Origin of the sequence: Ruegeria sp. R13_0 (assembly GCF_017743995.1) — a bacterium.
Classification (GTDB): Bacteria; Pseudomonadota; Alphaproteobacteria; order Rhodobacterales; family Rhodobacteraceae; genus Ruegeria.
Genome location: NZ_JAGHRB010000002.1, coordinates 1 through 230686, shown reverse-complemented (window position 1 = coordinate 230686; position 230686 = coordinate 1). Strand labels below are relative to the sequence as shown.

The 230686-nt window shown below is 59.0% G+C and carries 196 protein-coding genes, 1 tRNA gene, 2 pseudogenes and 1 riboswitch (1 of these 200 cut by a window edge); of the genes and pseudogenes, 93 read left to right on the top strand and 106 right to left on the bottom strand.

Annotated elements, in window-relative coordinates:
* The 13 genes from J7394_RS03480 to J7394_RS03420 form a co-directional block, all read right to left on the bottom strand.
* Positions 1-1843, bottom strand: partial view of an aerobic carbon-monoxide dehydrogenase large subunit gene (locus tag J7394_RS03480; protein ID WP_170473686.1) — the 5' portion only. Its footprint begins 575 nt before the window's first position; 1843 of the gene's 2418 nt are visible here — the first part of the coding sequence; it begins with the start codon at positions 1841-1843; its stop codon lies beyond the left edge, outside the window.
* Positions 1840-2334: a (2Fe-2S)-binding protein gene (locus J7394_RS03475; protein WP_170473684.1), complete on the bottom strand. Its 495-nt coding sequence runs from the start codon at positions 2332-2334 to the stop codon at positions 1840-1842. Before J7394_RS03475 ends, J7394_RS03480 begins: the two co-directional genes overlap by 4 nt.
* Positions 2335-2346: 12 nt before the next feature.
* Positions 2347-3180 carry a xanthine dehydrogenase family protein subunit M gene (locus J7394_RS03470; RefSeq protein ID WP_209250986.1) on the bottom strand — a complete coding sequence of 278 codons (834 nt, stop codon included), beginning with the start codon at positions 3178-3180 and terminating at the stop codon, positions 2347-2349.
* Positions 3181-3319: 139 nt separating this feature from the next.
* A complete protein-coding gene (locus J7394_RS03465) occupies positions 3320-4417 on the bottom strand; it encodes an MHYT domain-containing protein (protein WP_209250985.1) in 1098 nt (365 codons plus the stop codon).
* Positions 4418-4555: 138 nt separating this feature from the next.
* The gene (locus J7394_RS03460) at positions 4556-5647 is read right to left on the bottom strand and encodes a ferritin-like protein (protein WP_209250983.1); all 1092 of its coding nucleotides are present in this window, start codon (positions 5645-5647) and stop codon (positions 4556-4558) included.
* On the bottom strand, positions 5644-7548 hold the full coding sequence (locus tag J7394_RS03455; protein WP_209250981.1) for a GMC family oxidoreductase: 1905 nt from the start codon (positions 7546-7548) through the stop codon (positions 5644-5646). Before J7394_RS03455 ends, J7394_RS03460 begins: the two co-directional genes overlap by 4 nt.
* Positions 7545-8021 (bottom strand): hypothetical protein, encoded by a 477-nt coding sequence (locus J7394_RS03450; RefSeq protein ID WP_209250979.1) that lies wholly within the window; start codon positions 8019-8021, stop codon positions 7545-7547. Before J7394_RS03450 ends, J7394_RS03455 begins: the two co-directional genes overlap by 4 nt.
* Entirely contained in the window at positions 8008-8949 is a 942-nt protein-coding gene (locus J7394_RS03445) for a hypothetical protein (protein WP_209250978.1), read from the bottom strand. The genes J7394_RS03450 and J7394_RS03445 overlap by 14 nt, the downstream gene beginning before the upstream one ends.
* A 57-nt stretch (positions 8950-9006) precedes the next feature.
* On the bottom strand, positions 9007-12342 hold the full coding sequence (locus J7394_RS03440; RefSeq protein ID WP_209250975.1) for an adenylate/guanylate cyclase domain-containing protein: 3336 nt from the start codon (positions 12340-12342) through the stop codon (positions 9007-9009).
* Between the two features lie 159 nt (positions 12343-12501).
* A complete protein-coding gene (locus J7394_RS03435) occupies positions 12502-12855 on the bottom strand; it encodes a putative quinol monooxygenase (protein WP_209250973.1) in 354 nt (117 codons plus the stop codon).
* A gap of 259 nt (positions 12856-13114) precedes the next feature.
* A complete protein-coding gene (gene xylB, locus J7394_RS03430) occupies positions 13115-14575 on the bottom strand; it encodes a xylulokinase (protein ID WP_209250971.1) in 1461 nt (486 codons plus the stop codon).
* A 71-nt stretch (positions 14576-14646) separates the two neighbouring features.
* Positions 14647-14853, bottom strand: coding sequence for a hypothetical protein (locus J7394_RS03425; RefSeq protein ID WP_209250969.1), 207 nt, complete (start codon positions 14851-14853; stop codon positions 14647-14649).
* Between the two features lie 75 nt (positions 14854-14928).
* Complete coding sequence (locus J7394_RS03420; RefSeq protein ID WP_247748029.1) at positions 14929-15558, bottom strand: response regulator transcription factor; 630 nt, start codon at positions 15556-15558, stop codon at positions 14929-14931.
* 219 nt (positions 15559-15777) lie between these two features.
* Between J7394_RS03420 and J7394_RS03415 the strand changes: the two genes are divergently transcribed.
* From J7394_RS03415 to J7394_RS03390, 6 genes are all read left to right on the top strand, one after another.
* A complete protein-coding gene (locus J7394_RS03415; protein WP_209250967.1) occupies positions 15778-17019 on the top strand; it encodes an aminotransferase class V-fold PLP-dependent enzyme in 1242 nt (413 codons plus the stop codon).
* A gap of 28 nt (positions 17020-17047) precedes the next feature.
* Complete coding sequence (locus J7394_RS03410; protein WP_209250965.1) at positions 17048-18244, top strand: malate--CoA ligase subunit beta; 1197 nt, start codon at positions 17048-17050, stop codon at positions 18242-18244.
* Entirely contained in the window at positions 18244-19131 is an 888-nt protein-coding gene (sucD, locus tag J7394_RS03405; RefSeq protein ID WP_209250963.1) for a succinate--CoA ligase subunit alpha, read from the top strand. The genes J7394_RS03410 and sucD overlap by 1 nt, the downstream gene beginning before the upstream one ends.
* Positions 19131-20102, top strand: coding sequence for a D-glycerate dehydrogenase (locus J7394_RS03400; RefSeq protein WP_209250961.1), 972 nt, complete (start codon positions 19131-19133; stop codon positions 20100-20102). Before sucD ends, J7394_RS03400 begins: the two co-directional genes overlap by 1 nt.
* Before the next feature lie 72 nt (positions 20103-20174).
* Positions 20175-21470 carry a serine hydroxymethyltransferase gene (glyA, locus tag J7394_RS03395; RefSeq protein WP_209250959.1) on the top strand — a complete coding sequence of 432 codons (1296 nt, stop codon included), beginning with the start codon at positions 20175-20177 and terminating at the stop codon, positions 21468-21470.
* Between the two features lie 18 nt (positions 21471-21488).
* Positions 21489-22466 carry a CoA ester lyase gene (locus tag J7394_RS03390; protein ID WP_209250957.1) on the top strand — a complete coding sequence of 326 codons (978 nt, stop codon included), beginning with the start codon at positions 21489-21491 and terminating at the stop codon, positions 22464-22466.
* Positions 22467-22477: 11 nt separating this feature from the next.
* Here J7394_RS03390 and J7394_RS03385 read toward each other — a convergent pair whose 3' ends face one another.
* Positions 22478-23461, bottom strand: coding sequence for a GlxA family transcriptional regulator (locus tag J7394_RS03385; protein WP_247748028.1), 984 nt, complete (start codon positions 23459-23461; stop codon positions 22478-22480).
* Between the two features lie 111 nt (positions 23462-23572).
* On the opposite strand from J7394_RS03385, the gene J7394_RS03380 reads away from it, so the two are divergent.
* The 4 genes from J7394_RS03380 to J7394_RS03365 all read left to right on the top strand — a co-directional run bounded on the left by J7394_RS03380 (position 23573) and on the right by J7394_RS03365 (position 28051).
* The gene (locus J7394_RS03380) at positions 23573-24490 is read left to right on the top strand and encodes a 3-keto-5-aminohexanoate cleavage protein (RefSeq protein ID WP_209250954.1); all 918 of its coding nucleotides are present in this window, start codon (positions 23573-23575) and stop codon (positions 24488-24490) included.
* On the top strand, positions 24487-25251 hold the full coding sequence (locus tag J7394_RS03375; RefSeq protein WP_209250953.1) for an SDR family oxidoreductase: 765 nt from the start codon (positions 24487-24489) through the stop codon (positions 25249-25251). Before J7394_RS03380 ends, J7394_RS03375 begins: the two co-directional genes overlap by 4 nt.
* The gene (locus tag J7394_RS03370; RefSeq protein WP_209250952.1) at positions 25248-26672 is read left to right on the top strand and encodes a carnitine 3-dehydrogenase; all 1425 of its coding nucleotides are present in this window, start codon (positions 25248-25250) and stop codon (positions 26670-26672) included. The genes J7394_RS03375 and J7394_RS03370 overlap by 4 nt, the downstream gene beginning before the upstream one ends.
* A 152-nt stretch (positions 26673-26824) precedes the next feature.
* The gene (locus J7394_RS03365; protein WP_209250951.1) at positions 26825-28051 is read left to right on the top strand and encodes a peptidoglycan-binding domain-containing protein; all 1227 of its coding nucleotides are present in this window, start codon (positions 26825-26827) and stop codon (positions 28049-28051) included.
* 124 nt (positions 28052-28175) lie between these two features.
* On the opposite strand, the gene J7394_RS03360 is transcribed toward J7394_RS03365, so the two are convergent.
* The 4 genes from J7394_RS03360 to J7394_RS03345 form a co-directional block, all read right to left on the bottom strand.
* Positions 28176-28775 carry a rhomboid family intramembrane serine protease gene (locus J7394_RS03360; protein ID WP_209250950.1) on the bottom strand — a complete coding sequence of 200 codons (600 nt, stop codon included), beginning with the start codon at positions 28773-28775 and terminating at the stop codon, positions 28176-28178.
* An 80-nt stretch (positions 28776-28855) separates the two neighbouring features.
* Positions 28856-30481, bottom strand: coding sequence for a pyridoxamine 5'-phosphate oxidase family protein (locus J7394_RS03355; protein ID WP_209250949.1), 1626 nt, complete (start codon positions 30479-30481; stop codon positions 28856-28858).
* Between the two features lie 23 nt (positions 30482-30504).
* Entirely contained in the window at positions 30505-30981 is a 477-nt protein-coding gene (locus J7394_RS03350) for a nuclear transport factor 2 family protein (RefSeq protein WP_209250947.1), read from the bottom strand.
* Positions 30982-31015: 34 nt separating this feature from the next.
* Positions 31016-31636: a glutathione S-transferase family protein gene (locus tag J7394_RS03345; protein ID WP_209250945.1), complete on the bottom strand. Its 621-nt coding sequence runs from the start codon at positions 31634-31636 to the stop codon at positions 31016-31018.
* 114 nt (positions 31637-31750) lie between these two features.
* On the opposite strand from J7394_RS03345, the gene J7394_RS03340 reads away from it, so the two are divergent.
* Both J7394_RS03340 and J7394_RS03335 read left to right on the top strand, forming a co-directional pair.
* The gene (locus J7394_RS03340) at positions 31751-32650 is read left to right on the top strand and encodes a LysR family transcriptional regulator (RefSeq protein WP_209250943.1); all 900 of its coding nucleotides are present in this window, start codon (positions 31751-31753) and stop codon (positions 32648-32650) included.
* Positions 32651-32770: 120 nt separating this feature from the next.
* Positions 32771-36091, top strand: a complete 3321-nt coding sequence (locus tag J7394_RS03335) for an adenylate/guanylate cyclase domain-containing protein (RefSeq protein ID WP_209250941.1) — start codon at positions 32771-32773, stop codon at positions 36089-36091.
* On the opposite strand, the gene J7394_RS03330 is transcribed toward J7394_RS03335, so the two are convergent.
* Entirely contained in the window at positions 36088-38523 is a 2436-nt protein-coding gene (locus tag J7394_RS03330) for an FAD-dependent oxidoreductase (protein ID WP_209250939.1), read from the bottom strand. The two genes, J7394_RS03335 and J7394_RS03330, sit on opposite strands and share 4 nt — an antisense overlap.
* 194 nt (positions 38524-38717) lie before the next feature.
* On the opposite strand from J7394_RS03330, the gene J7394_RS03325 reads away from it, so the two are divergent.
* Positions 38718-40238: a trimethylamine methyltransferase family protein gene (locus tag J7394_RS03325; RefSeq protein WP_209250938.1), complete on the top strand. Its 1521-nt coding sequence runs from the start codon at positions 38718-38720 to the stop codon at positions 40236-40238.
* On the opposite strand, the gene J7394_RS03320 is transcribed toward J7394_RS03325, so the two are convergent.
* Positions 40239-41213 carry a LysR family transcriptional regulator gene (locus J7394_RS03320; protein WP_209250937.1) on the bottom strand — a complete coding sequence of 325 codons (975 nt, stop codon included), beginning with the start codon at positions 41211-41213 and terminating at the stop codon, positions 40239-40241.
* Positions 41214-41415: 202 nt separating this feature from the next.
* Between J7394_RS03320 and J7394_RS03315 the strand changes: the two genes are divergently transcribed.
* The 5 genes from J7394_RS03315 to J7394_RS03295 are packed head-to-tail and all read left to right on the top strand — an operon-like array spanning position 41416 to position 45711.
* Positions 41416-41562, top strand: a complete 147-nt coding sequence (locus J7394_RS03315) for a hypothetical protein (RefSeq protein WP_209250936.1) — start codon at positions 41416-41418, stop codon at positions 41560-41562.
* The gene (locus J7394_RS03310; RefSeq protein ID WP_209250935.1) at positions 41555-42169 is read left to right on the top strand and encodes a CDP-alcohol phosphatidyltransferase family protein; all 615 of its coding nucleotides are present in this window, start codon (positions 41555-41557) and stop codon (positions 42167-42169) included. The genes J7394_RS03315 and J7394_RS03310 overlap by 8 nt, the downstream gene beginning before the upstream one ends.
* A gap of 15 nt (positions 42170-42184) precedes the next feature.
* Positions 42185-43381 (top strand): ABC transporter substrate-binding protein, encoded by a 1197-nt coding sequence (locus tag J7394_RS03305; RefSeq protein WP_209250934.1) that lies wholly within the window; start codon positions 42185-42187, stop codon positions 43379-43381.
* Positions 43368-45083 carry an ABC transporter permease gene (locus J7394_RS03300; protein WP_371811922.1) on the top strand — a complete coding sequence of 572 codons (1716 nt, stop codon included), beginning with the start codon at positions 43368-43370 and terminating at the stop codon, positions 45081-45083. Before J7394_RS03305 ends, J7394_RS03300 begins: the two co-directional genes overlap by 14 nt.
* Positions 45079-45711 carry an ATP-binding cassette domain-containing protein gene (locus J7394_RS03295; protein WP_209251226.1) on the top strand — a complete coding sequence of 211 codons (633 nt, stop codon included), beginning with the start codon at positions 45079-45081 and terminating at the stop codon, positions 45709-45711. Before J7394_RS03300 ends, J7394_RS03295 begins: the two co-directional genes overlap by 5 nt.
* A gap of 28 nt (positions 45712-45739) precedes the next feature.
* Here J7394_RS03295 and J7394_RS03290 read toward each other — a convergent pair whose 3' ends face one another.
* From J7394_RS03290 to J7394_RS03275, 4 genes are all read right to left on the bottom strand, one after another.
* Positions 45740-47137: a hypothetical protein gene (locus J7394_RS03290; protein ID WP_209250932.1), complete on the bottom strand. Its 1398-nt coding sequence runs from the start codon at positions 47135-47137 to the stop codon at positions 45740-45742.
* On the bottom strand, positions 47134-47850 hold the full coding sequence (locus J7394_RS03285; protein ID WP_209250930.1) for a hypothetical protein: 717 nt from the start codon (positions 47848-47850) through the stop codon (positions 47134-47136). The genes J7394_RS03290 and J7394_RS03285 overlap by 4 nt, the downstream gene beginning before the upstream one ends.
* Positions 47851-47854: 4 nt before the next feature.
* Complete coding sequence (locus J7394_RS03280; protein WP_209250929.1) at positions 47855-48868, bottom strand: catalase; 1014 nt, start codon at positions 48866-48868, stop codon at positions 47855-47857.
* A gap of 133 nt (positions 48869-49001) precedes the next feature.
* Positions 49002-50051: a patatin-like phospholipase family protein gene (locus J7394_RS03275; RefSeq protein WP_209250928.1), complete on the bottom strand. Its 1050-nt coding sequence runs from the start codon at positions 50049-50051 to the stop codon at positions 49002-49004.
* 220 nt (positions 50052-50271) lie between these two features.
* Here J7394_RS03275 and J7394_RS03270 point away from each other — a divergent pair, with 220 nt between their 5' ends.
* The gene (locus J7394_RS03270) at positions 50272-51195 is read left to right on the top strand and encodes an SMP-30/gluconolactonase/LRE family protein (protein ID WP_209250927.1); all 924 of its coding nucleotides are present in this window, start codon (positions 50272-50274) and stop codon (positions 51193-51195) included.
* A gap of 142 nt (positions 51196-51337) precedes the next feature.
* On the opposite strand, the gene J7394_RS03265 is transcribed toward J7394_RS03270, so the two are convergent.
* The 6 genes from J7394_RS03265 to J7394_RS03240 all read right to left on the bottom strand — a co-directional run bounded on the left by J7394_RS03265 (position 51338) and on the right by J7394_RS03240 (position 57522).
* Positions 51338-52006, bottom strand: coding sequence for a 4'-phosphopantetheinyl transferase (locus J7394_RS03265; protein ID WP_209250926.1), 669 nt, complete (start codon positions 52004-52006; stop codon positions 51338-51340).
* Between the two features lie 278 nt (positions 52007-52284).
* The gene (locus J7394_RS03260) at positions 52285-53304 is read right to left on the bottom strand and encodes an endonuclease/exonuclease/phosphatase family protein (RefSeq protein WP_247748026.1); all 1020 of its coding nucleotides are present in this window, start codon (positions 53302-53304) and stop codon (positions 52285-52287) included.
* Positions 53301-54347 carry an ABC transporter ATP-binding protein gene (locus J7394_RS03255; protein WP_170376921.1) on the bottom strand — a complete coding sequence of 349 codons (1047 nt, stop codon included), beginning with the start codon at positions 54345-54347 and terminating at the stop codon, positions 53301-53303. Before J7394_RS03255 ends, J7394_RS03260 begins: the two co-directional genes overlap by 4 nt.
* A gap of 11 nt (positions 54348-54358) precedes the next feature.
* Positions 54359-55252, bottom strand: a complete 894-nt coding sequence (locus J7394_RS03250) for an ABC transporter permease subunit (protein ID WP_170376923.1) — start codon at positions 55250-55252, stop codon at positions 54359-54361.
* A gap of 11 nt (positions 55253-55263) precedes the next feature.
* Positions 55264-56145 (bottom strand): ABC transporter permease subunit, encoded by an 882-nt coding sequence (locus J7394_RS03245; RefSeq protein ID WP_170376925.1) that lies wholly within the window; start codon positions 56143-56145, stop codon positions 55264-55266.
* 72 nt (positions 56146-56217) lie between these two features.
* On the bottom strand, positions 56218-57522 hold the full coding sequence (locus J7394_RS03240; protein ID WP_209250925.1) for an extracellular solute-binding protein: 1305 nt from the start codon (positions 57520-57522) through the stop codon (positions 56218-56220).
* 231 nt (positions 57523-57753) lie between these two features.
* On the opposite strand from J7394_RS03240, the gene J7394_RS03235 reads away from it, so the two are divergent.
* The gene (locus tag J7394_RS03235; RefSeq protein ID WP_371811921.1) at positions 57754-58767 is read left to right on the top strand and encodes a LacI family DNA-binding transcriptional regulator; all 1014 of its coding nucleotides are present in this window, start codon (positions 57754-57756) and stop codon (positions 58765-58767) included.
* Between the two features lie 182 nt (positions 58768-58949).
* Here the strand turns inward: J7394_RS03235 and J7394_RS03230 are convergent, their stop codons facing one another.
* A complete protein-coding gene (locus J7394_RS03230; RefSeq protein WP_209250921.1) occupies positions 58950-59345 on the bottom strand; it encodes an Rrf2 family transcriptional regulator in 396 nt (131 codons plus the stop codon).
* Positions 59346-59449: 104 nt separating this feature from the next.
* On the opposite strand from J7394_RS03230, the gene J7394_RS03225 reads away from it, so the two are divergent.
* From J7394_RS03225 to J7394_RS03210, 4 genes are all read left to right on the top strand, one after another.
* Complete coding sequence (locus J7394_RS03225; protein ID WP_209250920.1) at positions 59450-60661, top strand: GTP-binding protein; 1212 nt, start codon at positions 59450-59452, stop codon at positions 60659-60661.
* Positions 60658-61293: a DUF1826 domain-containing protein gene (locus tag J7394_RS03220; protein ID WP_209250919.1), complete on the top strand. Its 636-nt coding sequence runs from the start codon at positions 60658-60660 to the stop codon at positions 61291-61293. Before J7394_RS03225 ends, J7394_RS03220 begins: the two co-directional genes overlap by 4 nt.
* Positions 61290-61550 carry a DUF6525 family protein gene (locus J7394_RS03215; RefSeq protein WP_209250918.1) on the top strand — a complete coding sequence of 87 codons (261 nt, stop codon included), beginning with the start codon at positions 61290-61292 and terminating at the stop codon, positions 61548-61550. Before J7394_RS03220 ends, J7394_RS03215 begins: the two co-directional genes overlap by 4 nt.
* Before the next feature lie 93 nt (positions 61551-61643).
* A complete protein-coding gene (locus J7394_RS03210; protein WP_209250917.1) occupies positions 61644-62570 on the top strand; it encodes a hypothetical protein in 927 nt (308 codons plus the stop codon).
* 8 nt (positions 62571-62578) lie between these two features.
* On the opposite strand, the gene J7394_RS03205 is transcribed toward J7394_RS03210, so the two are convergent.
* Both J7394_RS03205 and J7394_RS03200 read right to left on the bottom strand, forming a co-directional pair.
* Positions 62579-63541 carry a fatty acid desaturase gene (locus tag J7394_RS03205; RefSeq protein WP_209250916.1) on the bottom strand — a complete coding sequence of 321 codons (963 nt, stop codon included), beginning with the start codon at positions 63539-63541 and terminating at the stop codon, positions 62579-62581.
* Between the two features lie 138 nt (positions 63542-63679).
* Positions 63680-64534 (bottom strand): bifunctional 2-polyprenyl-6-hydroxyphenol methylase/3-demethylubiquinol 3-O-methyltransferase UbiG, encoded by an 855-nt coding sequence (locus J7394_RS03200; RefSeq protein ID WP_209250914.1) that lies wholly within the window; start codon positions 64532-64534, stop codon positions 63680-63682.
* Positions 64535-64574: 40 nt separating this feature from the next.
* Between J7394_RS03200 and J7394_RS03195 the strand changes: the two genes are divergently transcribed.
* On the top strand, positions 64575-65342 hold the full coding sequence (locus tag J7394_RS03195) for a DUF5765 domain-containing protein (RefSeq protein WP_209250913.1): 768 nt from the start codon (positions 64575-64577) through the stop codon (positions 65340-65342).
* A gap of 134 nt (positions 65343-65476) precedes the next feature.
* Here J7394_RS03195 and J7394_RS03190 read toward each other — a convergent pair whose 3' ends face one another.
* Entirely contained in the window at positions 65477-66205 is a 729-nt protein-coding gene (locus tag J7394_RS03190; protein WP_209250912.1) for an adenylate/guanylate cyclase domain-containing protein, read from the bottom strand.
* Between the two features lie 220 nt (positions 66206-66425).
* Between J7394_RS03190 and J7394_RS03185 the strand changes: the two genes are divergently transcribed.
* Both J7394_RS03185 and J7394_RS03180 read left to right on the top strand, forming a co-directional pair.
* Positions 66426-67133: a response regulator transcription factor gene (locus J7394_RS03185; protein WP_170702061.1), complete on the top strand. Its 708-nt coding sequence runs from the start codon at positions 66426-66428 to the stop codon at positions 67131-67133.
* The gene (locus J7394_RS03180; protein ID WP_209250911.1) at positions 67130-69271 is read left to right on the top strand and encodes an ATP-binding protein; all 2142 of its coding nucleotides are present in this window, start codon (positions 67130-67132) and stop codon (positions 69269-69271) included. The genes J7394_RS03185 and J7394_RS03180 overlap by 4 nt, the downstream gene beginning before the upstream one ends.
* Positions 69272-69280: 9 nt before the next feature.
* Here J7394_RS03180 and J7394_RS03175 read toward each other — a convergent pair whose 3' ends face one another.
* From J7394_RS03175 to J7394_RS03150, 6 genes are all read right to left on the bottom strand, one after another.
* On the bottom strand, positions 69281-71287 hold the full coding sequence (locus tag J7394_RS03175; RefSeq protein ID WP_247748025.1) for an adenylate/guanylate cyclase domain-containing protein: 2007 nt from the start codon (positions 71285-71287) through the stop codon (positions 69281-69283).
* Positions 71288-71489: 202 nt separating this feature from the next.
* On the bottom strand, positions 71490-72755 hold the full coding sequence (locus J7394_RS03170) for an ABC transporter permease subunit (RefSeq protein ID WP_209250910.1): 1266 nt from the start codon (positions 72753-72755) through the stop codon (positions 71490-71492).
* Positions 72752-73558 (bottom strand): taurine ABC transporter ATP-binding protein, encoded by an 807-nt coding sequence (locus J7394_RS03165; protein WP_209250909.1) that lies wholly within the window; start codon positions 73556-73558, stop codon positions 72752-72754. Before J7394_RS03165 ends, J7394_RS03170 begins: the two co-directional genes overlap by 4 nt.
* A gap of 69 nt (positions 73559-73627) precedes the next feature.
* Complete coding sequence (locus J7394_RS03160) at positions 73628-74623, bottom strand: ABC transporter substrate-binding protein (RefSeq protein ID WP_209250908.1); 996 nt, start codon at positions 74621-74623, stop codon at positions 73628-73630.
* Positions 74624-74953: 330 nt separating this feature from the next.
* Complete coding sequence (locus tag J7394_RS03155) at positions 74954-75334, bottom strand: carboxymuconolactone decarboxylase family protein (RefSeq protein ID WP_170481483.1); 381 nt, start codon at positions 75332-75334, stop codon at positions 74954-74956.
* A 168-nt stretch (positions 75335-75502) separates the two neighbouring features.
* Positions 75503-76600, bottom strand: coding sequence for an SRPBCC family protein (locus J7394_RS03150; protein ID WP_209250905.1), 1098 nt, complete (start codon positions 76598-76600; stop codon positions 75503-75505).
* Positions 76601-76734: 134 nt separating this feature from the next.
* Between J7394_RS03150 and J7394_RS03145 the strand changes: the two genes are divergently transcribed.
* Together J7394_RS03145 and J7394_RS03140 are read left to right on the top strand one after the other, a co-directional pair.
* A complete protein-coding gene (locus J7394_RS03145) occupies positions 76735-79212 on the top strand; it encodes an FAD-dependent oxidoreductase (RefSeq protein WP_209250903.1) in 2478 nt (825 codons plus the stop codon).
* A gap of 66 nt (positions 79213-79278) precedes the next feature.
* Positions 79279-80382, top strand: coding sequence for a mandelate racemase/muconate lactonizing enzyme family protein (locus tag J7394_RS03140; RefSeq protein WP_209250900.1), 1104 nt, complete (start codon positions 79279-79281; stop codon positions 80380-80382).
* Here the strand turns inward: J7394_RS03140 and J7394_RS03135 are convergent.
* The 6 genes from J7394_RS03135 to J7394_RS23100 all read right to left on the bottom strand — a co-directional run bounded on the left by J7394_RS03135 (position 80379) and on the right by J7394_RS23100 (position 85517).
* On the bottom strand, positions 80379-81338 hold the full coding sequence (locus J7394_RS03135; protein WP_209250897.1) for an ornithine cyclodeaminase family protein: 960 nt from the start codon (positions 81336-81338) through the stop codon (positions 80379-80381). The two genes, J7394_RS03140 and J7394_RS03135, sit on opposite strands and share 4 nt — an antisense overlap.
* A gap of 11 nt (positions 81339-81349) precedes the next feature.
* Positions 81350-82477 carry an aminotransferase gene (locus tag J7394_RS03130; protein WP_209250894.1) on the bottom strand — a complete coding sequence of 376 codons (1128 nt, stop codon included), beginning with the start codon at positions 82475-82477 and terminating at the stop codon, positions 81350-81352.
* A 21-nt stretch (positions 82478-82498) separates the two neighbouring features.
* The gene (locus J7394_RS03125; RefSeq protein WP_209250891.1) at positions 82499-83452 is read right to left on the bottom strand and encodes an ornithine cyclodeaminase family protein; all 954 of its coding nucleotides are present in this window, start codon (positions 83450-83452) and stop codon (positions 82499-82501) included.
* Positions 83453-83545: 93 nt separating this feature from the next.
* Positions 83546-84535, bottom strand: a complete 990-nt coding sequence (locus tag J7394_RS03120) for a pyridoxal-phosphate dependent enzyme (RefSeq protein ID WP_209250889.1) — start codon at positions 84533-84535, stop codon at positions 83546-83548.
* Positions 84536-84648: 113 nt separating this feature from the next.
* A complete protein-coding gene (locus J7394_RS03115) occupies positions 84649-85335 on the bottom strand; it encodes a substrate-binding domain-containing protein (RefSeq protein ID WP_209250887.1) in 687 nt (228 codons plus the stop codon).
* Positions 85218-85517 (bottom strand): LysR family transcriptional regulator, encoded by a 300-nt coding sequence (locus J7394_RS23100; protein WP_371811937.1) that lies wholly within the window; start codon positions 85515-85517, stop codon positions 85218-85220. The genes J7394_RS03115 and J7394_RS23100 overlap by 118 nt, the downstream gene beginning before the upstream one ends.
* A 1073-nt stretch (positions 85518-86590) precedes the next feature.
* On the opposite strand from J7394_RS23100, the gene J7394_RS03105 reads away from it, so the two are divergent.
* The 6 genes from J7394_RS03105 (at position 86591) to J7394_RS03080 (ending at position 92187) form a co-directional block, all read left to right on the top strand.
* On the top strand, positions 86591-87094 hold the full coding sequence (locus J7394_RS03105) for an aggregation factor core (RefSeq protein ID WP_209250881.1): 504 nt from the start codon (positions 86591-86593) through the stop codon (positions 87092-87094).
* A gap of 42 nt (positions 87095-87136) precedes the next feature.
* Complete coding sequence (locus tag J7394_RS03100; RefSeq protein ID WP_209250879.1) at positions 87137-87589, top strand: TspO/MBR family protein; 453 nt, start codon at positions 87137-87139, stop codon at positions 87587-87589.
* 131 nt (positions 87590-87720) lie between these two features.
* Entirely contained in the window at positions 87721-89235 is a 1515-nt protein-coding gene (locus J7394_RS03095) for an FAD-binding domain-containing protein (protein WP_209250876.1), read from the top strand.
* On the top strand, positions 89232-89369 hold the full coding sequence (locus J7394_RS03090; RefSeq protein WP_209250874.1) for a DUF2256 domain-containing protein: 138 nt from the start codon (positions 89232-89234) through the stop codon (positions 89367-89369). Before J7394_RS03095 ends, J7394_RS03090 begins: the two co-directional genes overlap by 4 nt.
* On the top strand, positions 89339-90598 hold the full coding sequence (locus tag J7394_RS03085; RefSeq protein WP_247748024.1) for an FAD-binding domain-containing protein: 1260 nt from the start codon (positions 89339-89341) through the stop codon (positions 90596-90598). The genes J7394_RS03090 and J7394_RS03085 overlap by 31 nt, the downstream gene beginning before the upstream one ends.
* A gap of 95 nt (positions 90599-90693) precedes the next feature.
* Positions 90694-92187 (top strand): cryptochrome/photolyase family protein, encoded by a 1494-nt coding sequence (locus tag J7394_RS03080; RefSeq protein WP_209250872.1) that lies wholly within the window; start codon positions 90694-90696, stop codon positions 92185-92187.
* A gap of 390 nt (positions 92188-92577) precedes the next feature.
* Here J7394_RS03080 and J7394_RS03075 read toward each other — a convergent pair whose 3' ends face one another.
* The 3 genes from J7394_RS03075 to J7394_RS03065 all read right to left on the bottom strand — a co-directional run bounded on the left by J7394_RS03075 (position 92578) and on the right by J7394_RS03065 (position 94930).
* The gene (locus tag J7394_RS03075; protein WP_256439783.1) at positions 92578-93429 is read right to left on the bottom strand and encodes an MBL fold metallo-hydrolase; all 852 of its coding nucleotides are present in this window, start codon (positions 93427-93429) and stop codon (positions 92578-92580) included.
* Positions 93430-93494: 65 nt separating this feature from the next.
* The gene (locus J7394_RS03070) at positions 93495-94190 is read right to left on the bottom strand and encodes an NADPH-dependent F420 reductase (protein WP_209250867.1); all 696 of its coding nucleotides are present in this window, start codon (positions 94188-94190) and stop codon (positions 93495-93497) included.
* 26 nt (positions 94191-94216) lie between these two features.
* A complete protein-coding gene (locus J7394_RS03065; protein ID WP_209250865.1) occupies positions 94217-94930 on the bottom strand; it encodes an SDR family oxidoreductase in 714 nt (237 codons plus the stop codon).
* A gap of 87 nt (positions 94931-95017) precedes the next feature.
* Here J7394_RS03065 and J7394_RS03060 point away from each other — a divergent pair, with 87 nt between their 5' ends.
* Both J7394_RS03060 and J7394_RS03055 read left to right on the top strand, forming a co-directional pair.
* Positions 95018-95917: a LysR family transcriptional regulator gene (locus tag J7394_RS03060; protein WP_209250863.1), complete on the top strand. Its 900-nt coding sequence runs from the start codon at positions 95018-95020 to the stop codon at positions 95915-95917.
* A 396-nt stretch (positions 95918-96313) separates the two neighbouring features.
* Positions 96314-97020, top strand: a pseudogene (locus tag J7394_RS03055) (IS6 family transposase).
* A 131-nt stretch (positions 97021-97151) separates the two neighbouring features.
* Here the strand turns inward: J7394_RS03055 and J7394_RS03050 are convergent.
* From J7394_RS03050 to J7394_RS03040, 3 genes are all read right to left on the bottom strand, one after another.
* Positions 97152-100331 (bottom strand): efflux RND transporter permease subunit, encoded by a 3180-nt coding sequence (locus J7394_RS03050; RefSeq protein WP_209250862.1) that lies wholly within the window; start codon positions 100329-100331, stop codon positions 97152-97154.
* Positions 100332-100363: 32 nt separating this feature from the next.
* Entirely contained in the window at positions 100364-101563 is a 1200-nt protein-coding gene (locus tag J7394_RS03045) for an efflux RND transporter periplasmic adaptor subunit (RefSeq protein WP_209250861.1), read from the bottom strand.
* 145 nt (positions 101564-101708) lie between these two features.
* Positions 101709-102605, bottom strand: coding sequence for a LysR family transcriptional regulator (locus J7394_RS03040; protein WP_247748041.1), 897 nt, complete (start codon positions 102603-102605; stop codon positions 101709-101711).
* A 719-nt stretch (positions 102606-103324) separates the two neighbouring features.
* On the opposite strand from J7394_RS03040, the gene J7394_RS03035 reads away from it, so the two are divergent.
* From J7394_RS03035 to J7394_RS03025, 3 genes are all read left to right on the top strand, one after another.
* Positions 103325-103783, top strand: a complete 459-nt coding sequence (locus J7394_RS03035) for a DUF3644 domain-containing protein (RefSeq protein ID WP_209250859.1) — start codon at positions 103325-103327, stop codon at positions 103781-103783.
* 9 nt (positions 103784-103792) lie between these two features.
* Complete coding sequence (locus J7394_RS03030; protein ID WP_209250858.1) at positions 103793-104902, top strand: hypothetical protein; 1110 nt, start codon at positions 103793-103795, stop codon at positions 104900-104902.
* 197 nt (positions 104903-105099) lie between these two features.
* Positions 105100-105744, top strand: a complete 645-nt coding sequence (locus J7394_RS03025) for a hypothetical protein (protein WP_209250857.1) — start codon at positions 105100-105102, stop codon at positions 105742-105744.
* Between the two features lie 14 nt (positions 105745-105758).
* Here the strand turns inward: J7394_RS03025 and J7394_RS03020 are convergent.
* Together J7394_RS03020 and J7394_RS03015 are read right to left on the bottom strand one after the other, a co-directional pair.
* Positions 105759-105835 (bottom strand) — tRNA-Pro (locus J7394_RS03020).
* 105 nt (positions 105836-105940) lie between these two features.
* On the bottom strand, positions 105941-107056 hold the full coding sequence (locus J7394_RS03015; RefSeq protein ID WP_209250855.1) for a class I SAM-dependent RNA methyltransferase: 1116 nt from the start codon (positions 107054-107056) through the stop codon (positions 105941-105943).
* 296 nt (positions 107057-107352) lie between these two features.
* Here J7394_RS03015 and J7394_RS03010 point away from each other — a divergent pair, with 296 nt between their 5' ends.
* Genes J7394_RS03010 through nqrF form a run of 6 tightly spaced genes read left to right on the top strand, consistent with a single transcriptional unit; the run spans position 107353 to position 113225 of the window.
* The gene (locus tag J7394_RS03010) at positions 107353-108696 is read left to right on the top strand and encodes a Na(+)-translocating NADH-quinone reductase subunit A (RefSeq protein WP_209251217.1); all 1344 of its coding nucleotides are present in this window, start codon (positions 107353-107355) and stop codon (positions 108694-108696) included.
* Positions 108697-108701: 5 nt separating this feature from the next.
* Positions 108702-109910, top strand: coding sequence for an NADH:ubiquinone reductase (Na(+)-transporting) subunit B (locus tag J7394_RS03005; RefSeq protein ID WP_170472437.1), 1209 nt, complete (start codon positions 108702-108704; stop codon positions 109908-109910).
* Positions 109903-110730 carry a Na(+)-translocating NADH-quinone reductase subunit C gene (locus J7394_RS03000; protein WP_170554954.1) on the top strand — a complete coding sequence of 276 codons (828 nt, stop codon included), beginning with the start codon at positions 109903-109905 and terminating at the stop codon, positions 110728-110730. Before J7394_RS03005 ends, J7394_RS03000 begins: the two co-directional genes overlap by 8 nt.
* Positions 110730-111383: an NADH:ubiquinone reductase (Na(+)-transporting) subunit D gene (locus tag J7394_RS02995; protein ID WP_117873115.1), complete on the top strand. Its 654-nt coding sequence runs from the start codon at positions 110730-110732 to the stop codon at positions 111381-111383. The genes J7394_RS03000 and J7394_RS02995 overlap by 1 nt, the downstream gene beginning before the upstream one ends.
* A complete protein-coding gene (gene nqrE, locus J7394_RS02990; protein WP_170377273.1) occupies positions 111383-111991 on the top strand; it encodes an NADH:ubiquinone reductase (Na(+)-transporting) subunit E in 609 nt (202 codons plus the stop codon). Before J7394_RS02995 ends, nqrE begins: the two co-directional genes overlap by 1 nt.
* 10 nt (positions 111992-112001) lie before the next feature.
* Positions 112002-113225, top strand: coding sequence for an NADH:ubiquinone reductase (Na(+)-transporting) subunit F (nqrF, locus tag J7394_RS02985; RefSeq protein ID WP_170554956.1), 1224 nt, complete (start codon positions 112002-112004; stop codon positions 113223-113225).
* Between the two features lie 55 nt (positions 113226-113280).
* Here nqrF and tviB read toward each other — a convergent pair whose 3' ends face one another.
* Both tviB and J7394_RS02975 read right to left on the bottom strand, forming a co-directional pair.
* On the bottom strand, positions 113281-114564 hold the full coding sequence (tviB, locus tag J7394_RS02980; protein ID WP_209250854.1) for a Vi polysaccharide biosynthesis UDP-N-acetylglucosamine C-6 dehydrogenase TviB: 1284 nt from the start codon (positions 114562-114564) through the stop codon (positions 113281-113283).
* Between the two features lie 15 nt (positions 114565-114579).
* On the bottom strand, positions 114580-115593 hold the full coding sequence (locus J7394_RS02975) for a GDP-mannose 4,6-dehydratase (RefSeq protein WP_209250853.1): 1014 nt from the start codon (positions 115591-115593) through the stop codon (positions 114580-114582).
* Between the two features lie 125 nt (positions 115594-115718).
* On the opposite strand from J7394_RS02975, the gene J7394_RS02970 reads away from it, so the two are divergent.
* Positions 115719-116462 carry a metallophosphoesterase gene (locus J7394_RS02970; protein ID WP_209250852.1) on the top strand — a complete coding sequence of 248 codons (744 nt, stop codon included), beginning with the start codon at positions 115719-115721 and terminating at the stop codon, positions 116460-116462.
* A gap of 43 nt (positions 116463-116505) precedes the next feature.
* Here the strand turns inward: J7394_RS02970 and J7394_RS02965 are convergent, their stop codons facing one another.
* Positions 116506-117030, bottom strand: a complete 525-nt coding sequence (locus J7394_RS02965) for a CBS domain-containing protein (protein WP_209250851.1) — start codon at positions 117028-117030, stop codon at positions 116506-116508.
* A gap of 112 nt (positions 117031-117142) precedes the next feature.
* Between J7394_RS02965 and J7394_RS02960 the strand changes: the two genes are divergently transcribed.
* The 4 genes from J7394_RS02960 (at position 117143) to J7394_RS02945 (ending at position 120406) form a co-directional block, all read left to right on the top strand.
* Positions 117143-117328 (top strand): hypothetical protein, encoded by a 186-nt coding sequence (locus tag J7394_RS02960; protein WP_170377287.1) that lies wholly within the window; start codon positions 117143-117145, stop codon positions 117326-117328.
* 66 nt (positions 117329-117394) lie between these two features.
* Positions 117395-118420: an FAD:protein FMN transferase gene (locus J7394_RS02955; protein WP_209250850.1), complete on the top strand. Its 1026-nt coding sequence runs from the start codon at positions 117395-117397 to the stop codon at positions 118418-118420.
* Between the two features lie 15 nt (positions 118421-118435).
* Positions 118436-118672 carry a (Na+)-NQR maturation NqrM gene (nqrM, locus tag J7394_RS02950; protein ID WP_170377292.1) on the top strand — a complete coding sequence of 79 codons (237 nt, stop codon included), beginning with the start codon at positions 118436-118438 and terminating at the stop codon, positions 118670-118672.
* Positions 118673-118735: 63 nt separating this feature from the next.
* Complete coding sequence (locus tag J7394_RS02945) at positions 118736-120406, top strand: sulfatase-like hydrolase/transferase (RefSeq protein ID WP_209250849.1); 1671 nt, start codon at positions 118736-118738, stop codon at positions 120404-120406.
* On the opposite strand, the gene J7394_RS02940 is transcribed toward J7394_RS02945, so the two are convergent.
* Together J7394_RS02940 and J7394_RS02935 are read right to left on the bottom strand one after the other, a co-directional pair.
* Positions 120403-121824 carry an aspartate aminotransferase family protein gene (locus J7394_RS02940; RefSeq protein ID WP_209250848.1) on the bottom strand — a complete coding sequence of 474 codons (1422 nt, stop codon included), beginning with the start codon at positions 121822-121824 and terminating at the stop codon, positions 120403-120405. The genes J7394_RS02945 and J7394_RS02940 overlap by 4 nt on opposite strands.
* 3 nt (positions 121825-121827) lie before the next feature.
* Positions 121828-122961, bottom strand: a complete 1134-nt coding sequence (locus tag J7394_RS02935) for a DUF819 family protein (protein ID WP_209250846.1) — start codon at positions 122959-122961, stop codon at positions 121828-121830.
* A 313-nt stretch (positions 122962-123274) separates the two neighbouring features.
* Here J7394_RS02935 and gpmI point away from each other — a divergent pair, with 313 nt between their 5' ends.
* The 3 genes from gpmI to J7394_RS02920 are packed head-to-tail and all read left to right on the top strand — an operon-like array spanning position 123275 to position 127260.
* Entirely contained in the window at positions 123275-124789 is a 1515-nt protein-coding gene (gpmI, locus tag J7394_RS02930) for a 2,3-bisphosphoglycerate-independent phosphoglycerate mutase (RefSeq protein WP_209250845.1), read from the top strand.
* Complete coding sequence (locus tag J7394_RS02925; RefSeq protein ID WP_209250843.1) at positions 124786-125916, top strand: murein hydrolase activator EnvC; 1131 nt, start codon at positions 124786-124788, stop codon at positions 125914-125916. Before gpmI ends, J7394_RS02925 begins: the two co-directional genes overlap by 4 nt.
* Before the next feature lie 6 nt (positions 125917-125922).
* Positions 125923-127260, top strand: a complete 1338-nt coding sequence (locus tag J7394_RS02920) for a S41 family peptidase (RefSeq protein ID WP_170377303.1) — start codon at positions 125923-125925, stop codon at positions 127258-127260.
* Positions 127261-127307: 47 nt separating this feature from the next.
* On the opposite strand, the gene J7394_RS02915 is transcribed toward J7394_RS02920, so the two are convergent.
* The 3 genes from J7394_RS02915 to J7394_RS02905 all read right to left on the bottom strand — a co-directional run bounded on the left by J7394_RS02915 (position 127308) and on the right by J7394_RS02905 (position 130044).
* Positions 127308-128834, bottom strand: coding sequence for an MFS transporter (locus J7394_RS02915; protein ID WP_209250841.1), 1527 nt, complete (start codon positions 128832-128834; stop codon positions 127308-127310).
* 77 nt (positions 128835-128911) lie between these two features.
* Positions 128912-129271 (bottom strand): hypothetical protein, encoded by a 360-nt coding sequence (locus J7394_RS02910; RefSeq protein WP_209250840.1) that lies wholly within the window; start codon positions 129269-129271, stop codon positions 128912-128914.
* Between the two features lie 11 nt (positions 129272-129282).
* Positions 129283-130044: a DUF6478 family protein gene (locus J7394_RS02905; protein WP_209250839.1), complete on the bottom strand. Its 762-nt coding sequence runs from the start codon at positions 130042-130044 to the stop codon at positions 129283-129285.
* A gap of 204 nt (positions 130045-130248) precedes the next feature.
* Between J7394_RS02905 and J7394_RS02900 the strand changes: the two genes are divergently transcribed.
* Genes J7394_RS02900 through J7394_RS02885 form a run of 4 tightly spaced genes read left to right on the top strand, consistent with a single transcriptional unit; the run spans position 130249 to position 136503 of the window.
* Entirely contained in the window at positions 130249-133356 is a 3108-nt protein-coding gene (locus J7394_RS02900) for an ABC transporter transmembrane domain-containing protein (RefSeq protein ID WP_209251215.1), read from the top strand.
* Positions 133343-134239 (top strand): CPBP family intramembrane glutamic endopeptidase, encoded by an 897-nt coding sequence (locus J7394_RS02895; protein WP_209250838.1) that lies wholly within the window; start codon positions 133343-133345, stop codon positions 134237-134239. The genes J7394_RS02900 and J7394_RS02895 overlap by 14 nt, the downstream gene beginning before the upstream one ends.
* A gap of 60 nt (positions 134240-134299) precedes the next feature.
* The gene (accD, locus tag J7394_RS02890; RefSeq protein WP_209250837.1) at positions 134300-135232 is read left to right on the top strand and encodes an acetyl-CoA carboxylase, carboxyltransferase subunit beta; all 933 of its coding nucleotides are present in this window, start codon (positions 134300-134302) and stop codon (positions 135230-135232) included.
* Entirely contained in the window at positions 135229-136503 is a 1275-nt protein-coding gene (locus J7394_RS02885; protein ID WP_209250836.1) for a folylpolyglutamate synthase/dihydrofolate synthase family protein, read from the top strand. The genes accD and J7394_RS02885 overlap by 4 nt, the downstream gene beginning before the upstream one ends.
* A gap of 73 nt (positions 136504-136576) precedes the next feature.
* Here J7394_RS02885 and zapE read toward each other — a convergent pair whose 3' ends face one another.
* Positions 136577-137635: a cell division protein ZapE gene (gene zapE, locus J7394_RS02880; RefSeq protein WP_209250834.1), complete on the bottom strand. Its 1059-nt coding sequence runs from the start codon at positions 137633-137635 to the stop codon at positions 136577-136579.
* 149 nt (positions 137636-137784) lie between these two features.
* Between zapE and J7394_RS02875 the strand changes: the two genes are divergently transcribed.
* Entirely contained in the window at positions 137785-139026 is a 1242-nt protein-coding gene (locus J7394_RS02875) for an MFS transporter (protein ID WP_209250833.1), read from the top strand.
* 84 nt (positions 139027-139110) lie between these two features.
* Here the strand turns inward: J7394_RS02875 and J7394_RS02870 are convergent, their stop codons facing one another.
* The 4 genes from J7394_RS02870 to J7394_RS02855 form a co-directional block, all read right to left on the bottom strand.
* A complete protein-coding gene (locus J7394_RS02870; RefSeq protein ID WP_209250832.1) occupies positions 139111-139566 on the bottom strand; it encodes a YaiI/YqxD family protein in 456 nt (151 codons plus the stop codon).
* Positions 139563-141020 (bottom strand): Si-specific NAD(P)(+) transhydrogenase, encoded by a 1458-nt coding sequence (gene sthA / locus J7394_RS02865; RefSeq protein WP_209250831.1) that lies wholly within the window; start codon positions 141018-141020, stop codon positions 139563-139565. Before sthA ends, J7394_RS02870 begins: the two co-directional genes overlap by 4 nt.
* A gap of 3 nt (positions 141021-141023) precedes the next feature.
* Positions 141024-141857 (bottom strand): S-formylglutathione hydrolase, encoded by an 834-nt coding sequence (gene fghA, locus J7394_RS02860; RefSeq protein ID WP_209250830.1) that lies wholly within the window; start codon positions 141855-141857, stop codon positions 141024-141026.
* 105 nt (positions 141858-141962) lie between these two features.
* Entirely contained in the window at positions 141963-142892 is a 930-nt protein-coding gene (locus J7394_RS02855; protein WP_209250829.1) for an AEC family transporter, read from the bottom strand.
* A 147-nt stretch (positions 142893-143039) separates the two neighbouring features.
* Between J7394_RS02855 and J7394_RS02850 the strand changes: the two genes are divergently transcribed.
* A complete protein-coding gene (locus J7394_RS02850; RefSeq protein ID WP_209250828.1) occupies positions 143040-143657 on the top strand; it encodes a TetR/AcrR family transcriptional regulator in 618 nt (205 codons plus the stop codon).
* Positions 143658-143734: 77 nt separating this feature from the next.
* Here J7394_RS02850 and J7394_RS02845 read toward each other — a convergent pair whose 3' ends face one another.
* From J7394_RS02845 to J7394_RS02835, 3 genes are read right to left on the bottom strand one after another with little or no spacing between them, the layout of a single operon-like run.
* Positions 143735-145105, bottom strand: a complete 1371-nt coding sequence (locus tag J7394_RS02845) for an HlyD family type I secretion periplasmic adaptor subunit (protein ID WP_209250826.1) — start codon at positions 145103-145105, stop codon at positions 143735-143737.
* On the bottom strand, positions 145102-146853 hold the full coding sequence (locus J7394_RS02840) for a type I secretion system permease/ATPase (protein ID WP_209250824.1): 1752 nt from the start codon (positions 146851-146853) through the stop codon (positions 145102-145104). Before J7394_RS02840 ends, J7394_RS02845 begins: the two co-directional genes overlap by 4 nt.
* A gap of 60 nt (positions 146854-146913) precedes the next feature.
* Complete coding sequence (locus J7394_RS02835; RefSeq protein ID WP_209250822.1) at positions 146914-150651, bottom strand: S-layer family protein; 3738 nt, start codon at positions 150649-150651, stop codon at positions 146914-146916.
* A gap of 358 nt (positions 150652-151009) precedes the next feature.
* On the opposite strand from J7394_RS02835, the gene J7394_RS02830 reads away from it, so the two are divergent.
* The gene (locus J7394_RS02830; RefSeq protein WP_209250820.1) at positions 151010-151966 is read left to right on the top strand and encodes a LysR family transcriptional regulator; all 957 of its coding nucleotides are present in this window, start codon (positions 151010-151012) and stop codon (positions 151964-151966) included.
* Positions 151967-151983: 17 nt separating this feature from the next.
* Here J7394_RS02830 and J7394_RS02825 read toward each other — a convergent pair whose 3' ends face one another.
* Entirely contained in the window at positions 151984-152685 is a 702-nt protein-coding gene (locus tag J7394_RS02825; protein ID WP_170555019.1) for a GntR family transcriptional regulator, read from the bottom strand.
* A 78-nt stretch (positions 152686-152763) separates the two neighbouring features.
* Positions 152764-154122 (bottom strand): formimidoylglutamate deiminase, encoded by a 1359-nt coding sequence (locus J7394_RS02820; RefSeq protein WP_209250818.1) that lies wholly within the window; start codon positions 154120-154122, stop codon positions 152764-152766.
* Positions 154123-154204: 82 nt separating this feature from the next.
* On the opposite strand from J7394_RS02820, the gene hutI reads away from it, so the two are divergent.
* The 13 genes from hutI to J7394_RS02755 all read left to right on the top strand — a co-directional run bounded on the left by hutI (position 154205) and on the right by J7394_RS02755 (position 169134).
* Positions 154205-155413, top strand: coding sequence for an imidazolonepropionase (gene hutI, locus J7394_RS02815; RefSeq protein ID WP_209250816.1), 1209 nt, complete (start codon positions 154205-154207; stop codon positions 155411-155413).
* Positions 155410-156948, top strand: a complete 1539-nt coding sequence (hutH, locus tag J7394_RS02810) for a histidine ammonia-lyase (RefSeq protein ID WP_209250814.1) — start codon at positions 155410-155412, stop codon at positions 156946-156948. Before hutI ends, hutH begins: the two co-directional genes overlap by 4 nt.
* The gene (hutG, locus tag J7394_RS02805) at positions 156945-157739 is read left to right on the top strand and encodes an N-formylglutamate deformylase (protein ID WP_209250811.1); all 795 of its coding nucleotides are present in this window, start codon (positions 156945-156947) and stop codon (positions 157737-157739) included. The genes hutH and hutG overlap by 4 nt, the downstream gene beginning before the upstream one ends.
* Positions 157736-159418, top strand: a complete 1683-nt coding sequence (gene hutU / locus J7394_RS02800) for a urocanate hydratase (protein ID WP_209250809.1) — start codon at positions 157736-157738, stop codon at positions 159416-159418. The genes hutG and hutU overlap by 4 nt, the downstream gene beginning before the upstream one ends.
* A 127-nt stretch (positions 159419-159545) precedes the next feature.
* A complete protein-coding gene (gene bioB, locus J7394_RS02795) occupies positions 159546-160526 on the top strand; it encodes a biotin synthase BioB (RefSeq protein ID WP_209250808.1) in 981 nt (326 codons plus the stop codon).
* Positions 160523-161656, top strand: coding sequence for an 8-amino-7-oxononanoate synthase (locus tag J7394_RS02790; RefSeq protein ID WP_209250807.1), 1134 nt, complete (start codon positions 160523-160525; stop codon positions 161654-161656). Before bioB ends, J7394_RS02790 begins: the two co-directional genes overlap by 4 nt.
* Positions 161653-162273, top strand: coding sequence for a dethiobiotin synthase (bioD, locus tag J7394_RS02785; RefSeq protein WP_209250806.1), 621 nt, complete (start codon positions 161653-161655; stop codon positions 162271-162273). The genes J7394_RS02790 and bioD overlap by 4 nt, the downstream gene beginning before the upstream one ends.
* The gene (bioA, locus tag J7394_RS02780) at positions 162270-163556 is read left to right on the top strand and encodes an adenosylmethionine--8-amino-7-oxononanoate transaminase (protein ID WP_209250805.1); all 1287 of its coding nucleotides are present in this window, start codon (positions 162270-162272) and stop codon (positions 163554-163556) included. Before bioD ends, bioA begins: the two co-directional genes overlap by 4 nt.
* Positions 163553-164173 carry a pimeloyl-ACP methyl esterase BioG family protein gene (locus J7394_RS02775; protein ID WP_209250804.1) on the top strand — a complete coding sequence of 207 codons (621 nt, stop codon included), beginning with the start codon at positions 163553-163555 and terminating at the stop codon, positions 164171-164173. The genes bioA and J7394_RS02775 overlap by 4 nt, the downstream gene beginning before the upstream one ends.
* Entirely contained in the window at positions 164170-164931 is a 762-nt protein-coding gene (locus J7394_RS02770) for a methyltransferase domain-containing protein (protein WP_209250803.1), read from the top strand. Before J7394_RS02775 ends, J7394_RS02770 begins: the two co-directional genes overlap by 4 nt.
* A 186-nt stretch (positions 164932-165117) precedes the next feature.
* Positions 165118-166479, top strand: coding sequence for a glutamine synthetase family protein (locus J7394_RS02765; RefSeq protein WP_209250800.1), 1362 nt, complete (start codon positions 165118-165120; stop codon positions 166477-166479).
* 130 nt (positions 166480-166609) lie between these two features.
* The gene (locus J7394_RS02760) at positions 166610-167992 is read left to right on the top strand and encodes an aldehyde dehydrogenase family protein (RefSeq protein ID WP_209250798.1); all 1383 of its coding nucleotides are present in this window, start codon (positions 166610-166612) and stop codon (positions 167990-167992) included.
* The gene (locus J7394_RS02755) at positions 167989-169134 is read left to right on the top strand and encodes an iron-containing alcohol dehydrogenase (RefSeq protein WP_209250796.1); all 1146 of its coding nucleotides are present in this window, start codon (positions 167989-167991) and stop codon (positions 169132-169134) included. The genes J7394_RS02760 and J7394_RS02755 overlap by 4 nt, the downstream gene beginning before the upstream one ends.
* A gap of 43 nt (positions 169135-169177) precedes the next feature.
* Here the strand turns inward: J7394_RS02755 and J7394_RS02750 are convergent, their stop codons facing one another.
* The gene (locus J7394_RS02750) at positions 169178-171583 is read right to left on the bottom strand and encodes a YbcC family protein (RefSeq protein ID WP_209250794.1); all 2406 of its coding nucleotides are present in this window, start codon (positions 171581-171583) and stop codon (positions 169178-169180) included.
* Positions 171584-171598: 15 nt separating this feature from the next.
* A complete protein-coding gene (locus tag J7394_RS02745; RefSeq protein WP_209250792.1) occupies positions 171599-173149 on the bottom strand; it encodes a proton-conducting transporter membrane subunit in 1551 nt (516 codons plus the stop codon).
* 116 nt (positions 173150-173265) lie between these two features.
* On the opposite strand from J7394_RS02745, the gene J7394_RS02740 reads away from it, so the two are divergent.
* The gene (locus J7394_RS02740; RefSeq protein WP_209250790.1) at positions 173266-174144 is read left to right on the top strand and encodes a LysR family transcriptional regulator; all 879 of its coding nucleotides are present in this window, start codon (positions 173266-173268) and stop codon (positions 174142-174144) included.
* On the opposite strand, the gene J7394_RS02735 is transcribed toward J7394_RS02740, so the two are convergent.
* The 6 genes from J7394_RS02735 to J7394_RS02710 form a co-directional block, all read right to left on the bottom strand.
* Positions 174138-175871 carry a thiamine pyrophosphate-binding protein gene (locus tag J7394_RS02735; protein WP_209250788.1) on the bottom strand — a complete coding sequence of 578 codons (1734 nt, stop codon included), beginning with the start codon at positions 175869-175871 and terminating at the stop codon, positions 174138-174140. The genes J7394_RS02740 and J7394_RS02735 overlap by 7 nt on opposite strands.
* Positions 175872-175973: 102 nt before the next feature.
* Positions 175974-176885, bottom strand: coding sequence for an SMP-30/gluconolactonase/LRE family protein (locus J7394_RS02730; protein ID WP_209250786.1), 912 nt, complete (start codon positions 176883-176885; stop codon positions 175974-175976).
* Positions 176882-177856, bottom strand: a complete 975-nt coding sequence (locus tag J7394_RS02725; RefSeq protein ID WP_209250784.1) for an ABC transporter permease — start codon at positions 177854-177856, stop codon at positions 176882-176884. The genes J7394_RS02730 and J7394_RS02725 overlap by 4 nt, the downstream gene beginning before the upstream one ends.
* Positions 177853-178779 carry an ABC transporter permease gene (locus tag J7394_RS02720; RefSeq protein WP_209250782.1) on the bottom strand — a complete coding sequence of 309 codons (927 nt, stop codon included), beginning with the start codon at positions 178777-178779 and terminating at the stop codon, positions 177853-177855. Before J7394_RS02720 ends, J7394_RS02725 begins: the two co-directional genes overlap by 4 nt.
* Before the next feature lies 1 nt (position 178780).
* A complete protein-coding gene (locus tag J7394_RS02715; protein WP_209250780.1) occupies positions 178781-180250 on the bottom strand; it encodes a sugar ABC transporter ATP-binding protein in 1470 nt (489 codons plus the stop codon).
* Positions 180251-180254: 4 nt separating this feature from the next.
* The gene (locus J7394_RS02710; RefSeq protein ID WP_170667112.1) at positions 180255-181268 is read right to left on the bottom strand and encodes a substrate-binding domain-containing protein; all 1014 of its coding nucleotides are present in this window, start codon (positions 181266-181268) and stop codon (positions 180255-180257) included.
* A gap of 224 nt (positions 181269-181492) precedes the next feature.
* Here J7394_RS02710 and J7394_RS02705 point away from each other — a divergent pair, with 224 nt between their 5' ends.
* Together J7394_RS02705 and J7394_RS02700 are read left to right on the top strand one after the other, a co-directional pair.
* Positions 181493-182683, top strand: a complete 1191-nt coding sequence (locus J7394_RS02705; protein WP_209250778.1) for an ATP-binding protein — start codon at positions 181493-181495, stop codon at positions 182681-182683.
* Positions 182680-183411: a response regulator transcription factor gene (locus tag J7394_RS02700; protein ID WP_170377404.1), complete on the top strand. Its 732-nt coding sequence runs from the start codon at positions 182680-182682 to the stop codon at positions 183409-183411. Before J7394_RS02705 ends, J7394_RS02700 begins: the two co-directional genes overlap by 4 nt.
* An 8-nt stretch (positions 183412-183419) precedes the next feature.
* Here J7394_RS02700 and J7394_RS02695 read toward each other — a convergent pair whose 3' ends face one another.
* The 11 genes and pseudogenes from J7394_RS02695 to J7394_RS02650 all read right to left on the bottom strand — a co-directional run bounded on the left by J7394_RS02695 (position 183420) and on the right by J7394_RS02650 (position 192687).
* A complete protein-coding gene (locus J7394_RS02695; RefSeq protein ID WP_170463129.1) occupies positions 183420-184430 on the bottom strand; it encodes an iron ABC transporter permease in 1011 nt (336 codons plus the stop codon).
* 1 nt (position 184431) lies between these two features.
* On the bottom strand, positions 184432-185382 hold the full coding sequence (locus J7394_RS02690; protein ID WP_209250776.1) for an ABC transporter substrate-binding protein: 951 nt from the start codon (positions 185380-185382) through the stop codon (positions 184432-184434).
* Positions 185383-185394: 12 nt separating this feature from the next.
* Entirely contained in the window at positions 185395-186171 is a 777-nt protein-coding gene (locus tag J7394_RS02685; RefSeq protein ID WP_209250774.1) for an ABC transporter ATP-binding protein, read from the bottom strand.
* The gene (locus J7394_RS02680) at positions 186168-186563 is read right to left on the bottom strand and encodes a DUF1636 family protein (protein ID WP_209250772.1); all 396 of its coding nucleotides are present in this window, start codon (positions 186561-186563) and stop codon (positions 186168-186170) included. Before J7394_RS02680 ends, J7394_RS02685 begins: the two co-directional genes overlap by 4 nt.
* A 57-nt stretch (positions 186564-186620) precedes the next feature.
* A riboswitch (cobalamin riboswitch) is annotated at positions 186621-186825 on the bottom strand.
* A 34-nt stretch (positions 186826-186859) separates the two neighbouring features.
* Entirely contained in the window at positions 186860-187348 is a 489-nt protein-coding gene (locus J7394_RS02675) for a hypothetical protein (RefSeq protein ID WP_209250771.1), read from the bottom strand.
* Positions 187345-187566: a hypothetical protein gene (locus J7394_RS02670; protein WP_209250769.1), complete on the bottom strand. Its 222-nt coding sequence runs from the start codon at positions 187564-187566 to the stop codon at positions 187345-187347. The genes J7394_RS02675 and J7394_RS02670 overlap by 4 nt, the downstream gene beginning before the upstream one ends.
* A gap of 120 nt (positions 187567-187686) precedes the next feature.
* On the bottom strand, positions 187687-188352 hold the full coding sequence (locus tag J7394_RS02665; protein WP_209250768.1) for a D-lyxose/D-mannose family sugar isomerase: 666 nt from the start codon (positions 188350-188352) through the stop codon (positions 187687-187689).
* An 18-nt stretch (positions 188353-188370) separates the two neighbouring features.
* A complete protein-coding gene (locus J7394_RS02660) occupies positions 188371-189297 on the bottom strand; it encodes a carbohydrate kinase (RefSeq protein WP_209250767.1) in 927 nt (308 codons plus the stop codon).
* A 28-nt stretch (positions 189298-189325) separates the two neighbouring features.
* Positions 189326-190285: a glucokinase gene (locus J7394_RS22855; protein WP_371811936.1), complete on the bottom strand. Its 960-nt coding sequence runs from the start codon at positions 190283-190285 to the stop codon at positions 189326-189328.
* A 66-nt stretch (positions 190286-190351) separates the two neighbouring features.
* Positions 190352-191653, bottom strand: a pseudogene (locus J7394_RS22850) (GH1 family beta-glucosidase); the annotation flags it as partial.
* The gene (locus J7394_RS02650; protein WP_209250765.1) at positions 191653-192687 is read right to left on the bottom strand and encodes a LacI family DNA-binding transcriptional regulator; all 1035 of its coding nucleotides are present in this window, start codon (positions 192685-192687) and stop codon (positions 191653-191655) included. The pseudogene J7394_RS22850 and the gene J7394_RS02650, both read right to left, overlap by 1 nt.
* A 216-nt stretch (positions 192688-192903) precedes the next feature.
* On the opposite strand from J7394_RS02650, the gene J7394_RS02645 reads away from it, so the two are divergent.
* The 10 genes from J7394_RS02645 (at position 192904) to J7394_RS02600 (ending at position 205544) form a co-directional block, all read left to right on the top strand.
* Positions 192904-194262, top strand: coding sequence for an ABC transporter substrate-binding protein (locus tag J7394_RS02645; protein ID WP_209250764.1), 1359 nt, complete (start codon positions 192904-192906; stop codon positions 194260-194262).
* Positions 194263-194317: 55 nt separating this feature from the next.
* Positions 194318-195325, top strand: coding sequence for a carbohydrate ABC transporter permease (locus tag J7394_RS02640; protein ID WP_170377422.1), 1008 nt, complete (start codon positions 194318-194320; stop codon positions 195323-195325).
* Positions 195326-195328: 3 nt separating this feature from the next.
* Positions 195329-196477, top strand: a complete 1149-nt coding sequence (locus J7394_RS02635) for a carbohydrate ABC transporter permease (protein ID WP_209250762.1) — start codon at positions 195329-195331, stop codon at positions 196475-196477.
* 9 nt (positions 196478-196486) lie between these two features.
* The gene (locus J7394_RS02630) at positions 196487-198142 is read left to right on the top strand and encodes an alpha-amylase family glycosyl hydrolase (RefSeq protein WP_209250761.1); all 1656 of its coding nucleotides are present in this window, start codon (positions 196487-196489) and stop codon (positions 198140-198142) included.
* 3 nt (positions 198143-198145) lie between these two features.
* On the top strand, positions 198146-199228 hold the full coding sequence (locus J7394_RS02625) for an ABC transporter ATP-binding protein (RefSeq protein ID WP_209250759.1): 1083 nt from the start codon (positions 198146-198148) through the stop codon (positions 199226-199228).
* 35 nt (positions 199229-199263) lie between these two features.
* Positions 199264-200055 carry a sugar phosphate isomerase/epimerase gene (locus J7394_RS02620; RefSeq protein WP_209250757.1) on the top strand — a complete coding sequence of 264 codons (792 nt, stop codon included), beginning with the start codon at positions 199264-199266 and terminating at the stop codon, positions 200053-200055.
* Positions 200056-201096, top strand: coding sequence for a LacI family transcriptional regulator (locus J7394_RS02615; RefSeq protein ID WP_209250755.1), 1041 nt, complete (start codon positions 200056-200058; stop codon positions 201094-201096). It begins immediately after the preceding gene.
* 27 nt (positions 201097-201123) lie between these two features.
* A complete protein-coding gene (locus tag J7394_RS02610) occupies positions 201124-201873 on the top strand; it encodes a basic amino acid ABC transporter substrate-binding protein (protein WP_247748022.1) in 750 nt (249 codons plus the stop codon).
* A gap of 66 nt (positions 201874-201939) precedes the next feature.
* Complete coding sequence (locus tag J7394_RS02605) at positions 201940-203586, top strand: amino acid ABC transporter permease (protein ID WP_209250753.1); 1647 nt, start codon at positions 201940-201942, stop codon at positions 203584-203586.
* The gene (locus J7394_RS02600; protein ID WP_209250751.1) at positions 203583-205544 is read left to right on the top strand and encodes a beta-galactosidase; all 1962 of its coding nucleotides are present in this window, start codon (positions 203583-203585) and stop codon (positions 205542-205544) included. The genes J7394_RS02605 and J7394_RS02600 overlap by 4 nt, the downstream gene beginning before the upstream one ends.
* Before the next feature lie 10 nt (positions 205545-205554).
* Here the strand turns inward: J7394_RS02600 and J7394_RS02595 are convergent, their stop codons facing one another.
* The 10 genes from J7394_RS02595 to J7394_RS02550 all read right to left on the bottom strand — a co-directional run bounded on the left by J7394_RS02595 (position 205555) and on the right by J7394_RS02550 (position 216843).
* Positions 205555-207471 (bottom strand): beta-galactosidase, encoded by a 1917-nt coding sequence (locus J7394_RS02595; protein ID WP_209250749.1) that lies wholly within the window; start codon positions 207469-207471, stop codon positions 205555-205557.
* On the bottom strand, positions 207468-208328 hold the full coding sequence (locus tag J7394_RS02590; RefSeq protein ID WP_209250747.1) for an SMP-30/gluconolactonase/LRE family protein: 861 nt from the start codon (positions 208326-208328) through the stop codon (positions 207468-207470). Before J7394_RS02590 ends, J7394_RS02595 begins: the two co-directional genes overlap by 4 nt.
* The gene (locus J7394_RS02585) at positions 208325-208930 is read right to left on the bottom strand and encodes a 2-dehydro-3-deoxy-6-phosphogalactonate aldolase (protein WP_209250745.1); all 606 of its coding nucleotides are present in this window, start codon (positions 208928-208930) and stop codon (positions 208325-208327) included. The genes J7394_RS02590 and J7394_RS02585 overlap by 4 nt, the downstream gene beginning before the upstream one ends.
* Positions 208927-209820, bottom strand: a complete 894-nt coding sequence (locus tag J7394_RS02580) for a 2-dehydro-3-deoxygalactonokinase (RefSeq protein WP_209250743.1) — start codon at positions 209818-209820, stop codon at positions 208927-208929. The genes J7394_RS02585 and J7394_RS02580 overlap by 4 nt, the downstream gene beginning before the upstream one ends.
* 4 nt (positions 209821-209824) lie before the next feature.
* Positions 209825-210589, bottom strand: a complete 765-nt coding sequence (locus J7394_RS02575) for an SDR family NAD(P)-dependent oxidoreductase (RefSeq protein ID WP_209250741.1) — start codon at positions 210587-210589, stop codon at positions 209825-209827.
* Positions 210589-212298, bottom strand: coding sequence for an IlvD/Edd family dehydratase (locus J7394_RS02570; RefSeq protein ID WP_209250740.1), 1710 nt, complete (start codon positions 212296-212298; stop codon positions 210589-210591). Before J7394_RS02570 ends, J7394_RS02575 begins: the two co-directional genes overlap by 1 nt.
* 56 nt (positions 212299-212354) lie before the next feature.
* Positions 212355-213695, bottom strand: a complete 1341-nt coding sequence (locus J7394_RS02565; RefSeq protein WP_209250739.1) for an alpha-glucosidase/alpha-galactosidase — start codon at positions 213693-213695, stop codon at positions 212355-212357.
* 22 nt (positions 213696-213717) lie between these two features.
* On the bottom strand, positions 213718-214566 hold the full coding sequence (locus tag J7394_RS02560) for a carbohydrate ABC transporter permease (RefSeq protein ID WP_170377452.1): 849 nt from the start codon (positions 214564-214566) through the stop codon (positions 213718-213720).
* 1 nt (position 214567) lies between these two features.
* Positions 214568-215491, bottom strand: coding sequence for a carbohydrate ABC transporter permease (locus J7394_RS02555; RefSeq protein ID WP_209250738.1), 924 nt, complete (start codon positions 215489-215491; stop codon positions 214568-214570).
* A 92-nt stretch (positions 215492-215583) separates the two neighbouring features.
* Positions 215584-216843, bottom strand: coding sequence for an ABC transporter substrate-binding protein (locus J7394_RS02550; RefSeq protein ID WP_209250737.1), 1260 nt, complete (start codon positions 216841-216843; stop codon positions 215584-215586).
* A 149-nt stretch (positions 216844-216992) separates the two neighbouring features.
* Here J7394_RS02550 and J7394_RS02545 point away from each other — a divergent pair, with 149 nt between their 5' ends.
* The 4 genes from J7394_RS02545 (at position 216993) to J7394_RS02530 (ending at position 222445) form a co-directional block, all read left to right on the top strand.
* Positions 216993-217799: an IclR family transcriptional regulator gene (locus J7394_RS02545; protein WP_209250736.1), complete on the top strand. Its 807-nt coding sequence runs from the start codon at positions 216993-216995 to the stop codon at positions 217797-217799.
* Positions 217796-218854, top strand: coding sequence for an ABC transporter ATP-binding protein (locus J7394_RS02540; protein ID WP_209250735.1), 1059 nt, complete (start codon positions 217796-217798; stop codon positions 218852-218854). The genes J7394_RS02545 and J7394_RS02540 overlap by 4 nt, the downstream gene beginning before the upstream one ends.
* A 123-nt stretch (positions 218855-218977) precedes the next feature.
* Complete coding sequence (locus J7394_RS02535) at positions 218978-220009, top strand: proline racemase family protein (RefSeq protein ID WP_209250734.1); 1032 nt, start codon at positions 218978-218980, stop codon at positions 220007-220009.
* A 222-nt stretch (positions 220010-220231) separates the two neighbouring features.
* A complete protein-coding gene (locus tag J7394_RS02530) occupies positions 220232-222445 on the top strand; it encodes an NADP-dependent isocitrate dehydrogenase (RefSeq protein WP_209250733.1) in 2214 nt (737 codons plus the stop codon).
* A gap of 377 nt (positions 222446-222822) precedes the next feature.
* Here J7394_RS02530 and J7394_RS02525 read toward each other — a convergent pair whose 3' ends face one another.
* The 5 genes from J7394_RS02525 to J7394_RS02505 all read right to left on the bottom strand — a co-directional run bounded on the left by J7394_RS02525 (position 222823) and on the right by J7394_RS02505 (position 229296).
* Entirely contained in the window at positions 222823-225243 is a 2421-nt protein-coding gene (locus tag J7394_RS02525) for an FAD-dependent oxidoreductase (RefSeq protein ID WP_209250732.1), read from the bottom strand.
* 195 nt (positions 225244-225438) lie between these two features.
* Positions 225439-225678: a hypothetical protein gene (locus J7394_RS02520; protein WP_170702155.1), complete on the bottom strand. Its 240-nt coding sequence runs from the start codon at positions 225676-225678 to the stop codon at positions 225439-225441.
* A gap of 2 nt (positions 225679-225680) precedes the next feature.
* Positions 225681-227132 carry an aldehyde dehydrogenase family protein gene (locus J7394_RS02515; protein WP_209250731.1) on the bottom strand — a complete coding sequence of 484 codons (1452 nt, stop codon included), beginning with the start codon at positions 227130-227132 and terminating at the stop codon, positions 225681-225683.
* Entirely contained in the window at positions 227129-228286 is a 1158-nt protein-coding gene (locus J7394_RS02510) for an aromatic ring-hydroxylating dioxygenase subunit alpha (protein ID WP_209250730.1), read from the bottom strand. The genes J7394_RS02515 and J7394_RS02510 overlap by 4 nt, the downstream gene beginning before the upstream one ends.
* Positions 228287-228390: 104 nt before the next feature.
* The gene (locus J7394_RS02505; protein WP_209250729.1) at positions 228391-229296 is read right to left on the bottom strand and encodes a LysR substrate-binding domain-containing protein; all 906 of its coding nucleotides are present in this window, start codon (positions 229294-229296) and stop codon (positions 228391-228393) included.
* Positions 229297-229324: 28 nt separating this feature from the next.
* On the opposite strand from J7394_RS02505, the gene J7394_RS02500 reads away from it, so the two are divergent.
* Both J7394_RS02500 and J7394_RS02495 read left to right on the top strand, forming a co-directional pair.
* A complete protein-coding gene (locus J7394_RS02500; protein ID WP_209250726.1) occupies positions 229325-229543 on the top strand; it encodes a hypothetical protein in 219 nt (72 codons plus the stop codon).
* An 8-nt stretch (positions 229544-229551) separates the two neighbouring features.
* Entirely contained in the window at positions 229552-230496 is a 945-nt protein-coding gene (locus J7394_RS02495; RefSeq protein WP_209250724.1) for a PDR/VanB family oxidoreductase, read from the top strand.
* The last annotated feature ends 190 nt before the right edge of the window (positions 230497-230686 follow it).

Genomic DNA, 230686 nt, shown 5'->3' with positions numbered 1-230686 from the left:
GCGCGCCCTTGACCGAGAACCGATCCACATCCCATTCGACATCGTCGTCGTGGACCTCCAGCAGATAGGCCGCGATCATCTGCGCCTTGGCGCGGATTTTGCGCGCGGCCATCGCCGTTGCTGCACCCGCCACGGGGGTTGACCGAGAACCGTAGGTCCCAAGACCGTAAGGTGCCGTGTCCGTATCACCTTCCTCCAGCGTGATATCATCAGCGGGCAGGCCGATCTCGCTGGCGATGATCTGTGCAAAGGTCGTGGCATGACCCTGACCCTGAGAGATCGTCCCCAGCCGCGCGATGGCAGAACCAGTCGGGTGGATGCGGATCTCGCAACTGTCGAACATACCAAGCCCAAGGATATCGCAGTTCTTTACTGGCCCCGCGCCCACGATCTCGGTGAAATGCGTCAGACCAATGCCCAGCAGCTTGCGGGTCTTGCCAGCCTTGAAGTCCTCAACCCGCTGCGCCTGTTCAGCCCGCAGGCCTTCGTAGTCCACGGCCTTCAGAGCTTTATCCCACGCAGTGTGATAATCGCCCGAGTCATATTCCCACCCCAGTGCGGACTGATACGGGAACTGATCGGCCTTGATGAAGTTGATCCGGCGCAGCTCGGCCGCGTCCATGTTCAGCTTGATGGCCAGAACCTCGATCATCCGTTCGATGAAATAGGCCGCCTCGGTTACGCGGAAGGAACAGCGATAGGCCACCCCGCCCGGAGCCTTGTTGGTATAGACGCCATCCACGGCTAGGTAAGCGGTCGGGATGTCATAGGACCCGGTGCAGATGTTCATGAACCCCGCCGGGAACTTGGTCGGGTCGGCACAGGCGTCAAAGCCACCGTGATCTGCCGTAGTGTGACACCACAGCCCGGTGATCTTGCCATCCTTGGTAGCCGCAATCTTACCCTGCATCCAGTAGTCGCGGGCAAAGGCGGTGGACATCAGATTCTCCATCCGGTCCTCGACCCATTTCACTGGCTTGCCGGTGACAATCGAGGCCACGACCGAACAAACATAGCCCGCATAAGCCCCAACCTTATTGCCGAAACCGCCACCGATATCAGGGCTGATCACGCGGATATTGTGCTCGGCGATGCCAGAGATCAGCGATACAACCGTCCTGATCGCGTGCGGAGCCTGAAACGTCCCGTAAAGTGTCAGCTTGCCAGTCACCTTGTCCATGCTGGCAACCGAGCCGCAGGTCTCCAACGGGCAAGGATGGGTGCGGTGATAGTACACCATCTCTTCCGCCACCACATCGGCCTCGGCCAGAATGGCCTCGGTCGCGTCCTTGTCGCCTTGTTCCCAGGTGAAGATGTGGTTGTGATGCTTGCGAGGGCCATGCGCACCTTCGGTCTGACCTTCAAGGTCTTCGCGCAGGACCACATCGGATTTCAGCGCCTCAAACGGATCGGTCAGAACAGGTAGTTCTTCGTATTCGACATCGATCAGTTCGACGGCATCAGCGGCGATATAGCGGTCTTCGGCGACCACAAACGCGACTTCCTGGCCCTGAAACAGCACCTTGCCGTCGGCCAGAACCATCTGCTTATCGCCGGCCAAGGTCGGCATCCAATGCAAGCCCAGCGGAGCCAGATCCTCGGCGGTCAGAACAGCGATCACGCCGGGCATCGCCAAGGCGGCCTCTTTGTTGACGCTGACAACGCGGGCATGTGCGTAGGGGGAGCGCACAAAGTCGCCGAACAGCATGCCGTCCAGCTTGATGTCATCGACATAATTGCCCTTGCCTTGCGTAAAGCGCACATCTTCGACGCGTTTGCGCGAGCTGCCCATCCCTTTAAGATTGGCGGCGCGTTCTTCGGGGGTCAGAGTTTGGTCGTTCATTCCGCAGCCTCCTTCTGAGCGTTCAGCATGTCAGCCGAGGCCGAGATCGCCTTGACGATGTTCTGGTATCCGGTGCAGCGGCACAGGTTTCCAGCCATGCCGAAACGGATATCCTCTTCGGTCGGGTTCGGGTTTTCCTGCAGCAAGCGATGCGCGCGGGTGATCATGCCCGGCGTGCAGAAACCGCATTGCAGGCCGTGATGTTCACGGAACATTTCCTGCAATACGCCAAGGCTGCCATCGTCATTGGTGAGGCCTTCGACCGTGGTGATATCGGCGCCATTCACTTGCGCTACAAAAGTGGTGCAGGACTTGACGGATTTACCATCGATATCCACGGTGCAAGCGCCGCAATGGCTGGTTTCGCATCCGATATGGGGGCCGGTGATTTTCAGATCTTCCCGCAGGAAGTGGATCAGCAACGTGCGCGGCTCGGCCAGACCTTCGACCTCTTTGCCGTTCACGGTGAGTTTGACGTGCATTTTCGACATTTTATCCTCCCCTCAACCCGCGCGGCTTTGAGCGCGGTCGATGGCGCGGCGCAGCATCACGCCCGCCACATGTTTCTTGAATTCGACAGGTCCACGGTTGTCGGCCACGGGCTCAATGGCATCCAGCATGGCGGCAACACAGCCGTCCACATCGCCATTGGCCAATGCAGCGCTGGCGCTTTCGGACCAGATCGGAGTGTCGGCCAGGTTGGTCATCGCAACCGAGGTCGTGCCGTTGCCGACCATTACGGCGGCGGCGGCGGTCGCATAATCCCCGATCTTACGCTTTTGCTTCTCATACGCTTGACCAACACCGGCCTCCGGCACAGGGATCGAAATCCGGGTCAGGATTTCCTCATCCTCGCGTGCGGTGAAATAGGCGGCCTCGTAAAACTCACGTGCGGCGACACTGCGTGCCCCATCGGGGCCGGACAGTTCAAACGTTGCGTTCAGGCATTGCATCAGGCCCGGCATGTCATTGCCAGGATCACCATTGGCGACATTGCCACCGACGGTGCCCATGTAACGGACCTGAGGGTCGGCGATCTGCAAGGCCGCCTCGCGGATCAGCGGAATGGCAGCGGCGAGACCGTCATGGGTGATCAACTCATGCTGCGTCACCATGGCGCCTAGGGTCACGGTATCGGACCCGATCTCGATGCCCTTGAGCTCATCGATGGCCTGAAGATCGACAAGATGGCCCATCTCGGCCATGCGCAGCTTCATCATCGGGATCAGGCTGTGCCCGCCCGCGATCACGCGCGCTTCGTCTCCGTGTTCTTGCAAAATGCCGATGGCCGAGGCGATGTCGCCTGGCCGGTGATACTCAAAACCGGCTGGTATCATATTTTTCCTCCCTGGGTCCGAGCGGTATGCCTTGGGGGACCTGTCGTCAGGAAAGAGGCGCGCGCTCAGCGGTTCCAGCCAAGGGGAACGGGGCGCGCAGCTTGTTTCACGAAATGCGAATGAGCTGCACGAGTTGCGATCATAGGCCCAAAGCGTCGCGGATGTCTGAGAGGCGAGATCGGCTGACAGGGACTTTGCTGAGCGCCTCGACAGAGTCGAAATAGCATGTCCCGTTGTCCTTATGCCTCTCGAAGCTTGAGACATGTTTGGGGTTCACCAGATAACTTCGATGGGCGCGCAGGAAGCCATCGGGTTGCAGGCGTGTCTCGGCCTCGGTGATGGACCAGGGGCAGAACAGTTTCTCGGAATCGATATACAGAATGGTGTAGTGCCCCTCGGCCCGGATGGCGGCAATTTGGGCGGGTTCAGCAAAGAAGGTCTGACCTTCGCGTTCAAACGGCACCCCGGCGCGTAGGGTCGGGGCAGGTTCTGGTTGAGGCGCGGGTTCGGGGGCAGCGGCAGGCTGAGGCTTGGGTTCGATGAAGGTGATCCCGGTCAGCAGGAAGGCCCCACAGATCAGGAAGACTGCAACCGTGACGCCCATCGCCAGAATCTGGTTGTCCAGCGCAGGCCCGGTAGCCCCGGCGGTATCGGTGGCCACAAAATCCGTAAGACCGGTTGCGATGAAATGCATGGAAAACACGGCAATGCCGAAACAGGCTGTGCCCAGCAGGATGTTCCGATGGGTTCGGCTGTCGTAAGCCACCCAGATCGCCAGAACCGACAGAACAACCGAGGCCGCGGTCGACAAGACGATGTCGAACAAGCTGTAGACGGGTCGGCACAACTGCATTCCGGCCATGCCGACATAATGCATGACAACGATGCCAAGCCCCACGATCACCCCCGCGCCAACGATGGTCGGCGGGGTTCTGGGGCGGAAATGCAATAGCAGCAGCGCCAGCCCCACCATAAGGATGGCAACCAGCGCCGAGATCAGCGTCACCAGCGCGTCGTAATAAAACAGGATCGGCAGTTGCAGGCCCAGCATGGCGACGAAATGCATGGACCAGATACCGCCGCCTAGTATCACCGCTGCGAGGGCGACGATGAATTTACGCCGCTGATTGTCCAGTTTCGACGCGCCATGCGTCAGGTAGAGACCGGTAAAACCGGCCATCAGCGCCACGGCCAACGAGGCCGCCACGAGCCACGCATTGTGCGAATAGTCCAACATTGAAATGCCGCGCCCTCCCCAGCGCGATCATGACGTTAGCAAACTGAAATTCTCCGCACAATCTTTGTTGGCCTCAGCGGAAGACACCTGTTTCGACTGAGGCGCATAAACGGGTCCCGCCGGTTCTATGGCGACATTTCAGCCCCGCTTTTTCGGCGCAAGGTAGGTCCATGTCGGCCCGGCTGTCTCGCCCGATCCGTCCGGTAATGGGATGCGCATCAGCTTTTGCGCCAGCGACTTGATCGAATACATCGTGGGAACAAGGTCGCGCAAAGCGGATTTATCCTCGTTGAAGGCGATGTGCAGACCGTCCAGCAAACCGGACCACGCGGCGTTGAACTCGGTCGAGATCGCGGCGATTTCGGGGGCGGATTCATAATTCTCTTCGCTGGGGTCGTCTTTCATGGGCGAGACCGCGCTCCAATCAACGATCAGGTCATCGCCCGTCGGAGGGTCGGTCACCAGATCATCGGGGCGATAGTAGCGGCTGTGCAGGATTTCGTTGAACTTGAAGTAGTGGGCAATGTCTTCATGCTCCGCCGGACCGGGAATAGTGTCTCCGTCACCAGCTTTGCCGCCCAGATCAGCGCCTTCGCCCTCTTCCATGATCTTTTGGATGGCCTCAAAAGCCGCCTTGCGACGTTGCGCGGGGGTGCCGGTGATCTCGACAACTTCACCGCCCGCGCCGAAATAGTCGTCATTGGAGATCTGACGCGCGGGGTCGCCGATGAAGATCTCTTTGTCCCCGAACTCCTTACACGCGTCTTCCAGCAGTTTCCTGACATAGGCGTAGAACCCGCCGATGGTGGAGTATTCGCCCCTCAATGCCCCGCGGAGGTCTTTCGGCGCGGTTTCGATCTTGCGGAAGCTTTTGACCTGTTTGGGCGAGAATTTACGCAGACGCACCTCTGGCCCGGCCCCGTTCAGTAGCTCTGTCGGGTATTTCGGCAGCAAGTTGGGATTGTTCAGCTGAGGCGTACCCCCGATCGCGTTCATCACATTCGCTGCCAAAACCATATGCAGCATCTCTTCGACCATGACCTGACGGATCACCTCGATCGGCTCGGCGTTGACGATGGTCGGCTCGGACCGGTCGTATTGCCCTTGCTCCAGGATAGAATAGCAGGCCGTTGCGTAAGGCGGGATTGTCGAAAGCTCCAGCATCAAAGCGTCTTGCAGATGTTTGCTGAGATTTTTGCGCGCGGCGTCCAGTTTCTTTTTCGAACTCATTTCGCACCCCCTTTCCGAACGGCCTTCTGGATAGCTCTGGCGGCCCTGAAGGCCATGGCCGACATCGTCAGCGTCGGGTTGGACGTGGCAATCGTCGGCATCGAGCCCGCGCCTACCAGCCACAGATTGTCGTGGTCCCATGCGCGCATCTCGTCATTGGTGACCGAGTTGTGCCGATCCGTTCCAATCCTGTGCGTGCCGACCAGATGGCCTGCGCCGAAGAAGGTGTAACCCTTTCCATCATAGGTTAAATACCCCGCATCCGATGGGCTGTAGGAGGTATGGTTTTTGATACCCAGCCGCTGGAAAATCTGCGCGCAGGTGTCATTGGCAGCGGCCAGCCCGGCGCGGGAATAGTCGTCCAGATCATAGCTGATCACCGGGCGGTATTCGCCCATGGGCGTGCGGTAGGCCGGGTCGATGGTCACGCGGTTAGTAGCTCTGGGCAGTTGCTCGACCATGGTGCCAATTCGGACCTGCCGCTGGACATCGTGATAGAGCTTGTCGCGCAGGGCTGTGCCATAGAGGTTATCCTGCTCGACCAGCCGCGCCACGTCTGAATTCGGAGAGCCAGCGGCAAAGTTCCATCCCCAATTGCCGATCTCCAACCGGAAAGCTGCATTCTTGTTCCTAAAATTTCCGTCCCGGAAATTGGCATAGCTCGAGGTCGATCCCGGCCCGCGAAACGGCCCAACCGGCTCGGGGGCGGCACCCCATGTCATCATGTAGGGGTGGTCCATCAGGTTGCGGCCCAGCTCGTCACTGCTGGTGCAAATCCCCGAGGCCAGCGCCAGTGTGACGTTTTCCACCGCACCGCCGGCCAGCACATATTGCTTACCTCTGGCCCGGCGCAGTTCGTGCTGAGGCACACCTGGGAACGGGTATTTCTTGTAAACGATACCAGATACACGCCCGCTCTCAGTCAGTTCGACCTTTGAGGCGATGGCCTGCGTGATCGTCTCCATCTGATGCTTGGCTTTGTGCTTGGCATCTTCGAGCGTTTTCATCGCGTTGTATTTGGCTTGGATCGGGCAGATCGGAATGCAGCTTGAGTTCCCTTCGCACCGCTGACCCATATAGGCGAATGGCCCGGTCGCGCCGCGCGGGCGGAATTGCTGCCGGCGCTTTTCGCCGACCTGAATGCCTTTGGCAGTTTTTGGCGTGCGCGGGGTCGAGTTCCGGCCCTGCGGCGTACGCGAGACTTTCAGGTGTACCGTGCTGGTGGCATCCTCACCGATTTCGATGGGCATCCCGTCTGCCTTGGCAAAGAAACCATCGACGTAAGACGACGGGATCGAATGCATCGGGTAGTCGTATTCCTTGTCGAAATACCCGACATTGTCGTGCCGTCCGGAAGTGCGAATACCCAGTGCCTTGGGCGTCTGTTCGTCGGCATCGGCCGAGACGCCGATCTCCCACTCGGCGCGCTCATAATCCGCGCGCAGGTCCTGATAGCCAAATGGCCAGTCAACGCCTTTGCCGAAGCGGCTTTGCATCTCGAAATCCGCAGGCATCATGCGAAGGCTTGTGCCGAGCCAGTGTAGCGAGGTTCCGCCAAAGGCCATCAGATAGTTGCTGCCAAAGGGCAGGGGGCCGCGTTGCACGAAATACCCGTTTGTATCGGGCTCGGTGCCCCGTACCGCGGTGATGTCCAGCACCGAAGGTGAGGGCAGGGTTGGTAGGTTCGGGTAGGGAGAGTTCGGCGTCTTGGCCAGCGACAGATAGTATTGATCCAGGTAGGAGCGATACGTCTCCCACGTCTTGCCGTGGTCTTCCCCGGCTTCGAGGATCAGAACCGAATGACCGGCCGAGACCAGCTCCTTCGCCAGAATGCCCCCGGCAAACCCGGCACCTACGATGACCACATCATAGGTCCGTTCGTCATCTGCAATCGCGCTCATTTGCCTGCCCCCCGCTGTTTTGGAGGTTCAAGGCCCCATGCGCCGAAGCCCTGTCGCTTGGCCCCTTGGGGATGCGCGCCGATGGCGTCCCAGACCAGCCCTTCCTTGTAGGACCGGGTCGAGATGATTTTGACCACATCAAACCGCGACGCGCCGTAGCTTTCGCGCCATTCCTGCGAAAGCGGCACCCATTGGCCGGTGTACCAAAGCTGGATCAGCGTGCGCGACAGCGGGCCGAGGCATTTGTCCGACAGATAAGTCTGACGCATGATCCGGTCGTCGTCCTGCTTGCCCAGCTCGTGGGAATGGGACAGGAACTCCTCGAGGATTTCGGCGGGCAACACTTGCCGGAACTGATGCCAGTATTCGCCTGCGCATCCGGTGCCTTGCAGCTCGGCGCTGCTATATCCGGTCAGGGCGGCGCTGACGGTCAGAAAGGCTTGAAACTCGGGGGTGTCATCATGCGTCTTCATGGCGATCCCCATCAATTGCGTCCACATAGAAGCCACGAGGCTCAAAGCAGGCGGGCGTGCTTTCAAAGACTTGCACGGCCACCGGCGTCATATCGGTGAACAGCGTGTGCATGTCGCGCGTCATCGGGAAATCGTTGTTGCCCAGTTTCAGTTTGAAGCTTTTTGCGATGCGTTTGCCCTCTTTCGTGGTCAACATCGCGGTTTCAAACAGGCCCGAGATGGTCCAGCGGGTCCAAACAGTGCGTCCAAGCCCGGTAGCGAACTCAGGGATCGGAGTGCAGTTGGTCAGAGTCCAGTGATCGCCCTTGAGTTTGCCCAGATCGGCCGTCAGATCGTAGACGATGGTTTGCGGATCGTCGGGATTGACCAGCTGAATCCACCATTTCTTAGGCGAAATCGGTGGGTGCCCCTTCATCTTGGCATTCAGCGAAGGAACCTTGTAGTTGAACTGGCCCAGAAACTTGGGTTCTCCGAACGCTTGGCGTCCGGCCTTGACGGCCATGGCGTTGTCTGCGGCCACATGGACGCGCAAATGGCCGATAGTTTTCGTCTGATCTCGGCCGTGAAGATACTCAGTCAGCGACATCTTCGGCACGCCCGGCACCCGGTTCTTGGGATAGGCCAGCAGGTTGAATTCGACCTCGTTCACGAAGCCCAGCGAGTTATCGTAATGCGCGGTATAGCGTTGGAAGTTCAGCAGGATGACGGCCTTGTTCTCGCCGTCTTCATCGGGAAATTCGGCGACGCACAGGCCGGTGCCTTTCACAAACTGGCGGGCAATCTCGACCGAGGTGTACCAATACATCCACTGGCATTGCAGCGAGGCATAATAAAAGGGGAACGTGTCAAACTGTTTTGGCAGTTTCGGCATGACGCCGGTGACATCCGTCTGATGGCACGGGTCGCTTTTCGCTTTTTTCTTTGTCATTTGGCTGTGATCTCCCCCACTGGCTGTGACAATTCTACTTGCTCAGATTCCGCCCGATCATGCCTCCGGCTGTTTTGTTTTTAGGGTTTTCAGAATGGCTTTTGCCTCGACCAGCGCGGGTGCCTTGGTCTTGTCGGCGGCCACGGCTTTCGAGATCTCGCCAAGGCAGTTTGACGAGGTCTCAAGCTCGGCCAATTCCCGAATGACATGCAAAAGCGGGCCGTAATGGCCCAACTGCAACGCCACCATGGCAGCCTCTCTAAGGTGGCCGATCCCGGCGCTGTCATCCCCGTGGGCCATAGCCAACCGACCGCGCAAGCAGGTCAGGCCGACGATCCAGAATTTCTCACCGCTGTCGTTGGCGAAGGCTTCGGCTTCGTCCAACAGCTCCTCGGCCAGTTCCAGTTTGCCGTGTAGGATGGCGGCATCGGCGTAAAGGCACAGGAAGAAGCTCAGACCAAGGCGGCAGCCGGTATCACGCCATTCGCGCAGGCCCAGGGCGATCTCTTCCAAGGACTTTTCACCATCCGTGCTTCGGCGCACCCAACCATTCATGACCCGCGCCCAACCGCGCCAGAATTGGAAAGAATATTCCTCGGACAGGGTGATCAAAATGGCCGAACTGTCCTGCACCGTCGCCTCATCACCCCGGAAATGGGAAATCCATCCAAGGAACGCATTGGCGAAGGACTGGCTGAACGGGTGCGCGGTTTCTTCCGCATGGACCAGCGCGGCCTTGATCGCTGTCAGGGCGCTGGATTCGTCGCCCGACAGCCAGTAGGAAAGCGCGCGATAGCCCTGAAGGGCAACCGCAAGGTCAACCACATCGAAATCGAGGCCCATGAAGCGATGTTCGATGGACAGATTAACCTCAAGCCCGGCCTCAAGATGTTTCAAGGCGTCCTTGGGATGGCCCAGATAGGTCTGCAAAGCCCCCATTGAGCGTTCGGCCGAGACAATGGTCAGCGGGCTCGATAAATCCTGACAGAGCGAGACCAGCCGATCCGCATTCTGTTTCGAGATCTCATATTCCCCGCCCAGCATGGTCGAGCGGAACTGCCCGTAGACCACTTTGAACAGCCGCTCGGTCTCGCCATATTCGCGGCAGAGGGCCTGCGCCCGTGTATAGGCGGACAGAACCGATTTATGCGCATAGCCCCTCACGAAGGCCAGGGGCACGGCGATCATGATTTGCATGTCGATTTCACGCCGGTCGCGTTCCTGCGATTGCGGCATTTCCTGCAAGCATTCCAAAGCGTGCTGCAAATGGGTGATCGCCTCGACATTCGCCGAGTGGTCCAATGCCTGCCGCGCGGCGGTCATCAGTTTACCTTCGGCGGCGGGGTAATTGCCGGCGCGCCAGTAGTGATGGCCCAGAATTTCAGGCTCTCGCGCGACTGTTTCGGCGTATTTCTCCTCAAGAACTGCGGCGATTTGGCCATGCCACCTTGAGGCCGTCGAGCGCAGCATGGATTGATACGCGGCATCCTGCACCAGCGCATGGCGGAACCGGTAGGCATCTGCCATACCCGGTTGGCCTGCGGGCACGATCAGTTCGGTTTCAAGCAGCTGGTTCAGCGCTTCGGTGATGTCGTTTTCGGTCCAGTCCAGAACCTCGGACAGCAGCTTGCGCTCAAAGTTTCGGCCGATTGCGGCGGCGACCTGAACGATCTCGCGGCTGGCCGACAAACGGTCCAATCTGGCCATCAGTGAATCCTGCAGCGATTCCGGGATCGCAATGGACAATTCTGCCTGACTCTGGCCGCGGTTGACCAAAAGGCCGGATTCCATCGCCATCTTGGTCAGTTCTTCGACGAATAGCGGCACGCCATCCGTGCGATCAGCCAGTTGACTGAGAACTTCCGGCGACGGCTGCACGCCCGAGATGCTTTCAACCAGCTTATAGATGTCACGCCGCACAAGCCGGTTAAGCTCCAGGCTGGTGACATGGGACTGGTTGCGCCATGGCGATTGGAACTCGGTCCGGGCGGTCATCAGGATCAGGCAGCGGCGGTTCGACACCTGTTCGATCCAGCCGTTGACGAATTCCAGCGTCGAGGCATCGAACCAATGCACATCGTCGAGCAGCAGCAATAGCGGCTGATGCTGTTCCAGTCCCGCGCATAGCTGCAAAAGCGCCTCGATCAACGCGCCCTTTTCCCGCTCGGGGCCCATCGGCGCGACCAGAGAGGTGCTGTCTTCCAGCCCCATCAGGCGCAGGATAGGCGCGGCGCAGGTTTCAGCATCAAGGTTCAGATCGGTCAGAAAGCGGGTGACTTTGTCCCGGCTTTCTTCAGGAGGCGCGTTGGGCAGCATGCCTGTCAGCGTTGTCAGCGCATTCTTGATCGGGAAAAACGCGCTGCTTTGGTGTAAGGGCGATCCGAACAGGGTGAACTGGGTGGAATCCTCGCTGGTTAGCTTGTCTTTCAAGCCAAAAGCGATCTTGGATTTGCCGACACCCGCGTCACCGGTCAGCAGCAGAACCTGCCCCTCTCCGTCCAGTGCGCCGTCCCATCTGGACTGGACCAGAGCGATCTCGGCTGTGCGCCCGATAGTCGGCGTCTTGTCGTGCGCGAAGTCCTTGCGCCCGGTGTCAAAGCCGGAAATCTTCGGATCGACCACGTAGAGCTGCAACGGTGTGCTGACACCCGCCAAGGGCGGGCTGCCGATCGAGGTGAAATCCAGACGCTCTCCGATCAGTCTGCGTGTCACTTCCGAGACCACCACCTGACCCACATCCGCCGCAGCCTGAATCCGGGCCGCCACGTTTGGTGTATCGCCAAACAGCCAGACCTTTTCCGAGCTTGATGTGCCTGCCGCCGTGCCCACCACCACAGGTCCGGTATGGATCCCGATCCGCACATTTGTCGAAACCGACTTGTCCGTCAGCCCCGCATTCCCGTCGCGTGTCGCGCCCGCGATCTCAAGCGCGCAAAGCGCGGCGGAATAGTGGCTGAGTTCCTGCGCGGTGGGATAGCCGAAGATGGCGACCACTCCGTCACCTGCATAATTGGCAATCTCGCCACCGAATTTGGTGACGGTCTGGCCAACCAGCGCGCGATATTGCGTGATCAGTTCACGGTAATCCTCGGGATCGAGCCTTTCGGACAGGGCCGTCGACCCCACCAGATCGCAGAACATGACCGTCAGTTGGCGACGTTCGGCCACGTCTTCCGGGGAATCCTTGGGGGATGGCGCAGGCGCAACAGGTGAGGGACCGTCCTGATCCGCCAGCGCAGCCCCACAAGCGGTGCAGAACTTTGCATGCGCCATAGCTGACGCACCGCAGGACCCACAGGCTAGGGTCAGTGCATTGCCGCAGCCGTGGCAAAAGTTGGACCCGGCAGGATTGGCCGCGCCGCATTCGCTGCAATTAACATTCGGACGTCCCAATATGACTGCCCCTGAGCGCTGAAATTGCGCCGAATATGAAACAAAGAAACAATTTCGCTTTCTTTAGTATCACATAATCTACAATTCGTCGCCCTTGAATTGTGCGCGGGTTTTGTGCGCCGGCACTGGGTTACTCACTGGTGCGGGCTGGCACTGTGGTTAGGATCCCGCCTGCGGTCGCAGAAACCCTCCAATTCTGTCGATGTTTTCGACCAGGAAGAACGGGCTGTCAGAGCCGGGTATGGGCTGAAAAAGCTGCCCGTGGTCTTTTTTGAATGCGGTAAAGATCGGGCCGGTCACGTGGTCCAGAAAAGCTTGGAAGTCCTTGTAGATTTCGATGAAAACGACGGTGCCGTCACTGGAAGGCGGTGCCGAGTCTTCGCCGCCCGTGTGGATGAGGTAGCCCCAGGTGTCCTCTTCCTGCTTCACATCTTGGGCCAATTGCTTGAGGGCTGCGATCCCTTCCGCCTCCTGTTTGGGTTTCAAATACCAGGTCGCGATTATGCTATACATATCGATAGTCCTTTCTGGGGGCAGGTCTGCGTCTTATCCGTGATCAGCTCTGCCCAGACGGGTCAAATTGATTGATCGTTGTGGCGCGGCGGCCCTCGGGAAATGAGGGTTCAAAATGCCGAAAGAAAGCCTGCAACAGGCGCGTCGGAAGAGGGTCGCGCACCCTTTACACTAACATATCGTGCGCTGGGCTGGCAAAAACCAGATGTTGCCAGAGGGTGTGAGCAGCTCGGGCCGTCACTGAGCGACGGCCTGAACATCAACCCCGAGAGGAGATCTGCCGCAGAGGTCCATAGGCGGCTTTGAACCGTGCCTTGGCTGCCTCGTAATCTGCGGTTTTGCTGCTGTCGGGCAGAACGCTTTCGCCGATGCTGGGAGGGGTCAGGATGTCTTCGGGAGACGCTCCGGTTTCTGCGATCTGGCCAAGACGTGCGGCACCCAATGCAGCGCCAAACTCTCCGTCCTGAGGTAGCTCGATTGGCACGTTCAAAACAGTTGCAATCAGCTTGACCCAGTAGCGCGATTTTGTACCGCCGCCGATGCCGATCAGCCGATCAATCCGCGCGCCAGTCTGTACCAGCGCGTCATACGAGTCGCTCAGGCCATAGGCGACGCCCTCAAGCACGGCGCAGGTCAGATCGCTCTGGTCGGTGTCTTTTCCCAGCCCGGTAAATCCGCCGCGAATGCTGGCGTCGTTGTGCGGGGTGCGCTCGCCTGAGAGGTAAGGGTAGAACTGAACGCGCCCCGGCGCACGTAACTCGTCGCCCAGTGCGCGGGTCAGGTCGGCGGGTTTTTGGCCGGTGATCTGGCCCAGCCAATTCAGGCTGTCGGTTGCAGATAGCATAACGCCCATCTGATACCAGCGATCGGGCACGGCATGGCAAAACGTGTGCAATGCCGAGGCCGGATCAGGGTGATAGCCATCGCGCGCAGCCAGCAGCACTCCGGAGGTGCCAAGCGAAATGAACCCGTCCCCCTCGTTCAGAGCACCCAAGCCACAGGCAGCTGCGGCGTTGTCTCCGGCGCCGCCCGCGACGGTGACGCTATTGCGCAGACCCCAACGGCTGGCAAGATCGGTGCGAAGGGTACCTGCTGGCTGGCAGCCCTCGACCAGGCGGGGCATCTGAGATTCCGACATTTGCCCAGCGGTCAACAGCTCCTCCGACCACGCGCGGCGCGAGACGTCCAGCCAGGATGTGCCAGCGCTGTCCGACATGTCAGCGACATAGTCGCCTGTCAGATAGTAGTTCATATAGGCCGCAGGTAGCAGAACCTTCGCGATACGGGTGAAATTCTCCGGCTCATGTTCCTTGACCCAGAGCAGCTTGGGGGCCGTGAAGCCGGGGAAAACGATATTGCCCGAAATCTCGCGAATATCGGGCAGGGCGTCCAGATGCTGGGCCTCGGCATCCGCGCGTGTGTCATTCCACAGAATACAGGGTCGGATCACGTCACCTGCGGAATCCAGAAGCGTTGCGCCATGCATGTGACCCGCTACGCCTACGGCTCGCAGATCTGAAAATTCAGGATGGGCGTCGCGTAGCGCGGTAACCGCCCCCTCCAGAGCCGCGACCCAATCGGCGGGGTCCTGTTCGCTCCATCCGGGGTGTTTGTGCTCGGACGTGCAGGAATGCTCTGCCGAGCCGAGCACGCTGCCGTCTTCAGCCAAGAGCAGGGCGCGCAGCCCGGATGTTCCCAGATCAATGCCAAGGTAGCTCATGCTGCGTCGCCTCTGAATTCATAAGTTTGAAAAGGGTTTATTCTGTTTTTGAGGAGTCTGCAAAGCGCGGATCAGCCCCCGACATAGCTGCCGGTCTTTGGGCGATAAAAAATCTTCTGATCATGCAGCTTGCCCAGAAGATCATGCATCCGGCGGATGGTGTCTTCGTTGGTCTCATTCGCCTCAATAGAATAAGAGGCCATCGCCTGTCGCAGGGCCTGTTCGATCAGTTCCATATCCTCGATGGAGAGTTCGAACATGTCATTATATTGCGGCATTTGAGGTCCTCCGGCTGCGGGTGTGAAACCAAAGCATGCCCGGAAAACCCCGAGTTTACCAGATTACGGTCCGTATCAGTCCCTTTGCATCCGCGCTGCATAATATTGCGCAATGGCTTGGGTCCGGTTTTTGACGCCCAGCTTGTCGTAGATGTTCGACAGGTGGAACTTCACGGTGTTCGTCGAAATCTCGAGCTCTTTTGAAAGTTCGCGATTGGACATGCCCTGCGCCAGCGCCTCGAGGATTGTGCGTTCCTTGCGCGACAGGCTTTCGATCGGGTCTTGCTGCATTTTCCGGACGTCGATGAACGGAAACACCATCTTGCCCGCGGCCACCTTCTCGCAGGTGTCCAGAAGCCCTTCGACCTCGCCCGAGCGTGCGGCAAACCCAGCTGCCCCGGCCTGCATCGCCAGTCGTGGAACGTCGGCATTGGCATCGCCATAGACGACGAAGCGCGGTGCGCTGGCCTGATCGCGCAGCACCTCGATCAGTTTGGCAGCGCCAAGGGCGGGCAATGTCCAGTCCACTACGCCGACCTGAACAGGCACCCGCATGACCGTGCCAAGGAATCCTTCGGCCGTGGCCGAGGTTGCGACCAATGAGAATCGCGGGTCGCGTTCAAAGATCTCTGACATCGCCGACAGGACCAGAGGGTTGCCGTCTGCCAGCATGACGTCGATGGGCTTTGATGGAGCTTCAGCCATATGAATTTGCCCTTAAAGCTCAAAAACTACCCAAATGGGTGGGTGCGTTTTTGGTATACTGTCGTATTTTTATACCTTTGGATGGGTAATACCCCATCCTATTAGGCATGCTAAATCAGTAGTAAGTTACGTTGCGTGATCTGGCAAGAGCACGTTTTCTACACGGCAACTCAACCAAACGGGCCGCTGAGCCTGAGAAACAGCCGAGGAAGCCGCACAATGACTTTCCAGATTTTCCCTCCGCTCGAAATCCCCGAGACACTTGCAGCGGGTCCCGGACCCGGCAACACGGATGCCCGCGTTCTGCAGGCCTTTGCAGGGGCAGGGGTCGCCGATCACATGCAGGGCGACGTTCTGCGCGGAATGATCGAGTGCAAGCATATGCTGCGCGAAATCTGGGGTACGCAGAACGCCTATACCTTCGCCGTCGCCGGAACGGGTTGGAGCGCGCTGGACACTATGTTCTCGGCCGTCATGCCGGGCGACAAGGTTGTGGCTTTTGCCAACGGCACCTTCTCGGGCATCGACGCGCTGACCTTGCGGATCAAGGCAGCGACGCCCGCCGAACACGCAGCCAATCCGCTTGACCCTCAAGCCGCCAGCGTCACCGTGATTGAGGTTCCGCATGGCAAGCCGGTTACCGGCGAGATCGTCGAAGCGGCCCTGGCCGAGCACAAGCCCAAATGGGCGTTCATGGCCCACTGGGAAACGGGTTCCGGCCGGATCAACGACATTCGCGGTTTTTCGGACGCGTGTGAGCGTTACGGCGCGATGGGTCTGATCGACGCGGTGTCGTCGCTGGGCGTGGATGACTTTTCGATCGACGACTACCCCGGCATCGCGGGTTGGGCCTCGTGCCCGCAGAAAGGTCTGTGCTGCCTGCCGCTGACCTACGCTCCGGTCAGCTTTACTGATGCCTTCATCGACAGCCTCATGACCAGCGGTGCTTACACCTATGTGCACAACCCGATTTTCGAGGCGCGCCATTGGGGTATCGTTGACGGCCAAGATGTCGAGAAAGGAACCTATCACCGGACGCATTCGGGCTATGCCGTGGCCGCCTTCCACGAGGCTCTGCGTCTTACGTTGCAGGAAGGACTGGCCAAGCGCGCAGCGTCTTATCGCATTCACGAACGCGTCCTGCGCGATGCCGTGGTCGAACTGGGGTGCGAGGTCACCTCGGACATGCCGAGCCTGATCGTTCTGAACCTGCCGCCGGAACTGGCCGGGCGCGAGATGGAATTGGTGCAGAACTGCCGCGCGCGCGGTTTTGGCATCTGGCCCACGCTCAGCGCGCCTGTGCAAGTGCGGATCGGCATCCTCAACCAGCTGAACCGGAAATCCGTCAGCCGGATCGTGCGCCTGTTTGCCGAGGCGATGCGCGAATTGGGCGGGCAGATCGATCGGGACGCAATCGAAGCCCTGCTGGAAAGCCGCTACGGCACTTCGATGGCTGCTTAATTTCACTGCAAGAACGGGAGGATTGCAGATGGATATTCATGAATATCAGGCGAAAGAACTACTTTCGAATTTCGGTGTCGACGTGCCACCCGGTGCTTTGGCCTATAGCCCGGAACAGGCGGCCTATCGGGCGCGTGAACTTGGGGGTGACAAATGGATCGTCAAAGCGCAGGTCCATGCAGGCGGGCGCGGCAAGGCCGGAGGGGTCAAGCTGTGCAACACCGAAAACGAGATCTACACAGCTTGTGATGACATGTTTGGCCGCAAGCTGGTCACGCATCAGACCGGCCCGGAAGGCAAAGGGATTTACCGCGTCTACGTGGAAGCCGCCGTGCCGATTGATCGCGAAATCTATTTGGGTTTCGTGCTGGACCGTTCTAGCCAGCGCGTCATGATCGTTGCGTCCTCGGAAGGCGGGATGGAGATCGAAGATATCTCGGCCGAGCGCCCAGACAGCATCGTGCGTTCAATTGTTGAACCCGCAGTGGGTCTGCAAGAATTCCAGGCCCGTGAAATCGCGTTCCAACTAGGGCTGGAGCCGAAGCTGATCCAGCACATGGTCCGCACGCTGCAGGGCTGCTACGCCGCCTTCAGCGATCTGGACGCCACCATGGTCGAGATCAACCCTCTGGTCATCACAAGGGACGACCGCGTTCTGGCGCTGGACGCGAAGATGAGCTTTGACGACAACGCCCTGTTCCGTCACCCGCAGATCGCCGAGCTGCGCGACAAAAGCCAGGAAGACCCGCGCGAAAGCCGCGCCGGAGATCGGGGCCTGTCCTATGTTGGTCTCGACGGTAATATCGGCTGCATCGTCAACGGCGCCGGTCTTGCGATGGCGACCATGGACACGATCAAACTGGCTGGTGGAGAGCCAGCAAACTTCCTCGATATCGGTGGCGGTGCCTCACCCGAGCGGGTGGCCAAAGCCTTCCGTCTGGTTCTGTCGGACGACAATGTGCAGGCCATTCTGGTGAACATCTTCGCCGGTATCAACCGCTGCGACTGGGTGGCCGAGGGTGTCGTACAGGCGTTGAAAGAGCTGGATATCGACATCCCTGTCATCGTGCGCCTGGCCGGTACCAATGTGGAAGAGGGTCAGAAGATCCTCGCCAAATCCGGCCTTCCGATCATCCGCGCCACCACTCTGATGGAGGCTGCCGAACGCGCCGTGGGCGCATGGAAAAATGACCTGACCCAAGGCACCAAGATGAGGGCTGTGTAATGAGCATTCTTCTCGATCGTAACTCGCGCGTGATCGTGCAGGGTATCACCGGCCGCATGGCGCGGTTCCACACCAAGGACATGCTGAACTATGGCACCAATGTCGTCGGTGGTGTTGTCCCGGGTAAGGGCGGTGAAACCGTCGAAGGCGTTCCGGTCTTTGACACCGTCAAGCAGGCGGTTGAGGCCACTGGCGCGGATGCCAGCCTTGTGTTCGTGCCGCCTCCCTTCGCGGCGGACTCGATCATGGAGGCCGCAGATGCCGGTATCCGCTATTGTGTCTGCATCACCGACGGCATTCCTGCGCAGGACATGATCCGCGTGAAGCGCTACATGTACCGCTACCCCAAGGACAAACGCATGGTCCTGACCGGGCCGAACTGCGCGGGCACCATCTCACCCGGCAAAGCGCTGCTGGGGATCATGCCGGGGCACATTTACCTGCCGGGCAACGTGGGCATCATCGGTCGCTCGGGGACGCTGGGCTATGAGGCCGCGGCGCAGTTGAAAGAGCGCGGGATCGGTGTTTCGACCAGCGTGGGCATCGGCGGCGACCCGATCAACGGCTCGTCCTTCAAGGATATTCTCCAGCGTTTCGAAGAGGATGAAGACACCCACATCATCGCCATGATCGGTGAGATCGGAGGCCCTCAGGAGGCCGAAGCCGCTGAGTTCATTCGCGATCACATCACCAAGCCCGTGGTGGCCTATGTTGCGGGTCTGACCGCTCCGAAAGGCCGGACCATGGGTCATGCCGGTGCGATCATCTCGGCCTTTGGCGAAAGCGCCAGCGAGAAGGTTGAAATCCTGTCTGCCGCCGGTGTGACCGTGGCCGAAAACCCTGCCGTGATCGGCGAAACCATCGCCCGTGTGATGGAGGCCGCGTGATGGTCAAACCCTCGGTCCTTGTTACCCGTCGTTGGCCTGCCGCCGTCGAGGCGCAGCTGGCCGAGACCTACAACACCGTGCTGAACACCGGGGACAAGCCTATGTCCCCGGCTGAAATCCGGCACGCGCTGAAATCCTATGATGCGGTGCTGCCGACCGTGACCGATACCCTCAGCTCCGAGGCTTTGGACGTACCCGGCGCGCAGACGAAAATCCTGGCAAATTACGGCGTTGGCTACAGTCACATCTGTGAGCCTTCGGCGCGTGGCCTGGGTATGACCGTCACCAACACGCCGGACGTGTTGTCCGAATGCACCGCCGATATCGCAATGACCTTGCTGCTGATGGTGGCGCGCCGCGCGAGCGAGGGGGAGCGCGAGCTGCGGGCCGGTAACTGGACCGGCTGGCGCCCCACGCATCTGATCGGCACCAAGGTCAGCGGCAAAGTGCTGGGCATCATCGGCTATGGTCGTATCGGGCAGGAAATGGCCCGGCGTGCCCATCACGGCTTCGGCATGCAGATCGTTGTCTACAACCGCAGCAAAATCGCGCCCGAGGTTCTGGCCCAGTGCAATGCCACGCAGGTCGAAACCGTGGATGACCTGCTGCCGCAATGCGATTTCGTCTCGCTCCATTGTCCCGGCGGAGCCGCAAACCGGCACATGATCAACGCGCGTCGGTTGGATCTGATGAAACCGGATGCATTCCTCATCAACACGGCCCGTGGCGAGGTGATCGACGAACGCGCCCTAGTACAGTCCCTGACCTTCGACATGATCGGAGGGGCAGCGCTGGACGTGTTCGACCGAGAGCCCCGCATCAACCACGACCTTTTGCAATGTGACAACCTTGTGATGCTGCCTCATCTGGGCAGTGCCACCCGTGAGGCGCGCGAGGCGATGGGGTTCCGTGTGCTGGACAACCTCAGCGACTTTTTCGAAGGCCGCGAACCGCGCGATCGCGTGATCTAACGCGCGCATATCAATTTCCTGCTCTGGCCCTTCTGTGGGGCCGGGCTTCGGACCGCTCAGGAGGAAAGCGTCATGAACGCACCTAATCGCTTAGATGGTTTTTTCACCCAATCTTTGTCCGCGCGCGACCCTGAGTTGTTCGGCTCGATCACGTCCGAGCTGGGCCGTCAGCGCGACGAGATCGAGCTGATCGCGTCGGAAAACATCGTCTCTGCCGCCGTGATGGAGGCGCAGGGCTCGGTGATGACCAACAAATACGCCGAAGGCTACCCCGGCCGTCGCTACTATGGCGGCTGCCAGTTCGTCGATATCGCCGAGAACCTGGCCATCGACCGCGCGAAAGAGCTGTTTGGTTGCGGCTTTGCCAATGTGCAGCCGAACTCGGGCAGCCAGGCCAACCAGGGCGTATTCCAGGCGCTGATCCAGCCCGGCGACACCATTCTGGGCATGAGCCTCGACGCCGGTGGCCACCTGACCCACGGCGCGCGTCCGAACCAATCGGGCAAGTGGTTCAACGCCGTGCAATACGGCGTGCGCAAAGAAGACAACATGCTCGATTACGATCAGGTCGAGGCGCTGGCGAAAGAGCATAACCCCAAGCTGATCATCGCAGGCGGCTCGGCCATCCCGCGTCAGATCGACTTTGCCCGCATGCGCGAGATCGCCGACATGGTCGGCGCCTATCTGCACGTGGACATGGCGCATTTCGCCGGTCTGGTGGCCGCAGGTGAGCATCCCAGCCCCTTCCCGCACGCGCATGTGGCGACCACGACAACCCACAAAACCCTGCGTGGGCCTCGTGGGGGTATGATCCTGACCAATGATGAAGATATCGCTAAGAAAGTGAATTCGGCGATCTTCCCCGGTATTCAGGGTGGCCCGCTGATGCATGTGATCGCAGGCAAGGCGGTTGCCTTTGGCGAGGCTCTGCGTCCCGAATTCAAGACCTATATCAGCCAAGTCATCACCAACGCACAGGCGCTGTCGGATCAACTGATCAAGGGCGGTCTGGACACGGTGACCCATGGCACCGACACCCATGTTGTGCTGGTCGACCTGCGCCCCAAAGGTGTGAAGGGCAACGCGACCGAGAAGGCCTTGGGCCGCGCGCATATCACCTGCAACAAGAACGGCGTGCCGTTTGACCCTGAAAAGCCGACCATCACCTCGGGCATCCGTCTCGGCAGCCCCGCCGGCACCACCCGCGGCTTTGGCGAGGTCGAATTCCGCCAGATCGCGGATTGGATCATCGAAGTGGTCGACGGCCTCGCCGCCAATGGCGAGGACGGCAATGCCGAGGTCGAGGCCAAGGTCAAAGCCGAAGTCGCCGACCTCTGCGCCCGCTTCCCTATCTATCCGAACCTGTAAAACCAAGGACCCTAAACCATGAGCTTTCACCCAATCGAACAGGCTCCGGCCCGTCTGAACCGCAGCGAACTGGCTGTTCCGGGCAGCCAGCCCGGCATGTTTGAAAAAGCGGCCAAGTCGGATGTGGATGTGATCTTCCTGGATCTGGAAGACGCCGTCGCGCCCGACGAAAAAGAACAGGCTAGAGCGAACATCATCGAGGCCCTGAATGACATCGACTGGGGCAACAAGACCATGTCGGTGCGGATCAACGGGCTGGATACTCATTACATGTATCGCGACGTGGTGGATGTGGTCGAACAGGCCGGTCAACGTCTGGACCTGATCATGATCCCCAAGGTCGGCACCGCCGCGGATGTTTACGCCGTCGACATGCTGGTCACCCAGATCGAGGACGCCAAAGGCTACAAAAAGCGGATCGGGTTCGAACATATAATCGAAACGGCGCTCGGCATGCAGAATGTCAGCGAGATTGCTGCCGTGTCGAAACGCAACGAAAGTCTGCATTTCGGGGTTGCCGACTATGCGGCCTCGACCCGTGCGCGGACAACCATCATTGGCGGTGTGAACCCGGATTACTCGGTGCTGACCGATGCCGATCCTGAAGGCGGCCGCATGACCCATTGGGGTGATATGTGGCACTACGCGCTTGCGCGTATGGTGGTCGCGGCACGTGCAAACGGCCTGCGCCCGATCGACGGCCCGTTCGGTGATTTTCAAGACCCCGCTGGCTATCGCGCGGCGGCAAAGCGCGCAGCGGTTCTGGGGTGTGAGGGCAAGTGGGCCATTCACCCCAGCCAGATCGCGCTGGCCAATGAAGTCATGTCGCCTTCGGATGCCGAAGTGGACAAGGCCAAGCGGATCCTTGTGGCGATGGCCGATGCCGAAGCGGCAGGCAAAGGCGCTGTTTCGCTGGACGGTCGCCTGATCGATTACGCTTCGATCCGGCAGGCCGAGGTGCTGGTTGAAAAAGCAGGTCAGATCGCAGCCGCGTGATCTGCCAAGCGTTAGACGGAGCAGGCTGTCCCATCGGACGGCCCGTTTCGGTTTGGCGGGCGAAAGGCGCTGATCGGGCGGCCGAATTCACGGGTGAACGACCGCCCCAAGGCCGACGCGCAAGAAAACCCGCATCTTAGGGCAATCTGTTCGACACTCAGTCGCGTTTCCTGCGCCAGATAGCGCGCATGTTGCAGACGATAGAGCTTGTAGTATTTGCCAGTCGTCATCCCCAGCTCATCGGCAAACGCGCGGCTGAGGCTGCGCTCGGAGAGCGAGACGCGTTCTGCCAGTTCAAAGGTTGTCAGCGGAGTCTCGACGTTTTCGGCAATGACATTCAGCGCGTCCAGCAGTTTCGGCGACCCTCGATCCTGCAATTGTTGCGAGCCGCGCTTCAGCTCGGACTGGCGGGCAGGGTCGTAGATGAACATGTTTGACGCATCAAACGCGGCGGCGGGGCCGAACAGGGTCTGGATCAGGTCGAGGGTAAGTTCCAGCGCCGTACTGGCCCCTCCACAAGTCAGAAACGGGCCGGATTGAACAAAACGGGCGCTGGATACGGTCACTTTTGGAAAGCTTTCGCGAAAGGCGTCAAGCTCCTGCCAGTGGATCGTGGCCTGGTGCCCGTCCAGAACTCCGGCTTCGGCCAGAACCCAGGCCGCCGTATCCAGGGCCAGCACGCGCCGGGCGGTCCGTACAGCCTGTCGGATCGCAACCAGCAATTCCTTGGTGATCTGCTGCCGGACGCGGTAACCGGCCACAATGACCAACGTTCCGGTCGATTTGGCCGGGTCGAAGGCCCGATTGGGAGAGACCTGTATCGCACTCGAACTTTCCACGGGTTTGCCGTTCAGGCTGGTGATCTCCCAACCCGGACTTGCGTATAGCGCGCGCATCTTGACGTCCCGCAACGGCTCCAGCGCGCTGGCCAGAACCATGTTGGAAAACCCGTCCAGCAACAGGAACTCGAAATGCTCATGAGGGGATGGCGACAAAAGTATTCCTCCTGACGAGAAATGTATCGCCCGTTTCGGAGGTTTGAAAGTAGCGTTGCCACATCCCGTCGCCTTCCAAGGCGCGATTCCTGCTGATCGAAGGACAAAGATATGCCCCTTGCTATGAACCGCGAAGTTTTCATCACCTGTGCCGTCACCGGATCGGGTGGGACGCAGGACAAATCCCCTCATGTGCCGCGCTCGCCCGAGCAGATTGCCAATTCGGCGATTGATGCGGCCAAGGCTGGGGCTGCCGTTGTGCATTGCCACGTGCGCGACCCGGAAACCGGCGTGCCCTCGCGCGATCTGGGCCTGTACCGCGAGGTGACAGACCGCATTCGCGATGCTGAGGTCGACGTGGTGCTGAACCTGACGGCCGGTATGGGCGGTGATATTGTGTTCGGCCCGACCGAGAGCCCGTTTCCGGTCAATGAAGCGGCCACTGACATGATCGGCGCGACCGAGCGGATGGCGCATATCGCCGAATGTCTGCCGGAAATCTGCACGCTCGACTGTGGCACCATGAACTTTGCCGAGGCAGACTATGTGATGACCAACACCCCTGGCATGTTGCGGGCGATGGGTCAGATGATGACCGATCTTGGCGTGAAACCGGAGATCGAGGCCTTCGACACCGGCCACCTATGGTTCGCCAAGCAATTGGTGAAAGAGGGTATTCTGGAACCCAACGCTCTGGTTCAACTGTGCATGGGCGTGCCGTGGGGTGCCCCCAATGACATCAACACCTTCATGGCGATGGTCAATGCGGTGCCGTCTGATTGGACATGGTCGGCCTTCTCGCTGGGCCGTGATCAGATGCCTTATGCTGCGCAATCGGTGCTGGCGGGTGGCAATGTCCGCGTCGGGCTAGAGGACAACCTGTTTCTGGAAAAAGGCGTTTTGGCCACCAACGCGCAACTGGTCGAACGGGCCGTGACGGTGATCGAGAACATGGGCGCCAAGATCATCGGCCCGGACGCCGTCCGCGAGAAACTGGACCTGACCAAGCGCGCTCCTGTCGCGAAATGAGCAGGCGCGTTCTTGTAACCGCGGGCGCGGCTGGCATCGGCCGCGTCATTGCGGAGCAGTTCATTCAAGACGGATCACGAGTAGCGGTCTGCGACGCAGACCCTGCCGCGGTTCAGAGCTTTGCCGAAGCGCATCCCGGCAGTATCGCCGTGGTGGCCGATGTCACCTCGGAATCCGCCATGGACGCTTTCCTAAGTTCGGTTGAGGCCGAATGGGGCGGCATTGATGTGGTCTGCGCCAATGCAGGCACCGGCGGCCCCGCCGGGCCGATCGAAGACTTGGCCTATGACGCGTGGCAGCAATGCCTCGCCACCAACGTACACGGCGCATATCTGACCTGTCGTTGGGCGGCGCGGGTCATGAAGGCTCAAGAAAGTGGTCTGATCGTCATGACCTCGTCCACTGCTGGGATCATGGGCTATCCAATGCGGTCCCCCTATGCGGCGGCGAAATGGGCCCTGATCGGTCTGACCAAAACCTTGGCGATGGAGCTTGGCCCCTTTGGCATCCGCGTCAACGCGATCTGCCCCGGAGCTGTTGAAGGCGACCGGATGGAGCGCGTTTTGGCGAACGAAGCCGCCGCCCATGGTCAGAGCATTGAGACCATGCGCGCCGCCTATGTGACCGGCGTATCCATGAAAACATGGGTCACGGCGCAGGACGTGGCGAACAGCATTCATTTCCTTGCCTCGGAGGCGGGAACCAAAATCTCGGGGCAGGTTCTGTCCATTGATGGCCATACGGAGACACTTGCGCCATGACACAAAAAGCAACCATCATCGGCGGCGGCGTGATCGGCGGGGGCTGGGTTGCCCGGTTCCTGCTGAACGGCTGGAACGTTTCGGTCTTTGACCCGGACACGGAAGCCGAGCGTAAAATCGGCGAAGTGCTGGCCAATGCCCGCCGCGCCTTGCCCGCCCTTTATGACAAGGCGCTACCGGCCGAGGGCACTCTGACCTTTCATGACGATATGGGCGAGGCTTTGGCCGGTGCCGCGTGGGTTCAGGAAAGCGTGCCCGAGCGTTTGGACCTCAAGCACAAGATCCACGCGCAGATCGACGAGTTGTCGCCTGCGGATGCGGTGATTGGGTCCTCGACCTCAGGGTTCAAACCCTCTGAACTGAACGCACACGGCGGGCGCGTTGTCGTCGCGCACCCGTTCAACCCCGTCTACCTGCTGCCGCTGGTCGAGCTGGTGGGGGAGGCCGACACTTGCGCCAAGGCGTCAGATATCCTGCGGTCCATTGGGATGTATCCGCTGACCGTGCGCAAAGAGATCGACGCACATATCGCCGACCGTTTCCTTGAGGCTGTCTGGCGTGAGGCGCTTTGGCTGGTCAAGGATGGCGTCGCCACGACCGAAGAAATCGACGAAGCGATCCGCATGGGGTTCGGCATCCGCTGGGCGCAGATGGGCCTGTTCGAAACCTACCGCGTCGCGGGTGGCGAAGCAGGGATGAAACACTTCATGGCGCAATTCGGCCCGGCCCTGCAATGGCCGTGGACCAAGCTGATGGATGTGCCGGAATTTACCGATGAGCTGGTCGACCTGATCGCGGGTCAATCGGATGCGCAATCCGGCCATATGTCGATCCGCGAACTGGAGCGTCTGCGCGATGACAACCTGATCGGAATGATGCGCGCGCTGAAGAAAACCGGCAGCGGGGCGGGCGGCGTTCTGAACGCGCACGAGGCGATGTTGCCTGATCCCGAAGGTGATGATCTGCCGATCACGGTGGATCGTGTCATCCCGCAAAGCTGGACAGACTATAACGGTCACATGAATGAGGCCCACTATATCGAGGTCTCGGCCCAGGCGACGGACAGTTTCATGCTGATGATCGACGCGGATGCAGATTATATCGCGGCGGGCAACAGCTATTTCACGGTTGAGAACTTCGTGCAGTATCATGCGGAATTGCACGCTGGGGATCGGCTGACCGTCACAACGCAGGTGCTGCGCGGTGAAGGCAAGAAAATGCACCTCTTTCATCGTTTGCACGGCCCGGATGGAGAGGTCGCGGCCACCGTCGAAACCCTGTTGCTGCATATGGATCTGAACGCGCGCAAGACCTCTCTGCCGACCGAGGGTGTGGCCGCGAAACTGACCGCCTTTGCCGAAGATCACGCCAGGCTGCCGACCCCTCAGGGGGCGGGCCGCCACGTGGGGCAACGGGGCTGATACCAGCGCGTGCCGCCTCTGGGTTCATGAATCCGGCGGCGGCATCTACTGGCGGGTCGATCTGCAAAGATCCTGATCCGCCTTTTTTGCGCATGCGCGGCGGTGTTGTGCTATAATTTCCTCCGATTGTTGTTGTGTTTTGGAGGTAAATTATGATTTTTCGTTTAGTGGCAGCACTTTGTCTGACCTTCGCTTTGTCGACCGCGAATCCCCAGATTGCCAGGGCCGATGCGGGTGACTTTATCGGCGGCGCGGTTGTCGGTGGCGTGGTTGGCTACGCAATCGGCAAAGATCAGCAAAAGAAGAAAGCGCAGCGCTCGACGACCCGGACATATCGGTCGGGCATCCCATCCACCTCGCAAGGGGCGCAGACGCAAACGGCGCTCAACTATTTTGGCTACAATGCAGGGCGGGTTGATGGTCAGGTGGGTGCCGGCACGCGAGCTGCAATCCAACGGTATCAGGCGTCCATGGGATATCCGGTCAACGGCTATGATTTCCAACCGTATCAGCGCGATTTCCTGATGCAGGCTTATTACTGGGGCACGAGTGGCGGTCAGGCCAGCACTCAGCTCTCCGGTCAGCCTTTGTTGATGGCCTATCGTCGGCAAGTCCAAACGGGCACAGCTGTGGCCGCTGCTCCGCAACCCGCGCCACAACCTGTGGCACCCGTGACTGCGACGGCGGCACCTGCGGAACCCGCGCCCGAACCTGAAGTGACCGAAACGGCCACTGCCGCCCTTCCGAGCCTGTTTGCAGGCGGCACCGGTGGCCCGTCTCTGGCCAACCGTTGTAGCGCGGTGATGCTGCAAACCTCGACCAATGGCGGCTACACGACTCTGGCGAACATGTCGGACCCAGATTTCGCCCTCAGCGAGCAGTTCTGTCTTGCGCGTAGCTACGCCATGGCGCGGGGTGAAGATCTGATGGAGGACATTCAGGGCCTGACACCGGATCAAGTGACGGCGCAATGCGAAGCCTATGGTGAAATGCTTGCGCCTCAGGTTGACACGCTGTCTTTGACGTCGAAAACCGAGGCCGAAACGCAGATGCGCAAACTGGCGTTGGACTCTGGCCTGAACCCCGAGGACATTGCCGCGACCAGCAAGGTTTGTCTGGCGATGGGCTACCGTCAGGACAATATGGACAGCGCCGTAGGCTCGGCCTTGATGCTGGTTGCCATGGGTGAACCTGCGTATGGAGAGCTGGTTGGTCACCACCTGCGCGAAGGCTTCGGCGTGCAAGAGCGTCGCGATCTGGCGATGCAATGGTACGATGCAAGCCTGTCTGCGCTGGATGCTGGATCTCAGGCCGTGTTCCTGCCGTCACAATCGGATCGCCCGGAATTGCTACGGGCAGCGATGACAGAAACACAGTAGGGCTGGCTGACCCATTCCGCGGGCGTATGGATCGCCCGCGGCCTTTTTTATCGCCGCATTAACAGGATGCCTGATCGGGTGCCGTGCAGATCGGTGACCTGGGTGACCTATCACGCAATACTAACTATGGTTGGTCCACGTTCAAAATGCGCGGGGCATGTACTTGGGTTCGGACCAGCAAGGCCGCGGCAACGCCTGCGATTGCGCCGAACAGATGCGCCTCCCATGAGATGCCGGGCTGGCCGGGTAGAACGCCCCAAAGGATTGATCCGTAAAGCACCCCAACCACCATGGCCACGGCAAGGGTCACGGGCGACCGATCCACCAATCCGCGCGCGACCAGAAAGCCGAACCATCCGAACACCAACCCGGAAGCGCCGATATGGATGGCTGTATTTCCGAAAAGCCAGACCAGCGCTCCGCCCAAGGCAATGATGACGCCGTTCACGACCAACAGCGCCCGCGTAGCCGTCGCCGCCAGTAAGGCCCCCATCAGGATCAGCGGAGGCGTGTTTGAAATGAGATGCGGAAAACTGGCATGCAGAAGCGGCATGCCAAAGATCCCGTCCAACCCGGCGATCTGTCTTGGGATCAGCCCGAACGCGAGGTTCAGGCGGTACCCAACTGCCCAGTTGAGAACCTGTATCGCCCAAAGCGCCGCAATAAAGAGCGCCAAGACCTTGAACCGCGAAAAAACAACGCGTTTACCGTTTTTATCAATCATCTGAGATAGATAATCGTGGCAGAGAGAACGATCAATATGCCTTACACGATGGTCGCATCAGAGTTTGGTAGCTGAAGCGCTCAGGTGGCAAAGACCTCGAAATGGATCTGGTTTTCCTCGACCCCCAACGTCTCAAGGCCGGATTTCAGGTCGGTCATAAAGTCCATCGGACCGCAGAGCAAATACTGAGCGTTGGGACCTGCGTTCAATGCAACCAGTTCCCGCGCCGTGATCCGGCCTTTGATGTCAAAATCCTGCCCCGCCACATCCTGGGCCTCGGACGCGCTGTAGTAGATCCGTTTCCGCGCGGTCGGGCTGGTGGCAATCAGGTGGTCAGTTTCGCCACGTAGCGCGTGAAACCGTCCGTTGCGCGCGACGTGTATGAACCAGACCGGGCGACCAGGGTGCTGTGCCACAGCCTGATGCAGCATTGCGATCATAGGGGTCACGCCAACGCCGGCGCTGACAAGGACAAGGGGGCTGTCACCGGAGGGGATTAGGAAATCTCCGGCTGGCGGCTTGGCCTCGATCACGTCACCCACTTGCACCAAGTCGTGCAGAAAGCGGGACGCAGCACCATTCGGTTCGCGTTTCACGGTGATCCTGTAGTGGTCCTCGGCGGGGTTGCTGGACAGGGTATATGTCCGCCGCAGCTTAGTGTCATGCGTCGGAACGCTGAGCACAATCGGCAGGTGCTGCCCTGCCTCAAACGTGGCAAGTGGACCTCCGTTTGTGGGTCGCAAGTGAAATGAGGTGATCCCCTCAGCCTCGGCAATCTTGTCCGCAACCACCAGTTGCCTCGATGGGGTCGGTTCAGCCGACCATCTCAGCGACAGCGCGTTTGGTCGGTCAATCATGGCGTCGACCTGAACGTCGATCATGCGCAGAACGTTGGGGTCACGCGCCTCGGCTGGAGCCCAGTCGATCTCGGCGCGCCCGGACAGATGCAGCAGCCCTCCGGTCGCGAAATCGACGAATAGCAGCCCGATGCGGGGGTTCTCCAACAGATTGCCAATCGTATTGAAGAAGTTGTTGCCGGAATAGTCCGGGATACGCAGGCGGTTTGGGCCGACCACGCGGACAAAGCCGGGTGTCCCTCCGCGATGAGAGGCATCAAACCCGTTCGACGCCGTCTGTTGCGGACCATGTCGACCGGACCCGATGAACAGGGTATCCGAGGCGCTGATACGGGCGATCTGTTCGGGGTTGAGACGGCCTGAGACTACCGCCTCTGCCGGTTTATTGGTGGCCACCCGCCGCCAGTCACGTTCATTGATGTACTGAGGGCAGTTGCCGAAGCTCTGGCGGATGTCGATTGCAAAACCAGTATCGGTTGGGCGGGTCCGACCGCTGAACCTATTGCGTCGGCGCGTCGCCAGCTCGATGCCGACAACGCCGATATCAGCCCCTTTTCTCAGGCTTTCTGCCAACGGGTCACGCGGGTCGATCACGGTATCTACGGTCAATTTGCGGGGATCAGGCGAATGAACGAACCCGTCCTCGCCTTCAATGATTGTCGCCCATACGCGGCCCTCTGCATCGCTGGACGCAGCCACCAGAAACGGCTGCGCCTGATAGAAGGCGCGATGCTGGTCCGGCAAGTGGTCGCGAATGTACGGAGCGGCCCTGCGGGCTATGTCGCCCGCACCCGCCCGCATCTGCGCCGCCAGTTCGCCCGCGTGAAACGGAGTATCCGTGCCAGACATCGTCTTACCTCCTTGCTGTGTGTTTAAAGACCCAGCTCGCTCAGCCCCGGATGGTCGTCCGGGCGACGGCCCAGAGGCCAGTGGAACTTGCGCTCATCCTCTGTGATCGGCAGTTCGTTGATGCTGGCGAACCGGTTGGCCATATAGCCGTTCTCGTCGAATTCCCAATTCTCGTTGCCGTAGGCTCGGAACCAGTGCCCGCTGTCATCACGGTATTCATAGGCGTATCGCACCGCGATGCGGTTGCCGTCATGGGCCCAGAGCTCCTTGATCAGGCGATAGTCCAGTTCCTTGTTCCACTTGCGGGTCAGAAACGCCTCGATCTCGGCGCGGCCAACTGGGAACTCGGCCCGATTGCGCCATTTGCTGTCAGGCGTGTAAGCCAGCGCGACCTTGGCCGGGTTGCGGCCATTCCAGCCGTCTTCGGCGAGACGGACCTTTTCAATCGCGGTTTCTCGAGTGAAGGGCGGCAGAGGGGGACGGGGGGCTTCTTGTGTCATTGAACGTCTCCGATTGGGTGTTTAGCGCAGACGCTCAGGCGACGAGGCCCACGGCGGTGGCTGGCATCGGCTCGAACCCGTCCAGCGCCTCAAACCGAGCGATCCATGCCCGCACATTCGGATAGGGGTCGAGAGAGACGTTCCCCTCAGGCGCGTGCGCGGTGTAGGAGTAGGCGGCGACGTCTGCAATGGTCGGTCGGTCGCCAACCAGCCAGTCTCGGCCTTCCAATCCCTTTTCAAGTTTTTGCATGGCCTTGGCTGCGGTTGCGGCGGCGAAATCGACGTCCAGAGGTGCACCAAACACCGTGATCAACCGTGCTGCGGCGGATCCGAACGCGATCTCTCCTGCGGCGAGGGTCAGCCAGCGCTGCACCGCAGCTTCGCCCACCGCATCGGTCGGCATCCAATCAGGCGCGTATTGCCGGGCCAAGTACACGAGGATCGCGTTGGAGTCCGAGACCACAATATCGCCATCCTCAAGCACCGGGACTTGCCCGTTGGGGTTCATCTCCAGAAACTCAGGCGATTTATGTGCGCCTGCGGCCAGATCGACGAAAACGGCCTCATGGGCGATACCGGCTAGCTTGGCAAAGACCAGAGCGCGGTGCGCGTGGCCGGATTTCGGGAAGTGGTGGATACGTACTGCGTTCGACATTTGTCAGCTCCTGTCATGCGCGGATTTGCTTCTGCGGCTATAGATACAGCTTGCCATCATGGGCGATAATGCGCAGTTTAGGGGGATCATTAAGCCCTAGGAGGGCGCAATAATATGGACAAGATCGACCGAATGCGCGCCTTTGCGCTGGTGGCGCAGAATGCCTCGTTCACTTTGGCAGCCCAACGGCTTGGGCGGTCGTCGCGTCTGGTCAGCAAATACGTGGCCGATTTGGAGGAGGCGCTGGGCGTTCAGCTACTGAACCGAACCACCCGCAGCGTATCCCTGACCGATGCAGGGGCGACATACCTGGCGATGTGCGAACCGCTTCTGGACGGGTTTGACGAAATGGAGGAGGTGGTGCGCAATGCGCAAACGTCTCTGCGCGGTGTGATACGGATTTCTGCGCCGACAGGGTTCGGCTCACTACGGTTGGCCCCGTCGCTGGCGGCTTTTGTGGAACAGCACACTGAGGTCGAGATTGATCTCAACCTTTCAGACCGCCGGGTGTCGATCATCGAAGAAGGTTTGGATTTGGCGATCCGGATCGGGCCGACACGAGACAGTTCCCTCAAGATGCGCCGGTTGGGGCCGATGCCGCTGATTGTGTGCGCGTCTCCGGCCTATCTCGAACGTGCAGGTGTGCCCGCGCATCCAAGTGCCCTGGCCACGCATGAGTGCATTCTGGACGGCAATATGAGCGACCCTGCGGTCTGGCGGTTTGATGTCGATGGCAACGAGGTGGTGGTTCACGTCAATGGTCGCCTACAGGCCAATGCGCCCGCGGCCTCGGCACGGTTGGCCGCTGCAGGAGTGGCTGTCGCCAGATGCCCGGCCTACACTGTGGCGGATGCGCTCAGGTCCGAGGAATTGGTCGAGCTGTTCGCCGAACACCGCGTCACGCCTTACGTCGTGGCCGCCCTTTTCCCGCAAAACCGCAGGCTGACCACGCGGGTCCGCGCGTTGATTGACCATCTGGCAAGCGATGACCTGATCTGCAACGCCGGAGCGTGACGGCTATGCCTTCGGGTGCCTAGGCCCTTGACCAATCCCTAGCCCCTTGTTTTCGTAGGGTCGAGCGATGGGCAACCCTCACTGCACTAAGGGGTCGCCCGCAGCCGGGAAAGGGATGGTATGGCCGAAATCGAACGTTGGCTGAACAAGCACGGGCTGGCCAAATACGCCAGCGCCTTCGCCGACAATGAGATTGAACTGGGTGACCTGACAGAGCTGACCGACGAAGACCTCGTGACCATTGGCCTGCCTTTGGGACCTCGGCGGCGGTTCATGAAGGCGGTACGCGCAACCACTGATGGCACCCCCCGGCCGCAAAACACGGCGCTGGGCGCGTCGATTGTGGCCGAACGCCGTCAGCTGACGGTTATGTTCATTGATCTGGTCGGTTCGACCGAGATATCGCAGCGGGTCGATCCCGAAGATCTGGCCGAGGTTTTGCGGCTGTTCAAAGAGACCTGCGCGGCGTCCGTCACGGATTTCGATGGTCAGATTGCAAGCTATTACGGCGACGGGATCATGGTTTTCTTTGGGTTTCCGCTGGCCCATGAAGAAGACCCCGAACGCGCCATTCGCGCCGGGTTGCGTATCATTCGTGAAGTGCCCGAGATCCGCACTCACGCGAAACTTCAGGTGCGTATCGGAATCGCCACCGGTCTGGTCGTGGTTGGCGATTTGCGCGGTGAAAAGATGTTCGAAGACGGCACCGCGATGGGTGAGACACCCAATCTGGCCGCCCGTCTTCAGGCGATGGCGGAACCCGGCACCATGATCGTGTCGCCTCGGACGCACCAGTTGGCGGGTGGTGCCTTCGATTATGTGCTGCAAGGGTCTTTCAAGCTGAAGGGGTTCACGAAAGAAGTCGAGGCCTGGCAAGTGATCGGCGCGCGCGATACGGACAGCCGTTTCAGACGTGTTGAGGGGGCCGCCCTCGGCCCTCTGATCGGTCGCATGACGGAATATGAAACGCTTAGCGACAAATGGAAGCTGGCCAGTGAGGGCGAAGGTCAAATCGTGTTGGTGTCCGGAGAGCCGGGGATCGGGAAATCGCGCCTGATTGAGGAGTTGCGGCAGAAAGCCCCTCAAGGCGCGCATGAGCAAATTCGGCTGCAATGTTCTCCGTACCATTTTGCCAGCTCGTTTTATCCGATCATTCGGCGGCTTCACCATGTTGCCGACCTAAGGTCTGAAGACTCGGATGAGACAAAACTGGACAAGATATCATCGGTTTTGAAAGACCCCTCGGATCAAGTTCTGCGATTGGCCGCATCCCTTTTGTCGGTCCTGTTTGAGGATCGTCTGGGGCCGCTGACCCTTACGCCGCAGCAGATTATGGATCAGACACATGAGATGTTGCTGGACCATTTACTGGCCGATGCATCCGAAAAGCCGGTTTTGCTGTTGTTTGAGGATGCGCATTGGCTCGACCCGACGACAAAGGCGCTGATGGATCGGCTTGTGGACCGTCTTAGGGAACTTCCGGTGATGGTCGTGATGACCTTCCGGCCGGAATTTGACCCGGGTTGGGCGTTGCAATCGAACCTGACCAAAGTGGTCCTAAGGCAGCTTGATTTTCAGGACGTTAAGCGCATCGCAAATGAGGTCGCGCAAGGGCAGGACATCCCCGATGCTATGTACGAACTGGTGGCGGCCCGATCAGATGGCGTGCCGCTTTACGTAGAAGAGGTGACGAAGGACCTGCTGGAATCCGGCGATATGCCCGATGCTCCAATCGCCCGCGCCAGCGGAGGGGCCTCTGCTGCAAGCTCGGTTCCCAGTGCGCTGCATGATGCGTTGATGGCGCGTTTGGATCGCCTGAGCTCGGCCAAGGAAGTGGCGCAGATCGGGGCTGTGATCGGGCCTCAATTCTCCTACCCGCTGATCTCGAAAGTGTCGCGTTTTAGCGATACCGTGCTGCGGTCCGGCTTGGATCTGTTGGTTGAGGCTGGGATCGTCACGACTTCAGGAGATGACGTGTTGCAGACCTTCAGCTATCGCCACGCCCTCATCCGCGACACCGCCTATAACAGCCTTCTGAAAACCGAACGCCGGGTTCTGCATGCGCGGGTTGCCAAGACTTTGGATCAGAAAACCTCGGCGGTCGAAGATGCAGGTCCCGAAGTTCTGGCCCATCACTACACCCTCGCTGGGATGGTGGAGGAGGCGATCGACTGTCGCTATCTGGCCGGTCAACGCGCCGTCAAACGCTCGGCCAACACCGAGGCGAACACGCAGCTATCCCTGGCGCTTGATCTGCTGGGCGACCAGACGACCAGTCCTGAGCGTGACAAGCGAGAGATCGAGATACAGACCCTGCGCGCAGGGGTTCTGCGCTCGACGGCAGGTATCGCCGCGGATGAGACCGGTTCGACCTATGCCCGGATACGGGACTTGTGCGAACGCATGGATGAGACAGAGACCCTGTTCCCGGTCCTCAACGGCCTCTATTCCTTTCATTTGGTGCGCGGTGAGTATGACTTGGCGCGGGTCGTGGCGCGGCAACTTCTGGACTTGGCGGACACATCAAGCGAAACGCAACATCAGATGGTGGCCCATCGGGCGATGGGTGCGGTGCTGTTTCATATCGGTGAACTGGACCCCGCCCACGCGCATCTCGAACAGGCGCTGGCCCTGTACCACCCCGACCGCGATGCGCATCTGGCCTATGTCTATGGGTCCGACCACGCGGCCATAACCTCTTGCTTTCTGAGCCTCGCCACCTGGATACGCGGTGAGCCGGACAAGGCGCTGGAAATACAGACACAGGCCGTTGAGGCTGCCCGCGACCTAGAACATGCCCATAGCGTGGCGCAGGCCCTGACTTACCTGTGTATGCTGCATCTTCTGCGCCGCGATCCGGTTGCTGTGACCCAGGCGGTGGAGCAACTGGAAGAGCTGTCGAACAAGCACGGGTTCACCTTCATGACCCTGACAGCCAATGTCTGGCGTAGCTGGGTCAAGGCCTATGCATTCCCCGGCCCGGAAACCATCAAGGAACTCAAAGACGCGTCTGAGGCATGGTGGGCCAGTGGAGCGGGAAATCACAAACCGTTCTTCATGACACTGATTGCCGAAGTCATGCTTTCTATGGGCGACCATGAAGGCGCTCTGACCGCTTTGGCGGAAGCGCGAGAGTATCAGAAATTGACCAACGAAGGGTGGGCACAGGCAGAAACCGACCGGGTTTATGCGCTGGCGAAATCCTCCACCAGTCCAGCCGAGGTGGAGTTCCGGCAGGCTTTGTCGCGCGCACAGGAGCAGAAGGCGCGGATGTTTGCCCTGCATACGGCCATAGATTTCGCCCGGACATGCGAGCGGTATCACTGCGCGGCGATTGCGAAACCAGAGCTTCAAGCGGCGGCTGAGGCGATCTCGGGCGGCGACCAAACGGTAGAGATGCGCCTCGCTCGTGAATTGTTGCAAGGGGAGGAAACGGTCTAGGCGCGCATCCGTACGTGCGCAGGATCATAGGGTGAGGCAGGGATGACCTGCGCGTCGACCAAATCCCCGTACATGTCGATCTGGATGCTGGTCCCTTCGCCCGCTAGCGCGGGATCAATGAACGCATAGGCCAAGTTCTGCCCGACCCGATGACCCCAATCGCCCGAAGTGACAGTGCCCACCACAGTGTCGCCCTGCATCAACGAAGCCCCGCCATGAGCCGGTGCGTGGGTAGCGTCGACCTTCAGCGTTACCAGCTTCTTCGTAGGGCTGTTGGCATGGCGCTTTTCCAGTGCTGCCTTGCCGATGAAGTCGTCCTTGTCCAGCTTGACGAAGCGGTCCAGTGCGGTCTCGAATGGGTCGAACTCTGTCAGCAGGTCGGCCTTCCAATGCAGAAAACCCTTCTCCATCCGCATGGATTCCACTGCGCGCGCACCGAACAGCTTCATGCCATGGGCCTCGCCCGCCGCGCGCAAGGCCAGATAGGCCGCGTAGAGCGAGGCGTTGGGCACGTGGATTTCATATGCCAACTCACCCGAGAAGCTGACACCCATCACGGTGGCCGGGGCAAAGCCGATGAAGCATTCGCGCACCGACAGCCATGGGAAGGCCTCTTTCGACCAGTCACCGCGCGCACAGGCCGACAGCACGGCGCGCGCTTTGGGGCCAGCCAGAACCAGAATGGTCTGGTCATTGGTCAGGGACCGGATCTGAACATCCTCATCCTCGCGAACGTGCTGGGTCAGCCAGTCCATGTCGTGATATTCCGACGCCGCAGCCGAGCCGTACCAGACGCGGGCCGGCCCGCGATCCGAGGCAGGCAGGTTTGCCACGGTGGCTTCGGCTTTGACCATGCCGTGGTGGTTCAGCAGATAGCCCAGACCCACGCGGCCATCGCGCTTGGTGACCGTGCCGCAGAACATCCGATCGAGGAATTTGTGGCGATCGGTGCCGGTAATCTCGAACCGGTTGAAGCCGTTGACTTCGCAGAGGCCGACATTCTCCTGCACGTTTTTCACGTCGGCAGCGACGATGTCGAACGCCTCATCGAAGTTGAAGGTGAGTGTCGGGTGAAAATCAGGCGATGGCTTGATGTAGTCCATCCGCTCCCACCCGTTCACGACGGTAAACTCAGCCCCTTCTGCTGCCAGAACGGGCGTCAGCGGGGTTGTCTTGGCCGGGCGTCCGGCTGGGCGATGTTCATGCGGGAAGTGAAAGCGGAATTCGTTCTGATAGTCCTCGATCGCTTTCAGCGAGGTCAGTTCCACATTCGTATGACCAGTGAACCGGCGCGGATCGAGGCACCACGTGTCATAGCATGCCTCACCATGCACGATCTGTTGCGCCAACAGCCAGCCATGGCCGCCACCTTCGCCAAGGCCCGCGCGCAGGCCGATGATGCAGAAGGCGTTGCGCTTGCCAGGGATCGGCCCGACCAGAGGGGCCCCGTCGATGGTATAGGTGATCGGTCCGTTCACGATGGATCGAATGCCTGTTTCTTCCAGTGCTGGCATCCGCTCGAACGCTCCGGCAAGAACGTCCATGACGCGTTCAAGATCGTCGGGGCAGAGGGCATTCACAAAGTTCGGATCGATCCCGTCCATGCCCCAGGTTTTGCAGTCCTGCTCATAGAACCCGACCAGCAGCCCGCCCTTTTCCTGCCGGCAGTAGTAATCGCTGATAGGGCAACGCAGCAGAGGCATCCGGTGACCGGCTTCGGCAATGCCTGGGATATCTTCGGTCAGGAAATACTGATGCTCCATCGAGGCGACGGGGTGGTGAACCCCCATCATCGCGCCCACTTCGTTCACGCGGTAGCCACAAGCATTGACGACGATGTCACAATCAATGTCGCCATGTTCCGTATGCACGGTCCAAGTGTCATCCTTGTGCTGGGTCAGCGCGGTGACCGGCGTATTCCGGTACACCTCGGCCCCGGCCTTGCGGGCGTGATAGGCCAGCGCCTGACACAGCTGGGCCGGGTCGATGTCACCGTCCAGAGGGTCCCACAATCCACCCAACAAGTTGGTGGTTGAAATCAGAGGGTGGCGGCGGGCGCAATTCTCGGCGTCGATTACCTCAAAATGCACCCCCATCCCACGCGCCATTGAGGCGAAGTGGCGGTAACCCTGCATCTGCGCTTCGGTATTGGCAAGCCGGATGCCGCCATCGGCGTGGTGGTAGTTGATCGGATATTCGGGGTTTTCTGAGAGTTCTTTGTACAGGTTGATCGAATGCGTCTTCAGCCCGACCATGGTCTGGTTCATGCCGAAATTCGTCACCTGCGCTGCCGAATGCCATGTAGTACCGCTAGTCAGCTCGTTCCGCTCGACCAGAACCACGTCGCTCCAGCCTTCCTGTGTCAGGTGGTAGAGTGTTGAGCATCCGGCAATGCCGCCGCCGATGACAACAACTTTGGTACGGGATTTCATAGCGGGTGAGCCTCCGGAGTTCGCTTGCCCTGCATACGAAGTTCGTTTGTCACAGTGTGCAATTGTAGAGTGATATATTGAGACGTTATCAAAATTAGAAATCTAATTTATCGAAATAAAAGAGATGATCTTGCGCCACGTGCCACAATTCCTCTTGCTTCATGTCATAAACCCCCCGTTTCAAAGGACTGGGAATGGCTGGACAGCGTAGCAAGCGAGGAGGGCGCGAAGGGCGTCTGGCACAACGGGCAGCCAAGCCCGCGTTTGATCCATGCCCGCCGGGTCAGATCGGCGGGATGTATAAGCCGCTCAGCGAAGCCGACCTGCGCCGCATCTATGATACTGCCCTCGATTTGCTTGAGAAACTGGGTATCGGTGAGGTGCCGGACAGATTGCGCAACGATCTGTTGGCCGTGGGTGCCGTGGACAATGGCATGGGGCGCGTTCTGTTCCCGCCCGAGCTTGTCGAAGAAGCGATTGATCAAGCCTCAAAGACCTTCACCTTGCATGGCCGCGATCCCAAGAGGTCGATCGAGGTTGGCGGCAACAAAGTGTATTTCGGAACCGGTGGGGCCGCGGTGCAGACGCTTGATATGGAAAGCGCTCTCTATCGGCCTTCGACCCTGAAGGACCTGCATGATTTTACACGGCTACAGGACACGCTGGCCAATATCAGCTGGTTCACACGTTGTTGCGTGGCGACCGATGTGCCGGACAATTACGATCTGGATGTGAACACCGTTTTCGCGCTCATCAAGAACACCACCAAACCGACGGCGACGTCGTTCACGCTGGCCGACTATGTTGCTCCGATTGTCGAGATGTTGGATATCGCTGCGGGAGGGCCGGGAGAATTTGCCAAACGCCCGTTCATGAAAGCGCATATCAGCCCGATGATATCTCCCATGCGCTATGGCGAAGATGCGGTGGATGTCACCTACGAGTGCATCAATCACAATATCCCGATCTCGTGCATCACGGCGGCGCAGGCCGGAGCAACGGCGCCTGCGACCTTGGCGGGGTTTCTGGCGCAATCTCTGGCGGAAACCTTAGCGGCCCTATTGATGGTTCACGCAATCCAGCCCGGTTTTCCGATGGTGTTTTCGAACTGGCCTTTGGTCATCGACCTGCGCACTGGGGCATTTTCTGGCGGCAGCGGAGAGACAGCGGTGTTGAATGCCGCGTCGGCGCAGCTGTCCAATTGGCTTGGTTTGCCCTCGGGCGTGGCCTGTTCGATGACCGATGCCAAGGCAATAGACGCACAATATGGGATGGAGAAAGGCATAACCTCCATGGCTGCAGCCTTGGCGGGAGGGAACCTGATCTACGAAAGCTCTGGCATGACTGCATCGTTGTTGGGGGCGAGTTTTGAGGCTTTCGTGCTGGATGATGAGATGCACTCCAACACCTATCGCGCCTTGCGCGGGGTCGAGGTGACGGATGAGAACCTCGGGTTCGATGCAATTTGTGATGCCGTTCTGGGCGATGGGCACTTCTTGGGTGGCCAGCACACTCATGCCGCGATGGAACGGGATTACTTTTACCCCACTCTTGCTGACCGAGCAGAGCCGCGTGCTTGGGCCGAAAATGGCGCGCAAGATGCTTGGGGCAGGGCAAGGACCCGCGTGGATGAGATTCTTCGCGACCACAACCCCTCGTACCTGACGCCTGAGCAGGAGGAGGCTATCCGGTCTCGGTTCAATATTCTGATCTGATCATTCCACCAGTTTGAAGCTATCCGCCAGCCACGGAGTTTTCTCATATTGCGCAGTCAAAGCGTGATCTCGGATCAGTGCGCGCAGCTTGCCATCTATCAGGTCCAACACGGACCGCGAACAATCGGGTGTAGAGACAATCGCAAGGGTGCGGGCAAAGCTTTTGCCTGGGAACTTGTGCATGCTGAGTTTTGGGTGAAACCTTTTGGCACGCGAGAACAGCAAAGGGGTGGTGATGGTCCAGCCCGCACCTGCGGCGACCATCGCCATCAAAGTCTGGTTGTTGCTGCATTCGAAATTGGACTGCGGTGAAAGCCCCAGCCGCCGCATTTGGGACTCGATCTGCCGGGCGATGATCAGATTGCCGGAAAACCGCAAGAACGGAAGTTTGGTGCGCCCTTCGACAACGTCGGAAAGGGATTTCTCGCTGAACCGAGGGAGGACTACCACAAACGGGTCTCGTAACAACGGGCGATCCTGCAGGTCCCGCAGCCGTTCCTCTGGGGTGGTCGTGATCCCTAGATCAAGATGCCGGTTGCGCAGCATCTCGACAATCGCGTGGCTGGAGTCGGTGTGGTACATGAAATCGCAGGCTGGCATGTGGCCCGAAAGAAAGACGGCGAGTTCTGGGGTGATATCGCTGTCGAAATCCTCGATCGTGCCGATCCTGAGGTAACTCGCCTCGGCAATATTTCCGGCAGATGCTTCGGCCTTAGCCTTGCGGATGGCATAGAGCGCGTCACTGATATTTCGCAGAAAGACCTGCCCTTTGGGCGTCAGAACCATCGGCCTGCGCGCGTGGTTGAACAGCTCGACCCCAAGGTGGTCTTCGAGATTGCGCAAGTGATGCGAGACGGTGCTGATGGTCAGGCCGGTCTCTTCAGCTGCAGCCTGCAGAGACCCCTTCTGGGCGCAGATCTGAAACAATTCCAAGCCTTTTAGGTTCAGGTCCTTGGTTGCGGAATGGCGGGGCATGTCTCCTCGGCGCGAACTAGGCGTGAAATAGGTTCTATGATTTGAAACTATTGTTGGTAAATTATCAAATCAACGAAAAGCCGCACCTGCCGACCGGAGCGCCACTATCTTCTCGTGTTGCAGATGACACAACAGCGTGAAGATGCGGTATTCCTTTTTTCTTTAACAGCTGTGTTCTTTAATCGTACGCAAAGAAAACAGCGTGACCCTGTGGACGCTGTGCAAACAGGCAACGAGGCAACTCAGGTTGAAAATTGGTTTTCTCTTTTTGGTTCAGCAACTCGCCGCGACCCGTGAAAACAGCGGTGCGGTGACCGTTGCCGACAGCCCTGAGGCTAACCATGCTTGATGCCCGCATCCGCCCACTGATCGATCCGCCGCTGAACGCGATTGGGCGGGGGTTGGCGGCGCGTGGTGTCTCGGCTGATCTTGTGACTCTGGCGGGTCTGGGGTTCGGCCTGTTTGCAGCTGGGGCGATCGTGCTGGGTTGGCAGGTCGTGGCCGTCCTGTTCATCCTCTTGTCGCGTCTGGCGGATGGGCTGGATGGGGCAATCGCGCGCGCTGGGCGAAAGACCGACTTTGGCGGCTATCTCGATATCACCTGTGATTTTCTGTTCTATGGCGCAATTCCCATGGCATTTGTCTGGGCGGACCCGTTAGCAAATGCCCTGGCCGGAGCGTGGTTACTGGTCAGCTTCTACTTCAATGGCGCGACCTTTCTGGGCTATGCGATTCTGGCCGAAAAACGCGGGCTGGAGTCGCAGAAACACGGGGCCAAGTCGCTCTACTTTACCGGCGGCCTTCTGGAAGGCACTGAAACCATTGCCTTCTTCATCGCAATTTGCCTGCTGCCCAACTGGTTCGGCCCGATGGCATGGGCGTTTGGCGCGGTTTGCTTTGTCACCGCCATTTCGCGCATCCTGTTGGCGCGGCAGGTCTTCACTTACTCGGAATAAACGCAAGGAAAACCCATGAAACATCTATTTGCTGCCCTCTGCGCGGCGCTGGCCGGAACAGCATGGGCTGAACCTGATCCCGCAAACTGGCAGGACGTTCTGGATGAGGCCAACGGTCAGACCGTCTATTGGAACGCATGGGGTGGTTCGACCACGATCAACGATTTCATCGAATGGGTCGGAACCCGCGTCGAAGAGGAACATGGCGTCAAGCTTGAGCATGTGAAACTCACCGATACCGCTGATGCGGTCAGCCGGGTGATCGCCGAGAAGTCCGCCGGTCAGGACGCGGACGGAGCAATTGATCTGATATGGATCAACGGCGCCAATTTCAGTGCCATGAAAGAGGCCGATCTTTTGTTTGGCCCGTTCGCCGAGGCTCTGCCCAACTGGCAGTTTGTAGATGTGGATGGCAAGACCGTCACCACAGATTTTACAGTTCCGACCGAGGGGTTCGAAAGCCCTTGGGCCATGGCGCAGGTCGTGTTCATCTACGATAGCGAAGTTCTGCCCGAACCCCCCAAATCAGCTGAGGCAATTCGTGATTGGGCGGCTATGAACCCAGGTCGGTTTACATTCCCCCAGCCCCCTGACTTTCTGGGAACGACCTTCCTGAAACAGATGCTGATCGAATTGGTCGAGGACCCGACCATCCTGCAGCAGCCCGCCGGGGACGACTATGCGCAGGTGACAGCGCCGCTGTGGGACTGGCTGCAGGATGTAACGCCGGACCTCTGGCGCGCAGGTCGCGCCTATCCGCAAACCGGGCCGAGCCAGCTGCAGCTGATTAATGATGGAGAGGTCGACATGGCGATCAGCTTCTCTCCGGGTGAGGCAACGACGGCCATTGCCAACCAGCAGCTGCCGGAAAGCGCGCGGACTTTCGTTCTGGAGGATGGAACGCTGGGCAATGCCAGCTTTGTTGCGATCCCCTACAATGCCTCGGCCAAGGCGGGTGCTTTGGTCGTTGCTGATTTCCTGATGAGCCCCGAGGCGCAACTGCGCGCGCAGGACCCTGAAGTGTTGGGTTTCAGCACCGTGCTGGACATGGCCGCCATTCCGGCTGACGATCGCGCCGGGTTCGACGCGTTGGAGCTGGGCGTGGCGACCCTTTCGCCCGCCGAACTGGGCCAAGCCTTGCCTGAGCCGCATCCCAGCTGGATGACCCGGATCGAAGCGGATTGGGCCGAGCGATACGGTGTTGGCAACTGACCTCAGCCCCGGCAAACAATGGGGGCTGGCGCCGACGCTGACCATAGCGTTGTTGCTGGGCCCCATCGCAGCCGGGCTATTGGGAACGATCCTCCCGGCCTTCGGAGGCATGCGCCCGGACGGGCAAAACGGGTTTTCATTTGATCCATGGACGCGCCTCTGGGCCGAGCCGGGCGTCGGTCAGGCCCTCTGGCTATCATTCAAAACCGGTTTCCTTTCGACACTTGGGGCGCTGATCGGGTGTTTTCTATTGATTGCAGGCTGGCAGGGCACGCGGGTGTTTTCGCGGCTTGAGGCGCTGCTGTCGCCTCTTTTGTCTGTACCCCATGCGGCGGCCGCGCTGGGGCTGGCGTTCCTAATTGCGCCGTCTGGCTGGATTGCGCGTCTGATTTCGCCCGGTCTGACGGGATGGACCCGCCCTCCGGACGTGTTGATCCTGCAAGACCCGGGCGGGTGGTCTTTGATTGCGGGGCTGATGATTAAAGAGCTGCCGTTCCTGTTGCTGATGTCACTGGCCGCACTGCCTCAGATCAAATCTGCCGAGCGGATGCGCGTGACCCAAGTGCTGGGTTACGGCAGGGTCCGAGGGTGGTTTCTGGCCGTGATGCCTGCTCTGTATACGCAGATCCGGCTGCCGATCTATGCGGTCTTGGCCTACGCGATGTCGAATGTGGATGTCGCGATGGTTCTGGGGCCGTCGCGCCCGCCGACTCTGTCCATGTTCATCCTGCGCTGGATGACGGACCCCGATCTTACCTTGCGCGCGCCCGCTGCCGCAGCCGCCTTGGTGCAGTTGGGGCTGGTGGCCGCAGCCATCATGGTCTGGCGGGGTGGGGAGAAGGCCGTTGCCGCGCTGATCAACCGTGGCGTTGAAAGCGGAACGCGCGGCATGGGCTTGCGCGACACTGCCCTCACAACCATTGGCCTCGTGCTGTCACTCACAGCGGGGATCGCGGTGTTCGGCGGTTTAATCAGCCAGCTTATCTGGTCCTTCGCCGGACGTTGGAGGTTTCCCGACGCGCTGCCGAGCAGCTTCAGCCTGATGTCCTGGGAGCGCCACGGCCCGGACGCGGTTGAGGTCACTTTGATCACCTTGGCGCTGGCCTTTGTCACCGCACTCATCGCTCTGGTTCTGGTGATCGGCTGCCTGAACACCGAACTCGGCGCCGGGCGCAAGATGAACAGGACCGGGATGGTGATCCTGTACCTACCGCTCATCCTGCCTCAGATCGCTTTCCTGCCGGGCCTGCAGATCCTGATGATTCAGATCGGAGCGGCGCAGGGCATTTTCCCTGTCGTCCTGACCCATCTGGTCTTCGTTCTGCCTTACGTGTTTCTGGCCTTGGCCGGCCCTTACCGCGCGCTCGACCGCCGCTATGCCACGATTGGGGCCGCGATGGGGCTGGGAGCGGTCGGAATGCTTTGGCGTATCCGTCTTCCGATGCTGCTGGCCCCGATCCTGACGGCACTTGCGGTGGGGATGGCAGTGTCAGTCGGCCAATATCTGGCCACTCTTCTGGCCTCGGGCGGGCGGTTGAACACGTTGACGACCGAGGCTCTGGCCCTGTTTTCAGGCGGTGATCGCCGTGCGATAGGGGTCTGGACTATCGCGCTGGCCTTCACGGCATGGCTGCCGTTCCTTCTGGCCTTGATGATCCCCAGAATTGTCTATCGCAACAAAAGCGGACTGCGCCATGATTGAAGACGGCCTCTCACTGGATCAGCTTTCGATCTCTCACGCCGATGGCAAAGGGCTGGTGCAGCTATCAGCTGACATCGCGCCCAGAGAGGTTCTGAGCCTGATGGGGCCGTCCGGGGTTGGAAAATCTACGATACTAGCAGCAATCACCGGAACTTTGTCGCCTGCCTTCCGTCTTGAAGGGCGCATCACGTTGAACGGAAGGGTTTTGAACGCTCTGCCGCCTCAGAAACGGCGCGTTGGGATCCTATTTCAGGACCACCTGTTGTTCCCGCACCTGTCTGTTGGTCAGAATGTCGGCTTTGGCCTGCCGCCCCGCACCCCGGACCGGGCCGCGCGCATTCAGGCCGCCCTGTCCGAGATCGGGTTGGACGGATTTGAAGCCCGTGATCCCGAGACCCTGTCCGGAGGTCAGCGCGCCCGTGTCGCCCTTATGCGGATGCTTTTAGCGGAGCCCGATGCCCTGCTTTTGGATGAGCCTTTCTCGCGCCTCGATGTCGGCCTCAGGGACAGAATGCGGGAACTCGTCTTTACCCGAGCCCGCGCAGCGCGGCTACCGGTCTTGTTGGTGACGCATGACATCGCCGATGCCGAGGCCGCAGGGGGCCGGGTCGTGAACCTGCCTGAATAGCGGAGTTGGTCGAGATGATCAGCTTTGCCTAGTTCGTCAACCCGGACAGGAATTTGATCGCCGTCAGGCTGGGCAGGAACGTGTACGCGCCACCGCGCGTGTGGATCAGACGGGGAAAGCCGTGCAGGCGGATCGTGCCGCCATCAGGCAGGCTCAGGTCGAACCAGCTGGTTTCCGGCGTGTTTGCCCCCAGAAGAGGGTCATTGGCCCCAGTGATTGTCGGGTCGTGCAGGCCGAGGTTGATCCAGTCGCACATTACCGCTTCGAACTGCGCACCGATATTGGCGCCGATGAAGCTGCCTAGCAGGCCGCGTTCGGCGGTGTCCGGGTTTTGAGGGTCGAAATCCGGGCCGTAGGACATGCCGCGCCGCACCAGACGTCGCGTGTAATTGGCGATGCGTTGCACGATCCGACCGCCGCGCGGGTTGCCGCGTCTCAGATGCGACCCGGCAGGACAGCGGGAATGGGCGTTGTAGTTAAAATTGGTCAGCGAGACCTCATGCTCGGGCCATTGCGCATCCGGTGACAACTCGTATGGAACGCCGTTGCGCCAGCGCCCGCACATCTGAGCCGCGACGACTTCGCGCAGCGCGCCGTGGATGTCCAGACCTTCCCCGATGCGATCCAGATTATTCGGATCGACCAGTTTGTCGCGATCCGGGTGATCCATCAACTCATCGGCGGCTTTGTCCAGATAGGTCTCGAAACCGGCCGCATCCTGCGCCAGAACTCGGAACGCATTGAACGACCCGTTGAAACCAAGCGCATTGGGCGAGGGGACGCGGAACACCACGCCCTCCTGCCGTGTGGGATAGCCCAGAAGGGCGGTGCCCAGCGGGTCGATCGGTTCGTCGACACCGGCTTGTTCGGGGTCATAGACCTGCTCGAACCGGGGCTGGGAAATGCCGTCGACGTAGCCGAAAAACACTTTGCTATCGGCCAGATTGCGACCGTCGCGTTTGCCCAGAATAGTGAAGGCCGCGCCAACCTGTTCCTCGACCAGGTCGAGGTGATCCTGAACGTCGGAATAGACCGACGCCATGATGTGAACCCGGTCAGGTTGATCAAACGGAGCAGGCCAGTGATCCGGCGCGCTGGTGCCGAAATCGCCCAGTTTCATCGCGCGTTTCGTCATGCCCTGCACGAATTCGCTAGGGAAGGTTTTCAGATCCTCGGGCGCGGTGCCAAGGGCGCGCAGCCCGGCATATGTGAGGCCGATGTTGAAACAGAAGGGCGGTTTGACCTCCCACAACACCCCTCGGGTGATTTCGGGGACCGTGTCACTGCCGCCATCGACGGCGGTTGCCAGAAACTGGCGGGCCGCGGCGCGGTCGGTGACTTCAAGAAACAGATGGCGCACCAGATCGCGGCGATAACCGCGCAGGATGTTGCCCTGAATGTCGGCGAGATCGAGTTTTGCAGTCACCAGCCTTGTCCAAATTTTTGGCGCACTTGCGCGGCGGAAACGCCCGGATAGGCGCGATAACCGCCCCCCAGCGACAGGTTAGGGTTCGCGTAGAGTTGCAGAACAAACGCACGCGGAAGGGTTTCCAGCCGATGCGGCGGCTGGTTCGGAGGCAACCCTTTGGCCTCATCCTGAAGGCCGAACAGGTCGGTCGGGAAATCGGGGGCCTGAAACAGGTCGTGTTCGTGAACCCAATCGATGAACTCTTCAACATTGTGCTCGGTTGGGATCAGGTGCTCCGCCCCGTCCACAAGCGAGATGACGTCGTTGAACACACTGCCGATGGTGGTGATGAAATCCCGAATATAGTTGCTGAAATCGCCGTCATAGACCGAAATCATACAGATCTTGTCGTCGATCAGCAAAAACCGGGCGAAATGTACCGTTCCGACATTGTCGAGCCCTGCGAAGATCTCTTCGACATTTTGCGCGATGGCTAGCGCGGCATGGGCACGTCCGGCGGGCGAGGGGTCTTTCATCGGCATGATCAGGTTCATCATGCGCTGCACGTTCTCGCTGGGTTGCGGCGAGGGGCGCGGTCCGCCGGGCAGTTTCGGCTTGGGGTCGCGCCAATGCCAATAGGGCACAACGATGTAGCGTGACAGGAACTTGAACCATCCACGATCCGGCAGGGTGTTGACGTAGCGATTGAACCAACTGTTCTGACGAGTCATGGCCTTACCCCTTCGAGAACGGGCAAGGGGACCCGCCGCGCCAAGCGCTTGAGATTTTGTACGAGTCGATGCGCATTTTCAGCACCGGATCATCCGAGGCCTCGATCCCGGGGGTCAGCAAGCCAGGATTGAAGCTGAGCTTCTCGGCCTGTTCTATCTGGTCCTCAGGCACAGCGTTTAGCGTGAGAACGCCCATCATGATCCGTTTGCGATGAGGTGGCCAGGGGCGCGAGGAGTTATTGAAATCGTCGCCGACCTCACCGATTGTCATCATCAGCGAGAAACGCGCAGGTTCCTTGGCGAGACGCTCCCTAAGTTCGGCCTGAAGGTAGTCATCCACCGGTGTCTCATCCGGGTCGGTGTTCAGCACGCCTGCGATGGGTTGCCACGAAAACCGCACCCAGCGGCGCACGCCTTCTGCTCCGGTCACGATGAAGGTATGGCAGGCGTGATAGGCCGCCCGCGCATAGCTGGTCGGCGCGCCGATCTGGGCGGCCTGCAAAACACCAAGCTGAGAATAGGCGTTCCGGTCGGCAAACCCGATGGCACCTTCGTCCGGGCTGATCGTCTCGCCCGGATAGGGATCGCGTTCAGGCAGCATCAGTTGAAGGTAGCTCCAGATTTTTTGCCAGGGGGTCTGACCGGTGTAGAGCTTGGGCTTGGCGGCTTCGGCGAAATCCAGAAACGTCTCGGGCGTCGGGGTGAAGAACTCGGGCAGGTTCATCGCGATCAGGTCGGTATCGGATCCGTCAGACAGGTGAAACCGAACCGCCAGCCCCCGGACATCGGACCAGCCGTCATGCACCACAGCGCAGCCAGATCCGTTCGAGAACCGAACAATCACATCCGTCTTTTCATTGGTGAAGTGATCCGCGGTGCAGAAATTCCGGGCGATGGGCGTGGGCTTGAAATAGCCGGTCGCGCTGATCCCGATTGTGTGAACAGGGCGCATGGCCAGATCACCGTCAGGACGATGCAGAACTTTTACCAGCTTCTCGGCAAGGCCGGGATCGCTCATGACTTGACCACCTGTTAACTGAAGTTACCCCCAAAACGTGGCGTTAACCATAAACACTGGTCGGGCAAAGGCAACAGAAAGAATGCATTAAACCCAGCGAAGCCACTGTTTGATCACACAAAACTGAGGTCGGCTACCATTTGTTCAGCATATCTTTGGCATGGGTCCAGTATTCACTTTGCCGGCAGGTGTAGAATGCCTTCTCCATCAGATCATAGGATTCAGGTCGGTGTGTCGCCAGCCCCACGACCTTGGGGAGCGAAGGGTTCAGACGCACCATCCGCTCTTTCAACACAAGATGGGCCATCCAATGCTGGTTCTCGGCGGATGTAGTCAGCAGCAGTTCGATCAAAGCCCCCCGAGGCGCGCCCGAGGTGATCCCGAACCACTTCAACAGGCCCCAATCGTCGGGGTTCTTGATCATCTCTTCCGAGATATCCGTGGGCTGTTGACCGGTGCCGATCGACAGAGCCTCGATATGCGCCAGCCCTTCGGCGCGACCAGCCGCGATGGCCACGTTGATGCCGTTCATCACCGGATTGTTGGCAAAGGCCCCGCCATCGGCGAAATAGCCATAGTCCACCCCGTCCGAGATGATCTGATGCGGTGGGAAATAGGATGGCGCGGCCGAGCTTGCCATGGCGACATCCAGCAGGCCGACATCGCTCATATCCAGCCATTTTTCGTAGCCCAGCACCTGGTTGGTGATGGTAAACGGCGACCACCCCACCTTGTCGCTGCGATGTAGGCACACGGTGTTGACCGCCAGAACCAGATCCGGCGACAGAGAATTGACTTTGCGGTCGCCCACGAGACTGCGCCCGATCTCCTCGAGCCCGGTGGCATTGTATTGCGAGGCGGTGATGCCCGGACCTCCGCCCAGTTTGAACCGCCGCAGCACTTCATCCAGCGCCTTGTCCAAGAAGCTGTGTTCGTTTTCGCGGAAAATCTTGTCGGCATCCTCGCGGTAATGCGCAGCGAGGTCGCCAATCAGCTGACCCATATCCTTGCCCTGCGTCCGGCCATCCGCCAGCGCCACGGCGATCAGCCCACCGGTCGAGGTGCCGGCGAACCCGTCCGCCTTGTCCAGAACGCCGGTCTCTTCCTGCAGGCTTTGCAGGATCAGGCAGGTCAGGTAGCCCCTGATCCCCCCGCCATCGCAGGACACGAGTTTGAATACCATTCGATGCGCCTCATCGCTTTTTAGTTGTAAGGGGTTTTAGGATAATTGGGCTGGGAAAAGCCAGCCGTTTTGCGACCCGTTGGGGTTCATCCCGCATAGCAAATTGGAAAAAGCCTTGCGAAAACCTGTATTTGTCAGCACAGTTCGCCGCGAAAAGGACGGGCTTGGCCCGCAATGGCCGACCCCGCCGGGGCCACGGCACAATCAGGGAGTTGAGGCAATGGCATTGGAACTACAAGAGATGTGCAGCGGGCTGGGCTTTCCCGAAGGTCCGGTCGCGATGAATGATGGCTCGGTCCTGTTCGTGGATATCAAAGAGCAGACCCTTGCGCGCTTGTCCGTCGATGGCACCGTCAGTGTGGTGGCCGAAATCCCCGGCGGCCCGAATGGCGTGGCAATTGGACCGGATGGCGCTGCCTATGTCTGCAACAATGGCGGTGTCTACAGTTTCGTGCCCTACGGACCCGACGATATCACCGTTCCCGCCCCCATTCGCCCGCATTACAAGGGTGGGTCGGTGCATCGGGTCGATCTTGAGACCGGAGAGGTCACGATGCTGTTTGACTCCTACGAGGGGAAACGGCTGATCGCGCCCGACGATCTGGTCTTCGACAAGGAGGGCGGGTTCTGGTTCACGGACACCGGGATCGAGGACGCGGAATCTACGCGCTATGGCGGGTTGTACTATGCCACGATCGACGGCAAGACCTTGATCAAGGCTGCTACGATCCCGATGCCCAACGGGGTCGGGCTGTCGCCGGATGGCGGCACCGTCTACGTCTCGGACACGGTATTTGGGCGGCTTTGGGCGATGAAGATCACCGGCAAGGGCCAGGTCGAGCCCGGCCCGATTCCGGGGATGCCGGGGCAGGTGGTTCAGACCTTGCCGGGGTACCAATGGCTCGACAGTCTCAAGGTCGAGGCCGATGGCCGGGTCTGCGTGGCGACGATTTTCAACGGCGGGATCACGGTGTTCAGCCCTGATGGGTCAACCGAACATGTCGCCATTCCCGACCTCTTCACGACCAATATGTGTTTTGGCGGTGAGGACATGCAGGATATCTGGATCACAGCCTCCAGCACGGGCATAATCTACAAGGCCAGATGGCCTCGTCCGGGGTTGAAGCTGGAATTCACAGCTTGATGTAAGGGCGGTCTGCCTTGTTCAGGCGGAATGGGCAGGTGCTTGAGCAATTGCCTATAGCGGATCGATACATCGGTGTGTCGTAGGTGTAACCCAGCGACAAGGAACAAAAAAGACAAAGCCTTAGCCAGGCTGCGGAGGCTCAGTCTGCAGGCGCGGGTGTGACGAGCCAGGTAATGACGCTGCGGTCCAGTTGTTTGTAGCCGATGTCGAATTCCGTCCCTGCCGTGACTGTATTCTTCAAAGATTTGGTCAACCGCAGCCTTAGAACGGTTTCACTGGGCGCGCAGTGCAGTTCGGCATGGTCAAAACCAAAGAACTGTTTTACCGCCGGGAACAGGGCCTTGTAGAGAGTTTCTTTGGCGGAGAATACAAGCGTTGCCGTCAACGCTTGCGCGTCGCTTTCCCGGATCAGCCGGGTTTCTTCGGGCTGCAAAGCGACCTTGAAAATCGCATCCAGTGAGGATCCTTCAGCGATGTCCTCGATATCGATGCCGACTAAAGTGTCAGGCTGATCGGTGACAATCGCCGCACAGCGCCCCTTTGAATGCGTGATCGAGCCTGCCACGCCTGCGGGCCAGATCGGCTCACGGTTGGGACCTGTGGCGATCTGCGTCGACGCATGCCCATTTGATGCCAAAGCGGCCATGGCTACGGCACGGCCTGCCAGATACTCGGACTTTCGCTTTTCAACGGCCCTGTCCAAACGATTCGGGCGGTCGACGTCCAACGTCGTGAAAAGGCCATCTTCAAAACGAGATTGATCAAACCTCGCGATCACGGCAGTCGCTGCCACAGACCCGATGTCCATGGCCCGTAAGTCCATTAGGAACCCGTCGGAGCGCGTTTGAAGGGCAGAGAGGTGTTGGGCAGGCGGTGTCATGGCCCCCTTGGCTTCCCTCAAGCATCGCGCCACGTCAATCCGGTTTTTCAAATCGTATGACATCTGCGCAGTGGGGCAGCTTGAATTGTCGCAAACCATTTGAAGGCATCCGCCATAACCCACCTCTCGCCAAGAGGGTGGGGGGCTTAGCGCCCCTCATGTCTTCAAATCTCGAAGACGCGTGTCAGACTACGATCGGAATTGGATTATGCGTCTGAAAGTGCGGAGATATCGGCCTTTGTCCACACGCAGTCGTGGTCGGAAAGCGGTGTGCCAGTGGCCGAGATTGAACTCAACACGCCCTTGTCTACGGGCGTGAAACCCCGCCCGGCCAGCCAATCCAGTTTCATCTTTCGGTCCGGGTGCGGTGTGATCAAACTGGGGCGGGTCGTGTCGCCCTCGGCCGTAAACTCCCACGAATAGCCCTGATCTTCGGCCAGTGCGAACAAGGTTTCGCGGCGCCAGTCGAAATCGGGAGGAAGGTGGTTGCCGGTGTTCAGATCTCCTCCGATCAGAATGGGAATGTCGGGGGCGAAGGCGTCAATCTCCCGTAGCAGAAGTTCGAACTGAACTTGCCGGTGTTCAGCGGCGGAATTGCTTTCCAGATGCGTGGAGACCACGCAGATCGGCCCCCTTTCGGTTGGCACAACGGCGGCAATAGCCATGCGCCCGCCGACCCGGGGTTGTTCAGGGTCTGCTGCCCCGCTTTCGGGGGTGAACCAATGGCCGTGGTCGTCCAATCGGATCAAAGCTGTGCGCTCAAACGGGACCGAGGATAGAACGGCGTTGCCGTGCCAGCCGGTTGTGTTGAAATCATCGGTGCAAAAGGCGCGCTCGGTCGGGCCGCCCAAATCAAGCTCGTGAAACTCGACGCCAAAGGCGTAGGTCATGCCCAGGGCGCGAGCGACCTCTTCGGTGGTGTGGCGTTGCGCGGTGCGGGCCATGCCGCAATCGACCTCGGAGAGTAGAACGATATCTGGCGCGATCGGGGCCAGATGCGCGGCGGTTTCTTCGGGAAATAGGCAGCGTTCAACATTCCAGGCGGCGACGGTGATCTGCGCGGGCAGTTGGGCCGCTTTGGCCTCGCCCCCCAATTGCAGCGCGTTCATCGCCGGCAAGGATGCCATCAGCGAACGATGCGCCTGCGTTGTGCGTGGGGCAGCCAAAATTTCAGCCCGCTGGTCAGATGTGACCTCGGGCAAAACCGCGACAGTATTTGTGATCAAAGGACTTTTCCCGTTTCCACGTCAAACAGACGCAGGGCGTCGTGTTTCAGGGTGATGCGGGTTTCGCCCGTGTGCACGCTATGGTCTTTGCCGACCATGACTGTAAATGGCTGGTCCGCAAGCGTTCCGTGCAGCAAACGATGCGCGCCAAGTTCTTCGAGGATGTCGACCTGGAACGAGACGGATCCGTTCTCATCCAGTTCGACATCCTCGGGACGTACACCCATGGTCACCGGGCCGCTGACGGCCTGTGGCGCGGGCATCAGCCCGTCATAGCCGTTGAGGCGGACCTGCCCGTCTGACGCTTCGGCCTCGATCAGGTTCATGGGTGGGGCACCCATGAACGAGGCGACGAAGGTAGAAGCCGGATTGTGGTAGATCTCGGAGGGGGTACCGATCTGCTCAATCCGGCCTGCGTTCAAAACGATGATCCTGTCGGCCATTGTCATCGCCTCGACCTGGTCATGGGTTACGTAAACTGCCGTCGTGCCAAGACGACGCTGCAGGGCTTTGATCTCGATCCGCATCTGGTTGCGCAGCTTTGCATCGAGGTTCGAAAGAGGTTCATCAAAGAGGAACAAGGCGGGGTCGCGCACCACCGCGCGCCCCATGGCGACGCGCTGGCGTTGACCACCGGATAATTGCGCCGGTTTGCGGTCCAGATATTCAGTCAGGTTCAGCATCTTGGCGGCGTCTTCGACCTTGGCTGCGATCTCGGACGCGGGCGTGCCACGGTTCTTCAGGCCATACCCGATGTTCTTGCGTACTGTCATATGCGGGTACAGAGCATAGTTCTGGAACACCATCGCGATGTCCCGATCCGCAGGGTCCACATCGTTGACCACCCGGTCGCCGATTTTCAACGTGCCTTCTGTGATATCCTCGAGCCCCGCGATCATGCGCAGCAACGTGGATTTGCCGCAGCCCGAAGGGCCGACCAGAACGACAAACTCGCCGTCCTGAATGGTGAAGCTGGTGGTCTGAACGGCCTTGAAGCCGTTGGGATAGACCTTGCGGATGCCCTCTAATGATACCTGAGCCATGCGCGTATTCCTTATTTGTCGGATTCTGTGAGGCCCTTGACGAACCAATTCTGGAAGAAGATGACGATCGCCACCGGCGGGATCATCGCAACGATGGCCAGCGCCAGCGCCTGCCCGTGCTCCGGGATCTGACTGTCGGTGTAGGTCAGCACGATCTGTTTTATGCCCCGGACCAGCGTGAAGAAACTTTCATCCGTCGTGATCAGCGTCGGCCACAGGTACTGGTTCCAGCCGAAGACGAACATGATGATGAAGATCGCGGCAATCATCGTGCGGCTGAGCGGGACGAGGATGTCGATAAAGAATTTCCACGGCCCTGCGCCGTCGATCCGGGCGGCCTCGGCCAGTTCTTCGGGGACGGACATGAAGAACTGCCGGAAGAAGAACGTGCCTGTGGCAGATGCGATCAGGGGAACGATCAGACCGGTATAGGTGTTGGTCAGGCCCAGTTTCTGGATCGCTTCGTAGGAAGGCAGGATGCGGACCTCGAGCGGCAACAGCAGGGTGGTGAAGATCACCCAGAAGGCCAGCGTTGCAAAGCGCAGACGGAAATAGACGATGGCATAAGCGGCCATCATCGAGATGATGATCTTGCCCACGGCAAAGCCGATGCCCAGAATGAAGGAGTTCATCAGCATCAAGGTGCCGTCAACGGTCTGCGTGAACCCGCCTTTTTCAAACATGGCGGCGTTGAAGTTCTTGCCCAGGTCGTCGCCTAGGCCCAGTTGGATGCCCTCGCGGTGAATGGTGACCGCATCGTGGCTGGCTGTCGTCAGCGCCAGCAGCGGCGGCAGGATCATCAGCAAGGACCCAAGGATGAGGACAAAGTGATCTCCGATCGTTTCCCAGCGGATTCTGCGGGGTTTACGGGTCACGGCGGGTGTGTCGAGTGTGGTGTCGGCCATGATATCCTCCCTCAGGTATAGTGAATCCGGCGTTCCACCAGCCGGAACTGGAAGACGGTCAGGATCAGAACAAGGGCCATCAACACAACGGATTGCGCGGATGATCCGCCAAGGTCGTTGCCGCGGAAGCCATCCAGATACACCTTGTAGACAAGCGTCATCGGGTTGTTGCCCGGCTCACCCTTCATCAGTGCGTCGATGATGCCGAATGTATCGAACAGGGCATAGGTGATGTTGATGATCAGGAGGAAAAACGCGGTTGGGGCCAGCAGAGGAAAGGTCACGTCCCAGAACCGCCGCGTGGATGAGCGGTTGTCGATCATGGCCGCCTCGCGAACTGAACGTGGGATGGATTGCAGGCCCGACAGGAAGAAGATGAAATTCACCGGGATCTGTTTCCACACCGCGACGATGATCATTGCCGTTGCGGTGGCATTGTAGTCAACGCCCAGCTTGAACTCCCAGCCGAACAGTCCGAAGAACTTGGTCATTGGGCCGGTGCTTTGATCAAAGAACAGAATGCCCAGAAAGCCCGCGACGGGCGGCGCAATCGCGTAGACCCACATTAGCAGGGTGCGATAGGATCTCGCCCCTCGGATCACCTTGTCAGCTTTGACCGCCAGCAACAGTGCGATAGCCAGTGAAAAGAAAGTGACGAGAATTGAGAAGACAACCGTAAACCACGCGATGCGTTTGTACTGATCATTGCCCAGCAATGAGGTATAGTTGTCCGCCCCCACAAAGGTCGAACCGAACCCGAACGGGTCCTGCAGAAAGAACGACGATTGCAGCGCCCACCCAGCGGGCCAGTAGAAGAAAATGGCGATGATCATGAGCTGCGGTAGCAGCAGCGCCACAGGAAGCCAGATAGTGTCGAAGCCCGCGCGTTTCATTGTTAGTCCAGTTGCAAAATGGGGGATGGCCGCGCCCTGAGGCGCGACCATCTTGGGGGTGATCCCAGAACCTTAGCCCTGAGTCTTTGCGAAGCGCGCCAGCAATTCGTTAGCTTCGGCTTCGATGTTCTGGAAGGCGCTTTCCACGTCGGTCTCACCGGTCAGGATACGGCCATACTCGCGGTTCATGATGTCGCGGATCTGAACGTAGAAGCCCATGCGGTAGCCCTTGGTGTTGTCACCGGCCTTGGCCTGCAGTTGGTTTACGCCAACTTCGGCGGCAGGGTAGCGGTCATAGTGGCCGTCTGCCTTGGCGGCTTCATAAGCGGCCTCGGTGATCGGGACATAACCGGTTTCCTGGTGCCAGAAATACTGGGTCTCAGGTGCGGTGAGGAAGCGGAAGAACTCGGCAGTTGCCTTGTTTTCCTCGTCCGACTTGCCCGACATCGCGAACAGAGCGGCGCCACCGATAAAGGTTTGGGTCGGCTCAGGAGTGACGGCTTCCCAATAGGGCAGCTCAACCGCGCTGAATTCAAAACCCAGGTCTTTCTGCAACAGGCCGCCGAACGAACCGGACGAACCCAGCCACATAGCAACCTTGCCTTCTTCGAACGGTTTTGCGTTGTCACCCCAACCGGTGCCATACCATTCGAACATGCCGTTGTCTTTCCACTCCGTCACGGCGGTGAAGTGCGCCTTGATCGCGTCGTTGTTGACCAGGATCTCGGTGTCCATGCCGTCATAGCCGTTGTTGTTGGTCGCAAACGGCAGGTTGTGGCGCGACATGAAGTTCTCGGTGAAGATCCAGGGCAGGTGCGACTGGCTGAGCGGGATGTAGCCTGCCTCTTTCAGCGCCGGAGCGGTGGTCGACTGGAACTCTTCCCATGTCTTCGGCGGGGTCACGCCTGCAGCTTCCAGAGCGTCGACATTGTAGTACAAGATCGGGGTCGACGAGTTGAACGGCATACCGATCATCTTGCCATCGCTGTCGGCATAGAAATAACGCACACCGGCAATGTAGTCATTGATGTCGAATTCGACGCCGTTTTCAGCCAGCAGGTCCTGAACCGGAACGGTCGCGCCTTTGGCTGCGATCACGGTGGCTGCGCCTGCGTCAAACACCTGCATGATGTTGGGCTGCTCGCCCGCGCGGAAGGCAGCGATCCCGGCGGTCAGCGTTTCTTCGTAGCTGCCCTTGTAGATCGGAGTGATTGTATATTCGTCCTGCGACTCGTTGAATTTCTCAGCAACCTTGTTGACGGTTTCACCCAGCTGCCCGCCATGGGCATGCCACCAAGTGATTTCGGTTTCTGCAAAAGCTACGGTCGCGGTGAACGCGAGCGCGGCAGCTGTTGCGCAAAACTTCAGATTGTTCATTTCGATCCTCCGGTTCGGTGTCGGCCCTTTGCAGCAAAAAGACCGTTGGCATTATGTGCCAGTTTTCATGCAGGCTCCCCTGCGGCGTTTTTCGCGCGCAGCCTCCGACCCGCATCAGTGGAATACGTCCGCAAACTGCACACGTGACCACATACTGTTAACGTATGACAGTTCGATGAAAGATTTCTAGCAATATTGACAAATTAAACAAAAAAGATGGACAGCTTAGGCGTGGTTGATGACAGCAAAAAACAACTGGACAGACCGCGCCGCGTTACGGCGCAGGCGGTTGCTGATGCGGCGGGCGTGTCCCGCTCTGCCGTGTCCCGTGCGTTTACGCCCGGCGCCTATCTTGATGCGGAAAAACGTATAAAAATCATGCATATGGCTGACCGTATGGGGTATCAACCCAACGCGTTGGCGGCAGGGTTGAAGGGGGGGCGATCGCACCTCGTGGCGGTCTTTGTGGGCAACAAACGCAGCACCTACGACTCAGAGTTTGTGAACCGGTTGGTCGGGCAGTTGAACGCGCTGAACAAGTGGCCGATTCTGATTGATGGCAGCGGCGAGAGCGCTGAATCAGCCATGGATCAGGTTTTGCGCTATCCGCTGGATGCTCTGATTCTGCGCGGAGGTAGCATGCCCGGCGCGCTTGTGGAGCAATGCAGCAAATTCGGGGTCCCCATGATCTCATCCGGGCGGATCGTGGAGGCGGCGGGGATCGACAATGTGTGCTGCAAGAATGCCGAGGGGATGACCCTCGCGACCCGTGTTTTGTTGGACAAGGGCCGCACAGGGTTCGGGTTCATCGCGGGCGCGGCCGAGTTCGGATCTTCAGATGATCGGAGGGCCGGGGTGGTCAACACTTTGGCGGCGGCAGGATTGTCCCTGATCGCGGAAGAGGTCGGAGATTTCACGGTTGGGGCTGGATACGACGCAGCGCAAAAACTACTGCGGGAAAACAGCCTTGATGCGCTGATCTGTGCCAATGATGCCAGCGCGATCGGAGCGTTGACCGCCGCACGGGAGCTGGGCGTGGACGTGCCCGAAACACTCTCGATTGTAGGCTTTGACGATATCGAAATGGCCGGGTGGCCCGCTTTCAATCTCAGCACGATCAACAATCCGATCGACCTGTCGGTCGAACATGTGATCACCTTGCTGGAAAAACGTCTGGCTGAACCGGCAAAGGCCAGTGAGACCCTTCTGATCGAGCCCTTCTTTGTCCCGCGCGGAACCCATTGACGCTGATACGGCCCGAGGTGCCTGAAATCGCGAAGGGTTCGTCGGCGCGTGTTGGATTTGATATTCTTCACACTGCCTCTCACCCGATTTTGCAGTGAGTGGGAGAGAGGTCCCGATACAAGTGCCTTTCTGCTGCCGCAGGTGGTTTTGAGTTTGGGCCGACGCCCGGGCTGGGGCCTGTCTCAGACCTCTTTGATCGACGTCTCTGACAGTCTTTCCACGAGGCTTTGTTCGATCTCTTCCAAAACGCCGCGCACGCGTTTTTGCAGGGCGTGTTCGACGGAACAGGTTGCCGCCTCATCTTCGCTGCCGCTGGCGACAAGGCGCTCGTCCAGCGCAAGGTAGACGTCGGCCAGCGTGATTTCGCTCGGCACGCGGGCCAGACGCCATCCGCCTGCATGGCCTTTCTCGGACGTCAGCAGACCGGCGGCGCGTAGTTTTCCCAAAACGCGGCGTACAACAACCGGGTTGGTTCCGGCATGGTCCGCAATTTCGGTTGAGGTGCGCACACGGTCCGGTTCTCCGGCCATGTGGCTGAGCGTGTGCAGGGCAAGTGACAGGCGGCTATTGCGCTTCATAGGGCGGGGTTCTCCAAACCTGCTAGCAACGTAACTTTGGCTGTTGCATTAATCTAGTAACTATGAAAGTTACAAGAACCGCATCCAGAGCTATGGAGACTCATATGTCAGATACGCGCCTTCCCGTCACGGTGCTTTCCGGATTTCTTGGGGCTGGCAAGACCACTTTGCTGAACCGGGTTCTCAACAACCGCGAAGGTCGCCGTGTCGCGGTGATCGTGAACGATATGTCCGAGGTGAATATCGACGCCGACCTCGTGCGCGCCGATACCGAGCTGAGCCGGACGGACGAGACGCTGGTTGAAATGTCGAACGGCTGTATCTGCTGCACCCTGCGCGATGACCTTTTGGATGAGGTCCGCCGACTGGCGGCCGAGGGGCGCTTTGATTACCTGCTGATCGAGTCGACGGGTATTTCAGAGCCTCTGCCGGTGGCTGCAACCTTCGATTTCCGCGATGAGTATGGCGAAAGCCTGTCCGATGTGGCGCGTCTGGACACGATGGTGACGGTTGTCGATGCGGTGAACCTGCTTGGGGATTTCTCCTCGCATGACTTCCTGCAGGATCGCGGTGAGACAATGGGCGAGGAAGACGAACGCACTCTCGTTCATTTGCTTACCGATCAGATAGAGTTCGCCGATGTCGTGATCCTGAACAAGGTCAAGGATGCCGGGCCGGAAAAGGTCGACGCGGCCCGCAAGATTATCCGCAGCCTCAATGCGGATGCCGAGATCGTCGAGGTCAATCACTCCGCTGTGGCGGCTGAGAAAATCCTCGATACGGGCCTGTTTGATTTTGAAAAAGCCCATGAGCATCCGATGTGGGCCAAGGAGTTGTATGGCTTTGCCGACCACGTCCCCGAGACCGAAGAATACGGCGTTGCGTCTTATGTCTACCGTGCGCGTCTGCCCTTCGTGCCCGAGCGTATCCTAGAGGTTCTGAACGGCGATTTGCCCGGTGTGATCCGGGCCAAGGGGCATTTCTGGATTTCGACGCGTCCTGATTGGGTGGCCGAGTTTTCGCTGGCCGGAGCACTCTCCAGCGTGCAGCCTTTGGGCACGTGGTGGGCTTCGGTTCCGGAAGAACGCCGACCGACCCATGACAGCGCCCGCGCCTACATGCAGGCCCATTGGCAAGAACCATGGGGAGACCGCCGGCAAGAGATCGTGTTCATCGGTGCGGGGATCGACTGGCCGACCCTTAGGGCGCGATTGGATGCCTGCCTCGTACCTGCCGTTGCGGCGTTGGGTCCCGACAATCTGCCCGACTATCCCGACCCGTTCCCGATCTGGCGTCGGGCTGAGGCCGCAGCATGAGCACCGTCCGCCAAACCGTGATGGGGGCGGCCGTTGGGGTTGGCGTTGCGGATACGCCCGAGGCGCTGAGCGCCTTTCTCAACCCAGGCTGCGCCGCGGCACTTTGGCGGCGTCAAACTCCGCCCAGTGTTCAAAGCTGGCTAAATGATCTTGACCCCGAGGACCTGCCGAACGGGCGGGTGATCCTTCCGCTGGGCAAACTGGCCGAAACGGTCGGCCATCTCTGCGACATGTCCGGTTTGCCAACATGCCCTGAGCGGGACTGGCTGGAGGCAGACATCGCCTTGCTTGCAGAGGTATTCTCAGATCTGGTCTCGGCCCGGTATTTGAGGTTGCGGCTGGATGTTGTCACATCCAACGCCTGCCGCAAGTTCCATATCGACGCCATCACGGCGCGACTGGTCTGCACCTATCGCGGCACCGGTACGCAGTACGGCATTTCGCGCGATGGCGCTGAGCCTCAACGTGTCTTTACGGTGCAAACCGGGTCTCCGATCCTGTTGCGTGGAACACGCTGGCCGGAAACACCGCGGTCGGGCCTTTTGCACCGTTCCCCTCCGATCGAAGGCACCGGCGAGACCCGGCTCGTACTGGTATTGGATCCCATCACAGACCCGGACGAGGCCGCATGACCGGAAATCTGGGGCAAAGCAGCTTGCGGCGCAGGAAGCGCGCAGCCGATCCCATGGCCGTCTTTGACAGCCTGCCCGCCCCGTTGCGGCAGTGGTTGTCCGAAGCGGCCCTGCCGTGGTCGCCCGTCTCGGCGCGCCGAATTTGGGTCAAAGCGCTGGCCAAAGGTCTTACGCCGGAAGAAACGTTGCTATCGCTGAATCGGGCCGAGGCGAGTACACTGGCACGTGACAAGGTGATGGCCCTACCGCGCCGTTAATGCACCCACGCTCTGGGGTCGCTTTGACTTGAAACTGTTACGCTCAGCCGTCACCATCCGATCATTGTTGATTGATGAATTACGGAGGGCGCGATGGCCTATAAGCTGATTAAGGGCGAGTTTCATATTTTTTACCCAGACATTCCAAAGCAGGGCCCGGAACCTGACGGAGATACTCTGAAATTCAAGCCAGATGACCCGTTGCTTGTTCAGGACCTTTGGCGTTCGGGTCAACCCCGGCCCGGCTTCAATGGGCGTGGGATGATCAATCTGCGGTTTGAAGGGCTGGATGCGCTCGAAACTCATTTCCGCAGCGCACATCAGAACAAACCCCTCGCGGAGGCGTCGCGCGATTTTCTGTTGGATTGGGCCGGGTTCGGAGACGTGGAGTTCTGGGAGGACAAGCCCAACAAGGTGAAACAGGTCGAAAATAACCCGGTTCGCGGCTACATCCTGACCAACGGATTGGATGGCCACGGCCGAATTGTCGCGTTTGTCTACGCGGGTGATGCGCCCGAACCGGACGGTGAGGTGTTCAAACTAATGCCAGAGCGCGTGGATCAAAGCTTCAACGCGCGCAGCCTGGAGGCGGGTCAGTCCTATCCGCTGTTCTACCTGACGCTGCCGATCTCACTTTCGCAGCATCTTGGAGGGATTGCGGATCAGGCCCGTGCGACTGGAAATGGACTGTATCCCGATGATGCGTCTGCCCCCGGTCAAGACTTCGAAGTAACCCCTGCGAATTATCAGGATCTGGCAATCTGGCCCAAGCTCTTCCGGCGCCTGCATGACTATTTCGCGGATGAATTCGATGATTTGAGCGGGTTCGACACCTGGCTGCGCGCGGACCCGAGGGAACGGGACGACCGCATGCTTCTGCCCGAAGACTATGACGCCCATTTTCACAATGTGGTCGAGATGACCTCGCCCACGTCCATGAGGCTGACCGTCGACCCCAAGGATATCGTGATCCTGCCGGACGATTTCACCATGCCTGAAACCGGCCTGCCGTCTCACTAGGGCTAAGACTAAAGCTCTGCCGAAGGTGCCCGACCGCGCCAGTCTAGGCTGAGATCACGGCGCAGACTATGTGGGAAAGGGATCATCCGATTGGTATCCTCGTCCCACAGCCTCCATTTCAAGCAACTGAGCGCGCCTCGGACGTCGATCGCAGCGCTGTTCCAGTCCTGCGCAATTGAGGCGTTGCAGGTCTTGAGGTGATAGCAGGGGATTTTGGCGTTCAGGTGATGCAGGTCATGGAAGCCGAAATTCAGCAGCACAAAATCCACAATCGGCCCCAGTCGGAGTGAACTCGCACCGTGCAGAGCGGCTGCATGGGCGGTTTTGTCACCCGACTGCCGCCAATAGGTTTCTTCGAAATTGTGCCCAACATAGACGACAAATATCCCGAAACTGCCTGCTAGAAGGCTGCCAAGAAGAAGGGCGTAGAAGCTCCACCAGCCCAGAAATGTGATGATCAGGCCCCAGAAGGCGAACATGGCAATATTCTGCAGCAGTACATCCCGGACGCTGACGCGTCGTGTGTTTCGGGGCCAGCGGTATTGGACGAAGTAGATCAGGACCGGGCCGATAAGGAACAATGTAATGGGGTGCCGATAGGCGCGGTAGAACAGTTTCTTGGACAGGGGTGCGGCCTCATATTCGCGCCGGGTCATGACATAGACCTCGTGGGCGTCTCGGTGATCCAGATTGCCCAGATGCTGGTGATGCAGGTTGTGGTTATACCTCAGCACACTATGCGCGATCCCGGAAAAGAGGCATAGGAGGTTGCCAAGTAGATCGTTCCACGCGCGGTTCGTAAAAAAGCTGTAATGCCCGCAATCGTGCTGGATGGAATAGAGCCGTAGGATACCGGCCCCAAAAAGAACCGAGCCCAGTGCCAGGGCAAGCCATGTTCCGGGGAACAGGGCAGGGAGGGCAAGCCCCGCAGCAACGACGCCCGCGCTGATCGCCAGCGCTTTGAACGCCATTCTGTCGTCTGGTCTTGTGAATTCCCTCGGAACCTTGATCGAACCCATGAGCGCCACTGAAAATGATTGAGACTATGAAACTGCTTTGCGCCTTCAATCGTTAGCACGGCTTTGGATTTCCGCCAAATTTATCGCGGCTCAAGTGTCGGTCCGGGACAGCTCAAGAAACATATAGGGCTGTATGTTCTCGAACGGCCAGACGCGGACAATCTGCGTCAGGCCCAGTTTCTTGGCTCCGCGCCCAATCGCGTTGAAGACTCCGATATGTTCCTGAAACACTGGATCGTCGCTGAACCTGTCGATCATGCGGTCGGTGATTTCCGGTCGCACGCGCAGGCGCAGGCCGGACCCCTTCAGGTGACGTTTGATCTGGGCCAGACGGACGAAGTTGAGGCTACTCCACAAGCCATGTACTTCGTAAGTGTCCTCGACCCATGTGATCCGCCGCCGAAACAGCCGTCCTGTCAGGGTCTTTGAGCGAAGCGCGGGGATGTTGAAATGCGGCTCATACGGGAAGCCGTAGTTGGGGCACATGATCAGGCAGCGGCCCAGTGGGGCCAGAAAACGCGGCAGAGTATCCAGGAAATGACGCCAATCCGGCAAATGCTCCAGCACGTTGACCATGTAGATCAGGTCATAGGGTTGTGCCGGAGTGAACGCCTCATAGGTGCTGCGTTGGATGTCTCCGCCCAGTTTGGCGGCGTGATCCAGAACATGCTCCATCGGTGCGAAGCCTTCGGCGAAAGGCTCGATGGCGTCCAGCGTGATGTTAGGGTTCCGCTGGCGCAGCATGGTCAGCAGGATACCTGCCCCGCAGCCGATCTCCAGCGCGCGCGCGCCGGGGGGCAGGGCGCAGATTTCAGGGTCGAGATTCTGGAAATGAAACCGCGCCGCGCTAAGCCAGATGTCTTTCAGGGGAAAGTCGAACCGTGCGAAATCCTCAAGAATGTCGTCGACCGAAAAAAGGCTTTCTTGAGGGCTGACCGAATGCATACTGATCCCAAGACGAGTGGTTTGAAGGATTGATATAGCAATGTGTTGGAGCGGGCCAGCGTCGTATACCATCGCCGCCGTCGGGGTAGTCGCCACCGTCAAGGCCATACGCCAAGGCGAGAGCCCTTTGCTCTGGTCTCCGCTGGTGTATTTCACCGCGATCGAAGTGCTGCAGGGCTATTCCTATTCCGTCGAGGGGCAATGCGCATTGCCCCAAAATCAGGTCGCCGCGTTACTGGCCTATATACACATCGCCTTTCAGCCGCTGTTTACCGGCATTCTCGCGTTGTACTTCATCCCGAAAGATGTGCGCGGCATGATAGCGCCCGTGGTCTTCGGCCTTGGCGCTTTGACCGGGGCGTATCTGTTGCTGCAAATTTATCCGTTCGAGTGGGCAGGCCCGTGCCGACCGGGGCGTCTTTTGTGCAGCGATCATCTGTGTGTGAAGGCGGAAAGCTGGCACATAGGGTGGCATTTGCCACTGAATGATCTGGGTGAAAGCCTGCCTGCAACTATTCTTGGGCAGCAATATGATCTGAACTTCCCGGTCTATTTCACGGTGATGTTTCTGCTGCCTGCTGCTTTGGGCGCATGGAAAGTCGCGGGATTTCAGCTGCTGATCGGGCCGACGCTGGCCTGGGCCTCAACCGATAGCCCGACGGAAATGCCTGCGATCTGGTGTCTGTTCTCGCTGGGTATTGTCATGATGATCGTGTTCACGCCGCTCAAGACGGCGCTGCAGGCAAAATCATGGCCTTTGTGGACTGTGCTGCGCTGGGTGAACGGGACCAAAAAACAACCACTCTAGTACCCTAACAAACCGTTCACCCGCGCACCACTTTCTTTACCTCGTGCCTAACCTGCGAACCGCAGTTCCGATCTGATCGGAGACCCGGTTCCCCCTCAAGCCGGTGGGAGGCAAGAAATTCTATGGAGGCGCGACTACGTCTTGGCGTCATCCTCCAGTTGATACAGAACCCATTCGTCACTCAGGCCTTTCAGTTGTTTGGGTCCAATTTCCTGAAACTCCAGCCCCAGACCCAAAACCAGATCGCGCACGGTGCTGGAAACCCATGTCTGCCCTCCGGGTGTCAGGCTGAGAACACGGGCCGCGATTGCGACTGCGATGCCGGTCACATCGTTGCTGGTGCGCAGACACTCGCCACAATGAATACCGGCCCGGAGTTTTAGGCCAAGCGCGTCTGCCGTGGCCCGAAAGGCCTTGGCGCAGGCGATGGCGGCGCTGGGGCGGGGAAAGATCGCCAGCATGCCGTCACCCATGAGCTTCACAAGTGTGCCTTCGTGTTCTGCGACAGTCTCAAGCGCTGCCGTATCCAGAGCATCCATGACATCGCGCCACTCGGCATCGCCCAGACGCGCGACGATCTCGGTCGAGTTCACCACATCGGTCATCATGATTGTGACCAACAGGCTTTTGTTTTCGCCATCGGTCGCGCATTCGGCGATGTTGTCCTCGAATGTTTGGTCGATCAATGCGCTCGGCTGAGGGTGGATGATCGTCGGGCGCACCGGAAAGGTCTTTACGACTGCGGGTTCGTTACTCTCCATATCAACAACTGCCAGAGTGCTATGCTTGCTGCTTGGCGCCGGAAGTTCAGACAGTTCGGGATCGTCGATGGGCTCAATAATTTCAAAAGAAGTATTCAACATAACTGCACCATCAAATCGGGACGTTGAAACAGAGATTAAAATCAAATTGTCACCAAACCGCGATGCAGATGTTAACCAGATGTTAACAAGCCGGGTTGTTGCGCACGCTAGGCTTGTGTCCGTGGCTGAACATATTCCAAAAAGAGGGTGGGGATGGTTTGGACGAAAACACTCACACGTGCCAAGCTGTGTTTAGAAACAGACAGGTAGGACCGCAGAGTTGAAGAAGCTGAACGTATTGTTGGTGGAAGACGACCCGTCATTGCTTGCTCTGACGTCCGCGCTCCTTCGGCCGCATTACAATGTTCTTCAAGCGTCCAATGTTGCGGATGCGCGCGCGACGCTGGCGTCGGAAACGGTGGACATCGCCCTGCTGGACCTCGGACTGCCGGACGAGGACGGTCTGGTGCTGGCGCGTTCGATGAGGGCGAAATCGGCGCATCCTCCGATCATCTTTGTGTCGTCCCGCAATAGCGCCAGCGACAAGATCAGCGGGTTGGACATTGGGGGAGACGACTATCTGACCAAGCCGTTTGACCCGGATGAGCTTTTGTCCCGGATCAACGCAGTGCTCAGACGTACAAACCCCCAGACTCAGATGCCTCGGCAGGATACCAGGGTCCGGCTGGGCGAGATCGAGATTGATCTGGACAGCCGACAGGTCTGGAATGCCCAGCACGAGGTCATACCCGTTACACGGGCCGAGTTCGACGTGCTGATGGCCATCGTCAACGCGAACGGTCGGGTGCTGTCCCGGTCGGTGCTGCTGGATGCAGTCGCCCTGTCGCCGGACCATGACGCAGGAGAGCGCACGATTGACGCTCTGGTTGCCAAGATCCGCAGGAAGCTGTCGGATGGCGGCGATGGTCCCAAGATCATCGTGACGGTCCACGGCGTCGGCTATCGACTGGGGGTGACACGACAGTGAAACCCCGCGCCTTCATATATGATGAGCCGATCAACGCGGTCACCCAGAACTTTCTGGACAAGAAGTTCGAGGCTCAATACCGCGATTGGTACTTCGAATCCACACGCGGGCAATTCCGCACAGCGCTGCTGTTTGGCGCGTCTTTCTACGTCGTCTTTGCTTTTCTTGAGGTTTTTGTCCTGCATTCCCGCAGCTTCTCGGGTCAGGATCTGGCTGTTTGGGGCGCACGGCTGTTCATCATCTCGTTTATCTTCGGGCTGTTCTTTTTCTCTCATAAACTTCCGGCGCGCACATTGCCCGTGATCATTTCGACCGGCTGGTCGATGATGTATCTGGCCATCTGGGCCGCCTTCGCCTTTTCCGGGGATCATGAATCCAAGGATTTCCTGTATCGCTTTGCGCTGATCAGCCTTGCGGGCACCGTATTCCTGCCCTTTGTCTTTTCCCACTCGGCAGCGTTGCAGCTTTTGCTGTTTGTGCCGGTCTCGTACTATCTGGTGTTCGACAAAACGACCCTGAGCAGCGGGATGGACACCTGGATCGGCCCCTCTTTCGTTCTGGCTTCCACTGTTCTGATCGGTCTTTATGCCAAGTTCTTTTCCGAACGCACGTTGCGGGCGAATTTTGTGCAGAGTGTCTATCTGGAAAAGGCGCGCAACGATGCGGAAAAGGCGAATGAGGCGAAATCCCAGTTTCTGGCAACCGCAAGCCATGAGTTGCGCACACCGCTGAACGGCATCGTGGGCAATATCCGCCTGATCAAATTGACCCCGCAGGACCCTGAGTCCCTGGACCAAAGGCTGGATGAGATTGAACGCTCCAGCCTTGCGATGCGCAATCTCATCGACGATGTCCTCAACATCGCGCGTCTTGAGGAAAAGCCCGAAGACCGCGAGTTTCGTACCTTCAATCTGTCCGAGGTTCTGCAAGACCTCGAGGCCGTCTTGCGCCCGCTGGCCCGGTCTAAGAACGTACAGTTGATCATCCCGCAGTTTGACGATGGCGTTTATCTCAGTGGCAACAGTGGCCACCTGAGGCACATTCTGCTGAACCTACTGGGCAATGCGGTGAAGTTCACCAATGAAGGCTCGGTCACGTTGTCATTTGAGCAATCAAAGCAGTCGGTGGCCTTTACAGTCAGCGATACCGGGATCGGTGTGCCCGAAGATCAGGTCAAAGATATCTTTGAACCCTTCACGCAGGCCTCGAACATCGACTCGCGCAAAACAGGCGGGACCGGTCTGGGGCTTTCGATTGTGCGTGGGCTTGTCTCAACGCTGAACGGGCAGGTGTCGGTCAAAAGCAATCTGGGCGAGGGGACTGTGTTCCGGGTCGAAGTGCCTTTCCACGCGGCCCCGGCCCCAAGCCCGCAATCCGAGATGGCGGGTTTTGCAGCCACGGTCGGGACAAAGCAAAACGTTCTGATCATCGAGGATGACCCGACCAGCATGGAGATTCTCAAAAGCCTGCTGGAGAGGGATGGTCACACGGTCACCGCAGCGGCCAACGGCAAAGAAGCAATTGCCCGCTTCCGTCCAGATGACACAGATTGCATTCTGACCGATATCCGACTGCCCGACACGACCGGCGTTCAACTGGCCCGTGACCTGAAGCAGATCGCCAAGGAAGCGGGATTGGACAAGCCGATCACGACCATCGCCGTGACGGCCAACGTGATGCCCGAAGATCTGGATGAATACACGAACGCTGGCTTTGACGCGGTTGTCTCCAAACCTCTGGATGAGCGGGTGCTGTATGGTGCCATGCGGGCCTCACTCGGGCAGCCGTCGCCTGAGATATCGTACATTCCAAACACCGATGACACCAAAGAACGCCTGAGGAAGTTCCTGAGCAATGAGGAGTTGGAACAGGTATTCCTGACATTCCGAGAGTCGCTCGAAGATTGCTATGTCGAGCTTAAGAAAGCCCAAGGCCAAGGCGACAGGGACCGGATCGAGTTCCTCGTTCACCGGGTGTATGGCAGTGTGTCCAGTTTTGGTGAGACGGAACTGGCCGCCAAGGCACAATCAGTCGAGGGGCTTTTGCGCAGCGGGGCCGAGAATTACGGCGCTGAGTTGGACAAGCTAATTCAATCCTGCGGGGTCGTCATTCAGGGCCTTAAACGACAGGCCTCATGATGTGATCTGTCAAAGCGTGGCCTGCGCCCGTTCGATCATCACCAGTGATGCCGGGTCGCCACCACGCAGGGTGTCTGCGGTTTTGAACGCGTCGATAGACTGGGCGAAACGTCCGGCGCGGAAATGGGTCAGGCCAGTTTCGTAGGCCGTGATCCAGTCGGGTGGTTCAGGTGTGTCTTCGGCCATTGCGATCAGTTCAAACACGACCAATTCCTCGGACCGGCCCGCGATTTCCATCGTGTCCAATTCGCGTGCAATGATCGCATTGCCTGCTTCGCGCCGGGTTTCGGGGCCGATCAGGATTGCGGTGCCATAGGTTTTGTTCACACCCTCCAACCGGCTGGCGACGTTCACCACGTCGCCAATGGCGGTGTAGTTCAGGCGATGCTCAGACCCGATATTGCCAACCAGCGCTTCGCCGCTGTTCAATCCGATCCGAACATGTAAAGCCTCGTCCGACTGGCTTTGCAGGGCCGAGTTTTCGACAACCTCCACCAACTCCAAAGCGGCGCGGCAGGCGTGTTCCGCGTGGTTCGGATTCTGCCTCGGCGCGCCCCAGAAGGCCATTACCGCGTCGCCGATGAACTTGTCGAGCGTCCCATCATGGCGTTCGATCGTTGAGGAGGCTGCGTTGAAGAACGGCTCCATCAGTTCTACGACCTTTGGGCCGTGTTTCTCGGCCAGACCGGTGAAGCCAGACACATCGCAGAACAGAACCGAGATTTGTTTGGTCTCGCCTCCGGGTTGCGATTTCACACCTGCGGCGACCAGCATTTTCACCAGATCGGTCGGCACATATTTCCGAAAGGCCGAAAGCCCGGCTGCCATGCTCGCCGTCGCGGCCGAGAGGTTCTCAAGCTCAACCAAACGTGACGGACGACGTGAAACCTGCTCGACATCAAACCGCTCAATCCGGCTGAGGTCTTCAGCAACGCGTGACAGTGGGTTGGCAACGACCCGGCGCACCAGCCAGATCGCGGCGATGGTCGCCAAGGCCACCACACCCAGCAGGATGTAGACCAGATTGACCAGTGTCCGGTCGATCCCAGACAGAAAGGCCGATTCCGGGATGACGGTCGCCACACGCCAGCCATAGAATCCCAGTGGCGTCAAAGCGACCGCATAGGCCACGTCGTCGTACACGACCCGTCTCGTCAGGGTGCCCGGCACAACACTCTCTGCCTCGGCCAGCAGTTTCTGGCCCGAGAGTTTCGCCACTTCGTACAGCTCTCCCTCACCCATACGAGCGGGGGTGATTTCGTCCGCATTGGGATCGGGCACGGCAATGACCTTGCCATCGGCGCTGAGGATAAAGGCCGCGCCGAACTCGCCGGGGCGCAAAGACCCCAGAAAGCGGGAAAGACGGTCGGTATCAATGGCAACCGACAGCACGCCTTGCCGTTGGCGGCGTACGTCGATTGGGCCGGAATAGGCAAACACCGTCTTGTCGCTGTTTGGCAGATCACGCACTTCGATCCAATCCGGGGTATCGCGGTCGATGAAGTTGTCATACCAGGGGTGATCGCGCGGGTCGTAGTCTGTCTCGGCAAAGCTGCGTTCTTCGAACTGGATGTCGCCGGGGATGAAGATATAGCGGTCTCTGCGCAGCTTCCTGTCGTGAATGTTCTCGTCAATCTCGATCATCTCAAGCCCGCTATCCCCCAGCCGATGGGCTGCAAAGAAATTACCATCGGGCCAGCCGAAGGTGATCCACGAGATATTTGGCTGAGATTGCAGCTGAGACAGGAACACAAATTCCCGTTTGTCAGCCTGACGTGTCTCGATCACGTTTTGAATGAAGATCGTCCGGACTGCGGCCCAGGCAGCCTCGGCGGATCTGAGGGTCAGGCCGACCTCAATCCGGACCGTGTTCGAAATCTGGCCGTTGATCTCGGCGGCCAGCATCTGACTGTTGTCCCGTGCCGTGGTCCACCACAGGGAATGCACGATGAAGGTCGACACGCCGATGGACACAGCGACGAGCATTGACACAGCGATCCCAACGGTGACACGCATTGAAGCTCCACGGCGGCCTGTAACGACTGGCGCAACGACGCGGACAGTCAGGTTCGAGGCCAAGTTTAGGGGCTGCAACCGTCAGTTGCCAGTTGGTTTCAATCTGCGCTCTAACTTGTGTAGTTGGCGAGAGAAACGCTTGGACAGAAAAACCGGCAGATCGACGAGCGGGCCCATCTGCCGGTGTTTTTGGTAACTTAGGTCAGCTACGACCTTTCCATGGAACCAGCACGTTCTCGGCCTTGCGCATCAGGATATCGATGCCGTAGCCGATGATGCCGATCAGCACGATGCCCATGATCACGATGTCGGTCAGCTGGAATTTTGAGGCCGCGATGATCATCATACCTGCCCCTTTCTGCGCCGCCACCAGTTCCGCCGCAACAACCGTGCCCCAACAGACGCCCATCGCGACCCGCGCACCCGTGAAGATCTCGGGCAGAGAGTTCGGGACGATCACATGACGCATGATCTGCCATTTGGACGCGCCCAGAGAATAGGCCGCGTGGATCTTGGAGATATTAACCCCCGAAACCCCCGCACGCGCCGCAATAGTCATGATCCAAAGGGCCGCAAGGAACAGCAGAACGATCTTGCCGGTCTCCCAGATGCCGAACCAGATGATGACCAGCGGGATCAGCGCCAGCGGAGGGACAGGTCGCATGAACTCGACAATCGGGTCGAACCAACCACGGAACCAGCCCGACAAGCCCATCGCATAACCCAGCGGAATACCCACGATGGCCCCGGCGATGAAGCCCGCGATGACGCGCAACAACGACCAACCCAAATGCTGCCAGAGTGAGAAGTTCTGATAGCCTTCGTTGGCGATCTCGAAGAAACGCGCAACGACCGTTTCCGGCGCAGGAAGCCAGATCGGGTTCATTTGCAAACCCTGGGCTGGGGTAAAGCTGATGGCGCCCTTACCGGTTAGTGATACAGAACCGTCGCCAACATTGACTTTTTCGTCGGGACCGATCGGATTGCCGTTGATCGCGATGATCTTTGCGCCGTCTTTGCGTTTGGCGTCGTCGTTCTTGTCAAACAAGATGGTCGAGGACCGCCCGGTCGGTGCCGCAAAGGCGTCGTCCTTGGCGAAGCCCGTACCTGGATCAACCTCGAAATCTTCGGCGTCTTCTCCGAACGGGGGGACGCGGATGAAGACGGTGGCGTCATCAGTCGTGCCGTCCGCATTCTCGACCGTGTAGGTAAATTGGGTTTCCCCCACAAAAGGTCCCGGAACATGCAGCGGGATCAGTTTCGATCCGGTGAAGGCCGCCCAGATTAGGAAAATGACCAGCACCGAGATGATCGAGGCTGCGCGATCCGCCCGCACCGCGCTTTCATCGCCAAAAGTCACGGTTTTCAGGCTGGTAAAGTCCTGACGGCTTTGTAGGCCCTTGCGCAGCAGGTGAACGATCAAAAACGCGCCGCCGAACAGGCCGATATAAAACAGAAGTACGATCATGTTGCTTGCTCCGTCCGGCCCATGATTTCTTCTTCCATTTCCCAGATCATCGACAGGATTTCATCTCGGGTTTCGGCGAAACCTTCGGACTTTTTGACATCGCGAAGGTCGGCGTTCACGCCGCGTTCCGCGAAAGGCAGATTGTATTCCTTGTGGATACGCCCCGGACGTGGGGCCATCACGATCAGGCGTTCACCCAGCAACAGGGCTTCTTCGACCGAGTGGGTGATCAGGATGATGGTCTTGCCCGTCTCTTTCCAGAGTTTCAGGACCAGGCCCTGCATCTTTTCCCGGGTCAGCGCGTCCAGCGCGCCCAAAGGTTCATCCATCAGGATCACGTCTGGCTCATTCGCCAGACACCGGGCCAGGGCCACGCGCTGCTGCATACCGCCTGACAGTTCATAGACGGCCTTTTCCTTGAAGTCCTGAAGGCCTACGACCTCAAGAAGATGGTCCGAGATCTTGTCGCGCTCTTCCTTGGGCATGCCCTTCATGCGCGGGCCGAATTCCACATTTTCGCGCACGTTCATCCATTCGAACAAGGCGCCTTTCTGGAACACCATGCCGCGTTCCGCATCTGGTCCTTCAACCACATGCCCATTCAACTCGACCCGGCCCGCAGTGGGCGCAAGGAAGCCCGCGACGATGTTCAGCAACGTTGTCTTGCCGCATCCCGAGGGCCCGAGGACCGAGACCAACTCACCTTCTTTAAGGCTGAGCGTGACGTCCTGAAGGGCTTGCACAGAGGTACCGTTGGGCAAGTCAAAGCGCATGGACAAATCAATGATGTCCAGTTCAGGCATTCCGTTTCCTTCCTGCTGTTGTTTCCGAAGGCCAGCCGGATGACCGGCCCCCGGAATATGTATGTTGTATTAGTTGGACGCGGCCGCCAGCGGCGCGCTGTTTACAGCGCCCTCATAGGAGTCCAGCGCCGAGTCGATGCTGCCCGCATCCACAAAGACATTGGCAACGCCGCCCATGAACTCATGCGCGCCACCACCCAGCCATTTGTCAGACAGCTGCTCTTCGGCGGAGGGGAAGGTGAAGGTCGCGATGGTTGCCTCGGCATCGGCCAGGTCCATACCTGCATCCTTTGCGATCACGGCCAGCATCTCGTCCTTGGAGTCACCCGCGTTCCACTGCGCGTTTGCGTCAGCAGTCACTTTGAGGAACTTGGACAGCAGTTCCGGCTCTTCTTCAATGAAAGCAGTCGGTGCGCTTGTGACGTCGAACACCAGAATGCCAAGCTCTTCCTTCTCGGCGCCGGTCAGCAATACGTTGCCATGTTCAGTCATACGACGCAGCGCGCCGCCCCAGCCGCAGACCATGTCCAGGTTGCCCTGAGCAAAGGCCGCCGCGCCATCGGCGGGTGCCATGTCGACGATCTCGAGCGAGCTAGTATCCACACCGAAATGGGCCATCTGAGACAGGAACCCATAGTGCGCGGCTGTGCCGATCGGAACACCGACTTTCTTGCCGTTCAACTCGCCGGCGTTGGTCTTGTCGATTTCCAGAGCTTCGGCGACGACGCAGTTGTCATTGTCCGAATAGCTCACCGCAACGTCGACGGCCTGCAGGTCTTGACCAGCTGATGTGGCCACAACGAAAGGCGGAACGCCTTGGCTCACGGCGATCTGAACGTCACCGGATGCCATAGCAGCCGACATCGCAGTCCCGGTGTCGAAGGACACCCAGTTGATCTTGACGCCCATCTCTTCTTCATAGGTGCCATTGGCCTTGGCGTATTGGAACGGCATCGGCCATTCGAGGAAATAGGCGACGGTGATTTCATCCGCGGCCGCTGCTTGTGATGCCGAGAACGCGGCAAGACCGGCGCAGGCCGTTGAGAGCAGATACTTTTTGATCATTGGTTTATGTTCTCCCTGTTTTGATGATCATTTTTTATGTGGCCCGCCTTTTTAGCGGACCGATGCCTGAGACAATAGACCCAAGATGGTGAAACAGCGAAACAAATTGTGCTGTGGCGCTGTAAAAACCGGGGGCAGAGCTGCGAAATTGAGCGCGAATGCGCGCAAAATCCATTTGGTGACCCTGCCGGGAATCGCTGTTTGTTTTCAACATGGTCTCATGTTGAAGCGTCCCCGCGCGCGGTTGTGCCAAAGACGCCTGGTCCAGCGGGATTGCGCTGGTGCCAGTTGTGGGAATCGACACCTTTGATCGCTGTTCCAAAGCGGGCGTCATAGTAGATCCCGTTCCTCCAACACCTTGCGCGCCACGCGGAAACACTCCAGCGATTGAGGAACACCGCAATAGATTCCGACCACGTGAATGATCGACTGAATTTCCTCTTTGGTAACACCGTTGTTCAGGGCGCCGTTACAGTGGATCTCCCATTCATGCATCTTGCCCAACGCACCCAGCATGGCGAGGTTCATCATCGAGCGCGTCTTGGCGTCAATCGTGTCGTCGCCCCAGCCAAAGCCCCAGCACCAGGCGGTCATGGCCTCCTGAAACGGGCGGGTAAAACCATCCGCCGCCGCAAGGTTCTTTTCCACATATTCTGCGCCCAGGGTCGATTTGCGTTGCTTTAGCCCGGTTTCGAACAGTGTGTCATCCATAGGTCTTCCTCGTGATTATGCGACCCGTTGACTATTGGTCAGCCAATCCGGCAGACGGGTCTCCTGCCAGATGGGACTTGCCTTTATATCCAAATTCAAAAGCAATGAGTCGCAGGTCAACCCGCGCATTGGCAGGTTCTACCGTACGGAATCCAAAAGCGTTTCAGGTCAGGCGGGTGTGTCTACGCCGTCCCGCATCCATTGTTGCAGCCGGGCGATGGAATGTTCGCTCATCACGCCGCATTTGGGATCCAGAACCAGTGGGCCGGGCACATAGCCCTTGGACTTGAGGCCGCGATACACGGATTCGACCAAGCGAATATCCTCGGCCACTGTGGTTTCGCGATCCTGCACGGCCAGCCCGCGGATCACATCGCTTTCATGGCCGCCTTCTGTATACCAGCCCCGCCAGACGGTGCATGTGTCCACGGTTTCCGCGCGCCAGTGATAGGTATTTAGCACATTCCCAGGATAACACTGGAATGAAAACATGGGCCACAGGAACCACGACTGATAGTCTCCGGCATGGGGCACCGACAGGTCGATCGGATAGGTCATCTTGTCCAGCGCCTGACACTCGGTCGTGTGGCGCAGCACGTAGCCGCCCTGTTCGTCGGGTCGGATGTCATAGGTTTCCGGCTTCACTACGCCCTCGGCAAAGGTCGGGTGGTTCGATGGGCAGTGGTAGCATTCCGAATAGTTCTCGACCGAGACCTTCCAGTTGCAATCCTCCGGAATCTCGACCCATTCCAGCGGCGCAAGGTCATCTATATGGGGTACGAATTCGGCGATCTCTTTGCGCACGCCGGGATACCAGTCGTCCATCGGGGCGGCATCTTTGTCGAGATTGACGAAGATGAAACCCAGAAAAATCTCGGTCCGAACTTCGGTCAGGCAGATTTTTTCCCGTTCAAGGCCGGGGACCGATTTGATGTTGGGCCCTGCGCGCAGCCCGCCCGTCAGCTCATAGGTCCATTGGTGATAAGGGCAGACCACGACCCGAGTGTTGCCGGTTCCGGTCACCATCTCATGTGCGCGGTGCTGGCACACGTTGTAGAAGGTGCGCACCACCTCATCCCTACCGCGAATGGCAAACAGGTTCTGCCCGGCAATCTGAAAGGCAAAATAGTCGCCTACATTTGGGATATCGGCCGCATGTCCTGCGAATTGCCATGTCCGCGCCAGCAGCCCGTTCATCTCATCTTCGAAGACGGCGGGATCGGTGTAGTAGCGGGCCTCGAGCGAGTGGGTGAGCGGCTTGGTCATGATGGATCCTCAACTTGGAAACCGAGGGGCTTGCCTTGGATAGCGTTCATTTGTGTCGTTATGTGTTGACCGTGGTACATTTGTTTGATTATCAAATCCACAGAAATCTGCGACTCTGGAACAGGAATCCTGCGATGTCCAAGAAAGAACTGCCCGAACGCGCAAAGGTCGTCATTGTTGGCGGCGGGGTCATGGGCTGCGGCCTGGCCTACCACCTTGGCCACGAAGGATGGGGAGAGGAGACCATCCTGCTGGAAAAGGCCGAGCTGACCAGCGGCTCGACCTGGCACGCGGCGGGCCAGATTACTCATTCCACAAGCTCCTATGGATTGGGCAAGATGGTCGACTACAATATCGGCCTCTATTCGAAAACGCTGGAAGAAGAGACGGGACAGGCCGTCACTTGGCATGGTTGCGGCTCGTTCCGGCTGGCCTATACCGAGGATGAGATGGACTGGCTGCGCCACACGCTGTCCGTAGGTCGCGCCCTCGGCTTCAATATCGAGCTGGTGGCCCCCGAGTTCATTGCCGAAAAGCACCCGTTCTACAATCTCGATGGTGTTTTAGGCGCGCTGTATACGCCGGATGATGGCCATGTTGACCCTTCGAATGTGACCATGGCGATGGCGGCGGGGGCGCGGCAGAAAGGTGTGAAGATCTTCCGCCATTGCCGCGCGACTAACATCACGCAGAACGATGCAGGCGAATGGGTGGTCGAGACCGAACAAGGCACGATCACCTGCGAACATGTGGTCAACGCGGGCGGCACCTATGCGCGGCAGATGGGCGAATGGTCGGATCTTCAACTGCCCATGACCTCGATGACACACCACTATTTTGTCACCGAGAACGTGCCCGAATTTCAGGATCTGGACACGGAACTGCCGGTGATCCGCGATGACAAGATGGTCTCGGGCTATATTCGGATGGAGCAGAAGAAGGGCCTGATCGGGATCTATGAGAAAGAAAACTCGAACTCTGTGTGGCATGACGAATGCCCATGGGAGTACGAGAACTGGCTGTTCGAGGCCGACTATGACCGCGTGATGCCGTGGCTGGAGAACTCGCTGGAACGGATGCCGATCTTTGCCGAACTGGGCATCACACGTGAGGTGCATGGCGCGATCAGCCATCCGCCCGATGGCAACCCGATGGTTGGCCCCGCACCGGGCGCTAAGAATTACTGGTGCTGCTGCGGCACGCAGATCGGCATTGGCTGGGGTCCGGGTTTGACCCGCGAACTGGCGAAATGGATGGTTCACGGCGCTGCCGATATCAACATGCGCGACTATGACCCGCGCCGCTTTGGCAGCTACGCCAAGAAAGACTGGCAGGTCGTCAAGGCGCATGAAGACTACAAACTGCGCCACGAGATTCCCTTTCCGCATTTCAACCGTCTTGAGGGGCGCCCGATCAAACCGTCTCCGCTCTATGAGTTCCTCAAGGAAAACGGCGCGGTTTATGAGGAGGTCTTCGGCCACGAACGCCCCCGTTGGTTTGCCCGTAATGGCGTGGAACAGCGCGACCACTACTCGTTCCGCCGCAACGAGGTCTTCGACATGGTTGCGCTGGAATGTCAGGCCGTGCGTGAGCGCGTGGGGATCATGGACGTGACCGCATTCACCAAGGTTGAGGTCTCGGGGCCGGATGCCTATGCGCTGCTGGATCGCCTGACCGCGAACAAGATGCCTCAGAAAGACGGTTCGATCACGCTGACGCACTTTTTGAATCGCAGAGGGCGGATCGAGCTTGAGACCACGATCGTGCGCATGGCCGAAGATCGCTACTATCTGGTCTGCGCCGCGTTCTTCGAGCAACGCCTTGTCGATCACCTGAACCAGAACCTCGCGGGAGAGACCGTCTCCGTCAAAACGCTCTCCGAAGATTGGTCGGCTTTGTCCCTGAACGGGCCAAAATCCCGCGAGGTGCTGGCCAAATGCACCGATGCCGACCTGTCCAATGCCGGTTTCCGGTGGCTGTCGGCGCAGGAAATCACCATCGCCGGGCACAAGGTTTGGGCCTTCCGCATGTCCTATGCGGGTGAATTGGGCTGGGAATTCCACATGCCGGATGAGGTTTGCGTTGACGTCTACAACGCGCTGTGGGCCGCGGGTGAGGCATTCGGGATCGAGAACTACGGCTCGTTCGCGATGAACAGTCTGCGGATGGAGAAAGCCTTCCCTGGCGCTGGTGAGCTGACAAATGAGGTCACTTTGCCCGAGGCGAATGTGGGCCGATTCTTCAAGCTGGACAAAGAGTATCTGGGGGTTGAGGCTACGCGGGCCAGCGCCGCACAGGCCCAAGCCGGTCAAATGCCTTGGATCTGCGCCTATCTTGAAATCGAGCCGGACGGCATCGAAGACGGTCATGGGGGCGAGGCAATCCGCATCGACGGCGATGTTGTGGGCGCGACCGCTTCGGTTGCCTATGGTCATAGCGTCGGCAAGATCCTCGCCTTTGCTTTCGTCAAGCCACATGTGAATGTCCCCGGCACTGAGGTCGAGGTTGTGATCGCCGGCTGTCCACGCAAGGGGCGTATCCTTGGCGAAGCGGCTTATGATCCGAAGTCTGAGCGTCCCAGAACGGATGCTCCAGCTGCAGTTCCGGCATAAATACGATGGGGGCAGGGCGTGCGCGCCTGCCCCCTCAACAAGCTCTGCGCCAAAAGGAAGCCTAAGTTGAAGATCACCCGTATTGCCGTTTGGGAAGTCCCGCTGACCAGCCATGAAAACTACTACATGGCGGATGGGAAAACCTGCGACACCACGACGTCCGTTGTTCTGCGGCTCGATACGGATACAGGTTTGCAGGGCTGGGGGGAGGTCTGCCCGATCCCTCATTATCTGCCGGCTTATGCCAAAGGTGTCGTTCCAGCAGTGACCGAGTTGGTGCCGGTATTGATCGGGGCCGATCCCGTTGGGCCCGAGGCTTTGATGGAGAAACTGAACGCATACCTTCCGGGCCACGGCTATGCGAAATCGGCCATTGATACGGCGCTTTGGGATCTGACGGCGCAGGCGGCAGGTCTGCCTTTGCACAAGTTGCTCGGCGGGCGTCAGGTCAAAGATATGCCGCTCTATCATTCGATCACGTGCGTCGCCCCAGATGAGATGGCCCGGATGGCGCGCGACGCTTTTGACAAAGGTATGCGCCAGTTTCAGGTCAAGCTGGGTGCAGATGCCGACTGGCAAATGGATGTCGAACGCCTGGCCAAAGTGCGTGAGGCCGTCGGCCCCGGCCCGCTGGTCTATGGCGATTGGAACTGCGGCAGCGATGCGTTGACAGCGATCCGCGTGGGGCGTGCGGCGTCCCATCTGGATGTGATGCTGGAACAACCCTGCGCGACGCTGGAAGAATGTGCGCATGTTCAGCGCTCAACCGGTCTGCCGATGAAGATCGACGAGAACGCCTTAGATATTGCCTCGGTCATTCAGGCGCATCAGTTGGGTTGTATGCAGGCCGTTGCGTTGAAACTGTCCAAGATGAGCGGCCTGTCCGCGATGCGTCAGATCCGTGATCTGTGTCTGACCCTGGGCACGCAGATGTGTGTCGAGGATACCTGGGGTAGTGACATCACCACGGCCGCGCTGTTGCATCTGGCCGCCTCGACCCCGGCGCGCGGGATCATGAACACCTGTGACCTCAGCCACTATGTCGGCCCCCGCCTTGCGCCGGATGGGCCCGTGCGCGAAAACGGTCGTATTGCCCCACCCGAAGGGGTTGGGCTTGGGGTGACCCCCGATACCGAGGTTTTGGGTCAGCCCGTCGCGATCCTTGACTAAGCTGGCTGCCCGGTCTCTATCTGCAGCGCGCTCGAGATCGCAATGTCCTGAGCCGCCAGCCCTGTCAGATCCGCGATGGTGATCTGATCAGCCGATTGCCTGCCAGGATGTGCGCCGGACAGAATGTTCCCGAGTGTGGCAACATCCGTCTTGGACAGGTGGCCGATCTTGGCAAGGGTCTGGAACTCACCATGATCCAGACATTGCTCGGGTGAATCGCAGACTAGCAGATCGGCGCGGGCGACCAGATCGGCCTCAAGCTCCTGTTTGCCGGGGCAGTCGGCGCCGACGGCCGAGATATGCGCGCCCGGTTGTACCCAGTCGTTTGCGATCAGAAAGCTCTGCGCAGGTGTTGTCGTGATGATGGCTTGCGCTGTCTTGCAGGCCGATGGCAGGTCTTCAGCGTGTTCAGTCTTTAACCCCATTGACATCAGGTCATCGGCTGTCGCCTTGGCCTGATCCGGGGACCGCCCCCAGATTTGGAAGGACAAGGGCCGATCCGGGATCAACTGTTGCAGACACTTTGCCTGATGGCGGGCCTGCAAGCCGGTGCCGACGATCAGCACATTCTCAAACCCCTCAACCGCAAGCGCCTGCGTCGCCAAGGCCCCGCCGATGCCAGTGCGGATATCGGTCAGCCAGCCTTCGTCCTGCAAAAAGGCCACCGGCGCGCCGGTTTTGGCGGAAAAGACAAGATTCATGCCGTTCGAGCTGGGCAAACCCTTGGAAGGATTGTCGTAAAACCCGGTCGCGATCTTGATGACAAAGATATCGTCACCCTCGATATGGCCGGATTTGACGTGACAATCCCCGGCGACCTCGGGGAAGCCCAGATAGGTGACGGGCGGGGTCTGAACCCGCCCCTGCGCCACGGCGATATAGGCCGCGCGGATCGCATCGACGGCACGTGCGAAATCGAACCGATCCTGAATCTGCGACTTGTCCAGCTGGATCATCTGTGCCCGTCTCAGGCGGCGCTGTGGCGGGCCAGAAAGCCCGAGAATTTCTCGAGACCCGCTTTCAGATCCGCCGTGGGATTTGTGTAGCCCAGACGCAGCCAGCCCTCCATGTCCATGGCGCTACCGGGGGTCAGCATCACGCCGTCCTCTTGCAGCAAGGTCACGCACAGCTCACGTGAGGACATCGGCAGGTCGTATTTCAGCAAAGCCGTGGTGCCGGATTTCGGTTTCACCCATGAGATCAGGGGCTCTTGCGCGATCCAGTCTTCGACGCTCTGCAGGTTCTCACGGGTGATCCGCTGCGCGCGGTCCAGGATTTTGTCGCGGTTTTCCAGCGCCATGGCGGCCAGCAGCTCATCGACCTGACCGACCGAGATGGTGTTGTAGTCGCGGTGGATCATCACGTCATGCAGCATGTCCTTGGGCCCCGCAATCCAGCCAACGCGCAGGCCGGCCAGAGAATAGGCTTTGGACATCCCCGCCGTGCTGATCCCTTTTTCGTAGAGATCAGCGATCGCCGCCGTGAAGCCATCCCCTATCTGATCGGTCCCACGATAGACCTCATCACATAGCAGCCACGCACCGGCGCTGCGCGCGATCTCGACGATCTGTTCAAGCATTTCGCGGTCCATCAACGCGCCCGTGGGGTTGTTCGGGTTGTTGATCGCGATCAGGCGCGTGTCGGGGCGGACCATGGCGCGCAATTCATCCAGATCGGGGAGAAACGCGTTTTTGGGCTTCAGGTGCAGTAGCTCGATCTCGGCCCCAATGCTTTCGGGGATCGAGTAGTGCTGCTGATAGGTCGGGATCACCGAAATCACGTGATCTCCGCGCGCCACAAGGGTCTGATGCACGAGTGAGTTCGCGCCGATAGTGCCATGGGTGGTCAGGATATTCTCAGGCGTCTGGTTTTCGTACAGGCCGCAAATCGCATCGCGCAACCGGTCCGAGCCTTCGATCGCGCCATAGGTCATCTTCATCGCCGACAGGTCGTTCAGGATGCTGTTGTGCTGCCCAGCCATCTCGAACAACTCACCCAGAGTGATGGACTCCACGCAGGTTTCCGCGAGGTTGAGGTCGCATTTCGTCTCGAACTCATTCATCCACATTTCGACGCCGAAAGGTCTGATATCCATGGGTCTCTCCTAGCTTTTTTGTTACGCCGAAGCCGCGTCATAGACGGCGCGGGCCATGAAGATGTCCTCCAGCCCCAACCCGATTGAGCGGAAGAAGACGGGTTTGTCGCCTGACGGTGTCTCGTAGGCCTCAACCTGCAATTCGGCCAGATCACCACGAATGCTGTCGGGGTGCCAACCGGCCTCGGCCGCCAGTTTCATTTCTCCGGCCGAACCGGGCGTGGTGACGCGATAGTCGCAATAGACCTCGGCTATGGTCAGGAACGCCGGGTCGACCTCATGCGCGTTGGCGACATTGGTACTGATCGAAGTGACCAACGCCCCCGCACTCACCGACGCGGTATCAAAAACAGGCGTACCGGACGAGGTGCAGAGCATGACGACATCCGCGCCCTGACCGGCGGCTTCCGCGCTGTCAGCCAGTTGGACACGGCCATCTGTCGCCTGCCACTGGGCTGCCAACTCGGCGTTTTGCGCAAGGTTGGGGGAATAGACGCGAATATCGCTCCAGTCGCGCAGGGCCAGCGCATGTTTCAGATGCGCTTGCGCTACCTTGCCGGAGCCGATGATCGACAGAGCCTTAGCTTCGGGGCGGGCGAGGTGGTCGACGGCCAAAGCGGTCGTGGCCGCGGTGCGTTCGGTCGTCAACTCACCGGAGTCGCACAGCATCAAGGGCTGACCGGTTTCCATCGACATCAGAACTGTCCAAGCGGTGATCACGGGCTTGCCGGGGCGTACAAGGTAGGGCGAGAGCTTGGCACCAAACAGATCGCCTCCCGTGCTGGCGCCCAGATAGGTGATGAAATCGCCCTTGTCTTCGGGGAACAGCGTCAGGGTTTGCGACGGTTGCACGGCTTGCCCGCGCCCAAGCTCGGTAAACAGCGCGCGCATCGCGGCCAGCGCGTCAACTGAGGGCAAAAGCGCGGCAACGTCTGAGGCGTTCAGCACGATTGCGGATTTGGAGGTGTCGGTCATGACGGAGTCCTTGGTCTTTCGGTGCGGGGCAATCCCCGGTGTGTCTTAACGGGCGGGATGCGGGCAGGGAATGCCCTTTCATCCACGTGGGGATCAGACCCCTGCGTCCTTGATCACCGACAGAAACGTCGGCAGGCCGATGTTGCGGCCACTGATGACGACGACGGCGCGTTTTGGTATCATCTCGCGGACCTCAGGGCTGAGCGCAGCGATCACCGAGGTGATCGAGCCGCCCTCGACGATCATCCCCTCACTATCGGCAAACCGGGCCATTTCGGGCACCAGTGCCTCCTCGGGGATCAGAACGGCGCGATCCATGAAATCGCGAATGATCGGGAAGGTATAACGATTACGCAGGCCGATTGCGCCGGTGATGCTGCTGGCGAGGCTTGGGAATTCCTCGACATGGACCGGTTTGCCCGCCTCAAGACTGCGCACCATGCCCGGTTCGACCTCCATCGAAGACCCGACAACGGAGATCTTGGGCGAGATCGACTTGGTGCCCAGTGCAATACCGGACAAAAGACCACCACCGGACAAGGGCGCGATGATCATATCCGCGTCGGGCAAATCGGTCAGCGCCTCTAGCGCGATCGTGCCTTGCCCCGCGATGACGTTCAGATCGTCAAAGGGATCCGCCCAGGTATAGCCGTGCTGCTCCATCAGCCGATCTGCGTGATCCTGCGCCTCGTCCTGCGTGTCGCCATGCACGATCACTTCGGCCCCGAGGTCGCGCATCGCCTGACGCTTGTTTTCCGGACAGAGGGAGCAGACAACCACGCGGGCCGTGATCCCCAGACGTTTGGACAGATAGGCCACGGCCCTGCCGTGATTGCCGCTGGAGACGGCAATGATCCCGCGCGCGCGTTCCTCGGCGGTCAGTTGCAGAATACGGTTCGAGGCCCCCCTCAGTTTGAAGCTGCCTGTGGTTTGCAGGTTCTCCAGCTTCAGCCAGATTTCAAAACCCGCGCGCTCCGACAGGGCCTCGGAAAACACCAGTGGCGTCTTGCGCACGATGGGCGCGATCCGATGCGCGGTGCGCATGATCTCTTGCAGCGAGATATAGCTGTCGGAGGTCGTCATGTCAGGGGTCCTGCCGTTGCGTTCGATGCCATCGGGACACCATGTCAGAAACCGGGCGCGAGAAAATCCATTTTTTCTGAAGTGAACTTATGGCGGCGCAAAAGTGACGGCGCTCAGGTTTGAGTTTCCGCCAGCGCGGCCAGGAACAAATCGACACGTTTGTCCCCATGGCCCTTGCGGGAGACCAGCTGAATATCGGTGTCATAGGCAAAGACCTGCGGCAAAAGCGATTTCAACTCGCCCCGCTCGATCCATGGCGCGCAGGCGTGGTGGGGCAGGTAGCCGAGGTAAAGGCCGCTAAGGACCATCGCTAGCATCGCCTCCATTGTGGCCGCGGTTGCCGTGCTGGTGAAAGGCCCGGGTGCCTGATGCCGGTCGCGATCTTCGAAACTGCGTTTGGAATACTGCGCTTTGGTCACTGCCTTTTCGATTTCGTCGGGGTCATACAGATCATAAATCGGATTCAACCGGCCGCAGCACAACAGCTGCTGTTCGACATAGACTGTTTCGGCGCGAAGCGAGGGGGACAATTCCTGAAATGGCCCGATGGCAATGTTGAGTTCATTGTTCAGCAAGGCGCGCTCCATCTGAGGGGCGCTCATGATGGTGATGTTCAGCGAAATCTCCGGCGCTTGCGCGGCGAACCTTTGGATCACCTTGTAGATCGGGCAGGAGAGATTGGTCAGAATCGCATCGTCCATCGCGATGTTGAATTGCCCCTGCATGTCACCCGTATAGGTCTGGACCGACCTGTTGAAGGACCCGACCGCAACGCTGAGCGCGCGAAGCTCCTGATACACCAGATGCCCCCCTCGGTCAGCTGGAACCCTCCACGCCCGCGGTCACAAAGCCGAAAGCCAAGCCGGGTTTCCAGGTTTGAGATTGCGGCACTTACGGCAGACAAGCTCATGTTCAGCCTATATTGCGCGGGGGATAGCCCACCGGCCTCGACGACATGGGCAAACACCTGCAAAAGCTTCATGTCCGCATCTTGTAAACGCAGATGAACAGCGGAAGCTCCGCCCTGATCAGCCGTACGCAAGTCTTGGGTCTTGTCTTTCAATTGTTCCGCCAATCGCTGATCCGGTTTCATCATTAGCTTTAGGATAGTGAGAACAATCGGTGCAACTCTCAGAGAGAATAGAGGCGATAGTTGCGAAAACGCCATTGCGCTCAGAATGCAGCAAGTACAGTTTTCGCAGGCGGGTTTACAAGTTTCTGTGCAACCTATCGTTCTACAAAGATGTAATTTCAAAAAGGTAGGACAAAAAGGGCGGAATCGTCTGGTTTTTGGTACGTGAAGCAAAAACTCGGAGGTGTGTGGCATCGAAAAATCCACCCAAGCTCTTGATGTCAAATGCAGAGGCATTTTGCCTTCTCGGGATGACTAACTCTTTGTAGTTCCGACGACTGTTTCGGTCGTCTTTACGATCCTGCTTTAGCGGCCAAGAAAAGTTGCCATTTGTGGTCAAACTCGGGGTGCAGGTTCACCCTCTGTTTAGTCGAACATCAAATCCTGAGTTAATTCAGCTGAAAATTCGCTTTTGCGTAGGCATAAGACAATCGCCAGACCTTGAAAGCTGTCTATCAACTAAAACTCGCTGGGACTTGTAGTCATAAGGCGGCTGCATTCCCGACAGAGCTGCAGAATTTCGAAAGCTAGTCTGCCTTTGCCTCAGGTAGCTCCGAATTCGCGTTGAGGCAGGTGTCTGACATTTTGACCTGTGGCCAATGGCCAACATTTCCAATCCGCAAATAATTTAGCGTTTGAAAGGAGGTCAACCAAGGCCTCGGAGGCAATCATTGGAGCGTTCTTTTCCTTGTCGCCATGAATGATGAGAACGAGTTGGTGTAGCCAACATAAGTGGAGCACCGCCTGGGTGTCACAAACAGCCTTGTTTGCCGATTTTCCCGCATATTCAGCCCCCACACTGCCGGGTATCTGGCGAACACGGACCTGTTTTTTGGGGCCGTGTTCTGAATTTTACACCTGCAAAAACAATCCAAAAACCGTGTGGCGCGTAATGGGTGTATAGAGACAAAAAAGAGGTTACGATGCTCCGTTTATACGTACTGGCAATTGCAATTGGCCTTTGGTCAACCAGAGCGCTGCATGCCGGACTTGAGGTGCGTTTCCTCGAAGGGGCGCCAAAGGATCAATTCACCGTAATCAATGTGGGGCATTGCGATCTGGAATCCTCGACTTTGAGGGTAGACCTTTCGCCGTCTTCCGGCCGATTGATTTTTGATGTGTCGGAGGCCGGAGCAGGGGTTGAGGTGTTCCAGCCTCTAGAATTCACCGAAGGCGCAGACGCTTTGCTCGATGTGCCATTGGTTGTGGACGGGCAAGACTTCATTGAACTCCAGATTGCATCCTTTAAGGTCGGATCCAATATTGCCTTTACCATCGACGTCGATGATACCATTGGTCAGCGGGAAATCACGGTCAGCGGTTCAGAGATTGCTGGTGCCACCGTGTCATATGCAAAAGAAGGTGAAACCAGTACCGCAGTTTTCTCTGCTGACGCTCAAACCCTTTTGAAGATCCCCGATTGCTGATGGCCGTTCGTGTGACTAAGTCATTCGAATGAGGTTTCAAAGATGACAAGACTGTTGATACGGATTGGTTTCTTGGCGCTCGTGCTAGGTGGTGGCATCCTGATCGGCACACTGACAGCACCGGGTGCGTGGTACGCGGATCTGTCGAAGCCAGTGTTTAACCCACCCAACTGGATCTTTGGTCCGGTTTGGTCCGTGCTTTATGTGCTGATCGCTTGTGTGGGTTGGCGCCAGTTCGAAGCGGACAAAAGCTCTGTCACGATGAAACTATGGTGGGTCCAAATGGGCCTGAACTTTCTATGGTCCCCAACCTTCTTCGTGTTGCAGCTGCCATGGTTGGCCCTGTTGATTATTCTGTCGCTGTTGGTCGTTATTGCCGTCTTTATCCAAAAGGTTCGCAGAACAGATCGGTTCTCGATGCTCGCCTTTTTACCGTATCTGGCCTGGGTGGCTTTCGCCTCGGTGCTGAATCTTTCGATCGCGGTTCTGAACTGAGATTGCTTGGATGACTTCTCAAAGGCCGGCGACGAACGGCTGATCAAGGGCAAATCGCGTCATCTGGACGGGTGCAAGCGATGCGCTAAGTCGTGCTTCAGAAGCCGATACTGAGCGCGAGGACGTAGCAATTGCAGGTCGTATGGTTCAAACGCGACTTGCGTGTGGAAGATCACCGGGCACTGGTAGAAGCTGCGCAGGCCGGTCCAGTTTTACCGATATACGTCGTTGAACCAGAGCTTTGGCAGCAGCCGGATGCGTCAGCCAGACATTGGGCGTTTGTCGCTGAAACGCTTGTCGGGTTGAGGGCAGATCTTGCTAGGCTTGGACAGCCTCTGGTTGTGCGCTTCGGCCCTATTGTCGATGTTTTGGATGCACTTGAGCAGGCGGGGATGTTGAATGCGCTGTGGTCCCATCAGGAAACCGGAAACGACTGGACCTATCAGCGCGATCTGAAAGTTGCCGCCTGGTGCCGCGAACGGGGCGTGCCCTGGACCGAGGTGCAAAACCATGGCGTTTGGCGAAAACTTGAATCTCGGGACGGGTGGGCGGCGCGTTGGGACAGGCTTATGGCTGAACCTGTCAGCCCTCCGCTCGCATTGCAGCCAGTGGACGCTGAGCCCGGAACTGTACCGGCAGCGCGCGATTTGGACATGGTCAACGATCCTTGCCCGCAACGTCAGGCCGGAGGCAGGCATGCCGGGCTGGAACGTCTTACAAGTTTTCTGGCCAATCGCGGGGAGACCTATCAACGCGAGATGTCCAGCCCAGCGTCGGGGGCTGAGGTGTGCTCGCGGCTGTCGCCGTATCTAGCGTGGGGTGCGCTGTCGATGCGCGAGGTGACGCAAGCCTGTGAAGCACGTCGTCGCAGCCTTCCAAACGGGGCACGAAATTGGCAGAGATCCTTGCGCTCTTTCTCGGGCCGGCTTCACTGGCATTGTCACTTTATCCAAAAGCTGGAAGACGATCCGCGAGTTGAGTTTGCGAACATGCATTCGGTTTATGACGGTCTGCGCCCGCAAACGCCAAGCGCAGGGCTTCTCGGCGCATGGAGTGCGGGTGAAACTGGATATCCGTTTTTGGATGCCTGTATGCGGTCTTTGCAGGCGACGGGATGGCTGAATTTCCGAATGCGCGCGATGGTGATGGCGACGGCAAGCTATCATCTGTGGCTGGATTGGCGCGCACCCGGGTTGCATCTTGCGCGGATGTTCACCGATTACGAACCGGGCATTCATTGGAGCCAGGTCCAAATGCAAGCCGGGACCACGGGCATCAATACCGTGCGCATCTACAACCCGGTCAAACAGGGCTATGATCAGGACCCGACCGGGGTCTTTATCCGAACATGGGTGCCGGAACTTTCTGAAATTCCAGACGTATACATCCACGAGCCCTGGAAGTCAGAGGCATCCACTCATGTGATCGGGCGGCGCTACCCTGTCCGTGTCTTTGATCACCTTGCGGCAGCAAGAGCCGCGCGCGAGCGGGTCTGGGCGGTGCGCCGTGGCCCCGAGTTTCGTGCAGAGGCACGAGCAATCGTGGCGAAACACGCCAGCCGAAAGACCGGCCGAGCCAGCGGCAAACAAAGATCAAAAAGGGAGGTGGCAACTCAGTTGAGCCTGCCCTTCGGAGATACCCCATGAAAATGCGTAAGAAATCCGACCTGCCGCAGAAACCCTGTGAAAAATGCGGGCGTCCGTTCACCTGGCGCAAGAAATGGGCAAAAGTTTGGGATGAGGTCCGCTATTGTTCGAACCGCTGCCGGCGCGCGTCATGAATGGTCTGCTGTCCGGGTTGGCCGTAAGCGACGAACAGGTTGCCTTCAACCCAACGCGCGCCGCCGGGCTGCAGCGGCTTGAACGCTTTGTCGCGCGCACCGGCAGCCATTATGCAAGTGCGCGAAACTATGACCTTGGCAGGGATCGCCGCTCGAATGTCTCGGCTTTGTCCCCTTGGATCCGGCATCGCCTTGTCACCGAAGAAGACGTACTGACAAGGGTATTGGCGTCTCACGGCCTCAGTCAGGCTGAGAAATTCGTGCAAGAGGTTTTCTGGCGCACGTATTTCAAAGGCTGGCTGGAACACCGGCCTAGCGTCTGGGCCATCTATAAATCCGAGCTGACCAAAAGCCTTCAAGCCTTGGACCATGACCCCAGCCTGCAGGTGACCTATCACGAAGCCATATCCGGCGCGACCGGGATTGATTGTTTCGATCATTGGGCATCAGAGCTGATCCAAACAGGGTATCTGCACAACCATGCGCGCATGTGGATGGCGTCGATCTGGATTTTCACGCTCCGACTTCCGTGGGAGTTGGGTGCAGATTTCTTTCTCAGGTACCTGCTCGACGGCGATCCGGCGTCGAATACCCTCAGTTGGCGTTGGGTCGCCGGGTTGCACACCAAAGGTAAAACCTACTTGGCGCGGGCTGAGAACATCAAGAAGTACACCGAGGGGCGGTTTTGCCCGACAGGTCTTGCGAAAACAGCTGAGCCTTTGATTGAGAATGTCGATCACCCAAAGCGGCCAATTGCGCCATGCAGCACGTCGCCAACCGGGCCATATTTGCTGCTGCTCACCGAAGAAGACCTAAGTGGTGCCGATCTTATGCCTCACGAACCAGCAGGTGTGGTGGGGCTGTTGGCGACACAAGGTCGCTCTCCGCAACCAATAGGAAAGGTCGCGCAGGAATTTGCCAGCAATGCCATGCGCGGAATGCTGACGAACGCAGGCGAGCAGCCTCAAACTACAGAGGATTGGAGCATCCCGATCCTTGCGGCCGCCCAGCAGATCGGAGTGCAGAGCGTTGCCACCGCCTATCCGCCCATCGGCCCCGTGCGAGAGCGTTTGGACAGAGCCGAACCCAAATTGGCCGAGGCCGGTGTGACGCTACACCGTCTGAGGCGCGAGTATGACAGTATCTATTGGCCCCACGCCAAAGCGGGGTTTTTCGCGTTGAAAAAGAAGATCCCTGACCTTCTGGCAGATTTGAACCTGTTGCGATGAAGCGGTGTGCGGCGCGAGCCCGACGGGGCAACAGTCATTTGCCAAAGGAACAATGCGGCGTAGTTCGCGACAATACGGAACCTGTTTGAACGACCATGACCTTTGCCACAATTCTTCTACCCAACCAGCTTTTTGCCGATCATCCAGGTTTGGTCGCGCCCCCGGATCGGGTGGTTTTGTTCGAGGACCCGCTGTTTTTTGGTGATTCCAGATATCCTGCGCGGATGCACAAGCAAAAGCTTTGGCTGCATCGTGCCAGTATGGCGCGTTACCAGCAGGATTTGATCGCCAAAGGCTTGAATGCCGTTGTCTACCCGTATGAGCAGCGAACAGATGCCTGCGCGCGTGTGTTTCAACGGCTTGCCACGGATGGTATTGAACGCGCGGTGGTGGCCGACCCGGTGGATTTCATCGCGCAAAAACGGTTGCAAAGAGCAGCGGACACCGCGGGCATTACCTTGGACATACGCCGAACCCCCGGATTTCTAAATACAGATGCGGATAACGCCGCATGGTTCAAAGGCCGAAAACGTTGGTTCATGGCCGAGTTTTACATAAATCAGCGCCGCCGTCTGGATGTCTTGATGGACGGTGATCAGCCAACGGGGAGTCGATGGAGCTTTGATGAGGACAACCGCAAGAAGGTTCCCAAAGCAATGCTCGGCAGTTTGCCCTGGATTGATTGGCCCGCGCATGACGCGCTTGACCAGTCTGCAAAGGACAGTGTGATCGCAGAATTCCCACACGCGCCCGGGTCGCTGGACCAACTCTATTATCCGACGTCTCACAACGCAGCAGCGGCTTGGTTGCAACAATTCCTCGAGCGGCGGTTTGATCAGTTTGGAGATTTTGAAGACGCAATCGTCGAAGGGGAAAGCTGGTTGTGGCACGCCGTTCTGACGCCCGCGCTGAACATAGGGCTACTGACACCCCGGCAAGTGTTGGACGCTACGCTAGAACACGCGCAGAAACGGGATATCCCTTTAAACTCGGTCGAGGGGTTTGTGCGCCAAATCATCGGCTGGCGAGAGTTCATGCGTGCCACCTATGAAAACCTAGGCGTCGCTATGCGAACCACCAACCATTGGGGTCACAACCGCAAGATGCCCCTCTCGTTCTACGATGGCACGACCGGTATCGATCCGATCGACGACACAATTGGCCGCATTCTTCAAACCGGCTATTGCCATCATATCGAACGCCTGATGGTTCTGGGTGGTTTCATGTTTCTGTGCGAGATCGACCCTGATGAAGTTTATCGCTGGTTCATGGAAATGTTCGTGGACAGTTATGACTGGGTCATGGTGCCCAACGCATATGCCATGAGCCAGCACGCCGATGGTGGGTTGATCACCACCAAACCCTATTTTTCCGGTTCAAACTATATCCGTAAGATGAGCCATTGGGGCAAGGGCCCATGGGCAGAGGTCTGGGACGGCCTGTATTGGCGTTTTATTTTCAAGCATCTTGATAAGCTTGCACACAATCCGCGTTGGTCAATGATGTGTAGAACAGCAACAAGGATGAATTTGGAGACCAAGAAAAAGCACCTATCCGTTGCAAGTGCGTTCTTGGGTCAGCAGCCCTGAAAAAGCTGTCGGGCATTGTTCTATTTCCGCTCAGGTCTTTTGCGAAACCCATGCCAGAAAAGATCGGAAGTCCACCATCCGAGCCGGAGGCGACCGGATGAAGCTTTTGATGGGAAGAATAGCGTGAATTTATCTCCTCCAAGTCACGATATGACGAGGTGTGCCGCAGTTATAAATACACAGCGTGCAGAACCGCTTTCCTAGCAAATGGCGTCCATACAAAGAGATTCTGCTGAAACTTGTAGGAGAACCAAACGCAAATGTCCGCATGAGCGTCAATCCAAACCCAAGTGTTTGCACAACAATCTCTTTTACCGTTTTTGGCACAAAGAGACAGTGATTGACGGCTAATGGGGACGCGCTAAGGGATTGAACCCAGGGAGCTCAAAACTAGGACCCGGTTTCCTTTGAGAGTTCTTCGGCTACGGCCTGTATATTGAGGGCCAGAAGCGTCGCAATTTCTGCAACGATCTGCCGGTTCTGGTATCGGGCTTCAAACTCTTCCTTGATGATATCGATATCTCTGTCAGAAAGCTCTCCATCCGAAATACGAGCTCGCGTCATTTCCCTGAGGTCGACCAACCATTGCCGCTGATTGCTCAACAACGACGTGAATGAACCCGCCTCACCGTGGCCAGGATACAGTCTGGGTGATGCCGCTTGAAATGCTCTAGCGACCCGGTCGATCTGCGCAATCCAGGCAGACGAACGGCCTTCCAACACAAAACTGGTCATGTCGTTGGCGACAAGGTCACCAGTAAAAAGCGCGTCGGCACCTGGTGCATGGAACATACTCATCGCTTCGGACTCGCCCGGTCCGATTTCGGATACGACAAGCTCAATTCTACCGAACAATAGCGTTTCGCCATCCGAAAAGGTGTGATCAGGCGCAGGAAACGCTTGCGGGGTGTCTTGTGGTACAGCTTTGCGCGTCGCGGTCTGAAGCCCATTCGAGTCTGTTTCAATGACCTTCCGTGTTTCGGGGGATGAATAGACCGGCGTGCCTGGGAATGCCTCAAGCACAGCGGATAGTCCGCCGAAATGGTCCGGGTGAGGGTGCGTGATCAGGACCGCCTTTAGCGGTTTACCGATGGCTTGAATGGCCGCAGCGACCTCCCGCCCGACGGATAAGACCCGCTGCGCATCAATCAGCACCACACCCGATGTGTCTTCGATAAGCCAGGAGTTCACAGATCCCGCACCCGGTCGTGTTATCCGCGTAATTTTGAGCTCATTTGTCATTACGTCCTCCAAATTTGGGATGGGGTGCAGAGTATATGGTACCAGGCTCATTTGTAGGCTAAGCGCTACTTGGACTGATGCTTGGCGAATTTGCTGTCTACTCGCCCGCCAAGGCGCTTGGTGTTGGACGTCGGAAGCACTTGCACCGAAAGGGCGGCGGTACTCCCAAGTTTGGTTCCCGCAATCAGGTACCTGATCATATCGCCCATCGTTTCGACAAGGCGCGTGTTCTCAAGCGGGCCAGCATCTACCGGCGTGAAGCCCAACTCAGATGCAAGAGCCGCAACCTGCTGCTTCGCTTCGCGAGAATTGCCGGCCAAGAACAAAGACACATCGTGCGATGCGATGGTAGCGGCGTCATGTTCGTACAGTTCCTGGGCAAACATGTTGAACGCTTTGACCACATTTGTATTCGGCGCGTCCGCTTGCAAAAGTTCGGTAAGGCTTTGCGTCACGGGTTCGAACTTCAACCCGTCAAAGATGGGCCTGTTGTTCAGGTCGATGACTGTTTTCCCATGGATAAGCGACACGTCGGATATCATCTCCGAAAGCGGAACGGCACGAGCGGTATGGACCAGCACATCGCCGAACCTGGCTGCGTCTTCGAGGGTGCCGCCTACCGCGCCGTTCCCGACGAAATCTGCGACCGATTTGGCTTGGTCAATATCGCGACTTCCAAAGAACAACGGGTGGCCATTCTCTGCCCACCGCAGCCCCAGACTGCGGCCCATGTTCCCGCTCCCAAGAATTCCGATTTTCATGGCAATTCTCCGTTTCCATTTGCGGTTTACAGATGCGCGCCGCCATCAATTTCAAAGGTCGTGCCGGTGACAAACCCATTGGTTGCAACGGATACGATTGCTGCTCCGATGTCCTCGCTTGTCCCCACGCGGCCGACTGGCAATGCAGCAGCGGTATCGTGCATCATCGATTCTTTGATTTCCGGGGGCATTCCGTCATAAGCTGGCGTGTCCACAAGTCCCGGTGCGATGACGTTCACACGGATCGGGGCAAGCTCTTTGGCGAGAACGGTAGCCAATGCCTCGATCCCATGGTTTGCGACGGCAGCCGAACTCATACCGGGGATCGGTCTACGCCCGGCGATGCCAGAGACGAATGTGATGGAACTATCCTGCGAAAGATGTGGAATGGCCGCATGCACCAAGCGCGCTTGCGCCATTAGCTTGTATGTGAGCGTCTGCTCAAGACCCGCCACACCAGTTTCGCGAAACGCGCCCATGGGAACTCCGCTAGCGACGGTGACCACGAGATGGTCGATCTGTCCGGTGTTTTCGTAGAATGACTCGACTGAGTTGTCTGATGTGCCATCGACTTCGCCGATGGATACGTCACCCTCAATGGAGTGCGCGGCATGGGTCAGCTTGGCCTTGGAACGGCCAGCAATTGTTATGCGTGCACCGGTTTGGGCAAACAGCTGGGCGGCTGCAAGCCCCATGCCCGAGCTGCCACCGACGACTACAACGTGTTTCTGTTCTGACATTTTGCGTCTCCTTGTTTTCCTGAAACAAAGGTAGAGGCCGCTATTCCATAGTTGAAATGGATGTATTTTATATGGAACATTGATTTAATGAATGTTTCGTCTGTTGATTTGAATCTACTGAAGGCGTTCGACGCATTGATGGTCGAACGCCATGTCACCCGTGCGGGTGCAAAGATCGGCCTCGCGCAACCGTCAATGAGCAATGCACTGTCTCGACTGCGCTCCCTGTTCCACGATGAGCTTTTTGTCAGAACACCTCAGGGCATGGTGCCGACGGCCAAAGCGCAAAAGATCGCACCAATCGTGTCACAAGCGCTCAGCATGATCTCCGAAGTTGTTGAACCAGCTGCAGCATTCGACCCTTTGACGGCAAAGGGTGAGATTCGTCTGGCAACCAGCGACAATCTGACTTTGGTACTGGGCACGCAACTCGCCGAGCAATTGCGCACGGCTGCGCCGGGCATTGATCTGGCGTTTCGGCAGCTCGACAAACCAACTGCCTTTGACAGCCTGGACAAAGCCCAAAACGACTTTCTGATCGGGACCTTTGACACTGTACCGGCAAGATTTTTCCAACGCCCGCTACTCGAAGACAGTTTTGTTTGCCTGGCCCGTCGAGATCATCCCGGCTTGCGCAAGGGGATGTCGCTGCGGCGATTTGCTGAGATTCCCCACGTTCTGATGACACTCAGCGGCGACCATGTAGGTGTCGTTGATCGCGCGTTAAGAAAATCTGGGTTCGAACGAAGAGTCGCAATGGCCGTAAGCAGCTTTATTGTCATTCCCGATATTCTAAAGCAGACTGATTACATTGCCGCCATCCCGGCCTCTCTCGCCGAACAAGTGGCAGAGCGATCAAATTGTTTGATCTATGCGCCTCCGATAGAACTGCCATCCTGGACTGTTTCTCTGGTTTGGTCCCAATCTGCGAACGGATCGCCCCTTTGTCGTTTTGTCGCGGATCAAATCGATCAATTGATCAACTGACAAGGTCAGTCTTTTACGAGACGTTGCCTTGGCAGATCCGTCGTCGATGGGGTCTCCAGTTCTTTTGCCATTGTGGGTCTGAGATGGTGACGGACACTGCCTTTTGGCAAATTGTATTCAGTGAACCGGGAGTGAGCATTGATCGACTGTCGGATTGGACACAGAGTATGTGTGGCGAAAAAATGCCGGCCGCAATCGGAAGAACGAGCGGCCGAGAAGTGGCGGCCCTGACGCCAAATTAAACACGCGCCCCGAGGGTCCCAAGCGGACTGCAGACGAGGCATTCGGCTGTTATGCTCAAGGCCTGTAAGGGCCGCTATCAATGATAGCAGCTTCTAAGGCCATGACAGAAGAACTTTGCTCGAGCGGGGCAGGGGTGTTGCGTAGCTTTTGCCCATGACCAGACCTGCCTCTTTCAAATACTCTAAAACCAGTCCCGAGATAATCCGCCTTGCCGTGATGCTCTAGCTCGATTCCCGCTCTCGCTTCGGAATGTCGAAGACTTGTTGCACGAGCGAGGCATCGAGGTGAGCCACGAACCTGTCCGACATTGGTGGAACAGGTTCGGTCCGATGTTTACTGCTGAGATCAGACGAAAGCGTGTTCAGCAACTGCGCGCGTTCTCTAAATGGAAGTGGCCCGTGGACGAGGTTGTCGTGAAGGTGAATGGCAAGAGGCATTATCTTTGGCGGGCTGTTGATCACGAAGGTGAGGTACTCGAAGCCGTTGTCACCAAACGACGAAACAAAGCTGCAGCATTGAAATTCCTCAGGAAATTAACGAAGCGGTGCGGCAAAGCTGAAGAAGTAGTCACAGATCGCTTCGCATCCTACAAGGCGGCGCTCAAAGTTTTGGGCGCTCTGGAATAACAACAGACTGTCAGGTGGCTCAACAACCGAGTCGAGCATTCGCACCTGCCGTTTCGAACACGCGAACGCGCGATGGAGCGTTTCAGGCGCATACGAAGTCTACAGAAATTCGCCTCCGTCCATTCCTATGTCTACAACCACTTCAACCAGGAAAGATCGCTAGCCAGTCGAGAAACCTTCAAGCTGACCCGCGCCGCCGCATTTAGCGAGTGGCGTCAGCTTTGTTCCGGATAGGTTCACGGTTTTGGCAGCAAACTGAGACTGGTTCGAATTCGTCTGACAGCACGGTGGGAAGAACTCGGTTAAGCAAAAGTAGACCCGCCACGCGATGTGGCGGGCCTGATCAAGGCATCTGAAGGTGAGGGTCAGACGTTTTGATATTTCAACGTCTCTTTCATCTTCACATCCGGTGTTGCCCCTTTGCGAAAGAGCTGCTCTTCGACGGCGCGCAGCGCAACATAAAACATCGGTGTGAACAGAAGTCCGAACACCGTGACGCCCAACATGCCCGAGAAGACCGAGACACCAAGCGCCTGACGCATCTCAGCACCTGCACCTGTTGCGATCATCAGCGGCACAACGCCCAGAATGAAAGCAAGCGATGTCATAATGATCGGACGCAACCGGGTTTGAGCCGCCTGGACCGCTGCTTGCCAGCGATCCAAACCCTGATCCTCGGCCTGACGCGCGAACTCGACAATCAAGATCGCGTTCTTTGAGGCCAGTGCAACGAGCACGACAAACCCGATCTGGACAAGGATGTTGTTGTCCAACCCGGCAATCCACACCCCGGTGATCGCTGACAGAAGAACCATCGGTACGATCAGGATCACTGCGGCAGGCAGAGCCCAGCTTTCATATTGCGCGGCCAGAACAAGGAATACAAAGAGAACGGCGAAACCAAACACAATCAACGCGGTGTCGTCTGTATTCTTTTCCTGATAGCTCAGCTCGGTCCATTCATAGCTGATACCGGCGGGCAAAATGTGTTCGGCCAGTTTCTCCATACGTTCCAGAGCTTCCGCTGAAGACACGCCAGGCATCGTCTGGCCTTGCACCGCGGCCGCAGGGAAGAGGTTGTAGCGCGGCTGGCGCAGCGGGCCTGTTGCGTCCTCAAAGCTTGCGACAGCTCCAAGAGGCACCATTGCACCATCGTCAGATCGGGTCCGCAAGCGCGCGACATCCTCGGCGTTTTCGCGGAACTGAGCATCCGCCTGCGCGACCACGGTATATGTGCGTCCGAACAGGTTGAAGTCATTCACATAAGACGACCCAAGATAGACCTCAAGCGCTTCGTTGATATTGGCAACCGGAACGTTCAGCATCTCGGCGCGTTCACGGTCGATCTCAGCCCAGACACGTGGGGTGCCGGTGGAATAGAGTGAGAAGACTGCGACCAGTCCGGGATCTGCGTTGGCCTGAGCAGACAAGGCACGCGCGGCTTGTTCCAGCGCAACCGGGCCGACATTGCCCGTGTCTTGCAGCATCATCTTGAAGCCGCCACCGGTCCCGATTCCGCGCACTGGCGGGGGCGCGATGACAAAGATCGCCGCATCGTCGATACTTGCCATGCGTTGGCGGGCTTCGGTCAGAACCTCCTCGGCTTTGACGCCTTGCGCCTTACGATCTTCAAACGGTGTGGTGGCAAAGAAAATCACGCCGGTGTTGGACTCAGTGGTGAAGGTCGCACCGTTGAAGCCAGAGAAGACGGCGGCGTTTTCTACACCTTTGATCTCAAGCAATTCATCAACCGCGCGACGAACGACCTTGTCCGTACGTTCCAGCGATGCACCCGGAGGCAGTTGGACGACTGTGATGTAATACCCTTGGTCCTGTTCGGGAACGAAGCCACCCGGAACCTTCGAGAATTGTGCATCTGTCAGCAGCAGCAGACCTGCAAACAAGCTCAGCATGATGGCTGGCACACGAACCAACCGGCGGGTGGCCCAGGCATAGCCTTTGGACGCGCGATCAAAGCCCGCGTCAAATTTTGACAAGGCAAAGACCACCGGACGCATCAGCAGGCCGGGCTTCTGTTCGCCATGAGGCCTCAGCAACATCGCGGCCAGCGACGGCGACAGGGTCAGCGACACCAGCAAAGAAATCGCAGTGGCAGCCGTGATGGTGACGGCGAACTGGCGATAGAACTCGCCCGAGATGCCGGCAACGGCTGCTGTTGGGATAAACACCGCTGCGAGGACTAGAGAGGTGGCAATCAGTGCGCCCGAGACTTCAGTCATCGTTTTGCGTGCTGCGTCACGCGGCGACGCGCCGCTGCGGATGTGTTTCTCGATCCCTTCGACCACGATGATGGCGTCGTCGACGACGATACCAACCGCAAGGACCAGTCCGAATAGCGACAGGTTGTTAATCGAATATCCCAAGGCTGACATGACCGCGAAAGTGCCGACAAGCGAGACCGGGATCGCAAGAATAGGTGTGACCGCCGCGCGCCACGTGCCCAGGAACAGCAGGATCACAGCAACCACCAGAACGACAGCTTCGATCATGGTTTTGACAACCGCATCAATCGACGCCTGAATGTATTCGGTTGGGTTATAGATCACGTCATAGGCCAGACCTTCGGGAAAGTCCTGGCTCAACCGCTCGACCGTTTCTAGCACATCGGCGGCGGTTTCAAGCGCATTGGTGCCGGGACGCTGGTTCACGACCATCGCGACAGCAGCATCCTTATTGAGATAGGCGCGCGTCGTATAGTTCGCAGCACCCAGTTCGATGCGCGCGATGTCGGACAAGCGCACGATCCGGCCTTCGTCCCCGCGTTTCACGATGATCCGTTCGAACTCGGATACGTCGGTTAAACGGCCCGCCGTCTGCACCGAAATCTCGAAATCGGCGGCTTCAGGGGTAGGCTGTTGGTTCAAAAGTCCAGAAGCAACCTGCGCGTTCTGGCTACGCAGAGCTGAGATCACCTCACCAGGGGTCATATCAAGCGATGCAATACGTTCTGGGTTCAACCAGATACGCATTGAATAATCCCGCGCGCCAAAGAGGGTCACGTCTCCGACACCACCAAGACGTGTCAGTTCGTCACGCACCCGCTGCGCCGCGTTGGTGATGTAAAGCGCGTCGCGAGATGCGTCCGGCGAGAACATATGGACCACCAGCAGCAGATCAGGAGACGCCTTTTGAGTAACAACACCGAGACGCCGAACCGTTTCCGGCAGCCGGGGTTCCGCGATGGCAACTCGGTTCTGAACCAGCACCTGAGCCGCGTCGAGATCGGTGCCTAGTTCAAACGTGACGGTGATTGTCAGATTGCCGTCGCCCGTCGCTTGAGACGATAGGTATAACATTCCTTCAACACCGTTGATCTGTTGTTCCAGTGGCGTCGCCACAGTCTGTGCGATTGTCTCGGCTGAGGCACCTGGATATTGCGCAGTTACCTGCACTGTAGGGGGCGCGACCTCTGGGTATTGCGCGACAGGCAATGTGAAATAGCTCAGTGCGCCGACAATTGTGATAAATGCGGAAATCACGATCGCAAATATCGGTCGATCAATAAAGAAATGGGGCAGTTTCATTGGATTTTCCTCACCTAAAACAAATGCTGCACTTACCGCAGTGCGACTTCGGTCGCTTCAGAACTCTGTGTATTGCGGACCTGAACTTGTGCACCGGCAGCCACCAGATGTAGCCCGCTAACAACGACCTGCTCGCCAGCGTTCAACCCATCGACCACCCGCAGGCCGTCATGGAGATCATGCAGGGTTACATCGCGACGGGAGATCGTGTTGTCTGCGTCAACGATCCAGACAAATTTGGTTGCCTGATCCGAGTTGATTGCCCGTTCCGGAACGACGATGCCTTGTTCCTTTGTCTCGGCGGCCAAACGCATGCTTCCAAACATTCCGGGCACAAGTAGACCGTCCACATTGTCCAGAATTGCGTGACCTCTGAGTGTGCCTGTGCCAACATCCAGGCGGTTATCGACAAAGTCGATTTTACCGAGATGTTCGAAATCCATCCCACCGGTCAGTTTGATCTCGACTGGCAGGTCACCTGCGACGCCGCGAAACCCTGTTTCGCCGTGCAGACGCATGTATTCGAGATACTGCTGCTCGGTCACGTCGAACACAAAGTTTATCGGGTTGATCGAAACAATCGTCGTCAAGGGAGTTGAACCGGATCCGGCAGAAACCAAATTGCCTTCACTCACATAATCGTCCGAAATCCGTCCGGTGACCGGGGCGTGAATTTGGGTGAACTCAAGGTCCAGACGGGCACGATCAATCGCGGCCTGGGCCGAAGCGATACTTGCCGCGGCTATCGCTGCATTTTGTCTCCGTGTGTCCAGAACGGACTGGCTAATATGGCCTTGCTCACGCAGCATTTCCGCGCGCTCAAGCTCGGACTGGCTAAGTTTTTCAGCGGCTTTTGCTTCAGTAAGTTGAGCTTCTGCCGCGGCCAGAAGCGTCTGATATGGGCGCGGGTCAATCGAGAAAAGCAGATCACCTTTCTGGACGATCTGTCCCGATGTAAAGTGGACATCGTCAAGGTGTCCTGACACACGGGCACGCACCAGAACCTCATCCACCGCTTCGAAGCGTCCGGTGAATTTATCCCAATCTGTGACGTTGCGCTGCTCCGCAGGGAAGACCTCGACCGTCGGTACAAATGGCGCTGCAGCCGGAGCTGACGCCTCTGCTGCACCAACAAAACTGGGAATTTCAACTTCGTTTGCCGTGTACAAGAGACCGCCAGCAACAGCTGCGCCGATCGCGATACCGGAAAACAGGGAACCTTTATTGAGCATCATTCTATCCTCACCAATGGGCAACAGGCCCGGGATTATGGGTAGAATGTCTTGTTTCAGGCTCAACCTTGTAGCCCGCCGGTAGGACGATCACTCTTTCCTGTCAGGACGCAATTCGATAGTGGCGCAAAATAGATATTCTAATTCAGAAACTTGGTGGGTTTGAGACTAGGAAATCCACAAATGCTCTGACGCGCGGCGCAACAAGTCTTCGATCGAGATAAACGATGGAATAGGGGAACTTGTCCATTCGGACGTTTTCCATAACCTCAACCAGGTGCCCTTGTTCTAAAGAATCCAGAATCAGATAAGTCGGGAGCTGCGCGATACCGAGTCCAGCTTCTGCAGCTTGGTGGATTGCATCAATGTCATTCCCGATCAGGACTGGGTCAAGCGTGCGCCGTACAGCTTTGCCATTACACTCGAACATGAAAGGAAAGAGCCGCCCTGTGTTCTGAGCGCGGTAGTGTATGCCTCTGTGGGCGTCCAGTTCAGCTATTCGCTGGGGATGCCCGTAGCGTTCTACATAAGAAGGCGCAGCGACAGTGTGTATGACGTCATCGAATAACTTCCGTGCGACCAGATTGGCACTGTCACCGAGCTCGCCGATGCGTATGGCGACATCAATTCCTTCTGACGCGAGATCGACAATCCGATCCTCAAACCTGAGTTCCACCTCAACATATTTGTAGCGGCACATGAAGGACAAGACACGTTGTGTCAGCCACATACGCCCAAAAACGGCTGATGCGGAAACAACAAGTTTCCCTCTTGGCTCGTCTAGGCTGTCTGTAAACTCGGTTTTCAAGCTTTCCGCGTCATCCAGCAGTTTGCGCGCGCCTTCAAGTAGCCTTTCTCCCTCGACGGTGAGCGCCACAGAGCGGGTTGTCCGGGAAAACAGTTTTGCACCGACCTCTGATTCAACACGCTGCACTGCTTTTGAGACGGCAGAGCTCGTCATACCCTCAACGCGCGCCGCTGCTGCGAAGCTCTCAGTTAAAGCGACGCGCACAAACAGCTTAAGGTCTGATAGATTGTCCATACTCAATAGTTGCCTCGCAAACAACGAGCTTTGTCAATGCTTGATAGGGTAGTCGTTTGTTGATGCCAGTGAGGACCGCAATTGCACCTTGAGCCTTGCGCATAAGCGAATTGGCACATTCTGATCGCGAGACCTACAACAAAAAACCTTTCATGTCGCACAAAGCGCGTGCGATGCGAACCCCGTCAGCCTAAGGCCGAGAACCTTTCGGACAAAGGTCCTGCTTAGTAGCCATGAACCGGCATTGGGCGCGGTGTTGTCGTACTCAGGTACACAGTGGGTCAAAGCCCGCATCGCGCGGTTTTCATAGTCGGAAACTTCTGTAAGGTAACCTGAATGTATGAACATGATGTTCCTTTCTGTTTTGAGAAATTGCGTCTCAGGCGATGTGGCAGGTCGTCCGCCAATGGCTTTGACAGGAAGTGCTTGCTGCTTGGATTGATGACAAGCGACGACGAAATTGGCTTCGCTAGTGCCAATTTCTTAAAACAAATGGGTTTTTGAGTTTCATTTTCATCGCCCTCAACTATCACTAGCTGCTTGAGCGGTGAGGTAGATTTAGGCACGCCAGCAACTCTGAGTAGTTATGCGGAAGGACAAACACTGCGTCCTGATAGGACGTAGTGCAGGTTCTGAGCAATTAGCGTTGATTGGCTATTGTCATGACTTAGCGCGGGTCGCTGCATGGAGTCGCGTTCCAAGACTACCCTTCAACTTGAATGGATTACAATGAGGCCATGATCGCTGCTGTTCACCTCTTCAATTCAGCCGGCCCGACCTTCCGTGCCGAATTTTCCATCGTGACGGCCAACATCGCGTGGACATATCTACTCCGCTCTTGGTCAAAAAAGGAGAGTTTCGAATACTGGCAACCGCTGGATCGAACTTGGTCTCGAAGAGTGTGCAGAAAAACAGAACAGCTATCGTTGATGATGATCAGTAGCCGCGTGGTCAAGGCAGCGTGGTTGGACACAAGTAACAGGCACCTAGACCCGTCCGTCTTGTCGCTTCAGCTTCGCCGCGCGACCGACGAATTGGCTCTTTGGGAATGGCGACCAGCCTTCATGTCGCGCGAGAAGCAGAAGGCGTCGTCCGGTTCAATCGCATCGACGCATCCCTACACGGTCTTGGCGCGTCCTTCGAACGCCTTGTACGAAGAGGTGGTCAAGATATTGTGAGACTGCGTTATGGCGAGTATACCAAGCGATGTACGCAACGTCATAGCGAGCCTAGGTGTGCGAGGCGTAGGCCTATCCACGTTGTTAACCATGGGGCACACGGAAAGCCTGGGAGCGATGGGCTTTCCCATCGCGTTTAAGGCCCTCACTGAATGGGAAAGACGCGCTGGCGACGCGGAGATCCGCTGTGTTGTTCCCATGGATGCTGTTTTCCCCTTGATCGACATTCTCGGGGAAGGGGCGCGGACCGTTGATGATCAAAGGCGTGCAAATCTGCTGCTTGTGATAAGTCGTTTGGCGGACGACGGTACCTGTTCGATTGAGCTTCATCCTGTCGAGGTAAAAATGAGGTCGGGCGACAAGGCTTCATTCCCGGCGCGGGGCTCTCAGCTACTGGCCGACCCGAAGGACCACTTGGACTCGACCAAGCGTGACTTGGAGAAGCTCGGTAATAACATGGCGGCTGAAGGAGGGAGACTTGCCCTAGTGAATGCTGCGTTGGGTACCCTGATCGAGGCAGCATTCTCGCTTCGCCCTGGGCGACAGCCGGGGCAGGTGCACTTGGAAACCGGAATCCTCAGCCGGGTTGTCGCCGGTAAAGCACGCATTTCTGCGTCTGCAGAAACGCTGTTCTGGTTCCAAGTGGATGCGGTCGGCGCAGGTGGTGGCCTCTACGAACAGCGCGCTGGAGGCGCTCGCGAAGCTGGCCAGTTTTTTGCAAATCCAAAGTGTTCCAATGATGCTGAACGCCTCTCCCAAGTCGGTGAGCAAGTCGCGGAAATCGTTGAGCAGGCAGTTGCCCTTGAGATCGTCAAGTCGTCCGACGAAGACATGGACACGGAGGACAGGCAGCTAGCCTTGGGTCTTGGTGATGGTGGAACAGGCGCAGACGAGGAGACATCCGATAAGCCCATCGACGCGCGGGAGGATGACTCCCTGCCCTCTGACGATCAGCAAATTGCGGAAAAAAATATGCAGTCGTCGGACTCGAAGTTGTGGAGAAGGAACAAGAAGAAGAGGAGTCATCTGGTGACGGGGTGGAGAAAGTTGAAGAGGCGTCCCTTGGTATCGACGTGCTCGTTGGGCACCGTCCACGTGGGACCGCGCTGGAGCCGGTGAGTTTCCGGCCCAGTGAAACCTCTCTCAACCAGCTGAACGTCGGGGTCGTGGGCGACCTCGGCACCGGCAAGACGCCGTTCCTCAAGTCGTTAGTATTCCAACTTTCGCGATAGGCGCCGTGGAACCGTGGGCATTCTCCCAAGGTGTTCATCTTTGACTAAAAGCGCGACTACTCAGAGGGAGAGTTTCCCGAGGTGATGGGAGCCAAGATTCTGGACCCCTCGAAATCACCACTGCCAATCAACTTCTTTGCCCTTGGCGTTGACACCGATGACCGCATGGCCGTGCAAATCGAACGTGTGCGACGTGCGAATTTCTTCTGCGACCTACTGAGGCGAATCACCGGCATCGGACAAGTACAAAGAAACGATCTCTATTCGAGCGTCATGCAGGCGTACCAGTCCTGCGCACAAGGACACGCGCCCTCGATAAATGACGTCTTCGACGTCTACTCGGCGCTAGGTAAGAACGACAGCGTTGTCTCGGTTCTGACCTTGCTTCGTGACCTAATGATCTTCGAGACCAATCCCGAGAATACCACCACGTTCGTTGACCTATTTGACAGGAGTACGATTCCGAATCTGTCCGGTTTGAGTGGTGCAGGACAGGACATCGTGGACATCGTGGCGACCATGTTCTTAGACAACCTTTACACCGACTACATGAAGACCTTGTCCATCCCGTACAGACTTTTCGATTTGGCCGTTGATGCGGGTGCCAGCCCGGTCAGCGGCTTTTCGGTTTCTAAAGGCTTGTTCTCCAAAGAATCCCGCCCGAATATCCGTATAATCCGGATCAAATCCGGAACGACCCTGAATAGGGGGCAACGCAACATGGGCTAAGTGTCTGGATTTATTGGTCGGAGTGAGAGGATTCGAACCTCCGACCCCTGCCTCCCGAAGACAGTGCTCTACCAGGCTGAGCTACACTCCGACCGTGGCGGCGGGTCTATACGCGTGGGTTGGGATGCGCAAGGGGGATTCTTGCGCGTGAAATTGGAAAAACCCTGGCGCGCTCGGCTAGGTTGGGCTGAACGCTCTATTGTAGAATCTCGGTTCTATACAGGCGAATTTTCGTGCCTCCGTGATCGACGAACGGACCAGTGGGCAGAAATGGCAGGCGCGTCGCGCGGGCGAGGGCAGGGGCGCTGGTGATGACGCCGACGCGCCACCCCTGAAAGCGGTTCATCAGCGTTTTGCCAAGGCTGCCATAGAGCGAACGCAGACGTTTTTCATCGCCGATCCGCGCGCCGTATGGGGGGTTCACGATGACCAGACCAGCGGGTCCGGGGGGTGGTTTGATATCGCTGACCGCGCGATGCTGAAAACGGGTATGCTCCGCCACACCAGCCTGTTCGGCGTTGGCAGAGGCGGCCTCGACAGCGCCTGTATTTCGGTCGGAGCCGTAGAACTGAAGGGGGCTTTCGGATGGGTGGCACGCGCTCCGCATTGCCTGCCATGCCGCTTTGTCGAACCCGGACAGCTGCTCGAAAGCGAAGGATCGCGAACGTCCCGGCGCCAGCCCAAGGGCGATCTCGGCGGCCTCGATCACAAAGGTGCCCGAGCCGCACATTGGGTCAAGAACCGGCTCTGTCCCCTCGAACCCGCATTCGCGCAGGAACATCGCGGCCATGGTCTCGCGCATCGGGGCCTTGGCGACAGCAGTTTTATGCCCGCGCTTGTGCAGCGGCTCGCCTGAGCTGTCGATCGACAGCGTGCAGAGATCCCTTTCGATGCGCAGCAGAACGCGCAGATCGGCCTCGGGAGAAATCGCTGCGCCTAGTGTGTCAGAGATTGCGCCATCAATGCGCTGGCGTGCGGCCCCGGCATGGTAAATTCGGGACTTTCGGCTGGTGGCTTCGACCTTGATGGGCACGTCGGGGCGCAGGAAGTCAGACCATGGGAACTTGCGCGCGCGCTTATCCAGCTGGGCCAGATGGACGGCTGGAAAGCTGCCGATGCGCACCAGTACCTTGTTGGCACCGCGCAGCATGAGGTTGGCCCGCCAGACCTCGGACCAGTCGCCGGTACAGCTGACGCCGCCGGGCACGATACGTGCGCCCGCGAATCCGTGCTGCGTGGCCTCGGCGCTGAGCGGGGTTTCGAGGCCAGGTGTCGCCACCAGGAAGATATCAAGGTCGTGGGTCATGCTCATTTTTGTTGCTTACACTGGATGTGACAGAGGTGCGACCGGCAAAATATCGGTGTGTTAGCGCCAATATGAACATTCGATTAAGACAAAGTGACAAACAATAGATAATTTCGAGCCTAACGGGTTTGCGTTTCTGGTCGTCGGCGCGTAAAGGACCGACATCAGACACACGCCTGCGGATTCCGACCAGCAAATAGCTCTTTGCGACTCGGTCGGTTCATCATCCGCGCTATCAGATGCCTCTTCTAATTGGGCGATGATAGCTGGCGCAGGAGAGAGGCTTGGAAGACAGTAGCGAGATGCAAACTTTCAAACTGAAAAAAGGGCTGGAATTGCCGATTGAGGGTGCCCCGGATCAAACGATCCAGCCAGGGCCGGAATTCAGCCAGGTTGCGGCTTTGGGCGGCGACTATTTGGGGTTGAAGCCCCGCATGCTGGTGCAGGAAGGCGATGAGGTGCAGCGTGGCACTCCGCTGTTCTGCCACAAGGACGTCCCCGAGGCGATGATGGTTGCCCCGATGACCGGCAAGGTCATTCAGATCAACCGGGGTGCGCGCCGCGTTTTGCAAAGCGTTGTGATCGAAATCTCCGACCCGAATGACGCGGGCGTTGATTTCTCGGGCGTGGGCAATGGCGATACGGCCGAGGGCGTGGCAGAGAAACTCTGCGCGGCGGGTCTTTGGACAGCGTTCCGCACACGGCCCTATTCGAAAATGCCGACGCCCGAAACCAAACCAGCAGCAATTTTTGTCACCGCGATGGACAGCGAGCCGCTGGCTGCGGACGCCGCCGTGATCATCGCCGATGCAGGGGAAGCCTTTGCCGCCGGTCTGGCGGCGGTTGCCAAGCTGTCGGATGGCAAGACCTACCTGTGCCACAAGGACGGCGAGGCGATCCCCGGCGCAGACGTAGCCGGAGTGGAAGCGGCGGCCTTCGCAGGTCCACACCCTGCCGGTCTGGCAGGTACTCACATCCATTTCCTGGAGCCGCTTGCAGGCGACAAGCAGGTTTGGACCATCGGATATCAGGACGTCATTGCGATTGGCCGTCTGATGCAGTCCGGCCATTTGAACCCGAATATCGTGATCGCTCTGTCCGGACCGGGCGCACGTCAACCGCGTTTGATCCGTACCGCCATGGGTGCGTCGACAGATGAGCTGACGAAGGATGAGATCAAACTGGACGGAACACCCCGGATTATTTCGGGCTCGGTTCTGTCGGGTACTCAAGCCGAGGGACCGACCGCCTATCTGGGCCGGTTCGCACGTCAGATCACCATCATCCGGGAAGACCACGATCAGATTCCGATGGGCTGGATCCGCCCGATGCCCTCAAAATACTCGTTCCAACCGGTTCTGGGTTCGGCATTGTCCAACAAACTGTATAATCTGACCAGCAACCTGAACGGTGGCCGTCGCGCGATGGTTCCGACAGGTGTGTTTGAACGGCTGATGCCGCAGGACTACCTTCCGACGCAGTTGCTGCGGGCCTTGCTGGTGATGGACACCGACACCGCTCAGGCATTGGGTGCACTGGAGCTGGACGAAGAGGATCTGGGCCTTGTCGGCTTTGCCTGTCCGGCGAAATATGAATATGGGCTGGCGCTTCGCGACTGCCTTGCCAAGATTGAAAAGGAGGGCTGATCCAAATGGGTTTGCGCAGCTTCTTTGATCGGATCGAGCCAAACTTTACCAAGGGCGGCAAGTACGAGAAGTACTTCCCCATCTATGAGATGGTGGAAAGCTTCATCTACACTCCGAAAACTGTAACCACCGCCGCGCCGCATGCTCGGTCGTATATCGACATGAAGCGGATCATGACCTACGTCGTGATCGCGACAATCCCCTGTATCCTGTGGGGGATGTACAATACCGGCTATCAGGCGAACTCGGCCATTGCGCTGCTGGGGCCTGAATCGGCGACCGGATGGCGGATTGCCTTGTTGCAGATGTTTGGTATCTCGCTGGACCCCTCCAGCGTCTTTGCCAATGTGATGCACGGGCTGACCTATTTCCTGCCGATCTACATCGTGACACTTGTCGCGGGTGGTATCTTTGAGGTCATCTTTGCCACTGTGCGAGGCCATGAGGTGAACGAGGGTTTCCTTGTTACTTCAATGCTTTATACGCTGATCATGCCCGCAACCGCGCCTTTGTGGCAGGTGGCCTTGGGCATCATCTTCGGCGTTGTAATCGGGAAAGAAGTTTTTGGCGGCACCGGCAAGAACTTCCTGAACCCGGCTCTGGTTGGTCGTGCGTTCCTGTATTTCGCCTATCCGGCGAGCATGTCCGGTGACACAGTCTGGACGCCGGTTGATGGGTTCTCGGGCGCGACTGCCCTGTCCGTCTCTGCGTCGCAGGGCTTTCAGGCGCTGGCGGCTGATGGCATCACCTGGTGGAACGCGTTCTTCGGCTCGATCCAGGGCAGCTTTGGGGAAACCTCGACCCTTGCCTGTATGATCGGTCTGGCCTTCCTGTTGGCCACGCGGATCGCCAACTACCGGCTTATCGTCGGCTGTCTGGCGGGTACGATTGGCTTTACCCTGCTGCTGAACCTGATCGGTTCCGACACAAACCCGATGTTCGCGATGCCTTGGTACTGGCATGTGGTCATCGGTGGGTATGCCTTCGGTCTGGCCTTCATGGTGACCGAGCCTGTTTCGGCCAGCCACACCAACATGGGACGCTACATCTATGGCGCGCTGATCGGTATCATGGTTGTGATGATCCGTGTCATTAACCCGGCTTTCCCAGAAGGCATGATGCTGGCCATTCTGTTCGGCAACGTCTTTGCTCCGCTGATCGACTACTTCGTCGTCCAAGCCAACATCAAACGGAGGGCGCGTCGCCATGTCTGATACGCAATCCCCAGATCAAAACGAGGCACCTAAAGGCGCAATTGCCAAGTTTCTGGCAGCCTCGCCGGACTCTGTCGGCAAGACGATTATCATCGCGGTTGCTGTCTGTCTGGTCGCCTCAATGGTCGTGTCCGCAGCCGCCGTTAGCTTGCGCCCGGTGCAGGAGACCAACCGTCTGAAGGACAAGCAGGTCAACGTTTTGCAGGTGGCGGGCGTTTATGAGCCTGGCATCGACGTGACCGAAGCCTTCGCCGCGTTTGAGCCTCATGTGCTGGAGTTGGCGACCGGTGAGTTTGTGGATGATCAGTTCGACCCGGCCACGTTCGACGATATCGCTGCTGCAAGCGACCCCGAGCTGAGCGTCGCGCTGGACGATGATCCCGCAGGTATCGGCCGCAAGTCGAACTACCGCGTGATCTACCTGCTTCGTGACGACGCTGGCGCGTTGGACAAGGTTATCCTGCCGCTGCACGGCTATGGCCTGTGGTCCACGCTTTACGGTTTTATCGCTTTGGAGAATAACGGCAACGACATTTACGGCCTGCAATTCTATCAGCACGGTGAGACCCCCGGCCTTGGGGCCGAGGTGGACAACCCGCGCTGGAAGGCGCTGTGGAACGGTAAGAAGCTGCGTGACGATAATGGTGATCTGCAAATCACCGTGTCGAAATCCCAGCCCGCCGCTGGACCCGACTTCTATATCGACGCGTTGGCCGGGGCGACCCTGACCTCGGTCGGTGTCGATAACCTGGTGAAATTCTGGATGGGCGATGCGGGCTACGCACCGTTTCTGGCCAAACTGCAAGCAGGAGAGCTCTGATGTCCCAGACCAAGAAAGAGATGCTAGTCGACCCGCTTGTCGACAACAACCCGATCACCTTGCAGGTGCTGGGCATCTGTTCGGCGCTGGCGGTAACCTCGTCGCTGCAGGTATCGATGGTGATGGCGCTGGCGGTGATCTTCGTGACCTCGTTCTCGTCCTTCTTCATCTCGTGCCTGCGCAACCAGATTCCCGGCTCGATCCGGATCATCGTGCAGATGGTGATCATCGCCTCGCTGGTGATCCTGGTGGACCAGATCCTCAAGGCTTATGCGTTCGAGATCTCGAAAACCCTGTCGGTTTTCGTCGGCCTGATCATCACCAACTGTATCGTGATGGGCCGCGCCGAGGCATTTGCCATGAAGAACCCTCCGGTTGCGTCCTTTATCGACGGCATGGGCAACGGTATGGGCTACGGTCTGATCCTGCTGCTGGTCGGTTTCATTCGTGAGCTGTTCGGCGCCGGGTCGCTGTTCGGCATCACCATTCTGGAGACCGTCAACAACGGCGGCTGGTACGTGCCCAACGGCATGCTGCTGCTGCCCCCGTCGGCGTTCTTCATCATCGGTCTGATCATCTGGGCCTTCCGCACATGGAAGCCGAACCAGGTGGAAGAACGTGAATACAAAATTCAGCAGGTAGAGGCCCACTGATGGAAGGTCTGATCTCACTGGCCGTAAAGGCCATCTTTGTCGAAAACCTTGCGCTCAGCTTCTTTCTGGGGATGTGTACCTTCATCGCCGTGTCGAAGAAGATCTCGACCGCGCTGGGTCTGGGGATATCGGTCATGGTCGTGCAGGCCATCACCGTTCCTGCCAACAACCTGCTGCTAAACTACCTGCTGAAACCGGGTGCGTTGTCCTGGGCCGGGTTCCCGAATGTGGACCTGACTTTCCTTGGCCTGATCTCGTATATCGGCGTGATCGCGGCGATGGTTCAGATCCTCGAGATGGTTTTGGATAAATATTTCCCGCCGCTTTATAACGCGCTGGGGATCTTCCTGCCGCTGATCACGGTAAACTGCGCCATCCTGGGTGGTTCGCTGTTCATGGTGGAACGGGATTACAACTTCGCCGAGGCAACCACCTATGGCCTGTCATCGGGCTTTGGTTGGGCACTGGCGATCACCGCAATGGCGGGTGTTCGTGAAAAGCTGAAATACTCGGACATTCCCGACGGCCTGCAAGGTTTGGGGATCACCTTCATCACCGCGGGTCTGATGGCGATGGCCTTCATGTCCTTCTCGGGCGTGAAACTGTAAGGAGGGCAGAATGGAAACTTTTGGTTTAGGCGTTGCCCTTTTCACAGTGATCGTCATCGCGCTGGTGACGATCATTCTGGCGGCCCGTTCGAAACTGGTCTCGACCGGTGACGTGAACATCACCATCAACGGTGAAAAGACCATCTCGGTCCCTGCCGGTGGCAAGCTGTTGCAGACTTTGGCGGCCGAAAAGCTGTTCGTTCCCTCCGCCTGTGGTGGCGGTGGTACCTGCGCGCAGTGCCGGGTGAAGGTGCATTCCGGTGGCGGGTCGATCCTGCCAACCGAGGAAAGCCACATCACCAAGCGTGAAGCGGCCTGTGGTGACCGTCTGTCCTGTCAGGTTGCGGTCAAGCAGGACATGGACATTGAAGTCCCCGAGGAAGTCTTTGGCGTCAAGAAATGGGAATGCACCGTTCGTTCGAACGAGAACGTGGCGACCTTCATCAAGGCCTTGACGCTGGACCTGCCCGAAGGCGAGGACGTGAACTTCCGCGCGGGTGGCTACATTCAGATCGAAGCCCCGGCGCACCAGTTGAAATACACTGATTTCGACGTGGAAGAGGAATATCGCGAGGATTGGGATCGCTTCAATCTGTGGCAGTATGAGTCGGTTGTCGCAGAACCGATTGAGCGTGCGTATTCCATGGCGAACTATCCGGACGAAAAGGGCATGATCATGCTTAACGTCCGTGTTGCCTCGCCCCCTCCGGGGTCCGATGGCATCCCTCCGGGTCAGATGTCGTCCTACATCTTCAACCTGAAACCGGGTGACAAGGTCACCATCTCGGGTCCATTCGGTGAGTTTTTCGCCCGCGACACCCAAAAAGAGATGGTCTTCATCGGCGGTGGTGCGGGTATGGCCCCCATGCGCAGCCACATCTTTGACCAGCTCAAGCGTCTTGAGAACCGCGATCGAAAGATCAGCTTCTGGTACGGTGCGCGTTCGAAGAAAGAGATGTTCTTTGTCGAGGATTTCGACCAACTGGCCGAAGAGTTCGACAATTTCGATTGGCACGTCGCCCTGTCGGACGCGCAGCCCGAGGACGATTGGAAGGGCTATACCGGCTTCATCCACAACGTTCTGTTCGAGGAATACCTCAAGAACCACCCCGCGCCAGAAGATTGCGAGTTCTACATGTGTGGTCCTCCAATCATGAACCAGTCGGTCATCAACATGCTGCTGGATTTGGGTGTGGACCGCGAAGACATCATGCTCGACGATTTCGGCGGGTGAGAGACAAAAGCCGGCGCATGGTGCGCCGGCTTTTTTTGTTGGACTCCAGACCGCGTCAGAGCCTCAAGTCACTCGCGTCCCTTGGCAGGCAGGACTTGATGTCGAACACCACGCTGTTGGGTTTGCCGTAGGCTCGGAATGTTGACGGATCAGCGTCTTTGTATTCCTGATGCGCGACGGCCAGAACGACTGCATCATAAGTTCCGTCCTGAGGGCAACTTGAAAGCGAGAGGCCGTATTCAGCCTCGGCTGCGACGGGGTCGGCATGGGGATCGTGGACATCAACGCTAATGCCATAGCTCTGCAATTCCTCAATGATATCAACGACGCGTGTGTTCCGCAGGTCAGGACAGTTTTCCTTAAAGGTCAGGCCGAGAACCAGAACCCGTGCCGCACCGACATTGATGCCGTTGCGGGTCATGCGTTTGACCAGTTGAGACACAACATAACTGCCCATCCGATCGTTCAGCCGCCGCCCGGCCAGAATGATCTGAGGGTGATGGCCCACGGCCTCGGCCTTGTGGGTCAGGTAGTAGGGGTCCACGCCGATACAGTGCCCGCCGACCAGACCGGGGCGGAAGGGCAGGAAGTTCCACTTGGTTCCCGCCGCACGCAAAACGGCCTCGGTGTCGATCTCCATACGTCCGAAAATCATCGCCAGTTCATTCACCAGCGCGATGTTCAGGTCACGCTGAGTGTTTTCGATCACCTTTGCAGCCTCAGCCACGCGGATGCTTTCGGCCTTGTGCGTTCCGGCGGTGATGATCCGCGCATAGAGGGCGTCGACCAGATCCGCCACCTGCGGGGTCGAGCCCGAGGTCACCTTGCAGATATCCGCGATCCGATGGGTCTTGTCGCCGGGATTGATCCGTTCGGGGCTGTAACCGGCAAAGAAATCAGTGTTGAAACTCAGGCCCGAGGTACGCTCCAGCACTGGCACACAATCTTCCTCGGTCGCGCCGGGGTAGACAGTGGATTCGTAGATCACCAGATCGCCCGGTTTCAGGACCTTTCCCACGGTTTCCGAGGCCGCGAGTAAAGGCGACAAATCAGGTTGTTTGCCTGCGGTGATTGGGGTGGGCACCGTTACGATGAATGTGTCGCACTCCGCAAGGTCGGACGCTTGCGTGGTGAAACTCAGGCCTGATGCGGCGGCAAGGTCTTCTAGTTCAACCTCTTGCGTTGCGTCCTTGCCATTGCGCAAGGCGTCGATACGTGCGGCGTTGATATCAAACCCGACCACGGGGCCGATTTTTCCAAAAGCGACCGCCAGCGGCAGGCCGACATAGCCCAACCCAATCACGGCGATTTTGCGGGCGTCAGGATTGGTTTCCAGCATTCCGGTCTTGGCCCTCTACTTGCCGTGATAGTCGCGGAACCACGCAACAAACTGCGCGATCCCGTCTTTGAAATTGGTTTCCGGGCGATACCCTGTCAGGCGTTGCAACAGGTCAGTATTGGCCCATGTGGCGGGGACGTCGCCCATTTGCATTGGCATGTAGTTGCGGATGGCCTTTTTCCCGATCGCCGCCTCGATGGCCTCAATGAAATCCACCAGGCGCACCTTGTCACCATTGCCGATATTGACGACGCGGTGCGGCGCGACGGGGGACAGGCTGTCGCCATCCTCGACCTCATCCGCACTGGCGGGCCGCACCGGAGGCACGTCGATCAGCAAACGGATGCCACGGACCAGATCCTCGACATTGGTAAAGTCGCGATACATGTCGCCGTGGTTGTAGATATCAATCGGGCGGTCCTCGAGGATCGCGTCCACGAACTTGTACAGGGCCAGATCAGGCCGCCCCCAGGTGCCATAGACAGTGAAGAACCGGAACATAGTGGTCGGCAGGTCCCAAAGATGGGCATAGGAGTGCGCCATCGCCTCATTGGCCTTCTTGGTGGCCGCGTAGATCGTCAGCTGCGTGTCGGCCTTCTCGACCTCGGTAAAGGGCATATCCTCATTGGCGCCATAGACCGAAGAGGTCGAGGCCATCAAAAGGTGCTGAACCTTGTGCTGGCGCGCGACCTCCATCACGTTGAATGTGCCAATGACGTTCGAGTTGACGTAGCTGCGCGGCTCTTCCAGGCTGTAGCGCACACCGGCCTGTGCAGCGAGATGGATGATCACCTCGGGTTGAAACTCATCCGCGACCTGCATCAGCCGTTCATGGTTTTCCAGCATGTCCTCGGTGGTGGTAAAGCCGGGATTTTGCAGCAACATCTGATGGCGGCGTTGCTTGAGGGCGACGTCGTAATAGTCGGTCATCCCGTCAAAGCCATGCACACGGAACCCTTCGGACAGCAACAGCTTCGCCAGGTGAAAGCCGATAAATCCGGCCGTTCCCGTGATCAAAACCCGCTTCATACATCCCTCACGCTTCGGCGACCCGTCTGCACTGTCTATCAAGGTTGCGCGTCCATTGGTCAACCGCCCGTTTCCGGACCGATTGCCGATTGTCCGTGGCAGCCGGTCAGAGTAGAGGTCTTTGTATGGTGACGGGCTGGATCAGAGGGCTGCTTGGACCGGGCGGGATGCGCGGCGCGGATGTGTCGGGCATTAGGCCCGAGGCGCCTTTCGTGGCCGTCGGAGATATCCACGGACGTCTGGACCTGTTGCAAGCCTTGCTGCCGAAGCTTGATGAGGGCCTGCCATGGGTGTTTGTCGGTGACTATATCGACCGGGGCGACTACAGCGCGCAGGTGTTGCGGCAGTTGAAACATCTGAGTTTGACCTCGAACGGGCGCGTAACGTGCCTGCTGGGCAATCACGAAGAGATGTTGCTGCGGTTTCTCGAAGACCCGTTCGGCATCGGCCCGCTGTGGATGAACAACGGGGGCGTCCAGACGCTTGCCTCCTTTGGCATACAGAATGTCGACGCCGATAGGGGCGATCTGGCAGAGCGTTTGCGCATTGCAATGGGCGAGGGGCTTGTGGATTGGCTGACCGAGCGGCCGCTGATGTGGACCAGCGGCAATGTCTCGGTCGTTCATGCCGCTCTGGACCCTCGGACATCAGCGGAAAAACAGGATCGGAAAACCTGTCTTTGGGGCCACCCCAAATTCCGACAGCAGCCGCGCCGGGATGGTCAATGGGTGGTGCATGGGCACACGATCGTGGATCATGTTCAAGTTCGAGACGGGGTGATTTCGATCGACACCGGCGCTTTCGCGACCAACTGTTTGACCGCTGCCGAGCTATTTCCCGGAGGGGTCACGTTCACGGCAACAGCTTAGGTCGTCTGGCCCGAGGCGTCAGGTCGCCGCGGGCCGGGTTGCTTTAGCCAACGATCATCTGCTTCATACGCAGCGCTTCGTATTCCAGCTCCTTCAGACGGAAATGCACGACGTCACCGATGGTGATCATGCCGCACAAAAGTCCATCACGGACCACCGGCATGTGACGGAAGCGACCCTCGGTCATGGTTTTCAGAACCGCATTCAACGTATCGTCGGGTGCGCAGCTCTGTACCTCTTTGGTCATCAGATCCTCGACCGATTGCGGCAGGGTCTGGCCGGGCGTATCAGCCATACGGCGCACGATGTCGCGCTCGGACAGGATGCCCTGCAGCGCTCCGTTCTGATCGGTCACCAGAACGGCACCGATGTGTTTTTCCTTGAGAATATTGACCACCGTGTGAACCGTATCGGTCGGACGGACCGAGAACACCGCGTCGCCTTTCCCCTCAAGCAGTTTCGCCACGGTCGTCTGCGACTGCGACAGGTTCGATCCCGTCGACTGGCTGTAGGTGGACTTGTCCTGCTTGTCGCCGCGTGTGGGGGCCTGGTATGAGGTTGGGGCCATGGGCAATCTCCTTTTTGGTTCTTGCAAAGTCTTTCCCTTTCACCTTAGCGCAGCTAAATGGCCTGTATAGGGTGCAAATGCCCGCATCGGCGAAAACCCGGAGTCCAAGCCTGTGAGTGACATCTATCTGACACCCCCCATTGCTGCGCTGATTTTCTTTGTTGTGGTGGTCTGCGGCCATAATTTCCGCATGGTGTGGAAACAGCAGCCGGACGGGTGGCAGAAGCGGGCGTGGCTGTTCGGGCTTCCGGCTGGGATCGGCCTTTTGATGTTGGGTTTTTTGCCGCTAAAGCTGTGAAGCCGGTTTGACTCTGACGGGGGTGGCTGGCATATGCCGGGCACTGCTTTTCCCGGAGAACGATCCATGCGTCTACTGCCTGCGCTGGCCCTTGCAATCCTTTTGACTGGTTGTCTGTTCGACAAGGAACCCGATGTGGTGCGCCTGTCGGGTGAGACCATGGGCACGACCTTCAATGTCACTGCGATTGGCGAGGATCTCGACGAAACCGCGCTGGCTGCATCGGTTGAGGAGACTCTGGCCGCAGTCAACGCCAAAATGTCGAACTGGGATCCGAATTCCGAGGTTTCCACCTTTTCGGCGTCTACCAGCACCGACCCTGTTGCTGTCTCCGACGATTTCGCACTGGTTTTGGCCGCCGCAAATGACGTTCACGACAAGACCGATGGAGCCTTTGACGTCACACTCGGCCCGTTGATCGAACTTTGGGGCTTTGGTCCGCGCAAGCCCGAAGACCCTGTGCCGTCGGATGCTGATATCGAGGCCGCGCTGGCAGGCGTTGGACAAAATCGGCTTTTGACGCTGGATGCTGAGGCAGGAACGCTGGCAAAATCCGAACCTGGCGTTGGGATCAATCTGTCGGCTATCGCTAAAGGCTATGGCATTGACGCCGTCGCCGAGACCTTGCGGGACGCAGGCATCGAAAACTATCTGGTCGAGATCGGCGGTGATCTGGTCTCAAAAGGCCAGAACGACAAGGGCGAAACGTGGCAGATCGGGATCGAAAAGCCTCAGGCCGGGTCCCAGAGCCTGCAGTTGATCGTGTCGCTGGTTGATCGCGGTATGGCCAGCTCGGGCGACTACAAGAATTACTTCGAGCAGGATGGCGTGCGCTATTCGCATATCATCGACCCCACAACCGGTCGTCCAATTACGCACCGGACGACCTCGGTCACGGTTCTGGCGGAAAACGCCATGATGGCGGATGCTTGGGCGACTGCAATGCTGGCGCTGGGTCAGGAAAAGGGTATGCAACTCGCCGAAGAGCATAAACTTGCCGTGTATTTCATCTCGCGGGATGTGACAGGCGGCGATGATGCCTATATAACGTCGCACAGCAGCGCGTTCAAAGACGCACTGGGCACCAACTGATTGGTAGGAACCGAGATGAGCACTTTCATTCTGGCCTTTATTCTTCTGTCTCTGGTCATGGTCGGCATGTCGCTGGGCGTGATGTTGATGGGTAAAACCATCAAGGGCAGCTGCGGCGGTCTGAACGCGATCTCGGGCGCGGATAAATGCGTGGTCTGCCAAAAGGACATCGACCCCGACAGCCCTCTGCGGGATCAGCTGCAATGCAAACGCGCCAAGAAGATGCTGGAGCAGATGGAGCGTCAGGCCTAATCGGCATTTGCGCTGCCCATTGGGAATTGGCTAGATAGCCTCCGGACCAGACCGGAGGCGCATGTGGCCAAAGCCAAGAATATCCTGTTCATCATGTTCGACCAGCTGCGCTGGGATTACCTGAGCTGCTACGGACACCCGCATCTTCAAACGCCGAATATCGACCGATTGGCCGCTCGGGGTGTGCGATTCAATCGCGCCTATATCCAATCGCCGATCTGCGGCAGTTCGCGCATGTCGACCTATACGGGTCGGTATGTGCATTCGCATGGAGCCTCGTGGAACGGGATCCCCTTGAAGGTCGGCGAGATGACCATGGGCGACCACCTGCGCAAGGCTGGGATGGAATGCTGGCTGGTTGGCAAAACCCATATGCGCGCGGATGCAGAGGGCATGGCGCGGCTCGGCCTTGAACCGGATAGCCTGATTGGCGCCCGTGTGGCGGAATGCGGTTTTGACGTGTTCGAACGCGATGACGGGATGCGCCCTGAAGGGCCGGACGGGTTTTATGACCCCGATGGGGCCAAGGCCTACAATGAATACCTGCGAGACAAAGGTTATGAAAGCGACAACCCCTGGCACGACTTCGCAAATTCCGGATTGGACGCGGATGGCAATGTTCTGTCTGGCTGGTTCCTGAAAAACTCACCCGAGGCTGCGAACATTGCCGAAGAAGATAGCGAGACTCCCTATCTGACCGGGCGCGGGATCGAGTTCATGGAGACCCATGATGCCCCATGGTGCTGTCACCTGAGCTTCATCAAACCGCACTGGCCCTATATCGTGCCCGAGCCCTATGCCTCGATGTACGGGCCTGAGCATGTGCTGCCGGTGGTGCGATCCGATGAGGAACGCCAGAACGCGCACCCGGTGTTGAAAGCGTTCATGGAGACCAAAATCGGTGAGACATTCTCGCGCCAGGATGTGCGTGAGGCTGTGATCCCGGCCTATATGGGCCTGATCAAGCAGGCCGATGATCAGATGGGCCGGTTGTTCGACTGGATGGAGCGGGCCGGCCGGATGGACGATACGATGATCGTCCTGACCTCGGATCACGGGGATTTTCTGGGCGACCATTGGATGGGCGAGAAAACGTTCTTCCACGATGCCTCAACCAAAATGCCGCTGATTATCTACGACCCCTCGTCCGAGGCCGACGCGACCCGAGGCACGGTGAGCGATGCGCTGGTTGAATCCATTGATCTAGCTCCGACATTCGTCGAAGTGGCCGGAGGCGACGTCGCTAGTCATATCCTCGAAGGCTATTCCCTGTTGCCGATCCTGCATGGACAAGCACAGGAGCTGCCTCGGGATGTGGTGATCTGCGAATACGACTATTCCGCGTCGCCAATTGCCGAGCGGATGGAGGCCTCGGTCCGCGATGCGGTGATGTTCATGGTCGCCAACAAACGCTGGAAGCTGATCCATTGTGAGGGCGGGCACCGTCCGATCCTGTTCGATCTGGAAACCGATCCACAGGAGTTGATTGATCTGGGCGACAGCGAAGATCATGCCGAGGTGATCGGTGAAATGTACGACCACCTGTTTGCCTGGGCGCGCCGCCCGTCACAGCGCACGACGCGGTCTGAACAGCAATTGATCGAGATGCGAACCAAAAGCCGGGGCAGGGGGGTCGTCGTCGGGATCTACGACGAAAGTGACATGCCGTTGGACCTGACGGTCAAATACCGAAACCGGACGGCGAAACCGTACAAGGAATACCTCAAAGACTAGCTGCGCCGCGCTTTCCACTGAACATATCGGGCCATGCCGCGCTCCAACAGGTTCGGGGTCTTGCCGTCATCCAGATGCAAATCTCCGCCACCGGCCCGGTACATCTCGGCAAACACATCCAACACCTTGGATTTCACCATGCCGCGCAGTGGGACATGGGCCATCATGCCGTAGGTCGCGGCCCCTCCGGATTTGGCGAGCTCGGGGTTGGCGCGAACGGTCGCGACCGCCTGGGCGAGATCGCTCAGGTATTCATCGGTGACATGCCGGTGTTTGGCAGTGACCATGCAATGGATGCCATCTGGGTTTTGAACGCGATTGATGCTCCAACCGGCGCGCTCCAACTGGTCCGCCACGGCATAGATGTTGAGCTTCGGATCGGTTGAGCCATAAGCCAGCAACGGTCCCTGCGGGTTCCCCAGAATGCGCAGGCCGTCTATCGCCGCTATTCCCGCCTTCAGTGTCTCGACCGCTTCGGTCGTTTTTTTCGCCAACCGGCAGTAGCCGTCCTCACCGAGTTTCTGCATCACAGCCCAGGCGGCGGCATAGGCTCCGCCCGGTCTGGTACCCAGCAAGGCGGGTGAGGCAAAAACCCCTCCGGGCCAATCCTGACAGACGAACATCTGGTGCTTCAACAGGTCGAGATTGCGATAGATGATGGTCGATGCCCCCTTAGCCGCATAGCCGTATTTGTGCAGATCGGCCGAGATGGACGTCACCCCCGGTACCCTGAAATCCCAATCGGGCAGGTCAACGCCGTTCCGCTCCATGAAGGGTAGGATCAGCCCGCCGACGCAAGCGTCGATATGTAAGGGGATGCCCTTGGACTGCGCGATCGCGCCCATCTCGGCGATTGGATCAATCGTCCCATGCGGGTATTCCGGCGCGGAGCCGAGGATCATCACCGTGCCCGCGTCAATCATCCTTCTAAGCTTGGAGATATCGGTGGCGTAGTCCGTCGTCATCGGCAAAAGGCGCGCCCTGACGCCGAAATATTCGGCCGCCTTGAACCAGGCGACATGGGCGGTCATGGGCAGGATCATGTTCGGACGGGTCACCTTACGCTTTTTGCGGGCCATGTCCCGGTAGGTTTTAACCGCCATCAGGCAGCTTTCGGTGCCGCCTGCAGTGACCACACCGCAGGTGTCGGGTCCGCCCTTCAGCAGCCCGGCCATGGTTGAGATGATCTGCGTCTCCATCCGTTTGAGGCTTTGGAACGCGGCTGGATTCAACCCGTTGGCCGAGGAGAACGCGCTATAGGCCTTGGCTGTGAAGGCGTCGTGGTCATCGTCCAGATGATACACAAGGCTCCAGGTCCGGCCCTCACGGTAATTCGGGTCGTTTTCGGCAAAGGATTTTAACTGGTCCAGGATCTCGCCCTCGGGGCGGCCTGTCTCTGGCAATTTCTGATGATCCATATCCTATCCTTTCCCGGCCAGAAGCAGCGCCAGTGAAATGCCCAGATAGTTCCCGATCGCAAAGCCCAGAATGCCGGTTGCCATGCCCGACATCAAGATCGCAGGGTTGCGCAAGCTGCGCGCGACCATGGGCACAAAAGCAGGCGACATGACCGCCGCGACCGAGGTGATCAGGAATGTATCCCGGTCGACCCCGGCGGCGCGTGCTAGCAGGGCATGCAAACCGAAGCTGCCGAAGGTGGCGATCAGCACAAAGCCGAGAACGGACAGATCCATATCGCGCAATTCCGCCAAATCCATTGACGCCGCAACGCTGAACGAAAACACATAAAGCAGGTACATGCCCATATGAGGTGCGGCCCGGTTCTTGCGCAAAGACGGCGTGACCGAGCAGAGCAGACCCAGCGACGTCAGAAGAACCACGGTCATGACCTGCGATGTCGCAAAGTTGAACAGTGGGGTCAGTAGCACCGCAGCTGCCACGCAAAATGCGCTGACCAGCAAGGCCACCACCCCCTGACGGAGCATATTCGGCGCATTGGCTTCGTCCGCTGCGGGCGCCTGCGTGTCGCGATCACTCGGGAACGGCTTCAGAAAGCGGGCGAAAACCAACGGGGCCAGTGTCAGAACAAACAGCAGGTAACCTGCGCCAACTACCGTATCGACGGTTGCAAACAGCAGATATCGGCTCTCGGGGATATCCAGCGCCAGTTTGATCGCGCCCATATTCGCAAGGCCGCCCGTATACATCCCTACAGCCATGCCGGACAGCTGCTCACTCTGCGCGGTGCCGCCTTCTTGGAACGCAAAGTAAAGGCCCGTTGCGACAAGCGTGACCGAGACAACGGCCAGCGCCATCGACAAAAGCGCAGAACCAGCGATGCGCCCCCAAGCCCCAAGGTCTACTCCAAACAGCAGTAAAGGCAGGGCCAGTCCCAAATTTGCCTCCATGACCCCGTCACGGACCTGACCAGCCGCGTCGGGTTGCAGGCCAATCAGCCCCAGCGCCAATCCGGCCATATAGCACAGCACAATCGGCCCCAGCCGCCCGGCCAAAGTCGAATGCCGCGCAAGCCGCAGCATCGCGGCGGGCGCCAAAAGGTAGATCAGTGCGAAAACGGCGATCTCTGGCTGCATAGGTTCCCTCTCCCTGAGGGTGAGACTAGGCAGCACGACGCGGTTCGCACAAGGTGGTCTGACGTAAGGTTCACGTTCCTTTCGGGTAAGGAAATCCGGGCGTCAGGGTCGGTTTACGAGACGATTAGATCGCTTTGCGTTTGACTTGAATCGAAATACGCTGCCTCTCCCTGCGGTCGAACGCGCATTTCGACCACTTTGCCTCAGATAAAACGCAAAACGCTTTAAATCTGCGCCGATGCGCGCAAAGGCGGTTCACCCCAAAGCAGTCAGGCGATAGAAGGTTCGCCAAGAGCAGTTACCGGAGACCAAAATGGCCACGCCCAAACCCGTAGTCCTGTGTATTCTTGATGGTTGGGGATTGTCCGAAGACACTCAGGCCAACGCGCCGCATTTGGCCAATACGCCGACATTCGATGCGATCATGCAGGGTCCGCACGCCACGCTGATTACGCATGGCCCGGATGTGGGCTTGCCCAGCGGTCAGATGGGAAATTCCGAGGTTGGGCACACCAATATCGGTGCGGGCCGTGTGGTGGCGATGGATCTGGGCCAGATTGATCTGGCGATTGAGGATGGCTCATTTTTTGACAACGCCGCGCTGCAAGCTTTCATTTCTAAGGTGAAAGCCACTGGAGGGACGGCGCATCTGATGGGGCTGGCCTCGGATGGCGGTGTTCATGGGCATGTGAACCACATCGTTGCAGCGGCCAAAGCGATCACGGATGCCGGCGTTCCGGTGGCTCTGCATGCAGTGACCGACGGGCGCGATGTCGCTCCGAAATCCGCTTTCACCTATATTGCCGAGCTTGAGGAACGTCTGCCCGAAGGTGCGCGAATCGTCACCGTCTGCGGGCGTTACTTCGCCATGGACCGCGACAACCGGTGGGAGCGTGTCAGCCAAGCCTACAACGCCATGATCAAAGGACAGGGCCGTGCCGGTACTTCGGCGCATGGAGTGGTTGACTACGCTTACAGCCAATCCGAAACGGATGAGTTCATCGTGCCGACCGTGATGGAAGGGTATGATGGCGTCAAAGAGGGTGACGGTTTTTTCTGCCTGAATTTCCGCGCCGACCGTGCGCGCGAAATCCTACGCGCGATTGCCGAACCGGGCTTTGACGATTTCGACACCGGCCCGCGCCCGGGTCTGTCCGCCTTGTTGGGCATGGTCGAATACTCCGACGGCCACAATGCCTATATGACGACGGTGTTCCCCAAACGGGCCATCGTGAACACTCTGGGCGAGTGGGTGGCCAAGCAGGGATTGCGCCAGTTCCGTTTGGCCGAAACCGAGAAATACCCCCATGTCACCTTCTTCCTGAACGGCGGCAAGGAGGTCCCCGAGACTGGCGAAGATCGCTTCATGCCCAAATCGCCCAAAGTGGCCACCTATGATCTACAGCCCGAGATGTCCTCGGCCGAGGTGACGGACAAGTTCGTTGAGGCCATCGAGGCTGGCTATGATCTGATCGTCACCAACTATGCCAACCCCGATATGGTCGGCCATACCGGAGACCTGAGCGCTGCAATCAAAGCCTGCGAGGCCGTGGATCAAGGTCTGGCTCGCGTGGTTGCCGCGCTGGAAAAAGCTGGGGGGGCGATGATCGTCACCGCCGATCACGGGAACTGCGAAGTGATGGTGGACCCGGAGACAGGCGGCCCACATACCGCGCACACGCTGAACCCCGTGCCGGTGGCTTTGGTTGGCGGACCTGAGGGGGCGACGCTCCGCACCGGGCGTCTGTCGGACCTTGCACCTACCTTGCTGGCCCTGATGAACCTGCCCAAACCGCCTGAAATGACTGGGGAAAGCCTGCTCTCATGAGGGTTCTTGCCGCAGCCTTGGCGGTGGTCCTGTGTGGCCCGGCGGAGGCGCAGAACACGCCTTCTCAGGCAGCGCTGGCGGCGGCCGAGATGTTGGAACAGGCGTCAATCTCGCTGTCAGAGGCAGAAAGCGCGCGCGACCGGGTGCGCGCTCTGACCGAGACGATCCAAGCTTACGAGGCCGGGTTGTCCGCCATGCGGGACGGGTTGCGCATGGCCGCCACGCGTGAGGCGCAGCTGTCGGCTGAGCTGCGCGCACGGGAACAGGATGTGGCGCAATTGCTGGGCGTCTTGCAAACCATTGAAACAACCACCCCGCCGGTGCTGATGTTGCACCCTTCGGGCCCCTTGGGGGCTGCGCGGGCCGGGATGATGCTGTCCGAGGTGACACCGGGCCTGAATGCCAAGGCGCAGGCGTTGGCGCAGGATTTGCAAGAGGTTCAGACCCTGCGCCTGTTGCAGCAGGATGCGGCGGAAACCCTGACAGAAGGTCTGACCGGGGTGCAGTCCGCACGCACCCGTCTGAGCGAAGCCATCGCGGACCGCACCGGGTTACCGCAGCGCTTTGTTGAAGACCCGATCAAAACGGCGATCCTGATCTCTTCGACCGAAACTCTGGATGGGTTTGCTACAGGCCTGTCGGAAATCTCGGAAGGGGAGATCGCGGAAAGCGACGACTCTATTCAAAGCCGTAAAGGCGACGTGCCTCTGCCGGTCCAGGGCGTTTTATTGCACCGGGCCGGGGAAACAGACGCAGCAGGCGTAACACGGCCGGGTCTCGTGCTTGGTGCGCGCCCGCGTGCCCTGGTAACAACGCCCACGGCGGCTACAATTCGCTACCGGGGGCCGCTTCTGGACCTGGGAAATCTGATCATTCTCGAGCCTCAGCCCGGCCTTCTGTTTGTCTTTTCGGGCTTGCAGGAAGTCTACGGAGACATAGGTCAAGTGATACCAGAGGGCACTCCGGTCGGTTTGATGCCCGGTGAAACGCCGGAAATCGGTGCTATTTTGTCAACTCGTGGTGATGGCACTGGAACTGACCGGTCAGAAACGCTCTATATAGAGGTCAGAGAAGATAACAGCCCCGTGGACCCCGAGTCGTGGTTTCGGACCAGCAAGGATGGATAAACGAGTATGAAGAAATTTGTGATGGCCGGACTGGCCGGAACGGTTGCAGGCATCATTGCAACAACTCAGATCGCAGGACCCCTGCTGGCGCAGGAGGCCGAGAGCAAGGCCGATGTTTACCAGCAACTCGACCTGTTCGGTGACATTTTCGAACGCATCCGCGCGCAATATGTCGAAGAGGTTGAGCCAGAAGAGCTGATCGAAGCCGCGATTGACGGCATGCTGACCTCGCTTGATCCGCATTCCAGCTACCTGTCGCCCGACGATGCCGAGCAGATGCGCGTGCAGACGCGCGGTGAGTTTGGCGGGCTTGGTATCGAGGTCACGCAAGAGGAAGGCTTTGTCAAAGTCGTCTCTCCGATCGACGATACGCCTGCGGATGAGGCCGGGATCGAGGCCGGAGATTTTATCACCCATGTGGATGGCGAAAGCATTCTGGGCCTGACGCTGGACAAGGCGGTTGAGCTGATGCGCGGCCCTGTCGGCTCGGAGATCGTGATCACCGTTGTGCGCGAGGGTGAGCCTGATCCGTTCGATGTCACAATCATTCGTGACACGATCAAACTGACCGCCGTACGCGCCCGGACCGAGGGCACTAGCGTTGTCATGCGGGTGACCACCTTCAACGACCAAACGTTCCCGAACCTGCAAGCCGGGATGGAAGAGCAGATCGAGGAAGCGGGCGGGATCGACAAGGTCAACGGCTTTGTGCTGGACTTGCGCAACAATCCCGGCGGCCTGCTGACACAGGCGATCAAAGTCTCGGACGCGTTCCTGAACGAAGGTGAGATCGTCTCGACCCGTGGGCGTGACCCGCAGGACGGCGAGCGTTTCAACGCGACCCCCGGTGATTTGGCCGAAGGCAAACCAATTGTGGTGTTGATCAATGGCGGTTCTGCCTCGGCCTCTGAAATCGTTGCCGGTGCCCTGCAAGACCACCGACGCGCGATTGTTGTTGGTACCAAGAGCTTTGGAAAAGGCTCGGTGCAGACGGTGATGCCGCTGCGCGGTGACGGTGCGATGCGTCTGACTACCTCGCGGTACTACACGCCGTCTGGCCGCTCGATCCAGGCGTTGGGTGTCAGCCCGGACATCATCGTGGAGCAACCGCGCCCGGCTCCGGAAACCGAAGAAGAGGATGATCGTCCAGCACGTTCCGAGGCGGATCTGCGCGGCAGTCTGAACAATGACAGCCTCAGCGAGGATGAAATCCGCCAGATCGAAGAAGACCGCGCCAAGGCCGAAGCCACGGCTGAGCTGCGGGAAGAGGATTATCAGCTGGCCTATGCCATCGACATACTCAAAGGTCTGTCGGCGTTCAATCCTGACGGCCCGTCTCAGTAAAAACGAGTCTCAGTAAAATCCAAAGGGTCGCGCCAGGCGCGGCCCTTTCAGCTTTCGATCTTGTGAAGCTTGGCTTCGTCCAGCATCAGCGCCAGAAGAATGCCCACGGACACCGAAATCGTGGAAAAGATGAACGCCATGCTCATGCCGCTGTCAAAGGCTGTTGTGAGCGCGGATTTTACCGCTTCGACCTGATCCGCGCTCAGCTTTGCCATCACCGCGTGCGCTGACTCCGTGCTGAGGGAACCGCCGTTGATCGCCCTTTGCTCGGCATCGGTCAGATCAATCCCGGCGGCGGCAAGCTTGTCCCGCAGGGTAGACAGCGACACCGCATACATGATGGCCGTCGCACAGGCGACCGAGATTGCCCCATAGACCAGATGCGTCATGAAGCTGAGGCCACCAACCAACCCGGCGCGTTCGGGTTTGACCGCGCAAACCGCAGCGGTTCCGGACGGCCCGACCGTTAGGGTCGCGCCCAACCCGATCATAGCCATACCCGGCAGGATATGGAAGTAGCCCAAACTGCTAGGCAGGATAACGATACTAGCCGATCCGACAGCCGCCAGAATATAGCCCCAAAACAGAAGGCGTTTAGGCCCGAAATCATTGTAAAGCGTGCCAGAGACGACCGAGCCCACCGCCAGCAGGATGGTCAAAGGGGCCAGCCCAAGCGCTGATTGGAAAGTCGTCCAGCCCAGCACCTTTTGCATGTATTGCGGAAAATACAGCAACGCGACAAAGGCGGCTGAGACGTTGAACATATTCAGGCCAAGCGTGATCAGAAACTCTCGGTTCTGCATTAATTGTGGCAGCAGGAGCGGCTCTTTCACCCGCTTTTCAACGCGCGGAAACAGCAGGAACAGAACGGCGCTGACAAAGAAAAGCAGCAAAAGCGGGATTGACGACCAGCCCCAATCAGCCCCCACATCCAGCCCGTAGAGGAGAAGAAGCACAGCAAAGGACAGGATTCCCATACCGGCAAAGTCGATATGCTCGCCCTGTTTGTGCTGGGTCTCCCGCTCCATCAAAATCAGTGCGGTCGCCATCGAGATGCAGGAGAACAAGACGTTGGCGAGGAAGAAGTATCGCCATTCGCCGAAACTGACGGCAAGTCCGCTGATCATTGGGCCAAATACATTGCCCGTGGTCACGCCCGCAAGTATCAGCCCCATGACAAGCGCGCGGTGTTCCTGTTTCGAGACTTTGGTGGCCCCAAAGGCCAAGGTGCAGGGCCAGACGCATCCTGCGCCAATGCCTTGCAACGCGCGCGCGCCGATCAGGAAATCCAGGCCGGGTGCGAAGAAGCACATCACCGAGGCAAATAGAAAGATCGACAGGCCGACGATCATCACCTTGCGGTGTCCGTACATGTCGCCCAAGCGCCCTCCGGCAACCATGGTCATGGCGAAGAACAATGCGTATATGTTCAACACCCATTGAGTGCTGGTGATATCGCTGTCAAAGCTGCTTTCGATTGACGGAACCAGCATCAGGGCCCCGGTAAAGTCGATGCCGATGCCAAAAGCGGTCACCATTAGGGCAATGACTTTGATGATACTTTTGCGATCCATGGCAGCTTCCGGAGTGTTGCGGCTGCCTCAATGATGCATGTAAATGGCGAAAAAGATAGGAAAACCCGGGTCTCGCCTCAGCTGGGTTCCCGGCAAATTCTGCGAAAAGCTCGCTTAAGCATGTCAAGCTCACCGCGCAATAGCTCGACTTCGGCGCGCAGATCATCGGCGGCGGGTTCGCCCGATATCACCGTAAAATCACCCAGTTTCCGGGCCGTTGAGCGCTCGGATATGACAAAGCTATGGACCCCGTCCGACAGGGCCGCGACCGGCACAGGGATGGTCACGGTCCAACCGTCCTCGACATCCGAGAGGGAAACGCCATCGACGTCCTCACCCCGGTACAGCACCTGAATATCCGGCTGGGTCGGGGTGCGCAGATGTCCTTGCCAAATTCCGTTCTCAAACCGGGTCCGGGTCAATAGTGGCTCAGTCATTCCCTAGGACCTCACAAATCAGCGCGATGGTGGCGGCACAAAGTTAGATCGCGCAGAGTGACGCTGTTCATGCCGGGGTTTCCAAGGATTAGGTCCAACCAGATCTTCTCAATCCGTTTTTCATTCAATGGCAGATGGGCCAGATCGAAATCGACGCTGGGGGACGAGTTGGTCAGATCAAGCTTGCGCAGAACCTGTTCGGTATTCGGACCGCTGAGGATGTTGAGCCGGGCAAAGAGGTCGATCTCCTGCTCCGCGTCAATATGCGTGTCCAGACGGATAAGGTGCTGCAGGCTCAGGCCCTGAGAGGCGTCGCTTGGCAGTTGGATTGAAAGCGAAAGAAAGCTGCCTTCGAAACCAAAGACCTCCACGGCCATGTTGAAAGGGGCCAGATCACTGGACAGACGGTTGCGGTTCTGACGCAGGGCGATCTCGGCCTGTGGGCAGTCATGAAACACCTGCACTTGATCGCCCAGGGACGCCTTGCGCGATGGTGAGGCAAGGCCAGGTGTGGCAAGGGGCCAGCGCCACAGATCGGGGCGCCAGCTCCAATCCGTGCCGATCGGTTTGGGAAACTGGTTCGAGCCGATTTGAGGATCGCGCAGCCGCATATCTGCCGTGTCGATCACCTGCCTCAGCTGTGTTTGCAGGGCGCGCGCACTGTCGCGCTGGCGTCGCAGTTCGGCCTGAGGGGCGTCAGCCGCCATCTGCGCGGCCTTGCGCCAGCGGTCCAAAACCCTGCGGTGAAAGTAGCGTTCGAGAATCCTGCCCATGGTCCCTTCGTCTGACGTAGGACCTCTTTAGTCAAAGACCGGGCGAGGGACAAACCCGGAATTTGGATCTATCGGTTTTCGGCGCGTAAGGCCACCGTCGGTTCTTGCATTGCGCCGGGTCTGTGCTTAGGGTCGGGCCTCTTGAAAAAGCGGGTCGCCAGCAACCACGCCACGCATCAGTTTTTCATTCGACAAGGCCCGGCCATGGAACCCACCCTGTTTTCGTTCATTTGGAAACACTCAAAAAAACAACAGCTTGTGCTGTTGGTTTTGACGGTTCTTTCGTTTCCGTTCCTCTATGCCTCGCTTGAGCTGCCCAAGCAAATCATCAACGACGCCATTGGTGCGCCTGCAGATACGGTCACGATCTGGGGGGTGACTGTCACACAGATTCAATACCTTATGATCCTGTGTTTTGCCTTTCTGGCTACGGTGATCGCCAGCGGCCTGATGAAGATGCGCATCAACACGATGAAGGGCGTTCTGGCGGAACGGATGCTGCGTCGCTTGCGATTTACCCTGATCAACCGGTCGATGCGCTTTCCGAAATCGTATTTCGCCACCACCAGTCAGGGTGAGTTGGTTTCAATGATCACCTCCGAGGCCGAACCGATGGGCGGTCTGATGGGCGACGCCATCGCTCAGCCCGTGTTTCAGTTCGGTCAAATGATGACCATCGTCACCTTTCTGTTCATGCAGAGCGTCTGGTTCGGGCTGGCCAGTATCGCTCTCATCCCGCTGCAGGCGTGGTTGATCCCGAAACTGCAACGCCAGATCAACCTGTTGAACAAAGAACGTATTCAGGAGGTCCGTCACCTGAGTTCCGAGATCGGCGAGAGTGCCGCTGGGATCAGCGATCTGCGCACCAATGGTGGCTGGCGCTACCGATTGGCGCAATTTAGCTACCGTCTAGGGAACCTGTTCGAGATCCGCTTCAAGATCTACAACAAAAAGTTCTTCATGAAGTTCCTCAACAATCTGATCACTCAGATGACGCCGTTCCTTTTCTACTCGGTCGGTGGATATCTGGCGATCACGGGTGAGGTGACGGTGGGTGCTCTGGTCGCCGCCTTGGGGGCCTACAAGGATCTGAGTGGCCCGTGGAAGGACCTACTAACCTATTACAATCAGGTGCAGGACATGTCGCTGCGATGGGAGATCGTGACCGAACGCTTCGCCCCGTCCAACATGATCCCGGAACATCTGTTCGAAGGCCGCCCCGAGGTCATCCCGCACCTCACCGGCGATATCGAATTGCGCAACATCACCGTGCGCGATGATGACGGTAAAACCATTCTGGAAGATATCGACCTGAAAATTCCCAAGGGCGCGCGGGTGGCGATTCAGTCGACCAACGCGGCTGAACGCACCGCTCTGGCGCAGCTTCTGACGCGTGAGGTGATGCCGGTTCAGGGTGATGTCCTCCTGGCCGGGCACAAGCTGAACGAACTGCATCAGGCGGTGATTGCTGCTCGGATCGGATACGCCTATTCGCGGCCCTATCTGTTCGACGGAACTCTGGGTGACAACCTGCTGATGCCGCTGCGCCCCTATCCTCAGCACGAAGCTGAGGCCAAGAAGGCCCCGACTCGCCGACAGATCGAGGCCGTGCGGTCCGGCAATCCGATAGATTCGCTCGAGGATGAGTGGGTCGATCCGGGGCTGGCCGGGCTGGACGATATCGACGACATCCGCGCGTGGTGGTTCCAACTGGTCGAGGCGATGGGCATTGACGAGTTCATGTTACGACGCACCCTGCGTACGCAGTTTGATCCGAAACTGCATCCTGGCCTGGCGCAAGAGCTTGTGAAACTTCGCAAGACAGTGGACCAGAAATTACAGGACAAGGGCCTCGATCGCTATGTCTACCAGTTCGACCCGGATCGGTTCAATCCGGCGGTGCCTCTGGGCAGCAACCTGCTGTTTGCAACGCCCGCTCGGGATATCACACCCGAGTCACTGGCCGGTGATCAGCGGTTCCGTAACATGCTGCGCAGCCATGATCTGGCCGAAGAAGCAATGAACATGGCCAGCACCGTGATCGAGACGTTGGACCAGGCCTTTGGTCGCGATGGCACAGATCACCCTCTGTTCCTGCGGTTGGGCATGTCCAAGGACATGTATCACAGGCTTTTGGACATCAAGGATCGCCTGAAGACCAAAGGGGACGACGCGGTCTCGGAACCGGATTGTGCGCTGATGCTGACGGTACCGTTCCTGTTGACGGCCGAGCAGATTGGCCCCGACTTTCCGGATGAATACAAGGACAAGATCCTTTCAATCCGAAAACAGCAATCCACCGCGATGCATGAGGCGCTGGATGGGATGTTCGTCCCACTGTCACCAGACGCCTACTTCCCGCGCCTGACCGTGATCGAGAATGTCCTTTACGGGCGCGTTTCCCTCATGGCAGGTGCGCATGCCGAAGAGATTGAAGATCTGGTCGCCCAGGCCGTGAATGAGGCCGGTCTGCGCCGCCGCGCTGCGGCCACCATGTTCGACCTGCCGTCGGGCTTGGGGGGGAACAACCTGCCTACGGTTTTTCAGGAACGCGCGTCGTTCTCGCGTGCGGGGATCAAGCGACCCGATATCCTGATCCTCGACAAGGCGCTGGCCAGCCACGATTCGGAAAGCCGCCTGCGCACCCGGCTGCGCCTACGGGAATTGCTGCCCGAGTCGATCATGATCTTCATGGAGGATCATTTTGCCCATCCCGAAGCCTACGACCTGTTCGTAGAGGTCAAGGATGGCCGCATCGACGGTGTCTCACGCACGCCTGTTCTGCATCAAGAGGGGGCCACTGCAGACCTCAGCAGAAAGCTAGAAATCATCTCGGCTACGGAGCTTTTCTCGGGCATCGACGCGCGAAACCAACGGCTGCTGGCGTTCTCGGCGCAATGGTATGACGTTGCGGCGGGGCAGGTGATCTTTTCGCGCGGGCAGACGGCGGACGCAGCGTATCTGTGTATCCGGGGTCAGGCCCGGTTGGACTGGTCCGATGATGACGGCAACAAACGCCCCATTTCGATTGTTGAGCCGGGCCGCCTGATCGGGGATCTGTCGATCATCACCGGAGAGCGCCGACAACTTGATCTGGTCGCCAACACCGATTGCGCCTTCCTGCGGATCGGGGCCGAGGAACTGCGCGCCGTGGTCGAAAGCGACGCCTCGGTCGCGACGCAGTTGCTGCAGACCGTAGCGGGATACCTGACCACGCTCGCCACGCGCGTGAACACAGTTGCCAACCCGGCGGATGTCTTCCCGGACGTGGTGCAGGAAACCGTTTCTGACGAGGCCGATGACAATGATTGAACCCGCCGCCTATGCCGCGCATGAACATCTGGTGCGCGACGCCCGCGCGCGCCCTGATCTGTGGCGGTTGCTGGTCGGGCTGGTGATTGTTTGCGCGCTCTATTTGGCGGCGAACACGGTTCTTTTCGCGATCGTCGGAGCCCTCATCCCTCCGTCTCAGGCCCAAGGGTTTTTGCGCGGCACGTCCCCCCTTGCGACATTTGTCCTGCTGGCCAGCTTTGGGTTTTTGACGATTGGCGTCGCTGTCGCTGCAAAACAGATGCAGCAAAGGTCACTCTGGGCGATTCTCGGAGAGCGCCGCCTGGCGATCAGTCAATTCACGCGGGTTTTGGTGGCGCTGGTGGTTCTCGGTCTGGCATTGGCAGCCCTGCCGCCCTACGGAATGGGGGATCCGCTGACCCAGAACCTTGCCTTCTCGACCTGGATCGTGCTGCTGCCGTTTGCGGCAGGCGCCGTGCTGATTCAGACCAGCGCCGAAGAAATCCTCTTTCGCGGCTACCTGCAGCAATCTCTGGCCGCGCGATTTCGGTCCCCGCTGATCTGGGTTGGGGTGCCCTCGGCCTTGTTTGCAGCGGGTCACTATGCGCCGGGGGTAGCTGGCGACAACGCCCTTCTGGTGGCGGTCTGGTCCTGTGTGTTCGGCGTTCTGGCGGCTGATCTGACGGCTCGTTCCGGCACTTTGGGTCCGGCTATCGCGTTGCATTTCTTCAATAATGTGATCTCCCTCCTGTTTATTTCACTGCCCGATACGCTCAGCGGTCTGGCCCTTTTCCTGCTGCCCTACGATATGTCGGACGGTGGGGTGCTGCGGCAGTGGTTGTGGGTGGATTTCGGCTCGATGATGGTTTGCTGGCTGACTGCACGTCTCGTCATCAGGCGCTGATTGCATTTCCTTCCGTTGCGTCTTATTTGACGTCAACGCCGCACAATCCAAGGCTCTGATATGAACTGGATCACAAACTACGTCCGCCCCCGGATCAACTCGATCTTCTCGCGCCGAGAAGTGCCAGAAAACCTGTGGCACAAATGCGGTGAGTGCGGAACGATGCTGTTCCATCGCGAATTGGCAGAAAACCAGAACGTCTGCACCCAGTGCGGTCACCACATGGCAATCACGCCGCGCGATCGGTTCGGCCACCTGTTCGATGGCGGGATTTTCACCGAAGTTGCAGTGCCTGCGCCCAAAGATGACCCGCTGCAGTTCCGCGATCAGAAGAAATACCCTGATCGCATGAAGGCGGCCCAGAAGAAAACCGGCGAGAAAGAAGCCATGCTGGTCGCAACGGGCGAAATCGGGCGCACCCCGATTGTTGCAGCGGCGCAGGATTTCTCGTTCATGGGCGGGTCCATGGGCATGTATGTCGGCAACGCGATCATCGCCGCCGCGCAAGAGGCGGTGAAGCTAAAGCGCCCGCTGATTCTGTTCTCCGCCGCAGGCGGTGCCCGGATGCAGGAAGGTATCCTCAGCCTGATGCAGATGCCGCGTACTACCGTGGCCGTCGAAATGCTGAAAGAGGCGAACCTGCCTTACATCGTCGTTTTAACCCACCCGACCACCGGAGGTGTGACTGCGTCTTACGCGATGCTGGGCGACGTGCATATCTCGGAACCCAACGCGCTGATCTGCTTTGCCGGTCCCCGCGTGATCGAGCAGACCATCCGTGAAAAACTGCCCGAAGGGTTCCAGCGCGCCGAATACCTGCTGGATCACGGTATGCTCGACCGCGTGACGAAACGCACCGAGCTGCGAGAAGAGCTGATCACCATCACGCGCATGCTGATGAACCAGCCTCCGGCGATCAAAGGCGATCTGCCTGCGCCGGAACCGGAAGAGGCCGTCGTGGACGCGCCTGCTGAAGATACGGATCAGAAATGACCGCCCAAACATCGGACGCCATCCTCGACCGGATGATGGCGCTGCACCCCAAGATCATCGACCTGACCTTGGATCGCGTCTGGCGTTTGCTGGGGGCCTTGGACAACCCGCAGAACAAGCTGCCGCCTGTGATCCACATCGCCGGAACCAACGGCAAGGGATCGACCCAGGCGATGATCCGGGCCGGGCTTGAGGGGGCGGGGCTGTCGGCCCACGCCTATACTTCACCGCATCTTGCACGGTTCCATGAACGCATTCGTCTGGCCGGAGAGCTGATCTCGGAACCCGACCTGACGGCGGTGCTGGATGAGTGCTACGCGGCCAATGGCGGCGAGAACATCACCTATTTCGAGATCACGACCTGCGCGGCCCTTTTGGCCTTCGCGCGGGCCAAAGCGGACTATACCTTGCTCGAGGTCGGCCTCGGCGGGCGTCTGGACGCGACCAATGTGATCGAAAAACCCGCCGTGACGGTGATCACCCCGATCTCGATCGACCATGAGCAGTTTCTGGGCAATACGCTTGCGAAAATCGCCGCTGAAAAGGCCGGTATCATCAAACGCGGCGTGCCTTGCATCGTCGGCCCGCAACCTGATGAGGCGATGGAGGTGATCGAGCAAACCGCCGCACGCCTCGGTGCACCTCTCATTGCTTACGGTCAGCATTGGCACGTCACCGAAGAGAATGGCCGCCTGATCTATCAGGACGAAACCGGCTTGCGCGACCTGCCTCTGCCCAACCTCTTGGGTGCCCATCAGATCCAGAATGCAGGAGCGGCCCTGGCCGTTCTGCGCCACCTCAACCTTGGTGACGCTGCCTATGAGGCCGCCGTCACCAAGGCTGAATGGCCCGCACGGATGCAACGCCTCAAAACCGGCCCGCTGGTGCAAGCCGCAGGGCAGGCTGAGCTTTGGCTGGACGGAGGGCACAACGCCGCAGCCGGGATCGCTCTGGCCGAGGTTCTGTCGAACTTGCCGAAGCGCCCGACCCATATGATCTGCGGTATGCTGAACACCAAAGACGTGACAGGCTACCTCGCTCCGCTTGCCAAACAGGCCCAAAGCCTGACCGCCGTTTCCATTCCGGGTGAGGCCGCAACCCTCAGCGCGGATGAAACAGCCGCTGCCGCCGCCAAGGTCGATCTGCCCGCATCAACTGCCAACAGCGTGGCCGAGGCGCTCGACACAATCGTCGCCAAAGACCCGCATGCACGCATCCTGATCTGCGGGTCCCTCTACCTTGCGGGCAATATCCTGCGCGAAAACGGCTAAGATCCGCCCGCAGGGCTTCATCTGGCTGAAAATATCCCTGGGGAGCCGCCAGCGGCGGCGGGGGCAGAGCCCCCTACTTCCCCCAATCCTGATCCTGCATTTCCCGTAGACGAGACGCGGTGCGCTCAAATTCAAAGGTCCCTTCGCCCTCGACATACAGCATCTCGGGCTCCGCCGCTGCAGAACAGATCAACCGAACCTTGGCCTCATAGAGCGCGTCGATCAGCGTCACAAAGCGTTTCGCCTCATTGAAGTTGTTGCGCGACAAACGGGGAATATCTTCCAGCACCAGAACCTTGACCGTTTCGGCAATGGCCAGATAGTCCCCGGGCCCCAACATCCGTCCACACAGGTCGTAAAACGAGGCCCGCGCGACCCCATTGCGAAAAGCTGGCAGCTCAACGGCACGGCCCTTGACCTGCAGGACCAAGGGCTCGGCCGTGCCGCCGGATAGGTCTGCCCAAACGGCGCGTATCTTCTCACGCGCTTCCGGGCCAATTGGCGAGAAATAGACCGGCGCGCCCTCAAGGCGGTTCTGGCGATAGTCGGTCGGCGAGACCAGCTCCCATACCTGAAGTTGCTCTTTGATATGGGCGATGAAAGGCAAGAACAGCTGTCGGTTCAAACCGTCCTTGTAGAGATCATCCGGATGCCGGTTCGAGGTCGTGACGATGACCACCCCCCCCGCATGCAGCAGATCAAACAGGCGTCCGACGATCATGGCATCGGTAATATCGGTGATCTGCATTTCGTCAAACGCCAGCAGCTTGACCGATTTCACGACCTCCTGCGCGACCGGGGCCAGCGCGTCTTCGACACCATCCTTGCGCGCCTTGTGCATACCCGCATGGATTTCCTGCATGAACGCGTGAAAATGCACCCTCCGCGCCGGTATATCTTCCAACGCGTCCACGAACATATCCATCAGCATGGATTTTCCACGCCCAACCCCGCCCCACAGGTACAATCCCTTAGGCGGTGGTGGAGCCTTGCGGAACAAACCCCGTTTCACCGGCGCGCTCAATTCGGCCCGGATACGTTCGAAATGCGGCAGAACGGCTTCCTGCGCGTCATCCCGCGTCAGAGACCCATCGGAGATACGTTCGTTATAAAGCGAAATCAGATCCGTCATGGGTTTGAGCCATAGCGCCCGCACTACGCGTTGAAAAGCGGGCAATTTCAGGCACGCATCAATTTTCCTTATGTCGAACCGCAAATCTACTGAATTGACGGGCCGACGAAAAACAGTAGCGTCGCAAGACTTGTTTGTCTGAGGGTCCCATGCCGCACTCCGCACGTCTGCTGAATCCCATTCTGATCGTGGGCTGTATCATCATTACAGTCAGTTTCGCTGTGCGCGCGTCGTTCGGGGTGTTCCAGATCCCGATCGCCTCTGAGTTCGGCTGGCTGCGCACCGATTTCTCAATGGCAATTGCGATCCAGAATCTGGCCTGGGGGATCGGGCAGCCGATCTTTGGCGCCATCGCTGAAAAGATCGGCGACCGAAAGGCCATTGTGCTTGGCGCGCTGACTTATGCCGCTGGCATGGTGCTTTCAGCCTGGTCCATTACTCCGTTTGAACACCAAATCTACGCATGGTTGGTCGGGTTTGGCATCGCAGGGACCGGCTTCGGCGTGGTTCTGGCCGTTGTTGGGCGGGCGTCCTCTGACGAAAACCGATCCATGTCTTTGGCCATCGTCACGGCTGCGGGCAGTTTCGGTCAGGTTCTGGGTGCGCCCACGGCCGAATGGATGCTGACCTTCCTGCCCTGGCATCAGGTCTATATCGTGTTCGCCGTCGCCATTCTCTGCCTCGTGCTGATACTGCCCTTCATGCGCGCGCCTCAGCAAAGCAGTAAGGCCGAGTTGGAAGAAAGCATGGGTCAAATCTTAGGGCGTGCTCTCCGAGATCCGTCTTACACGCTGATTTCACTCGGCTTCTTCAGCTGCGGTTATCAGCTCGGCTTTATCACAGCTCACTTCCCGGCATTCGTGACCGAGATGTGTGGCCCCATCCAGCCGGGTGGCGTGTTGCATTCGATAGGCATAACGACCACGTCCGCCTTGGGTGCGTTGTCTATTTCGCTGATCGGACTGGCCAATATCGGCGGCACGCTTTTGGCGGGCTGGGCCGGAAACCACTTTCCCAAGAAATACTTGCTGGCTATCGTATACACCGCGCGTACGCTGGCTGCTATCGTGTTCATCATGTTTCCGATCACCCCAATATCGGTCATCGCATTTTCGTTGGCTATGGGCTCTCTCTGGCTGGCCACAATACCGCTGACATCCGGTCTGGTCGCGCATCTCTATGGTCTGCGCTACATGGGTACGCTGTATGGAATTGTCTTCCTCAGCCACCAACTTGGGAGCTTCCTTGGCATCTGGCTGGGCGGGCGGATGTATGACGTCTATGGCGACTACACGATGGTTTGGTGGATCGGTATCGCCGTGGGCGCGTTCAGCGCGATTGTCCACCTGCCCATTCGTGAGAACCGGGGTCCAACCCCCGCTGCTGCGTAACTGGGCGCGCCCGCAGCGCGGCACGCGCTGCCTGGCCCAACAGGCGAGGGCGCATCTTTGATACGTCTTCAACTGGCGGGAGGATCAGCCGCGTTGCGCCGCTCGCAATTCCCGTTCCAGAGCGTCCAAGAACCGCGAGCGATCAGCCTTTCCAAACGGTTTGCCGCCACCTCCTGCGCCCAGAGGGTTAGCCGCGCGCAAATCCGCCATCAGGTCGCGCATCGCCAGTTGCTGGCCGATATTGGCAGCTGTGAAAGCCTCGCCATTTGGCCGTAGCACACGGGCACCGGCCTCGACACACTTAGCCGCCAAAGGGATGTCCGAGGTGACCACGACATCGCCGGTTCCGCAACGCTCGGCGATCCATTTGTCGGCCTCATCCGCGCCCTCGGCGACAATGACGACCTGCACCAAAGGGTTTGCCGATGGCCGCAACCCGCCATTCGACACCAGCGCCATAGGCACTTTGTGTCGGGTCGCGACCCGCTCGGCCTCGGCTTTGACCGGGCAGGCGTCCCCATCGACATAGAGCGTTGTCACGCCTTCTTCGCCTCTTTCTTCGCAGGTTCAACAGGCTTTTTCTTGACCTTGAACTCTTCGGGGATCGGCATCCGATTGAACGCATCCAGACCGGCGATCTTATAGGCCTCGGCCAGGGTCGGATAGTTGAACGTGTTCTGCACGAAGTAGTCCACGGTGCCTTTCAGGTTCAGCACGGCTTGGGCGATATGGATCAGCTCCGTCGCGCCTTCGCCCACGATCTGCACACCAAGCACCCGGCGGGTTTTCAGGGAAAACAGCATCTTCAACATGCCATGTTCCAACCCCATAATATGCCCGCGCGAGGTTTCGCGGAACCGCGCCACGCCGACCTCATAGGGGATACCGCGCTCCTGCAACTCTTCCTCGGACATGCCGCAGGTCGAGATTTCCGGCACGGAGTAGATTCCGTAAGGATACCAAGGGCTTTCCGGCAGGGTCGGGGTTTCCAGCGCATGACAGGCCGCCACGCGACCCTGTTGTAGAGAGGTCGAGGCCAGCGAAGGGTGCCCGATCACGTCTCCCGTAGCGTAAACATGCGGCACTTCGGTCTGGTAGGTCTTGCGATCCACGCTGATCCGGTTGCGGTGATCGGTTTCAACGCCCACAGCTTTCAGATTCAGTGTTGAGGTCGCACCCATGCGTCCGGCAGCAAACAACAGCATCTCGGCCCGAACGTGACGGCCGTTCTCAAGGGTGACCTCGACATGCTCGCCCGCATCTTCGATCTTTTCAACGGCCGAACCGAGCCGCAGATCCACTCCATTCTCGCGGATTTGATGGGTGAAATCGTGGATCAGCCGTTTGTCGATGAAATCCAGGAAGGTGTCGCGCGGCTCGATCAGGGTGACACGGACATCCAGGGCCGAGAACATGGTGGCGTATTCAACACCGATCACCCCGGCACCGATGACGACCAACGACCGAGGAATCTCGGCCATTTCAAGAAACTCATCGCCATCCACAACGGTTTTGCCGTTGAAAGGCACATAGTCCGGGCGATAGGTCTTTGTTCCAGTCGCAATCAGGAATTTTGCGGCGGTCAGGCGGGTTTTCTCACCGCTATCCGTCGCCACCTCGATCTCATGCGGACCCGTGAACGAGGCCAGCCCGTTCAGAGTATCCACATGGTTTCGGTTGAACTGATGCTCCAGCACGTCAACTTCGTGGTCGAGCGTCATGTGTAGCCGGGCCTTCAGGTCCTCGGCGCGGATCTGTTCCTTGACCCGGTAGGAGCGGCCGTAAAAGCTGCGCTCGCGCCAGCCCGAAAGGTTCAGCACGGTTTCACGCAGGGTTTTGGACGGGATCGTGCCGGTATGCACCGAGACGCCTCCGAAACGGTCGTGCCGGTCGACCACCAACACCCGGCGTTTCAGCTTGCCCGCCTGAATCGCCGCCGACCGGCCCGAGGGGCCAGACCCGATGATGATCAGGTCATAGTCATACTTGCTCATGCCTCAGTCTCCGTACAGCGCTTCGGCGTGGAACGTGATGTGGTCTTCCATGAAGGTGGACACGAAGAAATAGGAATGGTCATAGCCCGGTTGCAGACGATAGGTCGCCTGCTGGCGGTGCTCGGCGATGGCCGACGCCAGTGCTTCGGGGCGCAGAAGGTCGATGAACTGGTCGCTGGCACCGGTGTCGATCAGGACAGGGCCGTCAAATCCGACCTCTTTCATCAATAGCGAGGCGTCATGTTTGGCCCAGGCGGCCTCATCATCGCCCAGATAGGCGCTCAGCTGTTTGCGGCCCCAATCCGCGCCGGTCGGGTTCGAAATGGGCGCAAAGGCCGAGACCGAGCGATAGCGTCCCGGCAGGTTCATCGCCAGTGTCAGCGCGCCATGGCCGCCCATCGAATGGCCGGTGATGGCCTGACGGTCCATGTCGATGGCAAAGTTCTCGGCGATCAGTGCGGGCAGCTCCTCGGCCACATAGTCCCACATGTTGAAATGCGGGGCCCACGGGGTTTGCGTTGCGTTGACGTAGAAACCCGCACCTTGGCCCAGATCATAGTCTTCGTGATCGGCAACGCCTTCGCCACGCGGAGACGTATCGGGGAACACAATGGCGATGCCCTGTTCCGCGGCCCAGGCCTGCGCGCCGGCCTTGGTCATCGCGTTTTCATGGGTGCAGGTCAGGCCAGACAGGTACCACAAAACAGGAACGGGGCCGTCCTTGGCCTCGGCGGGCAGGAACAGGCCAAAGGTCATATCGCATTGGCAGGCGGTCGAGGCATGGCGGTAGACACCTTGCACACCACCGAAACAGGCATTTTCCGAAAGGGTTTCCATCTGGTCGAGTCCTTAATCTAGGGTCGCGCCATGGCTATCGCCCTTAGGACGCCGCGTAAAGTGCGGCAGTCGCCATGTGCATGACTTTTTGGTGGGGTTGCGCGCTCACAAAGCGGCAAGCCATCCGATGATCAGCGGAACCGTCAGAATACTGGCCGCCGTAGACAGCAGGATCGCGGCTGAGGCGCGATGAGGCGCAACCCCATAATGGGCCGCCAGCATGTAGACATTGCCTGCAACCGGCAGTGCAGCGGCGGCAATCGCAACCGTGGCCGAGAATGTATCGACAGGCACCAGCCACAGCAGGGCGACGGCGACACAGGCGGGGTGGATGATCAGCTTGCAAAAGCTAAGCCAACCCGCGATTTCGATCCGCTCAGCCGATTTTCCGGCCAGCGAGGCGCCGATTGCGAACAGTGCTCCGGGCGTTGCGGCCCCACCCAGAATGGTCAGAAAATCGTTCATCGGACCGGGGACCGGGATCTGCAGCGCCGACCAGATCAATCCGGCCGAGATCGACACGATCATAGGATTCTTAAGCAACCCAACCCCGATCAGGCGCAGCGTTTTAACCGTTAGCTTTCCGTCCCGACCGCCATTGATCAGGATCACAATGAGCGAGGAAAACACCACCAGATCCACCGCAAGGATCAGCATGACAGGCCCGATCGCGGCCTCGGACAGCAGCAGGGCCAGCATGGGCAGGCCGAGAAACCCGACATTGCCGATGGCAGCGCACTGGGCCTCAACCGCGGCGGTGGGGATGTCGAGGCCCCGTATCCATGCCACCAGTGACGCCAGCGCATAGACCGCAAGTGTCCCGATCAAATAGCCGATGATCAGCCGCCCATTGAAAATCTCCGCAAAGGGCAGGGTGGCGGCAAAGCGGAACAGCATGGCCGACAGGGCAAAGAAAAAGACAAACTTCGTCAGATAGGCGGTGGCTTCCTGCGTGAAGAACCGCGTGCGCCCGGCCCAGTAACCCAGGCCGATGATCACGAAGAAGGGAAGGGTGCGCAGAAAGATCTCGACCATACGTACCCTCCTAACATGGATTGCGCGACCTGCAAGTCACGGATCGAATGGCGTTTTGGGTGACGACCCGTCACAAAACACCAAGAATCCTTGTGTCTGAACAGATCGGTTTATAAATTCGGTCCACAACCCGCTGAAGGAGCCCTCATGACCCAATCCGCCACCATCCTGCGCACCGGCCGAAAATTCGACCAGGTTCTGCGCGGGGCCCGAGAGGTTTTCCTCGCGGATGGCTTCGAAGGGGCCAGTGTGGATGACATCGCGCGGGCGGCGGGTGTCTCAAAAGCGACCCTGTATAGCTACTTCCCCGACAAGCGCTTGCTGTTTATCGAGGTCGCGCAGACCGAATGCAGCCGCATGGCCGAGCGTGTGATCTCGATGGTAGATGAAACCAAACCCGTGCGCGAGGTTCTGACGATTACCGCGACGCAGTTGGTCAGCTTTTTCGTGTCGGATTTCAATCGCCAGATTTTCCGCGTTTGCGTGGCCGAACGGGATCGGTTCCCGGAACTTGGTCGGGTGTTTTACGAAGCCGGGCCTCAGAACGGTCAGCGCAAGATGGTCGAGTATCTGGAAAAGGCCGTCGCCAAGGGCGAATTGGTGATCGAGGATGTAATGATCGCAGCCGAGCAATTCGCCGAGCTGTGCAAAGTGCGCCTCTGGCTGCGCGCTGCCTTTGGCATTCAGGAAGAGTTCTCTCAGGCCGAGATAGACGAGGTTGCCCTGCAAGCTGTCGACATGTTCATGGCCCGCTACGGCGTTTGACAAAGTGAAATGGCCTGCAGCCCCATCTGCAGACCATTCCCACTCGTTAAAAACATACTCGTTACCTGAGTACCCACTCACTCGATAAAGGTTTTGGCCAACCGGTCACTTATGGGTTGTGACAGATAGGCGATCACGGCCCGCTCTCCGGTATTGACGAACAGATCAGCTGGCATGCCCGGCACCAAATCCAGCGCTGCCACTGCCTCGGGCTGCTGGGCGTCCAGCTTGACCCGCGCCTTGTAGTAGGGCTCGCCCGTGCGTTCGTCTTCCAAGGCGTCGGCCGATATGTCGAAGATCTTGCCGCTGGCCTCGGGGACATCTGCCTGTGCAAAGGCCGACAAGCGGATGCGGGTGGACTGGCCGATCCGCAGCTTGTCGATGTCACCGGTCTTGACCCGCGCCTCGACAATCAGCGCCTGATCCGCCGGGACAATGTCCATGATGTGTTCGCCCGGACGAATGACGCCGCCCGTGGTCGAGGCCGCCAGGTTGACCACCCGCCCGCTGGTCGGGGCCAACAGCTCGATCCGCTTGCGGCGCTCGGCGGTGCCTGCATATTGCGGGCGCACGAGATCAAGCTGCGCTTCAACCACCGCAAGCTCACCCGCGATCACCTCATCCCGCAGCTTTTGCTGGCTGATCAGCGTCAGTTCCAGTTCTCTGACCTGATTTTCAGCCTGCGCGATCTGCGTGCGCAACGAGGCATCGACACCGTAGAGCCGCTGCAGCTCAATCTGGCGCGAGCTGACACGGGTGGCCGCGACCAACCCTTTGTCCAGCAGGGTCTGCAGGTTGGTCAGTTCGGTCAGAGTGATCTCGATCTGGTTCTGGGTCCTGACACGCTGTTCGGCTAGCCCCTGGGCTTCATCCTTCAGGCCCGATATCCGCTGCTCGTTGATCCGAGTTTCGGTCTGGCGGGCGCGGGCTTCGGCGTCAAACAGCTGCTTCTGCGTCAGATAGGCGGAGGTCCAGTGCAGCCGCTCCATGCCCGCCTGAAAACCAGCCATGGCCGAGGCTTCATCAAACCGGTCCTGACCGCTCATCTGTGCCAGCAGGCGGGCGCGGCGCACCGAAAGCTCACCCATCTGACTGCCCAGCACGTTCAGGTCGACGTCGATATCGGTGCTGTCCAGCCGGATCAGAGGTTGACCGGCCTGAACGAAATCTCCGTCGGCAATCAGGATGTCGCGGATGATGCCGCCGTCCAGATGCTCGACCGTTTTGCGATCACCTTCGACCACGAAAGAGGCAGGGGCAACTACCGCCCCGTCCAGTTTCGAGGCGAAGGCCCAGTAGGCGCTGCCTCCGACAAAGGCCATCAGGGTGATCACGCCGACCCAGACATAGCGTCCGATCCGGGGCGAGGCGCCCGAGATGTCGATGAACTCTGCCTCATTCAGCGACAGGGCATTGCGAGAGGCGTTGTGCGGGACAATCTGTGTCATTGGGCTGCTCCTGTGATTTGCGTTTCCGGGACGGGCTGAGGGGTTGGGCGAGTGCCCTTGCCCGAGCTGTCCAGGACATTGCGGCGATTGACTTTCAGCACGTCATCCTTGTCGCCAAACTGGGTCTGGGAGCCGTTGCGCATGACCATGACCTTGTTGGCGGCCTGCAAGGTTGCGGGGCGGTGGGTCATGACAATGGCGATGGAGCCGCGGGCCTGAGTGGCCAGAATGGCATTGCGCAAGGCCTGTTCCCCTTCGGCATCCAGATCCGAGTTCGGCTCATCCAGCACCAGAACAAACGGGTCCCCATAGAGGGCGCGGGCCAGGGCCAGACGCTGCCGCTGACCGCCGGACAGAAAGAACCCCTGACCGATGCGCGTTTCATAGCCTTCGGGCAGGGCGCTGATCATCTCATGAATGCCAGCTTCCTGCGCGACGCGAAAAACCTCGGCGTCGTCGATGGCGACAGAAAAACGAGCGATGTTTTCGCGGATCGTGCCGTCGAACAGCTCGACATCCTGCGGCAGGTAGCCGATCTGTTTGCCCAGATCCTCGGCGTTCCATTTCGACATTGGGCTGCCGTCCAACAGAACCTCACCCCGTTGCGGGTGCCAGATTCCGGCCAGCATCTTGCCCAGCGTCGTCTTGCCAGAGCCGCTATGGCCGATGACGGCCAGAACGTCGCCCGCGGCCAGATCGAAGTCGATCCCCCGAATGGTGGCATTGATCGCGCGCGGCGGACCGGCCTGAGCGATTTTCACGTCCAGCGTCTTGAAGGCGCGGGGCAGGTGCAGGTTGGGTGTTTCTTCGGCGAAATCTTCGGTCAGCGCTTTGATTTTGGAATAGGATCCGCGCGCGGCCAAAAATCCTCGCCATTGGCCGATGAGCTGATCAATCGGCGCCAGCGCCCGCGCCAACACGATGGTGGCGGCGATCATGACGCCCGCGGTGGATTCGCCGGTAATGGCAAGGGCCGCGCCCAAGCCCAGAATGGCCGATTGCAGGCCCATACGGATGGTCTTGGACAGCACCGAAAAGCCAGCGATACGGTCAGCCGCGCGTGTTTTATGCGCGTGCGCGTCGATTTGAAGGGCGGTCCAGCGGCGCACCAGATCGGATTTCATGCCCAGCGCATGGACCAGCTCGGCATTGCGATCCGAGGTCTTGAACAGCGCGTCCGAGCGCCCGCGGGCCTCGGCGGCGTTTCGCATCGGTTTCTGCGCGCGTGAGTTGTTTATCAGCGCCATGACTGTCAGGGTAACGGCTCCGGCCAGTCCCAGCAGACCCAGCAGCGGGTGCAGGACATAGAGGACCAGCAGGTAGATCGGGATCCACGGCGCGTCGAAAAAGGCGGTCAGGGTCGAGCCCGAGATGAACTCGCGAAATCCGTTGACGTCGTCGACCAGATTCTCGGCGCTTTGTGCTTCGCCCTGAACCCGGCGGCGCATGGCGGCCCCCAGAACAGGCGCGCCGACGGCCATCTCGAACCGGGCGGCCAGGCGGCCAAGGATGCGCATCCGCATCAGGTCGAGGCAGGCGATCACGACAAAGACGCCGCCCAGCAGAAGGGTCAGCGCGATCAGCGTGTCGACATTCTGGCTGGTCAGGACCCGGTCATAGACCTGCAGCATGTAAAGCGGCCCGGCCAGCATCAGCAGGTTGAGAAACAGGCTTAAGAAAGCGACAGCAACAAACCCTTTGCGCAACGAGGCCCATGCGGTTTGTACGGGGTTGGATTTCTGAAACATCGTCTTGCCCTTTTCCGGTTTGGCAAACGGGGCGGTGTGACCCGCCCCGTCCGTTTTCGATTAAGCGACGAAGTCGTCTTCGCTCAGGTCGGTGGTGTTGACGCCCGCCAGACGGACCGAGCCTTCGGTGCCGAACGAGATCACGGCGTCGTTCCCATCCTGTGCGACATTCACCGCGCCGCCGAAATCGGGACCGAATTCTCCGAATTGCAACTGGTCAAGGCCAACCTCGAAGTCCTGGATCACGTCGTCTCCGAAATTCGCGCCGAAGGTGAAGGTATCCGAGCCTGCGCCACCGATCAGGATGTCATTGCCACCCTCACCCGAGATCAGGTCATCGCCGTCACCACCGCTGAGTTTGTTGTCGAGATCGCTGCCGATGATGATGTCTCCATCGTCGGACCCGATCACATTCTCAATCGACTGAAGAACATCGACCTCAATCTGGTTGTCGATGACGTCCTGACCGATGACACCGGTGCCGCCTGTGGCGTTCACGTCAAGCGTGGCACCCGCATCCACCAGCGTATCCTGCACGACCGGGCCATTGTTACCAGCCGGCGCGTTGTGCAGATGGATGGCCGAGACAACACCCGGGATCGGCGTGTTCAGGTCGGCTTCGTTCAGGCCCACAACGCTCAGCTCGCTGGAATAGGTCACCTCACCTGTGTTCAGGTTCTGGGTGATGACCAGAGAGGCCTCGCCAGTGGCTTCGCTGTCCGAGGTCGGCCCCGGTTCCTGCGCCGCGTCCAGACCGCCGCTGAGGGTGACGGTGCGGATGCCATGCTCGGTTTCGACACTGTCCACCAGCAGCTGCCCGCGGATTTCGCCGCCGGGGAAGTCCGATGTGTGGATGTTGTAGTACAGGTTGCCCTGCAGCGCCTGTTCCAAAAAGGCCGCACCGTTGGCGATGTTGGCTCCGAACTGACCGGGGGCAGAGACCACGGCGTCCTTGACCGAGACATTGAAGCCCGTATCGCGGGTTGCTGTGCCATTGCCATTGGCGCCCAGGCGCACTTCGACCGCGACATCCAGATCCGAGAAATCGGCTGTGTCTATACCATCTCCACCGTCGATGAAGTCATTGCCCAGACCACCGGTCAGGACGTTGTCCGCATCGCCTGCGATCAGAACGTCGTCGCCCGCGCCACCGTCGATATTGCCGTTGGTGGTGCCCAGATCGACAAAGATGTCATCGCCAGCGCCCAGCAGGACATTGCCATTGATCACGCCCTCGTCGTCATTGACGATGGTCACGTCACCCGCATCCGAGGCGTCGATTGCATTGACCGTTCCGCGGATCTCACCTTCGTTCAGGATCGCCCCCAGAAGGTTCAGGCCACCGTCAACGCGGATACCTGCGGCTGCGTCCGAGGTCTCGGACCCTGCGATCAGGCCTTCGTTGACGACCACCCCGGCAAATCCGGCCTCTGACTGACTGGTAAACAGGCGCAGGCCATCGCCGACCTGATTGCCCTCAACCGCGTCGCCGCGACCTTGCAGGGTGCCTTCGTTCAGAATGGCTGCCGACACGATATCGCCTTCGACATCGCCGGTTTGCAGCGACACGGCCGAGCCGTTGTTGCCCAGACCCGCATCAACCAGACCGGTGTTGTTGAAGGTATAGTTGTCGGCAGTGCCATCGGCGTAGACGGTGCCGTTGCGCTGGTTGCCGGTGCCGAGGATTTCGCCTGCGTTGACGACCTCAAGCCCTTCGCCGTCGATATTCACCGCACGGCTGTCCGACGTGACGGTTCCACGGTTCACAAACGAGCCGCCGGTGTGATCGCCGGTCCCGAAGTAGACACCGTTTTGCACACCCGCGAAAACACCGCCTTCTTCGTTGACCAGCTGGCCCTGGAAGTTGACGTTGTTCACAGCGCGGAACGCGCCGACGGTTCCGTTTGCACCTTCCGACAGCACAGTGCCTGCGTTGGTGATGGAGCCTGTGAACGTGCCTGCGTTGCCGACATTGCCGATGCGGATACCGTCACCTGCGGCATTGGTGCCCGCTGCCGCGTTGCCGCGACCCTGGATCAGACCGTCATTGTTCAGCGTGAATGCATTCTCGCGCGCGATCTCGGCACCAAAGCCCGACCCTTCATTGCCTTCACCCGCATCGACGACGCCGGTTTCCTTGTTGTTGAAGGTGAAGTCTTGCGCCGTGCCATCTGCGTAGACCGTGCCGTTGCGTTGATTGCCGGTGCCGACGATCTCACCTGCGTTGTTCACTTCCAACCCGATGCCGTCGATGTTGAACGCGCGGCTGTCGGACAAGATCACCCCGGTTTCGAGGTTGTTGAACACACCTCCGGTGTGATCCGCGCCTTCACCGGCGACCGGGTTGCCGAAATAGACGCCGTTCTGGACGCCCGAAATCTGGCCTGAGTTGTTGAACTCACCCTGGAACGACACGCCGTTGACGAAACGCACACCCGCGGCAGTGCCGTTTGCGCCCTCAGAGTCGATAATGCCCGAGTTGTTGATGACCGCATCGGTGACGCCAATGTTGCCCACGTTGCCGACCCGGATACCGTCGCCTGCCGCGTTGGAGCCCGCCGCCGCATTGCCGCGACCCTGAATGGTGCCCGCATTATCCAGCGTGAAAGAGGATGCGCCATCCGCAGTTCCACCGATTTCAACGCCAAAGCCCGACCCTTCATTGCCTTCGCCCGCGTCGATCGTGCCGGTGACGAGGTTGTTGACCGCGAAATCATCAGCGGTGCCGTCGGCATAGACGGTGCCGTTGCGCTGATCGCCTGTGCCAAGGATATCGCCGCCGTTCACAAGGTTCACACCGGTGCCGTCGATATTCACCGCGCGGCTGTCGGACTGGATCGTGCCGAAGTTCAGAACGTCCAGATCATGTGTGCCCTGACCGATATAGAGGCCGTTTGCAGCACCTTCGATCACCCCGGTCGAGGTGTTCAGGATCTCACCCTCGGCGCTCGCGCCATCCGCGATGCGGATACCGGCGGCTGTGCCTTGCGTGCTTTCAGATGTGATCAGCCCGCTGTTGAGGATTTCGGTCTCGAGAATTGTGCCCTCGGCCCCGTTGTTGATCCGGATACCGTCACCGGCCAGACCGGTGTTCGATGCCGCCTGACCGCGGCCCTGAATGGTGCCGCCAAAGCCGTTGAAGATATCGGTTTCCACACGGTCGCCGACCTCATCCCCGACCTGAAGTGAGATCCCAGCGCCTTGATTGCCTTCGCCGGCATCCACCGTCCCGCCCGTGAAGTTCGAGATCGAGATATCCTCGGCGGTGCTGTTGGTGTAGATCGTGCCGTTGCGCTGATCTCCGGTGCCAAGGATGTCGCCGAAGTTGCGCACATCAATGCCCTGGCCCTGAATATCCACGGCACGGCTGTCGGAGGAGATCACGCCGCCACGGAAATTGTCCAGGCTGCCCGAGCTTTCGAGACCCGCAAACTGAACACCGTTAAAGTCGCCCGAGATCTCACCGAAGTTGCGCACAGCGGCGCTGCCAGTGACCTGAACGCCGGTCGCGAGTGCGTCGGGGCCGTTATTCGCCTCGATCACGCCTGAGCGGAAGTTGAACACGTCAACATCCTCGCCCTGCGCCTGAACGGCGGCGACGGCGTTGTTGGTGACGATCTCGCCAAAGTTCAGCAGGCGGGAAAAGTCATTGGCCAGAACAAAGGCGGGCGTGTCATCCACGATCGTGTTCTGGAAGAAGTTGTTGAAAAGGGTTTGGCCGTCACGTGTGGTCTCTTGCGCCAGTGTTGACGTGGTCAAGAGACGGGCGCGCAGGCTTTCTACGAATTGGGACAGCATGGGTCACTCCGTCTGGTTTGTTGCGTGATGCAGGTGGCCCGTTCGATCGGGCAACCGACGCAACAAATCAGTAGGCCTGGCCCGTGGTCAGCGGAAATTCATGGTTCAAATTGGGGGTATAACCAACGCAAATACTCACGGGTTTTGTGAAGTCTTCGCTGGTCAGGGCCTTGATTCAAACGGCGATGCGACGGGAAAACGCGGGTCGCTCACTTATTTGATGACGAAGTTTCACCTATTTGTGACGAATTGTGGGGGTCAAATTTGCCTTAAACCGCTGTCCGGGCTTCTGAAACAAGGGGGCAGCGCGTAGTGTCACAGGTACCTTGACCTATTTGATTGTTTGAATTGCCCCGCCATGAACCTCAGAGACTTGGAATACGTCATTGCCATCGCCAAACACGGCCAGTTCAGTCAGGCCGCTTCGGCCTGCAACGTGTCCCAGCCTGCGATGTCCAACCAGATCAAGAAACTTGAGCAGGAGCTGGGTGCCGAGCTGTTTCTGCGTCTGAACAATGAGGTCCGCCCTACGGTCTGCGGAGCACGGATCGTCGACATCGCAACCCGGATGCTGAATGACGCGCAAAAGATCCGTGACACGGCGACCGAGTTCCGCGACCCCGAGGCGGTGCCCTTCACCATCGGCATGACGCCCACGCTGGCCCCATATCTGACGCAGTATTTCTCAGAGCTGTTCAGCACTTTGTTCCCGCGCATGCGGGTGACAATGATCGAAGACCTGCCGCAAAACATGTTGCAGATGGTCGAAGATCACGCGCTGGATCTGGCGCTTGTCGCCAAGATCAACAACAGCGATGCGCTGGATTTCACCTCGATCTGGTCCGAGCCTCTGTTTCTGGCACTGCGGGAGGGGCATCCGCTGCACACGTTGCCCTCGATTTCTGCGGATGAGGTGCCGGTGCATGATTTCATCCGACTGCCCCATAGCTTCGGCTATGCGCTTGAAGAGCGGTTGCCCAAGCAGGATCCCTATAGCCGTATCAGTAAGCGCTTTGATCTGACCGCTTTGCGGTTCGAGACGATCTGCCGTCATATCTGCCACTCTGACGATTGCACGATTGTCTCTGCTCTGGCCGCCGAGCAGTTCAAGCGGGATAACTGGCCGCTTTGCTTTATTCCGTTCGAAGGGCCAGGCCATCTGCGCGATCTAGGGGCGGCGACGCGACCGAATTGCCCGCGCAAACCGATGTTGGCGCGGATCGGAGAATACATTCGCGAAAAACCCCCGATTGGAGTGATCCCGACATATCAACCCGAGCACGTTGATCCGCCGAAACAGCCAGCGACGGTCTGAGCGTTTTCGGCAAAGGGTTAGTAGGTGGTCCGCATCTGATAACCTTGATGGAAGGTCATTCTGACGAATGTGACCGGTTTGCTTTGGAACCATGTCGTGCGTTCCAGTTGGAACAACGGTGTGCCCGGTGGCACTGACAGAAAGTCCTGCAACTGCCCAGTGGCTGGAACCGCCGAGAAGGCGATCTCAGCGTTGGAAAAGGGGACCTCGGACAGCAGCCATTCATTGGGGCCGGTGGTCAGAAAGCTCTCATTCACCACATGCGGGACGGCATCGACGCTGATCCAGCGCTCTTCGAACTGAAAGGGGCGGTTGTCGGCGTGATGCATGCATTGAAGATGCAGGATTTGTGCGCCTTCCTGCAGGCTCAGCTTGGCCTGTAGCCACGCGGGGCAGTCGATCTGCGTACGGCTGACAAGCGCATAGCGGTATTCGGCATTCATATCCTCGATCGTCTGGCGGACCACGGTGATTGGCAGTTTGGCCTGTTTGACCGGTGTCGTAACGACCCGGGTGCCGCCTTTGCGCTTGCGAGTGATGATGCCCTGTTCTGCCAATTCGCGCAGCGCACGGTTCACGGTGGCACGGGCGCAGCCGAATTCGGCTGCCAGTTCCAACTCGGTCGGAAGCAAACTGCCCTGAGGCCAGATGCGGCTTTGGATACGGTTGATCACCTCGTCTCGGATATCCTGAAAACCGATATTCTTCTGCTCCGTCACGATCTGATCCTGTTTCCTCAATAAGCTTATTCATAATATGTATCGCAGGCGTCCCCCGCGTAAAGAGGATGCCGAGCGTTACAAGTTTGGCAGTATCTCGGCTATGGCTTTTCTGTACCGCGTCACGATCTGGTCGCGTGCCACGTGGTGCCCCTCCTTGACTTTATGCCGCCCGGCTGACCAGAGGTCGGTCACAACCTTGTCCTGTGCGGCAAACACAAGCCCGTCCAGCAACTGGTTCGGCCGCAAAGCGCACAGCGCCGGGTCGCTGCTGTCGATGGCAACGAGGTCGGCCAATGCGCCCTCAGCGATCTGCCCCGCGTTGCGACCCAGCGCCTGCGCTCCCCCCGTCGCGGCACCGCAAAAGAGGGTTTGTCCCACGGACCCTTCGCCAACCACCAGCACATTGCGCGACAGGTCGCGCAGGCGTTGGGAATACTCCAGCGTCCGAAGCTCTTCGGTCAGTGAAATCCGGACATTGGAATCCGATCCCACACCGAACGCGCCGCCTGCGGTCAGATACGTCCCGCCGTTGAATGGGCCGTCGCCTAGATTGGCTTCGGTGATTGGGCAAAGGCCTGCGACAGCGCCTGACGCCGCCAATGCGCGTGTCTCTTCATCGGTCATGTGTGTGGCGTGGATCAAGCACCACTGCCTGTCGACAGGGGCATTACCCAGCAGCCATTCGACCGGGCGTGCGCCCAGGCCAGCCTGCACCTGCGCAACCTCCTTCGGCTGCTCGGCTATGTGGATATGGACAAAACCACTGTGATGGCTCAGCACTTCAGCCAGATCGGCGGGTGAGGTCGCGCGCAGGGAATGCGGGGCAATTCCCACCCGGAAATCCTTGGGAAGTGCAGCGCTGGCCGCTTTGGCCTCGTCCACCAGTCGCAGGAAACGGGTCACGTCGTTGCCGAACCGCTGTTGCCCGGGTTCCAAAGGCACTTCGCCGACACCGGCATAGGAGTAGAGGACGGGCAGATGCGTCAGGCCGATGCCCGTTTCGACAGCGGCAGCCATGATGCGGTCGGATAGCTCGGCCAGCCGCTCATAGGGTGCGCCGCCGGGTTGATGGTGCAGATAGTGGAACTCTCCGACCGAGGCGAACCCGGCCTCCTGCATCTCCATATAGACAAGCGCGGCGATGGCTTGAATCTGATCAGGCGTCAGTTGTTCAGTGAAGCGATACATCACATCGCGCCACGTCCAGAAGCTGTCTCGCCCGGCGCGCCGATATTCGGTCATCCCTGCCATGGCCCGCTGAAAGGCATGGCTGTGCAGGTTGGCCAACGCAGGCAACAGGGTGTCGACTGCAACATCTGCGTCTTGCGCTTTGGCGTCGGCTGTCACAGCGGCGATGTGCCCGTCTTTCAAATCCAGCCTGACATTTTCTGCCCAACCTGTTGGTAGCAGTGCGCGCTTCGCGAAGATGGTCATTTGGCTCTCCATTTTATGGATAGACATAAAACATATTGAAATGTACTAGAAAAGAGAGAATTGCATCCACTGCGAGAATCAAATGCCCACAACCCACATCCTGAAGGACTTGAGCGCCGCAACCATGGCGGAGAATGGTGCTCCCTATGGGGTGATCGAGACAGCGGCAATTGTGATCGAGGGCGATAAAATCGCATGGGTCGGGCCGCAGTCCGCTTTGCCCGAAACCTATGCCGGGTTGTCTGAGACGTCCTGTGCAGGGCGTCTGGTGACACCCGCTCTGATCGACTGCCACACGCATGTGATCCACGGCGGCCACCGCGCGGTCGAGTTCGAGATGCGCTTGAACGGGGCGAGCTATGAAGAGGTCGCCCGCGCCGGAGGGGGGATCATCTCGACGGTAACGGCCACGCGTGCGGCCAGTCTGAGCGACCTAGTTGCGCAGGTTCTGCCGCGTGTGGACGCTATGCTGGCAGAAGGTGTCTCGGTCATCGAAGTGAAATCCGGCTACGGTCTGGATCGCGAGACCGAATTGACCATGCTGCGCGCCGCGCGGGCTTTGCAAGACCACCGTCTGGTGCAGGTCGTAACCAGTTTTCTTGGCGCCCATGCGGTGCCGGTGGAGTACAAGGACAGTCCGGACGCCTATATAACTGAGGTTTGCATTCCAACCCTACGCGCCGCCCATGCCGAGGGGCTGGTTGATGCGGTAGATGCCTTCTGCGAAGGAATTGCCTTTCTGCCCGACCAGCTCGTGCCGTTGTTTGATGTGGCGCGTGAACTTGGCCTGCCAATCAAACTCCACGCCGAACAGTTGTCCAATCTCGGCGGCGCAAAGCTGGCGGCCAGCTATGACGCACTGTCTGCGGATCATATCGAATACCTCGATGACGAGGGCGCGGCGGCAATGGCTGGTGCAGGCACTGTTGGTGTGATCCTGCCCGGTGCTTTCTATACCCTGCGCGAAACGCAATCTCCGCCCATTGATCTGCTGCGCAAGCACAATGTCCCGATGGCTTTGGCGACGGATTGTAATCCGGGATCTGCCCCAATGACCTCTCTGCTCTTGGCAATGAACATGGGCTGCACCCTGTTCCGTATGACACCCGAAGAGGCGCTGAAAGGCGTGACCCTCAACGCGGCCCGCGCGCTGGGTTTGCACGATTGCGGCCAGATTGCACCCGGCATGCGCGCTGATCTGGCGATCTGGAACGTCTCTCACCCGGCCGAGCTGTCCTATCGCATCGGCTTCAATCCGCTACACACTCGCATTTTCGGAGGCGCAGTTTGACCACCCTGACCCTTACGCCCGGCGCTGTTTCTCTGGCGCAGTTGGAGCAGGTGTTCCGAGACGAATGCGCCGTGCAGCTGGACCCGGCCTGCCATCCCGGCATTCAGGCGGCCCACGCGCGCATCGCGGATGCCGCTGCGGGTGAGGTCGCAGTCTACGGCGTCAACACGGGCTTCGGCAAGCTTGCCAGTGTCAAGATTGCGGCCGAGGATACGGCGACCTTGCAGCGCAATCTGATCCTGTCGCATTGCTGCGGCGTCGGCCCAGCGATCCCGCGGGCGCATGCGCGGTTGATGATGGTTCTGAAACTGCTCAGCCTTGGGCGCGGAGCCTCGGGCGTGCGGCTGGAGTTGATCACGCTGCTTGAGGCTATGCTGGCCAAGGGCGTCACGCCTGTGATCCCAGCGCAGGGGTCGGTCGGGGCCTCTGGTGATCTGGCTCCGCTGTCCCATATGGCCGCCGTCATGATGGGCGCGGGTGAGGCCGAATTTGGCGGTAAACTCATGCCGGGGGCTGAGGCGCTGGAGGCAACTGGCCTTACGCCGGTGGAGCTTGGCCCGAAAGAAGGTCTCGCGCTGATCAATGGCACCCAGTTTTCGACCGCTTTTGCTTTGGCGGGCCTGTTTGGCGCGTGGCAAGCGGCCCAGAGCGCGCTGGTCACCTCGGCACTGACCACAGACGCGATCATGGGGTCCACCGCGCCGTTGCAGCCTGAAATCCACAGCCTTCGAGGACATCGCGGCCAGATTGAGGCCGCAGCCACCATGCGCGCCCTGCTGGCCGGATCGGTGATCCGAGAAAGCCACCGCGACGGCGATACGCGCGTGCAGGACCCGTATTGTATCCGCTGCCAGCCGCAGGTCGTCGGTGCAGCAATGGACGTGATCCGACAGGCCGCCACAACGCTTGAGCTTGAGGCGAACGCAGCCACCGACAACCCTCTGGTCCTGTCAGAGGCCGGGCTGATCGTCTCGGGCGGTAACTTTCACGCCGAACCGGTTGGGTTCGCCGCCGACATGATCGCGCTGGCCGTGGCCGAGATCGGAGCCATCGCTCAACGCCGTATCGCATTGATCGTCGATCCGGTCCTCAGCTTTGATCTGCCGCCCTTCCTGACCCCAAATCCGGGGTTGAACTCGGGCCTGATGATTGCCGAGGTCACGACGGCGGCTTTGATGAGCGAAAACAAACATCTCGCCAACCCCTGCGTGACGGACTCGACGCCCACCTCCGCCAATCAGGAGGACCATGTCTCAATGGCGGCCCATGGCGCGCGGCGTCTGGGCCAGATGGTCACCAACCTGGAGCGTATTCTTGGGGTCGAACTGCTCTGCGCCACGCAAGGGATCGAATTCCGCGCGCCATTGCCCACCAGTAAGACGCTACAAGGCGTTATGGCCCGGTTGCGTGCGGTGGTACCGCCTTTAGGTGATGACCGCTATACCGCGCCGGATATTGAGGCAGCCTCGACCCTGATTTCCAGTGGCGAGATCGCGCATAGCACAAGTTTTGCCATGCCGGAGCTGGGCGCGTGACGGATCCGGTTGAGGTCACCCGAGACGATAGCCCCATCGTTCTGGGTCTGCCCCATACCGGTACCTATGTGCCGCCAGAGATTCAGACCAAGCTGAACGTGCGGGGCAGGGCGCTGACGGACACGGATTGGCACATCCACACGCTCTACGACGGGTTGTTGTCCGGGGCGACGACGGTCCGAGCGAGTTTTCACCGCTATGTGATCGACGCCAATCGCGATCCGTCGGGCGTGTCGCTCTATCCCGGTCAGAACACGACTACACTGGTTCCGCTGACCGATTTCGATGGGAATGGGATCTGGGATCAGCCGCCATCCGATGTGGAAATCGCCGAACGCCTCGCCGCGTTTCACGCGCCCTATCATGCCGCGCTGATGGGCGAGATGGAGCGGGTCAGGGCGATCCACGGCATTGCCGTCCTCTATGACTGCCACTCGATCCGCAGCACCATTCCGTACCTGTTTGACGGAGTTTTGCCCGATATGAATTTGGGCACAAATAACGGCACGACCTGCGCGCCTGAGATCGAGGCAGCGGCCCATGAGTTTGCAGCGTCATCACCCTACAGCACCGTCTTGAACGGGCGGTTCAAAGGCGGTTGGACAACGCGCCACTATGGCCGCCCGGCCGAGGGTCTACATGCCATTCAGATGGAGCTGGCGCAATCCACCTACCTCACAACCGAGCGCCCGCCATGGTCCTATGACGACCGCAAAGCCGACCGCCTGCGCCGCTGGCTATTCGATATTCTGGACGCCGTCCAAGACACAGCATTGGAGCTTGCATCATGACCGACCCTCGCAAGAACACCCGCGATATCTATCCACCCACCGGGCCAGAGTTGAACACCAAAAGCTGGATGACCGAAGCGCCGCTGCGGATGCTGATGAACAACCTGCACCCGGACGTGGCCGAGAACCCGCATGAACTGGTCGTCTATGGCGGCATCGGGCGCGCCGCGCGGACTTGGAATGATTTTGATACGATCGTTTCAAGCCTCAAGGATTTGGAAGAAGACGAGACACTGGTTGTGCAGTCCGGCAAACCTGTCGCTATTGTGCGGACGCATATTGATGCGCCTCGGGTGCTGATCGCGAACTCGAACCTCGTGCCGCATTGGGCCAATTGGGATCACTTCAACGAGCTCGATAAGAAGGGCCTGATGATGTACGGCCAGATGACCGCTGGCTCGTGGATCTATATCGGCACGCAAGGAATCGTGCAGGGCACCTACGAGACCTTTGCCGAGGCCGGGCGTCAGCACTATGGCGGCGACCTGACCGGAAAGTGGATTCTGACCGGCGGTCTTGGGGGAATGGGTGGCGCTCAGCCCTTGGCGGCGGTTTTCGCCGGGGCCTGCTGTCTGGCGGTCGAGTGCAATCCGGACTCGATCGATTTCCGTCTGCGCACCAAATACCTGGACGAAAAGGCGGAAACGCTGGACGAAGCGCTTGAGATGATTGACCGCTGGACCAAGGCGGGTGAGGCGAAATCGGTCGGCCTGTTGGGCAATGCCGCCGAAATTTTCCCTGAGATCTACGCCCGGATGCAGGCCGGTGGCATGCGCCCCGATATCGTTACCGACCAGACCAGCGCCCATGACCCGGTCAACGGCTACCTGCCGCTGGGCTGGACCATGGCGCAGTGGAAGGACAAGCGCGAAAGTGATCCCAAAGCGGTTGAGAAAGCCGCGCGCGCCTCAATGAAGCAACATGTCGCTGCGATGGTCGATTTCTGGAACGCGGGCGTGCCTACGCTGGACTACGGCAACAACATCCGTCAGGTGGCGCAGGATGAAGGGCTCGAGAACGCCTTTGCCTTCCCCGGTTTCGTGCCCGCCTATATTCGCCCGCTCTTCTGTCGCGGCATCGGCCCGTTCCGCTGGTGCGCCCTGTCTGGCGACCCCGAGGATATCTACAAAACCGATGCCAAGATGAAAGAGTTGTTCCCCGAGAACACCCATCTGCACAACTGGCTCGACATGGCGCAGGAGCGTATCGCCTTCCAGGGCCTGCCTGCGCGGATCTGCTGGATCGGGCTTGGGGATCGCCACAAGGCCGGGCTAGCCTTCAACGAAATGGTGCGCAACGGAGAACTAAAAGCCCCGGTTGTCATTGGCCGAGATCACCTCGACAGCGGGTCCGTTGCCTCACCCAACCGCGAGACCGAGGCGATGAAGGATGGCTCGGACGCTGTTTCCGACTGGCCGTTGTTGAATGCGCTGGTGAATACGGCCTCGGGCGCCACATGGGTGTCTTTACACCATGGCGGTGGGGTCGGCATGGGCTTTAGCCAACACGCGGGTGTTGTGATCTGTGCGGATGGCACCGATGCAGCGGCCAAACGGTTGGAGCGGGTTTTGTGGAACGATCCGGCCTCGGGCGTTTGGCGTCACGCGGATGCGGGGTATGAGGATGCCAAGGCTTGTGCGCGCGAACACGGGCTGCGGTTGCCGGGGATTCTGGGATAGAGCCTTGGTCAGCGATCAGCGAATTGATGCGTCATATTGAACTTGTGATGCCTGCTGGGTTGCGTCGTGACATTTTGTAGATAATAAACTCGACGCAACGCAAGCTGCCGAGAGTTTTATAGATAAAATGATCATCCCTTATTCCGGCTGGACCAAAAAATCCGCGCAAGCTGTTCATGATCTTCCGCTGATGGATCTGCTGTTCCGCGCGCAAACTGTCCATCGTAAGCATTTTGACCCGAATAAAATCCAGACCTCGAAACTGCTGTCGATCAAAACCGGAGGCTGCGCCGAGGATTGTGCCTATTGCTCGCAATCGGCGCGCAACGGCTCGACCCTGCCTGCTTCCAAATTGATTGAGGTGCAGCGTGTTCTGACCGAGGCGAAGAAGGCCAAGGATGGCGGCGCCACGCGGTTCTGCATGGGGGCCGCCTGGCGTGAGCCCAAGGCGCGCGACATGGCAGCTTTGGTCGCGATGGTCGAAGGTGTCAAGGCCATGGGGATGGAGACCTGCATGACGCTGGGCATGCTGGACGACACTCAGGTCGTGCAGCTGCGCGATGCGGGGCTGGACTACTACAACCACAATATCGATACGTCCGAGCGTTACTACTCCGAGGTCATCACAACCCGCACCTTCGCCGACCGGATCGACACGATGAACCGAGTGCAGGAAGCGGGAATCAAAGTGTGTTCCGGCGGCATTCTGGGCATGGGTGAGCATACGGGCGACCGTATCGACATGCTGCTGACGCTGGCCAACATGCAGCCCGCGCCGGATTCGGTTCCCATCAACATGCTGATGCCGCAGGCCGACACACCTCTGGCCGATGCCGAGCCAATCGACCCGATCGACTTTGTCCGCATCATCGCGACGGCGCGTATCCTGATGCCAACCTCTTACGTTCGCTTGTCCGCAGGCCGCAGCGAGATGAGCGATGAGATGCAGGCGATGTGTTTCTTCGCCGGTGCGAACTCGATCTTCGTGGGTGAAACGCTGCTGACGGCGGAAAACCCCGAAGAGGACACCGATATGGTCCTGTTTGCCAAACTTGGTCTGCAGGCCGAGAAAGCCGGGGATCAGGCGGGTCGGGAAGCCGCTGAATGAAGGCTGCTGCTCGGCTCGAATCCATGCTCGACACCTTGCAGGTCCGGAATCGCCGCCGGGTCCTGACGCCGGCGTCGGGATTGGACTTCGCGTCGAATGACTATCTGGGCCTCGCCGGATCGCTGCTTCTGCAAGAGGCCGCGAAAGAGGCCTTGGCGCGCGGTGTTCCAGTCGGGTCTGGTGGCTCGCGCCTATTGCGCGGCAACCACACCGAGCATGAAGCGCTTGAGGCCGAGGCCGCCGCGTTCTTCGGGGCCGAGGCCGCTTTGTTCATGGGCGGCGGGTTTCAGGCCAATCAGGCGATTTTCGCAACCCTTCCTGCGGCCGATGATCTGGTTCTCTATGACGCTTTAGTTCACGCCAGCGCGCATGAGGGCATGCGCTCTTGCCGGGCCGATCAGCGGTCGTTTCGGCACAATGATGTCGGCGACGCGCGTGAAAAGGCGCAGCAGTGGCGGACCGAGGGCGGCTCGGGCCAAATCTGGATCGCGGTCGAAAGCGTCTATTCGATGGAAGGGGATCTGGCCCCTCTGACCGATCTGGCGGGTTTGGCGCGGGAACAGGACGCCGTTTTGGTCGTGGACGAAGCGCATGCGACCGGCGTGTTCGGACCTCAGGGGCAGGGGCTGGCACATGACTTAGACTGTCCTCTGTTGACGCTGCACACCTGCGGCAAAGGTTTGGGCGTGGTCGGAGGGTTAATCTGCGGCCCCAAGGTCATGATCGACACGCTGATCAACCGCGCACGCCCTTTTATCTTTGCCACCGCGCCGTCGCCTTTGAATGCCGCCTTGGTTCGTGCGGCCCTCGGGGCGCTGGCCACTCAGACAGGTCTGGTCGACGCCGCCCAAAAGCGCATTGGCCATGCCCATGATGCGGCGCGCGCAATTGGAATTGCTGAGGCTGCGCTCAACAGCCAGATCATTCCTAACGTTCTGGGCGATGATGCGCGCACGATGACGATGGCGCAGGGCTTGCAGACGCAAGGGTTCGACGTCAGGGGTATCCGCCCGCCAACCGTACCGCGCGGGACGTCGCGGTTGCGGATATCTATCACCGGCAATGTTGATCGCGCCGATATCTCGGCCCTGTTCAACGCCTTAGCGGCACATCAATCGGAGGCCGCATGAGCGCGCTGATCATCACCGGAACCGGCACGGGCGTCGGCAAGACTGTATTCTCCGCAGGTTTGACCGCCGCCCTTGGAGCCACCTACTGGAAGCCGGTGCAATCCGGGCTTGAGGATGCGACCGACACCGACATCGTGCGCGACCTGTCCGGGGCCGAGGTGCTGCCTGAGGCCTACCGCCTGAATATGCCCGCTTCGCCGCATCTGTCCGCCGAGGATATGGGGGTCGAGATCGACCTTGCCCAACTGGCACTGCCACGGGTCGATGGTCCGCTGGTCGTTGAGGGGGCAGGGGGGGTTATGGTCCCTCTGAACCGGCAGGTGTTCTATCTGGACCTCTTCGCGCAATGGCAAGCCCCGGTGGTCTTGGTTGCACGCACGGCGCTTGGCACGATCAACCATACGGCGCTGTCCCTGATGGCGCTACGCAATGCGGGGTGCGAAGTTGTTGGCGTTGCTTTTGTTGGCAATCCCGAACCGGAGGTCGAGCAGACCGTCGCGCAGATGTGCAAGACCCGGCATTTGGGGCGTCTACCCTATCTCTCGGACCTAACTCGTGAAAACCTGGCGGATGCGTTCCAGACCATCGACCTTGATGCGATCCGGAGGGCTCTATGACCCCGCTGGAGTTTGACGCCCGCCACCTGTGGCACCCCTACACTCACGTGCTGGATCCCGGCCCGATGCATCTGATCACCGGCTCCGAGGGCGTCTGGCTGACGCGTGAGGACGGCGGGCAGATGATCGACGCCATGTCGTCCTGGTGGTGCACCGTTCACGGCCATCGCCACCCGGCCATTATCGAGGCGATGCAGGCCCAACTGGCGCAACTGCCGCATGTCATGTTCGGAGGCCTGACCCACGCGCCCGCTGTTGAGCTGGGCCGCAGGCTGATCGGAATGCTATCCAACGGTCTGGATCGCATCTTCTACAGCGACAGCGGCTCGGTCGCCATCGAAGTCGCGTTGAAAATGGCGGTGCAGTACCAGATCGCCAAAGGCCGCAGCGCGCGGTCAGAGTTCGCCACCATTCGGGGCGGCTATCACGGCGACACGTGGAAAGCGATGAGCGTGTGTGACCCGGTGAACGGGATGCATGGGCTGTTCAAGGGCGCTCTGTCCATCCAGCATTTCCTGCCGCGCCCGCCCATCCGGTTCGATCAGGACTGGTCGGAGGATGCCGCCGAAAACGGGCTGATGGCCCTTGAGCAGTTGTTGGACGAAAAAGGCGACAGGATCGCGGGGCTGATCCTGGAGCCTGTCGTGCAAGGTGCGGGTGGGATGTATTTCTACCACCCGAACTGGCTGAAGGGCGCGCGGGCGCTGTGTGACGCGCATGACGTGCTGCTGATTTTCGATGAAATCGCCACCGGTTTTGGCCGCAGTGGTGAGCTGTTTGCCATGGACCACGCGGATGTGGTGCCCGACATCCTGTGCCTCGGCAAGGCCCTGACCGGAGGGCACATCACTCTGGCTGTCACCATCGCGACCGAGGCGGTTGCGCGCGGCATCGGCGAAAGCGAGGCCGGGGTGCTGATGCATGGCCCGACCTATATGGCCAACCCTCTGGCCTGCGCCGCCAGTGTTGCCAGCCTCGACCAATTGGTCCAACGCGACTGGCGGGCGGAGGTCACTGGGATTGCGCACCAGATGATGGCTGAACTTGCTCCGGCTCGTGACTTGCCCGAAGTGGCGGATGTGCGGGTTCTGGGCGCTATCGGTGTGATCGAGATGAAGGACCGTGTCGACCCTGCCGTGGCCCACGGCCTCGCCCCTAAGACCGGCGTCTGGTTGCGTCCGTTTGGGCGCAATATCTATTGCATGCCACCCTACATCATTTCGCCAGATGAGCTGAGCCGCGTCACCGCCGCCATGGTCGATCTCGCCGGAGGGGCCGGATGAGGCATCGCTGGCTGGCACGCTCGGATAGCACCGATCTGATCCTCGTGTTCGGGGGATGGGCGTTGGGTTCTGCGCCGTTTTCCTGCCTCACAGGCGGGGACAATGTGCTGTTCGTTGAGGATTATACCGGGCTGGATGACCCGCTGCCGGACTTGTCGCGGTTCGACCGCGTAGACTTGCTGGCCTTCTCTTTCGGCGTCGCCTCGGCCGCGCATTGGCTGAACCAAACGGGGATGCGTCCAGATCGCTTGGTTGCAGTCAGCGGCACGCTGAACCCTGCAAGTGCCGAGCATGGGATCGCGCCCGATTTGATCCGAGCAACGGCGGATCAATTGTCTCAGACCAGCTTTGCCAAATTCTGCCGCCGCGCGGGCGTCAGCGGAGAGGTTCCCGAACTGGATATCCCATCCGCTCGGGCCGAGTTGCACGCGGTGATCGACCGTGGCCCAGCTGAAGATCCGGGTTTTGATCGTATTTGGATTCCCACCCGAGACCGTATTGTTCCTACTAACGCACAACAGGCCGCATGGGCCTCGCGTGCTGATAGTATTCGAACTGTCGAAGGTCCTCATGTCCCGTTCCGCGCGAGGCAAAGTTGGGCGGAGTGGTTGGCATGACAGTGCAACTCTCGGACCGGGTGCAGCGTAGCTTCAGCCGCAGTTTTCAAAGCTATCACGACACCGCCAGCCAACAGGCGTGGGTGGCCGAGAAACTGGTGGAAGAGATGCGTCGACACGGTGCTCCGTTCAAGTTCGAACGCGGATTTGAGCTGGGTTGCGGAACTGGGCATTTCACGCGGCTTCTGTGTCAATCTCACCGATTTGACAGCCTCACCCTGAATGATATCGCACCCGAAGCCCGCCAAACGGCAGATGAGCTGGGCGCGCAGTTCATCTGCGGCGATGCGCGGCGGGTGATCTGGCCCGAGAAGACCGATCTTTTTGCCTCGGCGTCGATGATCCAGTGGATGGAAGACCCTCAGGCACTGTTGGAGCGGGCGGCGCGATCCCTCGCACCGGGCGGCTGGTTGGTGATTTCGGGGTTTGGTCCGCAACAATATAGGGAACTGAACCAAATCGGCACCTCGGCCCGTGCCCCCGGTTTGTGCGACCCTGACCAGATGGCCGCCGTCATAGGAGCGCACCTGGAGGTGCTTTCGACAGGCGAGGCGCTGCGACCCTCGTACTTCCCCACGCCCCGCCATGTTCTGCGCCACCTGCGTAAGACCGGCGTCAACGGGCGCGCGCAGAGCGTCTGGACCAAATCCACACTCGCCCTGTTCGAGGCAGAGTACACACGCCAGTTTCAGACCGAAAACGGCGTCTCTCTCAGCTATCATCCCGTCTGGATCGTCGCGCGCAAGCCGCAGGTCTGAGGCCTCGCGGTTACTTGACCGCGTCCGTCTTTTCAGCGTTTGCAGGCACTCAGACGCAGATTGTGAAATCTCACGCCGAAACGTCGCAATGATCTGTTGCGTTCGCGGCCACAGGTCGCCACGGTAGCATTTGAGATTTTGGCGTTGCTGTGGCCCGCCATCAGGAATTTGAACGAGGGGGGCAGAATGACCGCGACACTTACATTCGAACATCTCAAAACACAGGTATCAGCGGGTGAGGTAGACACCGTTCTGGTGTGCTTTGTTGACATGCAGGGCCGTCTGATGGGCAAGCGCTTTCACGCGGGCCATTTCGTTGCGGGCGCATGGGAAGAAACCCATTGCTGCAACTACTTGCTGGCCACTGATCTTGAGATGGGCACACCGGATGGCTACGCCTCGACCAGTTGGGAGCGGGGGTATGGCGACTACGTTATGAAGCCCGATCTTGCGACCCTACGCCCGGTGCCGTGGCTTGAGGGCACTGTGATGGTGATGTGCGATATTCTCGATCATCACACGCATGAAGAGGTGCCGCATGCGCCTCGGGCGATGTTGAAGGCGCAGGTCAACCGCTTGAAGGCCATGGGCTACGAGGCGATGTGTGCGACAGAGCTGGAGTTTTTCCTTTTCGAGAAGAGTTTCGACGAAATCCGCAAAAACGGCTTTCGCGATCTTGAGCCGATTTCCGGTTACAACGAGGATTATCATATCCTCCAGACCACCAAGGAAGAGCATGTGATGCGCCCGATCCGTAACCATCTGTGGGATGCGGGGATACCGGTTGAGAACTCGAAAGGTGAGGCCGAAACCGGGCAGGAAGAGCTGAACATCAAATACGCGCCTGCAATGGACACGGCCGAGTACCACTCGATCGCCAAGAATGCGGTGAAAGAGATCGCCTGGCAGCATGGTCATGCGGCAACGTTCCTGCCGAAATGGCATCACGACAAGGTCGGCAGTTCCAGCCATGTGCATCAATCCCTGTGGAAAGACGGCGCGCCTGCTTTTTTTGATGAAAATGATCCGCTTGGCATGTCGGATGTGATGAAAAGCTATTTGGCTGGCCTGCTGAAGTACGCCCCGGATTACACGTATTTCATGGCCCCTTACATCAACAGTTACAAACGCTTCATGAAGGGCACCTTTGCGCCGACACGGATCATCTGGTCGGTCGATAATCGCACGGCTGGCTTTCGCCTGTGTGGAGATGGGACCAAGGCCATTCGGGTGGAATGCCGGATTCCCGGGTCTGACATGAACCCTTATCTGGTGATGGCTGGAATGCTGGCGGCGGGAATTGCCGGCATTGAAGAGGGATTGGAATTGCAACCTGCGGCAACCGGTGATGTTTACCAGGGCGATACGGGGATGATCCCCGGCGACCTGGGCGCGGCATTGGGTGCTTTGCGTGGCTCAGCCATGTTGCGGGCTGCTATGGGGGATGAGGTGGTGGATCACTACGCTCGGGCCGCTGAGGTGGAGATCGAAGAATTTGCGCGTGTGGTGACCGATTGGGAAGTTGCCCGTGGGTTTGAGCGCGCGTAGAGGGCAGGAGCGAGGGTCGCCATTGTTGCGCCATTGGTTCGAGCAACAATGGCGACGCCCCTCGCGCTCCCCGGGATATTTTTGGCCAGATGAAGCAGGTGATCCTGTATTTTCGGAAAATGGAGTGACTATGGGGCAGATGTTGAAATGTGTCTCGCCGATTGATGGGTCGGTTTTTGCGGAGCGGGAGGTGTTGTCTCGGGACGCGGCGTTTGAAGCGGCGGCTCGGGCGCGCACGGCGCAGGCGGCTTGGGCGGCGCGGTCTTTGCAGGAGCGGGTTGATCTGGTGATGGCCGGTGTGGCGGCTGTTGGTGCGATGAATGATGAGATCGTGCCGGAGCTTGCCTATATGATGGGTCGGCCCGTGCGCTATGGTGGTGAGTTTGGTGGGTTCAATGAACGCGCCAGCCATATGGCGGGGATAGCCGAAAGCGCGCTTGCTGATATTGAGGTAGGCGAGGATGAGACGTTTCGGCGGTACATCAAGCGCGTTCCGCATGGGGTGGTTTTTGTGGTGGCCCCCTGGAACTATCCCTATATGACGGCGATCAACACGGTGGCTCCGGCACTGATTGCTGGCAATACCGTGATCCTGAAACATGCCACTCAGACGTTATTGGTGGGTGAAAGGATGGCGCAGGCGTTCCACGCGACCGGTGTGCCCGAGGATGTGTTTCAGAATGCCTTCCTCAGCCACGATGTGACGAATGACCTGATTGCCGGAAATGCGTTTGATTTCGTGAACTTCACTGGCTCGGTCGGCGGAGGGCAGGTGATGGAACGTGCAGCCGCTGGCACCTTCACAGGCGTCGGGACCGAGCTTGGCGGAAAAGATCCGGGCTATGTGATGGAGGATGCCGATCTGGATGCCGCCGTGGATACCTTGATCGACGGGGCGATGTTCAACTCGGGTCAATGCTGTTGCGGGATAGAGCGAATCTATGTGCATGAAAGCCTTTTCGACGGTTTCGTTGCGAAGGCGGTTGAGATTGTGAAGGGCTACAAACTGGGCAATCCTCTGGACCCTGAGACGACGCTGGGCCCTATGGCCAATGTGCGCTTTGCCGACGAGGTGCGCGCTCAGATTGCCGAGGCTGTGGCGGATGGCGCGGTGGCCCATATCGAGCCATTCCCCGAGGATGACGGCGGTGCCTATCTGACGCCTCAGATCCTCACCAATGTCACCCATGATATGCGCGTGATGCGGGATGAGAGTTTTGGGCCGGTCGTGGGGATTATGAAAGTGTCCTCGGACGAAGAGGCCATCGCTCTGATGAATGACAGCGAATTCGGCTTGACCGCCAGCCTGTGGACCCGTGACGTAGACCGGGCCGCGCGAGTCGGTGATCAGATAGAAACCGGCACTGTGTTCATGAATCGGGCCGACTATCTGGACCCGGGTCTATGCTGGACAGGCTGCAAGAATACCGGGCGGGGCGGTGGCCTGTCGGTCATCGGGTATCACAACCTGACCCGTCCAAAATCCTACCATTTGAAGAAGGTAACATCATGAGCCTTGTTGGAAATTGGTCCTACCCGACCGCGATTAAATTTGGCGCTGGCCGCATCAATGAACTGCCCGAGGCCTGTGCGGCGGCAGGGATGAAGCGCCCTCTGCTGGTGACGGACAAGGGGTTGGCTGATTTGCCGATCACCACGGTGACGTTGGACATTCTTGAGGCCGCCGGGTTGGGTCGCGGTCTGTTCAGCGATGTGGACCCGAACCCGAATGAAAAGAACCTCGCTGCCGGAGTCGCGGCCTACAATGCGGGCGGGCATGACGGGGTGATTGCCTTTGGCGGCGGCTCGGGGTTGGATCTTGGCAAGATGGTGGCCTTCATGGCGGGTCAAACCCGACCCGTTTGGGATTTTGAAGATATCGGCGATTGGTGGACCCGCGCGAATGCGGATGTGATTGCGCCGATCATTGCGGTGCCGACCACGGCCGGGACAGGGTCCGAGGTGGGGCGTGCCAGTGTCATCACCAATTCCGAGACCCACGCCAAGAAGATCATCTTTCACCCAAAGGTCCTGCCGACCGTGGTGATCTGCGACCCGGAACTGACCGTGGGTATGCCGAAATTCATCACCGCGGGCACCGGGCTGGACGCCTTTGCTCATTGTGTCGAGGCCTATTCCAGCCCACATTACCACCCGATGAGCCAAGGCATCGCGCTGGAGGGGATGCGGTTAGTCAAGGACTATCTGCCGCGCGCCTATGCGGATGGCACTGATCTTGAGGCGCGCGCTCAGATGATGAGCGCGGCGGCCATGGGGGCGACGGCGTTCCAAAAGGGGCTCGGCGCGATCCACGCCATGAGCCATCCGATTGGCGCGGTATTCAACACTCATCACGGCACGACCAATGCGGTCTGCATGCCCGCTGTGCTGGAATTCAACGCGCCCGCCATCGCGGATCGGTTCCAACAGGCTGCCGCCTATCTGGGTATCGAGGGTGGCTTTGACGGATTCCGTAGCTTCGTGCAGGAGTTCAACGATGCGCTTGGGATCCCGCGTCAACTGTCGGAACTCGGCGTGACCGAGGATCGGATTCCCGAGCTGGTCGAAGGCGCGATCATCGACCCCTCTTGCGGGGGCAATCCGATTGAGCTGACGAAAGAGAACCTGACGCAGCTGTTTCACGCCGCACTTTAGGGTAAGACGGCCCGGCGGGTTTGCTCGCCGGGCCTTCCCGTTGTTACTCAGCCGCCATGGCGCTGATCTCGGCACGCGCCATCGCGACCCATTCCAAATCTTTGGTGTAGCGCCAGGCCAGATCGCCGTTTTCATCCATGGCAATCAGGTGCAGCCAACGATTGTCGAACAGCTCTTTCACGGTTTCGTTGCGTCTGAGGATGTCGTTCATCGCTTCTCTTGGGGCCTCGATGACGACCGACAGGCGCAGCGGGTCGTGCTGGAACGCCTCTCCGTCATGCACTGATTGCCAAGGCAGGCCGGGACGCAGCGCGCCGCCATTGCCCTCAACTACGCCGATGCCGCCAACCACGTTGTGCAGTAGCTTGTTGCCGCCGCCGAACAGGCCAGGCGCGACGGTCGAGCCGTAATATTGCAGGCTGATCCAGCTGGCGACCACGACCGGGGCGGTCATGATCAGTTCCAACACGCCAAAACCCTCATCCGCGCGCCAGTCATAGCTGTGCAGGAAGGACTGGCCCGCAAGACCCGTGCCATCAGTCCGGGACCGCGGCGCGGCAATGAAGGCGCGGCATCCGGCCAAACCCCATTCGGGGCGCAACTCGGCCCAGTCGGTGGCGCGGCGGGCGATGTCATTGGCCCCTTTGGCACGCGGTAGACGCGCGGCGCGCTCAGACCGGGTCAGTTGTCCGGCCGAGGTCAGCCAGGTTTTCAATTGCGCGATCTGCGCGGCCCACTGACCTGTCGCCTGATCCTGATCGAACAAAGAGACCCTGTCGGTCGTAGTGTGGTGCATCGCCGCCAGAAACAGCGTGTCCGCCGGGATGTCGATCCCCTCGGCGCGCAGCCCTTCACGTACCGCATGATCGTTCAACAACCCGGCCAGAAGGCGGGCGCTGACGTCACCGGCATGACCGCCACATGCGCCACATTGCAGGGCGCTTTCATGGGGGTTGTTGGTCACATCCGCGCCATGACCGGCCAGCATCACGACGCGAGCGAAGTTGCTGGTCAGAGACATCGCCCCAAGGATGGCTTTGGCCGAGGCAACACGTGTAGGCAGGTCGATCCCGTCGTCAAGCTTCGGCGCGGGGTCGAACTTCGTAGACCCGTGGCCCTTGCCCAGAGCGTCACGCAGCAGTTTGCCCGCATAGACGGGACCCGTTGCCTCGACAAAGGCAAAAGACGAGACGGCGGCCAGTTTGAACCGGCCCCAGGCCCGTTTGGCCCGTGCAGTGTAGCGGCGGTTCAGGTCGTCCTGCGCGCCCTCGGCCGCGTGGGAGCACACGTTCGGGTTCAATAGGACTGGCCCCCGTATCTCGGTCACGTTCGAGCCGGCTGCCTTGTGGGCGCTGGCGAGGCCGAAGAAGCCAGCAAAACCAATGGTCTCGATTCCGCTGTCCTGCGATTCCAGCGCGCGGCGGAAAACCTCAGACCGCACGTCGATGCAGAAGGCGGCTTGTACCTCGGGGCGGCCTTCGATCTTGCGCGGTTGACCTGCGCTGAGGGTTTGCGCCAATTTGCGCTGTTGCGCGCGCTCCGAGGCGTCCTGCAGCACCGCGTCGATCACCAGATCGCGGGTCGGGGTGATGGGGGCTTCATGTTGGGCAATGGTTTCAGCCCAGCGATCGGCAATCTGATCGTGGTAGAGACCGAACAGAGCCTCTTCGAACACCATGCGAATGGCCAGCAGTTCGGTTGTGCTCGTATCGGTCTGCCCTTCCAGCTCGGCTTGCCATAGCAGATAGCGGGCATATTGAGCCCAACCGCCCAGGGTCATCAGCCAGCGATGGAAGGCCGTGCTGGCCGCCTCAGGGGTGACACCCAGTGCCTCAGAGGCGCGGCCAATCGCCCGCCATTGCGAGCGGTTGGTGCCAGCGACAAAAGCTCCGAACCCTTTCAGGCCGTGGATTTCCGGGGTCAGATCGCGTGAGGCGAACTCACGCCACGCGCTATAGGCACCGCCTGTGCGGTTGGGTTGCCACAGCGCCTGACCCTGATCGAAATGGCTGGCGGCCCAGGCCCCGATCCGTTCGTCAATCAGACCGGGCCAGTCGATGCCGGAAACCTCGGCGGCCAGATCGGCAACCGTGGGCAGCGGGGACAGCTTCGCGGTCTCGGACCCGAGCGCGGCTTGCAGATCTTCGAAACTGGGCGTGTCAAAGCGGCTTTCGACACTAGCGAGGGCATCCCTCAGATCTGCTTCGGTGATCTCTCTGTTTGCCAGCTTATGCGCAAATGCAGCCCGGTCCGGCGTGATCCGCGTGCCCGCAACCCGCGCTAGGCGGGCCGAGGTCACGGCCAGTGTCTCTTGCGTTTGCCCCAGAAATGGGTTCACCGCGACGTTGGAGGCAAGCGGGAACAGCGGCGGGATTTGACGCACCGCGTCATTGGCCAGTGCGACCAGTTCCAGAAGGGCTGCGGGATAGCTTTCGTGCTTCATATACATCTTGAGAAACCCCTCTTACACGGTTTGGCGCTTGGACCATCCGTCCAGCAGCCGGTCAAAGATTGCGTTGGCATAAAGTCCGTTTGACAGATGCACCCGAATACCAGCCGCCGCCGGGTGCGAGGCCCATAGCGGGAAGGTGGATTGCGCCAGGGCGACCGCGCCAAAGCTGATCAAGGCGAGAATGATCAACGTCCACTCCAACGGCCCGGGCGCAGGCGCTGCGGGCAGGGTGCCCTTGGTCAAGTGCACGGCGATGATTTGAAGGACGAAGTAGCTGATAGAGGTCACGCCAGCATAGACAACAGTGCGGCGGGTCAACGCGCCGGGTGCGGCATCAGCAAAGCCCTGCGCCAGCAGATAGGCGACGCCGAAGATCAGGATCACGCCAAGGGCAATTGCCTGAACGGATTTGCCGTCTACTCCGAAGGACATGGCGACGATCCCGTAGATCAGGATGCCGGTGGCAAAGGCTAGCAACACGTTCCGCGCGCTTGGAACCGCTACTGGACCGGGCCGACGGATGGCTGCCACGTTGCGTACGGCCTCACCCGCGCTGAGGAAAGCGTGTGCTTTGTAGAGCGAATGCGCCACGATATGCAGCAGTGCCAACGGGAACAGAGCCAGCCCGCATTGCATGATCATGAAAGCCATCTGAGCAATGGTCGACCACGCAAGCGAGGTCTTCACTGCCGGTTGCGTCAGCATCACCAAACCGCCGAACAGCGCGGTGAACCCGCCCAGCATCACCAGCAGCGCCATGATGCCCGGTGCTGCAAGCATCACGTCGGCAAAGCGGATCAGCAGGAACCCTCCGGCGTTGATGACGCCCGCATGCAGCAGGGCCGATACGGGGGTCGGGGCCTCCATCACCTCGGTCAGCCAACCGTGGACCGGGAACTGGGCCGAGGCCATGATGGCCGCCAGTGCGATCAGCAGGGCAGCGGCGATGGTCAGCCCGTTGGGCTGAGCCGAGGACAGGATCGAGGCAATGTCTGTGGTGCCATAGGTTGCGATCAACAGGACCACCGCGAGGGCCAGCGCGCCTTCACTGATACGCGCCACAACGGCCTTTTTCCGCGCGGCCCTTCGGGCGGTGGTCCGCTCGGGGTAGAACAGCAGCAATTGGTGCAGCAGCAGGCTGGTCGCAATCCACGCGGCGAGCAATTGGATCAGGTTGCCCGACATCACAAGCAAAAGAACCGACGCGAGTGTTGCCGACATCCAGCCGGTGAACGCGCCCTGACGGGCCTCTCCATCCATATAGGTGGCCGAGTAGCGCAGGACGACCCATCCGATGAAGCTGACCAAAACCAGCATAGTGGCGCTGACCGCATCAAGTCGCACGGAGAGGCCAACACCCCAGAACCCGATCAACCCCGAGGTGCCGGGGCCGTGAAGAACCAGCATCAGGGCCGACAGTGCGGCGCCTCCGAAAGCCGCCAATGCTGCCCATTCCGACAGTCTCGAGGCATGGGTTGGCCGCAGTCCCGGATTGCGGCTGGCATAGTAGGCCGATGCCAGCAAGATCAGCGGGCTGAGCAGGGGTAGAAACAGATAGGTCATGATGCGCGTTCCTTGTGAGTCCAGCCTGATTTGGCCGGTTGAGTAGGACATATTGCGCAATCTTTCGTATGAAAAATTCATTGTTATGGAGATTACGTTCTACTAAATAGAACGAAATGCCACTTAACTATCATCACCTGCGTTACTTCTGGGCGGTCGCCCATGATGGCAATCTGACCCGGACAGCCCAGCGGCTGAACCTTTCGCAATCCGCGCTCTCTGTTCAGATCAAGGAGCTTGAGGAACGGCTGGGTCACCCCCTGTTTGAACGTCGTGGCCGCAAGCTGCATCTGACCGAGGCCGGGCGTATCGCGCTGGACCATGCGGACGCAATTTTCGCAACAGGGCAAGAACTTGTGGCCACTCTGCAGGATGAAGGCAACGCGCGCACGGCGCTGCGGGTTGGTGCGCAGGCGACGTTGTCGCGGAATTTTCAGATCGGCTTTCTGCGCCCGATGCTGGCGCGCTCAGATGTCGAGGTGATCCTGCGATCAGGCAATCCCAGCGAGTTGCTTGAAGGGCTGGAGACGCTGAATTTTGACCTGGTTCTCATGAATCATGAGCCCGCCAGCGACAGCCTGACCAGTTTTGAAACGCACCATCTGGCGGAACAACCCGTCAGCATCGTCGGCACGCCGGTGCGACTGGATCCGAAGCGCCCGATCCGGGATCTGTTGGAGGAGCAACCCTTTATCCTGCCCACCACCAATAACAGCGTCCGCACGGCGTTTGATTCGATGGCCAGCCGCATGTCCGTCCGTCCCCAAGTCGCGGCCGAAGTGGACGATATGGCCATGATGCGCCTGCTCGCGCGTGAGGATATCGGCCTTGCACTTGTGGCCCCGATCGTGGTGCAGGATGAGCTGTCCTCGGGCCGTCTGGTCGAGGCTGAGGAGCATCCCCGCATCAAGGAGAGCTTTCACGCCGTTACCTTCAAACGCCGCTTTCCCAACCCGCTGGTGCGGGAGTTGCTGACCTATAGCCTGCCTCAGTAGAAGTGGGGCAAGTTTTTTGCGCGCGCGACGCGGACCCAATTGGGCACGAAGGGGATGATCTTGTCTTGTGAGGGCACCATCATCTCAATGAAATTCGCGCCGGGATTGGCGATGGCATCGGACAGGATGGGTTCGATATCGGCCTCGGAGGTAATCCGGGCGGTTTTGAAGCCGAACCCTTCGGCGACTTTACAATAGTCGACGCGTCCGAAATCGGTGGTCCAAGGCTCATCCACATCGTCGAGCAGGATCGCCTCTCCCCTGATCCAGCCAAACGTGTCGTTGCGGGTCAGGATGACGGTGATGTTCTTGCCGCTGCGCTTGAGGGTCTCCATATCGCCGATGACGAACCCAAACGATCCGTCTCCGGTGAAGGAAATGACCGGGCCGTCATGGGCATAAATCGCGCCGACAGCGGCAGGCACCGAATATCCCAGCGCCCCCATCGAGTAGTTGGTGATGTAGCGCCGCCCAGGTTTGCGGAAGGTCAGCAGTGCCGAAGGATAGATCGCACTGACGCCGGGCTCAGACGTGACAAGCGCGTCATCGGGCATGATCCGGTCCAACACCTGAGACAGCTTGACCGGTGAGATCGTGCCTTCGGGCATCGGGATGTTCGAGTTGAAGACCTTGTCGAGCGCGGTTTGTTTGATCGGGTTCAAATCCAGCGGCCCCCGCTGCAGGCCGGGATGTTCAGCCTTCAGAATTTCGACCATATATTCAATCGTTGCGCGGGCATCCCCTACAAGGCCAACCTTCAGCGGGAAGGTGTTTCCAACATGAGCCTCGGCAATATCAAGGTGCAGGAAGTTCTTGGTATTGGGATCGCCATAGAGTTTCCAGTGATCCGTTCCGGCGCTGTCGGTGTTCGAGCCGATGAAGAAGATCGTGTCCGCCTCGAGCAGGTATTGGTTCGAATACTCCATTCCGCCACGCCCACCGATGACGCGCAGGGCCAGCGGGTGATCCTCGGGGATGGTGCCTTTGCCGGGCGTGGTGGTGCCGACCGGGATTTGCAGGCGTTCAGCCAGTTCAAGGATTGCATCCGAGGCTTGTGAGATCAGCGCGCCCTGACCGCAGACAATCGCAGGTTTTTGCGCCGCCAACAGCACGTCGATTGCAGCGCGGATCTTGCTGTGATCCGCGACCGGCCGATGCGCGGGATAGGTGCTGTAGTCCGGTTCGGCATACAGGTCGGTGATTTCGGCCTCTTCACCGAAGATGTTGATCGGCACGCGGATATGAACCGGCGCCGGACGGCCCGAGGTTGCCACGCGAAAGGCCCGTCGGATCAGGAACGGGATTTCGCGCGCATTGGTCAGCACGAAGCTTTCCTTACAGATACTGTCATAGAGCCGAGTTTGATCGACGCCGGTCAGACCGTGCTTTTTGTCCTGATTGATCGGAATGTCCGAGCTGAAATAGATCACCGGCACCGAGCTGAGGAACGCCTCGGTAATACCCGGGGTGCAATGGGTCACACCGGGGCTGGGCGCTTCAAGCACGGCGGGGCGACCTGTGATCTTAGCATAGGCTTCAGCAGCGAAGGCCGCGGTGCGTTCATCGCGGGTCAGTACGAACTCGATCCCGCTATTGGCGCGCCATTCCTTGTACCAGCCAATCGTTGTCTCACCGGGCAGACCGAAAACATGGGAAACGCCGTGAAGCTCCAGCATTTTCAGGATGATCTGCGCGCCATTCATGCGCGTCGTATGGGGCTGGTTCATCAGGTGGACCTTCGTTTGTGGCGTGTTTCGGGCAAACCCTTTTGAGGGGGTTTGCGCACATCGCCACCATGTCTAGGCGAGGATCGGAAGTCCAGAATTTGCTTATCCTACAGCGCCCTTGGTGTTCACGTGAACTGCGTAAACACTGGTGGTTGCGGTGATGAACAGCATATTGCCGCGCGGGCCACCGAAACACAGGTTCGCGACGGTCTCGGGCGTTTTCACCTTGCCCAGCAGCTCGCCGTCGGGCGAGAACACATGCACCCCGTCCGCCGCTGAGCACCAGACATTGTCGTATTGGTCTACGCGTAGCCCGTCGGGCAGACCCTTATCAATCGCGGCGAAATCGCTGGGTTTGCCAAGCCCGCCGTCCGGCTGGACATCAAAGACCTTCAGTAAAGAAGGAACGTCCGGGTCATGGCTGCTGCCGGATTCGGCGACGTACAGGCAGCCTTCATCTCTAGAGAATGCCAGTCCGTTCGGCTGCACGAAATCGCGTGAAACAACGGTGGGTTCCGGACTGTCCGGATCAAGGCGGAAGACAAAGCTGCCTTCCTGTTCGGGCTTGGCTTTGTGACCTTCGAGATCAGAGAGGATGCCGTAAGTCGGATCCGAGAACCAGATCGAGCCATCCGACCGTGTGATCACGTCGTTGGGCGAATTCAACCGGCGGCCATCATGACGGTCAGCCATTGTTGTCAGTTGCCCGTCATGTTCGGTTCGTACAACCGAGCGGGTTGCGTGCTGGCAAGTCAGCAGCCGCCCCTCGCGATCACGCGTGTTGCCGTTGGAAAAGTTCGAGTTCTGGCGGAAGAGGCTGGTGCCGCCATGCGGGGTCCAGCGATACATGTGGGCATTCGGGATGTCCGAGAACAACAACGTTTCATGCGCGGGAAACCAGACCGGCCCCTCGGTCCAGACATGGCCCGTCGCGATCCGTGCCAGCGTGAGGTTGGAGTGGATCAGGTCCCGAAACACGGGACGGATGACCTCATATGTCTGCGAATGACTCATGCGCTATATCCCTTTCGGCTGGCCAGAGTGACCACACCCACAATCACAAGCCCGGTCAAAATCAGGCGAATTCCGGCGCCCAGACCGTATGAATTCAGCATCGACACGATCAGGAACATGAACAGCGCCGCCCCCCAGATGCCGGGCACGTTCGAATTGCCTCCGCCGATGGACGACCCGCCAATGACAACGACTGCAATGGACATCAGCATGTATTCGGTGCCCATGTTCAGGTTGGCCCCGCCCGAGAAGCTGGCGAGAAGAAACCCCGCCAAGGCGGCACAGACAGCCGAGTTGACATAGATGCCAAAGCGCACGGCATTTACCGGAACTCCGCTGAGCCTTGCCGCGCGCAGGTTTTGCCCGATGGCTGAGATCCACCGCCCCGCAATTGCGCGTTCGAGCAACAGCCATGCGCAGACGGCCAGCGCAATGCCGACCAATGCGACATTCGGAACCCCCAAAGTCCCACCCGAGGCGAACTCGGCCAGGGGTTCTGGTGGTTTGATACGCAGCCCCCGGTTCGACCAGATCGCCAGCGATTGGTACAGGAACGAGGCAGAGAGAGTTGCGATGATGGGCGGGATACGCAGTATCAGGATCAGCGCAAAGTTCACGATCCCGCAACCGATGCCTATTCCGATTGCAACCAGCAGACCGGGCAGGATCAACGCAGTTTGCGTGTCCATGAACTTTAGCGCCAGTGTGGCCGCCAACGTCATCGTCGCCGGGACGGACAGGTCGATATTGCCGGGACCAAGCGTAATCACGAGCATCTGCCCGATGCCGACAATGGCCGAGAAGGAGGCAAAGGTCAGCGCCGCATAGAGTAACGACCCCGCCCCGGACCCGGCCAGCAGACTGGTGGCGACAAAGGTAATCCCTGCGGCCAGATAAGCCCAGAGCCACGGTTTCTGAACAAATGCCCGCAAGGGATTGTGTCCGGTGTCAGGGGTGGTTTGATCACTCATGCCGAGACCTCCTTGCGGACAAAGAACAGTCGCACGGCCAGAACGAGGATCAGGATCGCGCCCTGTGCACCGATCTGCCAATCCGGCGAGAGGCGCAGAAAGGACAGGAAACTGGCGGCAAGGGTCAGGGTCAGCGCCCCGATAACGGCCCCGAAGGGCGAGACGCGGCCACCGACAAATTCGCCTCCGCCAAGGATCACGCCCGCTATCGACAACAGCGTATAGCGCAGCGCGATATTGGCATCCGCCGCCGTAGTCAGGCCGACGAGGCACATGCCTGCCAGCACTCCGAACAAGCCCGCCAATCCGTAAGCAGAGGCCCGCAGACGGACAACGGACCAGCCAGCGCGCTCCATGGCGCGTTCATTGCCGCCAACGCCTTGAAGGACCACGCCCACCCAGGACCGTTTGATCAACAGATGCACGGCAAAGGCCACGACCAGCGGAGCAATCACGGCAATCGGTACCAGCGGGGTTTTGAAATTCATAAGGGTTTTCAGCCACTCGGGCGACGCTCCGCCGGGTGAGGGCAGGATCAGCACCGCCAGACCGCCCCAGACGAAAGACATGCCGAGGGTTACGACGATTGCGGGCAATCCGCGCAGTTGGATCAAGGCCCCAAGTGCTGCATAGGCCAGAACCGCAGCGGACAGAATACCATAGCCCAGCAGAGGCGTGTCGTGCACGAATGTGGCCGTGACACAGGCGCAGAAACTGACGAAAGTACCGATCGATAGGTCGATGTCGTTGACCATGATGATCATCATCTGCGCAACGGTTGCCAGGGCCACGGGGATCGCCAGATTGAACAGCAGGTTCAGGCCAAAATAGCTCATCGCGCGGGGTTGCAGGTAGAACACGGCCCCCAACAAGACGGCCAGAGACAGAACGGGCAGCAATAGACGCAAACGGTCGCTGGTCATCTCAGGCCTCCTGCATCTGAAAAGAGGCGTTGAGGATGTTCTCCTCGGTGATCTCGTCCCCTACCAGCTCGGCGGCAATCTGACCGGCGCGGAATACGAAGACCCGGTCACATTCGAGGATTTCGTCGGTCTCGGTCGAGTACCACAGGAAGCTGCGGTCTTGTGAGGCTTCTGCCTGGATCATCTGATAGACATCTTTCTTGGTGCCCACATCCACGCCGCGCATCGGGTCATCCATCACCACAATCGGCGCGGAAGAGGCCAGCGCGCGGGCAAACAGAACCTTCTGTTGGTTGCCGCCCGACAAGGACAGGATCGGGTTCAACAGGTTGTCGGTGCGAATACCGATACGGTCTTTCCAGGTCTGAACCATGTCCGCCTCGCTGCTGCGATCTACCATCACTTTCCGGCTGAACTCGGACAGGGTGGTTAGCGAGAGGTTTCGCAGGATCGACCAGAGCGGCATGATCCCGTCGCGGGCGCGGTCTCCGGCCACAAAGACCACTTCGGGCTGGCGTGCGGATTTCCATTTTGGGGCGTGGTCGAAATAGATTTGCGCCAGTGCTTCGGCCTGTCCGTGACCTGCAAGCCCGGCCAGCCCGACGATTTCACCCGCACGGGCGTTCAGCCCGTTTGCCGCCCGTACAACCTCGGCCCCGAGGGTCCGATCTGCCCGCCCGGCGCCCGAGGTGTCTTCATCTGGCGCGACATGCCCCATCGCATCCACGATCGAGGCGCGGGTGAATTGGCTGGCAGGTTGGTCATCAACGATCTGGCCATCTTTCATGACGATGATCCGGGTCGAGACTTCGAAAATCTCACCCATCATGTGCGAGATGAACAGCACCGCACCGCCTTTGGCGCAGAACCGTTTGATATGGTCCAGCAATTGTTGCGCGATGGCGGCGTCAAGGGACGAGGTTGGCTCGTCCAGAATAACAAGGCTGGGTTCTCGGTCGCGGTCGGCAAAGGCGATGGCGATCTCGACCATCTGACGCTCGGCTATAGTCAGGTTTCCGACCGTTGCGCGGGCGTGGATGCCATGACCCGGAAAGACAAGGTCCAGCGCGTCGAGCATCTTTTGCCGCGCAACCCGCCGCCAGCCTTTGCGCGGCATGTTGCGATAGGGGATGCGCAGATTCTCCAAAACGGTCAGGTTCGGGCAGAGCGACAGCTCCTGAAACACGCTGCGAATGCCTGCATTCTGCGCGTTTTGACTATTGCGCAGGGCGGGATCTGCGTTCCGATGGTGGACGGCCCCCTGAGTTTGCGTGAGGCGGCCGTTGATCACATTTGCCAGCGTGGATTTCCCGGCCCCATTGTGGCCGACCAGTCCGACGCATTCTCCTGCGCTGATGCTCAACGTCGCACCACGCAGGGCAAGAACAGGCCCATAGGACAGATGGGCCTGCTCCAGAGAGACAACCGGTGCAGCGGTGGCTCCGGGTCCCGTATTCTCGTCGGTCTTCACGCGCTTACTGGGCCGACGCGATGACGTCTTTGGCCTGATCCTGCGTGTATTCCACGTTGGCGACCGAGCCTTTGGGCGTTGTTTTCAGAGCTTCTTTCAAACCGGCCTGATCGATTTTCAGGAACGGCACAGTCAGGTCCTTCGGCACCTCTTGCCCATCCAGAATCTGCTGGGCGACCCAAAAGGCCAAAGTGCTGACGCCTGGCGCAATCGACAGAGAGGTTGTCTGATACCCGTTTGCGTCCTGCTCATCCGACCACCACTGAAGTTCGTCCTGACGGTTGCCCATCACGATGGTTGGCATTGGACGATCCGTGGCCCCGATGGCCTGCGCCGCCCCATAGCCGTCACCACCCTGGGTTACGACGCCCACGATCTCGGGCAGGCTGGGCAGGATACCGGCGACGGCCTTTTGCGCCACATCCTGCGCCCAATCCCCATGGACCGAGCCGACTATTTCGAAATTGGTGTTCTTCACCTCATCATGAATACCTGCGCTGATCTCGTCATCAACGAACACTCCGGCCAGACCGCGGATTTCCAGCAGGTTGCCCCCATCAGGATAGCGCTCGGCCAGGTATTTCACCTGCTCGCGCCCCATCTGCTGAAAGTCGACCGCGATGCGCCATGCGCAGGGTTCCTGAACGATGCCGTCGAAGGACACAACGGTGATACCCGCATCGCAGGCGGCCTTGACCGCGCCATTGATTGCGGTGGGTGAGGCGGCGTTGATCACAATGGCATCATAGCCCTGCAGGATCATGTTCTGGATCTGAGCCGCCTGCTCGGTGGCCTGATTTTCCGAGGTCGTAAAGGCGTCAGCAGCGGCGACAACACCATCCGCGACGGCCTGATCTCCGTTCTTCTGCCAGCTTTCCAGCATGGCTTGCCGCCACGAGTTACCTGCGTAGTTGTTCGATAGGGCAATGCGTTTATCGGATGTATCCGCTTCGGCAGCCGGGGCTGTCAGGGTGATGATCCCGGCCGCAGCGCCGAGCAATATGGCCTTTAGTGTCATGTTTTCCTCCCAAAGCGGTCCAAGCGCCGCACGATTTTGGTGTCAGCCTGACGGGGCCGACGCGCCTAAAATTCCCAAAGGACGCGCGCAAAGTAAGAGTAGGACGCGCGCATTTCTTGCGGGTTCCCGCAAATAGGCTGCGGCGACCCGCATGACACTCGATCCGCTGGTCGATATACTGGCCCATGCTGGTTGCGGCAGGCTGGCGCTGCGAAAGAGAACACATGGCCGATCTTGCCTATTATTTGCGGATTTCGAACCATCTGGCGGGCAATCTGGATATCAAATCCGCGCTGCGGTCGGTTAAGTCCGAGATCGTGCGTATTCTGGAAATCGATCACCTGGATGTCTGCCTGATCGACGAGGAAGGGCGGCTCAACACAAGTTACGAGGTCGGCCTGCGTACCAGTTGGAGCCGCACCCGCGCCCCCGTTGAGGTCTCGCCCGTGCGCGATATTCTACGTGGCGACTGCGACTACATGCTGACCGGCAACGCGCCGGAGGACCCGCGATATGTGTTCGAAGGCGGGGATTACGATCCCATCCTCAAACACAATATGCGCAGCCGCGTGAATGTGGCGATGAAAGTGCTGGGCCGCACGATCGGGTCGTTGAATTGTTCATCCCAAAAGCTTGATTTCTATGATGAACAGGCCGTCGAACAGGTGCGCAATATTGCCGACATTCTGGCCCCTTATTTCTATGCTCTGCGTGCGAACGAACAGGCTCGGCGTGAGGCGATTATGCGGACCGAGGTGCAAGCGCGGGAAGAGGGGCTGCGGCTTGGTGCTCTCAGCCTGACAGACGCGCTGGAGCTTGAACGCCAACGGATCGGAATGGATCTGCACGACCAGACTCTGGCCGATATGACGCGGATCAGCCGGGATTTGGAGCGGTGCGAAACGCCTCAGGACTTGGACGGGCTGCGCAGCAGTATGAGGAACTGCATCCAGGGATTGCGTGAGATCATCGATACCTCGATTCCGTCGCTGCTGGAGCTGTTCGGCTTTCAGCACGCCGTGCGAACCCATCTTGAACGCGCGATTGATCCGGATGAAGGGGTCGAGATTGACGTGCGTGACCTGTCCGGCGGAATGGTCGACCGGCTGCCGCAAACCAAGCGCATCGCCTTGTTCCGTATTGCGCAAGAGGCGATCAACAACGCGGTCCGGCACGCCTCGGCCAGTCGGATTGAGGTCGAGATTGTATGTCAGGACGGGCTGCGCCTTCGCGTGCGGGACAATGGGCGCAGCATGGGGGCGATTGAAATCCGGCAGGCCTCGGGCGGGCTGACGCATATGCGCACCCGCGCCCGTCTGATCGCGGCACAATTTGACATCCGCTTCAATGGGGGGACCGAGATTACTGTCTGCCTACCGGCTTCTGAATGCCCGAAAGCCGAGGTGTTGGCATGAAGGTTCTGCTGGTCGAAGACGACGCAATGCACGCCAACTACCTGCGAGAGTTGGTTCAGGATGCCTTGCCCGAGGTGACCGACCTGAGCCTCGCCTCGAACGGCCGGGAAGGGGAAGAGCAGGCCCGGCAAAACGGTGTCGAGGCCATCGTCATGGACCTGCGCATGAAAGAGCGCAACGGGATCGAGGCTGCGCGGACCATTTGGTCGGAACGCCCCGCAACCCGCATTCTGTTCTGGTCCAACTACTCGGACGAGGCCTATCTGCGCGGCATTGCGCGGATCGTTCCGAAAGAGGCCGCCTATGGCTATGTTTTGAAAACGGCCAGCCCCTCACGAATGCATCTGGCTTTGCGCGCCGTTTTGATCGAGGCGCAGATCATGGTGGACCGGGAAATCCACCAGATCCAACGCGAACAGAGCCGCTCGGGTGAGGCGCTGACGGAGGTTGAGCTGGCAATCCTATCCGATCTCGCCCTTGGTTTGCCCGACAAAACCATCGCGCTGCGTCGTAAGCTGGCCCTGAGGACGGTGCAGAACCGGCTGCTGTCGATCTATGAAAAACTGGATGTGGGCGATCTACCGGTGGATGGCAACGATATCGCGATCAACAAACGTGTCCGGGCGGTCTCAAAGGCCATGACCTCTCAGATACTGAACCGTGAGAGCATCTTTTCGGCGGAAAAAGAGCTGGGCAGCTGGCTTGAGCGTCGGCAAAACTTGGGATGACGGCCGTGCTAGTCAGATCGTGAGGATTTGAACAGGTAGAGAAACACGAACAGCGACCCGATCGAGGTTGTAACGATCCCCACCGGCAACTCTTGCGGGGCCAGAAGCAGCCGGGACAAGATGTCTGAAAGCGTCAGCAAGATGGCCCCGACGACGGCGGATGTGATCAAGAGACTGCGGTGGAGCGTTCCGGCGATGCCTCGGGCGATATGCGGAACCATCAGGCCGACAAACCCGATCACACCCGCCACCGACACAAAGCTGGCCGTGGCCAAAGCGGCCACCAGAAACATCCGAAACCGCAGGCCTTGCACCGGAATGCCCAGTGTTGAGGCCGTGAAATCCCCCGTCAGAAGCGCGTCGAGCCAGCGGCTGCGATAGAGGGAATAGCCCAAGATCAAGGCCAGTCCCAAAACGACAAGGGGGAAGGTCTCCCACCGGGCCAGACCAAGGCCGCCCAACATCCAGAAAATGACGGAATGCGCGGCGCGGCTGTCGCCCGCGAAAATCAGATAGTTGGTGATGGCCGAAAACAGGAAAGATACAGCCAGGCCTGCGAGGATCAGTTTCTCTGGCGCGCTGGTGCGCAGGCTCTGAACCAGGGCCAGAACAATGCCGGACGCAATCAGGCCCCCGCAAAAGGCCGCAAGCGGCAGGGTCCAGATGCCCAGAACATCGCCTGTCACAGTGATGACCAGAACGGCACCCGCAGCGGCCCCGGACGAAAGGCCAAAGAGAAACGGGTCAGCCAGATCATTGCGCGTTGTCGTTTGCAAAACGACCCCGACAACACCCAGCCCGGCCCCAATCACCGCCGCAAACAACGCGCGGGGCAGGCGCAGGTCAAAGACGATCCGGTGCAGAGGGGACATGTCGCCCTCAGTCACGCCAGTACCCAGCCCAATCGCGGTGAAAACCTCGGCCAAGGGGATCGGGGTGGTGCCATAGATCGTCGACAGCAGCAAAAGGGCGGTCAGAATGACCGCCCCCAGCAGGACCGCTTGGCCCGTTTTCGTCATCTCAGCTGTTTCCCCGGTGCATCGCCGTTGCCATCTTCTCGATCGCTTCGATATTTGCCGGTCCCGGTGTCAGCTCTTCGTAGCGCAGGCCGATCCAGCGCTCGTTCTTGACTGCATCGGTCTGCGACATCACCGGGTGTTCCTGCAGGAACTTGAAGGTATCCGCCGCGCCGTTGCCGGTTTGATAGTCCAGCAGGACAAGGAATTCGGGGTTCGAGGCGGCGACAGCCTCCCACGAGGTGCGGCCCCAGCTAGTGTCCATGTCATGAGTAACGTTGACGCCGCCAGCCGCTGCGATCATCGCGTCAGGAATGGCGTATTTGCCTGCGGTAAAGGGCGCATCGGCCGGGCCGTCCAGCAGGAAGACACGGGGTTTTTCCAGATCGGCGGTTTTGGCTTCGATCGCGGCCAGTTGGTCTTTCCAGCCCGAGACCAGCGCGTTCGCCTTATCTTCGACCTGCATCACGGTGCCAAGACGCAGAACATCGTCAAACAGCAGATCCATGCTGGCTTCGGGGCGGTCTTTGTTCAGGTGGATGCAGCTTTCGGTCAGCACCATGGTCTTGATGTCAAAGGGTTCCAGCGTGTCGGGGGTGACGTCACCCCCGGGCTTCATGCCGTAGTACCACCCGGCGAAGAACATGTCGGGTTCAACCGCAACGAGGTTTTCGACCGTCGGGTATTTCGGAGCGAGTTCGGGAATGTCACCGCGCTGCGCGTCGAAATCGGGGCTGGTCTTGTACCAGCCGGTGATGCCGGTCAGACCAACGATGCTGTCCTGAAGGCCCAGTGCAAAGGCCATGTCGGTCATGTTCATGTCATGAACTACGATCCGCTCGGGCTTGGTGTCGAACACCAAAGGTTCACCGCAATTGTCGACGGTGATCTCTTGCGCGGCAGCGCTGCCCGCCAGTGCGCTTAGTACCGCAGCGGACAAGAGTTTCAGTTTCATCAATCTCTCCTGTTAAGATGAAAGCTTTCGTTTTCGGATGTCCAGCGCGGGGATCACGCGTCCTTCGTGCTGGAAACACAAATAGTCAACACCAAAAGTCTCGCGCACGCGGTCTGGGGTCAGAACCTCGGCGACCGGGCCGAAGGCCGTCAGCTGTGTGTTCTTCATCAGGGCGACGTGGCTGGCGAATTCGGGGATCATGACCAGATCGTGGACGATCATCACAACCGTCACACCCAACTCGGCCACCAGAGACAGCATGTGCCCTTTGGCATCAGGGTCGAGATGGTTGGTCGGCTCATCCAAAAACAGCAGCGAGGGGTTCTGCGCCAAAGCCCGTGCGATATGGGCGCGCTGGCGCTCTCCGCCCGACAGTTGTGCCATCTGTTTGCCCGCCAGATGAGACAGTTCGGTGATGTCGAGCACGCGCTGCAGGTCCGTTTGAAGAGCCTCGGCGGATTTGTCGGCCCTGATTGGGATTTGTCCCAGCGCTACATAGTCGCGCAGTTGCAGCCGCCCGTCGGGTATTTCCTGCTGGCCGACAACGGCAATCCGTCTGGCACGTTCTAGCGACGACAGTTTCCGCAGGCTTTGGCCCTGAATACGTACATCGCCCAGCGCCAGTTTTGCGACACCGCACAAGAGGTTGAGCAGCGTCGTCTTGCCGGCCCCGTTCGGGCCAGCAACGGCCAATATCGCGCCTTCCTCAAGGGTAAACGAGGTGTCGCGCAGCAGAACATCGCCGTTCAGGGCGTAGTATTCCAGGTTTTCAGCGACCAGAAAGCTCATGCCACGTCCTCCGGTGGCAGGCAGGGCATGCGCGACAGGGTTTTGGTGTAGAGCGCCAAAGGACGGGTCGAGGCGCTGGTCCAACCATCCTCGCTAGCCCGGAACTGATGGGCGAACTCGGCCAAAGCGCTCAGATCGGCAGGGGATTGAATATCGCCAAACAGATATTGCGCCTTGCCCTTGGCCAACAGCCCGACCGTCATCGGGCGGTCACACCCGGCCATACAGTCGATCAGGCGTGTTGAGAACCCAGCAGGCAGCTGGCTATCCAGCGTTTCCTTCGCCTTATGCGCGGGGATCGGCCCATTGCAGATGCCGCATATCAGGACGAAATGATCAGCCAAGGCACGCGTCGCCGACTTGAACAAAAGCCGAGTGAAGGCAAAAGCCATGAGTTGCATCAGCACGCAGATGTGCCATCGAGCCTCCTTCCGGGACACCCCGCCCCGGGTTGGTTGAACTGTGATGGCAGGTCTCCTGACTTGCGGGTCGTTGCTTGGCCAACCTTCCCGACCTTGAGGCCAGTGGTTTTGTGGCGTCGCTCTCCGCTTACAGTTGCGGGGGCAGTCACGGCATTGGCCCTTGGGCCGCACCGTATTCCCATTTTCATCCCTCAGGCGCGGGCCGTCGGGAACCATCCAGAGCAGCTAGTCTGCTCGCGCTCCTCTTGTCAAGCGCCGGAATCGCGCTAACGGACCACGCGCAGGGTTGGCCTGCGGGCGGGTTGGGCCGGTCCGACGCCATCGGTCGGGAACTGGCTGGCCAGAGTCAAACCGGCCTGTATCAGATGGGCGTCCGGGTAGCCTCCGGTCAATTCGCTCACGGCATCGCGCGCCGCCGGGGTTTCGTCGCGCCGCATGTGGTGCAGCATCCGCAGCAGGGCGCGTTCGTCACATGTCAGCTCGTGCCGTGTTTCAACGCAAAGCGGGTCGTTGAAGGCCAGCCCCAGAGGGCGGGTGTGTAGCGTGGCCTTGACGACTTTGAAGACCAGATGCGCCAGAACCAGCCCCTGATCGCGCCCCCAACGTTCGATTGCGACCGAAAAGGCATGTTGCCACGCCTGCGTTTCCGGCGCGGTCAAACTGAGAATGAAGTGCCGCATGACAGGCAACAAACCGCGTTCGAAACCGTCAAATTCGGTGAAGGGCATTGTGTGGTTAGGTGCCGAGTGTTTCATGCGCGTTCCCTTTTGGGTTTGGGGGCTTTCACGACCAAAGGGTGGACGTTTTGCGGAAGGGTGTTTGGGTCAATCGGCGTTTCAGGACGCGGCGATGCAGCGCGGGCCGGAAAGCTGAGATCAGCCTCAATTGCCTGCCTCAGTTTCGGTTTCAATGCGCAGCCATGGCGGCTGGCAACCGCGTCCATGGCCAACAGGTCGGCGAGGGGTTTTCGCATGTCAGGTCATCTTTCGGTCGCAAAAATAGGACCGGGCGATGATTCCAACGGAATCTGACTGGGTCGGCCGTTAACTGACTAAAATAGTCAGAAAATGCAAGCGCGAAATTCTTAATGAAGTCAGTAGTCGGCAACCAACAGGAAATCCGGCGCTGCATCTTCTTCGATTGTTGCAAAGCGTGGGATCGGGTCTTCGAATACGTTGTCCGTTCGGTCGTCATTCACGGTAGAGACTTCGCCAATCAAGCAATCCCCACCTTCCGCCCAGAAGGCGTGCCAGATGCCGGGCATCAAGGTCACGCTCTGGCCTGGCTTCAGGCGCAGATGCTCTCCGGGCTGTATGGTGACAGGGCAGGCATCGCTTGGAACGGTGACCGGGGTATCCCGGTCGATACCGCCATCGGGGTCCGAGGCATAGATTTCCATAACCAGATCGCCGCCCCCACGGTTGATGATGTCCTCGGCTTTGACGATATGGCGGTGCATCGGCGACAGCTGTTTGTCGCGAGAGATCAGTAGCTTTTCGGCATATAGCATACCGCGCCCCCGGCTCAGATCGCTGACGTTGCCGTTGCGCAGGGTGAACAGGAACAACCCAAGTTCATCAAACTTGCCTTGACCGTAGTCGGTGATATCCCAACCTAGCCCATGGGCACGGATACTGTCCGCCTGGGCGCTGCGCATCTGCTCAGGTGTCCAATCTGCGAAAGGCGGCAGAACGGTACCAAATGAACTGATGAATGCCTGGGCTTCGGTCTTGATACGGTTGATTTCGGATCGTTTCATCTCGGACTCTTCGTAGGGCTATAGTTCATGCGACCAGGGCGGGTTGGCTCCGGCGCGCGAGACGGTCACAGCAGCCACCTCTGCGCCCAAGGTCAAAGCATCACGTAGCGCATCCGGGGACAGTGCTTTCAAGCCCGGCTTTGTCAGCTGGCCAGCCTGTTCCAGCGAGGCCAGAACCCCGGCGTTAAACGTGTCCCCCGCGCCAACCGTATCCACGACTTGCACCGGTTTGACAGGGACTGAGACCACCGTGCCGTTGGCCAGATAGCCTGAGGCGCCCTCGCTCCCGCGGGTGACGATGACGGCGGAGGGGCCTGCTTGAAGCAGCAGGGGGACTTTCTGATCGTGACTTTCAGGGCCGGGGATGATCCAATCTAGATCCTCATCCGAGACTTTGACGATATCGGCCTGTTCTATCATCTGGTTCAACCGCGTGCGGTAGCGGGTCTGATCCTGTATGAAACCGGGTCGGATATTGGGGTCCAACATCACAGCACAGTTCGCGCCATGTTGCGCCAGCATCGCGGCATAGGCATCCGCGCAAGGCTCACAGGCAAGGCTGATGCCACCAAAATACAGCGCTGAAACCGCGGGGAGTTGGCGCGGCATATCCTCGGCCCGCAGCATCCGACCCGCAGTGTTTTCATCGACAAACGTGTATGTGGCGTGACCGTCCTTCAGTTGAACAAACGCCAGCGTGGTCGGCCTGTCCGAGGCAATCACATGTGTCGTGTCCACATGGCTGGCCCTCAGGTCATCAGCCAATTGCCGCCCGAACATGTCCGAGGACAGACCGGTCAGCAGGCCAACCGGCGCGCCCAACCGGCCCAAAGCGATAGAGGTATTAAATATAGCTCCGCCGGAATGGGGAACGAAACCGTCCTGCCCGGACAGGGTCGGCTCAGTAATCATGTCGATCAGGGCTTCTCCGCAACACAGGATCATCCCACATCCTCTTCCAAATTACGCTCAGTTATCGCTGAAGCGCATTTTTACAGAAGTTGTTAGCGCCAACAATGCCAAATTCGGCCTGTTCCGAGATATAAAGGTTCATCGACTGCCGCAACTCGCTGAAGCGCCCGCCTGCATTGAACGCGTCGCAGAAGGTTTCGCCAAACATCCAGCGGTTTTTCTCGGCGACGCCACCCACAAGGAAGACGCCACCGGCAGGCATCACTGTGACGGCCATATCACCCATCAACGCACCCAGATGGCTTATGAACAAATCTGCGGTGCGAACGGCGACCGGGTCCTTACCGTCGCGTGCGTCCTGCAGAATATCTCGGGCAGTGCGAACCGGAGGCTGTGCTTGCCCAGCCGCCATGCCAGCGGCTTGATAGAGGATTGGCAAGCCGGTTCCACTGAGGAACATTTCGGCCTCAAGTACGAGGCTGTTGTCGAAAAAGCATTCGGGTGCCAGATGGCGGGCTGCGTCGAAGACGTCGACCTCATCCCGCGTGCGTGGGGACAGGCCCACATGGCCGCCTTCGCCCGAAACGGTGTGGAAATGCCCCTCGGAGTAGAGCAGCGCACCGACACCCAAACCGGTTCCAGGCCCAACGACCAAACGCGTGCCCATCGGCGGAGTGGCAGAGCCTTGCAGCACAGATACCTCAGCTTCGGTCACTTCGGCCACGGACCACGCTGCTGCGGTGAAGTCATTGATTACATAGGTGTTGGCGGCCCCTGTCGCCTTGGCCAGGGCGTCCTCGGACAGGTCCAAATTCGCGTTGGTCAGTTGGATGCGCCCGTCACGCACCGGTCCGGCCCCGGCTGCGACCACGGCTTGCGGCGCGGTGCCGATCTCATCCCGTATATCATGCAACGCATTCAGCAGATCAGGCAGGGTGCCCGTCGGGTGTTTGTGCAATGCGGTCAGCTTACCATCGGAGACAACGCCCAGACGCGTATTCGTTCCACCTATATCGGCCACCAATGTCCAATGTGGACGCAAAGACCCAGACGGCTGGCGATAAGCCTGCCGGTCGGCGGCGCCCTCGGAAAGTGCGGCCTTTACGGCAGCGAAGGAGGCTTTGGGTTTGCGGTCCAGCGTCTCAAAATCCACGTCTACCAATCCAAACCGTTTTTCATAGCCATAGGCCCATTCGTAGTTGTCCAGCAAAGACCAGATAAAATACCCCTTTACGGGTACATCTGCGGCCAAAGCCTGTTGAACCGCCGTCAAGTGAGAGTCCAGATAGGCGATGCGCTCATCATCCTGCTGGCGCTCGGCGCTCGCCATGCCGTTCTCTGTAACATAGATCGGAAGATCACCGGTATAGTCTTCTGCGGTCCTTTTCAGAAATCGGGTCAGGGCGTCGGGGTCGATCTCCCAACCCATCTGGGTCTTGGGCAGAGGGCCGGGCACTTCGGTCAGGCTTGGCCATGCACTGTCTGCCGAGGCAATCAGCTTGCGGGTGTAGTAGTTCAAGCCGCACCAATCGACAGGTGCCCCGATAGTGTCGAAGTCATCTTGCCAACCTTCGGGCAAATGAGGCTCCAGCCCCTCCAGCACGTTGTCGGGATAGGCTTTTTTGAACACGCCGCCCAAGAAAAACCGGTTGTAGATCCCGTCATAGAGCGCGGCCGCCTGCTGTGCAGCCGCGCCATCATCCGCAGGCTCCGCCCATTCTAGGTTGAAGACAGCGCCCAGATTGGACATGCCTAGGCTGCGCATTGTCTGAATGGCGCTGCCATGGGCCAGAAGAACATGATGCATCGCACGTGCGGCCGCGCGAATATCACGCAAACCCGGTGCGTGATGGCCTTCGAAATGGCTGAGCCAGCTGACGCACCACGGCTCATTGATCGGCGCGACCGAATACATGCGGTCTCCGATCCGGCCCATGATCACTTGGGTGAAATCGGCGAACCACCCGGCGATATCCCGATTGCGCCAGCCCCCCATATCGGCAAGCGCCGAAGGCAGCTCCCAGTGGTAGAGCGTCGCACAGGGGCGGATGCCGCGTTCAAGCAGCGCGTCCGCTAGGCGGTCGTAATAGTCCAGCCCAGCTTGGTTTACATGCCCACGACCTTCGGGCAAAACACGCGCCCAGCTGGTCGAAAAGCGATAGCAATCAAACCCAGCATCCTGAACCAGATCAAAATCTTCTTCGAACCGATTCAGGTGATCGCAGGCGAGGGCGCCATTTTCCGCGCCGACAACGTTTCCGGGCGTGGCCGCGAAACTGTCCCAATGCGTCCGACCCGCACCGCCTTGAGCGTGGCCTTCGATCTGGTAGGCGGATGTTGCGACGCCGAATAGAAAATCGTCGGGGAAGTCTTTGCGTGTGTATTTCATCACCGCACCCCGGTGGGCGCAGGCCCGGTTGATCGCCCGACGACCAACTCGGCCTCAAGCAAACTAGTTTGCACCGGCGCTGCCGGAGACTTGATCCGCTGGATCAGCATCTCGGCGGCCATTTCGCCAGCGTCCCGAACCGAGGACCGCGTTGCGGTGAAGATCGGCACATCCTGACCATTTTTCAGGTAGGAAAGATCATCGTCATGGGCGATGACTGAAATATCCCGCCCCATCTGCAGCCCGGCTTCTTCCAGCGCGCGGCGCACGCCTATGGCAGTGATCATCGACGATGCTAGAATTGCGGTCGGTGGCTCTGCGATCTGCAGCATCTGATGGGTTTCCCGATGGCCATAGACCTCGGTCATTTCGGCGCTGCGCATTAAGGCGGCATCCGGCATCAGCCCTGCCTGCTGCAGAGCGTCCAGATATCCGGCACGACGACGTTGGGCAAAGTCCATATCCTCAAGCCCGTTTATCAGGGCGATGCGACGGTGGCCCAGATCAATCAGAAACTGCGTCGCGCGCTGGAACGAACTTTTGTTGTTCACATCAATCCAGTCATATTCGGCCTGCACGCCGGTTGAGCGGCCATGAACGATGAACGGCACCGCCATGCGCGTCAGAACCTCGATCCTTGGCTCGTTGACCTTTGGGCCCTGCAGCACGACACCGTCGACCGCTCCGCGTTGAAATAGATTGCGATAGGCCGCCTCGATCGAGGTGTCATCGGCGTTGGTGAACATCATGTCATAGCCATGCTCGGCATATGTTTTTGATGCTCCGGCGACGAAATCGCCGAAGATCGGGTTCACCATTTCATGCCTTGATGAGCTGGGGATGACGTGACCGATGACCATGGACTTGCCCGTCGCCAACCCTTTGGCGCGGCTGTTAGGGCGGTAGCCGTGTTTGGCTGCAGCAGCCTCAACCCTCAGACGTGTTTCAGCGTTGACCTCAGGGTAGCCGTTCAGCGCCCGGCTGACCGTGGTTTGCGAAAGACCCAGTGTTTCAGAGAGCTGCTTGAGGTTCATAGGTAGTCAAAGCGCCTTCAAATCGAAGGCTTTACTGGTGAGGTCCTGTTTTGTGTGCCTGCCAACCTGTTGTGATAACAGACAAGCCTGTTTTTCTGACTTATTCGAAAATACGACTCATTGACAGAGTAAAAATGTTAGCGGATAACAATAAACATTCAAAGCGCTTTGAAAAACGCGAAGAGAAGGCGCTGGAGAGTATTGGGAGGAGATTTCATGAAACGCACGCTGTACGCAGGTGTGGCCACGTTTGCCCTGACTGCCGGGGCTGTTCACGCACAGGGTCAGATGATCCACCCCGTTGGAGAGGGCGGCTTTGACTGGGACGGGTTCCAGGCCTTTGCAGACGCTCATGATCTAAGCGGTCAGGACCTGACCATTTTCGGCCCCTGGCTTGCGGGCGAAGGACAGTCCTTCGAAAATCTGGTCGCTTATTTCGATGAGGCAACAGGCGCAAGTTCCAGCTATGTCGGGTCAGACTCGCTGGAGCAGCAGATTTTGATCGACGCCGCAGCCGGATCAGCGCCAAACCTGACGGTTTTCCCGCAGCCCGGCCTTGCGGCGAACATGGCCAAGAACGGCTATTTGACGCCGCTTGCCGATGGATCGGCGGACTGGATCAAGGATAATTTCGCGGCCGGTCAGTCCTGGGTCGATCTGGGAACTTTTGAAAACGCAGACGGAGCCAGGGATTTCTACGGCTTCTTCTTCAACGTGAACGTCAAGTCTCTGGTTTGGTACAGCCCTGAGAACTTCGAGGACTTCGGCTACGAGGTCCCTGAGACCATGGAAGAGTTCAAAGCGCTTATGGATCAGATGGTCGAAGACGGTGAGACGCCGCTGTGCGTCGGCCTCGCATCCGGTGGCGCAACGGGTTGGCCTGCGACGGATTGGGTTGAGGACCTGATGCTGCGCACGCAACCGCCTGAGGTTTACGACCAATGGGTGTCGAATGAGATGAAGTTTGACGATCCGCGCGTGATTGCCGCGATTGAGGAATATGGCAGCTTTACCCGCAATGACGACTATGTGGTTGGGAACGCAGACGACACGGCTGCGATCGATTTCCGCGATAGCCCCAAGGGCCTGTTTGACAGCCCGCCTGCTTGCATGATGCACCGTCAGGCCTCGTTCATCCCGGCCTATTTCCCGGAAGGGACAGAGCTGGGCGTGGATGCCGATTTCTTCTATTTTCCGGCCTATGCCGAGAAGGATCTGGGTACTCCGGTTCTGGGCGCGGGCACCTTATTTACCATCACGAACCCAAGCCCGGCGACTGAAGTGTTCATGGAGTTCCTCAAGACCCCATTCGCGCATGAGATCATGATGTCTCAGGACGGGTTCCTGACGCCGCATCTGGGGGCAAACCCCGAGAATTATGCCAATGACACGCAACGCGGTCAGGGTGAAATTCTGACCAACGCCACCACGTTCCGCTTTGACGGCTCAGACCTGATGCCGGGTGCGGTCGGTGCGGGCACGTTCTGGACCGGCATGGTCGACTATTCCTCGGGCGCGAAGGACGCGGCCACCGTTGCGGGTGAAATCCAGTCCTCGTGGGATGCCGCGAAGTAACTAACGCTTCGGGGCGGCTATCTAGCTGCCCCGTTTCCAAACCGACGAGGGCATCATGACACCGGCACTTCAGGGCCTGCTGACCATCATCATCGGTGTGTCGGGTTGCGTGGGCTACTTCTATCTCTCGAACCAATTTCTGGACAAAGTCCTGTTCCCGCCGCGTGGGCCGAATGCAGGGCGCAATATCAACCGCGCGAACATGATCCGGCCCTGGCTGTTTCTGTTCCCCGCGCTGGCGGCGCTTGGCCTCTATCTGGCCTATCCGGTGGTTGAGACGCTGCGTCTTTCTCTCACGGAGCGCGTGCCCGGCGGCGGGTACAGATGGGTTGGTCTGGACAACTACACTCAGATGGCGGCCGAGCCGAAATTCTGGGAAGCCATGCGCAACAACATGTTCTGGCTGATCGTGGTGCCCGCGATGTCGACCGGTTTTGGTCTGCTCGTGGCGCAGCTGACCGATCGCATCCGGTGGGGCAACTTTGCCAAGTCGCTGATCTTCATGCCGATGGCGATTTCCTTCGTGGGGGCCTCGGTGATCTGGAAACTGGTCTATGACGCGCGCCCAGCGGAACAGGATCAGATCGGCATTCTAAACGCCCTCTATATCTTCTTCGGCGGGACTGAACCGCAAACATGGCTGACCGTTCCGTTCTGGAACTCTTTCTTCCTCATGATCGTTCTGGTCTGGATTCAGACCGGGTTTGCCATGGTGATCCTGTCGGCGGCCTTGCGCGGCATCCCCGAGGAAACGGTCGAGGCCGCCATTCTGGATGGGGCCAACCCGTTCCAGATCTTTTTCAAGATCAAAGTGCCTCAGATCAAGACAACAATTCTGGTGGTCTGGACGACAATCACCATCACCGTCCTCAAGGTCTTCGACATCGTCTTTGCCATGACCAACGGGCAGTGGGAGACGCAGGTGCTGGCCAACTACATGTACGACAAACTGTTCCGCGCCAATGATTGGGGGGTAGGGTCGGCCTCGGCCATGGTGATCATGTTGCTGGTCACTCCGATCCTGATCTGGAACGTGCGCAATGCGCGCAAGGAAATGGAGTAGGCCATGAGCGATATTGCAGGAACCAAACCGGCACTGCGCTGGGTCGTCCATGCCTCGGTTGTCTTTCTGGTGGTGCTTTGGGTGATCCCGACCCTCGGTCTGCTGATCTCATCTTTCCGGACCGCGGACCAGATCTCTGGCAGCGGCTGGTGGCGGTCGGTTTTTCCGTCCGAGCAGAACCTGACCCTGCGCAGCGCTGCACCTGAAACGCAGGTTTTGGAGAACGGTCTCTACGTAATCGAAGGTCAGCTTTTCGGGGATGACGAGCAGGTCAAGATCTCGAACTGGGGTATCAGTGCCCGTGAGGTTGACGCCTTTGTTCCCGGCGACACCGCCGAGCTGCGTCGAGGCGGCACGATCACCGTTGACGCGAACGGCGCCTACAGGATGGAAAACACTGAGGAGTTCACCGGAAACCGAGGTGCGCGTGTGTTCGTCACGGCCGAATTGCCGCCGGAATTCACCTTGGACAACTACCGAAAGGTCCTGCTGGATCAAAGTAGTTCCGACAGTATGGCCAAAGCCTTCTTCAACACGCTAACGGTGACGATACCCGCGACAATCATCCCGATCCTCGTTGCGGCCTTCGCAGCCTATGCACTGGCGTGGATGGAGTTTCCGGGCCGTGCGCTTCTGATCGCGGCCGTCGTTGGGCTGTTGGTTGTGCCCTTGCAATTGGCGTTGATCCCGCTGTTGAAATTCCATCTGAATATCGGGATCGGCAAAGGGTATCTGGGCGTTTGGCTGGCCCATACTGGCTTTGGTATGCCGCTGGCGATTTACCTGCTGCGCAACTACATGGCCGGATTGCCGCGCGATCTGATCGAGAACGCCCGTGTCGATGGCGCGACCGAGTTCCAGATTTTCACCAAACTGATCCTGCCGCTCAGCTTCCCGGCGCTGGCCTCTTTCGCGATCTTCCAGTTCCTATGGACATGGAACGACCTGCTGGTCGCCAAGGTCTTCCTGATCGATGCGACCGGCCAGACCACCGTGATGACCAACCGCATCGTCGAGCTTTTGGGCACGCGAGGCGGCAACTGGGAAATCCTCGCGACGGCGGCCTTCGTGTCGATCTTTGTGCCGCTGGTCGTGTTCTTCGCAATGCAAAAATACCTGGTCCGGGGCCTGTTGGCCGGATCCGTAAAATAGAGGCGTCTGATGAACGTGCAAAACACCGTAGACCTATCCAACTCAACCAAAGCACCGTCAGACTGGTGGCGGGGCGGGGTGATCTACCAGATCTATCCGCGCAGCTTTCAGGACAGCAATGGCGACGGGATTGGTGACCTGAAAGGGATCACCCAACGGCTCGACTATATCGCCTCGCTCGGCGTCGATGCGATCTGGATTTCGCCTTTCTTCAAGTCGCCGATGAAGGATTTCGGCTATGACGTGAGCGATTATCGTGATGTCGATCCGATGTTCGGCTCGCTTGAGGATTTCCAAGAGCTACTGGGTCAGGCCCACGCAAAGGGTCTGAAAGTGATGATTGATCTGGTGTTGTCTCATACTTCGGATCAACACCCGTGGTTCAGCGAAAGCCGTGCCTCAAGGGACAATCCGAAGTCCGATTGGTATGTCTGGGCCGACCCCAAACCCGATGGGACGCCGCCGAACAACTGGTTGTCGATCTTCGGAGGATCTGCCTGGCAGTGGGACCCGCGCCGACTGCAATACTACCTGCACAACTTCCTGACCTCGCAACCGGACCTGAATTTCCACTGCGAACAGGTGCAGGACGCGCTGCTGGACGTGGCCCGGTTCTGGCTGGAGATGGGGGTCGATGGCTTCCGCCTGGACACGATCAACTTCTATTTCCACGACAAGCAGTTGCGCGATAACCCCGCGCTGCCGGTCGAGGAACGCAATGCCTCGATTGCGCCTGCAGTGAATCCATACAACCACCAGAATCACCTCTATTCCAAAAGTCAGCCGGAAAACATCGCCTTCCTGGAGCGGCTTCGGGCGTTGACCAACGAATACGAAGGACGCGCCTGTCTGGGTGAGGTCGGCGATGCGCAGCGCGGGCTTGAGATCATGGGGGAATACACCTCGGGTGACGCCCGTATGCACATGTGCTACGCGTTCGAGTTCCTGGAAAAACGCGCGCTGACAGCGGCTTACGCAAAACAGGTGTTCGACCAGCTTCAGGCCAAGGCCGGAGATGCTTGGCCTTGTTGGGCGTTCTCGAACCATGATGTTCAACGTCATGCCTCCCGCTGGAACCTCAGCGATGCAGCAACGCGCCAACACGCGGTTCTGATGATGTGCCTGCGCGGTTCGGCCTGTTTGTATCAGGGCGAGGAACTGGGCCTGCCTGAGGCCGATGTGCCTTTCGAGCGCTTGCAAGACCCCTATGGCGTTGAGTTCTGGCCCGGGTTCAAAGGCCGCGACGGGTGCCGGACGCCGATGGTCTGGGCAACTCAGGATGAACAATCGGGCTTTAGCACCGGCGAGCCGTGGTTGCCTGTCAGTGCGGCACAGTCCGAACGCGCGGTTGATCGTATGGAGGCGGATGATCAATCCATGCTGCACCACTATCGCCGCGCGATTGCTCTGCGACATGCACATCCGGCGCTGGCTGCAGGGGCACAATCGGAGATGGAGCAAGTCGGCCCCGTCCTCGTTTTCCGCCGCGAAAACCCCAACGAAGAGGTGTTCTGCGCCTTCAATTTGGGAAGCGAAGCAGGGCAGGTCGATCTGCCCTCGGGCAGCTGGCAGGCAATTGGACAGGACATTGGCAGTGTCACAGGTGAAGGTCGCGTCACGCTGCAACCTGCCGAATTCTGCCTGATGCGCAAGGACAAGGGGTAAGTCATGTCGGAACTCAAACTCACAGATGTGGCGAAATCCTATGGACCAGTTGATGTCCTGAAACACATTGATCTGGATATCGAACAGGGCGAGTTGATCGTCTTTGTTGGCCCGTCCGGATGCGGAAAATCCACTCTGCTCCGGATGATTGCGGGGCTGGAGAAGATCACCGGTGGCACGCTGGAGATCGAAGGTCAGGTCATGAATGACGTGCCGCCCGCGCAGCGCGGCATCGCGATGGTGTTCCAGTCCTATGCCCTCTATCCGCATCTGACCGTGCGCGAGAATATGTCTTTTGCGCTCAAGATCGCCAAACGGCCTGCCGCAGAGATCGACGCTGCTGTTGAGCGCGCGGCGCAAATTCTGCAATTGGACCCATACCTTGATCGCCTACCCAAAGCCCTTTCTGGCGGTCAGCGCCAGCGCGTTGCGATTGGGCGGGCGATTGTGCGGGACCCCAAGGTCTATCTGTTTGATGAGCCGCTCTCGAATCTCGATGCAGCGCTGCGCGTCGCCACGCGGATTGAGATTGCGCGCCTCAAAGAGGCGATGCCAGACAGCACCATGATCTATGTGACCCATGATCAGGTCGAAGCGATGACCTTGGCCAGCCGCATCGTGGTTTTGGCCAACAAAGGCATCGCCCAGGTTGGCACCCCGCTTGAGCTATATGAAACCCCGGACAATGAGTTCGTGGCCCAATTCATCGGCTCGCCTTCAATGAACTTGTTACCCGGAACAATCACGGGCACTGGGCAGATGACGACGATAGCCTTGGAGGGCGGAGGTTCAGCGATTTCTGCGATTCCGACCGGGACGGAAGATGAAGGCAAGCAGGTAAACATCGGCGTCCGGCCCGAAGATTTCACTTTGACGGATAGCGACCCGATCCTGAGCGGTGAGGTTGATTTCACCGAAGCATTGGGTGAGGTGACTCTGCTATATTTTGCCAAATCCAACGGCGCGGATCAGGTCATCGCAAAACTGCCCGGTATTCAACGGAACCTTCGCGGGCAGCAGGTTTCGGTCACAGCACGGCCGGAAAAAGTGCATCTGTTCCATAACGGCCTGTCCATGCGCAAGTGACTTGGCGCGCGCGGCTTCAAGCCGCTTGACAACTCATGCAACTGGGTTCAACCATTATTGAAACGTTTCAATGGTGGGAAATGCGGGTCTCTGCGCAGCTATACACAGTCCGGAATTGTGGTGATCTTGGCGATCAACTGCAATTGGCGGCGGCCTGTGGCTATGCAGATGTCGAAACGACGGGGTTGCACGACCTGACGGCACCTCAGATGGCCCGGACCGTTGCGCAATCGGGTTTGCGGGTCCGTTCGGCGCATTTTGACTGGGAAGAGTTCGAGGGGCGTTTACCCGAAATTCAGGACCTTCTGGAACGATTGGAATGCCCGGTTGCCGTCATGCCATGGCTGGCACCAGCGGCGCGGCCCGACACTGCCGAGGGATGGAAGGCTGTGTCGGGCCAGTTGTCACAATGGGCTGCGCAACTGTCAGGCTCGGGCGTTCGGCTGGCCTATCACAACCACGATTTTGATTTGGTCGGGTATCCCTCGCAGACGCCGTTGGAGATGATCCTGGAGACAGGGAATGTCTTTTGGCAGCCCGATATCGGTTGGTTGGGGGCGGCCTACCTGAACCCGGTCGAGGTAATTGGGCGATACGCTGACCGTGTGATCTCGGTCCACGCCAAGGACGTGGATCCCGGCCAAGAGGGCGACGCCCGGTGGCGAGATCTGGGGCAGGGCGAGATAGACTGGAGCGCAGTTCTTGACGCGCTGGATCGCACGGTTTGTTCGGATCTATTCGTTGAACATGACGAATCGCCGAGCCCGACGACAACACTGACAACAGGCCGGCGCTTTCTGACCGACCTTTTGAAAGGTCGTATCTAGGTGGCCCGCGCAACGATCAAGTCTATCGCCAAGCAGACAGGCTACTCCGTCGGGACCGTATCGAATGCCTTGCGCGGAGAGGACTCGGTTAAACGCGAAACCCTTAAAGAGATACAGAAAGTGGCCTTGGAGCAGGGTTACAAAGTAAACCTCGCCGGGCTGAAGCTGCGCACCAACAAATCCTACAGGATCGCGGTACTGGTAGGCGTCTCCACCAACGCAACCGAGGAGTGGGAGGGCGTAGAATTCACCCGAATTGTGGCTGGCATCTCAACCGCCTTGCAGGGGTCACGTTATGAGCTGAGCGTGTGCAGCGTGGCCGATCTTGATGACGCGATGGCCGCCCTGCGCACGATCGTGCAGGAACGCTCGGCCGATGGGGTGATCTTTTCGGGCACCCGACGCAACGACCCGCGTATCGCCTATCTGCAAAGTCAGAACTTCCCCTTTGTAACCTATGGCATGAGCGACAGTCTTGAACCTCACCCCTATGTCGATTTCGACAGCGAAAGCGCGGCGCGTGACGCCACAGAGCGGTTGTTGCGTTTGGGTCATCGACGGATTGCTCTCATTAACCCACCTGCCGATTTGGTTTACACCGGGCAGCGTCAGACTGGCTATGCCGCCGCGCTACAGACTGCGGGCGTGCCCGTTCAACGCGATCTGGTCTACAACGGCCCCACAACGGCGCAAAGCGGCCAAGAGGCTTTTCGCAGCCTGATGCAGTGCAAAAACCGCCCGACCGGTATCATCTGCGCCAACGAGGCGATGACACTGGGCGTTTTGTCGGCCGCCGCCGAAGATGGCATCAGGGTCGGGCGCGATGTTGTGGTCATTTCGACCGATGACCTCCAGCTCAGCAAATATTTCGTGCCCGCGCCCAGCGCCTATTACGTGCCGATTGACGAAACCAGCCGGTTGCTGGGCGCGTTCATGTTAAAATCATTGGACGGGGTCGATCCGTCCGAAATTCAAAAGAAGATCAGGGCCACGTTAATCGAGCGGCAACCTGACACACCTCCGCCGAACCCGGCGAACTGACCTGACCCAACATAGGAGAAACCAATCATGTTCAAACATTTACTTGCCGCTGCAGCCGTTGCCACGATGACGGTCCCGGCCGCTTTTGCCGCCGATTTGGAAGGCCGTGTTCTGAAGATCGGAACGGATGCAACCTATCCGCCGATGGAGACCGTCGACGAGACAACGGGCGAGATCGTGGGCTTTGACGTCGACGTCATGAACGCCATTTGCGAGCGCGTGAACTGCGTGCCGAATTTCGTCAACACCGCGTGGGATGGGATCTTCGCAGCCCTTCAGCAAGGTGAGTTCGATCTGGTCATCTCGGGCGTTTCGATCACGCCGGAACGGGAAGAGACCATGGATTTCTCGGAGCCGTATATCGTGGTCAGCCAGGCCATCCTGTTGCAAGTCGACAAGGGCGACACGACCCTGGACGACTTCAAGGCCGGAGGTCTCAAACTGGCCGCTCAAACCGGAACGACCAACGCGCAGCTGGCGGAAGATCTGGTCGGGCGTGAGAATGTCAGCCTCTATGACAACTTCTCGGCCGCCATTCTGGCGCTGCAGAATGCCGATGTAGAAGGCGTGATCATCGACGGAACCTCGGCCACCGCATATGAGCAGGAATTCGCGGGCGAACTGACCGTGGGCATTACAGGGCTGCAATCCGACCCTCTGGGCATCGTGTTTCAGGAAGGTGATCCGACTGTCGATGCGATCAACGAAGGTCTGGCAGCAATTCAGCAAGACGGCACTTTGGATGAACTGAAAGCCAAATACTGGGGCACCAACTGATCCTTTGAATCCCCCTCCAGCCCCGGCGGTTTCTGCCGCCGGGGCTTTGACTTAGCGGAGAACCCCATGTCGCGCCTCAGCTCGATCCGCCCGAGCAACCTCGTGTTGCTCGCAGCCGCGCCGTTTATCATCTATCTGTTTGCCACCTCGTCCAAATATCTGCGATCTCTGGTCGCCATTCTGGGGATCGGCAACAATGCAGGGCCGATATTTGTGGGGTTCCTGCTGGTCCTTGTGACGGCGATCCTGGGCTATCTTTGCGCCCGCCACACCCGGTTCGAAGCGCAAGCGCCCGCATGGCTTCGGATATCGGCTTTGGCGGCGTTTCCGGCGGCGGTTGGCCTGTCCATTCTGGCGTTTGTCGCCCCGCATGTCCTGATGCCCTTCGCCGAATCCGTCTTCTTTCATGCGCTCAGTCAGAACACCTCGACCCTGATTGACCGCTCCAACCAGACGTGGGTTTTGTTTCCCGAAGTGGTGGCACAGGTTCAGAGCGGCCTGCAGATCCTTCTGGCGGTCTATGCTGTGATCATCGCGTTGTGCCTGATCTCTGGTCGTTTGACGAAACCAATGCGCGGGCGCGTGCAACTTGGGTTCGAAATTCTGACGGGCGCCGCGCTGTTCTACCTGATGTTCATGGCCCATTGGCAGTTCGCAACAGGCGTCGCCATCACGTTCCGCGCGGCGATCTTTGCCTATATCTTCGCCGCGATCCTTGGCCTGATCTGGGTCGGGCTGCAGTCTTTCAAGCCTAAGGCCCGGACAACGATGGTCTATGGCGCGATCAGTCTGGCGTTGCTTGCGGTGTCCACCTTTTTCTTCATGCAGCCCAAGGTCAGCTATGTCCTTGTCGGCAATACCGAGGGGCGTATCGCCATTGTGCGCGGCACCCCTCAGGCGCAGGCCGATATGATCCGCTTCGGTGAGTTCGAAGGCGGCGGCGATCAGCAAATCCGGATCCGGAGCGCTCCGGACGTGGCATCAGCGATTGAGCAGATTGAGACCGTCGACAGCGTCTCGGGTGCGTTTGTTCCGGTTGAGTCCCATACGCAGGGCTATCCGGTGATCTGGCAGACCAGCTTTCTGCCGGACAAGTTTCGAAATCCGGGGCTGGCTTTTGCCGTTTTCGGTTTCCTTTTGCTGACACTGACGGTCGGTGGGTCCCAGCACAAACTGCATCCGCTTGCGGTCGGGGCCGAGTTTTTCGTGGACACGATCCGCGGAATTCCGATGCTGGTGATCATTCTCTATATCGGCCTTCCTTTGGCGGGCGCGGTCAAGGATGCCACCGGCGGTGGTATCGACATGACCAACATGACCCGCGGGATCATCGCCATTTCGGTTGGGTATTCCGCCTATATGGCCGAGATTTTCCGATCCGGCATCGAAGCCATACCGAAAGGCCAGCTCGAGGCTGGTAGCTCATTGGGTCTGTCACGCTGGCAAACGGCGCGGCTGATCGTGCTGCCGCAGGCCCTGCGGATCGTGACACCGCCGTTGGGCAATGAGTTCATCGCGATGATCAAAGACACCTCACTGCTGTCGATCCTGTCGGTGCGCGACATGACCCAACGCATGCGCGAGTTTCAGGCCTCTAGCTTCCTGCCGTTTGCGCCATTCAACACGGCGGCGATCCTCTATGTCGTGATCACTCTGGGTTGCGCCAGCTTCCTGAAATGGATCGAGCGGCGAACCGCGAAGGACACCAGATGAACAAGCTTGAACTGGGTGTTTGCTACTACCCCGAGCAATGGGACCCGTCCCAATGGCGAGACGATGCTGCTCAAATGGTCGAGATGGGCCTCGATTGGGTGCGGATTGCCGAGTTCACCTGGGGTCTGATCGAACCCCGGCGCGGTCAGTTCGAATGGGGTTGGCTGGATGAGGTCATCGGGATTTTGGGTGAGGCTGGCCTGCGGGTCATGATGTCTACTCCAACGGCTTCGCCACCCAAATGGCTGATCGACGAGTATCCAGAGATTTTGCCCGTCGGCCCTGACGGTCGCGTGCGCGGCTTTGGATCGCGCCGGCACTATTGCTTCTCCAGTGATGTCTACCTTGACGAGTCCAAACGGATCGCCACCGAATATGCCCGGCGCTATGGTCAAAACCCGCATGTTCACGCGTGGCAGATTGACAATGAATACAACGACCATGACACCGTCCTCAGTTACTCGGACGCGGCTCGCAATGGGTTTCGCCGGTGGCTGCAAGTGCGCTATGGCACGATTGAAGAATTGAACCAGAGATGGGGTACGGTCTTCTGGGGCACGCAGTATTCAAGTTTTAACCAGATCGAGCTACCAAACGGCCTGGTTGCGGCCGCGAACCCGACGCAATCTTTGGATTTCGCGCGTTATTCCTCGGACCGAGTCCGGCTGTTCAACAAGGCTCAGGTAGATATTCTGCGCACGCATTCTCCGGGCCGGGACATCACGCATAACTTCATGGCGGGCAGTTTTGAGTTTGATCACCACGCGGTGGCCGCCGATCTGGATATCGTCGGCTTCGACAGTTACCCGCTGGGCAATCTGCTGGGATCGTCCCTGTCTGATCAGGACAAGCATCGCTACTTGCGAACCGGGGCACCGGACTATCAGGGGTTTCACTGCGATCTTTATCGCTCGCAAGGGCGCGGGCGCATGTGGGTGTTGGAGCAACAACCCGGTCCCGTCGACTGGGCGGAAAAGAACCCTTCGCCCGCAGATGGAGTGGTCCGGCTGTGGACTTGGGCAGCCTATGCCCATGGCGCGCAGGCGGTGATGTTCTTTCGCTGGCGGCAGGCGAAGTTCGCTCAGGAGCAGTTCCACACCGCGCTTTTACGGTCGGATGGTAGTCTGGATCAGGCAGCGGTTGAGCTGGCGCAGGTGGTGAAGGATCGCGCGGTTTTGCCTCCTGCCAAAAGACAGAAAGCGCAAGTTGCTATGTTGATCGACTATACGTCGATCTGGGCGGCGGACATCCTGCCGCATGACAATGAGTTTCCCAATGCGAACATCCTACGAGACTGGTACGCGGGTTTGCGCGGTTTCGGCGTCGATCTGGATTTTGTCGGGCCAGAAGACGACCTTGATGGCTATGCCTTGATCGTTTTGCCGCAGAGCATGATTGTCAGCGCCGACTTGGCCTCAAGACTTAAGACGACCTCAGCGAAACTGTTTATCGGGGCGCGGTCGGGCAGCAAGACGCCAGATATGCACAGCCCGGATAGCCTCGCGCCGGGGGTGTTGAGCGATTTGACAGGTGTTCGCGTTTTGCGAGTCGAGTCCTTGCCTGACCTTGCGGACGAAGCCGTGCAGTTGGGCGAGCAAAACCCGCTGCCCTTCACAGGTTGGCGCGAAATTGTCGAGACGAGCGCAGAAGTTATCGGCCAATTCGTCAGTCGATATCAGAATGGCAGCCCGGCGGTCATTCGCTCGAACAGGGCGACCTATCTTGCGATGGTCCCGAGCGGCGCGTTGTTACAAAACATCTTGCGCGACGTGTTGGATTGGGCGGGGCTGGAGGTCTCCGAAACGCATCAGGATTTGAGGCTTACCCAACGCGGGGACCTGCGCTTTGCCTTCAATTTCGGTGATCAAGACCAACCACTGCCCGCGAATACAAAGCGCTCGCTTCTGGTCGGAGAAGACCCGGTAGCCCCGCACAGCCTTGCAATTTGGACGAAATAGCGCGCCCGTATCAACCCTCCGAGGACGCGCTGTTTTCAAGGACTACAACGTCGCAGCCCGCAATGGTGTGCCCGTTCCATTCAACCGGATCGGCATTGTAGTTGATCAGGAACGTATGCTCGGCCGTTTCCCGAAGCCGCAAGCCCTCGGGCATCGGCTGCAGGGTTAGACCGGTGTGGTGCGCTGCCAGACCGATGAGACGATCCCAGAGCGCCTCGTCGGGGAAACCCGCCAGATACCAAAAACCATCCCCCGTTTTCACGGCTGGAGTCCCGTCCTCAAATCTCAAGAGGTCCGCGCCGTCTCCGGACAGACGGTCGATCCAGTGCCGCGCCGCTCCGCCTCCTACCACCGGGCGTTTGACATTCGGCGGCAGGGTTTCAACCAGATCGACATGGCAATCGACGCCATCAAGGCCGGGGCGACCCGACAGAGGGATCTGGAAATCGCGGGTGATTGCGCCGCTGCGCGGGCCAAGGATGGCAAGCTCGCAGGCCTCTGCCAGACGCGTTTCCAACTCGGCATCGATAGTGGCTAGACCCGGCGCAAGGATCACCGCGTATCCTTTCGGCAGGTTCTGAGATGAAACGATGTCCACCGACAGCCCGGCCCGACGCAGAGCGCGATAGGTCGAGAATACCAGCCGGAAATAGTCAAATCCTGCGCCCTGCGGCTGCGCGGTCCACGCCCAATCCGAGGCATAGTCGAACAGGATCGCAACCTGCGCCTGTTTCTGGTGCACCGGACCGATGGCCTTCAATTCCTCCGCCGTCTGGCGCGCCTCGGCCAGACCGGGGGCCGCGCGGCTGTCTGGTGTCAGCAATCCGGCGTGCATCTGCTCCTGCGCGAAGGGCGCTTGGCGCCAGCGGAAATAGCTCACCACCTCGGCCCCATGAGCTACGGCCTCTAGCGACCACAGCCGGACCATGCCGGGCAGGGGGGCTGGGTTGTACGGGGCCCAGTTCACAGGGCCGGGCTGTTGCTCCATCACCCACCAACGACCACGGCCAATTGCGCGATAGAGGTCATGGTGAAAGCCCTGCATGTCCGGATCGCCCTGTTGCAGGAATTTGGCCTTGTGTTCGGCGTCATCCTCCAACCTGTCCGACAAGAAGCCGATCGGATAGCTATCCCAGGTGGCGATATCGAGGTCCGCGCCAACATCGAAATGGTCGAACTCAAGTACACGTCCCATGTAGTTATGCGACAACGGCGCATCGGTCAGAGGGCGCAACACATCGGCCTGTGCCTTGTTAAACGCCACCACCTGGTCTGAACTAAAGCGGCGGAAGGCCAGAACATGGGCCGGGTTCGGCTCGGTCACAGTCAGGTTTGGCAGGTCGATCTGGTCAAAGTGGTCGTATTCCATCGACCAGAAAACATTGCCCCAAGCCTCGTTCAGGGCGTCGATGCTGCCATATTGATCCGCCAACCACAGCCGAAACGCCGCGAGCGCAGGGGGGCTGTAACTGATCGTGGTGTCGTGGCAGCCATATTCATTGTCGATTTGCCAGGCAGCGACATGCGGATTGTGGCCGTAGCGTTCGCCAAAGATCCGGGCGATGCGGACGCACTCGTCGACATAACCTGCATGGCTGAAGCAATAGTGCCGACGCGACCCGAATTTACGCGGCTGACCTTGAGCGTCGACAGCCAGCATATCGGGGTGTTTGTCCAGCATCCAGCGCGGAGGCGTCGCTGTGGGTGTCCCCATAACCACCTTCAAACCGGCCGATCCCAGCACCTCGACCGCGCGATCCAGCCAGTCGAATTGCAGATCACCGGGCGAGGGTTCCAACCGGCTCCAGGCGAATTCGCCGATGCGCACCCAGCTCAGGCCCGTCTCAACCATGCGCGCGGCATCTTCGGCCCAAACAGCCTCGGGCCAGTGTTCGGGGTAGTAGCAAACGCCGAGTTCGGGGGTCATAGAAGGACTCTGTGTTCCGGTTGGCCCTGGCCTGCGTTCGGCTCGGCAAAGGTCATTCCGTTGGTGGGTTGTGTTTCAAGCGTTTCCGCGCTCAGCCCTTCGCGGGCGGTTGTGCAGAACAGCGTTGTCAGGTCGTCTCCGCCAAAGGCGGGGCAGGATGTATGGGCGGCGTCTACCGCGACGGCGCGCAGGAACTGGCCTGCCGGATCATAGGCCGCGACCCGGCTCGCCCCCCATTGAGCGATCCAAACGTTCCCAGCGGTATCAACCACCGCGCCATCCGGGTTCAAACCGTCTTCGTTCAGATCCAGAAACACTGAAGCTTCCCCCTCAGGCCAGCCAGTTTCGGAGTTCAGACCCCACCGCATCACCTGTCGTGTCGCGGTGTCTGCGTAGTAGGCGCAGGACTGGTCCGCAGAAAAACAGATCGCGTTTGAAATGGTGACATCCGGCACCAGACGGCGCAACTCGCCCTTGTAAAACCGGTAGATTGAACCAGCACCGGGTTCCGCGCTTTTGCCCATCGTCCCGATCCAGAACCCGCCCCACGGATCGGCGCGGCCGTCATTCGAGCGGGTAACCGGATTGTCAGCCTCGAGCGGGGCAACCAGAGATTTCTCACCCGTGGCCAGCGAAAACCGCCACAGCCCGTTTTCTGAGGCCATCAGCAGAGTATCACGGTCCACCCAGCCTGCGGCCGAGACATATTCTTCGAAGTCCCAGCTTTTCTGCACCTCGCCCTCACGGGTCATTAGGCGTTTGCCGAGGATGTCAAACCAGAACAATTGCTTCCGCTCGGGATGCCAGAGAGGACCTTCGCCCAGCATACACGGGCGGTCGTCGAAAGTGACGCTCATGCAACAGCCTCGTCATAGGCGGCTACGATCCGAATGGCGCGTTCCGAGATTTCCGCGAGCTCCATGTCCGGCTTGAACAGGGCCGAACCGATGCCGAACCCGTCCGCGCTGGCTGCGATCCATTCGTCGAAGTTGTCTGTACCCGCGCCGCCAACTGCGAAGACCTGCGTGCCCATAGGCAAGACCGCCCGCAACGCTGACAGACCTGCGGGGCCTGCCAAAGAGCCGGGGAACAGTTTCAAACCCGTTGCGCCGGCTTTGAGGGCCGAAAAGGCCTCGGTCGGGGTGAAGATGCCCGGCCAGGATTGCAGCCCCAGCTCACGGCTGCGCCGGATCACGTCAGGATCGGCATTGGGCGAGACAATCAGCTTTCCGCCTACGTCACGCACGGCCTCAACCTGTTCGGGGGTCAGCACCGTACCCGCGCCGACCAGGGCACGATCGCCGAACGCCTCGACCAGAATGCCGATGCTTTCCAAAGGATCCGGAGAGTTCAGCGGCACCTCGATCCGGTCGATCCCGGTTTCGATCAGAAGTCGACCGACTTTCTCGGCGTGCGAGGGGGTCAACCCGCGCAGAATGGCAATGATAGGGCGGCTCATACGGTTTCTCTTGTCATATTGCGGGCTTTGTTCAACCCGGCCAGAGTGGATGTGGTGGCGTCGGCCATCTCGACAAACGCGCCTTGCGGTTGCAGCGCTTTGGCGTAGGCAGCCGATAGCCCCTCGGCCCCGATGATCGCGATCTGCTGACCCAGCCAATAGGGGCGTGAGGCTGCAAGTTCGGCCCCAATCAATAGCCCGGACAGACGCGCGCGCGCCGTGCTGCCATCCTGCCCGTGCAGCAGATCTGCAGCACGCAGGCTGAACAGACGGGCGGCGAGCTGTTCGGGTTTGGACAGAGTATCCTCGACGGCCTCAGAAAACGCGGCCTCGTCCCAACCTTCGCTCACCGAGTGCCGAAGGACCGATTGACCGCGCAGCAAGTCGAACAGCTCTCCGGTCATGAAGGTGCGGAAGCTGACGACCTCATTCGCGCTGACCTGCACCCATTTCGTGTGGGTGCCGGGCAAGCAGATCACGCCGTCCCAATTTGGATGTGTATCCAGAAACCCAGCGATTTGCGTTTCTTCTCCGCGCATCACATCAGGCGGGGCCACTTGTTTCAGACCGGGCACGACAAAGGCGCGGACCCGAGGGTCGGTGGCGGGCACGCGGATCGGAACGCCCTGCACAGGCGTGGTTGGAACAGCAGCATAGGGTGCTTCAACCCATCCCTGACGGGCGCCTACCATGCCGCAGGCGACGACATCGACAGGAGCATTGTCCAACCAGCCCTCGATCAATGCCAACAGGGCGTCCTCAAACCCGCCTTTGGAGACGCGCGCCATGCCCATGTCTGACTGGGCGTGGTCAATAGGGGTCGACCCCTCCATCGCCCAGACGCGCAAGTGCGAGGTGCCCCAGTCCGCTGCGATCCATTCTGGTTTCATCGTTCTACCCCGTTACCACGACGCCACCATCGGCTACCATGCATTGTCCGGTCATGGCGCGGCTGGCGTCCGAGGCCAGAAACAAGGTGGGTCCGATCATGTCGTCGGGCTTTAGATGTTCTTTCAGGCATTGGCGATCCAAATGTGCCGCCAAATCTTCGGGCGTGGCCCACATGTCCATCTGCTTTTGCGTCAGAACCCACCCAGGGGCCAGTGCGTTGACGCGGATACCTTTAGGCCCAAGCTCACGAGCCAACGACCGGGTCATGCCGGTAATCCCTGCGTTCGAGGTCGTGTAGATCGGATAGCCCGCGTTGCCCATCATGTAGCTGATCGAGCTGAAATTGATGATCGAGCCGCCATTCTCCATCTGGCGTGCGGCTTCCTGACAGGCGAAATAATAGGCTTTGAGGTTCACCTCGATCATCCAGTCCCAGAAGTCCGAGGTCGTCTCTTCCAGAGAGTGGCGCTGATCGTTGGCGGCGTTATTGATCAGCACTTTGATCGGTCCATGGGCCTCGGCGGCCTTCTGCATGGTGGCGTGCAACAGTTCCGTATCGGTCATATCGCCCTGCATGAACAAGGGCGCGCGGCCGTGTTTGGTGCGCATCTCTTCCACAAAGGCGCTTGCGTCCGAGCGGCCGATAAAGGCCACATTGGCCCCTTGCGCCATGAACCCGTCGGTCAGCGAAGCGCCAACGCCCGAGCCGCCGCCGGTGATATAGACTGAGGCCCCTTTCAGGTCCTGGAATACAGCAGGTTGGTCCATTAGTGACTCTCTCTGGTGACGAGGCGTGTGTCTTTGCCGACAAGGAAATCAAGGTCAGCGCCCTGATCGGCTTGCAGTACGTGGTCGATGTAAAGTCGGGCGTAGCCGCGCGTGTAATGCGGTGCCTCCGGTTGCCAGGCCGCGCGGCGGGTGTCGAGCTCTGCCTCATCGACCAGCAGTTCAAGCTTTCCCTTACTTGCCGAGACGCGGATGCGGTCGCCGGTCCTGACCAATGCCAATGTGCCACCGGCCTGCGCCTCGGGGCTGACATGCAGGATGACAGTACCGAAGGCGGTGCCGGACATGCGCGCGTCCGAGATACGGATCATGTCGCGCACGCCTTCTTTCACCAGCTTGGCAGGGATCGGCATGTTACCGACCTCGGGCATGCCGGGATAGCCCTTGGGTCCGCAGCCTTTGAGGACCAGAATGGTCTCGGACGTCACAGGCAGGTTTTCGCGGTCGATATTGGCCTTCAGGTCTTCGATGCTTTCGAAAACGAAAGCTTCGGCCTCGGTTTCCAGCAACTCATCCGTCGCTGCCGACGGTTTCACAATGGCCCCGTTTGGCGCGAGATTGCCGCGCAGAACGCGCAGGCCAGCTGCCGGTTTGACCGGATCATCGAAGGGGCGGATCACGTCGCGATTGTAACACTCTGCCCCGTCGTAATGGGCCGCGATATCCTTGTTCAGAACAGTTTTCGCAGGGCGCAAGAAGGGTTTGAGTTCATTCAGCACCACAGGCACGCCGCCTGCGTAACAGAAATCCTCCATCAGGTATTTACCAGACGGCATGCAGTTGACCAGCAGGGGAATTTCCGAGCCGATTTCAAAGTCTTTCAGCGTCAGATCGACACCAACCCGACCTGCCAGCGCCAGCAGGTGAACCACGGCGTTGGTTGAGCCTCCCACGGCGGCATTGGCGAGAATGGCGTTCTCAAACGCTTCCTTGGTCAGGATGTCCGAGGGTTTGAGGTCTTCGTCCACCATCTCGACAATCCGCTTGCCGGTCAGGTGTGCCAGCGCCATGCGGCGCGCGTCAACCGCGGGCAGGGCGGCGTTGGTGGGCAGGGACATGCCCATGGCTTCGACCAGCGAGGCCATGGTTGAGGCCGTGCCCATGGTCATGCAGACCCCAGCGCTGCGCGACATACCGGATTCGGCGTTCATGAAATCCTGCAGCGTCATTTCACCTGCGCGGACCTCTTCCGAAAACTTCCAGACATCGGTGCCCGATCCGATGTCCTTGCCCTTGAACTTGCCGTTCAGCATCGGCCCGGAACTGACCACGATCGAGGGCAGATCGACCGAGGCCGCGCCCATCAGTTGCCCCGGCGTGGTCTTGTCACATCCGCCAAGCAGAACGACGCCGTCAATGCCATAGGCGCGGATGGATTCTTCGACATCCATGGCCAGCAGATTGCGGAACAGCATGGCCGTGGGCTTCATCTGGGTCTCGCCCAGCGACATGACCGGGAATTCGACCGGGAAGCCTCCGGCCTCCCACACGCCGCGTTTTACGCCTTCGGCCAGATCGCGCAGGCCCGAGTTGCAGGGGGTCAGTTCCGACCATGTATTGCAGATGCCGATGATGGGGCGTCCGTCGAAGGCGTGATCGGGAAAGCCCTGGTTTTTCATCCAGGAGCGGTGGATGAACCCGTCCTTGTCGAGTTTTCCGTACCAATGCGATGAGCGGCGTTTCTTTGTCATTCTGGCTTCGCTTCTTTAGCTGGGGTTGGAATTGAGTAATTGTGAAAAGATGAAGATCATGCCGCGCGGAGGGGGCGGCACCAGTCGGGCAGCCACTCCGCATGCGCGGTCAGAAGGTCGGTCACAAGGCTGCGAATCTGGCGCAGGTCCAGTTCCGCTGCAGTATGCGGGTCCATCATGGCGGCATGGTAGATATGTTCGGCGTTTTGTTCGGTCAGCGCCCGGACGGTCAGCTCTTGCACGTTGATCTGGGTGCGCATCAGCGCTACCAGCTGCGGCGGGATGTCGGTAACGACCGAGGGCTGAACGCCGTTTGAATCGACCAGACAGGGGGTTTCCACCGCAGCGCCCAAGGGCAATTGTGGGATCTGACCCGTATTGGGCAGGTTTCCATAGGCCGTATAGGGCGTGTCCGTGACGACGGCGTTCATCAGGTCCGCCGCGAATTCGTGGCTGCGGGTGACCGAGACATCGCGCCCGTCTGTCAGTGTCTTGGCCTGTTCTTTCCAATCCGCGACCTGCTCGACACAGCGGGTGGGGTATTCATCCAGCGGGATCGAGAATTGTTCGATCAGGTCGGGCCGCCCGTCCTTGATGAACCACGGCACATATTCTGCCAGATGTTCCGAACTCTCGGTGCAGAAGTAGCCCAAGTGGTCCATCACTTCGTACCGGACCTTGTTGGGGCAGCGTGGCATCAACAGAGGTGGTTTGGGCAGAGTACCGTGCGCATAGCCCCTGCGCAACGCGGGGTAGAGGTCGCGGCCCAGATGATCCAGCCGCAGGAAGAAGGCCACATGGTTCACGCCTGCCACCTTGTAGCGGATCTCATCCTTGGGCAGGTCCAGATCATGGGCAAGCTCTTCGACCGTATTCTGGACCGAATGGCACAGGCCGACCTGTTTCAGGTCCGGGAATTGCTCGGCCAGAGCCCAGGTGTTGATGGCCATCGGGTTCACATATTGCAACAGCGTCGCGTTGGGGCAGAGCTGCATCATATCCTGTGCCACGCCCCACAGTACTGGGACGGTGCGCAGACCGCGCATGATCCCTCCGATCCCGAGCGTATCTGCGATTGTCTGGCGCAACCCGTATTGCTTGGGGATCTCAAAATCCGTCACCGTGCAGGGTTCGTACCCGCCGACTTGAAAGGCAGTGATGACGAAATCAGCCCCCTCCAACGCCGCGCGGCGGTCGGTGTGGGTGGTAACCGTTGCTCCGGTGCCGACCGAACGGATCATGGCTCGCGCCACGGTTTCGCTTTCGGCCAGACGCTGCGGGTCGATATCCATGAGCGCGAAATGGCTGTCGGCCAGCGCTGGGGTCAGCAGCGCATCGCCCACGATATTACGCATAAAGATCGTGGAACCCGCGCCGATAAAGGTGATTTTGGTCATTTTGCAAAACTCTCGTTTGGCGTTATTTAACAGCTCCAAGGGTCAAACCCGCGATGAAGTGTTTCTGCATCAGGAAGAACATGGCCACAGGCGGCAAGGCGGCAACGAGGGAACCCGCGCTCATCAGTTGATAGGCCGCGCGGTACTGAGCGTTGAAGCTGGTGATCCCGGCCGTCACAGGTTGGCTTTCGGCCCCTTGGGTCAGGACCACGGCCCAGAAATAGTCGTTCCAGATGAAGGTGAAGATCAGCACGCTCAGCGCTGCGATGGCGGGTTTCATCAGGGGCAGGACCACGTACCAGAAGATGCGGACCTCGCTGATGCCCTCGACTCGGGCGGCTTCGATCAGTTCAAAAGGCAGCGCGCGGATGAAGTTTCGCATGAACAGCGTGCAAAACCCAGTCTGGAACGCGATGTGGAACAGGACCAGCCCGGTTTTGGTATTGTAGAGGCCAAGCTCTAACGTCAGGTCGCGAACCGGAACCATGAGGATCTGGAACGGGACAAAGTTGCCCGCCACGAACATGAAGAAGATCCACAGGTTCGACTTGAATTTGTAGATCCCCAGCGCGAACCCAGTCATGCAGCTGAGCGCAACCGCTCCGATCACCGTTGGAATGGTGATCATGAATGAGTTCAGCAGATATCGCGGCATGTCCGAGTTGAAGAAGACCTGTCCATAGTTGACCGCGCCCTCAAACCGGGACGGCAAGCCCCAGTAGTTTGCGTTGGTGAAATCCGCCTCGGGCTTGATTGAGAACAAGGCAACTGCAAGCAAGGGGCCGAGCCACAGCAGCAGGGCAATGGGCAGCATAGCCTGATAAGTGATCTGTGCCGCGCGGGGTTGTTTTTCGATGGGTTTAGGAAACATCTCAGTGCCCCCTTTCTTCGCGGTACATCGACCACAGGAAATAGGCGATGAAGCACAGCATAATGAGGAACAGGATCACAGCGATGGCCGCGCCATATCCCATGCGGAAGCCGTATTCAGACAGGGCGACCTCGAACATGTAATAGGCCAGCACGCGGGACGACCCGAACGGCCCACCCTGCGTCATGATCGAGATCAGGTCGAAGGACCGCAGAGCGCCAATGATCGTCACGACAAAGGCGATAAACGTCGCCGGGCGCAGTTGCGGCAGGATGATGTGCCACAGCATCCGCCCACCTTTTGCACCGTCCAAACGTCCGGCCTCGATCTGTTCGGGATCCACGGCGTTCAGGCCGGTCAGATACAGGATCATGCAATAGGCTGTTTGCGGCCACAGGCCGGCGACGATGATGCCGTATGTGACCAGTTTTTCATCCCCCAGCACATTCAGCGGGCCAAGACCAAAGAAACCCAGGAATTCGTTCAACAACCCGAATGTCGGGTCGTAGAACCACGTAAAAACCAGCCCAACAACGACTTGAGAGATCACGAACGGAAAGAAAAACAGAGACTTGTAGAGTCGAATGCCCCAGACCGTCTGGTTCAGGAACAGGGCGATGAACAGGCCCGCCGGGATCGCTGCCAGATACAGGATCAACCAGATCAGGTTGTTCTTGAGTGAAGTGTAGAACGCATCGCGATCCACCCACTCCCAATAAAGGTCCTCGTAGTTGCGGAACCCTACATATTCTGCGGCGCCCAGCCCATCCCATTCATAAAGTGACAGGTTAAAGGACTGAAAGACCGGGATGATCACATAGACCATGAAGAACAACAGGCCCGGCGCAAGGAAGAGCCAGGGCGCGATGCGTTGTTGGTTGCGATGGAACCAGCTTTCCTGTTCCTGTGTGTCGACGGCTGACATGGGCTATCTCGGATCTGGGGGCGAAGGCGGGTTGAAGCCCGCCTTGCAATTGAAGAAGGCGTAGGCCGGGAGTTTACCCGGCCCCTGCCAGATCAGTTGTCGTATATACGGCTACGTGCGCGTTCCAGTTTGGCCAGAATCTTGTCCAGATTGTCCGGCTTGACCATGAATTCCTGGAAGCCTTCCATAGAGACCTTGGCCATTTCAGCCGGTGCGTCGCGGTCCCAGAACTGGGCGACACCGCCGGGGCTGTTCGAGGACAGCATGGTAAACCCTTGCTGGAGGAACTTGTCATCATCCACCGAGGATTGCGCGTTAACCGGAAGCTGGCCCAGGTTGGAACCGTTGTTGATTTCGGTCTGAACGTCCGGAGACACGACGAAGCGCAGGAACTCGCGCGCGGCTTCCTTGTTCGAAGCGTTGGCCGGGATGTGGAACGTATCGGTAGGGGCGTCCTCGGCCAGTTCAACATCGGGGTTGATCGCGACGAACTGGTAGAAGTCCAACTGATCGTCTGTCAGACCCGCTTCGCGCAGAGGTGCAACAGCAAAGTTGCCCATCAGATAGGCGGCCGCGTCTCCGTTCACCATGAAGGGCAGGGCTTCCTGCCAGCTATAGGTCTGGTGGTTGTCGATAAAGGCACCCATGTCGACCAGCTGTTTCCAGTTGGCGAAGGTCTGCTTGACCCGGTCGTCTTCCCAGCTGATTTCGCCATTGGCGAGCTGGTTGTGGAAGTCGAACCCGTTGGTGCGCATGTTCAGATAGTCGAACCAGCCACCGGCGGTCCACAGGAACTTGGTCCCGATGGTATAGCAGGCGCGACCCGAGGCGACGATCTTCTCGCAGTTCGCCAGCTCTTCTTCCCAGGTGGTCGGCTCGGTCAGGCCCAGCTCGTCGAAGATGTCTTTGCGGTAGTAAACGCCCCACTGATAGTAGGTATAGGGCACGCCCCACTGCTTACCATCAAGGGTCATCGCGCCTTTGGTCGAGGCCAGATTCTCGGCGATCTCAGGCTCTGCCCACAGGTCCGAAACGTCTTCGAACAGACCCGCCTCAACATAAGGCTTCATGCGGTTTGCGGCATACCATGTAGCTACATCCGGCGTGTCAGCCGTCAGGAAGTTGCGGATCTGCGTCTTATACGCCTCGCGGTCGATCACTGTGGTTTCGATGGCCAGATCCGGGTGCTGGGCCTGAAACTGTTCGATCATCGCTTCCATCGTCGCACGTGGCGCCGGGTTTGAGGTGTCAAGAAAGATGCGCAGTTCGCCGGTCAGTTCGGCGGCAACGGGTGCAGCTAGTGCCACACTCGCCGCCAGTGCGGCAGCGGTGCGCTTGAACATGGAATGCATGGTGTCCTCCCTTAGCTTCCATTTTAGTTCCAAATAGTGAAACCGTGTTTTATATATTGAAAACTACACATCGACTCGGCTAGTCTTGTCAAGACCCTCGTGCAAACACCGTGGTCGAACGGGGGTCAAACGGAGGAGAACACACACCCGTGGCTGGTGACGGAACAATAGGCAAAGCATGTGATGTGCTGGAGCACGTGGCCTCGTTCGAGCGCCCGGTGCGGTTCGCGGAACTGCTGGAGAGCAGCAGCTTTCCCAAAGCGACGCTCTATCGCTTTCTGCAATCGCTGACCAATCAGGGTATGCTGGCCTATGAACCTGACAGGCAGACCTATTCACCGGGTTTGCGGCTGGTCCGTCTGGCGCATACGGCTTGGACGCAAAGCTCTCTGGCCCCTATCGCGCGGCCGTTTCTGGATACGCTCAGCGCAGAGACAGGGGAAACGGTGCATTTGGCGCAGCTGGATTCCAATCAGGTTCTGTATGTCGACAAACGCAACGCCGCCCAGCCGGTCGAGATGTATTCGCAGGCCGGCAAGGTTGGCCCGGCCTATTGCACCGGTGTAGGCAAGGCGATGATGGCGTTTCTGGATGGGCCCGCATTGGACCGCGCCGTATCCCAGCAAAGCTATCACCGTTTCACGGACAAGACTCTGACCTCCGAGGCGGATTTGCGGGCGGATTTGGAACTGATTCGCAGCCGAGGCTACGCGATCGACGATGAAGAGCATGAGCCCGGCATTATTTGCGTAGCCTGTCCGGTTCTGACCTCGAGCGGGCGCGTTTTGGGCGCAATTTCCGTAACCGGTTCAACCGGACGGATGGATTTCAATCAACTAGAGGCCTGGGTCCCGCGGGTGCGGCGCGTTGCCGACCAGATCGCGACCGAGGCGCAGGCTTGGCGGTTCCCCGAAACCCGCCCGAATGGACAGAATAACAGGATGCAATCGACATGACAGGTGTAACGCTCAATCAGGCGATCAAACGCTACGGCCAGACTCAGGTGATCCACGGGATCGACCTGGAAATCGAAGATGGTGAATTCTGTGTGTTCGTCGGCCCCTCGGGCTGCGGCAAGTCCACCCTACTGCGGATGATTGCGGGGCTCGAGGAAACTTCGGAAGGCCAAATTCATATTGGCGCGCGCGAGGTGACCCATATGGATCCTGCAAAACGCGGCGTGGCGATGGTGTTCCAGACCTACGCTTTGTACCCGCATATGACGGTCGCCGAGAATATGGGTTTTGGCCTGCGCATGAACGGCGTTCCCAAGGCAGAGATCGACCAGAAGGTTCAGGACGCCTCCAGTATTCTGAAACTGGATCAATACCTGAAACGCAAGCCCAAGGCCCTGTCCGGTGGTCAACGTCAGCGAGTTGCCATCGGGCGTGCGATTGTGCGCGGCCCCGAGGTGTTCCTGTTCGATGAACCGCTCTCAAACCTCGATGCCGAGCTTCGGGTTGAGATGCGGGTCGAAATCGCACGTCTGCATCAAGAGATTGGCGCCACCATGATCTATGTAACCCACGATCAGGTCGAAGCTATGACAATGGCGGACAAAATCGTCGTGCTGCGCGATGGCCGGATCGAGCAGGTGGGCGCGCCGATGGACCTGTATCGTGATCCGGACAACCGGTTTGTGGCGGGCTTCATCGGCTCGCCAGCGATGAACTTTCTCGACTGCGACTATGCAGACGGCCACGTCACGCATCCGGCCCTTGGTCAACCGTTGCCGGTATCGGCCCAAGTTCCGGCTGGGGTAAACAAGGTGACCCTTGGCATGCGGCCCGAACACATCCAGATCGACCGCAGTGCCGACACCTGCACCGTTGATTTGACCGAGGCGCTTGGGGGCGTGTCCTATTCCTATCTTCTGACCCCGAATGGCGACAAGCTGATCGTTGAAGAACGGGATGACCAACGCAGCACTACAGGCGAGAAGATCGGGATCACGGTCCAACCCGAACGTGCCATGGTGTTCGACCCTGAGACTGGCGTTCGGTTTAGGTAGCAGCGATTCAAGTTCAACTGGGGTGTTTTGAGCGCAGGTTTAGGCTTGACCGAAACGGGGTCGTTCTCTGAACTGGTCCAAACGAGGCCAGTCGGCCCGACTCATTTCGAGTAGAGAGGCCTCATGCGCAGCGTCAAAACCGTCCACGTGATCTCGGCCCATGCGGAAGGCGAGGTGGGCGACGTCATCGTCGGTGGCGTGCAACCACCACCCGGAGAAACCCTGTGGGATCAACGCACATTCATTGCGCAGGATCAGAGCTTGCGCAATTTCGTGCTGAATGAACCCCGAGGCGGCGTCTTTCGCCATGTCAACCTGCTGGTCCCTCCGAAACATCCGCAGGCGGATGCGGCGTTCATTATCATGGAGCCGGAGGACACGCCGCCCATGTCGGGGTCAAACTCGATCTGTGTGTCCACTGTCCTTTTGGACAGCGGCATCATTCCCATGCAAGAGCCGGAAACGCATATGACACTCGAGGCTCCCGGCGGTTTGGTGCGCGTCCGAGCGGAGTGCCGAGACGGTAAAGCCCAGCGTATCCATGTGCAAAACCTGCCAAGCTTTGCCGACAAGATCGCAGTCCCTCTGGAGGTGCCGGGCCTAGGCACCCTCACCGTTGATACAGCCTACGGAGGGGATAGTTTCGTGGTGGTCGATGCCGAGGCGTTGGGGTTCGAAATTGTGGAGGCCGAGGCCCGCGATATTGCCCGTCTGGGCGTTGCCATCACCAATGCCGCCAATGATCAGCTTGGCTTTACCCACCCGCAAAACGCGGCTTGGGAACATATCTCTTTCTGCGCTTTTTGCGGGCCTTTGAAGACAACCGAAACCGGACTCACAGGGAAATCCGCCGTTGCGATCCAGCCCGGCAAAGTTGACCGCTCGCCAACCGGAACGGCGGTCTCGGCGCGCATGGCCCTGATGGCCGCGAAGGGCCAGATGAAGGTCGGGCAGGTTTTTGAGGCCGTTTCAATCATCGGATCGCGTTTTGCCGGCCGGATTGTCGAGGGCGCCAAGGTCGGGGACCGCGCGGCCATCATCCCCGAGATCAGCGGCCGAGGTTGGATCACCGGCGTTCATCAGCACATGCTGGACCCGGATGACCCTTGGCCCGGCGGATATCGGCTAAGTGATACCTGGGGCGTCGGGCGCTGAAAGGCGCGCAATCACAGGCCCATCGGCGTGTTTTTCCTCAACCGTGGCAATTTGCGCCCCCAGTAGACGATTGATCCCAACGCAAACCTGATTTAAGGGAAGCCCTGTCAAATCAGAGTCACTCAGGGGTGCTATGTCATTCACGCCCCTCCCGCGCCGCAATAAAGCGGCCCAAACTCTTGCAGCGATTGCCCCTTAAAGGCTTAAAAAAGGTGAAAGAATATGGCAGATAAATCGAACTTCGACATATTGTATACCATTGTAGACGAAGCGCCCGAGCTGGCCAGCGCCTCATTCCTGCCCATCATTCGCAAATTCGCCTCGGCGGCGGGTGTCAGCGTTGGCACCAAGGATATTTCGCTTGCAGGCCGTATCATTTCGACCTTCCCAGAAAAGCTGACCGATGCGCAGCGCATCACCGATGACCTTGCCGCATTGGGTGATCTGGTGAAAACGCCCGACGCCAACGTAATCAAACTGCCAAACATTTCGGCCTCGGTTCCTCAGCTCGTGGCCGCAATCGAAGAGCTGCAGTCGCAGGGCTACGACATCCCCAACTACCCCGAAGAGCCTTCGAGTGACGAAGAAAAGGCGATCCGCGCGCGCTATGACGCGATCAAAGGCTCGGCGGTGAACCCGGTTCTGCGTGAGGGCAACAGCGACCGCCGTGCGGCGCGGGCGGTTAAGAACTACGCCCAGAAAAACCCTCATTCGATGGGGGAGTGGATGTCGGACAGCAAGACCAAAGTGTCCTCGATGTCCGGCAATGATTTCTACGCCAATGAGAAATCGGCGACGATCACCGCAGCACAAGCCGGTGACGCGAAGATCGAATTTGTCGGCAAAGACGGCAGCGTGACCGTGCTAAAAGACGGCTGGCCGCTGGAAGAGGGAACCGTTGCCGATGCGACCTTCATGTCGGTCAAAGCGCTGTCGTCCTTCCTGGCCGAAGCCATCGAGGACACCAAGAAAGACGGCACCATGTTCTCGCTGCACATGAAGGCGACGATGATGAAGGTCAGCGACCCGATCATCTTCGGTTATGCCGTGCGCGCGTGGCTGGCTCCGGTGTTCGAAAAATTCGGCGCAGAGCTGGAGGCCTTGGGTGTCAACCCGAACTCGGGTCTGGGGGATCTGCTGGACCGCGTGAAGGACAATGCCGACATCGTGGCTGCCATCGACGCCCTCAAGGGTGACCGTCCGTCCATGTACATGGTCGACTCGGACCGTGGCATCACCAACCTGCATGTTCCGTCCGATGTGATCATCGACGCCTCGATGCCCGCCGTTATCCGCGCAGGCGGCAAAGGCTGGGATGAAACCGGAGCCAAAGGCGACACCAATTGCGTGATCCCTGATCGCTGCTATGCGTCGGTCTATGACGAATCCATCAACTTCTTCAAAGCCAATGGCGCGCTGAACCCGGCCACTGCCGGTGCGGTGGCCAACGTTGGCCTGATGGCGCAAAAGGCCGAAGAGTACGGCTCGCACCCGACCACGTTCCAGGCACCTGCGGAAGGCACAATCCGCGTCGTTCTGGCCAATGGTGAAACGTTGCATTCTCATGAGGTCGAGGCCGGAGACATCTGGCGAGCCTGCACAGTGAAAAAAGCGCCCATCGAGAACTGGATCCAACTGGCGATGGATCGTCAGCGCCTGACCGGGTCCGAGGCGATCTTCTGGCTGGACGCAAACCGCGCCCATGATGCCGAGTTGATCCAATATGTTAAGCCCGCACTGGAAGCGGCTGGTGTTGCTGATAAATTCCTGATCATGGCTCCGCGTGAGGCGACGCGTCAATCGCTGGAGACGATCACCGCTGGAAATGACAGCATTGCTATCACCGGCAACGTGCTGCGGGACTATCTGACCGACCTGTTCCCGATCCTCGAACTGGGCACCTCGGCCAAGATGCTGTCGATCGTCAAACTGATGAACGGCGGTGGTCTGTTCGAGACCGGCGCAGGCGGGTCCGCTCCGAAGCACGTGCAGCAGTTGGTCGAAGAAAACCACCTGCGGTGGGATTCGATGGGTGAGTTCTGTGCGCTGGGTGAATCGCTGAACTTCCTCGCCGACAGCAAGGGCAACGCAAAGGCGGGTGTTCTGGGTGCGGCGGCCGAGGCGGCAACGCAGGGCATTTTGGACAACAACCGCTCGCCCAGCCGGAAAGTTGGCCAGCCGGACAACCGTGACAGCCACTACTGGTTCGCACGCTATTGGGCCGAAGCGCTAGCCGCGCAGTCGGAGGATGCGGAACTGGCAGCTGAATTTGCCCCGCTTGCAACTGCTCTGGCCGACAAGGAAGAGCAGATTTTGGGTGAGTTTGCCTTGGCCCAGGGTGGGGCTGCCGATCTGGGTGGGTACTACCACACCGATCCCGCCAAAACTGCGGCTGTGATGCGTCCGAGTGCGACGCTGAACGCCATCATCGGCTAAGAAAACGACCCGCGCCTTAGTGGCGCGGGTCTTTCCCACTGGTGCGGAAGCCCGACCAGTTTTTCCTTTCGCTTCAAACTGTTGCGAAACTTTGCCCGCAAGATATGATTAAAATTGCATGATCTACGGGATTCCCCCAATACACCGATCCTTCCCCGCTTGATAACTTGTCCAAGACAAGAGATTCACCGGTGAGGCCTTCGGGCCTATCACTCACTCAAAAAATGGCCAGCATTTGGGGTGCTGGCCATTTGTTTGTCTGAAATCTACTCGCGCTTAGCTGGATCGAACGCGCCTTTGCGGTGCCACGCGACTTTAATGCAGAAATGAAAAAGCCAGCCCCGCGAAGGACTGGCTTAAACATGATTGTTCTACGTTTAGCCCCGCAGGACTTTGCCCGCAGCATCAAAGGGCGGCTCATGCAGGATGGTGGCTTTGTGAGGTTGGCCCAGAACCATCACTTCAACCTCGTCTCCGGGTTGGGCGTTTTTGACGTAGCCCAAGGCCAGCGACATACCCACGGTATAGCCATAGGTGCCCGAAGTGACCCGACCGATGCCTTCGCCGTCCTTGAAGATCGGCTCACCACCGGTAGCATCCGCGTTGGAGGCCGTCACGTCGGCCTCATCCAGATGCAGCAGGACAAGCTGTTCACGCGCAGGGTTTTCCAGCACTTTCTGGGCGGCATCTTTGTTGAGGAAGTCCTTCTCGAATTTGCACAAACGATCCAGACCCACCTCATGCGGCCAGTATTCGGGGCTGTATTCGCGGCTCCAGGAGCCATAGCCCTTTTCCACGCGCATCGACATCAGGGCACGGCTGCCAACAGGTCCTGCGCCGAATTCTTTGCCCGCCTCAAGCAGAGCTTCGTAAAGGCGCGCCTGGTCTTCGGTCTTGCAGTGCAGCTCCCACCCCAGATCGCCGGTGAAGGAGACACGCAGGGCCAGAAGCTCAACGCCTGCCAGCTCGATCCTGGCCGAGCGCATGAAGGGGAAATCCTCATTCGCCAGCGACGTGTTGGTCAGCCGCTGCAGGATCTCACGCGATTTTGGGCCGGCCACGTTGAAGCCGCACATTGCTTCGGTGTGACTTTCGAAGGTGGTGCCTTCCGGCAGAGGGACCTGCTTGAAGAAGCGCTTGTGATAGCGTTCCGCCATGCCCGATCCAATGACCCAGAACTCATCCTCGGCCACGCGCGTAACGGTGAAGTCCCCGGCAATGCCACCGCGTTTTGAGATCAGCGGGGTCAGGCAAGACCGACCGATCGCCTTGGGCATGTTGTTGGCGAAGACCGCATTCAACCAATCCGCAGCGCCGGGGCCTTTGCAGATATATTTGGCGAAGTTCGAGATGTCGATGATCCCCGCACGCTCGCGCAGCATCTTGCATTCTTCGCCTACCGGGGCCCACCAGTTCTGACGGGTGAAGCCGTTGGTGTCCACGGTGCCCGGCGCGTCTGCGAACCACAGCGGGTGTTCCCAGCCGACGTTCAGGCCAAAGACGGCGCCCATGGCCTTTTGGGTTTCATAGATCGGGCGCACGCGGGCCGGGCGGCCGGCGCTGCGTTCCTCGTTCGGGAAGTGGATGGCAAAGCGGTGCGCGTATTGATCCTGCACCTTGGCTTTGGTGAATTCCTTGGTGGCCCAGGTGTCAAAGCGCGCCATGTCCCACGCGAACATGTCGTATTGGGTTTCACCTTCGATGATCCACTGCGCCGCCATCAGGCCCATGCCACCCGATTGCGAGAAGCCGGGGATGATGCCGTTGCAGCAGAAATAGCCATCCACCTCGGGCACCGGCCCCATCAGCACGTTGGAGTCCGGCGACCAGATCATCGGGCCGTTTATAACACGCTTGATCCCGGCCTCAGCCACGGCGGGCAGGCGTTCGATCGCGTTCATCATGTTTTCTTCGATCCGCTCCAGATCGTCGGGGAACAGGTCATGGGCGAAGTCCAGCGGAGTGCCTTCCTCGGCCCAGAATTTCATGTCCCTTTCATAGGCCCCTACGAGCAGTCCGTTGCCTTCCTGACGCAGATAATACTCGCCATCGCGGTCCGAGACCGAGGGCAGGCGGGTGCCGTGGCCTTCGACGTCAGTCATCGCCTCGGTCACGAAATACTGGTGTTCGGTGGGCTGCAGCGGCAACTCGATGCCAGCCAGCTTGGCGACTTCGCGACCCCAGAGGCCTGCAGCATTCACGACCCAAGGCGTTTTGATGTCACCTTTGGGGGTCTTCACGATCCAAGTGCCGTCTTCCTGCTGCTCAGTCGCGGTGACAGGGGTGAAACGATGAATCTCGGCCCCGCGCTGGCGGGCACCGACCGCATAGGCGTTGGTCACGCCCGACGGGTCAACATTGCCGCCATCGGGTTCGAACATCACGCAACGGATGCCTTCGTAATTGACCAGCGGGTTCAGCTTCTGCGCCTCTTCAATGCTGATCTCATAGAAGTTCATGCCATAAAGCTTGGCTTTGGCCGCCTGCAGCTTGAGTTGGTGTTCCCGCTCTTCGGTCTGAGCCAGATACAGCGAGCCGGGCTGGAAGACACCGCAGCTTTGGCCGGTTTCTTCCTCCAGCGAGTTATAGAGGTTCATCGTATAGTGCTGGATGCGGCTGATATTGGTGCTGTCATGCAGACCGTGGATGTTGGCTGCCGCATGCCAGGTTGAGCCAGAGGTCAGCTCATCCCGCTCCAGCAGGACCACATCGGACCATCCCAATTTGGCCAAATGGTAGAGGATCGAGCAACCGATCACCCCGCCGCCGATTACTACCGCCTGTGCTTCTTCGCGCATTTCATCTTCCTGATTTGCTGTGTGATGTCAGAACCGGTCTTTCGTTAAGAATATGTCGATTCAGACCCATAACTGTTCTAAACGCGTCAACTGAGAACCCTGTTTGACCAGAGATGCAGCCTGCATTCACTTCTTGGGGATACGGGGCACCGCCGGGTGCCGCGTACAGATTCACTTAGACTTTGCCGACATTGCTCAGAACTCCAGTCTGTGGGCGCGGCCATAATCAGCCAGCCGTTTGTTCAGATTGCTTGCCTCTGGGTGGCCGGATTCCAGTGCAAAGACGAAAGCGTGGGTTAGATAGAAACAGGCGGCATCAGTGTCCTGGGCCAGCTCTCGTTCGTCGGCGGCAATCGTATACAGGCGCACAAGAGCCTCTTGGTCGCAATTGGCATGCGCCTCCAGCAGTTCACGGTCTAAGGCTTCGCGATCCATGGCTATCCCTTTAGCGAAATGGCGATGTTTTTGGTGCGAACATAGTTGTAGAGCGCCTCAAGCCCCTTTTCGCGACCGAAGCCGGATTTGCCGACGCCACCGAACGGGGTCGAGACACCTCCGGCGAACCATTCGTTGACAAAAAACTGACCCGCCCGCAATTTGCGCGCCACCCGATGGGCGCGGGCGAGATCGCGCGTGAAGATGCCTGCAACCAACCCGAATTCGGTGCCATTGGCCATGGCGACGGCTTCCTCTTCGGTATCGAAGGGCGTGAAGCAGGTGACGGGGCCAAAGACCTCCTCCTGCGCGATGCGGCTGGCGGGGTCGACGTCAGCCAGAATGGTAGGGGCCATGAAATACCCTTTGCGATCCAGTCGCGCGCCACCGGCTGCGACCCGCGCACCGTCCTGACGGGCGGTCGAGGTGATCTCTTCCACGCGCTGCAGCTGCAGGCTGGACACGACCGGAGTGTGATCAGGGTTCTCGAGCCCGTGGCCGACGCTTAGGCCATTGGCCAGCGCAGCCGCACGTTCAACGGCCTGATCGTAGATCGAGCGATGCACCAACACGCGGGCCATGGCAGAGCAGACTTGACCGGCATTGTAGAAAATACCGCTTTGAAGGCTGGACATCAGCGTATCCAGATCCGCGTCGTCAAAGGCCACAGCTGCGGATTTGCCGCCCAGCTCCATCAGCGACGGCACCACATTGTCGGCAGCTGAGCGCAGGATATGCTGGCCGGTCGGCACCGATCCGGTGAAGACGATCTGATCCACCTGCGAGCTTGCCACAAGTTTCGCGCCCAGATCAGAGCCGATCCCGTTCAGGATCGATACCGCACCGGCAGGCACCTCGGCGCGTTCCAGCGCAACACCCAGCATCGCCAGCGCAAGCGGGTCCAGCTCGGGCGATTTGATGATGGTCGAGTTTCCCGCCGCCATAGACGGTGCGAGCGAACGACCGGCGATCGAAACAGGGAAGTTCCACGGCACGATCTGCGCCGACACGCCGTAGGGTTCGAATACGGTGAAATCAGCATAATCGGGGCCCAGCGGGATCGACTTGCCCTCGATCTTGTCCGCGACGCCGCCGTAATATTCAAAATATTGAGCCGCCTCGATGAACTCATCCCGAGCCGCGTCCAGCGTTTTGCCGCTTTCACGGCAAAGCAACTCTGCCCCTTCATCCGCGAGGTTGCGGATTTCCTGCGCGATGCGGATCAGCAGGCGGCCACGCTCGGCCGGATTCATGTCTGCCAGATCACCGCGATCGAATGATGCGCGTGCGGCTTCGAGTGCCTGAGCCAACGATTCCTCACCGGCTTGCGCGCAGTTCGCCACGTGATCCTGATTGCCGGGATCTTCCACCGCGATGGAGGCGCCCTTGTCGCCCTCCACCCACGACCCGGCCAGGAAATTCTTGGCCAAGCCGTCGTTCAGAAAAGTGGTCATGCCTCCGCGCGTGCCTTTTCGATCTGCGTTGCAACCCAATGGTGGAAGCAATGGGTGGGGCCGTCCATTGCGGGTGAGAAGCGACCACCGTCAAATTTGATGCCATGGCGGCCTTTCTGCATGCCTTCGACCACAAAGACGTCCTCTTCGAACACGGTTTTCCAAAGCGCCGCGTTTTGCGCGCGCAGACCTTCATGTTCGGGGCTGGCTTCTGGTTTCTGAGCATAGTAAAGCTCAATCCGCTCGTTCGACCGCTCGTGAGTGATCGGGTCGATGATGAAGGCAAAACCGTGGTCGCGCTGAACGCCCAAAAGGGTGTTGGGGTAGACCACGATATACTCCGCGCCTTCGTGCCACTTCTCGCTCAGGCCATCAAAATCAGCCAGTTTCGAGCCGTCTTCCCCTTCGAATTGACGATAGACAAGGGTGCCCTGACCCGAGTATTTGCCCAGTTCGTTGATGTTGTAGTGGTCTTCCAGACGCGAATAGCTGTTCAGACCTGGGTGAACCCAGGGCAGGTGGTAGCTTTCGCAGAAGTTTTCGACCGCCAGTTTCCAGTTCGAATCCAGCTCAAGCCGGACCGACGCGCCTGCACCGCCGTGATACATGGGCTGTTCGAACTCTTTCCAACGCTCCATCAGCTCACCGTGAACTTCTTCGAACTCGGGGGCATTGCCGTCGACGTTAACAAAGATCACGTCGCGCCAGACGTAAGACCGGATGCGGATCAGACCCAGTTCCGAGAAATCCAGATCTTCGTGGGTGTTCTGGCCGGGACCGCCGACATGAGGGGCAGTGCGCAGCTCGCCGTTCAGGCCGTAGCACCAGCTGTGATAGGGGCAACGGATCGCGCCGCGGATTTTCTGCGGCTTGTCGACCAAGATCATGCCACGGTGGCGGCAGGTGTTCTGGAATACGCCAATCTGACCGTCGCGGTCACGGACCATCAGCAAGGGCATGCCAAGGAAGTCAATCGGATAGGCGTCGCCTGCCTCGGGGATGTCCTTGCCGAAGCCGATCCCGGACCAGTTCGCAAACAGGACCGAGTCGCGTTCCTCGGCGAACACTTCAGGGTCGATATAATGCGCGTTCGGCAGCCCCTTTGCTGTGTTTACCGGGGTCAGAACAGACGAAAGCGGTGCATGCTTGTTCATCGGTCACTCCTAAGACTTTTGAATTGGCGTTTTTCTAGGCTCCCATTGGCAGCGCAGAGGCCCTGCATTCAATACTAAAAATCCTAACCGCTAGATGAGCGAAGCTAAACTGAATTCTCCTGTAGCTCATTCAGCAGCCATTCCTTCAAGGCCAGTGCCCCTTCTGACAGGCTGTCGTTTTCCCGTTCAACCAAATAGAAATTATGCGGCGCAGGTATGCTGAATGCCTCTAAAGCCACAAGTTTTCCGGAATCTAGCATAGGTTTTAGCAGACGCTTCCAGCCGAGGGCGACGCCAGCGCCCTTTCTGGCGACCTGCAGGGCCAGCGCATAACTGCTGACACGTGCCTGTGTCTGAATACTCTCATTAAACCCTAACGCCTGAAACCAGTCTGTCCATGTGGTCCAGTTGCTGTGTTTGGTTGCAAGGTGAATCAGACGGTGTTCGGTCAGGTCCTTGAGGCTGGCCCCCTTGAGGTCTTGCGCCAGTTCGGGGCTGCAAACGGGTGTCAGGATATCCCGGTACAACGTGGTATGCGGCAGAGAGGCGTTCGGGTCTTTGCCGTATCGAATGAAAAAGTCCACGTCGGAACGATCTGCGAAATACGTGTCCTCGGCCATTTGGTTCACTTTTACGTGCGGATAGTCCTGCCAAAACCGAATGACCGACGGGGAAAGCCACAAGGCGGCAACCGCCGTTGTGGACCCCACGGTGACATGATTGTCGGAATCCCCACTGCGAATCTGCTCAAGAATTTTCGAGATTTTCAGGAAAGAACTTCCCAGTGCCTCAAGCAGCGCGGCGCCATCCTCGGTCAGTTCAACGCCGCGATGTTTACGTATGAAAAGCGGGGATGCCAGCTCGGTCTCCAGTGCTTTGATCTGATGACTGACAGCGCCGGGCGTGACGGACAATTCGCTTGCAGCGACCTTGAAACTGAGGTGCCGGGCGGCAGCCTCGAAGGTAGAAAGCGAGGCAAGCGGAGGAAGGTTGTAGTGGCGTCGCGACATGGGGGATACGTGGCTCTGAGGTTTTTGATTGAGCTACCTTCACCTGAGTGCGAAAAATATTGCAATTGAAAACTATCTTTTTTTCTGCAGTTTTGCGCCCGATGAAGTTCCGCCTTTCTCGAAGGGCGGTATTGCAGTACTTTGCCGTCCCTATGAGGCGCGCCCCGACCCAAGCCAGGTAGTAGTCAACACCAAGGCCGACACAACGACCGCCTTTCTGCGGTTTTTTCGGCGCAAGATAAGATGAGTAGCCCGATGAACACTCAGAACGCGCGACTGATCCGGAAAACTGAACTCAGCTCGGACACTTCGGATTTCTGTTTTGAAATCGAACAGGGACGTTTCACCGGACTTGAACCCGGCGCGCACGTGGATATCCACCTTGGTGACGATCTGGTGCGTCAGTATTCGCTCTGGAGTTGGAGCCAGGACGGTCGCACCCTGAACGTCGCCGTTAAGCGCGAGGATGGTGGTCGCGGAGGGTCGCTGGCCATGCACGCCTTGCAAGAGGGGGTCGAGGTCGCCATCGGAGGTCCGCGCAACCACTTCAAGCTTGAAAGCCATGATCGCCACGTGACCCTTATCGCGGGCGGTATTGGTGCCACCCCGATGGTCGCGATGGCGCGTGAGCTGCTGAATCGGGGTCAGGATTTCCGGGTTTATTACTTGGTCCGATCCAAGGACCTTGCCGCGATGGACGACAAGTTTCGCGCTTTGGGTCTGGATGAGTGGTACCATCTGCATTGCGACGACACAGACGGGCAGTTCGATTTGACCGCTGTCATGCAATCCATGCCGATGGGCGCTGATGTCTACACATGCGGTCCGGAACCGATGCTGAACGCGGTCCTCGAGTCTGGCAGCGCTTTGCGCGGTGGAGCCATTCACTTTGAGCGTTTTGCAGCCGCCTCGGATATCGAACATGCGCCCAATGACAGCTTTGAAGTCGAGGTCCAGTCGACGGGAGCCGTCTACAAGGTGTCGAAGGATGAAACTATTCTCGACGTCCTCAGAACCAACGGGGTTCACGTGGATTTCGGTTGCTCCGAAGGTTTGTGCGGGTCGTGCATGGTGGACGTCGTCGAAGGTGAGGTGGACCATCGGGACGGCATACTGACACCCGAGGAGCAAGCATCGAACAGCTTTCTATGCACCTGTGTATCCAGAGCGAAATCCGATCGTCTGGTCCTGGCACTCTAAGAAAACAACTTGACAGCAAGCCGGGTTTTTCCGGTGCGAAACGCCTATAAGAAACGCAAAATGGGAGGAAATTGATGTCGATTAAAGAACCGTTTACGGATTTGGACATTAAGACCGCGGATAGCGGTTTTTATGAGAATAACAGCGTTCCGATTGCGCTGATCAGTAAGGGTGTCATGGTCGCCCTTGT

Coding starts and splice junctions, on each gene's coding strand:
- J7394_RS02510 (WP_209250730.1), bottom strand. CDS start 228,286: ATGAACAAGCATGCACCGCTTTCGTCTGTTCTGACCCCGGTAAACACA.
- J7394_RS03130 (WP_209250894.1), bottom strand. CDS start 82,477: ATGGATATCAGACCTTTCGGCGTCGAAATGTGGATGAATGAGTTCGAG.
- J7394_RS02915 (WP_209250841.1), bottom strand. CDS start 128,834: ATGGATCGCAAAAGTATCATCAAAGTCATTGCCCTAATGGTGACCGCT.
- nqrE (WP_170377273.1), top strand. CDS start 111,383: ATGGAAGGTCTGATCTCACTGGCCGTAAAGGCCATCTTTGTCGAAAAC.
- J7394_RS03065 (WP_209250865.1), bottom strand. CDS start 94,930: ATGTCAGAACAGAAACACGTTGTAGTCGTCGGTGGCAGCTCGGGCATG.
- J7394_RS02495 (WP_209250724.1), top strand. CDS start 229,552: ATGAACACTCAGAACGCGCGACTGATCCGGAAAACTGAACTCAGCTCG.
- J7394_RS02580 (WP_209250743.1), bottom strand. CDS start 209,820: ATGAAACCAGAATGGATCGCAGCGGACTGGGGCACCTCGCACTTGCGC.
- J7394_RS03390 (WP_209250957.1), top strand. CDS start 21,489: ATGAGCTTTCACCCAATCGAACAGGCTCCGGCCCGTCTGAACCGCAGC.
- J7394_RS02885 (WP_209250836.1), top strand. CDS start 135,229: ATGACCGCCCAAACATCGGACGCCATCCTCGACCGGATGATGGCGCTG.
- J7394_RS02635 (WP_209250762.1), top strand. CDS start 195,329: ATGAGCGATATTGCAGGAACCAAACCGGCACTGCGCTGGGTCGTCCAT.
- J7394_RS02830 (WP_209250820.1), top strand. CDS start 151,010: ATGAACCTCAGAGACTTGGAATACGTCATTGCCATCGCCAAACACGGC.
- J7394_RS02835 (WP_209250822.1), bottom strand. CDS start 150,651: ATGCTGTCCCAATTCGTAGAAAGCCTGCGCGCCCGTCTCTTGACCACG.
- J7394_RS02660 (WP_209250767.1), bottom strand. CDS start 189,297: ATGATCCTGTGTTGCGGAGAAGCCCTGATCGACATGATTACTGAGCCG.
- J7394_RS03420 (WP_247748029.1), bottom strand. CDS start 15,558: ATGGCTGAAGCTCCATCAAAGCCCATCGACGTCATGCTGGCAGACGGC.
- J7394_RS03425 (WP_209250969.1), bottom strand. CDS start 14,853: ATGCCGCAATATAATGACATGTTCGAACTCTCCATCGAGGATATGGAA.
- tviB (WP_209250854.1), bottom strand. CDS start 114,564: ATGCTGGAAACCAATCCTGACGCCCGCAAAATCGCCGTGATTGGGTTG.
- J7394_RS03230 (WP_209250921.1), bottom strand. CDS start 59,345: ATGAAGCGCAATAGCCGCCTGTCACTTGCCCTGCACACGCTCAGCCAC.
- J7394_RS02820 (WP_209250818.1), bottom strand. CDS start 154,122: ATGACCATCTTCGCGAAGCGCGCACTGCTACCAACAGGTTGGGCAGAA.
- J7394_RS02625 (WP_209250759.1), top strand. CDS start 198,146: ATGTCGGAACTCAAACTCACAGATGTGGCGAAATCCTATGGACCAGTT.
- J7394_RS02530 (WP_209250733.1), top strand. CDS start 220,232: ATGGCAGATAAATCGAACTTCGACATATTGTATACCATTGTAGACGAA.
- J7394_RS03135 (WP_209250897.1), bottom strand. CDS start 81,338: ATGATCCAGCTGGACAAGTCGCAGATTCAGGATCGGTTCGATTTCGCA.
- J7394_RS02775 (WP_209250804.1), top strand. CDS start 163,553: ATGAGGCATCGCTGGCTGGCACGCTCGGATAGCACCGATCTGATCCTC.
- J7394_RS02610 (WP_247748022.1), top strand. CDS start 201,124: ATGTTCAAACATTTACTTGCCGCTGCAGCCGTTGCCACGATGACGGTC.
- J7394_RS02620 (WP_209250757.1), top strand. CDS start 199,264: ATGCAACTGGGTTCAACCATTATTGAAACGTTTCAATGGTGGGAAATG.
- J7394_RS02770 (WP_209250803.1), top strand. CDS start 164,170: ATGACAGTGCAACTCTCGGACCGGGTGCAGCGTAGCTTCAGCCGCAGT.
- J7394_RS03470 (WP_209250986.1), bottom strand. CDS start 3,180: ATGATACCAGCCGGTTTTGAGTATCACCGGCCAGGCGACATCGCCTCG.
- J7394_RS02650 (WP_209250765.1), bottom strand. CDS start 192,687: ATGAACCTCAAGCAGCTCTCTGAAACACTGGGTCTTTCGCAAACCACG.
- J7394_RS03075 (WP_256439783.1), bottom strand. CDS start 93,429: ATGACAAATGAGCTCAAAATTACGCGGATAACACGACCGGGTGCGGGA.
- J7394_RS03250 (WP_170376923.1), bottom strand. CDS start 55,252: ATGGCCGACACCACACTCGACACACCCGCCGTGACCCGTAAACCCCGC.
- J7394_RS03345 (WP_209250945.1), bottom strand. CDS start 31,636: ATGTCGAACGCAGTACGTATCCACCACTTCCCGAAATCCGGCCACGCG.
- J7394_RS02910 (WP_209250840.1), bottom strand. CDS start 129,271: ATGACTGAGCCACTATTGACCCGGACCCGGTTTGAGAACGGAATTTGG.
- J7394_RS03090 (WP_209250874.1), top strand. CDS start 89,232: ATGAAAATGCGTAAGAAATCCGACCTGCCGCAGAAACCCTGTGAAAAA.
- J7394_RS02905 (WP_209250839.1), bottom strand. CDS start 130,044: ATGGGCAGGATTCTCGAACGCTACTTTCACCGCAGGGTTTTGGACCGC.
- J7394_RS03475 (WP_170473684.1), bottom strand. CDS start 2,334: ATGTCGAAAATGCACGTCAAACTCACCGTGAACGGCAAAGAGGTCGAA.
- J7394_RS03155 (WP_170481483.1), bottom strand. CDS start 75,334: ATGGATGACACACTGTTCGAAACCGGGCTAAAGCAACGCAAATCGACC.
- J7394_RS02575 (WP_209250741.1), bottom strand. CDS start 210,589: ATGGACCAACCTGCTGTATTCCAGGACCTGAAAGGGGCCTCAGTCTAT.
- J7394_RS02740 (WP_209250790.1), top strand. CDS start 173,266: ATGCCACTTAACTATCATCACCTGCGTTACTTCTGGGCGGTCGCCCAT.
- J7394_RS03210 (WP_209250917.1), top strand. CDS start 61,644: ATGGCCTATAAGCTGATTAAGGGCGAGTTTCATATTTTTTACCCAGAC.
- J7394_RS03150 (WP_209250905.1), bottom strand. CDS start 76,600: ATGACCAAGCCGCTCACCCACTCGCTCGAGGCCCGCTACTACACCGAT.
- J7394_RS03245 (WP_170376925.1), bottom strand. CDS start 56,145: ATGAAACGCGCGGGCTTCGACACTATCTGGCTTCCTGTGGCGCTGCTG.
- J7394_RS03145 (WP_209250903.1), top strand. CDS start 76,735: ATGTCCAAGAAAGAACTGCCCGAACGCGCAAAGGTCGTCATTGTTGGC.
- J7394_RS03365 (WP_209250951.1), top strand. CDS start 26,825: ATGATTTTTCGTTTAGTGGCAGCACTTTGTCTGACCTTCGCTTTGTCG.
- J7394_RS02735 (WP_209250788.1), bottom strand. CDS start 175,871: ATGAACCAGCCCCATACGACGCGCATGAATGGCGCGCAGATCATCCTG.
- J7394_RS03465 (WP_209250985.1), bottom strand. CDS start 4,417: ATGTTGGACTATTCGCACAATGCGTGGCTCGTGGCGGCCTCGTTGGCC.
- J7394_RS02875 (WP_209250833.1), top strand. CDS start 137,785: ATGCCGCACTCCGCACGTCTGCTGAATCCCATTCTGATCGTGGGCTGT.
- J7394_RS03045 (WP_209250861.1), bottom strand. CDS start 101,563: ATGCTCAATAAAGGTTCCCTGTTTTCCGGTATCGCGATCGGCGCAGCT.
- J7394_RS02670 (WP_209250769.1), bottom strand. CDS start 187,566: ATGCGAAAACCCCTCGCCGACCTGTTGGCCATGGACGCGGTTGCCAGC.
- J7394_RS02525 (WP_209250732.1), bottom strand. CDS start 225,243: ATGCGCGAAGAAGCACAGGCGGTAGTAATCGGCGGCGGGGTGATCGGT.
- nqrM (WP_170377292.1), top strand. CDS start 118,436: ATGAGCACTTTCATTCTGGCCTTTATTCTTCTGTCTCTGGTCATGGTC.
- J7394_RS03285 (WP_209250930.1), bottom strand. CDS start 47,850: ATGACTCGTCAGAACAGTTGGTTCAATCGCTACGTCAACACCCTGCCG.
- J7394_RS03415 (WP_209250967.1), top strand. CDS start 15,778: ATGACTTTCCAGATTTTCCCTCCGCTCGAAATCCCCGAGACACTTGCA.
- J7394_RS02595 (WP_209250749.1), bottom strand. CDS start 207,471: ATGACCCCCGAACTCGGCGTTTGCTACTACCCCGAACACTGGCCCGAG.
- J7394_RS02710 (WP_170667112.1), bottom strand. CDS start 181,268: ATGACACTAAAGGCCATATTGCTCGGCGCTGCGGCCGGGATCATCACC.
- J7394_RS03190 (WP_209250912.1), bottom strand. CDS start 66,205: ATGTTGAATACTTCTTTTGAAATTATTGAGCCCATCGACGATCCCGAA.
- J7394_RS03445 (WP_209250978.1), bottom strand. CDS start 8,949: ATGACAAAGAAAAAAGCGAAAAGCGACCCGTGCCATCAGACGGATGTC.
- J7394_RS03325 (WP_209250938.1), top strand. CDS start 38,718: ATGGCTGGACAGCGTAGCAAGCGAGGAGGGCGCGAAGGGCGTCTGGCA.
- J7394_RS02940 (WP_209250848.1), bottom strand. CDS start 121,824: ATGGATCATCAGAAATTGCCAGAGACAGGCCGCCCCGAGGGCGAGATC.
- J7394_RS02505 (WP_209250729.1), bottom strand. CDS start 229,296: ATGTCGCGACGCCACTACAACCTTCCTCCGCTTGCCTCGCTTTCTACC.
- J7394_RS02535 (WP_209250734.1), top strand. CDS start 218,978: ATGCGCAGCGTCAAAACCGTCCACGTGATCTCGGCCCATGCGGAAGGC.
- J7394_RS02685 (WP_209250774.1), bottom strand. CDS start 186,171: ATGAGCTTTCTGGTCGCTGAAAACCTGGAATACTACGCCCTGAACGGC.
- J7394_RS03450 (WP_209250979.1), bottom strand. CDS start 8,021: ATGAAGACGCATGATGACACCCCCGAGTTTCAAGCCTTTCTGACCGTC.
- J7394_RS02520 (WP_170702155.1), bottom strand. CDS start 225,678: ATGGATCGCGAAGCCTTAGACCGTGAACTGCTGGAGGCGCATGCCAAT.
- J7394_RS03335 (WP_209250941.1), top strand. CDS start 32,771: ATGGCCGAAATCGAACGTTGGCTGAACAAGCACGGGCTGGCCAAATAC.
- J7394_RS03195 (WP_209250913.1), top strand. CDS start 64,575: ATGTGTTGGAGCGGGCCAGCGTCGTATACCATCGCCGCCGTCGGGGTA.
- J7394_RS03255 (WP_170376921.1), bottom strand. CDS start 54,347: ATGGCTCAGGTATCATTAGAGGGCATCCGCAAGGTCTATCCCAACGGC.
- J7394_RS02570 (WP_209250740.1), bottom strand. CDS start 212,298: ATGACAAAGAAACGCCGCTCATCGCATTGGTACGGAAAACTCGACAAG.
- J7394_RS03010 (WP_209251217.1), top strand. CDS start 107,353: ATGCAAACTTTCAAACTGAAAAAAGGGCTGGAATTGCCGATTGAGGGT.
- J7394_RS03460 (WP_209250983.1), bottom strand. CDS start 5,647: ATGAGTTCGAAAAAGAAACTGGACGCCGCGCGCAAAAATCTCAGCAAA.
- J7394_RS02955 (WP_209250850.1), top strand. CDS start 117,395: ATGCGTCTACTGCCTGCGCTGGCCCTTGCAATCCTTTTGACTGGTTGT.
- J7394_RS02540 (WP_209250735.1), top strand. CDS start 217,796: ATGACAGGTGTAACGCTCAATCAGGCGATCAAACGCTACGGCCAGACT.
- J7394_RS02555 (WP_209250738.1), bottom strand. CDS start 215,491: ATGTCAGCCGTCGACACACAGGAACAGGAAAGCTGGTTCCATCGCAAC.
- J7394_RS02845 (WP_209250826.1), bottom strand. CDS start 145,105: ATGACACAGATTGTCCCGCACAACGCCTCTCGCAATGCCCTGTCGCTG.
- J7394_RS02755 (WP_209250796.1), top strand. CDS start 167,989: ATGAGCCTTGTTGGAAATTGGTCCTACCCGACCGCGATTAAATTTGGC.
- nqrF (WP_170554956.1), top strand. CDS start 112,002: ATGGAAACTTTTGGTTTAGGCGTTGCCCTTTTCACAGTGATCGTCATC.
- J7394_RS03240 (WP_209250925.1), bottom strand. CDS start 57,522: ATGAACAATCTGAAGTTTTGCGCAACAGCTGCCGCGCTCGCGTTCACC.
- J7394_RS03305 (WP_209250934.1), top strand. CDS start 42,185: ATGAAACATCTATTTGCTGCCCTCTGCGCGGCGCTGGCCGGAACAGCA.
- J7394_RS02600 (WP_209250751.1), top strand. CDS start 203,583: ATGAACAAGCTTGAACTGGGTGTTTGCTACTACCCCGAGCAATGGGAC.
- J7394_RS02630 (WP_209250761.1), top strand. CDS start 196,487: ATGAACGTGCAAAACACCGTAGACCTATCCAACTCAACCAAAGCACCG.
- J7394_RS03360 (WP_209250950.1), bottom strand. CDS start 28,775: ATGATTGATAAAAACGGTAAACGCGTTGTTTTTTCGCGGTTCAAGGTC.
- J7394_RS03225 (WP_209250920.1), top strand. CDS start 59,450: ATGTCAGATACGCGCCTTCCCGTCACGGTGCTTTCCGGATTTCTTGGG.
- J7394_RS02665 (WP_209250768.1), bottom strand. CDS start 188,352: ATGAAACGATCCGAAATCAACCGTATCAAGACCGAAGCCCAGGCATTC.
- J7394_RS03455 (WP_209250981.1), bottom strand. CDS start 7,548: ATGAGCGCGATTGCAGATGACGAACGGACCTATGATGTGGTCATCGTA.
- J7394_RS03005 (WP_170472437.1), top strand. CDS start 108,702: ATGGGTTTGCGCAGCTTCTTTGATCGGATCGAGCCAAACTTTACCAAG.
- J7394_RS03175 (WP_247748025.1), bottom strand. CDS start 71,287: ATGCGTGTCACCGTTGGGATCGCTGTGTCAATGCTCGTCGCTGTGTCC.
- J7394_RS02560 (WP_170377452.1), bottom strand. CDS start 214,566: ATGTTTCCTAAACCCATCGAAAAACAACCCCGCGCGGCACAGATCACT.
- J7394_RS02550 (WP_209250737.1), bottom strand. CDS start 216,843: ATGCATTCCATGTTCAAGCGCACCGCTGCCGCACTGGCGGCGAGTGTG.
- J7394_RS03105 (WP_209250881.1), top strand. CDS start 86,591: ATGCTCCGTTTATACGTACTGGCAATTGCAATTGGCCTTTGGTCAACC.
- J7394_RS02765 (WP_209250800.1), top strand. CDS start 165,118: ATGACCGCGACACTTACATTCGAACATCTCAAAACACAGGTATCAGCG.
- J7394_RS02585 (WP_209250745.1), bottom strand. CDS start 208,930: ATGAGCCGCCCTATCATTGCCATTCTGCGCGGGTTGACCCCCTCGCAC.
- J7394_RS02640 (WP_170377422.1), top strand. CDS start 194,318: ATGACACCGGCACTTCAGGGCCTGCTGACCATCATCATCGGTGTGTCG.
- hutU (WP_209250809.1), top strand. CDS start 157,736: ATGACCGACCCTCGCAAGAACACCCGCGATATCTATCCACCCACCGGG.
- J7394_RS03355 (WP_209250949.1), bottom strand. CDS start 30,481: ATGTCTGGCACGGATACTCCGTTTCACGCGGGCGAACTGGCGGCGCAG.
- J7394_RS03025 (WP_209250857.1), top strand. CDS start 105,100: ATGGGAGCCAAGATTCTGGACCCCTCGAAATCACCACTGCCAATCAAC.
- gpmI (WP_209250845.1), top strand. CDS start 123,275: ATGGCCACGCCCAAACCCGTAGTCCTGTGTATTCTTGATGGTTGGGGA.
- J7394_RS03015 (WP_209250855.1), bottom strand. CDS start 107,056: ATGAGCATGACCCACGACCTTGATATCTTCCTGGTGGCGACACCTGGC.
- J7394_RS03165 (WP_209250909.1), bottom strand. CDS start 73,558: ATGCCTGAACTGGACATCATTGATTTGTCCATGCGCTTTGACTTGCCC.
- J7394_RS02515 (WP_209250731.1), bottom strand. CDS start 227,132: ATGACCACTTTTCTGAACGACGGCTTGGCCAAGAATTTCCTGGCCGGG.
- bioB (WP_209250808.1), top strand. CDS start 159,546: ATGATCATCCCTTATTCCGGCTGGACCAAAAAATCCGCGCAAGCTGTT.
- J7394_RS02965 (WP_209250851.1), bottom strand. CDS start 117,030: ATGGCCCCAACCTCATACCAGGCCCCCACACGCGGCGACAAGCAGGAC.
- sucD (WP_209250963.1), top strand. CDS start 18,244: ATGAGCATTCTTCTCGATCGTAACTCGCGCGTGATCGTGCAGGGTATC.
- J7394_RS03125 (WP_209250891.1), bottom strand. CDS start 83,452: ATGACCGACACCTCCAAATCCGCAATCGTGCTGAACGCCTCAGACGTT.
- J7394_RS03410 (WP_209250965.1), top strand. CDS start 17,048: ATGGATATTCATGAATATCAGGCGAAAGAACTACTTTCGAATTTCGGT.
- J7394_RS02850 (WP_209250828.1), top strand. CDS start 143,040: ATGACCCAATCCGCCACCATCCTGCGCACCGGCCGAAAATTCGACCAG.
- J7394_RS03215 (WP_209250918.1), top strand. CDS start 61,290: ATGACCGGAAATCTGGGGCAAAGCAGCTTGCGGCGCAGGAAGCGCGCA.
- J7394_RS03220 (WP_209250919.1), top strand. CDS start 60,658: ATGAGCACCGTCCGCCAAACCGTGATGGGGGCGGCCGTTGGGGTTGGC.
- J7394_RS03330 (WP_209250939.1), bottom strand. CDS start 38,523: ATGAAATCCCGTACCAAAGTTGTTGTCATCGGCGGCGGCATTGCCGGA.
- J7394_RS02995 (WP_117873115.1), top strand. CDS start 110,730: ATGTCCCAGACCAAGAAAGAGATGCTAGTCGACCCGCTTGTCGACAAC.
- J7394_RS03170 (WP_209250910.1), bottom strand. CDS start 72,755: ATGATCGTACTTCTGTTTTATATCGGCCTGTTCGGCGGCGCGTTTTTG.
- J7394_RS03370 (WP_209250952.1), top strand. CDS start 25,248: ATGACACAAAAAGCAACCATCATCGGCGGCGGCGTGATCGGCGGGGGC.
- J7394_RS03070 (WP_209250867.1), bottom strand. CDS start 94,190: ATGAAAATCGGAATTCTTGGGAGCGGGAACATGGGCCGCAGTCTGGGG.
- J7394_RS02760 (WP_209250798.1), top strand. CDS start 166,610: ATGGGGCAGATGTTGAAATGTGTCTCGCCGATTGATGGGTCGGTTTTT.
- J7394_RS02690 (WP_209250776.1), bottom strand. CDS start 185,382: ATGAAACTGAAACTCTTGTCCGCTGCGGTACTAAGCGCACTGGCGGGC.
- J7394_RS02605 (WP_209250753.1), top strand. CDS start 201,940: ATGTCGCGCCTCAGCTCGATCCGCCCGAGCAACCTCGTGTTGCTCGCA.
- J7394_RS02895 (WP_209250838.1), top strand. CDS start 133,343: ATGACAATGATTGAACCCGCCGCCTATGCCGCGCATGAACATCTGGTG.
- xylB (WP_209250971.1), bottom strand. CDS start 14,575: ATGAGCTACCTTGGCATTGATCTGGGAACATCCGGGCTGCGCGCCCTG.
- J7394_RS02920 (WP_170377303.1), top strand. CDS start 125,923: ATGAAGAAATTTGTGATGGCCGGACTGGCCGGAACGGTTGCAGGCATC.
- glyA (WP_209250959.1), top strand. CDS start 20,175: ATGAACGCACCTAATCGCTTAGATGGTTTTTTCACCCAATCTTTGTCC.
- J7394_RS02855 (WP_209250829.1), bottom strand. CDS start 142,892: ATGGTCGAGATCTTTCTGCGCACCCTTCCCTTCTTCGTGATCATCGGC.
- J7394_RS02700 (WP_170377404.1), top strand. CDS start 182,680: ATGAAGGTTCTGCTGGTCGAAGACGACGCAATGCACGCCAACTACCTG.
- J7394_RS03340 (WP_209250943.1), top strand. CDS start 31,751: ATGGACAAGATCGACCGAATGCGCGCCTTTGCGCTGGTGGCGCAGAAT.
- J7394_RS03000 (WP_170554954.1), top strand. CDS start 109,903: ATGTCTGATACGCAATCCCCAGATCAAAACGAGGCACCTAAAGGCGCA.
- J7394_RS02675 (WP_209250771.1), bottom strand. CDS start 187,348: ATGAAACACTCGGCACCTAACCACACAATGCCCTTCACCGAATTTGAC.
- J7394_RS02565 (WP_209250739.1), bottom strand. CDS start 213,695: ATGACCAAAATCACCTTTATCGGCGCGGGTTCCACGATCTTTATGCGT.
- J7394_RS02730 (WP_209250786.1), bottom strand. CDS start 176,885: ATGAGTCATTCGCAGACATATGAGGTCATCCGTCCCGTGTTTCGGGAC.
- J7394_RS03060 (WP_209250863.1), top strand. CDS start 95,018: ATGAATGTTTCGTCTGTTGATTTGAATCTACTGAAGGCGTTCGACGCA.
- J7394_RS03265 (WP_209250926.1), bottom strand. CDS start 52,006: ATGGACATCGGGTCTGTGGCAGCGACTGCCGTGATCGCGAGGTTTGAT.
- J7394_RS03030 (WP_209250858.1), top strand. CDS start 103,793: ATGGCGAGTATACCAAGCGATGTACGCAACGTCATAGCGAGCCTAGGT.
- J7394_RS03375 (WP_209250953.1), top strand. CDS start 24,487: ATGAGCAGGCGCGTTCTTGTAACCGCGGGCGCGGCTGGCATCGGCCGC.
- J7394_RS03200 (WP_209250914.1), bottom strand. CDS start 64,534: ATGCATTCGGTCAGCCCTCAAGAAAGCCTTTTTTCGGTCGACGACATT.
- fghA (WP_209250830.1), bottom strand. CDS start 141,857: ATGGAAACCCTTTCGGAAAATGCCTGTTTCGGTGGTGTGCAAGGTGTC.
- J7394_RS02900 (WP_209251215.1), top strand. CDS start 130,249: ATGGAACCCACCCTGTTTTCGTTCATTTGGAAACACTCAAAAAAACAA.
- hutI (WP_209250816.1), top strand. CDS start 154,205: ATGCCCACAACCCACATCCTGAAGGACTTGAGCGCCGCAACCATGGCG.
- J7394_RS03350 (WP_209250947.1), bottom strand. CDS start 30,981: ATGACACAAGAAGCCCCCCGTCCCCCTCTGCCGCCCTTCACTCGAGAA.
- J7394_RS02590 (WP_209250747.1), bottom strand. CDS start 208,328: ATGAGCGTCACTTTCGACGACCGCCCGTGTATGCTGGGCGAAGGTCCT.
- J7394_RS02925 (WP_209250843.1), top strand. CDS start 124,786: ATGAGGGTTCTTGCCGCAGCCTTGGCGGTGGTCCTGTGTGGCCCGGCG.
- J7394_RS02840 (WP_209250824.1), bottom strand. CDS start 146,853: ATGTTTCAGAAATCCAACCCCGTACAAACCGCATGGGCCTCGTTGCGC.
- J7394_RS02680 (WP_209250772.1), bottom strand. CDS start 186,563: ATGGCTTTTGCCTTCACTCGGCTTTTGTTCAAGTCGGCGACGCGTGCC.
- J7394_RS23100 (WP_371811937.1), bottom strand. CDS start 85,517: ATGAAGCTTTTGCAGGTGTTTGCCCATGTCGTCGAGGCCGGTGGGCTA.
- J7394_RS02745 (WP_209250792.1), bottom strand. CDS start 173,149: ATGACCTATCTGTTTCTACCCCTGCTCAGCCCGCTGATCTTGCTGGCA.
- J7394_RS02695 (WP_170463129.1), bottom strand. CDS start 184,430: ATGACGAAAACGGGCCAAGCGGTCCTGCTGGGGGCGGTCATTCTGACC.
- zapE (WP_209250834.1), bottom strand. CDS start 137,635: ATGACGGATCTGATTTCGCTTTATAACGAACGTATCTCCGATGGGTCT.
- J7394_RS03270 (WP_209250927.1), top strand. CDS start 50,272: ATGGCATTGGAACTACAAGAGATGTGCAGCGGGCTGGGCTTTCCCGAA.
- J7394_RS03310 (WP_209250935.1), top strand. CDS start 41,555: ATGCTTGATGCCCGCATCCGCCCACTGATCGATCCGCCGCTGAACGCG.
- J7394_RS02645 (WP_209250764.1), top strand. CDS start 192,904: ATGAAACGCACGCTGTACGCAGGTGTGGCCACGTTTGCCCTGACTGCC.
- J7394_RS03040 (WP_247748041.1), bottom strand. CDS start 102,605: ATGGACAATCTATCAGACCTTAAGCTGTTTGTGCGCGTCGCTTTAACT.
- J7394_RS03035 (WP_209250859.1), top strand. CDS start 103,325: ATGGATTACAATGAGGCCATGATCGCTGCTGTTCACCTCTTCAATTCA.
- J7394_RS03080 (WP_209250872.1), top strand. CDS start 90,694: ATGACCTTTGCCACAATTCTTCTACCCAACCAGCTTTTTGCCGATCAT.
- J7394_RS03275 (WP_209250928.1), bottom strand. CDS start 50,051: ATGGTATTCAAACTCGTGTCCTGCGATGGCGGGGGGATCAGGGGCTAC.
- J7394_RS03205 (WP_209250916.1), bottom strand. CDS start 63,541: ATGGCGTTCAAAGCGCTGGCGATCAGCGCGGGCGTCGTTGCTGCGGGG.
- J7394_RS03280 (WP_209250929.1), bottom strand. CDS start 48,868: ATGAGCGATCCCGGCCTTGCCGAGAAGCTGGTAAAAGTTCTGCATCGT.
- J7394_RS03400 (WP_209250961.1), top strand. CDS start 19,131: ATGGTCAAACCCTCGGTCCTTGTTACCCGTCGTTGGCCTGCCGCCGTC.
- J7394_RS03320 (WP_209250937.1), bottom strand. CDS start 41,213: ATGCCCCGCCATTCCGCAACCAAGGACCTGAACCTAAAAGGCTTGGAA.
- J7394_RS02750 (WP_209250794.1), bottom strand. CDS start 171,583: ATGTATATGAAGCACGAAAGCTATCCCGCAGCCCTTCTGGAACTGGTC.
- bioD (WP_209250806.1), top strand. CDS start 161,653: ATGAGCGCGCTGATCATCACCGGAACCGGCACGGGCGTCGGCAAGACT.
- J7394_RS02720 (WP_209250782.1), bottom strand. CDS start 178,779: ATGACCAGCGACCGTTTGCGTCTATTGCTGCCCGTTCTGTCTCTGGCC.
- J7394_RS02970 (WP_209250852.1), top strand. CDS start 115,719: ATGGTGACGGGCTGGATCAGAGGGCTGCTTGGACCGGGCGGGATGCGC.
- J7394_RS03120 (WP_209250889.1), bottom strand. CDS start 84,535: ATGACGACCTCCGACAGCTATATCTCGCTGCAAGAGATCATGCGCACC.
- J7394_RS02725 (WP_209250784.1), bottom strand. CDS start 177,856: ATGAGTGATCAAACCACCCCTGACACCGGACACAATCCCTTGCGGGCA.
- J7394_RS02935 (WP_209250846.1), bottom strand. CDS start 122,961: ATGCAGCCAGAGATCGCCGTTTTCGCACTGATCTACCTTTTGGCGCCC.
- J7394_RS03380 (WP_209250954.1), top strand. CDS start 23,573: ATGCCCCTTGCTATGAACCGCGAAGTTTTCATCACCTGTGCCGTCACC.
- accD (WP_209250837.1), top strand. CDS start 134,300: ATGAACTGGATCACAAACTACGTCCGCCCCCGGATCAACTCGATCTTC.
- J7394_RS03050 (WP_209250862.1), bottom strand. CDS start 100,331: ATGAAACTGCCCCATTTCTTTATTGATCGACCGATATTTGCGATCGTG.
- bioA (WP_209250805.1), top strand. CDS start 162,270: ATGACCCCGCTGGAGTTTGACGCCCGCCACCTGTGGCACCCCTACACT.
- J7394_RS02790 (WP_209250807.1), top strand. CDS start 160,523: ATGAAGGCTGCTGCTCGGCTCGAATCCATGCTCGACACCTTGCAGGTC.
- J7394_RS03100 (WP_209250879.1), top strand. CDS start 87,137: ATGACAAGACTGTTGATACGGATTGGTTTCTTGGCGCTCGTGCTAGGT.
- sthA (WP_209250831.1), bottom strand. CDS start 141,020: ATGAGCAAGTATGACTATGACCTGATCATCATCGGGTCTGGCCCCTCG.
- J7394_RS03435 (WP_209250973.1), bottom strand. CDS start 12,855: ATGTATAGCATAATCGCGACCTGGTATTTGAAACCCAAACAGGAGGCG.
- J7394_RS02705 (WP_209250778.1), top strand. CDS start 181,493: ATGGCCGATCTTGCCTATTATTTGCGGATTTCGAACCATCTGGCGGGC.
- J7394_RS03160 (WP_209250908.1), bottom strand. CDS start 74,623: ATGATCAAAAAGTATCTGCTCTCAACGGCCTGCGCCGGTCTTGCCGCG.
- J7394_RS02975 (WP_209250853.1), bottom strand. CDS start 115,593: ATGAAGCGGGTTTTGATCACGGGAACGGCCGGATTTATCGGCTTTCAC.